Source organism: Streptomyces sp. ISL-100 (assembly GCF_018614615.1).
In the GTDB taxonomy this organism is placed as follows: Bacteria; Actinomycetota; Actinomycetes; order Streptomycetales; family Streptomycetaceae; genus Streptomyces.
Genome location: NZ_JAGGOK010000002.1, coordinates 4751 through 232721, shown reverse-complemented (window position 1 = coordinate 232721; position 227971 = coordinate 4751). Strand labels below are relative to the sequence as shown.

The following is a 227971-nucleotide window of genomic DNA, read 5'->3' as shown; positions in this document are numbered from 1 at the left end:
GTTGGGGGCGTGATCAGTCCCCTGCTTCTTAACATCGCGCTAAATGGAATGGAAGAGGCGGCTGGGTGCCGTTACTCCCCAGAAGGGCATGCCCAAAGGGAGGCGCCCATCTTGATCAGATATGCCGACGACTTCGTTGTGTTATGCAGAACGGCCGAGGAAGCGTACGAGGTCAAATCCAAACTGGCTAAATGGCTCGAACCGAGGGGGCTTGCCTTTAACGAGGAAAAGTCCTCAGTCAGGAGCCTCTATGAAGGCTATGACTTCCTGGGATTTACCATCAGGCGGTACGTAGCCAGTAAAAGGGGGAATGAAAGAACCCTGGTTACGCCCAGTAAGGATTCCGTCGCGAGAGCGAAGAGAAGAGTCAAGCTGTCCGTAATGAAATATCGCGGAATGCCAGCTGCGTCACTGATCGGAGCACTCAACCCATACACTAGGGGATGGTCCAACTACTACCGCGGAGCATCATCGAGTCGAACGTATGCCAATCTGGACTGGTATCTAAAGCGATGCCTGTTCAAGTGGGGTATGCGGATGCATCCACGGAAGACAAAGGGTTGGATATGGAGGAGATACTTTGGTGAAAATCGATTCCGCGATCCCAAAACTGGGAATCTGCTGGTCCCCTTCTACACGGAGATCACGCGTCATGTAGCCATCAAGGGAAAGGCGTCACCCGACGACCCAAGCCTGAAGACCTACTGGCGCCAGCGGAACGCGAAGAAGAAGCCGCCTCGAATGACGGCACGAAAGTCATACTTGGCGGCTCGGCAGAAGGGCCTATGTGCACTTTGCCGACAGGTGCTCATTGTCGGAGCAGAATATGAACCAGACAACGTGAGGGATTGGGTGCAATGGTTCGAAGCCATGAGGCACTCACTACACGCAGATCACTTGGTCTATCGTCGTGACGGTGGAAGCGATGACGTCAAGAACCTCCGCCTGGTCCACGCCGATTGCCATCGCCTGCATCATGCGGGGGATGGACGGCGTTCCCGACCAGCAACTACGGCTGCCGACCCCTCGTGGTCTGCTTGAGCCGTATGCGGTGAGAGTCGCTCGTACGGTTCTTAGGGGGCCCCGTGTCTAAAGGCGCGGGGCTACCCGCCACTACGGAGAGGGCGGGGACATGGCGGGCGAGACGCTGGTGACGGTGGTGGGCAACCTGACCGCCGACCCGGAACTTCGGCACACTGCCTCCGGCCTGCCCGTCACCGGGTTCACTATCGCTTCCACGCCCCGGACCTTCGACCGCGAGCGCAACGAATTCGTCGACGGGGAACCGCTGTTCCTGCGCTGCTCGATCTGGCGCCAGGCCGCGGAGAATGCCTCAGCCAGCCTGACCAAGGGTGCCCGGGTCATCGTCACCGGCCGCCTCAAGCAGCGCACCTTCGACGACAAGGAAGGCGTCCGCCGTACCGTCGTCGAGATCGACGCCGAGGAGATCGCCGCCTCCCTGACGTACGCGAAAGCGTCCGTCACCAAGACCTACCGACCCGGCGGCGCTACCCCCGCACCCCGCTCCGCCACCGCGGACACCGGTCAAGCCCAGGCGGCGGCCCCCGCCGAGACCCACCCGTTCTGACCATGCCGAAACGACTGCGTCGGCGGCTGTGGAACAGCTGGCTCGTGTGGTGGCTGCGCGAGAAGTTGCCCTGGTGCGAGGATCCGCTCGCGGTCACCCACAAGCCGGCGGTCCCCCTGGATGAAGTCTTCTGGCGGATGGGCGCCGGTCCGAGCACCTGGCGCAACCTCGACTGCCGACACCGCGGCACCCTCGCCGTGTACCGGGCGCTGCCCCTGCCCGTCGCCGTCCGGGCACCGCTGCATGCCATCCAGCTTGCTCACTGCGTCTTTTGTGAAGGATGGGTCTACCGCCGGACCTGGCTGCCCTGGCCCGGCGACGACAGCGGCGACTACCCCGACGTGCGCCCCGACCTTGCCCACCATCTGCACCGTCGCATTGTGAGCCGCCGCGCCGAGCAACTCCTCAACGACGACGACGTGCTCTCGTGGGAGCGAGCGCTGACCCGGCTCGCCACCGAGGCGCCGCGCGTAACCCGCGACTGGCAGCCCGCCCCGGAATCCATGGCCCGCTTTGTCAACCGTGCGAGCCACGAATGGGACTCAGAAAACCTCTGGGGCTGACGGCCCCGACCGACACGGACAGTGCCAGTGGTTACTCATTGTTACTTGTCGGGTGGCCGTAGCTATACGAGAACTGGGCCTGGTCGCCACTCCCGAGCAGGCGCGGGAGCTGGCGGCGGCGCTTGTTCGGGCGGCCGACGAGGCAGAGGCGCAGGTCAAGGACACGTACCCGACCGTCAAGGCCGGTGAGTTGCGCCGCGGTGACGTGCGTACCGGGGAGCGCGTGATCACCGTCGACCGCGTCCGGATCGACGGTGACACCGTCCACGTCACATGGGCGTCGGATGCCGGGCGCCACTGGACTCAGAGCTACGCGGCGGACGCGGACATCGACCTCCGGCGACGCGCGTAATCCGCGACGAATAATTTCCTTCTGGTGCACGGGAGTTGACCTGGGGTGGGCGCCTGTCTATGTTTTCGTTCGGGATTGTGGTCAATGTCCGATATTTCGAACGAGCATCAGGAGCCCAGTCCATATGCGCCCAGTCCGTATGCGTAGTCAGAACAGATCCAGGCGCGGCCTCGCCGTCGCGGCCGCCCTCGTCGGCCTGACGGCCGCACTCGTCGTCGCACCCACCGAAGCCCCGGCCGCGGCGGAGGCGGGGGCGGAGGCGACCGACTACTCGATCAGCGTCGACCCGGCGAGTGCCGGGCCCGAGATCGACGACTCGATGTACGGCGTGTTCTACTCACGCCGCCGACGGCGGGCTGTACGCCGAGCTCGTGCAGAATCGTTCCTTCGAGTACGACCCCGCCGACAACCGCGCGTACACCCCGCTGACCGCATGGAAGGAAACCGCGAGCGGTGCGGCGACCGGCACGGCGCGCGTCGTGGACGACGGCGGGCGGCTGAACGAGCGCAACCGTCGCTATCTGCGGCTGGACCTCGACGGCACAGGCGACAGCGACAGCGCCCGCTTCGGCGTCGCGAACTCCGGCTACAACGCGGGGATCGCGGTTCAGGCGGGAAAGAAGTACGACTTCTCGGTGTGGGCGCGCACCGACCAGCCCGGAGGAACGCCCCTCAGCATCGAACTGCGCGACGGAACAACCCCGTTGGCAAGCCCCCTGCGCGTGACCGCACGCGGCGACCGCTGGACGAAGTACACGGGAACGCTCACCGCCCGCACCACCAGTGGCGCCGGCCGGCTCGCCGTCACCGCCGGCGGCAGCGGCACCGTGCGGCTCGACATGGTCTCGCTCTTCCCCCGCGACACCTACAAGGGCCGCCCGAACGGCCTGCGCAAGGACCTCGCCGAGAAGATCGCCGCCCTGGACCCGGGCTTCCTGCGCTTCCCCGGCGGCTGCCTGGTCAACACCGGCAGTCATGAGGCGTACGAGGCCCCCGACTTCGAGCGCAAGCGCTCCTACCAGTGGAAGGACACCGTCGGCCCCATCGAGCAGCGGCCGGTGAACGCCAACTTCTGGGGCTACAACCAGACGTACGGCCTCGGCTACTACGAGTACTTCCAGTACGCCGAGGACATCGGCGCGATGGCCCTTCCCGTGGTCCCCGCCCTCGTCACCGGCTGCGGCCAGAACAAGGCGACCGACGACCCCGAGCTGCTTCAGCGCCACATCCAGGACACGCTCGACCTCATCGAGTTCGCGAACGGACCCGTGACGTCTCCCTGGGGCAAGAAGAGGGCCCGGATGGGCCACCCCAAGCCCTTCGGGCTCACCCACCTTGAGGTCGGCAACGAGGAGAACCTTCCCGACCAGTTCTTCGCGCGCTTCACCGAGTTCCGCAAGGCCATCGAGGCCAAGTACCCGGACATCACGGTCATCAGCAACTCCGGCCCCGACGACAGCGGCACCACCTTCGACCGCGCCTGGCAGCTGAACCGCGAAGCCAAGGTGGCCATGGTCGACGAGCACTACTACAACAGCCCGCAGTGGTTCCTGGAGAACAACGAGCGCTATGACTCGTACGACCGCCAGGGCCCCAAGGTGTTCCTCGGCGAGTACGCGTCACTCGACAACCGCTTCTCCAACGCCCTCGCCGAAGCGGCCTACATGACCGGCCTCGAACGCAACGCGGACATCGTCAAGCTCGCCTCGTACGCCCCGCTCCTCGCCGACACCAATGACGCGCAGTGGCGGCCGAACATGATCTGGTTCGACAACACCACCTCATGGGGCAGCGCCAGCTACGAGACGCAGAAGCTCTTCATGAACAACGTCGGTGACCAGGTCGTACGCAGCCGGGCATCCGGCACCCCCGCCGTCAGCGGCCCGATCACCGGCGCCGTGGGCCTCTCCACCTGGGCGACCGCGGCGGCGTACGACGACGTGAGCGTCACGTCGGCGGACGGCGCCGGCCTCTTCGCCGACGACTTCTCCGGCGGCGACAGCCGCTGGACGAAGGCGGCCGGCACCGGCTCCTGGTCCGTCAAGGACGGCGCGTACGTCCAGTCCGACGCCGCGGCCGAGAACACCCTGGTCACCGCCGGCGACGCGGCGTGGCACGACTACGACCTGAAGCTGAAGGCCACGAAGGAATCCGGAAAGGAAGGCTTCCTGATCGCCTTCGGGGTCAAGGACACCGGCAATTACTACTGGTGGAACCTCGGCGGCTGGGGCAACACCCGTTCCGTCGTCGAGAAGGCCGTGGGCGGCGCCAAGCAGACCCTCATAGAGCGCGGTACGACGATCGAGAGCGGCCGTACGTACGACGTCAAGGTCCAGGTACGCGGCCGGCAGGTGACCCTCTTCCTGGACGGTCAGGAGTGGGGCAGCTTCACCGACGACAAGGCCGCCGAGCCCTTCCGCCAGGTCGTCACCCGCGACAAGGCCACCGGCGAACTCATCGTCAAGGTCGTCAACGCCCAGGACGCACCCGCCCGGACGAAGATCGACCTCGGCGGGGAGACCACCATCGCGTCGTCCAAGGCCCGCCTGACCACGCTCCAGGGCGCTCCCGACGCCGTCAACACCCCCACCGACCAGCCGATCAAGCCACGCCGCTCCACCCTCGACGGGGTGGCCGGCAGCTTCACGTACACCTTCCCCGCCCACTCCGTCACCTTCATGCGCATCAAGACGGACTGAGCCCCTTCCACACACTGAAGCCCCCTGCCGGACCTGATCCGGCAGGGGGCTTCAGCAGTGCGGTCGTCAGCGGGCAGAGAAGGCGTGCACCGTGGTCGAGCGGTACGTCGTTCCCGGGCGCAGCACCGTCGAGGGGAACGACGGCTGGTTGGGCGAGTCCGGGAAGTGCTGCGACTCCAGGCACAGGCCGTCGCCCTGGCGGTACAGCCGGCCCGACGTTCCCGCGAGCGTGCCGTCGAGGAAGTTGCCGCTGTAGAACTGCATCCCCGGCTCGGTCGTGTACATCTTCATCACCCGGCCGGAGGCGGGATCGGTGAGCGTGAGAGCGTACCCGGGAACGGTCGTTATGCCCTTGTCCAGCACCCAGTTGTGGTCGAGCCCCTTCCCGTACAGCACCTGCTGATGCGGCACCCGGGCCTGCTCGCCGATCGCCTTCGCCCGCCGGAAGTCGAAGGGCGTTCCCGTGACGCGCGCGAGCTCGCCGGTCGGTATGAGCGTGGAGTCGACGGGGGTGTAGCGGGCGGCGGCCATCTCCAGCGTGTGGCCGTTGATGGAGCCGCTGCCCTCGCCCGCCAGGTTGAAGTACGTGTGGCTGGTGAGGTTGGCGACGGTCGCCCGGTCGGTGGTGGCCTCGTAGTCGATCCGCCAGTCACCGCGCGCGGTGAGCGTGTACGTGACCGTCATTTCGAGCGTTCCCGGGTAGCCCATTTCGCCGTCAGGGCTGGTCCGCCTGAGGACGAGGCCCCGGTCGGATCCCCGGCTGAAGGGCTCCACGGCCCACACCTGCTTGTCGAAGCCCTTGTCGCCACCGTGCAGGCTGTTCGGACCGTCGTTGACGGGGAGCTGGTACGTACGCCCGTCGAGCGTGAACCGGCCCTTGGCGATGCGGTTGCCGTAGCGCCCGATCAGCGCGCCGAAGTACGGGGACTTGGCGACGTAGTCGTCGAGATTGTCGAAGCCCAGCGAGATGTTCGCCGCCGCGCTGTGCCGGTCCGGTATCTCCAGGGACTGGACGATCCCGCCGTACGAGAGGACCTTCAGCCGGGTCCCGCCGTTGGCGACGGTCCACCGGTACACCTTCGTGCCGTCGGCCAGCCGGCCGAAGAGCTCGCGCGAAGGGGAGTGCCCGGTGGAGGAGGCGGAGGGTGAGGCGGCGTACGCCGTTCCCGTCGTTGCGGCCAGTCCAGCGGCGGCTGCCGCTCCGGCTGCCGCGCCCGCCAGTACCGTGCGTCTGCTCGTGCTCATATCTGTGGCTCCTTCGGGGAGTTCATGAACCGACCTTGCGCTTGTTCCATACGTCGAACCCGACCGCCGCCAGCAGCACCAGACCCTTGATGACCTGCTGGTAGTCCGTGCCGATGCCGACCAGCGACATACCGTTGTTGAGTACGCCCAGCACCAGACCGCCGATGATCGCGCCGAACACCGTGCCGACGCCGCCGCTCATCGACGCGCCGCCGATGAACGCCGCCGCGATCGCCTCCAGTTCGAAGTTCACACCGGCCTGCGGTACGCCCGCGTTCAGCCGGGCCGCGTACACGACCCCGGCCAGGGCGGCGAGCACGCCCATGTTCACGAAGACCAGGAAGGTGACGCGCTTGTCCTTGACGCCCGACAGCTTCGCCGCCGCCTGGTTGCCGCCCAGCGCGTACACATGCCTGCCGACGACCGCGTTGCGCATCACGAAGCCGAAGCCGATGAGCAGTACCGCCAGCAGCAGAAGCACCACGGGTACGCCCCGGTAACTGGCCAGCGTCATCGTGAAGGCGAGGACGGCCGCCGCCATCGCCACGCACTTGGTCAGGAACAGCGAGCGCGGCAGCACATCGAGTTCGTAACTCAGCTGCCTGCGCCGGTCGCGCACCTCCTGCGCCAGCGCGAAGACGAGCAGTCCCAGTCCCAGCAGCAGGGTGAGGTTGTGGTAGTTGGTGTCCGGGCCGAGGGACGGGAGGTAACCCGTGGAGATCTTCTGGAAGCCCTCGGGGAACGGGCCGATGGAGCGCGAGCCGAGGAAGATCTGCGTACCGCCGCGGAAGAGCAGCATGCCCGCCAGCGTGACGATGAACGACGGTATGCCGACGTACGCGATCCAGAAGCCCTGCCACGCCCCGGCCAGGGCCCCAATGGCGAGCGCGATCACCGTCGCGAGCGGCCAGGGAATGTCGTGCTCGACCATCATCACCGCGCACGCGGCGGACACGAACGCCGCCAGCGAGCCGACCGACAGGTCGATGTGGCCCGAGATGATGACGATCATCATGCCGATGCCGAGGACCAGGATGTAGCTGTTCTGGAGGACCAGATTGGTGACGTTGTTCGGCTGGAGGAGTACGCCGTCCGTCCAGATCGCGAAGAGCACGACGATCAGCGCGAGCGCGATGAGCATGCCGTACTGGCGCATGTTGCGGCGCATGGTGTCCAGCAGCAGGGTGGTGACGGCGGTCCTCGCCGGGGCGTCGGCTGCGGGGGCGCTGCCTGGGGTATCGGTGGTGACGGGGCTCATATGTACCTCGTTGCCTGGCGTGAGTTGGTATGTTGGTGCCCTGCTCTCGGGCAGCGGTCAGGGCTTGGCCGTCATGAGGCCGCGAAGCGGTCGAGTGAGAATCCCCCTCATTCACGTGGGGGGAGGAGTCACGGTCATGTGGCGCATCAGGGATTCCTGGGTAGCCTCATGACGCGGGATTTCGCCGGTCAGCCGGCCGGCCGACATCGTGTAGATGCGGTCGCACATCCCGAGGAGTTCGGGCAGCTCGGAGGAGATGAAGATGATCGCTCTCCCCTGGGCTGCCAACTCGTCGATGACTGTGTAGATCTCGTACTTCGCCCCGACGTCGATACCGCGCGTCGGCTCGTCGAGGATCAGCACATCAGGGCCCGCGAAGATCCACTTGCTGAGGACGACCTTCTGCTGGTTGCCGCCGGACAGCCGGCCGACCTGCTCGAAGACCGTCGGTGCCTTGATGTTCATGCTGCGGCGGTACGACTCCGCGACCCTGGTCTCCTCGTGCCCGTCGACGATGCCGCGCCTGGCCACCTTCGGCAGGGCGCTGAGGGTGATGTTGCGGCCGATGGTGTCGATGAGGTTGAGGCCGTAGTGCTTGCGGTCCTCGGTGACGTACGCGATGCCGTGACCGATCGCCTCGGGGACGGTCCTGGTGCGGATCTCCTCGCCGTCCTTGAGGACGGTGCCGCTGATGTTCCGGCCGTACGACCGCCCGAAGACGCTCATCGCGAGCTCTGTACGCCCGGCTCCCATCAGCCCGGCGATGCCCACGATTTCGCCCCGCCGGACGTGCACCGAGACCCCGTCCACGACCTTGCGCTGCTGGTCGATGGGGTGGTGCACGGTCCAGTCGCGGACTTCGAGGGCGGGGTGGGCGCCGGGATCACCTTCGTACGCCGTCCGCTCGGGGAAGCGGTGGTCGAGGTCGCGGCCGACCATGCCGCGGATGATCCGCTCCTCGGTGGTCTCCGCCGCCTTGACGTCCAGCGTCTCGATGGTCCGGCCGTCGCGGATGATGGTGACAGAGTCGGCGACCTCTGCGATCTCGTTGAGCTTGTGCGAGATGATGATCGAGGTGATGCCCTGTTCCTTCAACTCCAGGATCAGCTGGAGAAGCTGAGCCGAGTCCTCGTCGTTGAGCGCCGCGGTCGGCTCGTCGAGGATCAGCAGCTTCACCTCCTTGGAGAGCGCCTTCGCGATCTCCACGAGCTGCTGCTTGCCGACCCCGATGTCCGCGACCCGCGTCTGCGGATGCTCGCGCAGCCCCACCCGCTTGAGCAGCGCCGCCGCGTGTTTGAGCGTCTCGTTCCAGCTGATGATCCCGCGGCTGGCGTGCTCGTTGCCGAGGAAGATGTTCTCGGCGAGGGAGAGGTAGGGCACCAGGGCGAGCTCCTGGTGGATGATCACGATGCCGTGCGCCTCGCTGGCCCGGATGTCCTTGAAGGCGCAGTGTTCGCCGTCGAAGAGGATGTCCCCTTCGTAACTCCCGTGCGGATGTACGCCGCTGAGGACCTTCATCAGCGTCGATTTGCCGGCGCCGTTCTCCCCGCAGACGGCGTGAACCTCGCCGCGCGCCACGGTGAGCGTCACGTCGGAGAGCGCTTTGACGCCGGGGAAGGTCTTGACGATCGAGCGCATCTCCAGGACGGGCGCTGTTGGCCCCGCCGTCACAGGTCGCTCGCCTTGATGTATCCGGAATCGACCAGAACGGACCGGTAGTTGGTCTTGTCGACACTGACCGGGTCGAGGAGGAAGGACGGCACGACCTTCTTCTCGTTGTTGTACGTCTTGGTGTCGTTGACCTCGGGCTTCTTGTCGTTCAGCACCGCGTCGGCCATTTGCACCGCCTGCTTGGCGAGCGCCCGGGTGTCCTTGTAGACGGTCTGCGTCTGCTGCCCGGCGATGATCGACTTGATCGAGGCGACCTCGGCGTCCTGACCGGTGACGACCGGGTACGGCTTGGCCGCCGTACCGTAACCGTCCGACTTGAGAGCGGAGAGGATGCCGATGGAGATCCCGTCGTACGGCGAGAGGATGGCGTCCACCTCGTCGGAGCCGTACGCCTTGGTCAGCAGGTCGTCCATGCGCTTCTGCGCGGTCCCGCCGTCCCAGCGCAGGGTGGTGACCTGGTCCAGCTTGGTCTGGCCGCTCCTGACGACGATCTGCTTGCTGTCGATGTACGGCTTCAGGGTCTTCCAGGCGCCCTGGAAGAAGTAGCCGGTGTTGTTGTCGTCGGGCGAGCCGGCGAACAGCTCGACATTGAACGGTCCCTTCTTGCCGCCGTCCTTGAGCCCGAGCTTGTCGATGATGTACGTCGCCTGGAGGACGCCGACCTTCTCGTTGTCGAAGGAGGCGTAGTAGTCGACGTTGGGGGTGCCGAGGATGAGGCGGTCGTAACTGATCACCTTGACGCCCTGGTCGGCGGCCTGGCCGAGCACGTCGCCCAGCGCGCGGCCGTCGATGGCGGCGACCACCAGCACGTCGACACCCTTGGTGATCATGTTCTCGATCTGCGAGACCTGCTGGTCGACGTCGTCCTCGCCATACTGCAGATCCGTCTTGTAGCCGAGCTTCTTGAACTGCTCGACCATGTTGTTGCCGTCGGCGATCCACCGCTCCGAGGACTTCGTGGGCATCGCGATGCCGATGGTGCCGTCCCCCGCGGACTTCTTCTCCTTACTGCCACCCTCGGCGTTCTGGCCGCAGGCGGCGAGGGAGAGGGCGAGCGCGGTGGTGGTGAGGGCGGTTGCGGCCCGGAATATGCGTCGCGTCATGCGGATCAGTCCTTCGCGGGGGTGGTGGTGGTGACGGTGGTGGTGACGGGGAAGCGGTGGAGGGGGCCGGGCAGCCTGGAACCGAGCGGGGACATCCCGCCGTCCGCGCCGTGCCGGGCGAGCAGATCGAGTACGAGCCGTCCGCGGCGTACGCGCTCACGGGCGCCGGCCAGGGCGGTGTCGCGCAGTTGGGCGCCCTACGGATAGATGCCGGGGGACTTGGACAGCCCGAACTTGAGGTAGAGGGGCGCGCCGCGCCGGATCAGCTCGGCGGCTTCGTACATGCGGATGTAGCCGCCGAGGTCGTCGGGCGCCTCCACGTAGAGGTCCATGGGGGCGCGGCTGACCCGGCGTATCTCGGTGAAGTGGGCGAGCGTGAGGTCGGAGGGGATGTTGACGGAGTCGGCGCCGAGCCGCTCGTACACGGCGTACGAGGCCGGATTGACCGGGCCGATCAGCGCGGAGACTTTGAAGGTGGTGTCGGCGGGCAGCACCCCGTCGGCGCGCAGTTGGTGCAGCGTCCACAGCACGCCCTCGTCGGCGACGAGGAGGCACTTCACGCCCAGTGCGGATGCCCGAAGGGCGTCTTCGACGCATCCGGCGAGTGCGTCGTGCCCACGGGCACGCAGCCCCGCTCCGCCGGAGTCGGTGCGGGTGGCGGCGCCGATGTCCCAGGTGCCGCGCGGGCCGGTGAACAGGCAGAGCTCAATGTCGCGTTCGGCGCAGGACTCCACCATCTCCGTGATGTCGCTGTCGGTCAGCATCCAGATGCCGCTGCCCTGGCTGATGCGGTGGATGGGGACGTCGAGGCGGGAGCTTTCCTTGAGTACGACGGCGAGCGCCTCGGGGCCTTCGACGGAGGGGATCTCGGTGCGCCAGGTGCCGCCGTCGGGGAAGGCGTGCGGGGAGGTGTCGGCGGGGTTGTCGTCCGGCGCGGAGTGGCCGATGCGGGCCAGTGCGCTCGCGCCGGGGCGGCGGGGGGCTGACGGGGACGGGGCTGTCACGAGACTCCTTGGTTCCTGGTTCCTGGGTTGTTTGGTTCGGTATTTCGGACGAGGTTCGATTTGTTGGGTGAGGGGCGGTGTTTTTTTGGGGGAAATGACAGGCCCCCGGCCGCCCGCTACGGCCGCAGCAGCACCTTCCCGACCCGGGGGTCGCCGCCTCCCACCAGCGCGACCGCGTCACCAAACCGCTCCAGCGGGAACTCGTGCGTGATCAGCGGCCGCGGATTGATCAGCCCCGCTCCGAACGCCCGTACAGCGAACGACCACGCCGACGACGGCGCCCCGAAGACGGACCGCACCGTGAGCTGGCTCAGCGACAGATGCACCGGATCGATACCCGTCGCCCCCGCCGTGAACATCCCGGTGAGGATCACCCGGCCGCCCCGCCGCGCCAGCAGACAGGACGACGCCGCGGTGGAAGGCGCTCCGGCGGTCTCGACGACCAAGTCGTACCGTCCCGCCAGATCCGCGCCCTCCTCCGGCATACGCGCCTTGGTCGCCCCGAACTCCAGCGCCTGAGCTGCCCGTTCCTTACGAGGGTCGAAGACCGCCAGTTCGCCGGGGCTCCCGGCCGCCAGCAGCTGAACCGCCAGCAGTCCGAGCGTGCCGGCCCCCACCACAGCCACCCGCTCGCCCGCCTCCGCCTGCCCCGCCCGCACGGCGGCAGCCACTACCGCGGCCGGCTCCAGCAGCGCGGCGGCCCGCAGGTCGGCGTCGTCGGCGAGCGGATGCAGCAGCCGGGCGGGGACGGCCACGTGGTCGGCGAAGGCGCCCGGCTGCGTGAAGCCCGTCTCGTCGTACCCCGAGGTGCACAGCGACGTATCGCCGCAGCGGCACCGCTCGCACGTGCCGCACGCCCGGAATCCCTCAGCGACGGTCTTACGCCCGACGAGCCCGGCGTCGACCCCCTCGCCCACCGCCTCGACCGTCCCCGACCATTCGTGCCCGGGAACCACCGGATAGCGCACATACGCCGCGTCGCGATGGCCGTCGTACACCTCCCGGTCGCTCATGCAGATCCCGGCGGCGGCCACCCGTACCAGCACTTCGCCGGGACCGGGCTCGGGCGGTGGACCGGCCAACAGCCGGTGCTCGCCGGGCCGCTCGATCACAACAGAACGGCTGCTCACTTCGGCTTCCTCTGCTCCCAGCCCTCGGACCACAGGTCGAACCTGGCCTGCTGCTGCGGGAATTCGGCGGCTGCCGCGATATCGAGCTCGACGCCGAGACCGGGGGCATGGGAGACCTCGAAGTAACCATCGACCACCTCCGGCGCTCCGCGCACCACCTTCTTGATCTCAGAGTCGGCGAAGTCGTTGAAGTGCTCAAGGATCTTGAAGTTGTGGGTGCAGGCCGCCAGTTGGAGGCTCGCGGCGGTCAGTACCGAGCCGCCCACGTTGTGCGGCGCGATCTGCACGTAGTGCGTCTCGGCGGTCGCGGCGAGCTTCCTGGTCTCCAGGATTCCGCCGACATGGCCGAGGTCCGGCTGGATGATGTCGGCGACCTGCGACTCGAACAGCTCGCGGAACTCGATCCGGTCGTGAATGCGTTCCCCGGTGGCGATCGGCATGTCCAACTTGGCGGCGACCTTCTCCAGCGCCTTGAGGTTCTCCGGCGGCACCGGCTCCTCCAGCCAGGCGGGTTGGAAGGGCGCCAGCTCGCGGGCGAGCCGCACCGCCGTGGCGGAGGAGAAGCGGCCGTGCATCTCCAGCATCAGCTCGGTCTCCGGGCCGATCGCGTCCCGTACGGCCTCGATCAGCGACACCGCGTAGAGCGTCCCGGCGTGGTCGAGCTCGTAGTGGCCGGTCCCGAAGGGGTCGATCTTCAGCGCGCGGTAACCGCGCTCGACGACCGTCTGTGCGGCCTTGTGGTACGCCTCGGGAGTGCGCTCCGTGGTGTACCAGCCGTTGGCGTACGCCTTGACCCTGTCGGTGACCTTTCCGCCGAGCAACTGCCAGACCGGCACCCCGAGCGCTTTGCCCTTGATGTCCCAGCAGGCCATCTCCACGACCGCGATGCCCGACATGACGATCTCGCCGGCCCGGCCGTAGTCGCCGTACTTCATCCGGGGGTCCTCGACGGCGAAGGGGTCGGATCCCGCGATGTGGTTGGCCTCGGCCTCGCGGAGGTAGCCGAGGAGCGCGTCGGTGTGGCCGAGCATCCGGGTCTCGCCGACACCGGTGAGGCCTTCGTCCGTATGGACGACGACATAGGTGAGATTGCGCCAGGGTGTCCCGACGACATGCGTGCTGATTCCCGTAATACGCAAGGCAGTTGTCCCTTGGGGTGTGTTCGAGATTTCGTCACACGTTCGAAATGCTGGCGTGACCGTAATCAGCACCTCCGGGGGGTGTCAATGGCTTACGCACCATGAAGCGCTGCCCATTGCCCGGCGAACGGACCTGTGGTTAGCCTGTGTTCGTCATACCGGCCAATGGTCGGAGTTTCGAACGGAAGGGGTGGGTGGCCGATCATGGGACGACTGGTCCCGGCGGTGACGAGGTCGCTGGACATACTCGAGCTGTTCCTGGAGGGGGACGGCACGCTGTCCGCGCCCGATGTCACGCGCAAGCTCCAGCTGCCGCGCACCACGGTGCACGAGCTGCTCACCACGCTCGCCGCGCGCTCCTATGTGGTGCCCGTTCCCGAACAGCCCGGCCGCTACCGGCTCGGTGTGCGCACATACCAGCTCGGCAGCCGGTACGCGGAACAGCTCGATCTCGCGGCGGAGGGGCAGCAGGTGGCCCGTGAGGTGGCCGAGACCTGCGACGAGACGGTCCATGTCGCCATCCTTGAGGACACCGACGTCATTTACATTGCCAAGGTGGACTCGACGCACGCGGTCCGGATGGTCTCCGCCGCCGGTCGCAGGCTGCCCGCGCACTGCACCTCCGTCGGCAAGATGCTGCTCGCCTCGTTGTCGGAGGCGGAGCTCGACGCGCGGGTCGAAGGGCGGGATTTCGCTGCCATGACGCCCAACAGCATCACTGATCCGGGCGATTTGCGCACCGCCCTCGCCGAGATCCGGGAGCGCGGCCTCGCTTTCGAGCACCGGGAGTCGAACCCGGACGTGAGCTGCGTGGCCGCGCCGGTGCGCGACAGTGCGGGGCGGGTGGTCGCCGCGCTCTCCATCTCCGTACCCATGATCCGGTGGAGCGAGGAGCGGGAGGCGGAACTGGCGGAGCTGGCGGCGAAGGGTGCGGGCGACCTGTCGGTACGCCTCGGCCACCGGGTCCGCTCGTGAAGCCGCACGTCGTACAGGTCGCGGTGCGGGAGCGGGCGTCGCTCGGCGAGGGGCCGACCTGGGACGCGGCGACGGGCCGGCTGATCTGGGTGGACATCCTGTCCGCGCGTATCCACACGTACGACCCGGTGAGTGGCCGCCGTACGGTCATGGTCACCGAACAGCATGTCGGCGCGGCCAAGCCGCGGGCCGGCGGCGGCCTGGTCGTCAACCTCCGCGACGGAATCGGCCTGTACGGGCCCGACCTCGCCTTCTCCTGGCTGGTGCGCGACCCGGTGCCCGGCCGCCGCGGCAATGACGCAGCCGTCGCCCCCGACGGGGCCCTGTGGGCGGGCACCATGCGGTACGACGAGGAGCCGGGCGGCGGAAGTCTCACCCGGATCGCGCCGGACGGCACGGCCACGCGGGCAGTGACCGCCGCCGTCAGCAACGGCACGGGCTGGAGCCCGGACGGGCGCCTCATGTATTACGCCGATTCGCCCACCCGTCGCATCGATGTCTTCGACGTGGCCGGTGAAGGCGTCATGAACCGGCGGCCGTGGGTGCGGATCAAGGAGGGCGCTGGTTATCCGGACGGGCTCACCGTCGACGCCGACGGCTGCGTCTGGGTGGCCCTCTGGGACGGCGGGGCGATCCGCCGGTACACGCCGGGCGGGCGGCTCGACCGGGTCGTCGAACTGCCCGTAAGCCGGCCGACGGCCTGTGCTTTCGGCGGCGCCGGTCTGCGTGATCTGTACGTCACCACGGCCCGGACCGGGCTCACTCGCCCGCACCCGCTCTCCGGCTCCCTGCTGGTCTTCCCGGCCGCGGGCCTGGGGCTGCCCTTGACACCCTTCGCGGGGTGACCCGGCTCGTTGTACGAAAGGCTTCGTAATTTGACGGTCGTCGTAGTACGGTGTGTATCGTACTAAGCGCAGTCGATCGATCCAGCTGCACCAGCTGAAACGGAGTCCTTCTCGTGAGTGCCCTCTTCGAGCCCTACACCCTGCGATCGCTGACCATCCCCAACCGCGTCTGGATGGCGCCCATGTGCCAGTACAGCGCGGAGGTGTTCGGACCGAACGCCGGAGTCGCGCACGACTGGCACTTCGCCCACTACGCCGCCCGCGCCGTCGGCGGTACCGGCCTGATCCTGGTGGAGGCCACGGCGGTCAGTCCCGAGGGACGGATCAGCCCCGCCGACCTCGGCATCTGGAACGACCGGCAGGTCGAGGCGTTCCGCCGCATCACCACGTTCCTGGAGGGCCAGGGCACCGTCCCGGGCATTCAGCTGGCCCACGCCGGACGCAAGGGATCCACCGACCGCCCCTGGCGCGGCGGCGCGCCCCTCGTCGCGGACCCCGAGGCCTGGCAGCCCCTGGCTCCCAGCCCGCTGGTGTACGACGAGGGCCATCCCGTGCCCACCGAGCTGACCACCGTGCAGATCGCGGAGATCGTCGGGCAGTTCGCGGACGCCGCACGGCGGGCCCTCGCGGCCGGCTTCAAGGTCGCCGAGATACATGGCGCGCACGGCTATCTGATCGGCGAGTTCCTCTCCCCGCAGAGCAACCGCCGCACCGACGAGTACGGCGGGTCCTTCGAGAACCGCTCGCGCTTCGCTCTGGAGGTGGTGGACGCGGTGCGCGCGGTGTGGCCCGAGGAGCTGCCGCTGTTCTTCCGGATCTCGGCGACCGACTGGCTGACCGAGAACAGCGAGGACGAACGGGACGGCTGGACGGCCGACGACACCGTCCGCTTCGCCCGTGAGCTCAAGGCACACGGGGTGGACCTGCTCGACGTCTCGACGGGCGGGCTCGCGCCGCGCGCGCGGATCCCCGTCGGCCCCGGCTACCAGGTGCCGTTCGCCGAGCGGGTCCGTACCGAGACGGGTCTGCCTGTCGCCGCGGTCGGCCTGATCACCGACCCGGTGCAGGCCGAGAAGATCCTCGCCGACGGCCAGGCGGACGCCGTACTGCTCGGCCGGGAGCTCCTGCGCAACCCTTCGTTCGCCCGGCACGCCGCACGCGAACTGGGCGGCGAGGTGCACAGCCCGGAGCAGTACCACCGCGCGGTCTGAGCAACCCCGTGTGCACGGGAACGGCGGCCGGCCGTTCCCGTGCACACGCGCGATACCGTGAGCGCGTACGCGTCATTGATTCGCCGCGTGGGACAAGGAGTTGGCGTGCTGCGTCTCGAATCGGTGAGCAAGCGCTACGGCCGGGGAAGGTGGATCCTCAAGGACGTCCACGCCGAAATTTCCCCCGGCGAGGTCGTCGCGTTCGCCGGCGGCAACGGTTCGGGGAAGTCGACTCTCTTGAGGATGCTGGTCGGAATCACCGGACCGACCGGCGGCCGGATCACCGGAAGGCCGCGGGAAGTCGGTTATGTGCCGGACCGGTTCTCGCCGAACGGACGCCTGTCGGCCGTCGCGTATCTGACGCACATGGGGCGGATCCGGGGAATGCCGACGCGCACCGCATCGGCCAGGGCGCACCAACTGCTGGACCGGCTCTCGCTGGCCGGCGGCAAGGAAGCCCGGCTGCACACCCTTTCCAAGGGCAATGCCCAGAAAGTGGAGCTCGCCCAGGCGCTGCTGGTGGAACCACGACTGCTGGTACTCGACGAACCGTGGTCGGGACTGGACGCCTCGGCGCACGGCGTACTGGCCGAGATCATCGCGGAGGTGGCGCGGAGCGGCGGCTCGGTGGTGTTCACCGACCACCGGGAGTCGGTCACCACTGCCCACGCCGCGCGCACGTACGCCGTACGGACCGGCCGGGTCGCGCTCGCCACCGCCGACACGGTGGTCGCACATCGCGACGAGACCGAAATCGTCCTGGTACGCCCGGACGGCGGCCAAGTGCCCCACGAGCCGGACTGGGGCGCGCTGGGCGCCCTGCCGGTCACCCGCCGCGGCGCGGAGATCGTCGTCCGGGTGAGCCGGGAGCGCGGCGATGCTTTGTTGCTGAGCGTTCTGCGCAGCGGTTGGTCGGTCGCGGGGGTGACGCGCGGCGTGCGGGACCGTCGCGCCGGGGAGGCCGTCCAGGAAAGGGGCACCCGGTGATCGCGCTGATCCGCTATTCGTTCGCCATCGTCCTGCACACTCAGCGATACCTTGCCCCACTGCTGCTCTTCACGGGCCTCATGGGCGTCCTGACCGTCAACGGCAGCGGGCCGCTTCCGCCGGCCTACGCGTCCAGCGCCGGCGCGCTGTTCCTCTGCTCGACGTGGCTGACGATGGCGCTCCTCAGCCTCGACACCGCGCCGCAGCGGGCGATCGTCCTCGTCAGCGCCGGCCGGTCCTTCAAGGTGCTGCTCGGATCGGTCTCCACAGTGCTGATCAGCTGCCTGATTCTGACGGTCCTCGGGCTCCTCTTCCCGCTGTGGGTCGGGTCGTACGACGTCCGGGCGGCCGATCTGCTGCTCGGTGTGGTGGCCCAGCTCGCCTGCGCCTGCGCGGGGACCGCGATCGGTGTGTTCTGCTCGCGGCTGGTCTTCGCGCGCCAGGGCTACGCGCTCGTCGCCGCGCTCGCGCTGGTGACGGTCGGGCTGTTCGTCCAGGGAATGCCACCCGTCAACAGGCTCCTCCAATTGATGGCCACCTCCTCCGACTCCGTGAAACTGCTGGTTCCCGCAGGCGGCATGCTCGCCGTGTCCGCCGCGGTCCTGCTGATCTCCGCGTGCGCCACGCAATACCTCGCGACGCGCAAAGACTGACCCACGTGAACCGCTCGTACGAAGAACGCCGAACTACGAAGGGCGTCGTACAATTGATACTCCCGGACGAACTGGAGACACCGTGAACACCGCAACGAGTACGCGTGAACTCGCGCACCCCACGCGCGACGAGATCCGCCTCGAAGGGGTGCTCCACGCCCTGTCCGACCCGATGCGCCTGCTCATCGTCCGCGAAATGGCGGTGGCCGAGTCCGAGCTGTCCTGCTCGTACTTCACGCTCCCCGTCACCAAGTCCACGACCACCCACCACTTCCGCGTACTGCGGGAGAGCGGGGTCATCCGGCAGGCCTACCGGGGTACGGCCAAACTCAACGGGCTGCGCCGCGAGGACCTGGAAGCGCTCTTCCCCGGCCTCATCGACCGCGTCCTGGAGGCAGCGGCCCTCGAGGCGGACCGGCTCGGCACCGACGGCTGACGAGCCGGGGGAGGGAGACCGGCCGGAGCAGGCACACTCCGGCCCGCCGGAGTGTGCGGTTTCCCGCTTCGTTCTGGCCGTTCAGTTCTGGCCGTGCGCGGCGGCCAGCAGCCCCTCCCAGTCGTGGAGCTTCACCGACCGGCGGCCCAGCGAGACGCCCAGCGCCGCCTCCGCCGCCTCGATCGCCCGCCAGTCGTTCCACACGACCGGGCGGATCCCCGACTCCCGCAGCGCGTCGAGCGGGTCGTCCACGAGCTGGCGGCCGGCGAGCGCCGACGCGTCCGCGAGGAGGGAAGCCACCGTCTCCTTGGCGCACGGCCGGTTGGTGCCGATAACGCCGGTCGGACCCCGCTTGATCCAGCCTGCGACGTACTCGCCCGGCGACGGCACACCGTCCCGCAGAACGCGCCCCGCGGCGTGCGGCACCGTCCCGCTCCCCGGGTCGAACGGCAGCCCGGGGAGCGGCGCACCCCGGTAACCGACCGACCGCAGCACCAGCTGTGCCTCGATGTCCTCGTACGTCCCCGTGCCGCGTACGCCGCCGCTCCCGTCGGGCACCGTGCGCTCGAAGCGCACCCCCGCTGCCCGCCCGTTCTCCTCCAGCACCTCCACCGGCCGCAGGAAGAACCGCAGATGGATGCGGCGGGCCCGCTGCCCGTCGCCGCCCGCGGCCCAGCCCCGCAGTACCTCGACATTGCGCCGGTTCACGGCGGGCAGGGCCACAGCGATGGCCGACTCGGGATCGGCGTACGCCGGATCCAGGGCGAGCTCCTCGGGCCGTACGACCACTCCCGCGTCCGGCAGGGTGCCGAGCTCCCGCAGTTCCTTGGTGGTGAACTTCGCTTGCGAAGGACCGCGCCTGCCCACCATGTGCACATCGCGCACCTGGCTGCGCGCCAGCACGTCGAGCGCCGGCTGCGGCACATCCGTGGGCCGCAGCTCGTGCGCGCCGCGCGCCAGGATGCGGGCGACGTCCACCGCCACATTGCCCACGCCAATGACGACGGCCGAACGCGCGGCCAGCGCGAACCCGTTTGCGGACGCGTCCGGATGCGCGCTGTACCAGGAGACGAAATCGGTGGCCGAATAGCTCCCCGGCAGATCCTCGCCGGGAATGCCGAGCCTGCGGTCCGTCGCGGCCCCGACGCAGTACACCACCGCGTGGTAGAGCTCCAGCAGCCGCGCACAGGTGAGTCCCGCCGTTCCCACCTCGGCATGGCCGACGAACGTGATCCGCTCGTGTTCGAGCACGGTGCGCAGGCTGCCCTGGAGGGACTTGATCTTCTCGTGGTCCGGTGCGACGCCGTAGCGCACCAGTCCGTACGGACAGGGCAGCCGGTCCAGTACGTGTACGTGTACGTCGGGCACCGCGTCCTGCTGCACCAAAGCCTGCGCGGCGTAGACCCCGCTGGGACCTGAACCGATCACTGCGACTCGAAGCACGGCAGGGCTCCTTCCCGCGAAGGTCTCCAGCATGGCATCGATCGGCGGGCCGGGGGAGATGCTCTGGGGGGTGCCTTGCGGCGTACCAGCGGGCGCGCCGTGGCGGACCCCGCGCGGGGTGGGGTTACGTTTTCACCGTGCTGGAAGTACCTTTTTTGACGTTAACAACCATTATGAACCGAATAGGGCGGAGTCGGTACGGCCCTCCTGGTCCAACGTCCGGCTCACCGTCGCCGACGGCGCCAGGATCGACGTACTGGCCGCGATGTCGGCGGAGAGAATCACCGTCGAGCAGGTACGCGCCGATCTGCCGCTGGGCGGTTTCACGGCGGCCGCGGAGTGGGTCGAAGGGCCGCTCGGCGGCGCCTGCCGGGTGGTCGCCGAGACGCCCCGTACGCCCGCCGAAGAGGCGTCCGAGCCGAAGCCGTCGCCCGTGAAGCCGCCGCCGGTCAGACGCGCCCGCCCGTCCTGGCCCGGCGGCAAGGCGGGACGGCGGATCGCGGCTCAGGCGTACCGGGCGGCCCAGCAGGCGGGGCAGGACCCGGTACTCGCGGTGATGTGCGCGACGGGGCGCAGCCGCCGCAAATCGCTCAGGCTGATCGCGAGCGCGCGCGACGAGGGCCATCTGCCGCCCCGCCGCAACCGCCGCTAGGCGTGCCCCGGCATCAATCGCGGCCGCTCCCGCAGGCACAGCCCCCGCATCGGACTACATGTCGCGCATCCTGCCGATCTCGGCGGTCTGCTGCGCGAGCACGTCGGTCGCCATCTCCTCGACCTGGACGTTGTTCCCCTGCGCCAGGACCTCGGTCGCCATGTCGATCGCGCCCTGGTGATGAGTGATCATCAGCTTCAGGAAGAGCCGGTCGAAGTCCGTGCCCTCGGCCTCGCGCAACTGCGCGAGCTGCTTGTCCGTGGCCATCCCCGGCATCGCGCCGTGGTCGTGGCCGCCCTTGTGCTTCTTGCCGCCGTTGTTGTCGAGCCACCCCTGCATGGCGGCGATCTCCGGCCCCTGGGCCCCCGCGATCCGCTCGGCGAGCCCCTTGACCTTCGCCGACTCGGCCCGCTTCGGCGCGAGTTCGGTCATCACCAGCGCCTGGCCGTGATGCTCGATCATCATCCGCGCGTACGTGAAGTCCGCGCCGTTGGGCGAGCCGTCGGGCAGCGCTTTCGCCGCCTCCTGGGCCGACATGGTCTTCGCGGGCTCACCCGGCTTGCCCGGTGCGACCACCGAAGGCCCGGCGGCCGCCTTGCCCTTCGGCGCGGCCTCCCCGCCCGCGTCGCAGGCGCCGAGGCCCAGTACGGCAGCCGCGGCCACCGCGACCGCCGCTGTCGCGTGTGCGGGTCTGTGCGTTCGCGGTCTCCGGGCGCGCGTGGACTGGCGGCGGATCAACACGGCGACCTCCTGTGGGACATTACGTCTTCGTTGCCATCTGTTGAGATGTGCATGCAAACGACGATACTGCCGGGGTGTATTAACCGTTCAACTACGAACGGATACAAGGGAGGACGCAGTGACCTCGTTGCACATCACCCGCGTGCGGCGCAGACGCCTGGGCGTGGCTACAGCCGCGGCAGGGCTCATCGCCACGCTGCTGACGGCCGGTCCCGCGGCCGCGACCCCCGACCCCGGGGACGCGCCCGCGAAGAAGAAGAGCCTGACCACCTCGCAGCAGGCCGAAGCCAGGGCCGCCATCGAGAGTGGCGAGATACCCGGTGTGGACGAGATCGTCCACAGCGAGAACATCGAGCACCTCGTGAACGTCCCCAAGGACGCCATCAAGGGCACCAACTCGGACCTGGCGTTCCAGGGCAAGTACGCCTTCTCCGGAAACTACGACGGCTTCCGGATCCTCGACATCAGCGACCCGAAGGCCCCGAAGACGGTCTCCCAGGTGCTGTGTCCCGGTTCGCAGAACGACATTTCCGTCTCCGGGGACCTGCTCTTCCTCTCCACGGACTCCTCGCGCAACGACAACTCGTGCGCGAGCACGTCGCAGCCGGCGACGGAGAAGTCCTCCTGGGAGGGCATGAAGATCTTCGACATCAGCGACAAGAGCAACCCGCAGTACGTCGCCGCTGTCGAGACCGCGTGCGGCTCGCACACGCACACCCTGGTTCCCGACGGGCGCAACGTCTACGTCTACGTCTCCTCCTACTCGCCGAGCGACACTTTCCCGGACTGCAAGCCGCCGCACGACGGTATATCCATCATCAAGGTGCCGCGCGGCGCCCCCGAGAAGTCCGCGATCGTGAACTTCCCGGTGCTCTTCCCGGACGGCGGAAACCCGGGCGCGCCCACCAACCCGGGCGTCTCCAAGACCACCGGCTGCCACGACATCACTGTGCTGTCCTCGAAGGACCTGGCCGCCGGTGCCTGCATGGGTGACGGCATCATCTTCGACATCGAGGACCCGGAGAAGCCCAGGGTCATCGACCGCGTCCAGGACAACGTCAACTTCGCGTTCTGGCACTCCGCGACCTTCAACCAGAAGGCCAACAAGGTCGTCTTCACCGACGAGCTCGGTGGCGGCAACGCCGCCACCTGCAACGAGGCCACCGGCCCCAAGCGCGGCGCCGACGGCATCTACGACATCACCGGCAAGGGCGACGAGCGCAAGCTGGTCTTCCGGAGCTACTTCAAGATCGACCGCCACCAGGCCGCCAACGAGAACTGTGTCGCCCACAACGGCTCGCTGATCCCGGTCAAGGGCAAGGACATCATGGTCCAGGCCTGGTACCAGGGCGGCCTCTCCGTCTGGGACTTCACCGACTCGTCCAAGCCCGAAGAGATCGCCTTCTTCGAGCGCGGCCCCGTCAGCGCGACCGCCACGGTCACCGCCGGTTCCTGGTCGGCGTACTACTACAACGGCTACATCTACTCGAACGACATGGCGAAGGGCTTCGACGTCCTGAAGCTCAACGACAAGCGCACCGACGGCGCCAAGAGGGTCCGGCTGCACGAGCTCAATGTGCAGACCCAGCCCGACTACCGCCGCTGATCCACGGTCCGCACGCGTGTGCCGCCGGGCGGTTCTCCGCCCGGCGGTACGCCGAGTTCCCAGTCCAGCCCGTACCGCTGGAACAACTCCGCTCGCAGGCTGGGAAGCGGCATCGGCGCCCCCGGCAGCAGCACGGCGAACACCGCGCCCATCAGCAGTGCGCGCAGCAGTGGATAGTCGGCGTCCACATCCGTTGATCCGTAGCGCACGACAGCGCCCCGCAGCAGCTCCGCCAGCCGCCGCTGTTCAGGACACTGCACAAAGCCTTCGGCCTGGAGAATGCCCGCCATGTGGGTGCGCATGAGCACCGGGTGGTCACAGGCGAGACCCAGTACGGCGTCGATCGCGCGGGCCAGCAGTTCGCAGCCGTCGTCGGTGCGCGGCTCGCGCTCCAGAGCCGATTCGAGCGTCCGGTGCATCAACCGGTGAACGGCCGACTGCAGCAACTGCCGTTTGCCGGGGAAGTAGTACGAGACCAGTCCGCGTGCCGATCCGGCCCGGTCCGCGATGTCGCCGAGCGTCGTCGCCTCGTAGCCGCGCTCCCCGACGAGCTCCACGGTGGCCTGCAACAGCCGTTCCCGGGAACGGCGACGCAATTCTTCATTGACCGATGCGCTGCGCGGGGACATTCTGTAACTCCTGCGTTGACTGGCCCGTAGCCAATATACTCAGGGTCTCACATCAGGCGCCTTGCCGGGCCTGCTCTGTGGGCTTGTTGTCTGTGTCCGGCGGCGCGGGGGACCGCCGGATACAGACGCTCGCCATGCCCGGTTCCTCGTCACCCCACCAGTTTCAGCACCGGGCGCAGCCCGGCGGGCCGCTCGTCGGCCGGCCGATGGTCCACGAAGTGCACGGCGCACCCCAGTTCCGCCGCGCCGCCGTCGGCCCGCCGGTCGTCACCGACCATCAGGACATCGCGCGGATTGTGGCCGAGCGCCTCGCAGGCGGTCCTGAAGAGCCTCGGATCCGGCTTCTGGATGCCGTGCTCGTACGACAGGACGTACGCGTCCACCCACACGTCGAGCCCGTGCGCACGGAAGACCGGCCTGAGATCCCATCCGATGTTGCTGACGACAGCAATGCCGATGCCCCGCTGCCGCAGTTCACCGAGCACCTCGGCGGCGTCGGGGTAGGGACGCCAGGCGGCCGGCGTCATGTGGCGGTCGTACAGGGCGTCGTACAGGCGTGCGTCGGGGAGGGCGACCTGGCGGGCCAGACCCGTGTACGCGGCGCGGTGCCGCTCCGCGCTCTCGTCGCGAGTGGCCCACAGCTCGCCCAGATGCGGCGGCACCCGCTGCGGAGCGGCGCCGCCGGGCAGCGCCCCTGCCGCCTCCAATTGCCGTACGTACCGTGCGAAGTCGTCCGGCGGTACGGACAGTCCCTCGTCGTCGAGAACGGCGCGAAGCCACACCTCGGTCGGTTCGATCCTGAACAGCGTGCCGGAGAAGTCGAAGAGCGCACCCTTGAACGTCATACGGAGGGTCCTTCCCGGGAAGCGACCAAGCGACCGTACGCCACCACCGAAAGGGCGACGACGGCCCCTCCGAGCAACCAGCCGCCCAGCACGTCGGACACCCAGTGCACGCCCAGATACAGCCGGGTGACACCGACACCGACCCAGGAGACCGTCCCCACCACGAGCACGGCGGTGCGCAGCCGGGGATCCGCGCCGCGCAGCACGAGCAGCCACACCAGCAGCCCGCAGGTGACCGCCGCCGTCATCGCATGGCCCGACGGCCAGGCCGAGAAGTGCGCGGAGTCGACCGGATCCGGCCATTCGGGCCGCTCACGGCCGACCGCTCCCTTGAGGCCCTGCTGTACGAGAGCGCCGAGCGCACTGGTGGCGGCGATCCAGAGGGCCAGAAGCCGTTCCCGCTGCCGCAGCAGCCAAAGGAAGACAACGGCCACCAGTGCACGCATCGTCCACGGGTCCCACACCCAGTCGGACAGGATCCGGTTGGTCTGTGTGACAGCGGGGTGGCCGACCGCCGAGTCGTGCAGCGCGTCCGCGACTGAGCGGTCGAACGAGACCAGGGGGCGCCACTCGAACGCGACCAGCAGCAGCAGCGCAACCGAGAGAGCGGAGAGGACAACGGCCGCGCGTACGGGGGCTGGAGGTTCCGGACGGGACGGCGGGGGCGACTGGGGCGGCTGAGTCGGCCTGGAGGAGCGCATGGAAAGATCCTCGCTCACCGCCGGCGCCCGGGGCCATCCCGGGGGCCGAGGCCATCCCGGACGCCGGGGTCATTCCGCGGCCGTCTTCGCGCACACCGCTATCCCAGCGCGCTGAGCCCCGGCACGAACGCCACCAGCAGCGGCACGGCGGGAACGAGCGAGGCCGCGGCCGTCAGCCGCAGCCGGCGCCCCGCGGTGAGCCGCGGGGCGGCTGCCAGCAACCGGTCGACCCGCTGCGGCAGTTGGGCGTGCGGTGTCGGGCACGGGCCGAACACTCCGCGGTCCTCATTGAGTTCGACCAGAGCGAGGGCGATCGTGAGCCGGCCGAAGCGCCGCGACGCCACATCGTCGGCGGCCAGCTCCACCAGCCGGTGCATCTCGTCGCGGAACGCCGCGAACACCGGAATCTGCGGGAACCCGATCGCGAGCGCGGACGCGCAGTGCAGCAGCCAGTCGTGCCTGGCCCGGACATGGCCTTGTTCATGGGCGAGTACGGCGTCGAGCTGGTGCCCCTTCAGGCGCCGCAACGCGGCCGTGGTGATGACCAGCTGCGGCGTGGCGCCCGGCAGCCACCACGCGTCGAGGCGCTCACCTTCGAGTACGACGAGCCGGTCACTGCCGGGCTCTTCGCCGGGCAGCAGCGGGGCGCGCACGAGCAGTTCCGCGCGCCGCTGCCCGCGCCGTACGTGCGCCCTGCGGATCTCCCGCGTCAGCATCGCCGCTGTCCAGGCGCCTCCGCACGCCAGCAGCACCGCGATGACCGCGGACCAAGGCCCGTACGCGACAAGGGCGTACGCCTCCATCACGCCGTGCGGAGCGGGCGCGAAGACCTGGCCCCGTACGGCCTGCCAGGCGGCGGCCGCGCTGAACGTCATCGACAGGCCGAAGCACAGCAGCACGGCAGCCACAACGCACTGCCACACCCACAGGGCCACCACGGGTTCGCGCTCCCGCCAGTCGGCGCGCGACATGAGCCGCGGGGCCGCGACGGCGGCGACGACACCGAGCAGCAGAAGCGCGAAGGAGACCGTCATGCGGACCAGCCTATGAGCGCGACCCTACTCGCGGGTATGACCGCGGCCCGCATGTGACGCAGGACACCGCTTCGAATCGTTTCCCCGGCGCGTCTCACAAAGTGAGCAGCATCGCGATCATGCCGATACCCATGGAAACCTGGCAGGCGAGCGCCAGCTCGGGCCGCGCACCCCAGGCCATCCGCCCCCCGGGCCCCGCCTCCACGGCCCCCGCGGCCACCGGCATCAGCCTCACCCCCGAGCGCAGCACGTACGCGGCGTAGTACAGCAGCAGCGCACCGGTCAGCAGAGGAACGCCGCCCGCCGCGTACCCGGCCGCGTGTCCCGCATGCGCGGAACTCGCGCCGCCCGGCGCCATCACCAGCGCCATGTAGACCATGGCCAGCGACCCCACCAGGTGATGTGCGTGGTGCCCGTGCACCGCGCCGCTCCCCCGGGCCTGCCACAGCGCCCGCAGCGCCGCCGCGCCGAATACGGCGGCGTACAGCATCCATCCCCACCCCGGCGGCGCGAGGACCGCGGCAGGCACCGCCATCGCCGCCATCCCGAACCCCATCAGAGCCTCGCCGGCCGCCCCCTCGCGGTGTTCCCCCCTGCCGCTGCGCAGACGCAGCAGGCAGTACGCGCCGGTCGCGGCGCACAGCGCCACGAGCAGCCAGCCGGACATCACCTGTCCGTGCACGGCATACCTCCCCGATCGACGATCGACGGTGTCCCTCCCGTCCCGTCGATGCCCGCCCGCGCCGCGTCGTACGCGAGCGCACGGGGGTGCACAGGGGGCACGCCGGGGTCAGGGGCGGTAGCGCAGCGGATGGTCCGCCGGAACCTCCACGACCGCGATGCGCACTCCGTCGGGATCGGCGATCCACATTTCGATCAGTCCCCACGGCTCCTTGACCGGCGGTCGCAGCACTTCCACGCCGTGCGCCGTCAGTTCGTCGTACGCCGCGGCCGCGTCCGCGACCTGGAGCCACAGCTGGAGGGCGGGGGAGGGAGGGGCGTCGGAGCGGCCGGAGACCTCCAGGAAGCCGCCGCCGAGGAAGTACACCGTTCCGCGCTCGGGGCCCGTGCCGAACTCGCGGTAGACGGCGAGCCCCAGGGCCTCGCCGTAGAACGCGCGGGAACGCTCCGGATCCGTGGGCCGCAGAAGCGTCCTGCTGCTCAGTACATGCACCATGCACCCGGACCTTAGCGCGCGTTACGCTCGGGGCGCCCGACCCGCCGCACAGATCTGGAGAGCGCCCCCATGGAGACCACCCCGCGCCCGGCCGCCGCCGAGCTCACCTTCCGTGACGCGACCGAGGCCGACGTGGCGGCGCTTGTCGCGCTCATCGAGTCGGCGTACCGGGGGGACTCCAGCCGGTCCGGCTGGACCACCGAGGCGGACATCCTCGAAGGGCAGCGGACCGATCCCGAGGGCGTCCTCGATGTGATCAAGTCGCCGGACAGCCGGCTGCTCGCGGTGGAGCGGGACGGTGTGCTGGTTGCCTGCTGCCAGCTCGAACACCGGGGGGAGGCCGCGTACTTCGGCATGTTCGCCGTACGTCCCGATGCACAGGGCGGGGGCCTCGGGAAGGTGATCATCGCTGAGGCGGAGCGGATGGTGCGGGAGGTCTGGGGGGTGGGGGAGATGCACATGACGGTGATCTCCGTGCGGGAGGATCTCATCGCGTGGTACGAGCGGCGTGGCTACCGGCGTACGGGGCGGATGACGCCTTTTCCGTACGGCGACGAGCGCTTCGGCGTTCCGCAGCGGGACGACTTGGAGTTCGAGCTGCTGGTGAAGGCGCTGGGCTAGGGCGCGATCGCCCGCGGCGGGCCATTTCCCGCCCCGCCTCTGCCAGGCCGTGACATTTGCGGCTCCGCCGCGCGGGGATCCATCCGGCCCGTCCGGCGTTTGAGGACACGCCCGTAGGGCGTCTGTGTGGTCTGGGGGCTGGGGCTTGCCCCAGTTCGGGAAGGGGCGGGGTTGGGAACAAGCCCGCCGCAGGCGCCCGCCCCGCGCCCCGCCGCGCCGCCTACGCCGTGAAGCGCCCCGTCCGGCGGATCTCCGGGTAGTCCGTAGTCGCACCGTCCAGCTCCAGCGCCCGCACCAGCCGCAGATGATCCTGCGTGTTCACCACCCACCCAATGACCCGCAGCCCCGCCGCGTGCGCCCGTTCCACCGTCTCCAGGGTCAGCCGGCGGATGTTCAGCGCCAGGGTCGGCGCGCCCACCGCCCTGGCGCGGTCCACCACGTCGTTGCCGTAACGGCTGGCGATCAGCACCGTCCGTACGCCGGGGACCAGCGACGAGATCTCGGCGACCGCCTCGTCGTGGAACGACGACACCTCCACGCGGCCCGTCAGATCACGCCGGTGCATCACCGCGGCCAGCGCCCGCGCCGCCGCCGCGTCCTTGATCTCCGCCTGGAGCGGCGACTTCACCGCGTCCAGGACCTCCTCGAAGAGCGGGACGCGCTCGCCCTGCCCCGCGTCGAGCCCCCGCAGTTCCGCGAGGGTCAGGTCGGCGATCGCGCCCCGGCCGTCGGTCGTACGGTCCACCTCGGCGTCGTGCATGACGACGAGCGCGCCGTCCTTGCTCAGATGCAGGTCGAGCTCGATGGCGTCCATGCCGGCCTGCTCGGCACGGACGAAGGAACGGAGGGTGCTCTCCGGCTCGACACCCATGACCCCGCGGTGACCAATGGTGAGGAAACTCAAGGCAATCTCGCTTCCGTCGACGGCGGCTCCCGGGCAGCCTAACGGCCCGCTTCGCTGAGGGAACCCGTCTCGCGCGGGGAAGCGGAGTGCTCCGCTCGGGCTCCGGCGATCCCGAGGATCAGACCCGTGATCAGGGCGGCGACAAGGACTGCACGGGTACTCACGCGGTATGGCTCCCGGCGGATCGCAGAGAAGGGGATCGAGGCGGCTCCCTTCCGTCCTACCGCCGCGGGGCGGCTGTCCGCGACCTGCGTCACTCGTGCGTGGGCGCGCCCCGTCAGTGTTGACGCGGCGCCGTGCTCAGCCCGTCCAGATCCGCCAGCATGGCCTCGGCAAGCTCCAGCTCCGCCAGATGCTGCCGCTCGCTCCAGCGCAGCGCCACGTGCGGGTGCGCCCACTGCGCGACTCCTTCGGTGCGGGCCAGGGCGTCCCGTACCTCCTTCAGCTCGCCGCTCGTACGGGCGATATGGTCCGCCACGCGCGCGCGGAGGCGATCCGGGTCCGCCAAGTGACCCAGCCAGACGCGGAGCACCAGAGGGTGCTTGAGAACGGGCGGGCCCGCGTCCCCGGAGCCGTCCGCCCACGCGGCGAGCGCCGCTCGGCCCGTTCCCGTGATCGCGTATCGGCGCTTCGCGCGCGGCTCCTCGGGACCCGAGCGCCGGGAGGCCGCGTAACCGAGGGCTTCGAGCCGGCGCAGCTCCGCGTAGATCTGGCTGATCGCGGGCGCCCAGTAGAAGAAGCGCAGTGAGGCGTCGGCCCATTTCTTCAGCTCGTAACCGGTTCGCTCGCCCGGGAAGGAGAGCAGGCCGAGCACCGCCCATGCGGTCGGCGGCAGTTCGGACTCTTGCTTCTTTTCAGTCTGACGACTAGTCATATGACTAATTGAAATAAGCGCAGCCCCAAGGACGCAACCCCCTGGAGGCACCGTGAAGTTCTCCGTGATCTTCGAGGCCCAGCTGGCCGACCCCACCGTCGAACGCGAGCATCAGGTCATCCGCGACAGCGTCGAACAGGCGGTACTCGCCGAGCAGATGGGCTTCGACCGGATCTGGGCCGTCGAGCACCATTCCCTGAAGTGGTACGCGCACATGTCCGCCCCGGAGATCTTCCTGACGTGGGTCGCCGCGAAGACCACGACCATCCGCATCGGTCACGGTGTCGTCTGCATGCCCTTCAACTTCAACCACCCGGTGCGCGTCGCCGAGCGCGCCGCGATGCTCGATCTGCTCTCCGGCGGGCGGCTCGACCTGGGGGCCGGGCGCGGCGGCACGGAGCAGGAGACGTCGCTGTGCGGCGTCGACAGGGACCGTACGACGCGGGAGGTGGAGGAAGCGCTGCGGATCATCGGAAAGGCGTGGCAGGAGGACGAGCTCGAATATCACGGTGAGCTGATCGACATCCCGCCGCACCCGATCCTCCCCCGGCCCCAGCAGACGCCGCACCCCCCGCTCTTCCTCGCGTGCAGCCGCACCGAGACCCTTACCCAGGCCGCTGAACTCGGCATCGGGGCGCTGGTGATGGGATTCGCCGGGCCGGAGTCGATCGCACAGATGCGCACGGCTTACGACGCCGCGCTCGCCGCCCGTACACCGGACCGCTTCGTCTCAACCGCCGTAAACGACCACTTCTCCGTGCTCTGCCCGACGATCGTGCTCGACGACCGCGAGCAGGCCCGGCGCATCGGGACCCGCGGCCAGCGCTTCTTCGCGCAGTCCATCGGCCACTGGTACGGCGGCGCCGGCATCCCCGACGAGGCGGTCGTCGAGGGCGCCGACGAGGCGGCCGAGATGCGCAGGGCGGCCGAGCAGGTCGTCGCGCGGCTCCACGAGCACAGCATCCCGGTACGCCCGGCCGCCACGGCCACCTTCAACGCCGACCACGCCTACGGCACGGCCGACGACGCCATCGCCTACGCCGAACGCCTCCGTGACGCCGGTGCCGACGAGATCATGTGCCTGATCCAGATGGGCACGGTGCCGCAGGAAGCGTGCCTGGAAACGATCCGGCAGTGGGGCGAGAAGGTCATTCCGCACTTCAATCCGTACGTGAACGAGAGGAAGAGGGAGAGCTTCCGATGACCGGTGAGCCCGACCGTCTCACCCCCGGGGCCCGCACCCTGGTCGACCTCATGGCGTCCGCCTTTCCGGATCTGGGCGGGGCCGTGACCGACGCCGTCGAGGCCCGGCGCATCATCGACGCGCTGCCGAGGCCCCCCGTGGAGCCGCCGGCGGTGGGCTCGGTGGAGGACCGTACTGTCCCCGGTCCCTCAGGCTCTCCGGGCATACCGGTGCGGGTCTACCGGCCGGACGCGGCGCCCGGCCCCCGCCCTACCGTCGTCTACTTCCACGGCGGCGGCTGGGTCATCGGCGGTCTGGACAGCCACGACGACTCTGTACGCGAGCTCTGCCGCACGTCGGGCGCCGTGCTGGTATCCGTCGACTACCGGCTCGCGCCGGAGGCCCCCTTCCCCGCCGCCGTCGAGGATGCGTACGCCGCCCTCCTGTGGGCCGCGGACCATGCCGGGGAGCTGGGCGGCGACCCGGATGCCCTGGTCGTGGCGGGCGACAGCGCGGGCGGCACCCTCTCGGCCGTCATCGCGATCGTCGCCAAGGAGCGGGGCGGCCCCGCCCTGGCCCTCCAGGCGCTCGTCTACCCGGCGACCGATTCCGCGCAGGACACCCGCTCCTACCGCGCCAACGCCACCGGCTACTTCATGGAGGCCGGCGCGCTGCGCTGGTTCTGGGAGCAGTATCTGGGCCCGGACGGCGACGGCGGCCACCGCCACGCCTCCCCGCTGCGGACCGGCGACGTGTCCGGGCTGCCGCCCGCGCACATCGTCACGGCGGGCTGCGACCCGCTGTGCGACGAGGGGCGGGCGTACGCGCAGCGGCTGCGCACCGCCGGAGTGCCGGTCACCGAAGCGCACTATCCCGGGATGTTCCATGGCTTCTTCGCCTTCCCGGGGCTCCTCGCCGACGCCCGGGACGCGCTCACTGGCGTGGCAGAAGCCATCGCCCGTACGGCAAAAGACAGGAAGAATGGCGGCGATCACGGGGGCTCGGCAGGATAATTTATTGAGGGTGAGCTTGAATGGGAGACCAGAACACCTATACGGTGCCTTGACGCGAGGTTCTCCCGTGGAGGAAGTGACATGACGGAAATTCTTGTGCAGGACACAGTCGCCGATGGCATACCTGGTGCCCGGCGCGTGGTCGAGCACCCGGCCTGGCCCGAGCTCAAGAATGCCGTGGAGGCGGTCCGGCCCTGGCAGTCGGCGGACGGATCCATTGCTTTCGACGCCGAGGGCGCCCCGACCCGCGCCACCGCGGAGGCGACTGTCGACCGAATGATCAACGCGGTCGAGGTGCTCGCACCCCTGCTGCCGCACGACGCGGCGTACTACCGTGCGCTCGTCGCCGACCTGCGCAAGTGGGTCGCCAGTGGCTTCGTCGTCCCGGACTTCCTGGACTCGCTGCTCGCCTTCCAGCCCGCTCAGCAGCGCGCCGACGGCCTCCAGCACCTGGTCGTCTTCCCGATGTACACCCAGAACGGCAACCCGGACCGCAATTTCGAAGCGGTCGTGCTGCGCATGGTGTGGCCCGAGTGGCTGTCGGAGCTGGAGCGCACCCGCTACGACAACCCGCTCTTCCTCGGCATCACCTTCGAGGACTTCACCGCCGGGTACGACACCCACTCCGCGGTGCTCTTCCCCGAGACGATCGCCGTACGGGAAGCCCCCGAGCGCTTCAGCTGGGGCGGCATCTTCTGTGACCGCGAGGCTGCCCGCTTCCGCCGCGTCACCGAGGCATCCGTCGACATCCTCGGTCTCGAGCTGCCGGACGACATCCGCGCGATGGTCTCCGACCAGAAGCGCTGCCAGGACGCGTTCGTCCTGTGGGACATGGTCCACGACCGCACCCACAGCCACGGCGACCTGCCGTTCGACCCCTTCATGATCAAGCAGCGCCAGCCGTTCTGGATGTACGGCCTGGAGGAGCTGCGCTGTGACCTCACTGCCTTCAAGGAGGCCGTGAAGCTGGAGTCCGAGGGCAACACGCACGGCCGTGACGTCCAGTACGCCGTGCTGTTCGACCGGATGTTCCGCTTCCCGGTCAGCGGTGACCGCAACCGCAACTACGACGGTCTCGGCGGCCAGCTGCTCTTCGCGTACCTGCACAAGCACGACGTGGTGCGCTGGACCGACAACACGCTGAAGATCGACTGGGAGCGGGCCCCGCAGGTCACCAACCAGCTCTGCGCCGAGATCGAGGACCTCTACCGGGCCGGCATCGACCGTCCCAAGCTGGTCCACTGGTTCGCCGCGTACGACCTGGTGTCGACGTATCTCGCTCCGCACCCCGGATCGCGCTGGGCCAAGGGCCCCGACGCCCTCGACCTGTCGCTGCCGCCGCGCAAGCTCGTGGACGATGTGCTTCCGGACGAGTTTCCGTTGAGCATGTTCTATGAGGCCCTTGCCAAGAAGCTGAAGAACGTGATCGCCTCCACCAAGGGGATCACCGCGGCGAGCGCCGAGCGGGTGTCCGCGTGAGCCCTCGCGCCCAGGAGGAGACGACCATGACAAGCAGCAACGGCAACGGCGGACCGCTGGAAGGCGCCGTGGTCGCGGTGGCCGGAGCGGGCGGACCCGCGGGTCGGGTTACTCTGCTCAGGCTGGCCGAGGCAGGCGCGATCGTGGTCGGCTCGGACGCGAACGCCGAGCGCCTCGCCGAGGCCGTCGACGCCGCCAGGTACGCCCATGGGGGCGCCACCGTCGTCGGCGACACCGTGGACCTCCTCGACCTCCGCGCGACCCGCGAGTGGGCCGACAAGACCGAGAAGGAATTCGGCCGGATCGACGGCATGGTTCACCTGGTCGGCGGCTGGCGCGGCAGTGCGACGTTCGCCGAGACGGACCTGGCGGACTGGGATCTGCTGGAGAAGCTGCTGATCCGAACGGTCCAGCACACCTCCCTCGCCTTCCAGGCCCCGCTCCTGCGCAGCGACCGCGGCCGCTACCTGCTGATCAGCGCGGCCGGTGCCTCTCAGCCCACCGCCGGCAACGCCGCGTACGCCGCCTCCAAGGCTGCCGCCGAGGCGTGGACCCTGGCTCTCGCGGACGCGTTCCGCAAGGCGGGGGGCGAGGAGGGCCCGCGTACGGCGGCTGCCATCCTGATCGTCAAGGCACTGGTGCACGACGCGATGCGCGCCGAGCGCCCGAACGCGAAGTTCGCGGGCTTCACGGACGTCAAGGAACTGGCCGAGGCCATCGCCGGAGTCTGGGACAAGCCCGCCAGGGAAGTGAATGGACAGCGTCTGTGGCTGACTCCCAAGCCGTGAATGCCGTGAACCCGGATCCGGCGAACGCGGCGAAGACCGACGCACGCCGGCACCACGACCCGCGGGTCCGCGGCTTCGCGAGCGACAACTACGCGGGCGCCCACCCCGAGGTGCTCGCCGCCCTCGCCCTCGCCAACGGCGGCCACCAGGTCGCCTACGGCGAGGACGACTACACCGACCACCTGCAGCGGATCATGCACAGCCACTTCGGCCCGTTCGCCGAGGCGTTCCCCGTCTTCAACGGGACGGGCGCCAACGTGGTCGCCCTGCAGGCGCTCACCGACCGCTGGGGCGCGGTCATCGCCGCCGAGTCCGCGCACATCAACGTCGACGAGTGCGGCGCCCCGGAGCGCGTCGGCGGCCTGAAGCTGCTGACCGTACCGACGCCGGACGGCAAGCTCACCCCCGAGCTCATCGACCGGCAGGCGTACGGCTGGGAAGACGAGCACCGCGCCATGCCGCAGGTCGTCTCGATCACCCAGAACACCGAGCTGGGCACGGTCTACACGCCGGACGAGGTCCGGGCGATCTGCGACCACGCGCACCAGCACGGGATGAAGGTGCACCTCGACGGGGCCCGGATATCCAACGCCGCGGCCTCGCTCGACGTACCGCTGCGGACCTTCACGAACACCGTGGGCGTCGACATCCTGACCTTCGGCGGGACGAAGAACGGCATGCTCTTCGGTGAGGCCGTGGTCGTACTCAACCCGGACGCCGTGCGCGCCATGAAGCATCTGCGCAAGATGTCGATGCAGCTCGCCTCGAAGATGCGTTTCGTCTCGGTGCAGCTGGAGGCGATGCTCGCGCGTGACCTGTGGCTGCGCAACGCCCGCCACGCCAACGCGATGGCCAAGCGGCTCGCCGACGGCGTCCGCCAGGTGGACGGCGTCGAGATCCTCTACGAGGTGCAGGCCAACGCCGTCTTCGCGCGCCTGCCGCACGACGTGAGCGAGCGTCTGCAGAAGCGCTATCGCTTCTACTTCTGGAACGAAGCGGTCGGTGACGTGCGCTGGATGTGCTCCTTCGACACCACCGAGGGCGACGTGGACGGCTTCGTGCAGGCACTCAAGGAAGAGATGGCCAGGTAGCTCGAAGAAGCCCCGCGCGGCGCATAAGTATGCGACTGACTGGAAAGCCATTGACTTCCGGTCGGTCGCATATTTACGCTCTGATGCCATGGAACTGATTCAGGAAAGCCCTGATCTGTCAGCCTATTTGGCTGCCGACGACGTCATCGACCATGAGCATCCGCTGGTCCGGGAGACGGCCGGTCAGCTGCGTGCCGAAGGGGCTGATGCATACACATACGCCAAAGCGGCCTACGAATTCGTACGCGACACCATCCCGCACTCCAGCGACGTGGACGACATACGCGTCACCTGGCGTGCCTCCGACGTGATCGCGCAACGCACCGGAATCTGCTACGCCAAGGCCCACGCCCTCGCCGCGCTGCTTCGGGCGGAGGGCATCCCGACGGCGCTGTGCTACCAGCGCCTCACGGACGACGACGGCTCGAACCCCGTGATCCACGGACTCGTCGCGGTCAAGCTGCCCGGGAGCGACGGCTGGGCGCGCCAGGATCCGCGCGGCAACAAGCCGGGCGTTGACGCGCGGTTCTCCCTGGAGCGGGAGCGGCTGGCCTTCGCCATACGCCCGGAGTCCGGTGAGGTGGACTATCCGGTGCTGTACGCCTCACCGCATCCGGCGGTCCTGCGCGTTCTGCGAGCCGCTCCGGACCGCCCGTACCTCTGGCGGACACTCCCGGCCGCACTCTGAAAGCGCTGCCCGGCGAACGGTCGGCCGACGGTCGGCGGACGCCTAGCTAGCCGGCCTCGCGCACCTGCGCCGCGGTCGGCGCCGTACCGCCGAGGTGCGCCGGGATCCACCAGGTGTCCTCGGCGTTCTTCGGGCGTACGGGATACGCACGCTGGGCGGCTTCGAGGAGCTCCTGTACGCGGCCGCGCACCCGGCGCGTGATCGCACCCGCGTACTCGTCCGTGGGCGCGTCCATGGGCTCGCCGACTCGTATCGTCACGGGGATGTGATTGCGGCCGAAGTTGCGTGGCCTGCCCTTGGTCCAGACGCGCTGGGTGCCCCACAGCGCCATCGGGATCAGCGGAACGCCGGCTTCCTGAGCCATCCGCGCCGCACCCGACTTGAAGCTCTTGAGCGTGAACGACTCGGAGATCGTCGCCTCGGGGAAGACCCCGATGATCTCTCCGGAGCGCAGCGAGTCGAGGGCGTGCGCGTACGCCGTCTCACCGCGCTCGCGGTCCACGGGGATGTGCTTCATGCCGCGCATCAGCGGTCCGGAGATCTTGTGTCGGAAGACCGAGTCCTTCGCCATGAAGCGCACGAGGCGCTTCTGCGGCAGTGCGCCGAGTCCGGAGAAGATGAAGTCCAGGTAGCTGATGTGGTTGCTCACCAGCACGGCGCCACCGGTGCGGGGGACGTTCTCAGAACCCTGCGTGTCGATCTTCAGGTCCAGCGCCTTGAACAGGGTGAGTGCGGCACCGATGACCGGTCGATAGACGAGTTCTGCCATGTCAGGGGGGACCCTTCTGTGCCCGGGGAGGGCTCTCCCGGCGGAGGTTACGCAGCCGTAGGTTTAGCGGCATTGGGCAGATCGTGCCCCATGAGCGGCCGAGTAGCCAGCCCTGAGGACCTTCATACGCGAGATTCTCGTCACGTACGGAAACATGAGGAATCGTCTCTCTGTGGTGAACGCTGAAACTGAAGCCGGGAAGAGGCAGGGATCAAGGGGAGGCCGAAGGTGGCAGGGCATGACGGCGGTACGCGGCTGAGTGCGGCCGAACTGGGCGCTGAGCCGGGGCGGCGGGCGACGCTCGTGCAGTTCTCCAGCGCCTTCTGCCAGCCCTGCCGCGCGACCCGCAGGACCCTCACCGAGGTGGCGGACATGGTCGAAGGCGTCACCCATGTGGAGATCGACGCCGAGGCGCGACTCGATCTCGTACGCGAACTCGGCATCCTCGCCACGCCCACCGTGCTCGTGCTCGACGCGGGCGGCCGGATCGTGCGCCGGGCCTGCGGACAGCCGCGCCGGGCCGATGTCATCGCCGCCCTCGGCCACGCCGTATGACAGCGCGTACGGGCGCCGTGACGCACGTCCCATCTCCCGGACTCGGCTTGACTGCACCCGCCACGAATCGCCAGTCTGACCGCGTGCCGTCAGAACTCCTTCTCTACGGGCGGGCCCATGTCGACCTGGCCCGCAACGCGAGCGCGCGCTGTCCCGGTGCCTGAGCACCCACGGGCACGTACGCATCCGCCGCAGAAGGACACCAAGGACACCTCCATGACGGTTTCACCCGACCTCGCCGCTCCGCTCCGGATTCCGGGGCAGCCCCTCGAAGGCTCGCCCGAGCTGTTGCGTTCGGTCTTCCGGCAGCACGCCGCCGGCGTCGCCGTGATCACCGCCCAGGGCTCCCGCCCCGTCGGTTTCACCGCCACCTCGCTCAACTCGGTCGCCGCCGACCCGCCGATGATCTCCTTCGGTGTGGGCACCGGCTCGTCCAGCTGGCCGGTGCTGGCCGAGGCCGAGCACATCGGCGTCCACATACTCGCCGAGGACCAGCGGGAGCTGGCGGCCACGTTCGCCCGCAGTGGCGCCGACCGTTTCGCGGCGCCCACCCGGTGGCGTGCGGGACCCGAGGGAGTGCCCGTGCTCGACGGCGTACTGGCGTGGCTGGTGTGCCGTGTGGTGGCGCGCGTGCCGGCGGGGGATCATCGAATCGTGCTCGGCCAGGCAGTCGCGGGAGACCCCGCGGGCAACGGCCGGCCACTGCTCTACCACCAGGGACGCTTCAACGCGCTGAGGGACTGAGAGTTCCCCGTGCCGGCCGAATACGCCGATTACACAGGGTTGGCAAGGTCACAGTTCAAAGCGCTTGCTTACTGGGAACACACTGGGTGTACTGACGAGTAATATTCCGGTCGGAGTGAGGGTCCGCCCCGACCGGGATCCGCCCTTTCAGGCGCCTATGCTGCCTGCAACGAGGCAGTCAAGAAATAGACGATGCAGTAGGAGAGCCGGCGTGAGCTTGAGGATCGTTGTCTGTGTGAAGTACGTGCCCGACGCCACCGGCGACCGGCACTTCGCCGATGACCTGACCGTCGACCGCGACGACGTCGACGGCCTGCTGTCGGAGCTCGACGAGTACGCCGTCGAGCAGGCGCTGCAGATCGCCGACGAGGCCGACGACGCGGAGATCACCGTGCTGACCGTCGGCCCCGAGGACGCCAAGGACGCCCTGCGCAAGGCGCTGTCGATGGGCGCCGACAAGGCCGTCCACGTCGAGGACGACGACCTGCACGGCAGTGACGTCATGGCCACCTCGCTGGTGCTCGCCAAGGCCGTCGAGAAGACCGGTTACGACCTGGTCATCTGCGGCATGGCGTCGACCGACGGCACCATGGGTGTCCTCCCGGCCATCCTGGCCGAGCGCCTGGGTGTCCCGCAGGTCACGCTGCTCTCCGAGGTCTCCGTCGAGGACGGTGTCGTGAAGGGTCGTCGTGACGGCGACAGCGCGAGCGAGCAGCTCGAGGCTTCGCTGCCGGCGGTCGTGTCCGTGACGGACCAGTCGGGCGAGGCCCGCTACCCGTCCTTCAAGGGCATCATGGCCGCCAAGAAGAAGCCGGTGGAGTCCCTGGAACTGGACGACCTGGAGATCGACGCCGACGAGGTCGGCCTCGAGGGCTCCTGGACCAAGGTCGACTCCGCCACGGAGCGCCCGGCGCGCACCGCGGGCACGATCGTCAAGGACGAGGGCGAGGGCGGCAAGCAGCTCGCGGAGTTCCTCGCGGGCCAGAAGTTCATCTAGGACTCGTACGCCCCCTCACACGCCCCCAGATTCTTCGCACTCGCAGGAGATTGAAGTCCCATGGCTGAAGTTCTCGTCTATGTCGACCACGTGGACGGTGCCGTCCGCAAGCCCACCCTTGAGCTGCTGACGCTCGCCCGCCGCATCGGCGAGCCCGTCGCCGTCGCGCTGGGCAACGGCGCCGAGGCCACCGCCACGGTGCTCGCCGAGCACGGCGCCGTCAAGGTCCTCACCGCCGACGCCCCCGAGTTCGCCGAGTACCTCGTCGTACCGAAGGTGGACGCGCTCCAGGCCGCGTACGACGCGGTGTCCGCCGGGGGCTCCCTGGCCGCCGTGCTCGTGCCGTCCTCCGCCGAGGCCAAGGAGATCGCGGCCCGCCTCGCGGTCCGTATCGGCTCCGGCATCATCACGGACGCCGTCGACCTGGAGGCCGGCGACGAGGGCCCGGTGGCCACGCAGGCCGTGTTCGCCGCCTCGTACACCACCAAGTCCCGTGTCTCCAAGGGCACCCCGGTCATCACCGTCAAGCCGAACTCGGCGCCGGTCGAGGCCGCCCCGGCCGCCGGCACCGTCGAGGCGCTCGCCGTCTCCTTCGGTGAGACCGCGACCGGCACCAAGGTCGTCTCGCGCACCCCGCGCGAGTCCACCGGCCGCCCCGAGCTGACCGAGGCCGCGATCGTGGTCTCCGGCGGCCGCGGCGTCAACGGCGCCGAGAACTTCCACGTCATCGAGGAGCTCGCCGACTCGCTCGGCGCCGCTGTCGGCGCTTCGCGCGCCGCCGTGGACGCCGGCTGGTACCCGCACTCCAACCAGGTCGGTCAGACCGGCAAGTCGGTCTCCCCGCAGCTGTACATCGCGTCCGGCATCTCCGGCGCGATCCAGCACCGGGCCGGCATGCAGACCTCGAAGACGATCGTCGCCATCAACAAGGACGCCGAGGCGCCGATCTTCGACCTCGTCGACTACGGCGTCGTCGGCGACCTGTTCGCGGTCGTCCCGCAGCTGACCGAAGAGGTCAAGGCCCGCAAGGGCTGACCTGCGCGGCAGCGACGAGCCGTAATACGCCCGGGGCCGTGTGGTGATGTTCACCGCGCGGCCCCGGCCGCTTTCCGGAGACCATTGACGCAGGTCACGACCGGCCGTTAACTTCGCTATGCGGATTATTGATTCCGTGAAGCGGAAAACTGGAGGGTTGGTAATGGGTCAGCAGGAGAAGGTGGCGACGAGCCTCGCGGGCGCGGTCAGCGAAGGCATCAGCGCCTCCCTCGTACCGGTCGACGAGGAGCTCGCCCGCCGTTACCCGGGAGACCCAGGCACCCGCCAGCCCGTACACACCGTTTACGTACCCGGGGACGTCTTCGCCGCCGGCACCGTGCGCTCGTGGGGTGACCAGGCCCTCGCCGCGCTCGACGAGCACGCCCCGGACGCCGCGTCCTTCGCCGCTGTCCTCGGGCTCTCCGACAACCTCGCAGGGCCGGTGTACGACCGCGTACGGGCCAAGCTGGAGCGCGAGCCCATCGAGGACCTGCGCGTCGACTTCGAGGACGGCTACGGCGGCCGCAGTGACGCCGACGAGGACGCGCACGCCGCCCGCGCCGCCCGGCTGATCAGCGAGGCGTACGCCAACGGCACGGCAGCCCCGTACATGGGCATCCGCATGAAGTGCATGGAGGCGGCGGTACGCGACCGCGGCATTCGCACCCTCGACATCTTCCTCACCGGCCTGATGGAGGCCGGCGGCCTGCCCGACGGGCTCGTCCTCACGCTGCCCAAGGTCACGTACCCCGAGCAGGTCACCGCGATGGTGCGCCTCCTTGAGGAGTTCGAGAAGGCGCGCGGTCTGGACGCGGGACGGATCGGCTTCGAGATCCAGATCGAGACCAGCCAGTCCATCCTCGCCGCCGACGGCACCGCCGCCGTGGCCCGGATGATCGACGCCGCCGAGGGCCGCGCCACCGGACTGCACTACGGCACGTTCGACTACAGCGCCTGCCTCGGCGTCAGCGCCGCCTACCAGGCCAGCGACCACCCGGCCGCCGACCACGCCAAGGCGATCATGCAGGTCGCGGCGGCGGGCACCGGCGTGCGCGTCTCGGACGGCTCCACCAATGTCTTGCCCGTCGGCACCACCGAGCACGTCCACGAGGCCTGGCGGCTCCACTACGGCCTCACGCGCCGCGCCCTGGCCCGCGCCTACTACCAGGGCTGGGACATGCACCCGGCCCACATCCCCACCCGTTACGCCGCCGTGTTCGCCTTCTACCGTGAGGGGTACGAGCAGGCCGCCGCGCGTCTCGCCGCGTACGTCAACCACGCGGGCGGCGACGTGATGGACGAGCCCGCGACCGCCAAGGCGCTCAGCGGCTACCTGCTGCGCGGCATCGACTGCGGCGCCCTCGACACCGCCGAGGTCGCCCGCCTCACCGGCCTGACCCGGGCGGACCTCGACGGCTTCGCGTCGCCGCGCCGAGGAGACCTCACGGCAACGGCCCAGTAGGGTCCGGCGCTGTCACCGCTGCCCCGTACTCTGTACCCGATCTCAGTCGGAACACAGGAACGGGGCAGCGGTGGCTACGGGGGAGAACGAGCGGTTGGCCGGCCGCTACCGGGTGGTCGAACAACTCGGCAGAGGCGGCATGGGCGTCGTCTGGCGCGCCGTCGACGAGGTGCTCGGCCGCGAGGTCGCGGTCAAGGAACTGCGTACGTACAACGACTCGTCGGGGCCCGAACTGGACGGCCTGCGGATCCGGATGCAGCGCGAGGCGCGGGCCGCCGCGCGCGTACGGCACCCAGGAGTCATCGCCGTCCACGACGTCACCGAGCACAACGGCCGCCCGGTCATCGTCATGGAACTCGTCGACGGGCCCTCGCTGGACGACGTACTGCGCGAACGGGGACTTCTGGACCCGCGCGAAGCCGCGTCCATCGGCGCCAGGGTGCTGGAGGCGCTGGGCGCCGCGCACGCTGTCGGCGTGCTGCACCGCGACGTCAAGCCGGGCAATGTGCTGCTCGACCGCGACAGCGGGCGGGTGGTTCTGACCGACTTCGGGATCGCCGCGATGGACGACCCGGGCGACGGCTCCACGACGCACCTCACGCGCAGCGGCGAACTGGTCGGCTCCCTCGACTACTTGGCGCCCGAGCGCGCCCAGGGCCAGGAACCGGGGCCCGCGTCGGACGTCTGGGCGCTCGGCGCGACGCTGTACGCCGCGGTGGAGGGCGGATCTCCGTTCCGCCGTACGTCAACGTGGTCCACGCTGACCGCGATCGTCCAGGACCCGCTGCCGGAGCCGCGCCGGGCGGGGCCGCTCGGGCCCGTGCTCCAGCAGCTGATGAGCAAGGACCCGGCGCAGCGTCCCGATGCCCAGGAGGCGGCTCGGCTGCTGGCCGCGGTCGCTGCGGGGGAGGACACGGCGGCACTCGGCGGCGTGCCGCAGGGCGGCGTCTCGCAGGGTGGCCCTTATGGCGGCGCCCACCGCGAGCCCACTGTGCGCGATGTGCTGCCGCACCAGCCGGAGGGATTCGGCCCCGCCGTGAGCCGGCAGCCCGCGCAGTCGGCGCCCGCCGGTCCGGTTGCCGCGTCCGCGCCCGCGCACTCGCCCGCGCCCGCTCCGGAGCGCAGGCCCGGGCGCGGCAGGACGGCCCTTGTGGCGGCGGGCGTCGCGGCGGTCCTGCTGGCCGGTGGCGGCGTGACGTACGTACTTAACGACCGTACGGAGCAGACATCCGGCGGCCTGGCGAAGGGGGCGGAGGAAGAAGCCGCGTCTCCCAGCGGCCTCGACCGGATGCCTGCGGGCAGCGAGCCCGCCGCGACGAAGAAACCGGCCGCCTCCAAGTCCACTGATCAGGGCCCGGAGAAGACTTCGCGACCGGACGCCAAGCCGCCCGCCGGCGACGGTGACGGCGGCAAGGACTCCGCAGGCTCGGACGGCGGCTCGGACGACGGAGCTTCCGGTACGTCGGGCTCCACCGGCGGCGCGGACACGTCCGGCGGGGCCGGCGATTCCGGCGGCGCGGCGACCGGCGGGTCCGCCGGCGGCGGCTCGACGACCACGACCAGCGGCGGCGGGAGCGGTCCCGGTGAACCCGCTCCGGAGCCCGCCTGCCACAGCATCGGCGCCGGCAAGTACAACTGCACGGTCTGGGAGACGGCCGCGTCCTACACGGCGTCCGGCGCCGAGGTCGGCGTCCTCAACGCGGGCACCAACTACTTCTACTGCCAGCAGAATCTCGGCCGCCGGGAGACCTACGGCCAGTGGACCAACGTCTGGTGGGCCAAGACGGACGACGACCGCGGTAACACCAACGTCTTCGTCAGCGACGTCTACATCAAGGGCGGCAACAACGACGAGCCGGTACCCGGCCTGCCCGTCTGCTGACGCAAACGGGGCTCGGCACGGTGGCCCCGTTCGCTGCGGCGTTCGCCCTGCACCACGCCTTGGGCGGCTGTCGGCCGCCCGCCGCAGCGGCGGACACCGGCGCCGCACAGGCAGGCCTCAGGGGTTCAAGGCGCCGACGGCTCTCGGCGCGGTGGCGCCTTTCGCGGCGGCGTTCGCACTTCTGCGCGCCCTGGGGCGGCCGCAGGTCGCCTGCCCGCAGCGGCGGATGCCGGCGCTCGCGGCAGTCAGCGGCGCCGCACGGCCCTCAGGGGGTCCACGGCGGGATCTCGCCCGACCCGCGCGCGATGAGGCGTGTTGGCAGTTCCACCCGCGCGGGAGCGTCGTTCACGCCGTCGAGGCGCCGGAAGAGGCGGTCGGCCGCGGTACGGCCGAGCATGGTGGCGTCCTGCGCGACGACGGTGAGGCCCGGCTGGAGCAGGTCGGCGAGTTCGATGTCGTCGAACCCGACCAGGGCGACGGGACGCTCCCGCTCGGCGAGGACCCGTACCGCGGTCACCGTCACCCGGTTGTTGCCCGCGAAGATGGCGGTTACGGGCTCGGGGGCGTTCAGCATCGCGGTGACGGCGTCCCGTACGCGCTCGGGAGCCGTGCTGCCGAGCGACACCCATGCGTCGTCAGCCGGCAGCCCGGCGTCCTCCATCGCGGCGTAATAGCCGCGGAGCCGCTCGTTGGCGGTGTGGATGCGCGGCTGGTCGCCGATGAAGCCGATACGGCGATGGCCGTGCCCGATCAGGTGGGCCACGCCCTCGCGCGCGCCGCCGAAGCTGTCGGAGAGCACCACATCCGCGTCGATCTTCCCGGCGGGACGGTCCACGAAGACGGTGGCGACGCCCGCCGCGATCTCCGGCTCCAGGTAGCGGTGGTCGTCCCCGGCCGGGATCACGATCAGACCGTCGACGCGCCGGGCGCAGAGCGCGAGCACCAATTCCTGTTCGCGGGCGGGGTCTTCGGCGCTCGATCCGTTGATGAGGAGGGCTCCGTGGGCGCGGGCCACCTCCTCGACGGCGCGGTTCAGCGGCCCGTAGAACGGGTCCGCGAGGTCTTCGAGTACGAGACCGATGCTGGCGGTGCGGCCCTTGCGCAGGACGCGCGCGCTGTCGTTGCGGCGGAAGCCCAGCGCCTCGATCGCTTCCTGGACGCGCTGCTCGGTGTCGGGCGTGACGCCCGGTTCGCCGTTCACGACACGCGAAACCGTCTTGAGTCCGACTCCGGCGCGGGCGGCGACGTCCTTCATGGTCGGCCGGTTGCCGTAACGGAGCTCGGGGCGGCTTTCGGTCTCGGCCACAGTGCGATGTCCTGTCGTTGTCGGGTGAGGTCGGTGTTCGAACGGTGTGGCGTCGAGCATAGGCCCTGGACAACGTTGTCAACTGAATGGAGACTGGCTCTGACCCCCTGCCGCCCACCTCTGCCCGCCTGGAGATCCAACCCCCATGCACACCGACACCGACCTCGTCGCCGCTCTCGACATCGGCGGCACCAAGATCGCCGGCGCGCTGGTGGACGGCGACGGCCGGATTCTCCTGCGCGCGCAGCGCCCGACGCCCTCGCGTGAGGACGCGGAGAGTGTGATGGGCGCCGTCGGTGTGGTGTTCGCGCGGCTGACCGCGTCGCCGTTGTGGGAGCGGGCCACGGCCGTCGGCATCGGCAGCGCGGGACCGGTGGACGCCTCCGCCGGCACGGTCAGCCCGGTCAACGTCCCGGGCTGGCGCGACTTCCCGCTGGTCGAGCGGGTACGCCGGGCAGCGGGCGGCAGGCCGGTCACCCTCGTCGGCGACGGCGTGGCCATGACGGCCGCCGAGCACTGGCAGGGCGCGGCCCGCGGGTACGACAACGCGCTGTGCCTGGTCGTCTCCACGGGCGTCGGCGGCGGCCTGGTCCTGGGCGGGCGGCTGCACCCCGGCCCGACCGGTAACGCGGGCCACATCGGTCACATCAGCGTCGACCTGGACGGCGACCCGTGCCCGTGCGGTTCCCGCGGCTGCGTCGAGCGGATCGCCAGCGGCCCCAACATCGCACGCAGGGCGCTCGATCGGGGCTGGCGGCCGGGACCGGACGGTGACGCCACCGCCGCCGCCGTGGCGGCCGCCGCCCGCGCCGGAGACCCGGTCGCCGTCGCGTCGTACCGGCGCGCCGCCCAGGCCCTCGCCGCGGGCATCGCCGCCACCGCGACGCTCGTCGAGATCGAGATCGCGGTCATCGGCGGGGGAGTGGCGGGCGCGGGCGACGTGCTCTTCGCGCCCCTGCGCCGCGCACTCGGCGAGTACGCCACGCTCTCCTTCGTACGGCGCCTCAAGGTCGCCCCGGCCCTGACCGGAACCGACGCGGGCCTGGTGGGTGCGGCAGCCGCGGCCTCGCCCGGGCTCGGCGGGAAGCCGGGCGAGGCGGCGACGTACGTCGGATAACACTTTGCCCGGTCCCTCCCACCGTGCGAGCGTGGGCGCGTGAATGGCGATCAGGAGCGGGACCAGGAGCGCGACACGGCCCTGGCGGAGGCGGTACGGCTGCGCGAGGACGGCCGGGCCGCCGAGGCCCGGGGCCTGCTGGTGACGCTGGCCGACCGGTACCCGCAGGACGCCGAGATCGCCTACCAGACCGCGTGGGCGCACGACGTGCTCGGCCTGGAGAGCGAGGCCGTGCCCTTCTACGAACGGGCCCTGAGCGTCCCCGGACTGCCCACCGAGGACCGCCACGGTGTCTTCCTCGGCCTGGGCAGCACCTATCGCGTGCTGGGCCGCTACGAACCGGCTCTGCGGACCCTGCGCCGCGGCCTCGTGGAGTTCCCGCACGACCTCGCCCTGAAGTCCTTCCTGGCCATGGCCCTGTACAACACCGGCGAAGGCCGCGAAGCCGTACGTACGCTGCTGAAGGCCCTGGCGGCCACCAGCAGCGACCCAAGGGTGCGCAGCTACCGACGCGCGATCGAGCAGTACGCCGACGACCTCGACGCCACGCAGCAGCCGTAGCCGGCCGCCCCCGGTCAGCCCCGCCCCTGCGAGCCGGCTTCCGCCGCCCGCTGCACCACGACGACCAGGAACGCGTCCGCCTCCAGGTCCATCACGACCTCCGCCGGGCAGCCCTCCGCGCGCCGTGCCAGGGCGAATTCCTCAGCCGGCCAGCTGCCCCGTGGGCCTCCGGCCGGGAACTGTTCCAACACCATGCGACTCATGCCGCACCCCGCTCCCATGCCTGCTGAACTCTTGCTCCGGTTGCCCCAACGAGACTCCGCGCACGTGTGTCACGGTTCCCGCATCCCACCAGGGCATCCACTCATACGGTTCGACGCCACCTGTGCCCCGCACCGTTGCCCCTGGCATGCAACAGCAAGGGCACGGTTGTGTGCCCAAACGGTCGCGGGCACCATGCGGTGACCCCCGGTTTCCGTGGCAGTGTGTTGCGGGCAAGCCACTGGGGGCTACGGAAGAGGGGGAACCGTGATCGTCTGGATCAACGGTGCGTTCAGTGCGGGCAAGACCAGCGCCGCGCGCGAACTGATCGATCTGATCCCGAACAGCACCTTCTACGACCCCGAACTGATCGGCGGGGAACTGCGGAACCTGCTGCCGCAGAAGCGGCTCGCGGAGGTCACCGACTATCAGGACCTCCCCATCTGGCGCCGCCTGGTCGTGGACACCGCGGCCGCGCTGCTCGCGGAAGTGGGCGGCATGCTGGTGGTGCCCATGACGCTCCTGCGCCAGGAGTACCGCGACGAGATATTCGGCGGGCTCGCCGCGCGCCGTATCCCGGTGTGCCATGTGCTGCTGTCGGCCGACGAAACGATCCTGCGCGGGCGGATCGCCGCCCGCGAGGAGCTGGTGGACGACCCCGAAGGCAGCGAGCGCGTACGGCAATGGGCGTACGAGCACATCGAGCCCTATCGCGCCGCGCTGTCGTGGCTCCCCCACGACGCCCACGTCATCGACACCAGTGCGCTCACCCCGGCCCAGACCGCCGTGGAGATCGCCGACGCGGTACGGACCGGGGCTGACGGCAGCTGCGAGATCGTGCAGACGCCCGAGCCGACGGCCGAGACCGTCGCCGCGGGCGTACTGCTCTTCGACGAGGAGGGCAGGGTGCTGCTCGTCGATCCCACCTACAAGCCGGGCTGGGAATTCCCCGGCGGTGTCGTGGAACCGGGGGAGGCGCCCGCGCGCGCCGGGATACGTGAGGTCAAGGAGGAGATAGGGATGGAACTCATCGACGTACCAAGGCTGTTGGTCGTCGACTGGGAGCCGCCGCGGCCACCCGCCTTCGGCGGTCTGCGCCTGATCTTCGACGGGGGCACGCTCGACAGCGCGGCGGCCGGACAGCTGGTGCTGCCCGGCTCCGAACTGCGCGGCTGGCGATTCGTCACCGAGGAGGAGGCCGCCGGGCTGCTGCCCCCCAACCGTTACGAGCGGCTGCGCTGGGCGCTGCGGGCCCGCGAGAGGTCAACCGTGCTCAATCTGGAGGCCGGAGTCCCGGTCGGCTGATGCCCGCAGGATGTACGCCGCGTCGTCCGTCAGAGGTTCGCCGTGGCCAAAGCAGGCGGTGGAGGGGGCGAGCGCCGCCAGGCGGCGGAACGACTCCAGGGCGCGCTCACGGTCGGTGTTGAACACGCCCAGCATCACCTGTCCGACGCCGGCGACGCAGTCGCCCGTGAACAGCACACCGTGGTGCGGGAGATGGACGGCGATGCTGCCGTCCGTATGGCCGGGGGAGTGGACGACCCGCGCGCCGTCGCCGAAGCCCAGCAGGTCGCCGTCCTCGGCCTCCCGGTCCACCCGGGTGGGCGGGGCCGGCGGCACGGTCAGCCCGTGGGCGTACAACGGACGCTCCCAGTCCAGCAGCACCGGCTCGGGCACCGGCTGCTCGCCGCGGATCACTGGAGCGTCGAGCCGGTGCGCCACGATTTCGGCGCCGTACCGGTCGGCGAGTTCCTGGGCGGCGCCGACGTGGTCGCGGTGGCAGTGGGTGAGGACGATCCGGCGGATGTTCTCGGGGAGCAGACCCAGGCTCCGTATCGCCTCTTCGATGTCCGGGGCCGCGTCCTTGTTGCCCGCATCGATCAGAGTCAGCTCATCGCCGTCGCGCCAGAGGTACGCCTGGCCGATGGGGAAGCGGAACATGTGCAGGCGGTCGGGGATTACGTCAACGAGATCCATGCGGCGAACGTACGGCGGACCGGCTGCCCGCCGCACGGATCTACGCTGTCGGCGATCTCAGCTATGCGCTTAACCCTGCTTGGAACGGGCGTAGTTGACGAGGAACAACGCCTCTGCGACGGACAGCCGCTCCAGCTCCTCGGGCGAGACGCTCTCGTTCACCGCGTGGATCTGCGCCTCGGGCTCGCTCAGCCCGATCAGCAGGATCTCGGCCTTCGGGTAGAGCGCGGCGAGCGTGTTGCACAGGGGGATCGAGCCGCCCATGCCGGACGTCTGCATCTCCTCGCCCGGGTACGCCACGCGCATGGCCTCCGCCATCGAGGTGTACGCCGGACTGCTCACGTCCGCCTTGAACGGCTGGCCCTGGCCCACCTGTTCCACCGAAACCCGCGCGCCCCACGGCGTGTGCGCTTCGAGGTGCGCGGTCAGCAGCTTCGTCGCCTCGGTGGCGTCCTGGCCCGGCGGCACCCGCAGGCTGATCTGCGCCCGCGCGCTCGCCTGGAGGGACGGCGTGGCGCCGACCACCGGCGGGCAGTCGATGCCGATGACGGTGACGGCGGGGCGGGCCCAGATGCGGTCGGCGACCGTGCCGTGGCCGATCAGCCCGACACCGTCGAGGACGCGCGCGTCCTTGCGGAACTCGGCCTCCGGATACTCCAGGCCTTCCCACGAGGCGTCTGTCGTCAGCCCGTCCACGGTCGTCGAACCGTCTTCGGCGCGCAGCGAGGCCAGCAGCTGGATGAGCGCGGCCAGCGCGTCCGGGGCGGCGCCGCCGAACTGGCCGGAGTGCAGGTTGCCTTCGAGGGTGTCGACGCGTACGCGCAGCATGGTCATGCCGCGCAGCGTCGCGGTGACCGTCGGCAGGCCGACGCGGAAGTTGCCGGTGTCGCCGATGACGATCGTGTCGGCGGCGAGGAGGTCGGGGTGCGCCTCGGCGTATGCTTCCAGGCCGCCCGTGCCCTGCTCCTCCGAGCCCTCCGCGATCACCTTCACCGAGACCGGGACGCCGCCGTTCGCCTTCAGGGCGCGCAGCGCGAGCAGGTGCATGATGAAGCCGCCCTTGCAGTCGGCGGCGCCGCGCCCGTACCAGCGTCCGTTGCGTTCGGTCAGCTCGAACGGCGGGGACACCCAGGCCGACTCGTCCAGCGGCGGCTGCACGTCGTAGTGCGCGTACAGCAGAACGGTCGGAGCGCCTGCCGGGCCCGGCAGGAAGCCGTACACCGACTGCGTGCCGTCGGGGGTGTCGAGCAGCGCGACGTCCTGGAAGCCCTCCGTGCGCAGCGTGTCGGCGCACCAGACCGCTGCCGCCTCGCACTCGCTCTTCGGGAACTGAGCGGGATCCGCCACCGACTCGAAAGCCACCAGCTCGGCGAGCTCCGTCTTGGCGCGGGGCATCAGCGAGGCGATGGTCTCGGCGATCGGATTCGCGGTCATGGGCACGCTCCTCGTGAGTGCGACGTTGTTGTGCGTGTATGTGTTCGTACGGGGTGGCCGACAAGCACCGCCCGATCCTCCCACAGCGAGATCGGCGGCTCCTGCGCCGTAGGATGCGTCAGCAGTACGGATCACCGGGCCGATCAGGAGCAGAAGCACATCGTGAGCAGCGAGAACGCAGACGCCGGACGTGAGCACGAAGAGCCGGTGTGGGACGTGGTCGTGGTCGGTGCGGGTCCGGCCGGGTCGTCGGCGGCATACGCGGCCGCGGTCGCGGGACGGCGCGTACTCCTCCTGGAGAAGGCGGAGCTGCCCCGTTACAAGACCTGTGGCGGCGGCATCATCGGGCCTTCGCGCGACGCGCTGCCGCCCGGCTTCGAGCTGCCGTTCAGGGACCGTGTGCACGCCGTGACGTTCTCGCTGGGCGGGAAGCTGACGCGGACACGCCGTTCGAAGCAGATGCTCTTCGGGCTCATCAACCGGCCCGAGTTCGACGCCGCGCTGGTCCAGGAGGCCGAGAAGGCGGGCGCCGTGGTCCGTACCGGAGCGACGGTGGCGCGGGTCGAGCAGCACGGCGCGGCCGTGCCGGACCGGCGCACGGTGGCTGTTGTCCTGGCGGGTGGCGAGACGGTGCTGGCGCGCGCGGTGGTCGGCGCGGACGGCAGCGCGAGCCGGATCGGGGCGCATGTCGGGGTGAAGCTCGACCAGGTGGATCTCGGGCTCGAGGCCGAGATTCCGGTGCCGGCCACGGTCGCCGAGGACTGGGCGGGTCGGGTGCTCATCGACTGGGGGCCGATCCCGGGCAGTTACGGCTGGGTGTTCCCCAAGGGCGAGACGCTGACGGTCGGCGTGATCTCGGCGCGCGGCGACGGAGCGGCCACCAAGCGGTACCTGGAGGACTTCATCGCGCGGCTGGGGCTGGCCGGCTTCGAGCCGGCGGTCTCCTCGGGGCACCTGACGCGGTGCCGCAGCGACGACTCGCCGCTGTCGCGCGGCCGGGTGCTGGTGTGCGGGGACGCGGCGGGACTGCTGGAGCCGTGGACCCGCGAGGGGATCTCCTTCGCGCTGCGGTCCGGGCGGCTCGCGGGGGAGTGGTCGGTGCGGATCGCGGAGGCGCAGGACGCCGTCGACGCCCGCCGCCAGGCGCTGAACTACGCCTTCGCGATCAAGGCGGGGCTCGGCGTGGAGATGGGTGTCGGACGGCGGATGCTCGCGCTGTTCGAGAGGCGGCCGGGGCTGCTGCACGCGGCCATAACCGGATTCCGGCCGGCCTGGACGATGTTCGCCGGGATCACGCGCGGCTCGACGACGCTGGCGGAGATGGTGCGTACGCGCCCGCTCGTCCAGCGGGCGCTGACTGCGCTGGACCGGCCGTAGACCGGAGGCTCCCGCCCGGCGCTCTTGTTCCGGCGCTCCGCTCTCATGACTTGACGGTGATACGGAAGACGGGGTGGTCGGGGGCGGCCGCCAGGAGTTCCTCGTCGGAGGACTTGGCGGTCACGCCCTTGAAGTACTGGTTGACCTCCCAGCCCCAGCGCTCCAGGTAGGTGCGGAGCACCAGCAGCTTCTCGGCGTCGGGGATCTCGACGGCGGTGAAACCGCGGACCTTGCGGCCGACTTTGAGCTCGCCCTGGCCGGCGGCGCGCATGTTGCGGACCCATTGGGAGTGGCCGCGCGCGGAGACGAGGTACTGGGCGCCGTCGTGGGTGTGCGGGTTCACGGGGATGCGCTGTAGCTGGCCGCTCTTGCGGCCGCGTACGGACAGTTCGGCCGAGCCGAGCAGGCTGAAACCGTGGCGGGCGAGCCACCCCACGACGTTGTTCAGCCGGATGGCCATGGGACTGCCCTTGAGGTAGTACGGCTCTGCGACTGCGACATGACGGCCTCCACCAGTTGAGAGAGCACTGCTCTCGCTTAAGAGCAGTGTGCGCGGTGTCGGTGATCCAAAGCAAGAGCAGTGCTCTCGTTATTGGTCGGTGCTCTCCGCCGTGGCAAAATGCTCTTCCATGAGCACCATGCGCGGAGCCAGAGAACGAGCACGGATCGAAGTGACAGCGGCCATCAAGGAAGAGGCCCGCAGACAGCTTGCCGCCGAAGGCGCCGCGAAGCTCTCCCTGCGCGCCGTCGCCCGCGAGCTCGGCATGGTCTCCTCCGCGCTCTACCGCTACTTCCCCAGCCGCGACGAGCTCCTGACCGCCCTGATCGTCGACGCGTACGACGCCGTGGGCGCCGCCGCCGAGACCGCCCTCGCCCGGCAGCCCGACCACGCCCCCCACCCCGCCCGCTGGACCGCCGTCTGCCGGGCCGTACGCAGTTGGGCGCTCGCGCACCCCCACGAGTACGCCCTGATCTACGGCTCGCCGGTCCCCGGCTACACCGCACCCATGACAACCGTCGGCCCCGCCTCCCGCGTCGGCCAGAGCCTCATCTCCGTCGTACGCGCCGCCCACCAGGACAACGGCCTCGCCGTTCCGCCCCTCGCCGCCGCCCTGCGCCCCGAAGCCCGGCGGATCACCGCGGACGTGGCCCCTGATCTCCCCCCGCCGGTTGTCGCCGCCCTGGTCGCCGCCTGGTCGCAGCTCTTCGGCCTGATCTCCTTCGAGATCTTCGGCCAGTTCAACCGGATCATCGAGGACCGCGACACGTTCTTCGAGTACGCCGCCGAGAACCTGGCCCATGCCGTGGGCCTGATCGGCGCTCAGGCCCCGGGAGGGGTCCCCTTCGCCGCGCCCGGCAGCGGCGACGGATCCTGACTGCGCCGGCCGCCTGCCCGCTCCCGCCTGCGCGAGGCTCCCGCGTCGGCCGCTCCCGACAACCCAGGTACTGCGCAGGGAGTACGCGCGATCACGCCGCCCGGCTGACGCCCCGCCCGCCGTGCCCCGTCTAGCGTGGCCGCTATGAAACCGCGGCATGAACGGTGGTGCGGCGGTCCCCCCTGGCAACGGGGCGGGCCGCCGCCGTGGCAGTCCTGGATGACCCGGCAGACGGGCGAGCGGCTGCCGTGGGTCTCGACGCTGGTCGTGACCGCGTTCGTGCAGATGGGGTCCGGGTTCGCGGCCGGGGAACAGCCCGACCGGGAACAACTCGACGTCTTCGCCCGGCTCCTGCTGTTCGCGGGAGCGGCGCTTCTCCTGCTGCGTCACCGGTACCCCGTGTTCGTGGCGTTCGGTACGTCGGCGGCGGCGATGGTCTACCTGGGTGCGGGATATCCGTACGGACCGGTCTTCATCCCCGCCGCCATGGGCTGCTTCGCCGCCATCGTCGCCGGTCACCGGCGGGCCGCCTGGGCGGCCCTCGGGATGCTCTGGGCAGCCCATGTCCTGATCTCGCACTGGCTTTACAGATGGCTGCCGCCCGGCGGGGACGCTCCCGCCCCCTGGGGGCAGGAGCTGGTGGTCGCTGCCTGGGTGGCGGCCATCGTCGCCGCCTCCGAGCTCGTACGCGTACGCAGGGAGCAGTGGGCGCGCGAGCGAGGCGAACGCCAGGCCGCCGAGAAGCGGCGGGCCGACGAAGAACGGCTGCGCATCGCCCGCGAGCTCCACGACGTACTCGCTCACAGCATCTCGGTCATCAACGTCCAGGCGGGCGTGGGCCTCGCTCTCCTCGACACCGATCCCGAACAGGCCCGCAGCGCCCTGGCCACCATCAAGGCCGCCAGCAAAGAGGCCCTCGGTGAGGTGCGGCAGGTCCTCGACACGCTCCGCGCCCCGGGGGACGCACCGCGCTCCCCGGCGCCCGGACTCGACCGGCTCACCGAGCTGGTGGAGCAGGCTTCGGGAGCCGGCCTCACCGTGGAGGTCGTGACGGAGGGGGTACGGTCCGGCCTGCCGCCCGGCGCCGACCTCGCCGCGTTCCGCATCATCCAGGAGGCCCTGACCAACGTGGTCAGACACTCCGGCTCGCGCACGGCCCGGGTCCGGCTCGGGTATGCGCCTGACCGGCTCGACCTGCGGATCGACGACGACGGCCCGGCCACCGGCGGCGACGCGGGCGGCAGCGGCAACGGCCTGGTGGGAATGCGCGAGCGCGCCGCCGCCCTCGGTGGCACGATCGAGGCCGGCCCGCGCCCGGACGGCGGCTTCCGCGTGGAGGCCACACTTCCGTACCGCGCCGCACGGAACTCGCCCGACTCGCAGAAGGAGAAGTCGTGATCCGCGTACTGCTCGCCGACGACCAGTCGCTCGTACGGGCCGGCTTTCGCGCCCTGCTGGACGCGCAGCCCGACATCGAGGTCGCGGGGGAGGCGTCCGACGGCGAGGAAGCGGTGCGCCGGGTGCGTGAAGTGCGCCCCGACGTCGTACTGATGGACATCCGTATGCCCCTGCTCGACGGTCTCGCCGCCACCCGTCGGATCACCGGCGACGCGGCATTGAACGGCGTAAAGGTGATCATGCTGACCACCTTCGAGCTCGACGAGTACGTCTTCGAGGCGATCCGCAACGGAGCCTCGGGATTCCTCGTCAAGGACACCGAGCCCGAAGAGCTGCTGCGGGCGGTACGGGCCGTGGTGGACGGGGACGCGCTGCTGTCGCCCGGCGTGACACGCAGGCTGATCGCGGAGTTCGCGGCCCGCTCCAAGGAGCCGGCCAGGGACGAGGCGCTGGGGGAGCTCACCGACCGGGAGCGGGAGGTGATGGCCCTGGTCGGCATCGGCCTGTCCAACGAGGAGATCGCCCGCCGACTGGTCGTCAGCCCGCTCACCGCGAAGACGCACGTCAGCCGCACCATGGTGAAGCTGGGCGCCCGCGACCGGGCCCAACTGGTCGTACTCGCCTACGAGTCGGGTCTGGTACGCCCCGGCTGGCTGGGCTGAATCCCACCCTCCAGCCCCTCCAGTGGGGCCTGGGGCAGCGCCCCACGCGGCGGAGCCGCGAAGTGTCACAGCGGGAAGGGGCGGGGTGGGGAAAAGGCCCCGCGCGGCGGTTGGCGCCCCTCCCCGCCCGCCGGTCAGTCCCGTGCGCCGACCCGCTCCGGCGCGGCTTCAGCCGCCCCGGGCACGGACTTCGCCAGTACGACGGTCTGCTGGGGGCCGCGAGGCTTGCGCAGTCCGGTCAGCGTGATGAGCAGCCCCACGGTCGCGACCGCCGTCACCACGACCAGGCCGGGCCGGAAGCTGTCCAGCACCGCCTGCGGTGAGCCGCCTTCGCCGCCGCCCGCCGTGATCACGGCTGTCACCACGGCCAGGAAGATCGCCCCGCCCACCTGGACCGAGGTGTTGAGGAGGCCGGACACCATCCCCTGCTCGTTGTCGGCCACTCCGGTCGTGGCCTGGATGTTGAGCGAGGGGAAGACCAGCGCGCAGGCCGCACCGATCAGCAGCATCGACGGCAGGATCACGGCGGCATACTGCGGAACGAGGCTGATGCGCAGGAAGAGGGCGTAACCGATCACGAGGAAGGTGAGGCCCGCCGCGATGACCCGTGGCGTACCGAACCGGTCCACCACATTGCCGATCTTGGTGGAGGAGAGGGCGACCAGCACACCGGCGGGCAGGAAGGCGAGCGCGGTCTGCAAGGCCGACCACCCGAGCAGCGACTGCATGTACTGGACCACGAGGAACTGGAATCCGACGTAACTTCCGAAGAAGGTGGCGGCGCCCAGCTGCGCCCTGATCTGGTTGCCGGAGCGCAGTACGCCGAGCCTGATCAGCGGGCTGGCGGTGCGCCGCTCGATCATGACGAAGGCGGTGAGCAGTACGGCCGCCGCGAGGAACGAGAGCAGGGTGCGGGCGGAGGTCCAGCCGACTTCGGGTGCTTCCACCACGGTGAAGACGAGCAGCAGCATGGAGGCCGTGCCGGTGATGGCGCCCGGCAGGTCGTAGCCGCCGCTGGAGTTGTCGCGGTCGCTGTGCGGAATCATCCTGATGCCCGCGATGAGGGCCATCAGCGCGATGGGGGCGGGCAGCAGCATCGTCCAGCGCCAGCTCAGCTCGGTGAGCAGACCGGACAGGACCAGGCCCATGGAGAAGCCGGTGGCGGCGCAGGTGGTGTAGATGGAGAGCGCACGGTTGCGCTGGGGGCCCTCCTTGAACGTCGTGGTGATGATGGAGAGCCCGGCAGGGGCGGTGAACGCGGCGCTCAGGCCCTTGATGAAGCGGCTGGCGATCAGCAGGGGCCCCGAGTCGACGAGCCCGCCGAGCAGTGAGGCGAGGGCGAAGACGCCCAGCGCGATGAGGAAGACGCGGCGCCGGCCGAGCAGGTCGGCCGCGCGGCCGCCGAGCAGCAGCAGGCCGCCGTAACCGAGGATGTAGCCGCTGACGATCCATTGCAGCGTCGAAGTGGTCAGGTCGAGATCGGCGGCGATGGACGGCAGGGCGACGCCGACCATCGACACGTCGAGGGCATCGAGGAACATCGCGGCGCAGAGCACGAGCAGGGTGCCCCACAGGCGCGGGCTCCAACGCTCCTGGGAATGAGGGACGTTGAGCGGAGAGGTCATGCGCAGCACAGTACATGCACATGCATTGAATGCAAGTGCATTTAATTCCGATGCAACAATGAGGTGAACTCTGCTAACGTGCGCCCATGGCGGCGAAGAAGTCCGAGCGAGTGCTTGTGGAGGAGTGGCGCGAGATCCTCGCGCTGCATGCCAGCACACTCTGCGAGCTGGACCGCGCACTGCATCAGCACGGTCTGGGCGCCAGCGACTTCGAGGTGCTGGATGTGCTGGCCGAAGGGGCGGCCGAGGACGGCGGCTCGGCGTACCGCGTCCAGGAACTGGCGGACCGCGTCCACTTGAGCCAGAGCGCCCTGTCCCGGCTGGTCGGCCGGCTGGAGAGGGACGGCCTGGTCCACCGCGGGATGTGCAGCGAGGACCGCAGGGGAGTGCGGGTGGCGCTCACCGACGCCGGCCGGGCGCGCCATGCCGAGGTCCGGCCCCTCCAGCGTGCGGTGCTCGCGCGCATGCTGGCGGACCGGACCGGTTAGTGGCGGGCAGGGTCAGATGCCTGACTTCTCCTGCCACAGGCGCACGAGCGCGTCGTCACCGGACATGGTGAGCGAGGAGAGCGGCAGCCGGTTCCAGAGGGCAAGGTAGAGCTGCTCGGCGGGGCCGCTCACCTCGCAGTCGGCAGGCCCCTCGTCGTTCCGCTCCGTGCGCGGCGGGTCGTCGGAGAGGCGCATCGTCCATACGTCGCCCGAGTCCGTCGCTCGTACGCGCAGAACGCGCGGCCCCTCGGTGCGCACCCGGCTGCGGTCACGGGCATGGAAGCCGCGCAGCAGCTCGTCGACGCCGTCCGCCGCGAACTCGGAACCGACCGGCGAAACTCCGGCGCCCAGCGCCGAGTCCGCGTCCACGCGGTGGACCGCCGTCTCGTGCGCCTGACGCCGCGCCCAGAAGGCGAGCGGCGAGGGCGCGGGCAGGAAGGCGAGGCACTCCAGGTCCTTGGGGGCGGTGTTCAGTGCCGCCACCAGCTGGCTGTGGCCCTCCCGGAACCAGTGGAGCAGCGCGTCGCTGTCCAGGTCGGGCTCGCTCCCGAGGGGCCGGCGCTCCTTATGGCCCGCTATGACATACGTCGTTGCCCACCGGTGGACCACGCCCATGTGCCGCAGCAGATCCCGCACCTGCCAGCCGGGGCAGGTGGGCACGGGGGCATCGGTGCCCGCCTGTTCGGCGGCTGCGGCCAGCAATTGGCCTTGCTGGTCGAGTGTTTCGATGTATTCGGCAGTCTCCATGCGGAGGATTGTGTCAGCCGGGCCTGTGCAAGCGCCCCTGTATTTGGGCCTGAACGGCAGGTCATTGAGGAAGCGTTTCCTCCATAATCGCCGATCCGAAGTCATGAGAGCGTCGGTACGGCGCCGCCTTCCGCCCATTCGATCTCGACCCCCGGCAGGCCCTTGAGCCATCCGGCGGCCAGGTCGGCGAGTTGGGCGGCGTCCGGTGGGGTGTGGCCCAGGCCGATCGCGTAGCGGGCCGAGCCCGGTGTGGTCTCGAATGGACGGGGCCAGGCGTGAGCGTCCGGCGAGCCGGCCTGTCCGAGAGTGGTGAGCAGTGCCCCGAGGCGGGTCAGGAAGCGTCCCAGGGCGACCTCGAAGTCCTCGGAGTCCCCGGAGTCCCCGGAGGCTTCGCCCCCATTCGCTGTTTGTACGGTCACAACCGCCCAGGCAGCGTGACGCCGGTGGAGAGGCGGTGGCGAGAGGAGTTCGGGCCGGGCGTCGCTGCCGGTCCGGGCCGCTGACTCCAGGGTGTCCCAAGCCTGGTAGAGCTCCTGGGCCAGCAGGTCTCGTCCCTCGGTGCCGACCTGTTCGGTGCACGGCCGGACGGGCGCGGTTGGTGTCGTGATCGACACGGGTTGCCCAGGTGGCGCGGGTGGGGTGGTGCCGGGAGTGAGACTCACCGGTTCGCGCCAGTCCCAGGCGGCCCACGTGGAGAAGAAACGCCGGAGCAGGTCGGCGGCGGGAAGCTCCCCCGCTTCCCGGGCCGTCCGCGCCGCCAGTACGGTCCAGGCCAGGCCCGGCAGCCCGCCGAAGGGGGCCGAGTCCAGGCCGCGTGCCCGGGCCCAGGCCTTCACCTCCCTGGCCAGCCGGGCGAATGCGCCGAGGTTGTCGTGGGTCGCGGCGAGTACCGCTTCGGCGTCGCTGACGGCGCTCAGGGCGATCGCGGCCGCGTCACCGAGCTCGGTGCGGCGGGCCACTGCCTCGGCGGGGGCGAGGCTTCCGGTGGCGACGACCACCAGGCCGGCGTCCAGGCCTCGGCTCAGGCCGGCGTCCAGGCCTGGGCTCAGGCCGGCGTCCGGGCCGACATTCGGACCGGCGTCCAGGCCGTCGACGCGCAGCCGCAGGCCTTGCACTCCCGCACCCGGCACCTGCCGTACCCGGGTGCCGCCGGGCAGCGCCGCGGCCACCCGCGCCTGGATGTCCCGCATGTCGGCGGTGCCGGGCAACGCCGCCACCAGGTTCAGGTCCGCGCCGGCCAGGGCACAGCCCATGCGCCGGGATCCGGTGACGTACACGATTCCTTCGGCCAGTGCCTCACAGACGCGCTGCGCGACCTGCTCCGCTGTCCGCGGGCCGGCGGCCTCTGCCGCCAGTTCCACCGTGTGGGATTCGGACAGCCACCGGACCTCGGCCGTTCCCAGGGCGATCGTGGCCCGTGGCCGCATTGGCTCACTGCCCCGGCGCGAGAGCAGGACGAGCTCGCCGACGTGCGCGGACATGCTGCCCAGCCGGGCAGCACACTCGGTCGTGAGCCGGCGTGGCTCCCGGGTGCGTCCGAGGGACAGATGCGGAGTGAAGCGGCGGGCTCGGCCCCGGCAACGGGGGAACCGCTCCTCCAGCGCGCGCTGCAACTCCGCCCAGGGCGCCGGGCCGGCCGCCGCCGGGTCGAGCCAGACGGTGGAGTAATCCCGGTGTGTGAAGGCGCGCACTCCTGCGAGGCGGGCGGTGAAAGGGGAGGTCTCGGCCGCTGCGGCGGAGAGCAGCGGTGCGGCCTGCTCGAAGTCGGACTCCGGCACGAAACCGAAGAGCAGGTTCACATGGGGTGGCCAGCGGCGGATCTGCGGGTCGTGTTCCTGGCGGATGTCCTGGATGGGCGGCCAGAGCTCCGGCGAGGGCATCCATGCCACCGCTGTGCGGGGCGTCGGCGCAACGTCGAAGACACCCGGGAGATCGGGGTCGGCGCGTACGGTCAAGTCCACCTCCACGCCGTAGTGGTCCGACACGAACTGACCCTCCTCGCTCGGCGACACGCCCCGCAGGACCGCCCGGGCGGGCCGCAGGGTTCCCCCCTCCCGCAGGAGTACCCGGTCCAGCCGGGCCGCCCGGCCGGAGACTGAGGAGACCGCGGCCAGGGGGTTGACGCGCGGGTCGAAGGTGGGCGCCGCGTCACCGGGGCCGTGCACCTCGGTCCAGGCGTCGCTCAGGCCCAGTACACCGGCCGGTCCGTCACCCTGCTCGTTGAGGTCGCCCAGCAGGATCACATCGCCGCCGATCGCGGTCAGTCCCTCGGCGAGCCGGGCCAGTTCGGCCTCCCGCCGGGCCGGGCCGTTGGCGGAGTGGTCGCTGGACAGGTGGGTGGTCATCAGCACCAGCGGCCCGGCGGCCGTCTCGACGGTGACGGCCGCGACGGCCTTGTGCGGGCCGAGCTCGTGCCACGCCGCCTCGTGTACGGGCAGTCGGCTGAGCACCAGCAGTCCGCTTCCGTCCACGTCCTCGCCGACGGGGCCGGTGGACACGGTGTAGCCGTCGCGGACCCAGCGGGACCGCAGCAGCATGGCGAGCAGTTCGGTCTCGACCTCTTGCAGCGCGATGACATCGGCGTCGGCGTGTTCCAGGGCGGCCAGCAGCAGCGGCCTGCGCCGGGCGGTGTCGATGCGGTGGCTGTCGTACCGGTCCCAGAGGGTGTTCCAGGTGAGTACGCGCAGCCGCTCGGCCCGCGCTGCTGCCTGTGCGCGGTCGTCGGCGCGGTCGCGGTCCGGGGGCCGCCATGCGGCTGCCGCCGGGTCCCACGCGTACGGCGTTCTGGCCGTGAAGAACGGCCCCAGCAGGCGACGCGGATACCGGGCCCGGCCGGCCTGTGAAGCGTTCATCCGGTCCACGCCGGTTGTCCGGTCCCAGACCACCTCGCCGTCCGCTTCTACGAACACCACCCGGTGCCACGGGATGTCACCGCCAGGTACGAAGGAGGGCAGAGCCATCCGCTCCGGTGCGGCCCCGCGCCGGCTGATCCCCAGTACGAACCGGGCCGGGTCGAACCGCGGGTCCCACAGGACCTGGTGGTAGATCTCCTCGCTCGTACGCATCACACCTCCGGACGTGGGTCCAAGGCCATGATCCCGCCATTGGCCGGGGCGATGCGCGCGGGCGGACGACCCGGGCTCAGGCGCCCTGCGGGTGGGCGTGGCGGGGCGAGGCGTCGCGGAGCAGCCGGACGAACCAGCCGAGCGCGAACGACTGGATGAGTACGGAGAGCGGCAGGGCGACGTACAGGAACCAGGCCGACTCGGCCATGGCCACGCCGAACAGGTCGCCGCCTATGAAGAAGGCGAAGATCGTCGGTGCACTGAGGAGGAACAGCCACACCCCGGCGAACGAGGCGTCCTCGTGGGTCACGAAGAGGGTGTCGGCCGTGACGAACACCGCGGTCGCCGCGACCAGGCCGAGGTAGACCAGGGAGGCGGGGTTACGGAACGTCAGGCGAGCGATGGCGCGCAGCCGTCGAGCAGTCATGTGATCTCTCCGTCCGGTGTGGTCCCTCCAGGGTGCCGCCGCGTGGCCGGCCGCGCCTGAGTACGCCTACTCAGGTGGGCCCTCCCGACGACGCGTTCCGCGCCGAGTACCCCAGAAGCGCGGCGACAGCGGCCAGCATCGCCACCGTCGTCAGCGCGACGGGCAGGGAGAACCAGTCGGCGAGGAACCCGATGACGGGCGGGCCGACGAGCATGCCGCCGTAACCGAGCGTGGATGCCGCCGCGACACCGCTGGGCCCGGCGAGTGCCCCTGCTCGGGCGACCGCTACGGGGAAGACGTTCGCGAGGCCGAGCCCGGTCACGGCGAAGCCGGCAAGCACGAGCCAGGTCGCCGGTGCGAGCGCGCCGAGCAGCATGCCCACGGCCGCGACGGACCCGCCCGCGACGAGAGTGCGGGTCTGGCCGAGCCGTTCGAGCAGTGTGGTGCCGCTGAGCCTGCCCACCGCCATGGCCAGCGCGAAGAGGGAGTACCCGGCCGCCGCGATGCCGGGGTGGGCATGGAGGTCCTCTTGGAGATGGAGGGTGCCCCATTCGGCGAGCGCCCCTTCGCCGTACGCCGTGCACAGCGCGATCACGCCGAAGAGGGCGACGGCCTTGCGGGCCGTTCCCGAGAGCGGCCGCGGACCGTTCCCCGGTGCCTGCTGCGACCGTTCCCGGGAACGCTCTTTGGACCGTTCCTGGGAACGCTCCTGGGGACGTTCTCGGGAATACTTCGTGGCGGGCGCAGGGTGGCGCAGCAGCGCGGGACCGGCCACGGCGGTGACGACGAGCCCGATGGCGGTCAGGGCCAGCAGGTGAGTGGTGGCGGGAAGTTGCGCCGCCACCAGACCGCCGAGGCCGGCCCCCGCCATGCCGCCGAGGCTGAAAGCGGCGTGGAAGCTGGGCATCACCGGGCGCCGCATGGCCCCGACCAGGTCGACCGCGGCACTGTTCATCGCGACGTTGATCCCGCCGTACGAAGCGCCGAACACCAGCAGTACGAGGCCGAGCGCGAGCGTCGAGTGCGTCTGTGCGGGCAGTGCGATGCTCAGCGACAGCAGCACCCCGCAGGCCACCGTCACCGGGTGGCTGCCGAAGCGCCGGCACAGCCGCCCGGTGAGCATCATCGTGATCACCGCGCCCCCGGACACCCCCAGCAGGGCGAGGCCGAGGTCGCTCGCGGAGGCTCCGGTCTGTTCCTTGATCGCGGGGATACGGACCACCCAGCCGGCGAAGAGGAAGCCGTCGAGGGCGAAGAACACGGTCAGGGCGGTACGGAGGCGGGACAGGGAGGTTTCGGCGCTGTTTGCGCCCGGGCCCCCCGGAACGGCCGTCCGTAGTTTGTTTAGGTGCGGCACAAACTCAGCATAGGGGCCGCCCCCGGATCCGTACAAGACGACAGGTGAGCGCCACGGACAACGGGAGCCGGACCCGGACGATCTTCCCGTTCATGGGAGACTCGCCCCCATGAACGGGAAGGCGACCACCATCAAAACGAGGCTGGAGAGGGGCCGGGGTGCGCTCGGCCCCGCCCTGGAACTGGTGCACACAGGACGGGCCCCCACCCGCGCCGTCCTCACCGCCGAGCTCGGCGTCACCAGGGCCACCGCCGGAGCGGTCGCCGCCGAACTGGAGGCCTTGGGGCTGATCCAGGTCGACTCCCGGCCCGGCGCGGCGGCCGGATCACAGGGCCGCCCCTCGCACCGGCTGGCCGTCAACGACTCCGGCCCCGTCGTCCTCGCCGCGCAGATCCACGCCGACGGCTATCGTGCCGCGCTCGTCGGCCTCGGCGGCCGGATCGTCGCGACCGCGCCCGGCCGCAAGACGGTGGCCCCCGACCCGGCGCAGGTCATCGGGTCAGTGGTCGAGGCCGGAGCCGTACTGCTGCGCGAGAGCGGCCGCCGCTGCGTGGGCGCCGGCCTCGCCGTGCCGTCCGCCGTGGCGGAGCCGGAGGGCACCGCCCTCAACCCGCTGCACCTCGCCTGGCCCGCCGGCTCCCCGGTCCGCGACATCTTCGCCGAGCAGGTACGCGCGGCAGGCCTCGCGGGCCCCGCCTTCGCGGGCAACGATGTCAACCTCGCCGCCCTCGCCGAGCACCGCCACGGCGCCGGCCGCGGCGCCCAGCACCTGCTCTGCGTCGCCACGGGCCACCGCGGCGTCGGCGGAGCGCTGGTCATCGACGGCCGCCTGCACACCGGCAGTTCGGGCCTCGCCCTCGAAGTGGGCCACCTCACGGTCAACCCCGACGGCCGCCCCTGCTACTGCGGCGGCCGCGGCTGCCTCGACGTCGAGACCGACCCGCTGGCCTTCCTCAACGCGGCCGGCCGCACCCCCGGCCCCGAGGTCTCGCTGCTCCAGCAGTCCCGTGAGCTGCTGCGCGGACAGTACGACGACCCGGCGATCCGCGGCGCGGGCGAGGAGCTGATCGACCGCCTGGGCCTCGGCCTCGCCGGACTCGTGAACATCCTCAACCCGGACCGCATCATCCTCGGCGGCCTCCACCGCGAACTGCTCGACGCCGACCCGGAGCGGCTGCGCGCCGTAGTGGCCGACCGCAGCCTGTGGGGGCGAAGCGGCGGCGTACCGATTCTGCCGTGCACGCTGGACCACAACAGCCTGGTCGGAGCGGCAGAGTTGGCATGGCAGCCGGTGCTCGACGACCCGCTCGCCGCGCTCGCGGGCTCCAAGGGAAGCTCATGACCGAGACCTACCCGCCCATCGAGCCCCACGACCAGGGCATGCTCGACGTCGGCCACGGCAACCTCGTCCACTGGGAGGTCTGCGGCAACCCGGCCGGCAAACCCGCACTCGTCGTCCACGGCGGCCCCGGCTCCGGCTGCGGCCCTGGCGCACGCCGCTACTTCGACCCCCAGCGCTACCGCACCGTCCTTTTCGACCAGCGCGGATGCGGCCGCAGCACCCCGCACGCGAGCGACCCCGCCACCGACCTCACCCACAACACCACCCACCAACTGATCTACGACATGGAACGGTTGAGGGAGCATCTGGGGATCGACCGCTGGCTGCTCTTCGGCGGGTCCTGGGGGTCCACGCTGATCCTCGCGTACGCCGAGAGCCACCCGGACCGCGTCTGCGAAATCGTCATCTCCGGTGTCACCACGACCCGCCGCTGCGAAATCGACTGGCTGTACCGGGGCGTCGCACGGTTCTTCCCAGAGGCATGGCAGAAGTTCCGGGCGGGCGTTCCCGGGAACGACCGCGACGGCGACCTCATCGCGGCGTACGCCCGGCTCGTCTCGGACGCCGATCCGGCCGTACGCGAGAAGGCAACCGCCGACTGGTGCGCCTGGGAGGACGCCGTACTCTCCCTCGAACCCAGCGGCAGTGCCAACCCCTACGGCGACCGCCCCTCCGCCGCCCGCGTCGCACTCGTGCGCCTCGCCTCCCACTACTTCGCCCACGGCGCCTGGCTCGACGAGGGGCAACTGCTGCGCGACGCGGGACGCCTGGCCGGCATCCCGGGCGTACTGCTCCACGGCCGCCACGACCTGAGCAGCCCGCACGGCACCGCCTGGGAACTGGCCCAGGTCTGGCCCGACGCGGAGCTCACCGTCGTCGACGACGCGGGACACAAGGGCAGCGAGACGATGAGGGCACTCGTACTCGGCGCACTCGACCGGTTCGCGCAGCGGCCGGTCAGCCGCTGAGCCAGTCCACCCCGAACGCGCACGCCCCGTTACCGATGAAAACCCGCTTCACAAGCGCTTCGCCCAGGGTGAGTCCGAGGCGCGGGCGCAGCCGTCGCAGCAGGTACGGCATGCTGGGCGGCTCGGCCGGAAGCAGCCCACCAAGGCCCTTCCTGCTCCCCGCGTGGTACGCACACTGCCGCTGACTGTACGACGACCAGGCCCCCCTCCCGGAGCGACGCTCGTAGCACCACACAACGAGCCAACCGCACCGAGGAGCTGACCGAGATGAACACCCTGGCGCACGAAGGACCCGGTCCGTGGGTTTTCTTCTTCCCGCTGATCTGGGCGGCCGTCGTCGTCGGCGTCGTCACCGTGCTGCGCCGCACCGCCGTATGGCGCGGCGGACGGGCGGGACGACGCGGTCCCTGGCAGGAGCGCCTGACGCACAGCGAAAGCTCGCCGATCGCGATGCTCGGCCGCCGCTTTGCCTCCGGTGAGATCGACGAGGAGGAGTACTGGCGCCGGCTGTCCGTACTGGACGAGCAGTTCGGCCGTACGACGTCCAAGGGCGGTGCCGCATGACCGGCGCCGCCACCACCGCGGCAGTCGGCACCGAGACCGCCGCCCGCCGGCGATCGGATTCCCCTTCCCCGAAGGCGACCTGGTGATCAGTGACGTCTCGATGCTCCTGCCGCTCGCCGTCGGCGTCCTCGTCTGCCTCGGCTCCGCGCTTGTGCCGGCGCTCCGCGCGGGACGCACCGCGCCGCTGGCCGCACTCCGCGAGACGGCCGTCGACGACTCCGGCGCCTCCAGGACGCGCGCCTTCACCGGTACGGCCCTGGGCCTGGCCGGAATCGGCATCAGCCTCACCGGCGTACTCGCGACCGCGTCTGTGTGGCTGGCCGGGGCCGGGGCCGGGGCCGGTGCGGTGCTCGCGCTCGTCGCCTTCGTGGTGCTCGGACCCGTCGCCTCCTCGTACGCCGTACGGGTCCTGGGCGGCCCCCTCGACCGGATGCGCGGCGTCACCGGCGGCCTGGCCAAGCGGAACGCACTGCGCAGCCCGAAGCGCACAGCGGCGACGGCCACGGCGCTCATGATCGGCGTAGCCGTCGTGTCGCTGTTCACTGTCTTCGGCGCCTCGCTGAAGGCAACCATGGACCAGACCGTGCGCCGCTCCTTCGCGGGCGACGTCGCCGTCAGCGCCCCGGCGTTCGGCGCGGGTGGCAGCTGACCGTCACCGACCCGGCCGCGCTCGCCAAAGGCTTCGAACTCAGTTCCATCGAAGAGGTGCTCGAAGACCTCGGTGCGAACGGAATCGCCGTATCGGACACCGAGGCGGACCAGCGCGGCTGGAAGCTCGGCAGCACCACCGAACTCGCCTTCACAGACGGCCAGAAGCAGACCTTCACGGTCCGGGCCGTCTACGAGCAGTCAGAACTCGCCGGCGACTACGTCATAACCCGCGACGCCTGGGCCCCGCACCGCGGACAGGACGCCGACACCCTGGTCGCCGTCAGCTTCAAGGACGGTGTGACGGACGCCGAAGGCACGGCAGCGGTGGAGAAAGCCGCGGCGGCGTACGGCGATCCCGAGGTGCAGACCCGTTCGGAGTACGCCCAGTCCGCGGCCGGCGCCATCGACATGATGCTGACGCTGATCTACGCGCTGCTTGCCCTCGTGGTCCTGATCGCACTGCTCGGCATCGCCAACACCCTGACGCTCGCCCTCCACGAACGGACCAGGGAGCTCGGCCTGCTGCGCGCCGTCGGCCAGACCAGGGCGCAGCCGCGCGCCATGGTCCGCTGGGAGTCGGTGCTGGTCGCCGCCTTCGCAGCGGCGGGTGGCCTAGCCCTCGGTGCCTTCCTCGGCCGGGTGCTCGTGAAGGCGTCCGAAGGCGCGGGCGACACCGCCTTCGCGTTCGCGCTGCCGCCGGGCCGGCCGGCCGTGGTCGTACTGGTCGGATTCGCCGCCGGTGCCCTGGCGGGCCGGCGCCCGGCCCGCCAGGGCGGCGCGCCTGGACGTACTGCGCACCATCGCCACCGACTAGCACCGCGGCGACAGCGCCCCGCAGGCGGAAGTCGCCGTCCGGTCAGCCCACTACGGCGGACCGGACGGCGGCGGGCGCGTGCGTGGCCGGGACGGCTTCGTGACCGGCCCCTTCGTGCGTGAACGGTCCGTCAGTCGTGGCTCCGTACACGGGGTACGGCGGCAAAGCCGCAGCGGGAGCCGGCGTGGGCAGCGTGAACCACACGACCTTCCCGGCGTCGCCCTGCGGGCGTACACCCCAGCTCTCGCTGACCGCCTCGATGAGAGCGAGACCGCGCCCGCTCGTCTCGGACGCGCCGGCCTCACGGACCGTGGGCAGACGCGGATCGTGGTCGTGGACGGACACCGTCAGGCGGTCGAGCAGCAGCTCGATCTCCACGGTGCACATCTTGTCCGGCTCTGCGTGCCGGTGGACGTTGGTCAGCAGTTCGGTGACGCCGAGCGCCGCCGGGTCTATCAAGGGATCCATATGCCAGTAGCGCAATTGCGCCGAGATGATTCTGCGGACCTGACCGATCCGCGACGGCAGGGCCTGGAGCTCCACCGTGCAGTGCCTGCTTGGCTCGCTGATCACGGCTGCGACTCCCCGAATAGGTCCGGAAGAAGACGAAGAACGGATCCAGCAGTGGCTGTCTGCTGTTTGGTCCGGCGGGGCTGGTTCGCAGCGTCACCGCCGTTGCACCCTGAGTGATGTGAGACCAGGGTCACCCAGGCCGTACGGCTCCGCAACTCGCATCGCATCAGTCCCGAGAGTCCTGTACGTCCCGAAGGCCGTACGCGTCCTGTGCGGCGCGGACCGCCTCCAGGAACCGCCCGGCCAGTTCCTCACCGTCCTTGGCTTGCCCACGCTGCCCCATGGTGAGCCGGTACCGGGTGCCGTTGACGGTCGCCACCGTGCTGTCGTCCCCGGCGAACCAGGGCTTCCCGGCGGTCACCGAACCCAGCGGCGCACTGTCGATCTCCCGCCCGTTGCTCGTCAGCAGGACCAGCCTGCCGTCCTGGACCAGCACCTGGCCGGCCTTGGTCAGTGAGCGGGGCCAACGCCCTATCCGTACGCCCGTGGCGCTGAACTCGGGCTCCGCCATTCCACTTCGCCCCCTTCGCGCTCGCGTCCACTTCGCGCGGGTGTCCACGTGGGCAGTCTGCACAAGGCCGGGCCCGCGCACCAGAGCCCCTCGACGATCGGGTGACGGAGCGCCGACCGTGCCCGCATCCGTACCAACTGGGCCCACAAGCGATCCCTATGGACGCCCAAAGTCAACGTTTGTGCAGGTGAGAGGCTTAAAGTGGCAGCTGGGGACCGGAGTTTCCGGGCAGCACCAGCTGCCCCGGGGGCGCTACGACGAGGAGTGGCCCGCATGAGCACCACCGACCAGCCGCGTACCGGCGGCAACGCCATGGCGACGATCGACGTGGACCGCAGCGATCCGGAATACCGGGAGTGGCTGAAGGAGGCCGTCCGTAAGGTCCAGGCCGACGCCAACCGTTCCGCGGACACGCACCTGCTGCGCTTCCCGCTCCCCGAGGAGTGGGAGATCGACCTGTACCTCAAGGACGAGTCCACCCATCCGACCGGCAGCCTCAAGCACCGGCTCGCGCGCTCGCTCTTCCTCTACGGCCTGTGTAATGGCTGGATCAGACGAGGCAAGCCCGTCATTGAGGCCTCCAGCGGCTCGACCGCCGTCTCGGAGGCGTACTTCGCGAAGCTGGTCGGCGTGCCCTTCATCGCGGTGATGCCGCGCACCACCAGCCCCGAGAAGATCCGGCTGATCCAATTCCACGGCGGGCAGTGCCACTTCGTCGACGACTCCCGGAAGATGTACGAGGAGTCGGCCGCCCTCGCGGCCAGGACCGGCGGTCACTACATGGACCAGTTCACCTATGCGGAACGCGCCACCGACTGGCGCGGCAACAACAACATCGCCGAATCCGTCTACCAGCAGCTGCGGCTGGAGCGGTACCCGGAACCGGCCTGGATCGTCGCCACCGCCGGGACGGGCGGCACCTCCGCGACCATCGCGCGCTACGTCCATTACATGCAGCACGACACGCGCATCTGCGTACCCGACCCGGAGAACTCCTGTTTCTTCGACGGCTGGACCCGGGGCGACGCCGACGCCACGAGCGACTGTGGTTCGCGCATCGAGGGCATCGGCAGGCCTCGCATGGAGCCGAGCTTCGTGCCCGGCGCCGTCGACCGGATGATGAAAGTGCCGGACGCGGCGAGCGTGGCGGCCGTACGGGCGCTGGACTGGGCCATCGGCCGCAAGGCGGGCGGCTCCACCGGAACCGGCCTGTGGAGCGCTCTGAAGATCATCGCGGGGATGATCGCCGAGGGGCAGAAGGGCAGCGTCGTCACGCTGATCTGCGACCCGGGCGACCGGTATCTCGACAAGTACTACTCGGACGCCTGGCTCGCCGAACAGGGGCTGGACATCGCTCCGTACAGCGCCGCGATCGACCAGTTCCTGGCGACCGGCGAATGGCCCTGCTGAGTGCTGAGTGCCGAGCGCTGACTGCTGACGCTTATGCGGTCGTGGACGCCAGCCGCCGGTCGAGGCTGCGTACGGCGTCGCGGAAGGCCCGCGCGAGGCCGGGCCGGCCCAGGCGCAGCGCCAGCCTGAGCGGCGCCGGTCCAGCCGCCGCGAACGTCCACTGCACCCGCGTGCCCGAGCCGGCCGGAGCGAGCCGCCACTCCTCCAACAGGGCCCGCATGCCCGGCGCGTTGGTCACGTCGACCCGGTACGCGTAGCGCTCGCCGGGCTCCGCCGCCAGGATCGTCTCCTGGAAGCGGGTGCCGCCCTTGAGGCGCACCTCGCGCCCGGCGCCGCCCGCCGTGGGCCGGCACATTGTCACCGCACCGAACCAGGCGGGCCAGCCGGTGACGTCCTCGGCGAGTGCCCGGTAGACGGCCTCGGGCGGCGCGGATACCTCGGCCGCGAAGACCAGGCGCGTCGGGGCGGTCTCGACGAAGTCGAGTTCCACGGGGCGGAGTCGGCGTGCCATGGGACCTGTACCCCCAGCGGGTTCGGTGATGGATCAGGCCCGCACACGGTAACTGGCGTACCGTCAGATGTCTGCGGAGCCGGCGTCCTGGTCCTGGTCCCCGGCCTGGTCCTGGGACTCGCCCGCGACCACCAGTCCCGGCAGATGCTCGGCCATCTCCTCATGGGCCTCGGCGGACAGCCCGCGGTCCGTCACCAGGGTGTCGACCTCTTCGAGCGTCGCGAAGGAACTCAGGCCCACCGTGCCCCACTTCGTGTGATCCGCGACCACGACCACCCGCCGCGCGGACCGCACCAGCCGCCGGTTCGTCTCCGCCTCGGCCAGATTCGGGGTGGAGAGCCCCGCCTCGACCGAAATCCCGTGGACACCGAGGAACAGCACATCGAAGTGGAGTGAGCGGATCGCCTGGTCGGCGACCGGACCCACCAGTGAGTCGGACGGTGTCCGTACGCCTCCGGTGAGCACCACTGTGGCCGTTCCCGGGCGCGGTCCCTTTCCACCGCCCGCGCGCTGCGCACTGTGGAACACATCGGCCACCCGCACCGAGTTGGTCACCACCGTCAGGTCCGGCACCTCCAGCAGATGCTGGGCCAGCGCGTACGTCGTCGTACCGCCGGACAGCGCGATCGCGCTGCCGGGCACCGCCATCGCCGCGGCCGCCCGCGCGATGTCCTCCTTGGCGCTCAGCTCCAGGGCAGACTTCGCCTCGAAGCCCGGCTCGTGCGTACTCGCCTCGACCACCGGTACAGCGCCGCCGTGCACTTTCTCCACGACACCCTGCCGCGCCAGCGCGTCCAGGTCCCTGCGGACCGTCATGTCGGAGACGTTGAGCTTCCTGGTCAGCTCTTGGACCCGGACACCGCCGCGCCGCCTGACCTCGTCGAGGATCAAGGCACGACGCTGCTCCGCGAGCAGGTTCTGACTCTCGGTCACGGGCGGTCCGGTCCCTTCGTTCCGTGGTAAAGGCTGTGGCACATGGGGGTTGCTCATCCTTGCACGGGTGCGCGGCAGCCGTCCCCCGGGGAGATTCCGTGAGATTCCGTGAGGAGGTTCGGCAAGAGCCGTGCCACGGCTGCCCAGGATCCGGGATCCTTGAGCGGCCGCGCCGTGCGCGGAAGACCATCCTCCTGATCCTCCCACCATGAGAGCGAGCCACAGACGTGCCCCGTGTCACACCGCCCGGCGACGACAACGGCGGCGGCGCCGCGCTCGAACTCCTGGTCCACGGGGTGGGCGGTACCACCCCCCAGGACATGCTCGGCGATCCGCGTACGGTCCGGATCACCGGTGACGAGACCGCCGCCGTGTACCGACGTACCGAAGACGCCGAAGCAGAGCTCCACCCGGACGGGCCGGGCGACGACTCCCGCGACCGGCCTGTCCCCGAGGCGTACGTGTGGTGCAACCTGACGTCCGGCAACGGCGCGCGCGCTCTGTGGCTGCTCCTGCTGCCCTTCATGGTCGCCAACCTCGCCCACTGGATGCAGCCCACCACTCGCGGCCTCACCCGCACCGTGCGCGTGTACGGCGTGCTGGTGCGGCTCCTCGCCCTCAGCCTCACCGTGCTGCTGATCGCCGCCGCCTGTGAGGTCGCGCTCGATCTCGCCGCCTGGCAGTGCGCGGGCTCGTCCCGCTGCTCCGGCGACAAGTCGTGGCTCGGGTTCCTGTCCTCCGACCGAGGCGGCTGGTGGTCCCAGCCGGGCCGGCGCCTCGCAGTGGCCGCCTTCGTGCCCGCCGCGCTGACCGGCCTGCTCTGGTATCTGTCCAACCGCACCTGGAGCGCGTACGAGTCCCAGCGCCCCCTGCCCGCCGGCGCCGAGCCGGACCCCGACGAGCCGACCGCCCGCCCCGCCCTGGGGATGCCCGGCTTCTGGTACGGCCGCCGCCTTGTCGCCCGGCTGCGCGCCGCCCACACCGCCGCCGGCTTCCTCACCGTCGCCGCGGCGCTCGCCGGAGCGGGCGCCCGCTACGACCGCCGCGCCTCCGGCCCGTTCCTCGAAGCGACCGGCTGGCTGCTCGAACTGGCTCTGCTCGCCGGGGCCGCCGTGGTGGTCTGGGTGGTCTGCCGAAGGGGCCGCAGCGAAAGCCGACTCGACGTGAAGCTCGACCGGGTGGTCGTCACCCTGCTGCCCGGCTCCGCGCTCGCCCTGCTGGCCATGACGGTGCTGTACGCCGCCTGGTCCCGCCCCGAGTGGATCTCGGAAGGCCGGCTCCCCGGCGACCGTACCTTCGGGATAATCGCCCTCACCCAGGGCGGCCTGGTCGTCGCGCTCGCCGCCGTGGCACTCGCCATGTACCGGCGGGCTCCCGACGCCCGTACAGCGATGCGCGGGCTCGGTGGTCCCGCAACCGCCATGCTCGCCTGCGCGCTCGGCGGCGTCATGACCGGCGGAGTCGCGCAGCGCGTCGCCGACTGGCTCGACGGGGCGGGCACCCCGGGGGAGCCGGGCGGCAGCATCGACGGACCCCCGGTGCTGCTGACCTGGCAGGCGTCCGTCATCCCGCCCCTGCTGGTCGTCCTGCTGGCGGTGGGCGCGTTCTTCGCCGTACGCACCTGGCGGGGCAGGGCGGCGATGGCCGACGACATCGAGGCGGAGTACCCGGACGCCGAGCCCGACACCGTACGTACCCGCCGCATCGCCCGTATCCGCGCCATGGCCGCGCTGACCGACCGGGCACCGGCGATCATCGGCGTCACCTCGGGCGCCACCCTGCTGCTGGGCGCCGGCGCGCTCCTCGGTGCCTGGGCGACGGGGAAGGTGCCGGGCAGGGCCGCGGCCGGCACCCCCGACTTCGTCGCGTCGGCGGCGCAGGCCGCGCAGGCTCTCGGCTCGTGGCTGATCGGCTTCGGTTTCATACTCTTCGTCACCTGGGGCCGCCGCGCCTACCGCGACCCGGCCGCACGCCGCACCATCGGCATCCTCTGGGACGTCGGCACCTTCTGGCCGCGCGCCGCGCATCCCTTCGCGCCGCCCTGCTACGCCGAGCGCGCCGTTCCCGACCTGACGTGGCGGATGGCCAGCTGGACCGACCGTACGGGCGGACGGCTCGTCATCTCCGGCCACTCGCAGGGCAGTGTGCTGTCGGCGGCCGCCGTCTGGCAGCTGCCGCCGCGCACCAGGCGCCGGGTCGCTCTGCTCACGTACGGGTCGCCCCTTGAGCGGCTGTACGGGCGCTGGTTCCCGGCGTTCTTCGGTACGGCCTGTCTCGAAGCCCTGAGCCACGAGGTGCACTGCTGGCGGAACCTGTGGCGCCGTACCGACCCCATCGGCGGGCCGGTGCGTGTGAAGGGCGGCCAGGGGCCCGATGTGGACCACGCGGCGCTCAAGGACCCGCTCGCTTACGGACGTACCAGGGAACAGCCGTTGCCCGCTCCCGTGCTCGGTCATTCCGAGTACCAGGCCGATCCCGCGTTCGACCACGAACGGACCGCACTGCTCGACCGGCTGCCGCCGTGCGCGGTGCCCCGGCAGCGGCCCGACGCCCCGCTCGATCAGGGAAGTTCGGGCAGGTCCTCGGGGTAGAGGAGAGTCAGGTCGTCCGTGTTCATCTCGGTGAGCTGGGCGACCCGGCCGGCGTGGCGCTCCACCATCGACTCGAAGGTCTGTCGCGCGGTACGGCCGTTCCCGAACGCGGGTCCCTTGGGCAGCACCGTGAAGTACTTCACAAGCGCTTCGGACGTTCCCGTACCCAGCCGGTACTCGTGCTCCTCGGCCTGCTGCTCGACGATCCGCAGCAGCTCCTCCGGCTCGTAGTCGGAGAAAGTGATCGTGCGCGAGAAGCGCGAGGCCACGCCCGGGTTGACGTTCAGGAAGCGCTCCATCTCCGCCGTGTACCCGGCGACGATGACGACCACCGCCTCCCGGTGGTCCTCCATCAGCTTCACCAGGGTGTCGATGGCCTCCCGGCCGAAGTCGCGCCCCGAGTCCTCGGGGGACAGTGCGTACGCCTCGTCGATGAACAGCACGCCGCCGCGCGCACGGTCGAACGCCTCCTGGGTACGGATGGCCGTCGAGCCGATGTGCTCGCCGACCAGATCCACCCGGGACACCTCGACGAGATGACCGCGCTCCAGCACCGCGAGCGACGCCAGGATCTCGCCGTACAGCCGGGCGACGGTGGTCTTCCCGGTGCCGGGGGAGCCGGTGAAGACCAGATGGCGGCGGGCCGAGGCGGCCTTGAGACCCGCCTCCTGGCGGCGGCGCCCGATCTCGATCATGTCGGTGAGAGCGCGCACCTCACGCTTGACGCTCTCCAGGCCCACCAGAGCGTCCAGTTCATCGAGCACCCCCTTCGGCGTACGGACAGGCTCCGCGTCCGGCAGAGAGGCCGTCACGGGCTCTGTGGCGCGCTGTCCGGGGACCGCGCCGAGCAGCCCGGTGGTCTGCGTCGCGGTCACAACGGCGGGGGCTTCCGTGACCGACGCGCGTACGCCGCTCTCGTCGCTCGTGCAGTCCTCGACGAGCGGGCCGTCCTCGGCGAACTCGTAACCCCCGCGCGCGCAGCGCTCCGTACGGCAACGGGTCAGCGTCGTACGGCAGCCGTCGATCACATGGAAGCCGTAACCGCTGCTCCCCGTCACCCGGCAGCCGTGGAACGTGCCGCGGCCCTCCGCCGAAACGTAGAAGCCGGCCTCGGCGGGCGACGTGACCGTGCAGCGCTCTATGCGCGGGTCCGCGCCCTTGGTGACGATGACACCGGTCTGCGCCCCGTCGATGGTGCAGCCGGAGAGCGTTCCGCCGCTGCCGTGGTCGCGGAACCACGCACCCGTCGACGCCTCGCGGATCCGGCAGTCGTCGAGCTGCGCGGTCGCGCCGTCGCTCACCGACACCGCCGTGTTGCGCACCTGGGACAGGTCACTGTCTATGACATCGACGCGCGAGCCCCGGTCGAGCACGAAGAGCGCGTCGGGTACGTCGCGCACCCGGCAGCCCTCCAGAACGGCCGTCGCGCCGTCGCTGATCCAGACGGCCGGATAGTCGCCCGTACTGTCGTGGATCTCGCACTGGTTGGCGTCCACGCGCGTACCGGGGTCCCACACAGACAGCCCGTTGCGGCCGAACCGGCGCACCGAGGAACGCGTGAGCGTGAGGACCGCTCGCGAGCGCAGGTCGATCGCGTTCTCCGGGATGTCGTGAATGTCGCAGTCGGAGAGCGTCAGTACGGCGTCGGTGTCGAGGGTGACACCGTCAGCCGAAGTGCGGTGCACCGTGCAGTCGGTGAGATGGGCCGAGGCGCGGGCGGCGGCCTGCACGCCGGAGCCCTTGACCTCGTACACCTCGCATCCGATGGCCTCCAGGCCGCTGCCCTCGCCGTTCACGGACAGGCCCGCGCCTGACGTGTGGTGGATACGGCAGCGCTCCAGACGCGGGTGCCCGCCGCCCCGCACCGACACACCGGACTGGCCGGCCGCGACCACCTCACACTCCTCGAACAACCCGCCCGCACCCTCCAGCACGCCGATGCCGACGCCCGCCGGGTTGTCGACGGTGCAGCGGCGCACGGTGGGCCGGGCAGCGCCGCGCACCTCGATGCCGACGGCGGAACGCGTCACGATGCGCAGATCGACGAGCTCGGGGGTCCCGTCCTCGACGAGCAGGGCGGGGGAGGCCGTGTCCTGTCCCTCGATGTAGAGGTCCTGGACCACGGCGGAGGCGCGCACGGTGAGCGCCACACCGTCCACGGGGGCGATCCGGACAGACCCGACCGTACCCTCGGGGCCGCGCAGGGTCACGGCACGTTCGACGACGAGATTCTCCCGGTACGTACCGGGGGCGACGGTGAGCACGTCACCGTCTCCGGCGGCCTCCAGGGCTGCGGCGAGGGACGCGTATTCACCTGTGCGGCGCCGCCACCGCGATGTGCCGGTGTGCGTCACCTGGACCGTGCCCTGTGCCATGGCGTTGCTGTGCCCCCACCTTGTACTGACGTGCTGACGATCTGGCCGCTCCACCGTAGCGCGCGCGGGGGAGGCGAGTTGACCGGTCAGCCGCGCCGGACAGACTGTCTCAGCTGCCCGCGCCCGTACGCCCCCAGTCGGGACCGGCCTTGGCCCATGCCTGGTCGAGACGGGCGTACCGACGCAGCATGAGCCGCCATACGACCAGGCGCCTGCCGCCCTCGAAGAGCGCGGCCGTCGCCGCGGCCGCGCCGATGCCCGCGATGGCCGCGTGGGTGGACGCCGTGGTGTCGTCCAAGGGGCGGCCGACGACCTGACCCTGTTCGTTCGTCCAGACCTGGAAGCGGTCGCCCGGCCGCCCGGTCCGCCGAGTGGTCGTCACCGTCCCGGTGTGCCGAGTGCCGTCGTACGCCGTCCACTTGGCCACGACCTGGGTGCGCGTCGCGTGCTCCGACCCGACCTCGGGGTCGGGAATCATGGCCCGCGCGGGCGCGGCCCGGACGACGACCGCTGTCGTCGGCCGGCGCTGCTCGTGCTGGACGCGCACCGACTCCTGCAGCGCCGCCCGGGTGAGCGTGCCGCAGAGCCACCCCACGGCCGGGGCGGCGAGGGTGATCAGCAGTATGACGACGAAGGTCACCCATGCCTCGACGAGATCGGTCGTACGGCACAAGGGGCTGTGCCGCCGACGCCACACTGCGACTGCCGTCCGCACCCTCCCGCACCCCCTTCCGCGTCCGTCTCCTGAACGCGTCCGACGCCTCGGCGAGTTCCCACGGTCGCGCGGTCCTATTCGAGGACTTTCACCGGATCACCGACACGGATGGTTCCGGTGCTTTCCGGTACGAGGTTCTGTCCGAAGATCAGCTGGTCGCCGGAGCGCCGGTGCCTGGCGAGCGTACGCAACGGTTCCTTGCCGCGCTCGGCCGTCCGCTGGTCCGTGGTGGTGACGACGCAGCGGCCACAGGGCTTGGCGACCCGGAAGGTGACGTCGCCTATCGTGATCCGCTTCCAGTCGTCCTCCGCCCAGGGAGCGGTGCCGTCCAGGACGGCGTTCGGCCGGAAGCGGTTCATCGGCAGCGGCCCCTCGTCGGCGTGGTCGCCCTGCGCGATGAGCGAGTTGAGGGCGTCGAGCGAGGAGAGCGTGGTGACCAGCAGGGGATAGCCGTCGGCGAAGCTCACGGTCTCGCCGGGCTCGGCGTAATGGGGATCGATGGGACGGCGGCGGGCCGGGTCGTCGAGATGGACCAGGCGCACCGCGGTGCCCAGATATTCGCTGAACCAGGCGTGCGCCCCCGCGTCCGCCTCGACCGCCTCCACCTTGTCTTTCCAGAGCTGAACATCCGTCGTTTCCGCGGGCTCGGGCACGGCGACGTTCAGCGACTCGCGTCCGGGCGCGGACAGCCGTATCCCGCCGCCCGGCAGAGGTTCGGCACGCGTCAGCGCGAGGCTCGGCTGCGGGCGCTGGGTGACCACCTTGCCGGCCGGGTCGACCAGCATCCATCTGCGGTCCCCGGCCGGCCCCCACGGCTCGACCTTCACTTCACCCGGCGCGCACCCTGCCGCCGACTTGACCGGATAGACGTGGACCGCATGGAGAAGTGAATTCGGCATGCGGCCAATCCTGCCAGCCGGGTCGGACAGTCGTGCTGCCGGTCAGTACCCCCGGCCCTGGTACTGGTGGTTGTACGGATCGTCGTACGGCGTGGCGGCGGGCACCGGACGGGGAGCCGCGGGGCGCATGGCCTCGTACCCGGTGGCGGCGGCCTGGCGGGGCTGCTGCGGTTGGTAGTGCTGCGGACCCGGGTAACCGCGCGGGCCCGCGGCCTGCTGCGGGATGTACGGCGCCGGAGCGTGCTGGAGCGGCGCCGGCTGGGGCGCGGCCTGCTGCGGGTAGCCGTACGAAGGGGCGGGGGCGTAGTAGGAAGGCGCCGGAGGAAGCGCGGGAAGCGCCGCCGGGAGAGCCGGCAGATAGCTGTTTCCGGTGTCGTACGCGGCGGGCACCCGGATAGGAGCGATCTGGGGCGTGCCCCGTTCTGCGACCAGGGAGTCGTAGATCGGAGTGTCCGGGAAGGACGGGGCGGAGTAGTAACCGCCGCCGTAGGTGGCGCGGGGGGAGGTCATGGCACCTAAGTTAAGCGGAAGATGTTCTGGTTGGGGAGCCCGATAAGAGGGTTGTTTTACGAGTTGCGAGTGACGGCGGATCCCTAATCCGAGCGAACTTGGGAAAAACGGTCGCCGCGCGGCGTTGGGATCCTGTAAAAGGCGCGCTGGCCATGGGTTACCCGGGGTCGCCGAGTGATCTTGAGCCCGTCGGATCCGTCGTGGCGGGCCTGTGGAAGGCGGGGGAATAGGTTGGCCGTACAGAAATCTCCAGAGACCCGCACTCGCGATGGGGGCGATCATGTCCATGCTTAAAGGAACCAATGTGCCGGTGCCGGCGCAGGCCGTCCGCGTCGAATTGGGATGGCGTTCAGGTCCCGGTGTACCGGACGTCGACGCTTCTGCCCTTCTGCTGGTGTCGGGAAAGGTCCGTTCGGACGCGGACTTCGTCTTTTACAACCAGCCCGCGCACGCGTCGGGCGCGGTACGGCACGACGGGAAGACCCCCTCCGGAGACAGTGTGACGGACACGCTTTCGGTCGACCTCGCACAGGTGGAGGCCGCCGTGGAGACCGTGGTCCTGGCGGCCTCGGCGGACGGCGGCAACTTCGGGCAGGTGCCGGGTCTTTACGTACGGGTGCTGGACGCCGCGAACGGCACCGAACTCGCGCGCTTCGACAGCCAGGACGCGAGCGTCGAAACAGCCTTCGTCCTCGGTGAGCTCTACCGGCGACAGGGCGCGTGGAAGTTCCGCGCCGTGGGGCAGGGCTACGACAGTGGACTGGAGGGGCTCGCCAGGGACTTCGGCATCAGCGTCGACGAGCCCCAGCAGCAGACGTCAGCTCCGGCTGCCGCGCCGACCGCGCCACCGGTGGCGGCCCCGGCTCCCGCCACGCCCGCCGCTCCGGTACGCCTCACGAAGATCACACTCACCAAGGAAGCCCCGGCCGTCTCGCTCACCAAGCAAGGCGGCACCTCGGGCATGATGCGCGTGAACCTCAACTGGGAGGTCCGCAAGCAGTTCAAGGGCTGGGGCGCCAAGCTCGGCAGGGCCGTCGCCATGCACGGCGACCTGGACCTCGACCTGTGCGCCCTCTTTGAACTCAACGACGGCCGCAAGGGCGTCGTCCAGGCTCTCGGCAACGCCTTCGGTTCGCTGCAGCAGCCGCCGTACATCCATCTCGACGGTGACGACCGCACCGGATCCGTGAGCACCGGCGAGAACCTGACCATCAACCTCGACCACAAGGACAAGCTCCGCCGCGTCGTCATCTTCGTGGCTGTCTATGAAGGGGCCCGTTCCTTCGCAGACCTGCACGCCACGGTCACGCTCACGCCGCAGAACGGCGCCCCCATCGACTTCTCGCTCGACGAGTGCACCGTGCCCTCCACCGTCGCCGCGCTCGCCCTCATCACCAACGAGGGCGGCGATCTGACCGTGCGGCGCGAAGCGCGCTATCTCGTACCGGAGCGCGGTGTCAGCCCGCAGCGCACCATCGACCACGCCTATGGGTGGGGCATGAACTGGTCGCCCGGCAGGAAGTGACCGTCCGGCGGCCGGCTCAGCGTTCCGGCGCGGCTTCGGGACGGGCGTACGTACGCCCCTTCCAGGCCGCGCCGCGCCCCCGGTAGTGCTGCACAGCGGAATCGACGGTCATCAACAGATAGAGGACAGCCGTGAACGGCAGCAGCAACGAGAACCACAGCGGCTGACGGTAGTAACGCAGTACGGGAAGGTACGTAGCGGTCATTACGGCCCATGCCAGGCCGCCCGCCCACGCCGCCACACCGTCAACCGACAGCACACCGGCGCAGAGAGTGAGCGGGGGCGCGAGATACACCAGCGCGAGCCCCGCGACCGTTCCCGCGAGCAGCGACGGACTGTGCATCAGTTGGGCGTACGCGCTGCGCGAGACCATCCGCCACAGATCGCCGAGCCGCGGATACGGGCGCACGCTGTCCACCCGCTCGGCGAGCCCCAGCCAGATCCTGCCCCCACTGCGTTGCACCGCTCCGGCCAGTGACACGTCGTCGATCACCGCCTGCCGGATCGAGTCGGGCACGCGTGCGCGTGCCGCTGCCTGAGTCCGAAGCAGCACACAGCCCCCCGCGGCCGCCGCGGTCCGTGCCCCCGCCTTGTTGACCCACCGGAACGGATAGAGCTGCGCGAAGAAGTACACGAACGCGGGAACGACGAGTCGCTCCCATGCGGTGACGACGCGCAATCGCGCCATCTGGGAGACGAGGTCGAGGCCATTGGAGCCGGCCGCGGCCACCAGTTCGCGCAGACTCCCTGGAGCGTGCTCGATGTCGGCGTCCGTGAGGAGCAGAAACTCGGGTTCGCGTCGCTCGTGCTCATGCCCCCGCTCGCGGGCCAGCGCGATGCCGTGCCGCAGGGCCCAGAGTTTCCCGGTCCAGCCCGGCTCCGGTTCGCCGGGGGACACCACGGTCAGCGGGAGCCCGCCGTGCAGGCCGGCCAGCTCCCGCGCCAGTGCGCCCGTACCGTCCTCGCTGCCGTCGTCGACCAGAATGATCTCCGCGCGGCCCGGATAGTCCTGTGCGAGGAGCGACGGCAGGCTCATGGGCAGCACCTCCGCCTCATCACGCGCCGGGACCACCACGGCGACATCCGGCCATACGTCCGGCTCCTCGCGGCGCGGCAACCGCTGATCCGTACGCCAGAAGAACCCCTGGCCCAGCAGCAGCCACACCCACGCGGCCAGCGATCCGACGGCAATCCACGCAACGGCGCTCATCCGTCGCAGTCTGCCCCACCCCGGGGGCCGCGCGAGGGCGGTCGACTATGGTGACCGGGTGAAGATCGCGCTCATGGACTCCGGAATCGGCCTGCTGCCGACGGCCGCCGCCGTACGCCGGCTGCGGCCCGACGCCGATCTGGTCCTCTCCTCGGACCCCGACAGCATGCCCTGGGGGCCGCGTACGCCTGCAGATGTCACCGAGCGCGCGCTCGCCGTGGCACGGGCCGCCGCCGCGCACCGGCCCGACGCGCTGATCGTGGCCTGCAACACCGCTTCCGTGCACGCCCTGCCCGCGCTCCGCGCGGCGCTGGAGCCGGGTATCCCCGTCATCGGTACCGTGCCCGCGATCAAACCGGCCGCCGCGGGCGGCGGGTCCGTGGCCATCTGGGCCACGCCCGCCACCACGGGCAGCCCGTACCAGCGAGACCTCATCCGCGACTTCGCCGACGGCGCCGCCGTCACCGAAGTGCCCTGCCCCGGTCTCGCTGACGCCGTGCAGTGGGCCGACGAGGAGGGCATCGACCGGGCCATCGCTGCGGCCGCCGCCCTTACCCCGCGCGATGTAAGGGCCGTCGTCCTGGGCTGCACCCATTACGAACTGGTCGCCGAGCGCATCCGCGCCGCCGTTCAGCCGCACGGACTGCCGCCCGTGGTGCTCCACGGGTCCGCCGACGCCGTGGCCGCGCAGGCGCTGCGCCGCATCGGCGCTGCGCCCGCCCCCGCGGCCACACCCGTCGCAGGCCTCACCGTGCTGCTCGGCGGCCGGGACTCCGCGCTGCCCGGCGCCGCGCTCGCGTACGCCGAGGGCCGCCTGCTCGATACGGTCGACGCCGCGCGCTGACACCGTGGGTCCGACGGAGGCCCCGACTCGGCGCTGCCGCGAACGCGGAACGTGAGTACGCTGCTACGCATGAGGGACCACCCCCACGGGGGGCGTACCACGGAGCCCCTTCCCGTGATCTGGACCGGACGCGCGACCAACCGCGCACAGTGGCTGCTCGCGGCCGTCGGCGGCGGCTGCCTCGCGCTCGGTATCAAACTGGCCGTCGACTCGACCTGGACTTCCGGCCTCGCCCCGCTGGTGATGTCGGTCGTGGGCTGCCTGGCTGCCGGCCTGCTCATCCTCTTCGGGACGCTGGCCTTCGTGCACGTGGCGGTCAAGGTCGACAGCGACGCCTTCGAAGTGCGCTGCGGCCACATGGGCCTGCCGCGCCGCCGCATTCTGCTCGCGCATGTGGTGCGCGCGGAGTTCGCACCGAGAGTCACACCACGGCAGTGGGGCGGCTGGGGCTACCGCTGGCGTCCCGGGAAGGGGATGGCCGTGATCGTCCGCAGAGGCGAGGGAGTCGTCCTGCGCCTCGGTGACGGCCGGAGCTTCACGGTGACCGTCGACGACGCGGAAACGGCGGTACGGATCATCCGCTCCCGCCTGCACGCGGCGGCGACAGGCGAGACCACCGGAAGCTGATCCACGCGGCTGACCCAGCCCACGTGTTCCTCAATCGCCGGGCGGGCTCAATTTTTCGCACGGGAACTTCGCCCCGCTGGGCGAAACCCAGCCCGTCCGGCGTTTGGCGTTTGAGGACCGGGGTCCCGGGCGGGAAAGGGCGTTGGCCCCCGAGCTAGTGGCTGCGCGCCCGTGCCGCTGACCCGGACGCGACCGCACCGCCACCCCCGTCGTCCGGCAGCCGTCGCGCGGTGGCCAGCCCCGCCAGTACCCCCGAGCCCGCCGTCACCGCCGTAAAGCTGAGCGCGGTGCCGATGGCCGCCAGCGCGGCGATGGCGGTGAGGGCAGCCGCGGCGGTCAGGACGACGGGGGTGGCGACGGGCGAGCGCCACAGTCCGAACAGCATCCAGCCGTAGGCGGCGCCCAGCAGAACAACCCCCGTAACGCCCTGCTCGGCCGCCTGCTGCAACGGCGCCGAGTGGGGTTTGCCGTCGGAGTCGAGCGTCTCCTGGGCGGTGGGACTGAGCCTGCCGAACCGGTCGGGGCCGGCGCCCCGCCTCGGGTACTCCTTGGCGAGCTCGACCGCGTCCCGCCACAGCAACACGCGGTTCACCGTCAGCTGCCCCTCCAGCGACACCGTAAGACCGTCCGGCAGTGCGTCCTCGGCCACCGCCCACGAACCACCCACCACGAGCCCCGTCGCCAGGGCAAGGCCTGCCAGCCCCACCGCCCTGCGGCGCACCCGCGCCGCCGCCAGCGAACACAGCAGCACACCGAGCGCCGCGGCGAAGCCGGCGACGGAACCGAGCACCAGCGCCGTCACGGCGACACCGAGGGCCAGCAGCCCGAGCGCGAGCCGCAGCAGATACGGACGCGCCGCCCACGCCGCACAGCAGGCCGCGCCAGAGGCCAGCGCCAGCAGCCCGGCGGTCGCGCCCGTACTCCCGGCACTCTGGCCGACGGCGGCCGCGCCCGGTAAGTCCCCCGGTACGCCCCCGTCCGGCCGCAGGGCGACGGCGAGGGTGAGCGCGGCCAGGGCGGCGGCCGAGGCGGCGGCGACGGGCAGCAGCGAGCCGCAGATACGGCCGCACGCATAGCCCCCGGCGACGGCGAGCACGGCCAGCAGGACGCCTTCGGGCCTGGCCTCCCGTCCGGCAGCGGCGACCAGCGTCCAGACGGCGCAGCCGCCGAGAATCACGACGCCCGCGGCATCTGTGAGGGCGTCCCGTTCGCGCGCCCCGGACCGTATCGTCGGTATGGCCATCCCGTCGACCCCCCGACCTGAGACGGGCCCCGCCCACCCGGCCGGAAGGCCAGGTGCCAGGGACTGGCGCACACGGTAATGGCAGGGGCAATGATTTGTGTACAGATTGCGCAGGAACGTTGCTTCGGCCCCCGGGCCGCGCTCCGGGGGACCGCGCCCGCCGAGACCCCCGCCGGCCGAGACCGCGCTGTCCGGGCTTCGCCCGGCCACCGTAGACTCCGCCGGGTGAGCGCCACCCAAACTGCCATAGAGCAGTCCGCAGAACAGCCGGCTCCGCACCCCGATGGCACCTCTCGCGGGAGAAGAATGCTGACCCGGCTCGTGGCCCCCGTGGCCGCCGCTCTCTCCGGTCTGCTCCTGTACGCCAGCTTCCCGCCCCGACCGCTGTGGTGGCTGGTACTGCCAGGCTTCGCCCTGCTCGCATGGTGCCTGTACGGGCGCCGGGCGCGTGCCGCGTTCGGACTCGGCTTCCTCGCCGGGCTCGGCTTCCTGCTGCCCCTGCTCAGCTGGACGGGCGAAGAGGTGGGCCCGCTGCCGTGGGTGGCACTCGCCACCGCCGAGGCGCTGTTCGTCGCGGTGACCTGTGTCGGTGTCGCTATGGTGACCCGGCTGCCGCTCTGGCCGGTGTGGGGCGCCGCCGTGTGGATCCTCGGCGAGGCGGTCCGCGCGCGCGTGCCGTTCGGCGGCTTCCCGTGGGGCAAGATCGCTTTCGGTCAGGCGGACAGCGTCTTCCTGCCGCTGGCCGCTGTCGGCGGCACGCCCGTCCTCGGGTTCGCGGTCGTGCTGTGCGGTTTCGGACTCTACGAAGCGGTACGGCAGTTCCTCACCTACCGCTCGGCCGGCGAAGTGCCGCGCAGGGGCGCGGCCATCGCCGCCCTGACCGTCGTCGTGCCGGTCACGGCGGCTCTGGCGGCCCTCCCGCTCGTCGACAACTTCGCGCAGGACGGCACCGCGACAGCGGCCGCGATCCAGGGCAACGTGCCGCAGCTCGGCCTCGACTTCAACGCCCAGCGCCGGGCGGTACTGGACAACCACGCACGGCGTACGGAACAGCTCGCCGAGGACGTCAAAGCCGGCAAGGTGTCCAAGCCGGACTTCGTCCTGTGGCCGGAGAACTCCTCCGACCTCGACCCCTACCGTAACGACGACGCCCGCAAGGTGATCGACCGTGCCGTTCGCGCGATCGGCGCCCCGACGGTCATCGGATCGGTTCTCACGCCCGACACGGGAAAGCTGCGCAACACCCTGATCGAGTGGGACCCGGAACGGGGCCCCGTCGCGACCTACGACAAGCGGCATGTCCAGCCGTTCGGCGAGTACATCCCGATGCGTTCCTTCGTACGGCTCTTCAGTTCGGATGTCGACCGCGTACGCAGGGACTTCGGGCCGGGCGACAAGGTGGGCGTCTTCGACCTCGCCGGCACCAAGGTGGGGCTCGCCACGTGCTACGAGGCGGCCTTCGACTGGGCGGTGCGGGACACGGTCACCGGCGGGGCGCAGCTCATCTCCGTACCCAGCAACAACGCCACCTTCGGGCGCAGCGAGATGACGTACCAGCAGCTCGCGATGTCCAGGGTGCGGGCCGTCGAACACAGCCGGGCCGTCGTCGTTCCCGTGACCAGCGGGGTCAGTGCCGTCATCCAGCCGGACGGCAAGGTCGTACAGCGGACACAGTTGTTCACGCCGGACGCGCTGGTCGCCGAGGTGCCGCTGCGCTCCTCGCTGACCCCCGCGACGCGCCTGGGCACGGTCCCCGAGGGCGTATTGGTGGCGCTCTCCGTGGTGGGTCTCGGGTGGGCAGTGTTCCGCGGCGTACGGGCCCGCCGGAGTACGTCCGCGTGAGCTTCGACCCGGAGACGGCCCGTTAGGGTCGGACCATGGCAACTCCCGAATTCATCCGCGAGCTCAGGGCGACCGCGGGTCACCAACTGCTCTTCCTGCCGGGCGTCAGCGCCATCGTCTTCGACGAGGCGGGCAGAGTGCTGCTCGGACGCCGTGCCGACACCGGGAAGTGGTCGATCATCGGCGGTATCCCGGAGCCGGGGGAGCAGCCGGCCACGACGGCTGTGCGCGAGGTGTACGAGGAGACCGCCGTGGAGTGCGTGGCGGAACGCGTCGTTCTCGTACAGGCACTCAAGCCGGTCGAGTACCCGAACGGCGACCGGTGCCAGTACATGGACATCACCTTCCGGTGCCGGGCCGTCGGCGGTGAGGCGCGCGTCAACGACGATGAGTCGCTGGATGTGGCGTGGTTCTCCGTGGACGCCCTCCCGGACCTCCACGAGTTCGCGCTCCTGAGGATCAAACAGGCTCTCACCGACGAACCCACATGGTTCGAGCCCACCACAATGCTCTGAAGTATGGGCGGTGACCACATCGGTGCCGAGGTGGGCGCTGCCTAGGGTCGTGGGTATGACCGCGCCCACCACACACCCCGCGCACGTTTCCGGACCCGGCCTCAGCGGCCGTACCGCGCTCGTCACCGGCGCGGCGGGCGGCATCGGCCGCGCCTGCGTGCTGCGGCTCGCGGCCGCTGGAGCCAAGGTCAGAGCCGTCGACCGGGACGCGGAAGGGCTCGACGCCCTCACCGGGCAGGCGCAGGGCCTGGCGGGCTCGGTGGAGCCGCAGACCCTCGACCTCACCGACCTCGACGCGGCAGAGCAGGTGGCGGCGGGCACGGACATCCTGGTGAACAACGCCGGGCTGCAACTGGTCCGCCCCATCGAGGAATTCCCGCCGGACGTCTTCCACACTGTCCTGACCGTGATGCTCGAAGCCCCGTTCCGGCTGATCCGGGGAGCGCTCCCGCACATGTACGGGCAGGGCTGGGGACGTATCGTCAACATTTCGTCCGTGCACGGGTTGCGCGCCTCCGCCTACAAGTCGGCGTACGTCGCCGCCAAGCACGGGCTCGAAGGGCTCTCCAAAACCGCCGCCCTTGAAGGCGCCGAGCACGGCGTCACGTCGAACTGCGTCAATCCCGGGTACGTCCGCACCCCGCTCGTGGAGCGGCAGATCGCCGACCAGGCGGCCGCCCACGGGCTGCCGGAGGAACGCGTACTCACCGACGTACTGCTCAAGGACTCCGCGCTCAAGCGCCTCCTCGAACCGGACGAGGTCGCCGAGGCCGTGGCGTACCTGTGCAGCCCCCAGGCATCGTTCATCACGGGAACTTCGCTGCCCCTCGACGGCGGCTGGACCGCTCACTAGCTGGTTGAGTGTGTCCATGTCCCACGATCAGCCACAGAGCGGCAGCGAAGTGCCGTACCTGGAACTTCTCGCGCGCGGGGCCGCCGCCGATGCCTACGAGCGGCCAGTGCTGGTCGCCCGCGCGGACGGCGCGACACCCGAGACACTCGCCGCACTCGAAACCGCGAAGACGCACGCCCTTCGGGTACGCGCCGAGCTGGAGGGGCGGCGACGGCGTGAGGCCGAGCTGTCCGCCCTCTACGAGACCGCCCACGACCTTGCCGGGCTGCGCGACCTCGACGCCGTACTGGCGGCGATCGTCCAGCGGGCGCGGTCGCTCCTGGGCACGGAGGTCGCGTACCTGAGCCTCAACGACACGGTCGCGGGCGACACGTACATGCGGGTCACCGAAGGGTCGGTGTCGGCGCGCTTCCAACAGCTGCGGCTCGGCATGGGGGAGGGGCTCGGCGGACTCGTCGCGCAGACCGCCCGCCCCTACGCGACCGAGAGCTACTTCGACGACCCACGCTTCCAGCACACCTGGACCATCGATTCGGGCGTACGCGACGAAGGGCTCGTCGCGATCCTCGGGGTACCGCTCACCCTCGGCAGCCAGGTGATCGGGGTGCTCTTCGCGGCCGACCGCCGTGCCCGCGTCTTCGAGCGCGAACAGATCGCGCTGCTCGGTTCGTTCGCCGCGCATGCCGCCGTCGCGATCGACACCGCCAACCTGCTGGCGGAGACCCGGTCGGCGCTCGCCGAGCTGGAGAAGGCCAACGAGGTCATCCGGGACCGCAGCGGTGTCATCGAGCGTGCCTCGGACGTGCACGACCGGCTCACCGAACTCGTGCTGCGCGGGGGCGGCGTCCACGACGTGGCGAGCGCGGTGTCCGAAGTGCTGGACGGCGCCGTCGAGTTCAGGGAAGCCGCCGACGGAGAACCCGCAGGGGCGGACGGACACGCGGTACGGCACGGCGACGACTGGGTGGTCAGCGTCTCGGCCGGCGGTGAACTCCTCGGCGCGCTCGTCCTGCGCGGCCACCCCGCGCTGGACCCCGTCGACCAGCGCACGCTCGAACGCGCCGCCATGGTGACGTCGTTGCTGCTGCTGGCCAGGCGCTCGGCCGGCGAGGCGGAGCAGCGCGTACGGGGTGAACTCCTCGACGACCTCCTCGATGCCCCCGACCGCGACCCCCGCCTGCTGCGCGAACGCGCCGCCCGGCTGCGCGCCGATCTCGACGCCCCTCACGTGGTGCTGGCCGCCCGCATCGAGGCGCCGAGGGAGGCCAGCGTCGAGCGTGAGAGCGCGGACCGCAGGCGGCTCTGGTCTGCGGCCTCGCACCTGGCGGCCACCGGGCACGGCCTGGCGGCCGCCCGTGACGGCGGCACCGTACTGCTGCTGCCCCTGGACAGTGGCGACAGCGCCGCTGCCCTCGCCCGGCAGACGGCGAAGCACCTGGGCGGCGCCCTGCGCGAGCCTGTGACGGTCGGAGCGTCGGGGCCGGTGGAAGCGCCCGCGGCGCACCCGGGCGCGGTCGCGGGCGCGTACGAGGAAGCACGCCGGTGCGTCGACGCGCTGCGGCTGCTCGGCCGTTGCGGGGAAGGCGCGGCGGCGGAGGACTTCGGCTTCCTGGGCCTGCTCCTCGCGGACAGCCGGGACGGACGTTCGGGGGGCGCCATCGAAGGGTTCGTACGCCGCACCATCGGTGAGGTCGTCGCATACGACCGGCGCCGGGGAACGGACTTGGTGCGCACCCTGGACGCCTACTTCGCGTGCGGGATGAGCCCTGCCCGTACGAAGGACGCACTGCACGTTCACGTGAACACGGTGGCGCAGCGCCTGGAGCGGATCGGCAGACTGCTGGGCGCCGACTGGCAGTCGCCGGAGCGCGCACTGGAAGTGCAGCTGGCGCTGCGGCTCCATGGACTGTCGTCGGCGGTGACGCGCTGAGACCGCGCACGGGAACGTCCGAAGAGCGTTCCCGTGCGCGGTTGGATGCGTGCCGTACGTCCGCTCAGACGGTGCGAGCACCGGCGGCCCGCATCGCGGAGCCTTCGTCCCGGCCCGGGTCCGCGTCGATGTCCCCCAGGTCCCGGTGCCGGGTCTCCTTCGCGCAAGCGACCGCCACGACCGTGATCAGTACGGCGGCGATGACGTACAGGGAGATCAGGGTGGAACTGCCGTGTTCGTTGAAGAGAGCGGTGGCGATCAGCGGCGCCGGAGCGCCGGCCGCGACCGACGAGAACTGCGCGCCAATGGAAGCGCCGGAGTAGCGCATGCGGGTCGCGAACATCTCCGAGAAGAAGGCCGCCTGCGGCGCGTACATCGCCCCGTGGAAGACCAGTCCGACAGTCACGGCGAGGAGCAGGTTCCCGAAGGACTTCGTGTCGATGAGCATGAAGAACGGGAACATCCACAGCCCCACCCCGACCGCGCCGAGCAGATACACGGGTCGGCGCCCGATCCGGTCCGACAGGGCGCCCCACGCTGGGATCACGGCGAAGTGGACGGCCGAGGCGACGAGTACCGCGTTGAGCGCCGTCTGCTTGCTCAGCTCCGCCGCCGTCGTCGCGTACACAAGGATGAAAGCGGTGATCACGTAGTAGCTGATGTTCTCCGCCATACGGGCGCCCATCGCGATCAGCACATCGCGCCAGTGGTAACGGAGAACGGCGACGAGCGGCATCTTCTCCGCGACGGCCGAATCGCTCTTACGGGCCTCAGCCCGCGCCAACGCGGCCTTGAAGACCGGAGATTCATCGACAGAGAGACGAATCCACAGACCGACGATCACGAGCACACCCGACAGCAGGAACGGTATGCGCCAGCCCCATGCGAGGAAGGCGGAGTCCGAAAGCAGGGCGGTCAGCGCGGACAGCACCCCGGTGGCGAGCAACTGCCCGGCCGGCGCCCCGGTCTGCGGCCAGGAGGCCCAGAACCCGCGCCGCCTCGCGTCCCCGTGCTCCGACACCAGCAGCACCGCACCGCCCCACTCGCCACCGAGCGCGAAGCCCTGGACGAGGCGCAGCACAGTGAGCAGGGCGGGTGCGGCGAAGCCGATCGAGGCATGTGTCGGCAGCAGCCCGATGGCGAAGGTGGCGCCGCCCATCATCAGCAGGCTCAGCACCAGCAGCTTCTTACGGCCGAGCCGGTCGCCGTAATGCCCGAAGACGAGCGCCCCGAGCGGCCTGGCGGCGAAGCCGACCGCGTAGGTGAGGAAGGCCAGCAGGGTCCCGACGAGGGGATCGGAGTCGGGGAAGAAGAGCTTGTTGAACACCAGAGCGGCGGCGGCTCCGTACAGGAAGAAGTCATACCACTCGATGGTGGTGCCGATGAGGCTGGCGGCGACGATGCGCTTGAGTGAGGAGGGAGCTGGTGGAGCGGATGCGGGGGCGGCCATGAACACCACTTCCGGACAGTTGGCGGGGACGTTTCCGTGTCGCCACACCGTAGAAACACGCAGGTCAACGTCCCATGTGGCGGGACACCATAGTTCCGGGGGCGGCTGTGCGCGCGACCACCATGACGGGCGCTTGGACGCTGCTCGGACGATCAGCCGCCTGCCGTCTGTGAGGCGGCCATGTCCCGTCGTTCGTGCACGGTCGGCCGGCCCGCCAGGCGTCCGGGCGCCCGCTGATAAACTCGGGACCACGCTTCGAAACCGCCGGGGCCCGTACCGAGGGGTACGGGCCCCGGCGCGTTCCGGGCGCCAGATCGAGGAAGGTTCCCCATGAACGCGAAGCCGCCGGCTCCTGGACTGTCCCGTTCCGGCAAGCCCCGGCGTGTGACAGCGCCGCAGGGCGAACTCTCGACGCCGGAGACGGTGGCCCCTGGCCTGCCGCCGGCCGAGTCCTTCGACGTACTCGGGCTGCCGCCGGAGCTGACGAAGGCGATGATCAGCCTCGGTGTGAAGGAGCCTTTCCCGATCCAGGCGGCGACCCTGCCCAACGCGCTGGCCGGCCGCGATGTCCTCGGCCGAGCGCGGACCGGCTCCGGCAAGACGCTTGCTTTCGGGCTTGCGCTGCTCGTCCGGACGGCCGGCCTGCGAGCGGAGTCGAAGCGGCCGCTCGCACTGGTCCTCGTGCCGACCCGGGAACTCGCGCAGCAGGTGAGCGACGCGTTGGCGCCGTACGCGCAGGCGCTGAATGTGCGACTGGCGACGGTGGTCGGCGGGCTGTCGATCAACCGGCAGACGGCGCTGCTGCGGACCGGCGCCGAGGTGGTCGTCGCGACGCCGGGGCGGCTGGCCGACCTGGTGTCGCGCCGGGACTGTCACCTGAACCAGGTGCGGATCACGGTGCTGGACGAGGCGGACCAGATGTGCGATCTGGGGTTCCTGCCGCAGGTTTCGGAAATCCTGGACCAGGTCCGCCCCGACGGGCAGCGGCTGCTGTTCTCGGCAACGCTCGACCGCAACGTCGACCAGCTGGTGCGGAACTACCTGCACGACCCGGTGCTCGCCTCGCTGGACCGGGTGGCGGGCTCGGTCACCACGATGGAACACCACGTCCTGAACGTCCACGCCGCCGACAAGTACGCGATCGCGACCGAAATCGCCGCGCGGGACGGCCGGGTCCTGATGTTTCTGGACACCAAGGCCGGCGTGGACCAGTTCACCCGCCACCTGAGGGCCAGCAGCGTACGGGCCGCCGCCCTGCACAGCGGGAAGTCGCAGCCGCAGCGCTCGCACACGCTCGCCCAGTTCAAGGATGGCGAGATCACCGTGCTGGTGGCCACCAATGTCGCGGCGCGGGGTATTCACATCGACGCACTCGACCTTGTCGTCAACGTCGACCCGCCGGCCGATGCCAAGGACTATCTGCACCGTGGCGGGCGCACGGCGCGCGCCGGGGAGTCCGGGAACGTAGTCACTCTGGTCACCCCCAACCAGCGGCGCGATGTGAACCGGATGATGACTGACGCCCGCATCCGGCCGACTGTCACGCAGGTGCGCTCCGGCGAGGAGAAGCTGACCGCCATCACCGGGGCGAAGCGCCCGCCGACCGGGGCGAATCCCAGCAGCGGCAACGCCCCCTTCCGCGGCCTCGGCACACGTCCGGGCCGCCCCGCGAAGGAGTCCCGCAAAGCCGCCGAGGCCCGCAAGACAGCACAAGCCCGCGCGGCGGCCCGGGTGCGCAAGAGCTGCTGACGCCGGACGAACGTGTCCCGCCCTGGGGACTGGCGTCGCGCCTTGTACAGGAACGGTGCTGGTTCGGTGCTGACTTGATCCAGTCAGACCGCGGCAGTCCGCAGGTGGTAGCTCTCACCGAATGAGTTGTCGTACCACTCAATAGTGGCCCCGATGAGGCTCGCGGCGACAATGCGCCTGAGTGAACTGGGCGTTGGGGGAGCGGCTGCTGGGGCGGCCATGAGTATCACTTCCGGACAGTTGGCGGGCACGTTTCGGTGTCGCCACTCCGTAGAAACACCCAGGTCAGCATCCATGTGGTGGGACGCCATAGTTTCGGGGTCGGCTGTGTGCGCGACCACCATGACAGGCACTTGGACGCTGCTCCGGGCACCGCATGGAAGACCGGCGGGCGGCTGTGCGAGTTGCGCGCTTCGGCGCGTTTATTGGTGGCCCGTGCTCCTGCACGAAGCCCGGCACCGCTCTGATCAGCTGGAATGAGGGTGATTGCCGTCGCGGTGATCGAGTAGCCGTTCCCACACGGGAGAGAAGAATGGAATGTATCGGCTATAAGTTTCGGAAATGGTGGATAGAGGCGAATCTCATGGCTGAACACCCGCACGCAGCACTCGTCCGCAGGGGCTACGAGGCTTTCAACGGCGGTGACATGGACACCCTGCGCGCGCTGATAGCGACGGACGCCACGCAGCACGTCCCCGGGGACCACCCCCTGTCTGGCGACTTCAAGGGGCAGGACGCGATCATCGACCTGTACCGGCGCTTCGCCGAAGAGACGAACGGGACGATGCGCGCCGAGCTGCGCAACGTCTTTGTGGACGGCCGAGGCCACGCGGTGGCCGTGCACCACTTCACGGCCGAACGTCAGGGCAAGCGCATCGACGAGGACGGAACCATCGTCTTCCGGATCGTCGGAGAGAAGGCCACCGATCTCGACGAGTGTGTCGAGGACATCGACAGGGCCAACGACTTCTGGTCGTGACGGAAGGCAGGACGGCCGGTCCCGCCATGCCGAAGACCTCACCGTCCACTCCGAGGAGCCGACGGAATTCACTCGCACGTTGCGAGGCTGGCTGGGCGAGTTTTTCTTCAGCGCCGGTGAGGCTGACCTGCAAGCCTTCGATCTCGCCCAGCTCGACGAAACGGGGGGCGTGGGCGCTCCCTCAGGGGGCGTTCCACCATCGCAAGGCTTCTGCCGCTACGTCGGCGGGCACGTCATGGCCGTCGGCGAACTCCCTGTAAGTGACCGGGTACTCATCGTCGCGGAGTGTACGGACGACCTGACGGCCGCACCGGTCGATCGGCAGCACCCGGTCCGCCGTGCCGTGGGAGACGAAGATGCGGGGTCGGCCATGACGGAGCAGTGGCGCCATGAACCCGGGGGAGAAGGCGAGCACCGCGCCGAAGAGATCGCCATTGGTCAGTCCCAGGGAAAGGGCGTAGGAGGCGCCGTCGGAGAAGCCGGCGATCGCCACGCCCGCCGCCTCGACCGGATGCCTTTGGAACACATCGGCCAGAGCGGTGTCGAGCCGGACCACGTCCGGGCCGTATCCGCCGACGATCAGGTCCCAGGTGGATCCTGAGGCCTGAGGCGCGAGGAGCAGGAGGCCGTCGGCTGCCGCCTGCGGACTCAGCCATGTCAGAGCCTGCTCGGCTGATCCTCCGGCCCCGTGAAGCACCACAGCCAGCCGATACGGCGGCGGTACCCAGGGCACGCGCAGCAAGAACTGCTTGTCCGTCCGATACGTGCCCGGCTGCGGCGACTTCACTTCAACAACACGCGGACGCGCGGTGAGCCTGCCGTGGCGTGCGTTTTCTTCAATCGACGGATGAGGAGCACCACTTTCGGGTACCGGCATCTTGACCGCCGCCTCCCTTCGGGCCCGGTGGCCCAGCGGCCGCTGTACCGAGGTGGAGCTCAATGCGCGGCAGCCGCGTCCCGGCGGCGCGGCGGTCAGCAGCCTCGCCGCTGAGGCTCCCTTCGCGGACTCACCCTCCCGGTACCCGTCACCGCCGTGGGTACGCAGCCGCCACAGGGCCGTGTACTCGGCGATGGCGATGACTCGTCGCCGTAAGCGAGCGCCTGCGACCTCATCCGCAGCGGTCGCTGGGCCACTCACGGCATCACCGAAGCCCGCACGCCCGGCGGCCAGGAGTGCGGGCTCGCCCGCTTCACCGACTTCCTTGTGTTGCGGCGCCCCTGATGGGGCGTCAGCAGTGTCATCAGGCCATGGGTGAGTGGTGCGGTCAACCATGGATCAGACCAAGGTTGAATGTTGGACTAGGTCAAGTGTGGGCCTCGGACAAGGGGAGATGTCAATCTCCATTTTCCTCTCGCCGTAGCCGACTTGCTCCTGCATAGTGTCCTGCCATGGCGTGTGAACAGTGCGGCAGTGGCCGAAAAGGTCCCCTGCCGGGAATGGGCTGCCCCGACTGCGGAGCCATGTCCCTCCCCTCTTCCGGTCCCGACGGCTCGTGGGTCGCACGGGAGACACTTCTGGGTCGCATATCCACCCTCTCCCGGCCGCGAAGAGCCCTGCTCGTCACGGCAGTTGCGGTAACCCTTTGCTGTTTCGTCGGCGTGGGCGCGCTGCTCTCCGAAGTCCCCGGTGGCGCCAGGGGTAACGAAGCCGCGTTCGAGGACGACCTCAGCGGCCGCAGCGTACCGACCCGTATCAGTCCGTCCTCGCTGCCGGGCCTGATCGCATCCCCTTCTCCCAGCCCCACCCCGAGCCGGCGTGCCACTCCCACGTCGACGACGGTCAAGCCCCCGCCCGCCAAGGTGTCCGTGCACGTCGAGACCCCCGCGCCGTCGAAGAAACCCGCCCCGCGGCCCTCCGGTCCGGGCTATACCGGCTGGGCGGGCCCCGGCTGCACCACCAACGTCTACCAGGAGTACGGCCGCTACCACAGTGGCGGCGGGTACGGCGGCGGCTATGGCCACCACCAGCCCGGCTACGGCGGCGGCTGGTACGACCTGCCGTCCGGCGGCTACCGGGGCAGTACCTGCGACGGCAGGTTCACTGCCATACCCATGTCGGGACATCCGTACGAGGACGGCCAGGGCACGGCGATCTGGTCATGGCAGATAGGCAAGGGGTACGACGAGTGTCACCTCGCCGTGTACGTGCCGAACAGCGGCCGCGACGGTGATGCCGCCGGCAACCCCACGGTCTACCAAGTGCTCGCCTCCGCCTCGAGTGGCCACTACCCGCAGGCCACGTTCGGCGTCCGCCAGATCGACCACCGAGGCAGCCTCGTCGCCGTGGGCAGCTACCCGGTAGAGGGCGAGTCCTTCACTGTGCGGTTGCTCGACCGGGGCCAGGCAAGCTGGGGCGCACATCACGCCGCGGCCCAGATGAGACTCAGGTGTACGACCTGAAACCTCACCTGGTCCGAACGCGGACCAGGGCCAACAGGCGGCCAGTATGCAGGCTCATCATTTTGATTAAAGATCCTCAGTGATCGTAGTAGCGTGATTGCTGTGGAACTTCTCCGACTCTCAAGGGCTGTGAAGCGTCTGGGTGTTCATCCTGTGACGCTTCGTCTTTGGGCTGACTCGGGGAAGATTCCGGTGACTTGGGTCGGTCGTGAGCGTCGCTTCTCCTCGGTCGATGTCGAGGCGATGAAGGTCACCAGCAGCGCGGGTCGTGTGCGTCTGGAGGCCCTGTACGTGCGCGTGTCCGGAGCTTCCGGCCAGGAATCCTCCCTGGAAACGCAGGAGAAGGAGCTTCGGGCCACCTCCAGCGGCGAGATCGTGCGGGTCTTCCAGGACCGCTCGTCCGGCCTGCGCGAGGACCGCCCGGGCCTCAACAGACTCCTGCAACTGGTCGCTGACGGCAGCGTCACGGTCGTACGCGTCACTCATGAGGACCGTTTGGCCAGGTTCACCGTCGGCTGGGCTCAAGCGACTGCTCGCCGCCCACGGCGTCACCCTTGAGGCCGTGCATCCGAAGAAGCTCGGTGGCCCGGACGAACTGCTCGAAGACTTCATCTCCCTGGTAACGACGTTCGCCGGTCGCTTGTACGGGATGCGCTCGGCCGAGGCCCGGCGCCGGCTGCTTACCGAGACCGGACAATGCGCCGCCGGTGGTGAGCGTTGAGCCGGAAACTTCAGCTCGCCGAGGGCGAGACCTCGCGTACCGCATGCGCACGCGTCCCGCTGCGCGGCGGCGTGGACGAGAAGACCGGCGAAGTCCTCTCCCCGGCCGCCTTGGCCCAGCGCGTGAGCTGGTGCACCGAGTTGGTCTCGGGCATGGTCTCCGCGCTGACCGCCGAGCACTGGAACACCGTCGACGTGGACCAGCCGGCCTCCGGCGAGGACGCTGGGGGCCAGAAGCTGCCGTCGAACGCGTGGATGGCGCTGCGCCGGCTGGGGTGGACGACTACTGCGCCCGAGGGCGTCAAGGTCAACGACCGTATCGTGCGGATGGCCCAGGAACAGGCCGGGCGGGGGCTGCGGTCGGCGAAGTGGCGTGCTGACCTGACCGCCGGAGTGCTGGCCACCTGGCCCGCCGATCCGACCAAGCGCACGCCCAAGGAATGGGAGCAGGTCCGCCAGGCTGTGCCCGGCGGACAGCATCTGCCGTCCAGCGTGGTCACGTCCCGCACACGGCAAGCTGCCGCCTTCGCCCGACGGCACGGGCGGCTTCCGACCGAGGTGTTCGAGCTGGAGTCCGCTCCCCGCGTGGCGCGGATGCTGCTGTTGTCGGCGTGCGACGGGCAGCAGGCCACCATCGAACGCGCCGACGATCCCATGCGAGCGCTGTTGCGCCTCCAGCTCCCCACCCGCCCTGATCCCCGGTCCTACCGGGAATGGACGTGGGTTGCCTGCTCCGTCTTGCTGCCGCCGACGATCCCGCCGAGCGCGGCGCTGCACCTGCCCACCCTCCGCCCAGTCGGCGGCCGGGTGCGTGTTGATCTCGCCTACACCCACGCCGTCCCGAAGACCCGCCGCAGCGGGCACACCATCGCGCTCGGCGTGGACTGGGGCCTGAACACCCTGCTGTCCGCAGGCGCGGCACGGTTGCACGACGACGGGCGGATCACCGCCCTGGGGGCCGGGGCCCAGTTCCGGGCCGCTGGGGTTGTGGCCAAGCAGCACCGGCTGCGCCGGCACGGCGAGTTCCTGCAGGCCAGGGCTGACCGCTACCAGCGGCTCATCGACGGCCGCGTCCCCCATCCGGCCCTGGCCGACAAGCACACGGTGCTGCTCAAAGAGATCCGGCACGTTTCCGCCCCCCGTTCGAACCTCAACAACGCCCTCGCCTGGGCGGCCGCCCGCTGGGCGGTCGATCAGGCCATCGCCGCCGGGGCTACCGTTATCTACCTCGAAGACCTGCGGTCGATGGAAGCCAAAGGCATGGGCCGCACGATGAACACGCGGATGTCCCAGCAGGTGCGCGGGCAGATCGCCGACCGCATGCGGCACCTCGCAGCCGAGGCCGGTATCGCGGTCGTGACAGTCCCCGCCCGGAACACCTCCAGGCACTGCCCTCAGTGCCTCACCCCGCTTCGCCACCGCAAAGCACCCGACCGCCCCACCACACCGGGCTGGAAATGGGCCATCTGCCCCGACCGCAACGGCTGCGGCTGGCAGGGCGACCGCGACCATGGGGCAGGCGCCGTATCGCCGCACGCGGTCTGGCCCACCAGAACAAGACCGTCACCGACCGCGCCACCGGCACCACGGTGATCCGCACGGTTGTGGACAACCTCGAAGTCAAAGCCGTGGTCACCCCGACCACCACGACCAGCCGGAGCGACCGGTCCAAGACCGGACCCACCCGGCGACAGACAGCACGCCCCGCGCCCAGGCGACGCAGGGCACCCTCCCCCACCAGACCTCACGGCCTGGCAGGCAAGCGTCCGGAGGGACACGCTCACACGGACCGGACCCGGCTGCCCCGCGCAGCCCACCGGCACCAGGACGTGACAACGACCAGCACACCCACCACCAGCCGACACCGGCCAAGAGGAGCAGCACTCGGCGCGGGATTCCATCTCCACGCCCATGCCTCCCCACCACGATGGGAAACGATCCCAGACACTACACCTGACACCGGATCGCTTAGCTGACTAGAGACGCTGTCCCACAGGCCTCCGACGGTGGCGGTCATCCAGTCGAAGCCGCCCCAGGTGCGATAGCTCTCCAGGGGGTATCCGGCAAACGAGTTCGCGCCGGGGCTGCCGTCGTAGAGGCCGCGGGCGCGGCCCATGCCGACCGGCTTCTCGATGCCGGCGGCTTGGTGCCCGGGCGCACCCTCCATGCCGACGGCGATCCGGCGACCCGTCGCGGATGTCGCGTCGCGCCAGCCGCGGATCTCGTGGGGCGAGTCGATGCCCTTGCGTGCGGGATGGTTGGCGAGCATCAGGATGTCCTTGACGCGGCGCCGCTGGACCTGCTCGGCAAGGAAATTGAGGCCCGCGACGGCAAGGGCCTCGTTGGCGGGCGTCGAGTCTCCGGCCTTCTTCGTGCTGCCGTCGTACGAGGTCTCGAACTCCTTGGGGACGGCGACCTCGTTCTTGCCGGGGTGTACGAAGACAGTGCCGTGCTCGGCGGCGGGGATGTTCCACTCCAGGCCCTGAAAGACGAGGGTGTCCTCGTAGGCGGCCCGAGCCTCTCTGATGTCCGGGTTTGACCTTCTCGACGCCGATCTTGGCGTGGGTCTCGCTTCCGTGGTCGGTGATCACCATCCAGTCGAGGCCGTGCCGCGCGCGATGGCGGACCTGGTCGCCGACGCGGTACTTGCCGTCGCTGCTGTTCTGGGTGTGGATGTGGTGGTCGCCTGCCAGCCAGAGGAACCCGCTCCCGCGGCGACGTGCGGCATGCGCAGGCGCCGTGGTCCCTTGCGCGAGTACGCCCGCCGCCGCCAAGCCCGCGCCGAGCAGCCCCGCGCGCCGCAGCATGGAGCGGCGTGAGTGCTGCTCGGGAGTCAGTGCCTCGTCGGGTACGGAGACGTCGAAGGCGGCCGGGAGCGCGCTGCCCTCGGGGTGGTGACGGTGGTGCCCATGCCCATGCCCATGCCCGTGCCCGTGCCCCATGTCGGCCTCCTGTGTCCGGCGCCGCCGATGCGGTCGCGCCCGAAAGCGAGACTCGACCAGATACGTGAACATTCAACGTCCGCAGAATGATGACCGGGCGACCTCCCCGAGGGCCTTGTGGGGAGGTGAGTTGGCGCGAACCCTGAGTACCGTTGATCTTCCTCCCGCCTCGCGTCTGGAGACACCCCCCATCATGAGAAGACTCATCGGCACCCTTGTGGCAGGCACCGGCCTGGCCCTCTCCGGGCTCGCCACCATCGGCACGGCGCACGCGGCCGCCGCCGACGACCCCTCGGGCGCCTTCAGCGTCCTCACGTACAACGTCGCGGGCCTTCCGCAGGGGCTGAGCTCCGGCAACCCGGCGACCAACACCCCGCTGATCTCCCCGCGTCTCGCGGCGTACGACATCGTGAACGTCCAGGAGGACTTCAACTACCACGCGGCGCTGTACGCGGGCGACGACCACCCGCACCGCACCGCGACGAGCGGCGGCGCCGGCATCGGCGACGGTCTCAATACCCTGTCCGACTACGCCTTCGAGGACTTCGAGCGGGTCGACTGGAACAACTGCACAGGCACCGACTGCCTGACGCCGAAGGGCTTCACGCAGGCCCGGGTCCGGCTGGCCGAGGGCGTGTTCGTAGACCTCTACAACGTCCACACGAACGCGGACGTGACGGGGGCGGCACTGGCCGCGCGCCGCGCCAACATCGAACAGCTCTCGGACTTCATCCAGGCGAACTCAGCGGGCAACGCGGTAGTCGTCATGGGCGACACCAACACCCGCTACACGCGCTCGGGCGACAACATCCGCACGCTGGCGACCGAGAACGGCCTGACCGACGCGTGGGTTCAGCTGGTCCGCGGCGGTAGCGCCCCGGCTCAGGGCAGTGACGCGATTGTCTGCCCCAAGACGGCTCCGACGAACGACTGCGAGGTGGTGGACAAGATCCTCTATCGCGGCAGCAACCTGGTGAACCTCTCCGCCACCCGTTACAGCAACGAGTGGGCGTCTTTCCTCGACCCCAGGGGCGACAACCTCTCCGACCACTTCCCGCACGCGGTCGACTTCTCCTGGACGCTGCCCTCGACGCTCCGGGCCGGCGACTTCTTCGGCGGCCCGCACGGCACGGCGTTCAACGATGCGGACAACCTCCCGTCGCCGGTCGCGCCCCGCACGCTGACCCTGCGCGGCGGCTCCCGCCTCGACGCGGTCGCGCTCACACATGACGGCGGTACGTCGCTGAGTCACGGCGGTACGGGTGGCACCGCCACGTCCCTGACCCTCGCACCGGGCGAACACCTCACCTCAGTGACGCTCACGCGCGGGCCGAAGGACGGCCGGACCCGCCTCTTCTCGGCGGCCTTCACGACCGACAAGTCCCGTATCCTGAGGGCCGGTTCGGCCACGACGGACAGCGTGACCTACGCAGCACCTTCCGGCTGGCAGATCGTCGGCTTCAGTGGCCGCGCGGGCGACGAGGTCGACAAACTGGGGGTGCTGTACGCGCCGATCGGCTGATGCCGGTGCGACGAGGACGGGTTCGAGAACGTCACCGTGTCAGCGCTGGCACCTGCCGACGAGGGTCGCCGTGCCGGCCGCAGGTGAGTACATCGAGCGGATCGCGAACGCGGTGGCCGGTCGGGCCGGCAAGGACGCGCCGACCGGGTTCGCGCGCGCGTACCGGGAGTCCTACCGGCCCGGTACCGGAACGGCTGCGGCGGGGGGTCGCGTTCGAGCCGCCGACCACGGAAGTGCTGTCCGACGGCGCGCGGCGCCGCACGGTGTTCGCAGAGGTGTACGACGTCTTTCGTACCCGAGGCCTCGGTCGTGCGGCGGGCTCGGCTCAATGCCGGGCTGTCCGCTGACGACTCGCCGGTACCGGCGGAAGGCCCGACGCCCGGCGCCAATTCAGTGCGTTCGTCCCGACTTTGGCGCCCTCAAGCCGCTGTCCGCCCAACTGAGTGTCGGCGTCGGACGCGACTCGCGCGGGCAGCTGCTGTACGTACGGGTGCGGCGCTCGCCGGGCAACTCGGCAACGCACCGGTGGAATTCCCGGGAGGACGCATCGGCTGCCACGAATATCCGGATGAGTTGGGGGTTGAGGAACATCGGAACGAAAACCGGCGCTAAGCCTCTTCGGCGCCCGGATGCGCTTTGACCTGGCCTTCTGCGGGGGCTGAACCTTCGGCAGTCGTGTTGATCGACTGTCTGGGGGTCCGGGGTGCCGGTCGAGTTTTTGACGGATGAGCAGGCCGCTGCGTACGCGGCGTTTCGCGGGGCGCCGTCCCGTTCAGAGTTGGAGCGTTTCTTCTTCCTGGACGACGCGGACCGGGAGCTGATCGAGGGTAAGCGGCGGGCCCACAACCGTCTGGGCTTCGCGTTGCAGCTGACGACCGCGCGTTACCTCGGGGTGTTCGTGGATGACCCGATGGACGTGCCAGTCGAGGTTGTGGACTACCTGGCCGAGCAGCTCGGCATCGAGGACGCTTCGGTGCTGAAGGCGTACGGCGAGCGGGAGAACACGCGGCTGGAGCAGTTCCACCGGATGCTGCGCCGGCGCGAGGTGTTCGCGAAGAAATCCTCCAAGTGGGGCGACCCGCGGGCGAAGCTGCTGGCCAGTCAGGCGTGGGAGCAGGCCAAGCCCACCGTCCTCGCCTCGCTCGGGCTCCCGGCCGGGGCGGGCGAGCACCTGGCAGCGCGGGCCGCGCTGCTGGACGGGACGTACCGCGAGGTCGCCTCGCGCCTGCCGGACAACGCGCAGATCGTCTTCGACGACGACGGCCGGCTGCACTTCGCCGCCCTGGAGCCGGAGCCTGAACCGTCCTCCCTGCTCGATCTGCGGGCGGCGGTGAACGCGATGCTGCCCCGCGTGGACCTGCCGGAGGTGCTGCTAAAGGTGTTCTCCTGGACCGGCGCCGACCAGGCGTTCACCTCGGTCACCGGCGGCGAGGCCCGGCTGAAGGACCTGCACGTGACGATCGCCGCGCTCCTGGTGGCCGACGGCTGCAACGTCGGCTACACCCCGGTGATCGGCGGGGTCGACGCGCTGAAGTACGGGCGGCTGTCCCACGTCGACCAGACGTATCTGCGCCTGGCGACGTACCGGGCGGCGAACGCCACGCTGATCCAGAGCCAGGCGTCCATCCCGCTCGCGCAGGCGTGGGGCGGCGGCCTGGTCGCCTCCGTCGACGGGATGCGGTTCGTGGTGCCGGTGCCCAGCGTGTACGCCAGGCCGGACCCCAAGTACTTCGGGCGCCGTGGCGGCGCCACCTGGCTGAACATGATCAACGATCAGGCGGCCGGGCTGGGCGGGAAGGTGATGGCCGGCACGCCGCGCGACTCGCTGTATGTGCTGGACGTTCTCTACGACCGCGACGGCGGCAAGCGCCCGGAGATGATCGTCACCGATACCGCCTCGTACTCCGACATCGTGTTCGGCCTGCTCACGCTCGCCGGGTTCGCGTACGCGCCGCAGCTGGCGGACCTGCCGGACCAGAAGATGTGGCGCATCGACCGCACCGCGGACTACGGCGCCTTCACCGACGCCGCCCGAGGCCGGGTGGACCTCGCTCGGATCGAGCGGCACTGGGAGGACATCCTGCGGATCATCGGCTCCATCCACACCGGAGCGGTCCGCGCCTACGACGTGATCCGGATGCTCTCCCGCGACGGGCGGCCGACCCCCCTTGGGGATGCGATCGCGCACTATGGGCGGATCGCGAAGACCCCACACGGGGGGGCGCCACTTTCCCCTGGCCCGCGAAGCTGATGTGAGCTGTTCCTACCCCCGTGGGTTATGACACCCGTTATAGAGCGGTGTAGGCTCGACTTATAACAGTCGTTATAGGGAGAGTCGTGACCGTCATCACCGTGAACAGTTCGAAGGGCCGCCTGAGCCTGGAGCAGCGCCGCAAGCTGGCCGAGACGCTGACGGACGCCGTGCTCGTGCCCGAGGTCGGCCAGTTCGCCCCGGCTGCGCGGGTCGGATTCCAGGTGCACTTCACCGAGCGTGAGCCCGACGCGATGGCCATCGGCGGCCGCTTGCTGGCGGATGCGGGACCGGGTGCCGACGCAATGGTGATCGACGTGACGGTCATGGACGGCGACTGGCGCCAGGAAGTCCGCACCGAGGTCATCAAGCGCGTCCTGGCCGCGATGGCCGACGCCTGCGGTGTGGCAGAGCCGTCGCCGACCTGGTGGGTGACCCTCCGCGTGATCGACGAAGGCAGCTGGGGCTCGCGCGGCGGCGTCCTGTCCGTCCTCTCCCTCCTCGAAAGCGGCGTGTTCACCGAGGAGAAGGCCGAGGCCGTCCGCGCCGCGCTCCGGTGATCGCGGCCGACGGCCCCCTCAGCCCTTGATCGTGGCGGCGATGAGGCTCTGGAGCTGTGCTGCGGTGCGGTCCAGAGGTTCGGTGCTGCGCTTGGCGCGGCAGAGAGCCACGGTGCCCTCGACGGCCGCGACGATGAGCGTGGCGACCTGTGCTGCCTGCTCGGCGTCGGCGCCGTGTTCCCGCAGGGAGCCGGCGAGCAGGCTCTCCCACTGGTCGAAGACCTCGGCCGCGGCCGCCAGGGCGGGCGGCACCTCGTCGGCCGGGGGCTCCTCGATGGCCACGGCCAGGACGGGGCATCCGGCATGGAAGTCGGTGTCGACGACGATCTTGCGCCACAGGGTCAGGAAGGCGCGCAGTCCGGCAGCCGGGCCCGCCGCGAGTTCCTTTCGCAGACTGCGGGCGACCCACTCACCCGTGTAGCGGACCGCTTCCGTGGCCAGCTGCTGCTTGCCCTCGGGGAAGTAGTGGTACGTCGAGCCGAGCGGCGCCTTGGCGTGCTTGGCCATCTCCCGGATGCTCGTGGCGCTCAGACCGCGTCGGCTGATCATGTCGGCGGCACCCGCCACGATCCGCTCGCGGGACGGCGTACTGCTACTGCTCTTGGTCACCTGTGCACTCCCCTCTGGCTATAACGATCGTCATAGTCTAGCGTGACCTCACGTTATGACGATTGTCATAACGTGAGGCTGTCGAAGAACTGAGGAGCTGCCATGCCGATGATCCGGTTGACCGTACCGACCGGCGCCCTGACCGATCAGGGGCGCGCGACGATTCAGCGGGACCTCGCCGCCGTGCTGCTGCGGTGGGAGGGCGCGCCCGACACCGCCTTCTTCCGGGCCCAGGCGTGGAGCTACCTGATCGAGCTGCCCGAAGCGACGCAGGCCACAGCCGAGGACGACGCGCCCCGCTTCCTCGTGGAGGTGACGGTTCCCCAGGGTGCGCTGTCCGAGCGGCGCAAGGCCGGCCTGGTCGAGGACGCCACCACCACCGTGCTCGCGACCGCCGGGCTGTCCCCGGCCGAGGCGCTGCGTGTATGGGTGCTGGTACACGAGCAGCCCGACGGCACCTGGGGCGCGGGCGGCACCGTCGTCCGGTACGCCGACCTGGTCGCCCTGGCGAAGGGGCAGCAAGCCGATGCGTGAGCTGACCTACATCGCGCGGCGGACGGTCGAGTGGCGCGAGGCCCCCGACCCGAAGGTGCAGTCCGCCGGGGAGGCGATCGTCGCACCGGTGGCCGCCACTGCCTGCGACGTGGACTCCTCCATCCTCGCCGGGCACGGCTTCATCGACCCGCCGTTCGCCCTCGGCCACGAATGCGTGGCCCGGGTCACCGACGTCGGCGAGCACGTGACCGGCGTGGCCCCCGGTGACCTGGTCGTAGTGCCCTGGTCCATAAACTGCGGCACCTGCGCGCACTGCCGGGGAGGCCTGACCGCCCACTGCACCTCGGTCCCGCACATGGCCATGTACGGCGCGCCGATCGGCGGCAGCTGGGGCGGGCTCTTCTCCGACCTGGTCCGCTCCTCGTTGTTGACTCCCAAGATCTCCTCTGCCCTACCGGAGGTCTCGTAGAGCATCCGCCACAGCGTCTTCTCCCGCAGGTGGGCCTCACGGCGGGCAATGAGCCGGTCGATTGCCATCTTCGACCGCGCCGGTGTCTCGGAGTCTGGCACCGCCAGCCGCTTCGCCCAGGCCGGGACCGCCGGACCCTCATACCCCCGCTCGCGGCACCAGCCGAGCCAGGACATCACAGCCGCGCGGCGGGAGTTCCAGGTGTTGACCGCCGCTGTGCCCCACAGCAGTTCCAGGGCCTCGCCGATCTCGTCGTCCGCCACCGTGGCGAGGGGCCGGTGCTCGCCGAGCCGTTCGACGGTCGTCCCGACGCCAATCCCGGAGTTCCGGATCGTGTTCGGATTGCCGAGCGAGTCGAGAAAGACGTCGGCCGCCGCCCGGACGGTGAGGTCCTTGCCGATCGGCAGCTGTACGACGGTGGGCGCCACTTCCCCTTTGCCACAGATAACAGGGCCGCTTCACGCAGCGGCCGGAGAACGTCGCCGCAGGAAAAGGCCGGCTCGACGCCGCTGGCGCCGAGCCGGCCATTCCGGTGGTGCTGTCAGTCCGTGCCGAACTCCATCGCGGCGCGGTCCAGCATCTCGTCGTCGCTGGAGACCTCGCCGCGGGAGGCGATCGCCTCGGCGCCGCCCTCCGGCATGGTGCCGATCAGCCCGGTCGAGGCCGCCTGGGCGGCTCCGATGGTGGGATTGGTGGTGCCGATGAGGCCGAGCCCGGCGTACTGTTCCAGCTTTGCGCGCGAGTCGGCGATGTCGAGATTGCGCATGGTGAGCTGGCCGATCCGGTCCACCGGCCCGAACGCGGAGTCCTCAGTGCGCTCCATGGACAGCTTGTCCGGGTGATAGCTGAACGCCGGGCCGGTGGTGTCGAGGATCGAGTAGTCCTCACCGCGCCGCAGCCGCAGCGTCACCTCGCCGGTGACCGCCGAGCCGACCCAGCGCTGCAGCGACTCCCGGATCATCAGCGCCTGCGGGTCGAGCCAGCGGCCCTCGTACATCAGCCGGCCCAGGCGCCGTCCCTCGTTGTGGTACTGGGCGAGGGTGTCCTCGTTGTGGATCGCGTTGACGAGGCGCTCGTAAGCCGTGTGCAGCAGGGCCATGCCGGGCGCCTCGTAGATGCCGCGGCTCTTGGCCTCGATGATCCGGTTCTCGATCTGGTCCGACATGCCCAAGCCGTGGCAGCCGCCGACGGCGTTGGCTTCCATTACCAGCTCGACGGGGGAGGCGAACTTCTTACCGTTGATCGTCACCGGGCGGCCCTGGTCGAAGCCGATCGTCACGTCCTCGGTGGCGATCCCGACCGAGGGGTCCCAGAACCGCACGCCCATGATCGGCTCCACGGTCTCCACACCCGTGTCGAGGTGCTCCAGCGTCTTGGCCTCGTGGGTGGCGCCCCAGATGTTGGCGTCGGTGGAGTACGCCTTCTCCGTGCTGTCGCGGTACGGCAGGTCGTGGGCGAGAAGCCACTCCGACATTTCCTTGCGGCCGCCGAGCTCGGTCACGAAGTCCGCGTCCAGCCAGGGCTTGTAGATCCGCAGGTGCGGGTTGGCGAGCAGGCCGTACCGGTAGAACCGCTCGATGTCGTTGCCCTTGAAGGTCGAGCCGTCGCCCCAGATCTGTACGTTGTCCTCGAGCATCGCCCGGACCAGGAGGGTGCCCGTGACGGCGCGGCCGAGCGGCGTGGTGTTGAAGTAGGCACGCCCGCCCGAGCGGATGTGGAACGCCCCGCAGGTGAGTGCGGCCAGCCCCTCCTCGACCAGCGCCGCGCGACAGTCGACCAGGCGCGCGATCTCTGCGCCGTAGGTCTTCGCACGGCCGGGCACCGAGGCGATGTCGGGCTCGTCGTACTGGCCGATGTCGGCGGTGTAGGTGCACGGGATGGCGCCCTTGTCGCGCATCCACGCGACCGCGACAGAGGTGTCGAGGCCGCCGGAGAAGGCGATGCCGACGCGCTCGCCGGCGGGAAGGGAGGTGAGGACCTTAGACATAGGAAGAGTATGCACCAGCGTGCATGGTCATGCAAAGGTGGAGGTTCGGTTCGCTGGACTTCTTCTGTCCCGACTCTTGCGGCGCTCGCCGCCGGCCAATAGAAAGGAAAGGTTCCTAACAGTCGGCGGACGGGTCCCGACCGTTGTCGGCCCTTGCCGGGGCCTCGGTGCGGTGGACGCTCCGCCAGGCGCGAAAGGAAGCACATGCCCCTTCCCTCTCCGAGATGGCATCCCCTACTCTCCCGGCGGCGCCGCCGCCGACCCCGGCGCAAGGGGCTCATGATCGTCCTGGCGATGGCGCTCGCCGCCGTTCCCGCCGTGGTGGTGCTGAGTGTCAGTCAGGCTGCCGGGACAGTCGGCCTCGACGATCCGGCGAAGAAGGAGATCGCCATGCAGCTCGTCTCCACCGCCGAGAACTCGACGCTGGACTGGCGCGGCCAGTATGGCTACATCGAGGACATCGATGACGGCCGCGGCTACACGGCCGGGCCACCGTCGCGCCCGTGCTGATCGTCTCCGTCGTTGTACTCCTGGGCCTCGTCAGCGGAGCAGCGATGACCTGGCTGCCTCTCCTCGCCGCCGGGCCCGCGCTGGCCGCCACCACCAGTCGGCCGGCGGGAGTGCTCTGTGTCGGCTTCCTCGCCGCCGTTCTGGGCGCCGTGCTCGGGGTGCGTGACGGTGTACCGGGTCACGAGCTGGCAATCGTGCTCTCCGCGCTGGTCGCCGTAACTCTGGCGAGCGGCTTGGCCAGCGGGCTGCGCGTGCGTCGCGAACGGGTACTCGCGGCCGTGCGGTCGGTTGCCGAGGCCGCCCAGCACGCCCTGCTCAAGCCCGTGCCCGCCACGGTCGGCCCGTTTGAGGTGGCCGTCCGCTACAGCGCCGCCGACGCGGAGGCCCGCATCGGCGGGGACCTCTACGCGCTGGTGCCGACGCCGTACGGGGTCAGGCTGATCGTCGGCGACGTACGAGGAAAGGGACTGCCCGCGGTGGGGACCGCCGCTCTGGTGCTCGGCGTCTTTCGCGAGGCCGCCTACGACGAGCCCGACCTCCTCGACGTCGTCGGCAGGATCGAGCGAAGCCTGGCGCGCAACCTGGGTCCGGACGATTTCGTCACCGCCGTGGTAGCCGGATACCCCGGGGCCGGGCGCCTGGAGGTGGTGAACTGCGGGCATGCCCCGCCGCTGATGGTGAGCGGCTTTCAGGTGGCGGCGGTCGATCCGACCCATCCGGCGCCACCACTCGGGCTGCGGGCCCTCACCGGCGAGACCCCGAGCCTTCAGACACTGCCCTTCACCGACGGTGACCAGTTGCTCCTCTACACCGACGGTGTCACCGAGGCTCGCAACCATGATCGTGAGTTCTACCCGCTCGTCGAGCGGGTGGCGCGGCACATGTCGGACGAGCCGTCCCGCACCCTCGACGCGCTCCACGACGAGCTGCTGGCGCACGTCGGCGGTCGGCTCCACGATGACGCGGCGCTGCTCCTGCTCCGGAAACCGGCCGCTGTCGGCCCGGCGCCCGCCGCAGAGAGCCGGGCTTCGGTCGGCGAGCCGACGCGACCGTCACTCCTCCGGTGATCATGGTGAGTGCCGTCCGCGTGCTGCCGCCGCCCTGTGAGGCCGTCCCGCTGCGCGAAGCCCTGTGGTGGCACCCGGTGCACACCCACGACGCCGGGCACATCTGGCTCCGTGAGACCGCCGTCCGCGTGGGCGCAGGACTCAGCGACGTACCGGCGGGAAAGCCCTGGCCGACGGACGGCTGAGTCCCGAGTCCGGCGGCTCAGGTGTTCTACGCGCCCGGCGCTCGGTACTGGACATCTTGGGCCTTGCGCAGGGCGTCCATCGTTTCGTCAACGGTCAGCAGCACTGTCGTCTCGAACGAGCTGAGTGCGCCGCCTCCCGTAATGGCCAGCGCGACCGCCGCCATGGAGACGTTGTCGGGCGCTTCCCACAAGGTGTAGCCGTCGTGCGCGCCGAACGCGTACCAGAACCCGTGGAGCTTCCCACCGACCGACTCGACATACTGTTGAGCGGCCCTTCCCCGGTCTTCCGGATTGGCGATCAGCCTGGCCCAGGTCTCCGGTGTGTAGCTGAACCTCGTGAGATAGAGCGCCATCATTTCTCCCATACACGTCTGCGTGTCACCGCCGATGTGGCGGAATCATCACGGTTTGGCTGAGACCTCGCCCTGGGATAACCGACTGCTTAGCATGGTGGCCTCCCGAGGGTGCCGTACATGGCAACTCGCCGTGGTGTTCTCGCACGTCCCATCCGTATGGAGGGTCCATGCACACCAATGCCGTCCCCGGCAGCGTTCGCCCGGAGCGAGCGCGCGGCCACGACGTCGCCGTCGTTGGTCCGCCGGCCGCAAGCGCCGTGGAGTCCTCTCCTGTCCAGCTCTTTCACCGTGCCTGCCGGCGGCTGCTGGGGCGCGGCACGGGCTTCACCGACGCCGTGGTGGAGAAGATCCGCGCCGAGGTGCCGTACTACGCCGACCCGGTGCTCGCGCCCGCCGACCTGCCGCGGTCCGTGGCCACCGGTGTCCGCCACGGGCTGGAGGCCGGCCTCGATCCGGGGAGCATCGCGGACATCGAGCGGTACACCAGGGAGCTGGGCATCCGACGCGCGGAAGAGGGCCGTCCCCTCGACGAGGTGATGCATGCCTACCGTGTCGCCGGCTCGGAGGTCTGGGGCGGGATCATCCGCGTGGTGGAGCGGGACGGGCTCGGTGACACGCGCCAGCTGGTGCACGTGGCCGAGCTGGTGTGGAAGCACAACGACCGCGACGCCGTCCTGGTCGCCGACGCCTACCGGCAGGTCGCCAAAGGCGTCGCCAGCCGGCACGGTGAACGCGTCCGCCTGATCCTCGCCGCCTTGCTGGAGAGCCGCAACGAACCCGAGTTCACCCGGGACGCGGCGGCGATCCTCGATCTGCCGCTGGACGGACGGTTCGCGGTCGCGGTGATAGGTGCCACGCCGCCGTACGGTCGCGTACCGGAGACCGTTCCCGAGGTGCGCGGCATCCGGATCCTGCGCCAGACCCGCGGACAGCGTGCCGTGCTCCTCGCCCACCTGGGCGACCGGCCCCTGGACGCGCTCGTCGCGGGCCTGGCCCCCGCTACCGGCCTTCGCATCGGTGTCAGCCCGGTCGTCCAGGGGCTGCACGGCCTGCCCCGGGCGCGTGACATGGCCGGACTCGCTCTGCGTACGTGCCGGGCCGAAGGCGAGATCGCCCGGCTCGACTCCCGGCTGCCCGACGGTCTCCTGCTCTCACGCCCCGACCTGTCCGCCGAACTGACTCTCCAGGTGCTCCAGCCCCTGTACGCCCTGGAACCCGCCGACCGGGAAACGCTGTTCGAGACCCTCGGTGTCTGGATCGAGAAGGGCGGCTCCGCCGTCCAGACCGCCCGGCACATGCTCTGCCACCGCAACACCGTGCTGAACCGGCTGCGCCGCTTCGAGCAGATAACGGGCCTTGAGCTGTCCCGGCCCCGCGATCTCGTACAACTCACCCTCGCACTCGACGCACTGCGCCTGCTCGGGCCGGCCTCCGCACTCGGCGCCCCTGACACATCGCGTACTCCGCCGGCCCTTTGACCACGCGTGTGCTCATGGGCGGACTCGGCTGAGTGGGCATCAGCACAGTGACGCCGTAGTCGCATTGGGAGTGGACAACAGCGGGCGCACAGCGCATCGACGGGCCTGGTCCTACGTGCTCTGGTGAGCGCGCATCGCGGGTGATCCGCCCGCGTTCCCGCCCGCCGCCAGGAGACTGTCATGGCCCACCAGCACGCCCACCGGCTTCGTCATCGACCACAGCCGTATCGCTCAGGCAAGTTCTTCGCGGTGGTCAATGGACTGACCTTCGGCGTACATCTGCTGCTCGCCCTCGCCGCCGCCGAGTTCATGGCGACCCGTACCTGGGGAGAGACGAACATCGGCATGCTGGCACTCCTAGTCCAGGCTTCCCTCCTGCTGTGGACGGCGGCGCGCTACGACCGCGATGCCGATGTGGAGTACTGATGACGACTGCCGAGGTTTTGTTCGCCGCGTCATCCGGTGACCCCGTCCTGGACTCGGACACGCGCGGCTTGGTTCTCGTGGGCTTTCTTACGTTCATCGTGCCCATCCTGTTCATCTGCGTGCTCAGCGGCCCCGCACGGGACCGGGTCAACGACTTCTACACAGCGGGCCGCACGCTCGCGCCCGTACGAGGCGCGCTCGCACTGTCCGGCGTCTACCTCTCCGCGGCCACGGTGCTCGGGACGACGGGAAGCGTCGCGATCTTCGGTTACGACGGTCTCTTCATCGCCATGTGCACGGTGCTGTCGCTCGGTGTGCTGCTCCTGCTGGCCGGCCCCCTGCACGAGCGCGGCGTCTACACCTTCGGCGACATATTCGCCCTGCGGGCGCCAGGGCCCGCGGTCAGGATCGCGGTCGCCGTCGTGACCTTGAGCGCCTGCGTCCCGTATCTGGTGGTGCAGCTCTCCGGCGCGGGAGTGACCACCGCGATGCTGCTGGGGCTGTCCGGTCCGGGGCCCGAACAGGCGGCCATCGTCATGATCGGCCTCCTGGTCGTCTGCGCCACGGCGTTCGGCGGCATGCGCGGAATGATCACCCTTCAGGTGGTCAAGACGGTGGTGCTGCTCGGCATGGCCCTGGCGGTGGCAGCGGTGGTGCTCCACCGTTTCGACTGGAGCACCGGTTCCCTGATTCACGCGGCCGGACAGGGCAGCGGCCGTCCCGCCACCTATTTGACGCCAGGGCAGCGCTTCGCCGGCAGCGGCGGGGCCGAAGGCACACTCGACTACATCGGCCTGATGATCAGCATCGTGCTGGGTGTGGCGTTCCTTCCCCACGTCGCCATGCAGCTCAACACCGCACCCGACGCGGCTGCCGCACGCCGAACCGTGCGCCACACCATCGGCATCGTCGGTGCCTTCTGCCTCACCACAGCCGTGCTGGGCTTCGGGGCCGCCGCGCTGGTCGGAGCCCCGAAGATCCTGACCGCCGATCCGGGAGCCACCAGCACGCTGCTGATGCTCACCGGCGAACTGGCGAACGGCTCCTCCACGGGCGACGCATGGCTCGCCGTCCTGGTCTCCTGCGCGGTGTTCCTCACCACGCTGGCGGTCGTCGCGAGCGTCACCCTGGCCGCCGCGGGGGCGGTCGCCCACGACCTGGTTACGCACGTCCTGCGCCGGGGGCGTACGACCGAGGGCCGCGAGGTGGCCGCCGCCCGGCGTCCGCCGGGGTCGGAATGCTGAGCATCGGGCTCGCGGTCTGGGTGCAGGGATGGAACGTCGGGTTCCTGTCGGCACTCGCCCTGGCGGTGGCAGCCTCCTGCCTGCTGCCGGCCCTGGTGTACTCGCTCTTCTGGAGCGGCTACACCCGTACCGGACTCCTCAGCACGCTGTACGGAGGCCTGTGCTGCGCCATCGGCCTGCAGATCTCCGGCCCGGCGTTCTCGGGCACGCCCATGGCGCTTCTCCCGGACTGGCACATCGACTGGTTCCCGCTCCAGACCGTCGTCCTCGTGTCGATGCCGGTCGCCTTCCTGCTCGGGGGGCTGGGCAGCATCGTGGGAAAGCGGCGTTCGCCGGCGTTCGCCCACCGTGCCACAGCATGAAGCATTCAGCCGGCGTCACGCGCGCGGGCGCGCACGCCCCTACGGGGCGGCGGTTGTGGTGGCAGCCCCGCACCGGACCAGCACCGGACCAGGCTCGTGCTCCTGGGGACAGCGGCGGGCCGGCCTGGCTCGACGGTGACCGGTGCGGCCCCTCCAGCGCCCTGATCCACAGGGACCGGCTCTACCTCGTGGATCTGGGGGCGGGGGCTCAGCAACGCCTGGTGGGGAGCGGTCTCGGCGTACGCAGCGGCTACAGCGGCCGGCTCATCGTCGGCGAGGACCTGCTCCAGCTCCCGGTGGGCCGGCCTCAGTGACCAGCATTCTCAGCTTTACGTTGACGTACGCCGATCGTGGCGAGTACCGCACCGGCCACGCACCGCACGCCGGTGACGAGTGCGGCGGTGTGCACACAAGTCGGCGGTGGACGCGTTCGGGTCCCGGCCGATCTCCCGGGTTGGCGTTGGCGACGACGGAGCCGTCCAGGCCGACCATGTGCGGGCACGGGTGAACGATTCACGACGGTGGAGGGCATGGAGGGGCCTTGTTTCCTCGTAAAGATGCGGTCGTACGGCTGCGGCCGCGGCTGCGCGAGCGCGCCGTCAGTCGGCGGCGGGGTGAATCTGCCGCGCCAGACCCCGCAGAGCGCCGAGCGCCGATCCGATGGCGTCGAGATCCCCGTCGGTGAGGGTCCGCAGCGCGTCGACGACGTACCCCTCCAGGAGATTCCCGACCGCGGCGAGCCGGTGCCGGGCCTCGGCCGTCAGGTGCAGGTGCGCGACCCGCTTGTCCGCCGGATCCTGCCTGCGCTCAACCAGCCCCTGGCCTGCCAGCTGGGTGACCAGGGCGCTCACATTGTTCGGCTTCATCAGCAGTACGTCGGCTGCCTCGCGCACGGTGGCCCCGTCCCGTTTCCCGACGAGCCGTAGGAGCGCCAGCTGGCCCTCGGAGGGCTTGGGATACGGAAAGTCCTGGGCGACACGGCGGTCAAGCGCCCGGTGCAGCGCGGGCAGGACGGCCGACACCGCTGACGCGATGTGTCGGAGGTCCTCTTCGGACGCGCTGGAGCGGGGCATGCGGACAGCATAGGTATGACTGGATACCTATGCCGACATACATAAGTAAAACTTGAAGCCGCCTGCCATACCTAGGATGATCAGCGGCTCCAGTGTCCGTGGTGGGCAAGGGAGTTCTGATTCGTCCGGCCCCATCGCGTCGCTGCTTCCCCGTCCTGCTCTACCTCACCCTCCCTGAGGATCTATGACGCAACACATACCGGAGGCGGTGACCTGGTGCCTTGCGGCCGGTGCCCTCCCGGGCTCGGTTCTGTTGGTGCGCCAACACCGGCTCACCGCCGCGCTACGCCGGCGCCTGACGGCGTTGGAAGGCAGCCTCCGCGCTCGGGACGAGGAGGCCGCCCACTTGGTCGAGGGTCGCCTCTCCCCGTTGGCGGATGCCCGGCCACAGCCCGTTCCCCGGCCCGGACTGCTCGATCCGCGGCTGGCCGCAACGGCTTACGGGCAGAGTTTGCAGCAGGTCGAGGACCTGTTCACCACAGCCGTCGACACCGCACGGTCCCGAGCCGACCAGTCGGCGAGAGCGACGCTCAAGGCGGCGATGCGTGCACTCCAAGCCCTCGCGAACGAACAACAGTTGTCCATCTCGGACATGCAGGACCGGCACGACAGTCCCGATGTTCTCCAGGGCCTGTTGGAGATCGACCACGCGAACGCGCAGTTCGGCCGGAGGGCGCAGGCGATCGCCGTTCTCTGCGGTTCCTGGCCTGGACGGCAGCGGGTTCCCTCACCGCTGATCGACGTCGTACGCGGCGCCACGTCGCGGATCCGCGACTACCGGCGCGTCAACGTCCACTCGCGGGTCGACATGGACGTGGTGAGCCGGGCGGTGGAGCCCGTGGTCCTCGCGGTCGCCGAACTGCTGGACAACGCGGCGCGCCACTCGCAGCCCAACACCACGGTCGAGGTCAGCGTGCAGCCCGCGCACAACGGCATCTGCGTCGTCATCGACGACGCCGGGGTCGGCATGGACGCGCGCGAGACCGAGGAGGCGGGCCGGCGCCTGTCGGGCAAGGAAGACATCGACATCAACCGGCTCGGCGACCCGCCCCAGTTCGGCTTCGCCGCCATCGGCGTACTCGCCGCCCGGTACGGGTTCACGGTCTCCGTCGACACCCGGTCGCCCTACGGGGGAGTGCGCGCCGTGCTGTTTCTCCCCCACACGCTCCTCAATCGCGTACGCGCTCCCAAGACGGCGATCGCGCAGGAGGCCGAGCCGGTGCCCGCACCGGTGCCCGCGCCGGTTTCCGCTCCCGCCCCGGCCCCCGAGGTCGACATCACGACCGACGCGCCGGAAGCCCGGCCAAGTCCTGAGCGGGCGCCGGCCCCCGCGGCCGCTCAGACGTCCACCGCGGGCGGTCTCCCCAAGCGCCGCCGCCGCGCCGCCCAGGACGACGCGGCCGGCCACCACGCACCCGCGGCCGCACCACCACCCGGCGACGGTCACGCCCCGGTCCGCCCGGCCGCCGAGACCGCCTCCCGCATGGGTGCGTTCGCCCGCGGCACCCGCTTCGGGCGCGCTGCCTCTCAAGACGACGAAGGGAATCCGCAGGAATGAACGACCACATGGCCAACGAACTGGGCTGGATGCTCGACGAGGTCCTCAAGGTCCCGGAAGCCCGCCACGCGATACTGCTCTCCGCGGACGGCATGCTCCGGGCGCATTCCCAGGGCATCGCGCGCGACGAAGCGGAACGGCAGGCCGCTGCGCTGTCCGGCCTCCAGTCGATCAGCCGCAGCACAGCCGAGTTCTGTGCCAAGGAGTCCTCTCCCTGGCAGCAGACACTGGTCGAGTTCGCCGACGGGTACGTCTTCCTGGTCGCCGCCGGCGCGGGCGCCTATCTGGCGGTCTCCGCCACCCAGAACGTCGACATGGAGGCGGTCACGTACGGCATGCACAAGCTGGTCGACCGGCTGGGCAAGGAGCTCACCAGTCCGCCCCGGCCAGGCACCAGCCGCCCGGCATGAGTCCGCCCGACAGGCGTGAACGGGGGCTCGTACGCCCCTATGTCGTGACGGACGGCCGCTCCCATCCGACGCGAAACACGCTCGACCTGGTGACGCTCGTGACGGCCGCGGCCAACCGGCCCCTCACCGGGCTGAGCCCGGAGAAGCGCCGTGTCATGGAGCTGTGCCGAGGCGGAGCGCTGTCGGTCGCCGAAGTGGCGGGACACCTGGCGCTGGCGATCAGCGTCACCAAGGTCCTGCTCAGCGACCTGATCGACAGCGGCCACATCACCACCAGGCCCCCCATCCCCAGGGCCCAGCTCCCTGCCGATCAGCTTCTGCAGGAGGTGCTTGATGGACTCCGCTCCAGGCTCTGACCAGCGCTACGTCCCCGACACGGTCAGGACCGCTGTCAAGATCCTGATCGTCGGTCACTTCGCGGTCGGCAAGACCACGTTCGTCGGCACGCTGTCCGAGATCCGGCCGCTGCGTACCGAAGAGACCATGACGCAGGCCAGTGAACCGACCGACGACCTGGCCGGGAGCCCGGACAAGAGCACCACGACCGTCGCCATGGACTTCGGCCGTCTCACGCTCAGCGAGCAACTGGTGCTGTATCTTTTCGGCGCTCCCGGGCAGAAACGCTTCACCACGCTCTGGAAAGACATGCTGAACGGGGCTCTGGGCGCGCTCGTGCTCGCGGACACCCGGCGACTCGACCAGTCCTTCGACATCATGGGCCTGCTGGAGGAGCACGGCATGCCGTACGCGGTCGCCGTCAACCAGTTCGACGACGCGCCTGTCTTCCCGGTCGCGGAAATCCGCGAAGCCCTCGACCTCCTCCCCGAAACCCCCCTCGTCACCTGCGACGCGCGGAACACCGCGTCCTCCACCGAGGCGCTGATCTCCCTCGTCGAGTACCTCCAGACCCGCACCTCCCAGGAGCACTGATGGCCACTCCCCAGCCCGCGCCGGGCACGTCACCACCACCACCCGGCTGCCCGGCGCACGCAGGTCGCATGTCGCTGTACGGACCGGAGTTCGCCGCCGACCCGGCCGCGACGTACGAACGGCTGCGCACGTACGGCACTGTCGCACCGGTGGAGATCGCCCCCGGCGTCCACGCCTCGCTCGTCACCGGCTATGAGAGCGCCCTGGAGGTGCTGCGCAGCCCGGAGCGGTTCTCCAAGGACCCGCGCCGCTGGCGGGCACTCGCCGACGGGACGGTGCCCGCGGACAGCCCTGTCGTACCGATGATGATGTACCGGCCCAACGCCCTGTTCACCGACGGCGACGAGCACGCCCGGCTGCGCGGCGCGATCACCGACAGCCTCAGCCGCGTGGACCCGAACGCGCTGCGCGGGTACGTCGAGCAGAGCGCCGACACCCTCATCGACCGGTTCGGCCCCAAGGGGCAGGCCGATCTTCTCAGTGAGTACGGAGCGGTCCTGCCGCTGCTCGTCTTCAACCAGCTCTTCGGCTGCCCGCCGGAAACCGGGGACAAGCTCGTCCAGGGCATGTCCGGGATCTTCGACGCCAACGCCGACTCGGAGAAGGCCAACGCGGTTCTCACCGAGGGTGTCGCCGAGCTGGTCGCTCTCAAGCGGGAGCGGCCCGGAGCGGATGTGACGTCCTGGCTGATGGCCCATCCCGCGCAGCTCACCGACGAGGAGATGATGCATCAGCTCGTCGTCCTCATGGGCGCGGGCACCGAACCCCAGCAGAACCTCATCTGCAACGGACTGCGGCTGCTGCTCTCCGACGACCGGTTCGGCGGCGACCTCGCCGGCGGCAGCATGCCCGTCGAGGACGCGCTCGACGAGGTCCTGTGGACGGACCCGCCGATGGCGAACTACGCCGTCCACTACCCGCTCCACGACCTGGAGCTCGACGGAACCCCGCTGCGCGAGGGCGAGCCCGTCCTGATCAGCCTGGCCGCCGCGAACACCGACCCCGCCCTGGCCGGCGACCGGCGCGGCGGCAACCGCGCCCACCTGGCGTGGAGCGCCGGGGCGCACACCTGCCCGGCGAAGAGCCCTGCCCGGCTGATCGCCGCAGTCGCCGTCGAAAAACTCCTCGACCGGCTCCCGGATGCCGAACTGGCGGTCGGGGTAGGCCGGTTGGAGTGGCGGCAAGGCCCCTTCCACCGGGCGCTGGCCGCCTTGCCAGTGCGCTTTCCCCCGATCACCGTGCCGGTCGTCACCACGGACAAGACCTCTGGAGCCCGTACATGGAACACGAATCCCGCCCCATCGTCATCGACCCCTCCGGTGCCGACATCCACGGAGAGGGAGCCCGAATCCGGGAACGAGGACCGGCGGCGCTGGTGGAGCTCCCTGGCCAGGTGGTGGCGTGGGCAGTAAGTGACCAGGCACTGCTCAAGGAACTGCTCACCGACCCCCGCGTGTCGAAGGACCCCCGCCGGCACTGGCCCGCGTGGATCGACGGGGAGATAACCCCGGACTGGCCGCTGTTCACCTGGGTCGCCGTGACGAACATGTTCACCGCCTACGGAAGCGACCACAGGCGGCTGCGGAAGCTGGTCTCCACGGCCTTCTCCGCGCGCGCCACGGAGGCCCTGCGCCCGCGTATCGAGCGTATGACCGCCGATTTGCTCGACGGTCTCGCCGCAACCCCTCAGGGGCAGGCGGTGGATCTGCGGGAGGAGTACTGCTATCCGATCCCCATCCAGGTGATCTGCGAGCTGTTCGGCGTCAGCGACGAAGGCACCCGCAAAGAACTGCGCCGCCTGGTGGACGGCATCTTCAACACCGCCGCCACCGCGGAGGAGGCCGCGGCCACCTTCCAGGGCATCCACACCGTGCTGTCCGACCTCGTCGCTCTCAAGCGGCAAGCACCGGGCGACGACATGACCAGCGTCCTGATCGCCGCCCGGGAGGAGGACGGCTCGCGGCTGTCGGAGGCCGAACTGGTCGACACCCTCCTCCTGGTGATCAGCGCCGGGCACGAGACCACCGTCAACCTGCTGGACAACGCCGTGCACACCCTGCTGGCCCACCCGGACCAGCTCGAACTGGTCCGCACGGGCGCGGCCTCCTGGAACGACGTGATCGAGGAGACCCTGCGTGTCGAGTCGCCGGTGGCCAGCCTGCCGCTGCGCTACGCGGTCGAGGACATCGAGACCGGGGGAGTGACGATCAAGAAGGGCGAGGCGATCCTTGCCGCGTACGCCGCCGCAGGGCGCAGCCCCGCGCTCCACGGCGAGGACGCGGACCGCTTCGACGTGACCCGTGTGAACAAGGAACATCTCGCGTTCGGACACGGCGTTCACTTCTGCCTCGGAGCGCCGCTGGCCCGGCTGGAGGCCCAGATCGCCCTGCCTGCCCTCTTCGAGCGCTTCCCCGACCTGGCCATGGCCGTCCCGGCGGACGATCTGCGTCCGGTGGAGTCATTCATCTCCAACGGCCACCGCAGCCTGCCGGTCCACCTGACTGGCTGAGCAATGAGGGCGGCCGAGCAGTGAGGGGGAGGGCGGAGGGCCGGGCACAGCGGCCCTCCGCCCTCATGCCGCGGCCACCGGCCGCGTGGAGGCAGGTGATTCCGCCGATGCCCGCGTGGCCGACGTACCGCGACAGTGGCACCGCCAGTGAACACGGCGGTGCCCGCCCCGGTACGACCGGCCCCAGCCCTCGGTAACGAGTGCCCTGCCCGGCCCGGCGTGGCGGCTCCGCCACGACCGAGAGGACGACTCAGTCGTGCAGCAGTACAACAGCGAGCACAGCTCCTCCGAGCACAGTCCCTCCGCCCGCCACCGCCACGCAAAGGGCCGCCTGCGGCCGCTCATGGCCGGCCTGGCGGCGCTCCTTGTCGTCGGTGGCCTCAGCTCCGCGACGACCCCCGCCGCCCAGGCGGCTGACAATCCGTACGAACGCGGGCCCGCCCCCACCACGGCCAGTATCGAAGCGCCCACCGGCTCTTACGCGGTTTCGCGGACCACCGTCTCTTCCCTCGCCGTCACCGGCTTCGGCGGCGGGACCATCTACTACCCGACCTCCACCAGCGACGGCACCTTCGGCGCCGTGGCGGTCTCTCCCGGCTACACCGGCACCCAGTCCTCCATCTCATGGCTCGGTCCGCGCCTCGCCTCCCAGGGCTTCGTTGTCTTCACCATCGACACCCTTTCCAGGTACGACCAGCCGGACAGCAGAGGCCGCCAACTTCTCGCAGCCCTCGACCACTTGACCGAACGCAGCTCCGTACGCGGCCGGGTCGACAGCAGCCGGCTGGGCGTGATGGGCCACTCGATGGGCGGCGGCGGCTCGCTGGAAGCGGCCAAGAGCCGGCCCTCTCTCCAGGCCGCCATACCGCTCACCGGCTGGAACGCCGACAAGACCTGGCCGGAGATCCAGACACCGACGCTGATCGTGGGGGCCGACGGTGACACGGTCGCGTCGGTCGGCTCGCACTCCGAGCCCTTCTACGAGAGCCTGCCGTCCTCGCTCGACAAGGCGTACCTGGAACTCAACAACGCGACGCACTTCACGCCGAACTCGTCCAACACCACCATCGCGAAGTACAGCATTTCCTGGCTCAAGCGGTTCATCGACAACGACACCCGCTACGAGCAGTTCCTCTGCCCGCTGCCGCGCCCGAGCCTGACCATCGAGGAGTACCGGGGCAACTGCCCGCACACCTCCTGACGTTGACGGACGTCGGCGTCGGCCGCGCGCCCCGCGGCCGGCGCCGGCACGCGCTTTCCCCGTGCCGTGTGCGCGGGCACAGACGTGGCCCGCCAACGCTGGGCGCGCGCCCAGAGCGCACCCTGCGTACGCGGCAGTAACGTGACAGGCGTGACCGGAATACGACCATGAGAAGTCCGCTCCGGCTATACGGCCGGCGTGGTGAACTGGAAGCTGTGGCAGCCCTGTCGGACCGGCTGCGTACCGGGTGCGGCGGAGCGCTGCTGATCGCCGCGGAGCCCGGATTCGGCCGCGCTGCCCTCCTGCGCCGGGCCGCCCGGGACTTCGAGGCCGGTCCCGTCCTGCACACCAGGGCCGTACCGGCCGAGAGCCGGCTCCCGTACAGCGGACTGCACGCGCTGCTGTGTGCCGCCGGCGATGTGCTGAGCGCCGCGCCCGCCGGCCTCCTCAGCTCCGGCCTCGCGCCCGGTGACCTGCTGGAGCTGCTGCGCGGCCTCGCCGCCGGGCGGCCCCTGCTGGTCTGCGTCGACGACGCCCACCTGTGGGACGACCGGTCGCGCGCCGCCCTCGGCTTCGCCGCCCGGCGCGCGCAAGCCCTGCGCGGCGTCGGCCTGCTGCTGTCCGTGACCGGACACCGGGCCCAGGACCCCGACTTCGCCGGGCTGCCCGTCCTCCACCTCGGCCCGCTCCCCGAACACGCCGCGCGGGACCTGCTGCACGAGCTGTCCGGGAAGAAGACGGAACGTACGGATCCCGCGGTACGGGAGGCACTGCTGCACGAGGCCGAGGGCAACCCGGCCCTGCTGGAGGCACTCGTCCGACGGCTGTCACCCACCCAGCTCTCCGGGCACGCGCCGCTGCCCCGGCCGCTCGCCGACGGTGACACCCTGCTGCGTACGGTGGGTGACAGGCTGGCAGCCCTGCCGCCGGACACCGCGTTTCTCCTGCTGCTGGCGGCCGCCGCACAGGAGCAGACCCCCGAAGCCGCCGGAGCGGACGCCGCCCTGGTCCGGCGCGCCGCCCGGGCCGCCGGTATCGGCCCGGCGGCGCTGGACGCGGACGAGGTGGCGGGAGTGGCGCGCAGCGACGGGGAGGTGATCCGCTTCCACAGCTCGCTGTTACGCCGCGCCGTTCACGCCGGTGCCACTCCGGCGCGGCGGCGCGCTGCCCACCGGCTGCTCGCCACCGTCCTCGCCGGTGACCGGGACCGCCTCCCACGCCTGCTGCACCGCGCCCTGGCCGCCGACGGTCCGTCCCCGCGCCTCGCCGCCGACCTGGCCGCGGCCGCGGCCGCTCCGGACCCGTGGTTACCCAGCCTGCAGCGCTCCCTGGCCTTCGCCTGCGCGGCCGAGCTCACCACGACCGACGACAACGCCCGCATGTCGCGCATGACCGCCGCCGCGGAGCAGGCCCGGCTGGCGGGCCGCCCGCACCGGGCGCGGGAGCTGCTGGCCGCCGCTCGTGCGGGGGCGGTCCACGACGCCGTACGTGGCAGGGCCGAACTCGTCACCGGCGCCCTGGCGCTGGGCGACGGCCCCGCCGGTGACGCGTACGGGGCGCTGCTGGTGGCCGCCGGCCTCCTCGGCCCGTACGACCCGGAGCGCGCCGTCGCCGCCCGGCTCGGCGCGCTGGAAGCCGCGTGGGCCGCGGGCGACGTCCCGGCCTGCGTGGCCGCGCTCGACGGCGGCGACACGGGCCGGGACATCGCCGTACACGACTACCGGGCCGGAATGCTGGCTGCCCTCGACGCACGGCCCGAGGAAGCCCGGGGCCCGCTGCGGCGGGTGGTTGAGCGCGCCGCGACCGACGACGATCCGGTGCGGCTGCTGCGTGCCGGGACCGCCGCGCTCGTCCTCGGCGACATCGCAGCCGCCTGCGCCCTCAACGGGCGGGGCCTGGCCATCGGCCGGGGGCGGGAACTCGTCGCCCTCGTGCCCCGCCTCCTGGAACACCTGGCCTACGCCGAGTTACGGGCCGGCCGGCATGCCAGGGCCGGAGCGCACGCCCGGGAGGGGCTGCGGGCCGCACACCGGGCCGGCCGGCGCAATTGCGTCGCTCATCAGCACGCGATCCTCGCCATGGTCGCATCGGTCGAAAGCGACGCCGCGGCAGTTGCCCGACATGTCACCGAGGCCATGGCGATCGCCGGCCCGCACGGGCTCGTCCAGGCCGCGACCCTGGCCGAGTGGGCCTCGGCCCGGGCCGATCTGGGGCGCGGCCGGGCGGTGGAGGCCGCTGCCCGGCTCGGCCCGCTGGTGCGGGCGGGCTCGCGCCGCGGGCATTTCGCCGTCCGTATGCTGGCCGTCCCCTGCTTCGTCGAGGCCGCCGCGCTCGCCGGGCAACCCGACGATGCGCACTCCCCGGTGGAGGAGTTCGCCGTCTGGGCGGCGAGGGGCGGCGATCCGCAGGCCCCCGCGCTCCTCGCCCGCTGCCGTGCGCTGCTCGCGGGCCCCGAGCAGGCCGAGGCTTTGTACGCCCACGCGCTGGCCAGACACGAGCTGGCCGACGGCGACTTCGAGTGGGCCCGCACCCAGCTGCTGTACGGGAAATGGCTGCGGCGTCGGCGCCGGCCGCGCGAGGCGAGGGGCCGCCTGAGGGACGCGCTGGTCGCCTTCGAGCGCTCCGAAGCCCGTACGTGGGTCGATCAGACGCGAGCGGAGCTGCGGGCCACCGGCGACGTGGCCGGCGGTGAACCGGCGGGGGCACTGTCCTGCCTGACGCCTCAGCAGCTCCGGATCGCGCACTGCGTCGCCGAGGGGGCGACCAACCGTGAAGTGGCGCTGCGCCTGTCCGTCAGCCCCCGGACCGTGGACCATCACCTGCGCAATGTCTTCTCCGTGCTGGGGGTGCGCTCACGTGTGGAGCTGTCCCGGTTGGTGGACCGTGCCGAAATCAAGGGCGCGCACCCCTAGGGTCGGACCCGCACGGTGTGTCATTCTTCGGCGCCGGATACCACGCATTGATCCCGGAGGCAATCACTCCATTTCTCGGCGTGGCTGGTTATGATCTGCATCCCCGACGTCTCAACGGAACCGGTCCGGCCATCCCCAAGTCCCCCAGTCTTGTGTCGGCGCCGGTTTCTGGTCTGTCCCCGCTCTCCCCGTCCCCGAGGACTGATGTCTCCCATAGAACCCAAAGGCCAACGCAAGCCGTCGAGAGCTCGTCGTCGGCGCACCGTTCGCCTGCGCACCCTGCTCATCCTGCTCGCGGTGGTCCCCACCGTCGCGATGAGCGCTCAAGTCGTCGTGACCGCCGACAGCTTGCTCGACCGGTCCGAGCACCTGCGCGCCGACGTGGCGGCCGGTGAGCGGATCGGCGTACCCGCGTACAGGCTCATGGTCGAGCTGCAGGCCGAGCGGATGATGACGGCCGGGAAGTGGGCGGGCTCCCATGTGTCCGGAAAAGAGCTGCGAAACCGGCGCACGGCGACGGACCGAGCCGCCGCGGAGTTCCGCGAGGCGGCGACCACCGGTCCGGACGGGGGCGGGAAGTCGGACCACCACCTCACCGACGTGAGGGACAGCCTCGACGACCTGGACGCCCACCGCGAGCGCGCGGATGCACGGAGCGGCAGCGCCGACCGTACGATCCGCTACTACACCGGCGTGATCAGCGAGCTGATCCACGTCTACCAGGAAGAGTTCAGCCACACGGAAGACGCCGAGCTCACTCAGGAGAGCCGGCTGGTCGCCACCATGTTCTCGGCGTCGGAGTTGCTGGCGCGCGAGCAGACGATCCTCGCGTCGGCCGGGCCGTCCAGGGAGCTGACGGCCTCCAGATTCGCCGAATACGTCAACGCCGTCGGAGCCCACAGATACCTGTACGAAACGGCGATCGTGCCGTATCTGCCCGCCGGGGACAGAGAGTTCTACGATCAGATCACCGGCTCGGGCGGGTGGCAGGCCAAGACCCGCATCGAGAACATCGTGATGTCCGACCACGAGGACATCGCCACGGGCGTGAGGCTGCCGCTGGCGTCCGCCGGCTGGCGGAACGCGCACGACAAGCTGGCCGAGGAGCTGGGCGCGCTCAACGCCGGCCGCTCGCAAGGCGTGCTCGCGACCGCCGACACCCAGGCGGCGGCGCTCGAGGCGGAGGTCGCCTGGCTGATCGCGGGAAGCGGCGGGGCGCTGCTGATCGTGGCCGGCGTCGTCGTGTTCACGACGCGTTCGGTACTGCGCAGGCTGCGCGGTCTGCACGAGAGCACGGTGGCCATCGCCGAGAAGACCCTGCCGGACGTCGTGGCCCGGCTCCAGGGGGGACAGCCTGTCGACCCCGACGCGCTGCCCGGCCCCACCGGGGCCCAGGACGAGGTCGGACGTATCAGCGACGCGTTCGCCCGGGTCGTCGCCGTGTCCGTCGACGGGCACCGGCAGCTCTCGGACGAGCGGCACGGGTTCGGGATGTTCGCGGCGGGCATCGCCTCGCGCACGGGAAACCTGGTCAGCCGCCAGTTGAGCCTCACCGAAGACCTCCAGGACACCTTCGGCCACAACGAAGCGCTCCTTGCCCAGTTGATGCGATCCGACCAGCTGACGGTGGGTATGCGACGGCAGATCGAGAACCTGCTCATCCTGGCGGGCGGCGAGATTCCGGACCCGCACACGGAACCCATGCGCGTCGCCGACCTGCTGCGCGAGGCCGCCGCCGAGGTCGAGGACTTCCGGCGGATCGAGCGGCAGGCCCTGGACGAGATCAGCGTGGAACCGCGCGTGATCAGCCAGATCAGCCACCTCCTGGCGGAGCTGCTGGACAACGCCACCCGGTTCTCCCCGCCGAAGTCGAAGGTCGTCATCCGGGCCGAGCTGGTGGCTGACGGCCTTCTCGTCGAGATCGAGGACCGCGGCCCGCGGGTGACCCCCGCCAGCTACGAGGAGATGAACCGCCGGCTGCACTCGGCTCCGCCGTACGCCGTCCTGGCACAGAACGCGCACCGGCTGGGTCTCTTCGTGGTCGGCCACCTCGCCGACCACCTGCCGGCCACGGTCACGCTGCGCCGCTCGGTCTACGGCGGGACCTCGGCCGTGGTGATCATCCCCGCGGAGCTGCTCGTACCGACGGAGCGGGAACCGGCGCGCGAGCCGGCGCGGTCCGACCGGGCTCAGCCGGACCCCGTGCGGCCCGATCACATCAAGTCTGTCCCCGTACGCCCCGATCCCGCGCCGCGCCGCCTCGAGGTACGCAAGCCCGAGCCGGCGTCCCAGGCCAAGCCCGGACTGCCGAGCCGCCGGACGCCCGACAGGCCGGACGGCTCCCGTCCGGCCCTGCCCGAGCGCGTCCCGCACACCCATATCGCCGAGCAGCTGCGCGAGCCACGCGCACCACAGGCAGCGGTCCTTCAGGACGAGGCGACACCCGAAGAGGTGGCCGACGCCTGGGCGGACTACGAGCAAGGGACCCAGAAAGTGGAAGCAGAGCTCCGACAGGACCAGCCATGACGACGACAGCGAACGACATGATCTACAGCATCCTGGACAACAACCTGACCAGGATCGCCGGCATCCAGGGGGCCGTGCTCCTGTCCAACGACGGGATCAAGCTCAGCGCCTACCTGCTGGAACGCGACCAGGCGGAGCGCATAGCGGCGGCCTCCTCCGGAATCGCCGCCACGATGAAGGCGATATCCAGGGAAATCGACGGCGGCGGGGTGATCCGCCAGCTCGTCGAGATGGACGACCGCTATCTCTGCATCGTGGGGTGCGGCGAGGGCAGCACACTCATCGTCGTAACCTCCCGCAAGGCACGGCTGGGTGAGCTGGGCGGCGAGGCGGTACGGACCGCGCAGGCGCTCGGCGAGTGGCTGGGCACCCCTGAGCGCACCCAGGTACTCCCGTCGTAATGCCGGACGATCCACAGCCGCGAGGCCGCCGGACGCGGCTGTACGCGCTGACCGATGGCCGTACAGCCGCTCCGCACACCGTCCTGACCATGGACACGACGATCACGGCGGCGGTGGCCGCGGACGCTCATGGCGGCCTGCCCAGTGAGTGGCAGGCCATCCTCGCGATGTGTCCGGCTCCGGACGGGCGGGCGGTCGCCGAGATCGCCGCCCGGATGCACATGCGCCTCACTCCGATGGCGGTCCTGCTCGGCGAACTCGTGGACCGCGGGCTGATCCACCACCGGCCGCCCCTGGAAGGCGCCGAGACCAGCAATGTCCACCTGCTCATGAGAATCAGGGACAGCCTTGCCCACCTATGACACACCTGCCCAGGAAGCGGCGCCCGTCAAGATCCTCATCGCCGGGGGCTTCGGCGTAGGCAAGACGACCCTGGTCGAGACGGTCTCCGAGATCGAGCCGCTGCGTACGGAGGAGAGGCTGACGGCCGCCGGTGTCGGCGTCGACGACCTCGACGGCATCGAGTCCAAGACGGTGACCACCGTGGCGATGGACTTCGGGCGCATCACCCTCACCGACGCCGGAGTCGTCCTCTACCTGTTCGGCACACCGGGCCAGGAGCGCTTCTGGTTCATGTGGGACGACCTGCTGAACGGGGCTTTCGGCGCGATCGTGCTCGTCGACACCCGGCGCCTGGACCGCAGTTTCCCCGCCGTCGACTTCTTCGAGAGCCGCGGCCTTCCGTTCGTGGTCGGAGCGAACTGCTTCCACGGCGAGCAGCCGTACACCGCAGAGGAAATCGGCGCCGCGCTGCATCTGCGCGACCCGAACACACCCATCCTCATGCTCGACGCCCGCTCCCGTACTGACGTCCGCGACGCGCTGCTCTCGCTCCTCGACCTGCTCATCGCCAAGGCACGGACCACGGCGGCTGTCTGACCCGCCCACATCGGCTCTCTCGGCGTGCGCCCGGCCGGGGGCGGACGGAGGATGAAGCCGATGAGCGGAGTAGCTGTGAACAAGGAACACGCGACGCCGGGCCCGGACGATGCCCTGGTGGTACTGAAGAACGTCAACAAACACTTCGGTGCCCTGCATGTGCTGCAGGACATCGACCTCACCATCTCCCGTGGCGAGGTCGTGGTGGTCATCGGCCCGTCCGGGGGCGGAAAGTCCACCCTGTGCCGTGCCATCAACCGGCTGGAAACCATCGACTCCGGCGAGATCGCCATCGACGGCAAGCCGCTGCCCGCCGAGGGCCGTGAGCTGGCCGGACTACGGGCCGATGTGGGCATGGTCTTCCAGTCCTTCAACCTCTTCGCGCACAAGACCGTGCTGCAGAACGTGACGCTGGGCCAGATCAAGGTCCGTAAGAAAGACAAGAAGGCCGCCGATGAGCGGGGGCGCTCGCTCCTCGACCGGGTGGGTGTCGCCAATCAGGCGGACAAGTACCCCGCCCAGCTCTCCGGCGGCCAGCAGCAGCGCGTGGCGATCGCCAGAGCGCTGGCCATGGACCCGAAGATCATGCTCTTCGACGAGCCGACCTCGGCTCTCGACCCCGAGATGATCAACGAGGTGCTGGAGGTCATGCAGCAGCTCGCCCGCGACGGCATGACCATGGTCGTCGTCACGCACGAGATGGGGTTCGCCCGTTCGGCCGCCAACCGTGTGGTCTTCATGGCGGACGGCCGGATCGTGGAGGAGACGACGCCCGACCAGTTCTTCAGCAACCCGAGCAGCGAGCGCGCCAAGGACTTCCTCTCGAAGATCCTTCACCACTGAGCCGGACACCGGAGTACCGCACCGGCTCCTCACACACGCATCAAGCGTCAATCCCCAGGGATGATCACCATGAAGCTTCGCAAGGTCACCGTCGCGGCCGCCGCTGCGCTCGCACTGTCCGTGAGCGCCGTGGCATGCGGCTCCGACGACGGTGAGGAGAGCGCTTCGGGCAGCGCCGTCGGCCAGAACGAGATCACCGTCGGTATCAAGTTCGACCAGCCCGGCCTCGGCCTGAAGACCCCGGACGGCAAGTACACGGGTCTGGACGTCGACGTCGCGACCTATGTGGCCAAGGAGCTCGGCCACGACCCGGGCGACATCCAGTGGAAGGAGGCCAAGAGCGCCGACCGCGAGACGCTGCTCGAGCGCGGCGATGTCGACTTCATCGCGGCCACCTACTCGATCAATGACGAACGTGCGGAGAAGGTCGACTTCGCCGGCCCCTACCTCCTGGCGCACCAGGACATCCTGGTCCGGGCGGACGACGACTCCATCAAGAAGCCCGAAGACCTGAACGACAAGAAGCTCTGCTCCGTCACCGGCTCCACCTCGGCGCAGAACATCAAGGAAAAGATCGCTCCCCAGGCTCAGCTGCAGGAGTACGGCGGCTACTCCGAATGTCTGACCGGCCTGGAGAACGAGGTCATCGACGCCCTGACCACCGACGACGCGATCCTCGCCGGCTACGCCGCGCAGGAGCAGTTCAAGGGCAAGTTCAAGCTGGGCGGCTTCAAGCTGAGCAACGAGAACTACGGCATCGGCGTCCAGAAGGGCAGTGATCTCAAGGACAAGATCAACACGGCCCTGGAGAAGATGGTCGCGGACGGCTCCTGGGACAAGGCCGTGAAGGCGAACCTCGGCCCGGCCAACTACAAGAACGAGCCCGCCCCGAAGATCGGCAACATCGTCGAGTGAAGCGGGACTCGGACCGGCGCGCCGCCCACCATGGTGGCGCGCCTCGTCCTCCACACACGCGGAAGTGCGGGAGATCGTGTTCGATTTTCTTGAAGGTTACGACCTGCTGGAAGCCTTCTGGGTGACAGTGCAGCTCACTGCCTACTCCGCCATCGGCGCCCTGATCTGGGGAACTCTCCTGGCCGCCATGCGGGTGAGCCCCGTGCCCCTGATGCGAGGCTTCGGCACCTGCTACGTCAACGTGGTGCGGAACATCCCCCTGACGGTGATCATCGTCTTCACCTCACTCGGCCTCTTCCAGACGCTCGGTGTCACCCTCGGCGCGGAAGACTTCAAGACCATCAACTTCAGGCTCGCCGTGCTTGGCCTGATCGCCTACACCTCCGCGTTCGTCTGTGAGGCGCTGCGGTCCGGCATCAACACGGTGCACGTTGGCCAGGTGGAGGCAGCGCGCGCGGTCGGCCTGAGCTTCCCCCAGGTGCTGAGGCTCATCGTGCTTCCGCAGGCGTTCCGATCGGTCGTGGGGCCGCTGGCGAACGTACTGATCGCACTGACCAAGAACACCACGGTGGCGGCTGCGATCGGTGTTGCCGAGGCCGCGCTGCTGATGCGGGAAATGATCGAGAACGAGGCTCAGCTCATTCTCATCTCCGCGATCTTCGCGTTCGGATTCATCTGCCTCACCCTCCCCACCGGGCTGTTCCTCGGCTGGGTCAGCAAGAAGGTGGCGGTGAAGCGATGACTTCTGTCCTGTACGACGCCCCGGGACCGCGCGCGAAACGGCGCAACCTCCTGCTCACGCTGGTGTTCTTTGTCGCCCTCGCGGCATTGATCTGGTGGGTGCTCCGGACTCTTGCCGACAAGGATCAGCTCGAGTGGGTGAAGTGGGAGCCGTTCTTCACCGACACTCGAGCCTGGTCGACGTACCTCTGGCCGGGGCTGAAGAACACGCTCATCGCCGCCGCCCTCGCCATGGTCATCGCGCTGCCCCTCGGAGCGGTCTTCGGCATCGCGAGGCTCTCCGACCACTGGTGGGTGCGTGGCGTGGGTGGCGCCGTCGTGGAGTTCTTCCGCGCCATCCCGGTGCTGATCCTGATGCTCTTCGCCAACTCGGCGTACTCCGAGTTCACCGACGTCAGTCCCGACAACCGGCCGCTGTACGCAGTAGTCACCGGCCTGGTGCTCTACAACGCCTCCGTGCTCGCGGAGATCGTACGAGCCGGAATCCTGTCCCTGCCCAGGGGACAGACCGACGCGGCCAAGGCGATCGGCATGCGCAAAGGCCAGACCATGCGGTTTGTGCTGCTGCCCCAGTCGGTCACCGCGATGCTGCCGGCGATCGTCAGCCAACTGGTGGTCATCGTGAAGGACACCGCACTCGGTGGCGCGCTGCTCGGCTTCTCCGAACTGCTGGCCTCGGTCCGCCCGCTGAGCGCCAACTACGGCGCCAACACCATCGCCAGCTTCACCGTCGTCGCCGTGATCTTCGTCCTGCTGAACTTCGCGCTGACCACCTTCGCGAGCTGGCTGGAGGGCAGGCTGCGGCGCGGCAAGAAGTCCACCGGCGCGGTGGTGGGCGTCGACGCCGTCGAGAACCTCGCGAGACCCGGCGGACACATGGGCCCGGGCGGACCGGACAGATCGTAAAGCTGAGCTAACGGCTTGTCATGACCGGCAACAATGGCTGCCATGGTCGAGATACCTGCCGTACTCCGGCAACGCCTGATGACGCCCGCAGACGGTGAGCCGCCCGAGATTCTGGTGGTCGAGCACGAGGCGGAGTGCCCGCCCGGACTGTGGGGCGGGTGGCTGACCGAAGCCGGTCTGCGGCTGCGCGTCGTACGCCCTTATCTGGGTGAGCCCCTGCCCGAGGACGTCGACCACTTCGCCGGACTCCTCGTCCTGGGCGGATCCCCGGGCCCATGGGACGACGACCGCTTTTCGTGGCTGCCCGCCACCAGGGCCCTCCTGCGTACGGCCTTCGAGCACGGCACTCCCACCTTCGGCATCTGCCTCGGGGCCGAGCTGATGACGGCGGAGTTCGACGGCCGTACAGAACGCCGTGATGTGCCTCAAATCGGTGTGTACGACCTGAAGGTGCTCCCGGCAGCGGCCGAAGACGCCGTCTTCGCCGGACTGGCCGACTGCCCGCCGGCGATGCTCTGGCACCTGGAGGAAATGGCCGCCCTGCCGCCCGGCGCGGTCCTTCTCATAGGCGGCACCGACTCCCCGCACCAGGCCTTCCGCCTCGGCGATCAGGCGTGGGGAACCCAGTTCCACCCTGAGGCGACGCCGGAGATCGTCACGGGCTGGGCCCACGAAAGCGCCATGCTGCGCAAGGCCGGGGCCGACGCGGACGAGGTCGTCGCGCAGGTTGTGGCGGCAGCGGCCGAGACGACCCGGACCTGGCGCCCGGTCGCCCACCGCTGGGCCGCCCTGGTCCACCAGCGCCACAGGGATCGCCTCCCGCCCACCTGAGACGGCTGACCAGGCCGGCGAAGCAGTCACACCACGGCAGGCGATATTGTGCGGCCCGAGAGGTGGCTGACCACGGCGGCGCCGAGGAAGGGGGTGGAGTTTCGTCATGGCGATATCCATGAGCAGTGTGGATCTTTTCGACGAGGCGTACGCCCTTGACCCGTTTCCGGTGTGGGACGCGCTGCGCGAGAACGCGCCCGTGCACTACGAACCGGACACGGGCCTGTGGCTGGTGAGCCGGTACGACGACGTGCGAGCGGTATTGCTCGATACGGACACCTTCCTGCCGGACAACGCGATGGACGCGATCGGCCGCTTCTCGGTGCCGACCCTGCGCGTCCTCGCCAAAGCCAAGTTCGCCCTGCCGCCCACGCTCGCCAGCAACGGCGGCGAAAGCCACGCCGGCTACCGGCGCATCATGACCCGGCTGCTCAACGCCCAGGCCGTCACCGCCGCTGTGCCCATGGTCGAGCAGGTGACCAGGGAGTGCCTGGACCAGGTCGAGGAACGGCTCGACGCCGACGGCGTCTGCGACCTGGCCACTACGCTCGCCCGGGATGTCCCGTTGCGGGTGCTGCTGCGGCTGCTCGGCCTCGAAGAGGCCATGGACGTCGGCATCGACACGCTGGCCCGGTGGAGCGACGCCTCCCTGGAGCTCTTCTGGGGCCGTCCGGACGCCGGCCGGCAGCGCGAGCTGGCAGGGGAAGCCGCCGACTTCTACTCCTGGCTCAGGAGCCTGGTGACCGAGCCCCGCCCCGGTGAAGACACGCTGCTCGGCGCACTGGCGGCGCACCGGCTGCCGGGTGGCGAGCCACTGAGCGTGGCCGAGACCGCCGCGGTGCTCTACTTCATGATCATCGCCGGCCAGGCGACCACCCGGCAGATGCTGAGCATCATGTACCGCCGCGCACTGGCCCAACCCGGGCTGTGGCAGCGCTTCGCCGACGAGCCGGGCAGCGCGCAGCCGTGGACCGAGGAGGTGCTGCGGCGGGAGCCCCCGATCACCACCTGGCGCCGGGTCACCGGCCGACCGGTCACCCTCTGCGGAGTGGACATCCCGGCGGGGGCGCCGCTACTGCTGATGCTGGCCTCGACGGGGTCGGACCCCGAGGTGTTCGAAGACCCGGAACAGCTCTGTCCGTACCGGCCGAACCAGCGCAGGCATCTGGCCTTCGGCGTGGGGCGCCACAGGTGCTCCGGCGCCGAACTGGCCAGGATGGAGGCCGGCGTGATGATGCGGATGACCGCGTCGCGACTGCCCGGCCTGCGGCTCGCGGACATCTCCTCGCCCCCGGAGATGCTGGGGCTGCTGTCCTTCCGGGCGCCGCTGCACGTCCTCGTGGAACGAGGCTGACCGTACGCCGCACGCCGTGCCTCACCCTGACGAAGGGTGAGGCACGGCGGCTTCGGTGATCAGCCGGCGGACGGCAGGTCCTGCCGCACGGTGATCGCGTTCAGGCGGATCGCGTACCGCGCGGTGTTCCCGACGGTCAGGGAACGGACCTGCTCCGGGCCCAGCGCGACCGTCACATTGGCGCAGAAGGCGATGGCGTAGACAGAAGCCCCGGTCTCCTCGTCCTGGAGGGCGAACAGCAGGTTGTAGTAGTAGCTCGTACGGTCCGGCTCCTCCCGGTAGAAGGAGAGGTGCGTACCCTCCTGCTCGCCCAGGCCCACGAAGGCTTCGGTCAGCGCCCGCTCGACCTTGTCCCAGAAATCGGAATTGGCGGTCGGGAGCGGCAGGGCCTGGCGTACAGCCTCCTTGAGGGAGAGGACCATGACGCTGACGGGAGCGGTCTCCTGCAGACCCCAGCCACGGATGATCTTTACCGTCGAACAGTCCGGGATGCCGCTCGCCGCCCGGCTGATCTCACCGAAGTCGAAGTCCACGGTCGCCGGGGCGATCGCGTGCTGGAATCCGGCCTCAATGTCCCGCGCCCTGCCCATGAAGGACGACCCCACCTCGAAGACTGTCTTGAACGTTGTCTTCTCGGTGGCGATCTGGTCAGCCATCGCTGCTCCTAGCGTGTCGGAAGTGATCGCGCCCGGTCGGAGAGTATGCCGTCCGTATGCTCGCCTCCCGCACGGGGCACGGTTCGTCCCCCGGCTGTCAGAGCGGGTCGACGGGCAACCAGGACAGATCGTCCAGGGACGGCTCGGCCGACGGCTGCTGACCGTCGTTCAGTGACTGCTCGACCCACATGACCTTGCCGGTCGCCGTGTACCTGGTTCCCCACCGCCCGGCGAACTGGGAGACGAGGAACAGACCGCGCCCGCCTTCGTCGGTGGTGGCGGCGCGCCGCAGGTGCGGGGCGGTGCTGCTGCCGTCGGACACCTCGCAGATCAGACCGCGCTCGTACATCAGCCGCACGTGGATCGGCTCGGAGCCGTAGCGGATCGCGTTGGTGATGAGCTCGCTCAGCATGAGTTCGGTGGTGAACCCGATCTCCCCGAGCCCCCACGTCTCCAGCTGACGTCCGCACGCGGCGCGGACGGGAGCGACGGCCGCGGGGTCGGCGGGGACGTCCCAGTCGGCGACCCGGTCACGGTCCAGCAGATGCGTACGGGCCACCAGCAGCGCGATGTCGTCACTGCGGTGCGGCGGCAGCATCGCACTGAACACGGCCTGGCAGGTCTCCTCGGGCGTCGGGTTCGTGTCGCCGGCGAGGGTGTCGCGCAGGAGGCGCAGGCCGGTGTCGATGTCGCGGTCACGGTGCTCGATGAGGCCGTCGGTGTAGAGGACGAGCCGGCTGCCCTCGGGCAGGCGCAGTTCGGCGGTCTCGAAAGGCAGGCCGTGGAGGCCGAGCGGCGGAAAGACGGGCATGTCGAGAATTTCCACCGTGCCATCGGGGCGGACCAGCGCGGGGGCGAAGTGCCCGGCCGTAGCCATGCTGCACACGCCCGAGGCCGGATCGTAAATGGCGTACAGGCAGGTGGCGCCCGTGATGCCGTCGCCGCCGTTGTCCCCCTCCTCGTCGTCGATACGGGAGACCAGCTCGTCGAGGTGGCCCAGGAGCTCGTCCGGCGACAGGTCGAGGGCGGAGAAGTTGTGGACGGCGGTGCGCAGCCGGCCCATGGTGGCGGCGGCGTGCAGGCCGTGGCCGACGACATCACCAACGACCAGGGCGACCCGCGCCCCCGGCAGCGGGATGACGTCGAACCAGTCGCCACCCACCCCGGCCTGCGCGGGCAGATAGCGGTAGGCGACATCCACGGCGGCCTGCTCGGGCAGGACGCGGGGCAGCAGGCTGCGCTGGAGCGTTACGGCCATCGTGTGTTCACGGGTGAAGCGACGAGCGTTGTCGATGGCGACCGCGGCGCGGGCCGCCAGTTCCTCGGCGAAGGCCAGATCTTCCTCCCCGAAACGCTCAGTGGGCTCCGCGCGCCAGAAATTCGCCATGCCCAGAACGACACCACGGGCTTGCAACGGCACCGAGACCAGGGAGCGGATGCCGTAGGCGAGGGCCCGGTCGGCCCCCACCGGATCCTGGGACCGCCAGCCGTGGGCCACCGTCAGATCGGCCTCGAGCACCGCATGGCCGCTTGCCAGGGCCGCTGCCATCGGCGTCGTGGGGACGACGAACCTGATCAGGTCGCCCACCGGCTGGAAAGGCCGGCCTTCCTCGCGGCGGCCGCTCACAGCGGCGCGGCGCATTTCGGTGTACGCGCCCGTCGGCTCCTCGCCGTGCAGTACGGGGTCCAGCAGCTCCACCGTGGCGAAGTCCGCGAACCGGGGGACCGCCACCTCGGACAGTTCCTCGGCGGTACGCGTCACGTCCAGCGTGGTGCCGATCCGCACCCCGGCCTCGTACAGCAGCTTCAGGCGCTCCCTGGCCACTTCCGCCGCGCCGGACAGCGCGCGCAGCTCGGTGGTGTCGCGGAGCGTCGCGGCAGTGCCGGAGGGACCGCCGTACGGGGCGGTGGGCCGTGTGTTGACAGCCAGCAGGCGGTCCCCGGCCAGGTGCACCTCGTCGGTCACAGCGCGGCCCGAGGCCAGCAGCTCGGCAATGGGGGCATCAAGGCCCACCTCGGTGACGTGCCGGCCCTCCGCGCCCGCGGGCAGCTCCAGCAGCCTGCGTGCCTCGTCGTTGACCAGCGTCAGCCGGCCGTCGTCCCCGACGATGAGCACCCCTTCCCGGACCGCGTGCAAAACCGCGTCGTGGTGTTCGTACATCCGGGTCATCTCGGTGGGGCCGAGGCCGTGCGTCTGCCGGCGCAGCCTCCTGCTCACGAGCACGGAGCTGCCTGTGGCGAGAACGAGTGCGGCGGTGGCGGAGGCGAGGAGCATCGGCAGATGGCGGTCCACCGCGTCCCCGACGTTCTCGACAGTGACACCGGCGGCCACCAGGCCCACCACGGAACCGGCGGCGTCCACCACGGGCACGACGGCCCGGGCAGCGTCGTTCGGGGCGCCCGTGAAGATCTCCGTGAAGGTTTCTCCGGCCGAGGCGCGTTCGACACCCTCGGCGCGCTCGCCGACCAGCGTCGGATCGGTGTCGACGTACCGGGTGCCGTCCGGGGCCATCACCGCTATGAAGTCCAGGCCCGATCCCCGCCGGGCCTGCTCCGCATGAGCTTGCAGAGCGGCCGCCGGGTCGGGAGACCGCAGGGCCTCGACGGTGCCCGGGGCGTCCGCGAAGGCCGCCGCGGCGGCGAGCGAGCGGTTACGGGCGTTCCACTCGCTGTCTTGGCGCGTCTGGAACGCGAGCGCGAGCACCGCGGCGGTGATCAGCAGCACCGCGACCACGATCTGGAGGAAGAGGACCTGACCGGCGGCGCTGCGCACCTCCAGCCGGGAAAGCACTCCTCGCCGTGACGAGCGCGGTGACCCGACACGCCTGGGTCGTCCGAGACATCCGCTCATGCCCCATTTTTAGCATTACGTGACATTTTAGGGGCAGCCGCCGACGCCGACGACGCCGCCTAGAACGGGATCGAGCCGACCCCGGAAATCTTCAGCCGCCCGCTGCCGATGGCGGTGCGCTTCGCCAGGACACTCGCCTCCCGGCCGTCCGGCAGCCGCAGCGTGGCGCGGTCGCCGTCCATCGCCGCGAAGAACTCTTCCGTCACCGTGTCGGTCTGCGCGCTGCCGCCCCACTCGGCCAGCTCGGCCCGGCCTCCGCTGAGGGTGGCCACGACGTCGATCTCGACATCACCGGTGATGAGGACCGCGGGGCCCTGGTAGTTACTCATGGCCCCCAGTGTGCGCCCACCGGCCGCCGCGTCCTACCACATGGACGAGACGCTGGGTGTGCGACCGGCCGTGCTGCTCCAGCAGGGCGCCTGAGGGCACCCTGCTGGAGCAGCACGGCCGTGACTTTCTCAATTACTCGCTACGGGAAGGGCGTTCACCCACCCCGGAGGTCGCTCTAGTACGGGCCGTTGACGTTGTCGATCGAGCCGTACCGGTCCGCGGCGTAATTGCACGCGGCGGTGATGTTGGCGACCGGGTCGTAGCTGTCCATCGACGTACCGGGCACGTGGTAGGCCTGGAACGTCGGAGCGATGACCTGAAGGAGTCCCTTGGACGGCGTGCCGGCCACAGCGTTGGAGTCCCAGTTGTTGATGGCCATCGGGTTGCCCGAGGACTCGCGCATGATGTTGCGGTGGATGCCCTCGTACGTGCCGGGGATGCCGTGCTTGGCCATGACGGCCAGCGACTCCTTGATCCAGCCGTCCAGGTTGTTGGCGTACGTCGTGGTCTTCGCGACGGCGGTGCGGGTCTCGGAGCGGTCGGCCCGCTCGGCGGGGGCGGCCTTCGCAGGAGTCTTCGCCTTGGTCTTGGCCTTCTCGCCGATCGTCAGCTTGAGGCCGGGGTGAATCAGCGCCGGGTCATCGCCGATGACCTGCCGGTTGTCCTCGTACAGCTTCTTCCAGCCGCCGCTCACGGAGCGCGCGTCCGCGATCTTGAACAGCGAGTCACCCGCGACCACGGAATAGGTCGTGGGTCCGGACTTCTTCGCGGCGGCGGCGACGGCCGGTGCGGCCTTTTCGGCAGCGGCGGGCTGCGCGGCGGTGGCGGAGGTCGCCCCGATCAGCGGCAGGGCGAGTGCGGCGCCACCCGTGCTCGCGGCGATGAAACCGCGAGTGAGTGTTCTGGCCTTGGGACGACGGTGCTTACCCTTCGGGGGCATAACGAATTCCTCTCCGTCGCCTGCGAGGTGAGCTGTCGGGTTCGGGCTGGAGATGCCCGGTCGCACGGTCAATGCGACTTCACCCCAAGCCGTTCCGGATTCCGGATCGGCGGCTTACCTGGTTCCCCCGCTCCTGCCGTACGTGAGTGTGAGTGGGTGCGGTTTCCGGACGGCGGCAGGATTCGGCGGTCCACCCGGATTGACGGTGACGGTAAGCGAGACAGGCAGGGAAGAACAAGCCCCGGATTCCACGTCGCAATGAAGATGGCGTATCAGGACGTGGAAACTTCTGTCACTGTCCGTGGGCGGCAGGCGCAACTTTCCCTCTGTTGACGGGAACTGAGGTGTTGGCACTACCGCATTTCTCTGCCGACGTGACTCCTGTCACGGACGATGTCGAGCAGCCGACCATTCAGGCAAACCGCCCACATTGGTCATTCGTGGGGCGGAACGTGCGCTATTGGAGCGGCATTGGTCGAGAGTGCGTGGGCACGGCGCCGGAACTTCTTTACCTCTGCGGCCAGTTGAGCGCCCATTTCCGCAAGTCCACCGCACGGTGAGGGGAGTTGCTCCACGCCGACCGGCCGTGCTGGGCATTGGGCAAAACGGAACAAAGTGATACAAGCGGCCTTGTGTGGGTATTCATCCCTCATGAACCGAACCAGGCCTCTGGCCGTCGTCACCGGTGCCTCCAGCGGAATCGGTTTCGAGCTGGCCAAGCAATTCGCTGAAAATGGATTCGACCTTCTGCTGGCCGCCGAGAATTCCGGCCTCGGCATTGCGGCGGACGAAGTGCGGGCCCATGGAGCCGACGTACACATCGTGAAAGCCGATCTGGCCACACCGGACGGCGTGGAACGACTGCTCGGCGCCATCACGGCGACCGGGCGGCCGGTTGCCGCCGCCGCACTCAATGCCGGCGTCGGACAGGGCGGGGCCTTCCTCGACACGGACCTCGCCGACCAGCTGCGCGTCATCGACCTCAACATCACGTCCACCGTGCGGCTGGCGAGGGGCCTGCTGCCGGACATGGTCGCTCGCGACGAGGGCCGAATCCTGTTCACGTCGTCCATCGCCGCAACGATGCCGGGCTCGTTCCAGGCGGTGTACAACGCCTCTAAGTCCTTCATCCAGTCGTTCGCCCAGGCATTGCAGAACGAACTGAAAGACACCGCGGTGACGATCACGTCGGTCATGCCCGGCCCGACGGAGACCCACTTCTTCCACCGCGCCGGCATGGAGGACACCCAGGTCGGGCGGCAGAAGAAGGACGACCCTGAAGAGGTGGCGAGGCAGGGATTCGCGGCTCTGATGGCCGGCCGGAAGAAGATCGTGGCGGGCTCCGTGAAGACAAAAGCGCAAGAGCTCGTCAACAAGGTCGTCCCCGACAGCGTCAAGGCAGCCGCCCACCGGAAAATGGCAGAACCTGGATCCGGCGAACCGAAGTGAGCGCCGCCGTGCTCTTTTACGGCAGAGGTGTGCCCCCAGTGGCGTTGACAATCTCAGCCGTGATGTAGCTCGCCTGCCCAGAAGCGAGGAATGCATAGGCCGGGGCCATTTCGGCAGGCTGTGCGGGGCGGCCCAAAGGCGCCTGCTTTCCGAACTTCGTGGTGTCCGGCATGGTCGCCGGAATCAGCGGCGTCCATACCGGGCCGGGCGCGACAGCGTTGACGCGGATTCCCCTGGACGCCACCATTTGCGCCAGCCCCTGAGTGAAGGCGACGATGGCCGACTTCGTCATGGCGTAGTCGAGCAGATGAGGGCTGGGCTTGTACGCCTGGACGGAGGACGAGTTGATGATGGAGCCGCCCTCGGGGATGTGGGGGAGGGCCATCTTCGACAGCCAGAACATGCCGTAGAGGTTGGTCTTCATGACCCGGTCGAATTGATCGGTCGTGATGGCACCGATGCCGTCCGGCTGGGACATTTGATAGGCGGCGTTGTTCACCAGAATGTTGATGTGGCCGAATTCGGTGACCGCGCGATCAATGAGCGCACGGCACTGGTCCTCGTCGCGGATGTCGCAGCTCACCGCGACAGCCCTGCGGCCCGCCTCCTCGACGAGGCGGGAGGTCTCGGCGGCCTCTTTCTCCTCCTCCGGAAGATGAGTGAGCAGAACATCGGCACCCTCACGCGCGAAGGCCAGGCACACCGCCCGGCCGATCCCGGAGTCCCCGCCGGTCACCACTGCCGCGAGGCCCTTCAAAAGCCCGCTTCCCCGATAGGACTCCTCGCCGTGATCGGGCGGAGGATCCATCGGGCCCGTCCAGCCGGGATGCTCCTGTTCCTGATCCGGGAGCTCCGGCTGGGGATGCTTCGTGACGGGGTTTTCCACCTCGCGGCTCTCTTCGCTCATTGCGGCCTCCTTGTTGATCGGATTTGGTCACATCTGGGTTCCCCAAAGCTCAGTGCTCGAATCCGGCAGGCTCTTCGTGCAGGCAAGGATGGTTGTCATGTCCATTACTACTCCGACCGGCCTGACCGGCGAGCGCGCGCCGCTCCCTGACCGCTGACGCCTGTCCCCGCCCGGCCGCCGTACCGGCCGGGCGGGGACAGGCCCATTTCCGGGCTTCTAGGCCACCGCGCACGCGGTTCCGTTGAGGCTGAACTGCGTCGGCTTGGTGAAGGTTCCCGTGTACGTGCCCTGGAAGCCGAAGGGCTGGCTGCCGTTGGCCGCGATCTGGGCGTTGGAGGAAGTGTTCGTCGCCGTCACCGTCCCGGAGGACGGGGCGATGACGGCGTTCCATGCGTGGGTGACGTTCTGGCCGGCAGGGAGGCCGAAGGCCACCTTCCAGCCGTTGACCGGTGTCGCGCTCGTGTTGGCGACGGTCACATTGGCGGTGAAGCCACCCGGCCAGGAGTTGGTGGCGTACGTGACCCGGCAGGCGGCCGGGGTTCCGGGGTCGCCCGGACCGCCGCCACCGCCGCCGTTCACCGTGGAGGAGAAGGACTCGACCTTCAGGCCGGCCCCGCTCTCCCAGGGCTCGAACCCGGCCTGCACGCTGGTGACGTACCACGACTCCTGTGCCAGCCCACGGGCCACGGCCTGGTCGACGAAGTCCATGACGTCGAAGTTCCAGCTCGCGATCGCCGAAGGCGCGACAAAGGAAATCACGTCATTGAGGCCGTTGTTGCCGCTCCAGACCTCCCAGGTACGGCCGGCGACCGTCGCCGTGCCGGTCCTGGAACCGATCGGGTTGATGGGGCCGACCCGGTTGAACCAGATCATGATCTCGGTCTCGCTCACGCCGTCTGTCTTGGGCGCCGGGTCGAGCCAGATGTCGTACGACGCGTTGTAGACCGCGTTGGCGACGTACCCGTAGGAGATGCTGCTCGGCGCGCTGCTGATCGAGTCGACCCGCATCGGCAGGTTGGTGCCGGGGGAGCAGTTCGTGTAGTGGCAGCCGTTGTAGACGGAGGGGTACGACTTGGGCGCCCCGTTGGTCGGTACGCCGCCGTCGGCGCGCGTGAGTTCGAAGCCGGTCGTGGTCGCGTTGACGCACTGTGCGGCGCCGGTGCCCCAGCGGTTGTTCTGGACGACGTAGCGGCCCTGGATGGTGGTGGAACCGAACTGATCGCATATCAGGGTGTCGGCCTGTGCGGGCCCTGCCGTCGTCACGAGAGCGGCCAGTGACGCCAAGGCCACCAGCATCGTCAGGAGGGCCGTGCGGACGGACCGGACACAGCGCGGTAGCGGTCTCATGTGGCTCCTTCGGTGAGAAGCGTCGCGGGTGGGATGGGAGCGCTCCCACCAAGAGCTCTGTGGGAGCGCTCCCACTAGTGCTTCGGGCAGGACTGTAGGGACCTCCCGAGGTGCTGGCAAGTGCCGTGACGCGCAAGGGAATTGGGCATAGGGCGCGGCGGTCGCCGCACTGCTCAGCCGCGGTAAATGCGAAGCACGTCAGGCCGAGGCGCGCACCACCAGCTTCGTACGCAGGATGTCCTCCAGGAGTACGCGTGCCATGGCGCGGCCCATCTCCTCCACCGGCTGGCGGACGGTGGTGAGTTGCGGATCGGTGTGCTGCGCGAGAGGGGAGTCGTCGAACCCCACGACGGCCACGTCCTCCGACACCCGCCGACCTGCCGCGCGCAGGGTGTGCACTGCGCCCGCGGCCATGATGTCCGACGCGGCGAACACCGCGTCCAGCTCCGGATGGCGCTCCAGGAGCTCGGCCATCGCCCGGCGACCGCTCTCCTCGATGAAGTCGCCCAGCGATGGCCCGCCGCCCCGCGTCCACCAGGTGGCGGACCGCCGACCGGGCCCCGCCGACGTTGTCGGAGTCGACGTACGACACCGACTCGTCGCTGGGGCGCCGGCCACCGAGGGCGGTCGGCAGTTCCAGCTCGGCGAGCATGTCGGGGAGCGGGTCGTCGCCGTGCAGGGACACCAGCAGCACCCCGTCAAGCCGTTGATCACATTGATCGGTGCGTCACCGCGTCCGCGCGGCCCGCTCAAGGGGATGATTCGAGCGGGAAAATGCTGTCGAGCGGGCGAATGGTGATCTCTGGCATGCGCGTCCTGTGTACTTCGGTTCTCTCCCCATCCCACACGCGCGAGGCGCTCCGCTTCGCGCGCCTGCTGTCCGGCGCGGGTCATGAAGTGCACATCGCCACCGAGGAGTACCTGCTCGGCTTCTACCTGGACCAGGGCGTTCCCGCGACGGCATGTCTGCCGAGCCTGTTCGGTGACGCGATGACGGCCGGTCAGGAAATCCGTGATGCTGTCAAGCACCTGCAGACCGGTACCGCGTCCCGCGGATCGGCGGCGCTCGCACTGGCGGGGCCGCACATGGCGGATCAGTTCAACGCGCTGGACGCGGTGGCCCACGACTTCAAGCCGGATCTGCTGCTGCGTGACGCGATGGACGTCAGTGCCTGCCTCGTGGCCGAGAAACTGGGAATCCCCCAGGTGGCGATGCCCTCCGGCGCGAAGGGCTTCACCGACCCCACGGCTCTGCTGCCGCATCTCAATCGCCGGCGCTCCACCGTCGGCCTGCCCGAGCAGGACGATCCGATGTCCCTGACACCCCACGGGCACCTGGACGATCTTCCGCCCTCCTGGACCTTCGCTCCACACCTCCCGCCCGCGCACGCGTACCGCCGGCCGGCGGTCGCCGACCCCCGCGCGAAACTCCCCAGCTGGGTGGTCGGCCTCCCCACCGACCGGCCACTGGTGTACGCCGGTATCGGCTGCGCTCTGCCGCTCTTCCCGCCCTCGCCGGACGGGCATCCGCCGCTGCCGGGGCAGCCGGATCCGGCGACGGTCCTGCGGTCCATGATCGAGGGACTGTCACGGGTCGACTGCACCGCGGTGGTGTCGACCAGCGGAGTGACCGTCGCCGGTCTCGATCCCGCCCCCCATGTGCATGTCGTCGACTCCGTACCGCAGCCGCTGCTGCTGGCAGCGGCCGACCTCTTCCTCACCCACGGCGGCTACACCAGCGTGTGGGACTCGATCACCACCGCAACTCCCATGGCGGTACTGCCCCAGACGGCGGACCAGCCGATGAACGCGCGGCGCGTCACCGAGCTGGGCCTCGGCAGCGTGGTCACCGACCCCACACCGTCCGGCATCGCGTCGACGTGCCGCCGGCTGCTCGACGACGGCTCCGTACTGCGGCGAGTGAAGCAGGCCCGGCTGGCCTGCCTGGCCCTGCCGACCGTCGAAACAGCGGTGGATGACTTGGAAAGCCTGGTCAATCACCACACGGCCCCACAATGAAAGGTCCGTGTGGTACCCACTGGTGACCGACGTCGACGTCGGAACCGGAACCGGCACCGGAACCGGAACCGGCACCGGAACCGGAACCGGCACCGGAACCGGCACCGGCACCAACGATCTGGAGGAGTGGGCAGATGGCGCACGAGCGAGCGGGACAGCAGGCCGCACCGGAAGATCTGACCGATGTGGCCCGGCTGGTGACCGCGTACTACGCCCTGCACCCCGATGTGCGGGAGCCGGGTCAGCGCGTCGCGTTCGGAACGTCCGGGCACCGGGGATCGTCCCTGGCCACCGCCTTCAACGAGGACCACATCGCCGCGACCAGCCAGGCGATCTGCGAGTACCGGAGCCAACAGGGCATCGACGGGCCGCTCTTCCTCGGCGCCGACACCCACGCGCTGTCCGAGCCGGCCCGGGTGACGGCGGTCGAGGTCTTCGCCGCCAACGACGTGACGGTGCTCATCGACACGACCGACGGCTACACCCCCACCCCGGCGGTGTCGCACGCCATCCTGGTCCACAACCGTGGCCGGACCTCGGGTCTCGCCGACGGTGTGGTCGTCACCCCGTCGCACAACCCGCCCGCCGACGGCGGCTTCAAGTACAACCCCCCCAGCGGCGGCCCCGCCGGTTCGCAGGCGACCGGCTGGATCCAGGACCGCGCCAACGAGATCATCGCGAACGGTATGAAGGACGTACGGCGCCTGACCTACACCCGGGCCCTCGCCGCACCCACCACCGGACGGTACGACTTCCTGAACAGCTACGTCGCCGACCTGCCGTCCGTCCTCGACCTGGACGCGGTCCGCGCCGCAGGCGTGCGCATCGGCGCCGATCCGCTGGGCGGGGCGTCCGTCGCGTACTGGGGCCGCATCGCCGAGCAGCACCGTCTCGACCTGACCGTCGTCAATCCGCGGACCGACCCCACCTGGCGCTTCATGACGCTGGACTGGGACGGCAAGATCCGGATGGACTGCTCGTCGCCGTACGCGATGGCCTCGCTGATCGAGGGGCGGAGCCGCTTCCAGATCGCGACGGGCAACGACGCCGACGCCGACCGGCACGGCATCGTCACCCCCGACGCCGGCCTGATGAACCCCAACCACTACCTCGCCACCGCCATCGGCTACCTCTACGCCCACCGCGACCAGTGGCCCGCCGACGCCGGAGTCGGCAAGACACTCGTATCGTCCGGGATGATCGACCGCGTCGCGGCCGGCCTCGGGCGCCAACTGGTCGAAGTGCCCGTGGGCTTCAAGTGGTTCGTGGACGGGCTGTCCGACGGATCACTCGGCTTCGGCGGCGAGGAATCGGCCGGGGCCTCCTTCCTGCGCCGCGACGGTTCGGTGTGGACCACCGACAAGGACGGCATCATCCTGGCGCTGCTCGCCTCCGAGATCCTCGCGGTCACCGGAAAGTCGCCCTCCGAGCACTACGCGGTGCTCACCGCCCGCTTCGGCGAGCCCGCCTACGCGCGCATCGACGCCCCGGCGAACCGGGAGGAGAAGGCGGTACTGGCACGCCTCTCGCCCGAGCAGGTCACAGCGGACACGCTGGCCGGGGAGCCGATCACCGCCGTACTGACCGAGGCCCCCGGCAACGGCGCTCCCATCGGCGGCATCAAGGTGACCACCGAGAGCGCCTGGTTCGCCGCCCGCCCGTCAGGCACGGAGGACGTCTACAAGGTGTACGCCGAGTCCTTCCTCGGCCCGGACCACCTCGCCCGCGTCCAGGAGGAGGCCAAGGCTGTCGTATCGGCGGCTCTGGCGGGCTGACCGACCCCTGTCGGGGGAGGTACGGTCTAGAGATATCTTGATGTCAAGCAATGTTGCAGACGTGGAGCGGAGCACCCGGTGACTGACTCGACCATCATCTACACACACACCGACGAGGCCCCGGCCCTGGCGACGTATTCGTTCTTGCCTGTGGTCGAGGCCTACGCCTCGACGGCCGGGGTCACGGTGGAGAGCCGCGACATCTCGCTGGCGGGGCGCATCATCGCCCTCTTCCCCGAGTACCTCCAGGAGGGCCAGCGCATCGAGGACGCGCTCGCCGAGCTCGGTGAGCTGGCCAAGACGCCCGGCGCGAACATCATCAAGCTTCCGAACATCTCGGCCTCGATCCCGCAGCTGAAGGCCGCGATCGCCGAGCTCCAGCAGCAGGGCTACGCGCTGCCGGACTACCCGGACGACCCGAAGACCGACGAGGACAAGGACGTCCGCGCGCGCTACGACAAGGTCAAGGGCAGCGCCGTCAACCCCGTGCTGCGCGAAGGCAATTCCGACCGCCGCGCCCCCGCGTCGGTCAAGAACTACGCCCGCAAGCACCCGCACCGCATGGGCGCGTGGACGGCCGACTCGAAGACCAACGTCGCGCACATGGACAACGACGACTTCCGCTCCACCGAGAAGTCCGCGGTCATCTCCGAGGCGGGCTCGCTGCGTATCGAGCTCGTGGGAGACGACGGCACCACCACCGTCCTGCGTGAGTCGGTGCCCGTCCTGGCCGGCGAGGTCGTCGACGCGGCGGTCATGCGCGTCGCGGCGCTGCGCGAGTTCTTCACGGCGCAGGTCGCCCGCGCCAAGGCCGAGGGTGTTCTCTTCTCCGTACACCTGAAGGCCACGATGATGAAGGTCTCCGACCCGGTCATCTTCGGCCACGTGGTGCGCGCCTTCTTCCCGAAGACCTTCGCGAAGTACGGCGAGGTACTCATCGCCGCCGGTCTGTCCCCCAACGACGGCCTCGGCGGCATCCTCAAGGGCCTGGACTCCGTGCCGCACATCGGCGCCGAGATCAAGGCGTCCTTCGAGGCCGAGCTTGCCGAGGGCCCGGCCCTCGCGATGGTCGACTCCGACAAGGGCATCACCAACCTGCACGTACCGAGCGACGTCATCGTCGACGCCTCCATGCCGGCCATGATCCGCACCTCCGGCCACATGTGGGGCCCGGACGGCCAGGAGGCCGACACCCTCGCGGTCCTCCCGGACAGCAGCTACGCCGGTATCTACCAGGTGGTCATCGACGACTGCCGCGCGAACGGCGCGTACGACCCGTCGACCATGGGTTCGGTGCCGAACGTCGGTCTGATGGCGCAGAAGGCCGAGGAGTACGGCAGCCACGACAAGACCTTCGAGATCCCGGCCACGGGCACGGTACGGGTCGTCGACGCGGCCGGCAACGCCGTGCTGGAGCAGGTCGTCGGCGCGGGCGACATCTTCCGCATGTGCCAGACCAAGGATCTGCCGGTCCAGGACTGGGTCAAGCTGGCCGTCACCCGCGCCCGCGCGACCGGCGTCCCGGCCGTCTTCTGGCTCGACGAGAGCCGCGCGCATGACGCGCAGCTGATCGCCAAGGTCAAGACGTACCTCGCGGAGCACGACACCGAGGGCCTGCAGATCGAGATCATGCCGCCGGTCGAGGCGACCGCGTTCTCCCTGGAGCGCATCCGCCGCGGCGAGGACACCATCTCGGTCACCGGCAACGTCCTGCGTGACTACCTCACCGACCTGTTCCCGATCCTTGAGCTCGGTACGAGCGCGAAGATGCTCTCGGTCGTCCCGCTCATGAACGGCGGCGGCCTGTTCGAGACCGGGGCCGGTGGCTCCGCGCCCAAGCACGTACAGCAGCTCGTCAAGGAGAACTACCTGCGCTGGGACAGCCTGGGTGAGTTCCTCGCGCTCGCGGTGAGCTTCGAGCACCTCGCGCAGACGACGGACAACGCGCGCGCCCAGGTGCTCGCCGATACCCTCGACCGTGCGACGGCGACCTTCCTGGAGGAGGACAAGTCGCCGAGCCGTCGCCTCGGTGGCATCGACAACCGGGGCAGCCACTTTTACCTGGCGCTGTACTGGGCCCAGGAGCTGGCGAAGCAGACCGAGGACGCCAAGCTCGCGGAGGCGTTCGCCGCTCTCGCCAAGACGCTGGCCGAGCAGGAGCAGACCATCGTCGGCGAGCTCATCGCGGTGCAGGGCTCGCCGGCCGACATCGGGGGTTACTACCGTCCCGACGCGGCCAAGGCGAAGGCCGTGATGCGCCCGTCGAACACCTTCAACCAGGCCATCGCGACGCTCGCCTGACGGCAGCACCTGTCCGGTTTTGCCGTACGTTCCGCCCCGGCCCCGCATCCACGCGGGCCGGGGCGGTCCCGTCTGCGGGGGAGTCAGGCGCCGGCACCGGCCGGCTTCAACCGCGGGATACGGGAGGCGAGTTCCCGCTGGTAGAAGTCGATGAAGCCGTCGGGATCGGGGCCGGCGTTCTGCATGACCAGCCGGTCGAAGCCCGCGTCGACGAACTGCTGCGCGACCTGGACGTACCGGGCGGGATCTGTGCCGCAGGCGAACTTTTCGAGGATGTCTTCCTCGCGCACGGTCGTGGTCGCCGCGTCGAAGTTGACCGGGTTCGGCAGCTCGCTCATGACTTTCCATCCGGTCACCGCCCAGCGAGACGTCTCCAGCGCGGCCTTCGCGGCGGTGTGCTCGTCGGGCGCCCAGGCCATCGGCACCTCCACGTAGAGCGGGCCGCTGCCGCCCGCGTCGCGGTACTGCTGGACGATCTCCGGCTTGTCCTCGGTGGCGAACAGAGCGTCCCCGAGCTCCGCGGCGATCCGCGTGGAGGCCGGGCCGCTCGCGGCCACCGCGATCAGCGGCAGTTCCTCCGGAAGATCGAACACCCGGGCGTCCTTGAGCCGCAGGTGCTTGCCGTCGTACGACTGGTAACCGCCGCGCCACAGCAGTCGGATGATCTCCAGGGCCTCCCTGAGCATCTCGTGCCGGGTGCTTACGGTGTCCGGGAAGCCCAGGCCGACGACGTGCTCGTTGAGCCGCTCCCCGGAGCCGATACCGAGGACGAAGCGGCCGTCCGACACCAGGGCCAGGGTCGCCGCGGCCTGGGCGACGATCGCCGGGTGGTAGCGCACCGTCGGGCACGTCACGCCGGTGGCCAGGCCGATCCGTGAGGTCTTCGCCGCGATGCTGCCCAGGACGGTCCAGGCGAACGGCGAATGGCCCTGGTTGTTGAGCCAGGGGTGGTAATGGTCGCTGATCTCGACGAAATCGAAGCCCGCCTGCTCCGCCAGAACCGCCTGCCGCACCAGTTCCGCCGGGCCGAACGCCTCGGCGGCAAGCTTGTAGCCGATCTGCATGTGCTCCTCTTTCCTGGTGTTCCCTGGTGTTCCCTTCCGCACCCAACCGTTCGTGCGCGCAGAGGTACCCCTTCTTTCAGGGGCGTGCTTCGCCTTTCACCCGGTCGGCCCCGGTGTGCGGCCCGGTGACCGGCGGCAGGGTGGAGCCGGGCAATCGGATGACGCCGGTCCGGTGACGTCGTGGCGTGTTGGCCGCTGTCCGGGGGCGGGCGTAGGAAGTGTGAGGGAGCCGGTCCGGGGTGGCGAAGCCCCGGGCGGCTCCCTTCGCCACGAGGATGGGAAGACGACACGTGACAACTGCCAGAGAGATCATGACCCCCGGCACCGAGTGCATCGGAGCGGACGAGACGGTGCTGGTCGCGGCCCGGAAGATGACGGAGCTGGGCGTCGGCGCGCTGCCGATCTGCGGGACCGACAACAAGCTCAAGGGCATGCTGACCGACCGGGACATCGTCGTGAAGGTTCTGGGCGCCGGCAAGGACCCCGCAAAGACGAATGCGGGCGAACTCGCGCAGGGCGAGGCGGTGACGATCGGCGCCGACGACGACGCCGGCGAGATCCTGCGCACGATGACCTCGCACAAGGTCCGCCGACTGCCCGTCATCGACGGTCACGACCTCGTCGGCATCGTGGCCCTGGCCGATGTCGCCCGGGCCCTGCCCGACCCGCAGGTGGGTGACCTTCTCGAAGCTCTTTCCACGGACTGACCGCAGCGGTCGCCAGAACAGTCCACTCATTCCGGATTGGACTTGGCGGGGCTTCTATTGGCATCGCTATGGTGCGGGCATGCGAATCTACGTTGTCGACGCCTTCACCGATCGTCCGTTCGCCGGGAACCCGGCGGGTGTGTGTCTCCTGCCCGCCGGGGAGTGGCCGGACGACGGCTGGATGCAGAAGGTCGCAGCCGAACTGAACCACTCGGAGACCGCCTTCGCACTCCCGCTGTCCGATACGGCCGAGGCCGACTGGGCGATCCGCTGGTTCGCCCCGCTCGTCGAGACCAATCTGTGCGGCCATGCCACATTGGCCACCACGCACGTGCTGCGCGCCGAGCGCGGACTCGTCGGTACGGTGCGCTTCAGCAGCCGGGAGAGCGGCGTCCTCCTCGCGCACACCGACGAGGAAGGCAGCATCACACTGGACTTCCCGGCCGCACCGGGCTCCGAAGTGCCCGTACCGGACGGACTGGCCGATGCCCTCGGGGCCAAGCCGGAGGCCACTTTCCGTACGGGCGCGCTGGGTGACCTGCTGACCGTCCTGCCCGACGAGGACGCCGTCCGCGCCGTGACCCCGGACCTGGACGCGGTAGCCGCCCTGACGCGCCGCGAGGGGCTGCGCGGAGTCGTCATCACCGCCCCGGCCGAGGCAGGCCGGGCGTACGACTTCGTCTCGCGCTTCTTCTCGCCGGCCGAGGGCATCCTGGAGGATCCCGTCACGGGCAGCGCCCACACCGCGCTCGCCCCGTATTGGTCCGGGCGTCTCGGCCGTGACGGGCTCACCGGCCTGCAGGCCTCTGTGCGCGGTGGCCTGGTCCGTACCGCCGTGCGCGGTAACCGCGTTCACCTCACCGGGAACGCCGTTACGGTGCTGGACGCCACCCTGCACGCCTAGAAGACTCCTGAAGATCTTGCTCGGACCGCCCGACTCACCCCGGATTGCCGGTAAATGTCAATCGGGCTGAACCGGTGCAAGCCGGGCGCGATTTCAAGATCTTCATCGGCCTTCTAGACGAGGGGGGCTGAACGCCACGGAGCCAGGACCCAGCTGGGTCCTGGCTCCGTGGCGTTCCCTGCGCAGGCGCTCCGGCGAGAGCGCCGAGTGCGGTGCGGACCTCGGGACTACTTCTTGCCCCGGCCCGACATCGCGTCGCGCATCCGGTCCACGAGTCCGGCTCCGGGGGCGAGCAGCTTGTTGGCCGGCGGCTTGTCGGGCGCGGAGGGGTGCGGCCGCGTCGGCGCCGTCTTCTTCGCCTGCCGGACCTTGTCACCGAGGTCGTTCAGCATCTCGGCGGAACAGGCTTCGCGCAGCCGGGGGAAGAGGTTGTTCTCCTCGTCCATGATGTGCGCCCTGATCTCCGTCATCAGTTTGCCCACCAGCATGTCGAACTGGGGGTCGTCCGCCTCGCAGCTCTCCATGTCCTTCATGGTGCGCTCCGCTTCGGCGTGGTCCTCCAGCTCCCGGTCCGCGAGTGCGTCACCGTCCGGGACGTGCTTGCGGACCGCCGGGTAGAGGTACGCCTCTTCCGCGACCGAGTGCCGGACCAATTCCATGGTGACCTGGTCCGCGTACACCTTCCGCTGCCGGTCTCCGGCCGGAAGTTCCTCGATATTGGTGAACAGCTCCTCCACTTCCTGATGGTCAGTGGTCAATTCCGTGATGACGTCCGCGCCGTTTCTCATGGTTTTGCTCCTCTGTATCGTTGATGTGGTCCAGGTCACTGCCGGCTCGTGACGCGCGCCATTTCCACGGCCGGTCCCGGGAGGTAGCGTTCCGGACTTCTCTCCCGATGAATTCGGACGGCCGGACATGCCCGCAGATCTCTCCCCGCTGATAGCGGCGACCGCTCAGTGGCTGACCCGCGCCTATCCGTCCGGCGGCGGCGTGATGGACTCCGCCCTCTGCGAGGCGCAGGCGCGGCAGGCGGTGACGGTCGCGGCCTGGCTGCGCTATCCGACGGCGATGGACGCCGGGCTGGTTTCCGTGGCGGGGCCCGGGGGCTCTGCCCGGCTCGACTGGGTCACCGGCGCCGACGGGGCCGCCGACGACCCGGACACGTACGCGTGGCGCACATGGGTCGACGAGGTCGTGGCGAGCTGGGCGGCATGCCTGCTCAGCGCCCCGGACCTGGCCGGAGCCGCGGTGACCGCGCTCGCCGGATCCCGGTACGCGCAGGGTTCACCGGCGGAATTCCCGCGCCTGGTCACGCCCGACGCTCGGGACCGGCAGGCCGCCGCACTCCTGCGCCACCCCGATCTCCTCGCGCCCGTGGCCGAACTCCACCACGACCGGCTTCTCGACCGCCTGAAGCCCGGGCCGGCGCTGACCGCCTGAAGCCCGGGCCGGCGCTGACCGGCTGAGCGAAACCGGTCCGGCTGGGGCAGGATTACTTGCCGACTTCCTTGTTGATGGCCGCCGGAGTGTCGTACTCCTTTTCCGGCAGAGCCTTGAGCGCCTCCTTGATCTCACGGCCGGCACCGTTCTTCTCCGCCTTCTCCATGATCTGCTTCTTGGAGGCGGGGTAACTCACGCCGCTGAGGGACTTCTGCATTTCGATCGGGTTCACATTCATGGGCCGATACATGCCCCGGCCCCTGTGTGCGAATACCTTGCGCGGATGCTGTCACCGCGATGGAGCAAAGCGCCGTTCTTCCGCTAAGCCTCACGCCGCAGAGTGCCCCAGACGCCTTCCTGCCGGGCGACTTCGCCGGCGGCTTCTTCGATCACCCGTACGTCGATCCAGCCGACCGGCTCGATGTCCCCGACCAGTGGCTCATTGTCGGGCCCGCGGCCCGTCTCCCGTCCGCGCAGCGCCCAGGGGTGCACGTCCGGGCCCTTCTCGCGCGGCAAGTGCGAGTAGTCGTGCAACCGGCGGGCCACCCACACCCGCACCGGCCGGTCCTCCCACCACGGCTCGACATCCAGGGCGTTCGCGGACAGGCCCGGCATGGCGACCCCCGTCAGGTCGTCCCTGCTCGACACCGATTTCAGGTCGGCCGCGGGGCCGCGTGACCAGCGTACGTACAGGTGATCGTGTCGCTCGACGAGACGGGTCAGGTTGTCGAGCGTGCGCAGGACAGGCAGGTCGTCCGGGGTACTCATGCCAGTACTCACTCCTCGACGCGTGCGCTTTGTCATCCATTGAGAACCGTAGGCATTCATGTGCTCAAAGGGGAATCCGGTAACCGGGTGTGCCCGCGTTGCGCGTCCGCTGCCGCTCCCCATGTGCCCCTCATGTGCCCCTCACTCCCCGTCAGTCACTCGGATGCTCTACATCACCGCGCCCGACGGCCCGCGGGGGCTGACCCTGATCGGAGGCTCAATGCTCGGGTCAGAGGAGATCGAAATGAACGCAGCTTTCTCACACGACTGGGAACACGCCGTCGTCACCGGCGGTGCGGGCTTCGTCGGCTCGCACCTGTGCACCGCGCTTCTGGACGCCGGCGCCGCCGTCACCTGCGTGGACGACTTCAGCACCGGCCGGCCCGAGAACATATCCGCGCTGCTCGACCGCCCCGGATTCACGCTCGTGCAGGCCAACGTCTCCGAGCCGTTCGACGTCGACCGGCCGCCCGACCTCGTGCTGCACTTCGCGTCCCCGGCGTCCCCCGCCGACTACCTGCGGCTGCCCCTGCACACGATGGAGGTCGGCAGTCTCGGTACGCGCAACGCCCTGGCCCTCGCCCACGGCGCCGGAGCCCGCTTCCTGCTCGCCTCCACCTCGGAGGTGTACGGCGACCCGCAGCAGCACCCGCAGAACGAGCGGTACTGGGGCAACGTGAACCCGGTCGGGCCGCGCAGCGTGTACGACGAGGCCAAGCGCTTCGGCGAGGCGCTGACCACCGCCGAGGCCGACGCCCAGGGCACCGACACCGGCATCGTGCGGCTGTTCAACACGTACGGCCCGCGGATGCGCGGCTACGACGGCCGCGCCGTACCGACGTTCATCCGTCAGGCACTCGCCGGCGAGCCGCTCACCGTCACCGGTGACGGACTCCAGACCCGGTCGCTGTGTTACGTCGACGACACCGTGCGCGGCATCCTCGCGGCGGCGGCGCACGGCATGCGCGGCCCCGTCAACATCGGCAATCCCACCGAGATCACCATGCTCGAACTGGCGGGGCTCGTCATCGAGCTGACCGAATCGAGCTCCGAGATCCGCTTCATCGAACGGCCGACGGACGACCCCGCTGTGCGCTGCCCGGACATCACGCTGGCCCGCGACAAGCTCGAATGGGAGCCGCGTGTGCCCGCCGAAGACGGCCTGCGTCGCACCATCGCCTGGTATCGCGCCCACGTGGACAGCTGATCCGGCCGAACGCCCTCCTGGCCGCGCCCCCGGCGCGGCCCGGCTTCGCCCCGATTCGCCGAAAGGCCTGGGACCCCCATGCGCATCCTCGGAATCAACGCCCTCTTCCACGACCCCGCCGCCGCGCTCGTCATCGACGGCCGGACCGTCGCCGCGGCGGAGGAGGAGCGGTTCTCCCGGCGCAAGCACGGCAAGCGGCCGGTGCCGTTCTCCGCCTGGGAGCTGCCTGAGAAGGCCGCCGCCTGGTGCCTGAAGCGCGCGAACCTGCGCCCGCAGGACCTCGACGCGGTGGCGTACTCCTTCGACCCCGAACTGGCCAGGGCCGCCGAGGCGATGGGCCTGGACGACCCCTGGGACCACCTGCGCCTGACGTACGCCCGGCAGGCCCCCGCGTTCCTCAAAGCCGCCCTGCCGGGACTGGACCCCGGCATCGTCCGGTTCGTACCGCACCACATGGCGCATGCCGCGTCGAGCGCGTTCGCGGCCTCCGACGCCGAGACGTGTTCGGTGCTGGTGCTCGACGGGCGCGGAGAACGCGCCTCGCACCTCGCGGCGCGCCGGATCCGTAACCGGCTGGAGGCGTTCCACGCGCAGGACCTGCCGCACTCGCTGGGGCTGGTCTACGAGGAGCTGACCGAGCACCTCGGATTCCTGCGCTCCTGCGACGAGTTCAAGGTCATGGCACTGGCCTCGCACGGCACACCGCGCATGCTGCCCGAGCTGCGCCGCCACGTGTATCCGACGGGGGACGGCGGGTTCCACGCCACGGCCGTGCCCTGGCACGAACTCTGCGCGCCGCGCGGGCCGGACGAGCCGTGGACGCAGGACCACGCGGATGTCGCGGCCAGTGCGCAGGCCGTCCTGGAGGAGACGCTGCTGGACCTCGTGCGCTGGCTGCACGGCAAGACGCACGACAGCGTTCTCACCCTCGCCGGGGGCGTCGCGCTCAACTGCGTCGCCAACTCCCGGATCGCCCGCGAAGGCCCCTTCTCCCGCGTGTGGGTACAGCCCGCCGCGGGTGACGCGGGGACCGCGCTGGGCAGCGCCCTGCTGCTCGCCGCCGACGGAGGGGACGAGCCGGAGCCCATGGCCGGCGCGGACCTCGGCCGCGACTGGTCGGACGCGGAACTCGGCGCCTGGCTGAAGACGGCGGCCGTGCCGTTCGACCGGCCGGCGGACATCGCCGCGACCGTGGCCCGGGCGTTGGCGGACAACGCCATCGTCGCGTGGTTCCAGGGCCGTTCGGAGTACGGGCCCAGGGCGCTCGGCCACCGCTCGCTGCTGGCCCATCCCGGTCACGCGGGCAATCTGGAACGGCTCAACGACGTCAAGGGCCGCGAGCAGTTCCGGCCGGTCGCGCCGATGGTGCTGGCCGACCGGGCCCCGGAGATCTTCGACGGGCCGATGCCCAGTCCGTACATGCTGTTCGTCCACGACGTGGCCGAGGCGTGGCGCGGCCGCATCCCGGCCGTCGTACATGTCGACGGGACCGCCCGCATCCAGACCGTCGACCCGGTGCAGGAGCCGCTGGTCGCCCGGATGCTCAGCGAATTCGAGCGGCTCACGGGTCTGCCGGTGGTCGTCAACACCAGCCTCAACACGGCGGGCCGGCCCATGGTGGACGACCCGCGCGACGCGCTGGAGTGCTTCGGTTCGTCGCCCGTCGACCTGCTGGCCATCGGCCCGTACGCGATCCGGCGCGGTGAGTTCTTCCACTCGTCGGACACGTACGACGACGGGGCGACGCGATGACACCGTACGGAGAGGAGACAGCGGCCCCCGCACCCGCTTACGCCGTGGTGATTCCGACGCTCGGACGCCGCAGCCTGAGCGCGTGCCTGCGGGCGCTGGCCGACGCCGCCGGTCCCAAGCCGGCGCAGGTGGTCCTCGTCGACGACCGCCGTGAGCCCGGCGGCGTGCCCCTGCCGGTCGGCATTCCGGAGGCTCTGCGCCCCGTCACCACCGTGGTGACAGGCCGCGCGAGGGGACCGGCAGCGGCACGCAACAGGGGGTGGCGGGAAGCCGGCCCGGTGCCGTGGGTGGTCTTCCTGGACGACGACGTCGTGCCGGGCCCGACGTGGGGCGACGACCTGGCCAGGGACCTGGCGGCGACGACGTACCGGACCGCCGCGGTCACCGCGCGCATCACGGTGCCGCTGCCGGTGCACCGGCGGCCCACGGACTGGGAACGCAACACCGCCGGGCTGGCCACGGCGCGGTGGATCACCGCCGACATGGCCTACCGCCGGGAGGCCCTCGAAGCCGTCGGCGGCTTCGACGAACGCTTCCGGCGGGCCTTCCGTGAGGACGCGGATCTCGCGCTGCGGGTGCTGGCGGCGGGCTGGACGGTGAGCGCCGGAAGGCGCAGCACGGTCCATCCGGTCCGTCGCGCCGACCGCATGGTTTCCGTACGCCTCCAGAGGGGCAACGCCGACGACGTACTGATGAACCGGCGGCACGGCCGGGACTGGTGGAGCCGGGCGGACGCGCCGAGAGGACGACTGCCGCGTCACCTGGTGGTGACGGCCGCCGCGCTGACGGCCCTTTCCTGCGCCGTCGCGGGCCGACGAGCCGCGGCCGCGGCCTGCGCCGCCGTATGGGTGGCCGGTACGGCCGAATTCGCCTGGGCGAGGATCGCGCCGGGTCCGCGAACCCGGGACGAGGTCGCGACCATGGCGCTGACCAGCGTCCTGATCCCACCGGCCGCCACCTGGCACTGGCTGCGCGGCCACGCCAAGTACCGCCGGGCGCTGCCGCTCGGCCCGCACGAGGCCGCGGCCCCGCCGCGCGCACCGCGCGAGCCGGTCCAGGTACGGGTGCGGCCATGACCTGCCGTCCCGCACCCCGGCCCACGAACGGCCCCTGGGTGTTCGAAGGCCCGCAGGACGGCCTCCAGACCGGCCCCGTGGCCGCCCGCCGAGACGGACGCCTGCAGGCCCGCGTCGACGGCTCCACGGACGCCGCCCCGGATGTGCCGTGGGCGCCGGACGGGCCGCCGGACCCGCTATCGAACGGCCGCTTTGGCGCTCGCGCGGGCGGAGGTCCGCAGGCCCGCGCGGACGGTTTCGCGTCCGCCGGCTCGGACGTGCCGTTGGAGTCGGGCGGGCCCTCGGGCCCTGGCTCGGGTGGACGCTTTGCTGATTGCGCGGGCGGGAGTCCGGAGGGTCGCGCGGGCGGCTTCGCGTCCGCCGGTTCGGACGTGTCGTTGGCGACGGCCGGTGCTCGGCCGGACGGTCCTGCGGGCGGGCGCCTGGATGTGCCGTTGGCGCAGGGCGGGTTCGCGGATGCCGGCGGTCTTGGAGGGGCCCGGGGCGCTCGCGTTGACAGGGCCCCGGGCGCGGTGTCGGCCACGAGGGTTCCGGAGGCGGTGCTCTTCGACCGGGACGGGACGCTCGTTGTTGACGTGCCCTACAACGGCGATCCGGCGCGGGTCGAGCTCATGCCGTCGGCGCGGGTAGCCGTTGCCGCCGTACGCTCCCTCGGGATCCCGGTGGGCGTGGTGAGCAATCAGTCGGGTGTGGCCCGTGGGATTTTGACGCGTCGGCAGGTCGAAGCCGTGCAGCGGCGGGTGGAGGCCCTGCTCGGGCCGTTCGCGGTCTGGGCGGTCTGCCCGCACGGGCCCGATGACGGGTGCGGCTGCCGCAAGCCCGCGCCGGGTCTCGTGCTGGCCGCCTGCGAACGGCTCGGGGTGCAGGCCGCGCGCTGCGTCGTCATCGGGGACATTGGCTCCGATGTGGCGGCAGCGCACGCCGCCGGCGCGCGCGGTGTGCTCGTACCGAACGCGATGACGCGCCCCGAGGAGACCGCGGCGGCCGACGAGACGGCCGCCGACCTGCTCGGGGCGGTGTGGCTCGTGCTGTCATCACCGGGGGGCCCGCGATGACCGCTCCGCGGACGCTCGTCGTCCGCCTCGACAGTGCCGGCGACGTACTGCTCGCCGGTCCCGCAGTACGGGCCGTCGCGGCCGGATCCTCGCACACCGCCCTCCTGTGCGGGCCGCTCGGCGTTCAGGCGGCCGGGCTGCTGCCCGGTGTCGACGAGGTGCTGGTGTACGACGCCCCCTGGGTGGGGATCGAACCGGCGCCGGTGACGAACGAAGCCACCCGGAACCTGCTGGAGGCGCTCTCCGCCCGCCACTTCGACCGCGCCCTGGTGCTCGTCTCGTACCACCAGAGCCCCCTCCCGGCCGCCCTGCTGCTGAAACTCGCCGGCGTGGGATGGACGGCCGCCGACAGCGAGGACTACCCCGGAGCCCTGCTCGACCTGCGGCACCACCGGCTGCCCCACCGTCATGAGGCCGAGGCGGCCCTGGATCTGGCGCGGGACGCCGGCTTCGCCCTGCCACCCGGCGATGACGGGACCCTGCGCATCAGCCCCCCGCCCGACACCGCCCACCTGACCGGCCCCGGCCCGTACGTCGTCCTGCACCCCGGCGCCGCCGTCCCGGCCCGCGCCTGGAGCGCCGCACGCGCCGCGCGGGCCGCCGCCGCGCTCTCCGCCGAGGGGCACCGCGTCGTGCTGACCGGGGGCGGGGCCGAAAAGGACCTGACCGCCGAAGTGGCCGGAAACCACGCCCTCGACCTCGGCGGGGCCACAGATCTTCACCAACTGGCGGGTGTCCTCGCCGGAGCGCGCGTCGCGGTGGTCGGCAACACCGGCCCCGCGCACCTCGCCGCCGCGGTGGGGACACCGGTCGCGTCGCTGTTCGCGCCGGTCGTACCGGCCGAGCGCTGGGGCCCGTACGGCGTACCGCATGTGCTGCTCGGTGACCAGGCCGCGCCGTGCGCCGGGACCAGGGCGCGGCGCTGTCCGGCTCCGGGGCACCCCTGCCTCGACGGGATCGGCGATGCGGAGGTGCTCGCCGCCGTGGCCGCGCTCGGAGGCCCTACGGGGACCGAAGCCGGCTGCCCGGCCGTACCGGGCGGCGTATCCGAAATGGCCGAAAAGGAACGAGGAGGAGCGACCGCATGAACATCCTGCTGTGGCACGTACACGGTTCCTGGACCACGGCGTTCGTCCAGGGGCCCCACACCTACCTCGTTCCCGTCACCCCCGCCCGCGATCCCGACGGGCTCGGCCGGGCGCGTACCTTCACCTGGCCCGACTCCGTACGGGAGATGACGCCCGAGCAGCTGCGCGAGGCGCCCGTCGATCTCGTCGTGCTGCAGCGGCCGCATGAGCTCGAACTCGCCGAACGGTGGCTGGGAGGACGCCGGCCCGGCCGCGACGTACCCGCCGTCTATCTGGAGCACAACGCACCGGACGGCGACGTTCCGAACACCCAGCACCCGTTCGCGGACCGCGACGACCTGACGCTCGTCCACGTCACCCACTTCAACCGGCTGTTCTGGGACAACGGTTCCACCCGCACCGAGATCATCGAGCACGGCATCGTCGACCCCGGGCACCAGTACACCGGCTGGCTCCCGCGCGCCGCCGTCGTCGTCAACGACCCGGTCCGCCGCGGCCGTTACACCGGTACGGACCTGCTGCCCGCCCTGTCCGAGTCGACGCCGCTGGACGTCTTCGGCATGCGTACGGAGGGCCTGGCCGCGCACCTCGGCATACCCGACGACCGGCTGCACGCCACCGACCTTCCCCAGCGCGAACTGCACTCGGCCCTGGCCGAGCGCCGGCTGTACCTGCACCCCGTGCGCTGGACATCACTCGGTCTGTCCCTGCTGGAGGCCATGCACCTGGGCATGCCCGTCGTGGCACTCGCCACCACCGAGGCGGTCGAGGCGATCCCGCCCGGCACCGGAACGCTGTCCACCCGGCCCGACGTACTCGCGCGGGCCGCCCGGCACTACCTGGAGGAACCGGAAGCCGCGGCCGAGGACGGCGCGCGCGGCCGCCAGGCAGCACTCGAACGGTACGGGCTCAAACGCTTCCTGAACGACTGGGAGCGCGTGATGACGGAGGTGCGCTCATGACATCCCTCGGCCCCACCAACATCGGCACCGGCTTCGGCCCCGGCACCAGCCCCGGCAACCCCGCCGCCCTGTCGATCGCGCTCGTCTCCGAGCACGCGAGCCCGCTCGCCGTCCTCGGCGGAGTGGACGCGGGTGGCCAGAACGTCCATGTCGCGCGCCTTGCGGGCGCACTCGCCGACCGAGGTCACAGCGTCACCGTCTACACCCGGCGGGACTCGCGCGACCTGCCGGACCGGGTGCCACTGCGAGCGGGCGTCGAGGTGCACCATGTGCCCGCGGGTCCGCCGGAGCAGATCCCCAAGGACGAACTCCTCCCGCACATGCTGGCGTTCGGCCGTTTCCTGGCCAGGGAATGGCAGATACGGCCGCCCGGTGTCGTCCACTCGCACTTCTGGATGTCGGGGCTCGCCGCGCTCCACGCGACGCGCGAACTGCGGCTCCCGCTCCTGCACACCTTTCACGCGCTCGGAACGGTGAAGCGCCGGCACCAGCGGCGCGCCGACACCAGCCCGCCCGCCCGGATCGGCTGCGAGCGCGAAGTGGGCCTGGGCTGCGACCGGGTGATCGCCACCTGCCGTGACGAGGTCGTCGAACTGGGAAAAATGGGCATTGCCGCCGACAAGGTCAGCGTCGTGCCGTGCGGTGTCGACACCGGTGAGTTCACGCCGTACGGGCCGGTCGCCGACCGGGACGGCACCTACCGGCACCGGCTGATCCAGCTGGGCCGCCTGGTCCCCCGCAAGGGCGCCGCCATCTCCATCGCCGCGCTGGCCGGGCTCCCCGACGCGGAACTCCTGGTGGTCGGCGGCCCGGCGCCGGACCGGCTCGACGACGACCCCGAGGTACGCCGGCTGCGCGACATCGCCGGCGAGGCCAGGGTCGCCGACCGGGTCCGCTTCCTGGGCGGCGTACCCAGCGAGGACGTGGCGCCGCTCCTGAGGACCGCCGATGTGGTGCTGTGCCCCGGCGACTACGAGCCGTTCGGCATCGTGCCGCTGGAGGCGATGGCCTGCGGCAAGCCGGTCGTCGCCAGCGCGGTGGGCGGGCAGCTCGACACCGTCGCCGACCCGGCCACGGGACGGCTGGTGCCGCCCGGCGACCCCGAAGCCCTCGCTCACGCCGTCGGCGAACTGCTGGCCGATCCCGCTGCCCGCCAGGCGTGCGGGGAAGCCGGTCGCCGCCGGGTCCTCAGCCGTTACGGCTGGGCCAGAGTCGCGGCGGCCACCGAGTCCGTGTACTGCGAGGTACTTGCCCCACAGCCCGCCGTGACGGGAGCGATCTGACGCCCGCACCCCACAAAAGCGTTCGCGACCGCCCGCCGCGCAGCACCGATGTCCGAAGGAGGTGCGGGTCCGGCCGTCGTCCCCCGGACGCGGTACGCCCGACCAGCATGAACGAATCCCTTGTACTCGACGCCGCGCACCGGCACTGCCAGTCACTGCAGGACGCGCTCACCGGCTTCCGTCGCGAGAGCATCCACCGGCTCGCCGCATGGGGCGCCGAGCTCGCCGCCGTACTCCCCGTCGGCGGCCGGCTGCTGGCCGCGGGCAACGGCGGCAGCGCCGCCCAGGCCCAGCACCTGACCGCCGAGCTCGTGGGACGCTACCGGCAGGAGCGCCCCGCCTACTCGGCCATCGCCCTGCACGCCGAGACCTCCAGCGTGACGGCCATAGGCAACGACTACGGGTTCGACCAGGTGTACGCCCGGCAGGTGTCCGCCCACGGCCGCCCCGGCGACATCCTGGTCCTCCTGTCGACCTCGGGCCGCAGCGCCAACCTCATCACGGCCGCTGTCACGGGCCGGGCCGCAGGACTGCGCGTATGGGCGATGACAGGCCCGGGCCCCAACCCCCTGGCCGAGGCGTCCGACGAGGCACTGTGCGTCGACGCCGGAACCACGGCGACCGTGCAGGAGGCCCACCTGGTCGCCGTACACCTGCTGTGCGAATGCTTCGACGCGGCAGGCGGGGCGCCCGCTCCGGACCGGGCCGCGGCCCAGCCTGTCGCAGTCAACCGGAGGCTGTCATGACCGCGCGAAAGCCCCTGGTGGTCGTCGGCGACGTCCTGCTCGACGAGGACATCGAAGGCGTCTCCACCCGGCTGTCCCCGGACGCCCCCGCCCCCGTCGTGGACGTCACCGGCGACCAGAGCCACCCCGGCGGGGCCGGACTGGCCGCCGCGCTGGCCGCCCGGGGCGGCCGCGAAGTGATCCTGGTGACCGCACTGGGCGACGACCCGGCCAGCGAAGCCGTACGCCGTGCCCTGCGCGGCCGGGTCCAGCTCGTGGAGATCCCGCTGGACGGCACCCTGCCGGTCAAGACGCGGGTACTGGCGGGAGGCCGCCCACTCGTGCGGATCGACCGCGGCGGCGGGACGCCCGGCGAACCGGACGACGCGGTGCGTGAGGCGCTGGCCCAGGCCCACGCCGTACTCGTCGCCGACTACGGGCGCCACACCGCGAGCGCCGTACGGCCGCATCTGGAGGCCGTGGCCCGCCGCACGCCGCTGGTCTGGGATCCGCACCTCAAGGGCGACGACCCCGTGCCGGGGGCGCGGATCGTCACCCCGAACGGTGCGGAAGCCTGCGCGCTCAGCCCCGCCGAGGGCCAGTCACTGCGGGCCTACGCCCTGCGCGGAGGCGACCTGGCGGAGCGCTGGCGCGCGGCGGCCGTCGCCGTGACCCTGGGGGAGCGCGGCGTCCTGCTGACCCGCCCCGGTGCCGGTACGCCGATGCTCGTCCCGGCGCCGTACCGCGCCCAGGGCGACCCGTGCGGCGCGGGCGACTGCTTCGCCGCCGCGACGGCCGCGGCGCTGGCCGACGGGCTGCTCCCGGAGGAGGCCGTGCAGCGGGCCGTCGCCGAAGCCGCCGCGTTCGTGGCGGCCGGTGGCGCGGGCAACCCGGCGCTGTGGCGGACGGAGTCCGCGTCCGGTCCTGAGGAGGCCCCCGAGACGGACCCGTTCGCGCTCGCGGAGCGGGTCAGGGCGCGCGGCGGCACGGTGGTCGCCACCGGCGGCTGCTTCGACCTGCTGCACGCCGGCCATGTGGGGCTGCTGGAGAGTGCCCGGCGTATCGGCGACTGCCTCATCGTGTGCGTCAACTCCGACGCGTCGCTCACGCGCCGCAAGGGTCCCGGACGCCCGCTCAACCCGGTGGCGGACCGGCTGCGGGTCCTCGCCGCGCTCGGCAGCGTCGACGCCGTCGCGGTCTTCGAGGAGGACACACCGGCCGCGCTGCTCAGCCGGCTGCGGCCCGATGTCTGGGTGAAGGGCGGCGACTACTCCGTCGAGGACCTTCCCGAGGCGGAGGTGCTGCGCGCGTGGGGCGGACAGGCGGTCGTACTGCCTTACCTCGTCGGCCGTTCCACCACCCTGCTGGCCCACCGGGCGGCGCAGGCCGCCGTACGGGTGCGGCCGTCTTCGCCCTGACGCGGGAGAGGTATCCGTACAGCAGCCCATGACGCGCATGAGCGAATGAGGAGAGGCGTCGATCGAGATGAGTGCCGCGAAACGACCACAGCCGGTCACACGGGGCCCGGAGGCCGAGGCCATGGGGGAGGCCCGGCCGCGCGTGCTCGTACTGCGGGCGCTCGGGCTCGGCGATCTGCTGACCGCGGTGCCCGCTCTGCGGGCCCTGCGGCGCGGCCTGCCCGGGTACGAGGTGGTGCTGGCGGCGCCCGGGCGGCTGGCCGAGGCCGCCGCCGCGACCGGTCTGGTGGACCGGCTGCTGCCCGCGTACGCCGCCGGGCGCGCGGTGCCCGCCGAGCTGGCCTGGGCAGGCCCCGAGCCCGACATCGCCGTGGACCTGCACGGCAACGGCCCGCCGAGCCACCTGCTGCTCCAGCGGCTGCGACCGGGGCGGCTCTTCGCCTACGCGCACCCGCAAACTCCCGGCATCCCAGGCCCGGCATGGCGGCCCGACGAACACGAACGGGAGCGCTGGTGCCGGCTGCTCGACTGGTACGGCATCGCGGCGGACCCCGAGGACCTGCTGATCCCGCGACCCACGGTGCCATCACCGGCTCCGGGCGGGGTGGTGGTGCACCCCGGCGCCGACGCGGCGGCCCGCCGGTGGCCCAAGGAGAGGTTCGCGGCCGTGGCGCGCGCGCTGCGCGGCTCGGGCCACGAGGTCGTGGTGACCGCCGGTGCGGGGGAGGAGCCGCTGGCGCAGTATGTGGCGGCAGAGGCGGGGCTGGCGCCGGACGCGGTACTGGGCGGCGCGGACGATGTGCCGTTCGGCCGGCTCGCAGCGCTCGTCGCGCACGCCCGTTGCGTCGTCGTGGGCGACACCGGGCTCGCGCACCTCGCGACGGCGCTCGCGGCCCCGTCGGTCGTCCTGTTCGGCCCGGTCGCCCCCCGACTGTGGGGACCGCCCGCCCACGCGCGGCACCGCGTGTTGTGGCATCCCGGCGCCGACGACTCACCCCGGCCCGGCGACGCCCACGGCCACCTGCCGGACGAACGGCTGCTCCGGATCACCGTCGAGGAGGTCGTCGAGGCGGTACGCGCACTGCCGCGGCCGGAGCCGGACCTCGGTACGCCGGATGCGGGCCGGCCGCTGGTCCCGGAGGCCTCGCGGTGAGCGCGCAGCCCGCGGACGACCCGCGTACCGGCATCGTGGCGGACGGGCCGCCGGCGGACCAGCCGCGTACCGGCATCGTGGTGATCACCCGCAACCGCCGTACGAGCCTCCTGCGCACCCTGGACCGGCTTGCCAGGCTCCCCGAGCGGCCACCGGTCGCGGTGGTCGACAACGGCTCCACGGACGGCACCGCCGAAGCGGTGCGCGGGAAGCACCCCGGCGTACAACTGCTCACACCCGGCCGCAATCTGGCCGCGGCCGGGCGTACGTACGGCGCCGCCGCACTCAGCACGCCGTACATCGCGTTCAGCGACGACGACTCCTGGTGGGAGCCCGGCGCCCTCGACCGGGCCGCCGACGTGCTCGACACGCACCCCCGGCTGGGGCTGGTGGCCGCCACCACACTCGTGGGCCCGGACGGGACCCCCGATCCGCTCAACGAGGCGCTGCGCAGCTCGCCGCTGGGGCAGGAACCGGACCTGCCCGGCCGTTCCGTGCTCGGCTTCCTCGCGTGCGCGGCCGTGGTGCGGCGGGCGGCGTTCCTGGAGGTGGGCGGATTCCATCCGCTGCTGGGCGTCGGCGGTGAGGAGCAACTGCTCGCCATCGACCTCGACGCGCACGGCTGGGGGGTGGCCCACTGTCCCGGCGTCGTCGCCCGTCACGAGCCGGACGGGGAACCCCGCCCCGGCCGGGTGGCAAGGATGCGGCGCAACGAACTGCTCACCGCGTGGCTGCGGCGGCCCCTGCGACAGGCCGTGGCCCAGTCCGCGAGGCTGGCCCTGGACAGCCGTGACGATCCGCAGGCGCGCCTCGCCCTGGCCGACGCCGCCCGTCGGCTTCCCGCGGCGCTGGCCCGCCGGCGCCGGGTGCCGCCGCGGGTGGAGCGTCGTATCCGGCTGCTGGAGCTGTCGCCGTGAGCCGGTGACGGCCGACCGCCGCCGCCCCATGACTCGGGCGGCGGCGGTCGGCGGTCAGCGGGCGCGTATCAGGCGGCCGTGCTCAGGGACGGCTTCAGCTGCCCGGTCACGACACTCCGCTCCGTACGCACGATTACGGTCGTCGCTGTCCGGCGGCGGCGGAGCACGTAGCCGGCCCCGATCGCGCCGGCGATGATCAGTCCACCGGACACGAGGGCGCCCCGCGCGCCGGCCAGCTCCATGAGGAGACCGAGCGCCGGCGGTCCCGCGAGACCCCACGTCGTCTTGATGGTGCCCCAGACGCCGAGGACGCGGCCCCGCATATGGGCGGGCGGGTCGGTCTGGAGCACGGTCGTCCCGGCGGTGTCGGAAATCGACTCCACCACGGCCATGGGCAGGACGAGCACCAGCAGCACGGCGAGCGACGGCGAGAATCCCGCCACCACCTGGAGCAGGGCCCCGGCGGCCGCGAGCGTGCCCACGAGCCGCACCGACGGCTTGCGCAGCCGGGCGCCGAGGACCGCACCGACGATGCCCCCGACGGCGAGGACGGTGGAGACGGTGCCGAACGCTCCGGCGCCGCCGGCGAGCGGACCGGTGACGAGTACGGCCAGGGTGAGCCCGTAATTCCGTCCGAAGACCGCGCTGAGACCGGTGATCCCCGCGAGCGCGACCAGCCGGGGGCGGCGCATGAAGTACAGGACGCCCTGGCGCACGGTCATGTCGTCGTCCGTGCCCCCCGTGTCTCGCGTGTCCTTCTTCCCGAGCGGGGTACGCGGCGTCTTCGGGGAGGCCTTGGCGCCCCGGACAAACGTGTGCACCGGACGGAGGAAGGGGATGACGGAGGCCACGAAGAGGAAGGAGAGACCGTTGGCCGCGTACGCGGCGGCAGTGCCGAGGAAGCCCACCGTGATACCGGCCAGAGCGGCACCGGCGAGGCGGCCCGCGTTGTGGACCAGCGAGCCCACGCCGATGGCGGAGGGGACGTCTTCCGTACGAACGAGGTCGTTGCCCAGCAGCGCACAGGCCGGTCCGTCCACGGTGGCGATGAGACCCGTGACGGCGGCCAGCGCCATCAGGACCGCGAGGTTCAGCTGATCCGTCGCGACCAGGACGGCCGTCACGAACGCGACGGCGCCGAGAAGCCCTTGGCTGACGGCGGCGGTCAGCTTGCGGGGCCACCGGTCGACAGCGGCACCGCCCGCGACGCTCATGAGCAGACCGGGAGCCGCCTGGACGGACATGGACAGTCCTGTCGCGGCGGCGGACCCGGTGATCTGGAGCACGAGCAGGTTCTGGACCGTCAGCTGCATCCAGGTACCGGCGTTGGAGACGAAGTTCGCGACCGACCACCAGCGCATGCTGCGGTACTTCAGCGAACGCCACGGCGAGTGGTCGTCCGCCCCGCTCTTCGCGAGACGGCCGAAGCGCAGCCGGCGGGCGGGCGCGGCGGCGTCAGGGGCAAGGGCAGGGGCGGGCGCGGGGCCCGCGGGCAAAGAAGACACAGTGAGTCACTCGGAGACGAGCCGGGGGGCTCAAGCGGCGGAACGGCGGAAGCTCGAACACCGGCTGCTCTGCGCGGCCGCTCCACCGGATCTGGCTGGGCTGTGCCGCTCGTCGGGGACTCATGACGCCTGTTTGCGAGGCGCGGAGTCCTTCCGGGGAACGGCCTGGACCATCGTGGCAGACCGGTTCGGCCGGTGCTGGGAGGAGCGTCACGCGGGGGTGCCGCCGTGGACGGCGATTCCTTGGGGCGTAAGGGATCCGGCACTTCTGGTGTGCTTGCTCACAGGCCCCTGGAGCAGCCGCCCGTACGTTCGGCGGCGTGACCGCGACCACAGCCCGCGGGCGACGGCGCGACGGCGTAATCCGGCGTGCCGGACACGGTCGCCGGGCTCACAGTGAGACACGGAGCACAAAAGAGGCAACGAGAGGCAACCGGAAGGCAGCGGTATGGAAAGCGGAGTGCAGGTCGACCTTCACGGCAAGCAGGCATTGGTGACGGGCGGCGCGCGGGGGCTGGGGGCCTCGATCGTGCGGAGGATGGCCGGCGCCGGGGCGTCCGTACTGGTGGCGGACCTGCGCAAGGACTTGGCGCGGGACCTCTGCAACGAACTGGCAGCCGAAATGGGGCGTGGCGACGCGCGGTTCGTGGAGCTGGACGTCCGCGACGCAGCGGCGGTCGCGGAGGTCTTCAAGGACCTGGAGGCCGAAGGGCAGACGGTGGACATCCTGGTCAACAACGCGGCCGTGGACGTCTCCAAGCCCATCGAGCACCTGTCGGCCGACGAGGTGACGCGGGTCATCACGACGAACCTGCTGGGGCCCATGTATCTGTGCCTGGAGACCTACCGCCGCATGGTTGCCCGCGGCGGCGGCCACATCGTCAACATCCTCTCCACGGCGGCGAACCGCACCTGGACCGAGGCCGGCCCCTACGCGGCGGGCAAGACGGGCCTGCGCGCGTTCACCCACACCCTGTTCAAAGAGGCGCAGCGGGACTGCCCGGGGATCGGCGTCACCGGGATCATCGCGGGCGGCATGGAGACGCCGTTCATCCTCGAACGCTTCCCCGACGCCGATGTCTCCATGCTGCAGAGCCCGGACATCGTGGCCGACACGGTGCTGTACGCCCTGTCCGTCCCGGCCGGCAGCGCGGTGTCCGAGCTGGTCGTCGTACCGCGCAAGGAGCCTTCCTGGCCCTGATCCGTCCCGACCCGCCCCGCTCACGAGAGCACACGAGAGCACACGAGAGCACACGAGAGCACACGAGAAGGATCGTCTCCATGTCCAGCCCTGAGAACGGACAATCGCCAGTCGCCGTCATCACCGGCGCGGACTCGGGGATCGGGCGCGCCACGGCCGTCCGCCTCGCCGCGCAGGGCATGGACGTCGGCATCACTTTTCACACCGACCGGGAAGGCGCCGAAGCGACGGCGGCAGAGGTGCGCGAACACGGCCGCCGCGCGGCCCTCGCGGCCATGGATCTCACGGTGCTGCCCGACGCGGCCCAGGTGATCGACCGGCTGGCCGGGGAGCTCGGCCGTATCGACGTCCTCATCAACAACGCCGGAACCGGCACGGCCACGCCGTTCCTCGAACTTGATCTCGCGAAGATCCGCCAGGTCGTCGATGTCGACATGATCGGCCCGTTTCTGTGCAGCCAGCGGGCGGCGCGCCGCATGATCGAGCAGGGTGACGGTGGCCGGATCGTCAACGTCACCTCGGTCCACGAGACCCAGCCCCGCGTCGGCGCCGCGCCCTACTGCGCGGCGAAGGGGGGTCTTGGACTGATGACGCAGGTGATGGCACTCGAACTGGCCGAATACGGCATCACGGTCAACGCTGTCGCTCCCGGTGAGATCGCCACACCGATGACCGGCCAGGAGGATACGGACGTACGCACCGAGGTACGCCGCGGCATCCCCCTGGGGCGTCCCGGCGACGCGCGGGAAGTCGCCTCCGTCATCGCCTTCCTCGCGGGCCCCGACGCCTCATACGTCACGGGAGCGTCGTGGGCGGTGGACGGCGGCATGCTGCGCATGGGGCCCATGGCGGGCTCCCACCTCGACGACGACTCCTGGCGCCGTCCCTGAGATCTCGGCTGCCCGAGCACGCCGCTACATGATCACTGCGAACGCCAGGAAGAAGGCCGCGCACAGCACCACGACTATGCCGATGGCGATCAGCGGCCCCTTCGACCAGCCACGCGGCGGCTCTACGCGGGGACCGGCGCCGGAACTGGTACTCGCCTCGCCGGGCGGCGTCTCTCCGGGAGGCACTGCGCCGCCCGGTTCGAGGCCGGGAGTCCGGTCCAGCTCGGGATCTGGGTTGTGTGGTGTGTTCCTATCGAGCAAGTGCCCGAAATTGCCCGGATCAATTACGTCTGTTCCGTTACGTCCGGGCCTCGCGGGTCTTCGATCGGTTCGCCTTGCGAACGGCCTCCAGCAAGTCGGCCCTGCTCATCTTCGAACGCCCGTCGACGCCGAGCCGCTTGGCCAGGTCGTACAGATGCTGCTTCGACGCCTGCTCGTCGACGCCCTCGCCGCCGCGCCCGCCCACCTCTCGTGGCTGCGCCGCCTTGGGATCGGACGGGCCCTTGCGCCCCTTCTCCTTGCGCTCCCAGTGATCGCCGACCTTCTCGTACTTGTGCTTGAGCGCGCTGAAGGCCACGCGGTGGGCGCGTTCGCCTTCGCCGTACTCCTCGACGGCGGAGTCGTGCGCCTTGATCCAAGTGCGTTGTGCCTCCTTGGCGGACCGCTCCAGAGTCGACGGAAGCTCCTGCTCTCCCGGCACGGGATTCACCCCTTCTCCGAAATCGAACGAGAGAAATACGGGTGCCCTGCTGATGTCCGCAGAAACGACGACACGTGGGTGGTGCGTAATGGACGTCAGCCCTCCGGTTACGTCGGCCGGACGGGGGCACCCGCGAACGGAAAGGGACGTGTGAACACCGGCCGGACGCGGTTGCCGGAGAAGCAACTGGAGTGAGTGATGAACGATCACGGGCAGGACAAGAACATTCTCAGTGCCCTTGGGTGCGGCACGGGGAGCGGGTGACTCCGCCATGGCGCAGCAAGTTCGCGAGATCATGACGAGCGCCCCCGTCACCGTCGGCGTGCTCACGGCAGTGAGCGAGGTCGCGCACCGGATGCGTGAGGAGAACATCGGCGCGGTACTGGTCGCCGAGGGCGACGAACTGCGCGGGCTGGTCACCGACCGGGATCTGGTGGTCCGCGTGCTCGCCGAAGGAAAGGACCCCGGCGAAACGACGGTGCGGGACGTCTGCAGCCCCGACCTCGTCACCGTCACACCCGACGACGAGGTGGACCGCGCCATTCGGCTGATGCGAGAGCATTCGCTGCGCCGACTGCCGGTGGTCGAAGGCAACACCGCCGTGGGCATCGTCTCCCTGGGCGACCTGGCCATCGAGCGCGACCCCGATTCGGCCCTCGGCGACGTGAGCGCCGCCTCACCCAATACGTGAGGCCGAACGGGTGGAACTTCGACGGGCCGGAGTGTCGCTGCCGGGACCGTCTGCCCAGCGGACGCAGGGTGGGCCTGTTAACTCAGTAAGCGCCCCCGAAGCGGAGTTGCTGAGCCGAGCCCCCGGACGCCACCGGGGGCTCTGGCTTGTCCGGACTCGGCCCGACTCACGTCACGTGACGGGCTCCGGATGCGGCACCGGCCCGGGCAGCGGGCCCGGCTGAGGCTTCGGCTCCGGCGGTGGGACCGGCGCGGGCGGGTCCGGTTCGGGCTGGGGCGGTGCCGGTGGCACCGGGTCGGGCCCGCCGGGTGCGGGCACGGGACCGGGCGAGGGCCCTGGCGCCGGCCCGGGACCCGGCGCGGGGGTCGGGTTGGGCGGAACGGGATCGTTTGGAGGTGTGCCCATGAGAGAACCCCAGAATCTGAAGGAATCCGTGCTCCCGGCGAGTGCCCCCGGCTGTATGCGACAAACGGATCCGGTCCGTCGACCGGCCCGGCGTCAGCGTCGGCGCCCCCGGGCCGACCACCCGGCGCCCACACCCGCCACATGCAGGGCGAGAAGGGCGAGCCCGGCGAGCATGAGGCTCGTCGGTCCGAAGACCGTTTCCGTCGACGTCTCGGTCGCGTGAATGATGAAGGCGATGACGAACACCACCGCCGCCGCGAATGCCAGCATCTGACTCTCCTGCCGCTTGACGGCGAGCCACGCCCAGTTCCGGTGGCTGCGCGCCGCTGACAGCCTTTTTCCCCGCGGTCTGCCGGTCATTCCCCGCCGGCCGAGGCCGACAGATGCGACAGCAGCTTGTCCGGCGTCAGGGGCAGCTCCCGCAGCCGCACTCCCGCGGCATGGTGCACGGCATTGCCGATGGCCGCCGCCGTGCCGACAATGCCGATCTCACCAATGCCCTTGCTGCCCATCGGGTTCAGGTGCGGATCGTCCTCGTCGACCCAGTGCGCCTCGATCGCCGGCACGTCCGCGCACGCGGGCACGTGGTACGAGGCCAGATCGTGTTCCGCGAAGTCCCCGAAGGCAAGGTCCATGGTGCTTTCCTCCGTCAGCGCCATGCCGATCCCCATGGCCATCCCGCCGATGAACTGCGAGCGTGCGGTACGTGGATTGAGGATGCGGCCGGCGGCGTAGACGCCGAGGAGGCGGCGTACACGGACCTCTCCCGTCACCGTGTCGACCTGCACTTCCGCGAAGTGGGCGCCGAACGCATGCCGCGCGTACGGAGATTCCTCCGCCTCCACCACCTCCTGCCCGGTGCTCTCCGCCGCGGTGACCCCCTCGGCCGGCAGGCCGCCGGGACGATCCCGCAGACGCTCGGCCAGGAGCACGCACGCTTTGTGTACGGACCAGCCCCACGACGCCGTCCCCGACGAACCGCCCGCGAGCGGAGCCACCGGCAGATCGCTGCTGCCGATCTCGACACGCACCGATTCCAGGGGCGCGCCCAGCACATCGGCGGCGATCTGCGCGAGCACGGTGCGGGCCCCGGTGCCGATGTCCGTGGCGTTGACCCGGATCAGGTACGTGCCGTCGGGGGCGGCGTGCGCGGTGGCGGTGGACGGGCTGACGAGCACGGGATAAGTGGCCGCTGCCACCCCGGTGCCGAGCAGCAGGTCACCCTCGCGGCGGATGCCGGGCCGTGGGTCGCGCCGCTCCCAGCCGAAGCGCCGCGCTCCCTCGCGCAGGCACTCGGTCAGGTGCCGGCTGCTGAAAGGGTTGCCGCTGTCGGGTTCGGTGTCCGGTTCGTTGCGCAGCCGCAGCTCCACGGGGTCCACCCCGGCGGCGATGGCGAGTTCGTCCATGGCCGACTCCAGGGCGTACATCCCGGACGCCTCGCCCGGAGCACGCATCCACGAGGGAGACGGCACGTCCAGCGCGGCCACCTGGTGGCTCGTGCGGCTGTGGGGCGAGGTGTACATGACGCGGGCCGGAACAGCCGCCTGCTCCACGAACTCCTTGACCGTCGACGTCTGCGTGACGACTTCGTGGGCGAGCGCGGTGATGACCCCGTCGGCGCCGGCGCCCAGCCGCACGCGCTGCACGGTGGGCGCGCGGTGGCCGACGACCGCCGCGAGCTGGCGGCGGGGGAGCGCCAGTTTGACCGGGCGCCCGGTGTGCCGCGCGGCCATGGCGGCCAGCACCACCTGCGGGCGGGGGGTGCCCTTGGAACCGAACCCGCCGCCGACATGCTCGGAGACGACGGTGACCTGCCGCTGCTCCAGCCCGAAGACCTGGACCAGGGCGTCCCGTACCCTGCCGGAGCCCTGACTGGAATCGTGCACGGTCAGATGCCCGTCGTCCCACCGGGCGGTGGAGGCATGCGGCTCCATGGGGTGGTTGTGCAGCGCGCTCATGGTGTACGTCGCGTCGATCCGGACGGCAGCCGCCGGATACGCCGCGTCGAAGTCGCCGCGTTCCCGGACGGAGGGGTTCTCGCCGTTCGCCGCCTCCGGCGTATAGAGACCCGGATGGCTGGTGGTCAGCCGTACGTCGTGCTCGTCGCTCTCGTACTCGACGCGCAGCGCCTCGGCGGCGGCACTGGCGTTCTCCAGGGTGTCGGCGACCACCAGCGCGACGTACCAGCCGCGGTGGGGGACACGGGCGTTCTGCAACACCGCGAGGATCGGGTCGTCCGGCTCCTTGAGGCGGGGCGCGTTCTCGTGGCTGAGTACGGCGAGCACGCCGGGCAGGGCCAGCACCTCGTCGGCGTGGACGGCGGTGACCCGGCCGCGCGCGACGGCGGCGGGCACGGGCCAGGCGTACGCGCAGCCCGGCGGGGTGTGCTCGGCCGCGTAGCGTGCGGCACCGGTGACCTTGTCACGGGCCTCTCTGCGGACGGCCGGTGTGCCCAGCGGGGTCTGTGCATGCGTCATGACGGGTTGTCACGTCCTCAGGTACGGGAAGCGAGCTCGGCCAGCACGCTGATGGCGAGGTTCCGGGCGAGCGGCACTTTGAAGCCGTTGTCGCGCAGCGGCTCGGCCGCGGCGAGTTCGGCGTCGGCCGCCCGGGCGTACGTCTCCTCGGTGGCGGGCGCCCCGCGCAGCACCTCTTCGGCGGCGCGGGCACGCCAGGGCCGGTGCGCGAGCCCGCCGAAGGCGAGGGCGGCGTCCCGGACGACGCCTCCCTCGACCCGCAGAACGGCGGCGACGGAGGCGAGAGCGAAGGCGTACGACGCGCGGTCGCGAGCCTTGCGGTAGGCGCACTGCGTCCCGGGCACGACGGGAGGCAGGGTCACGCCGGTGATCAGTTCGCCCGTACGGATGACGGTGTCCTGATCGGGTCGGTCGCCGGGTAGCCGGTAGAAGTCCGTGACGGCGACGGTGCGTGCGCCCTGCGGGCCGCGCAGGTGGACGGCGGCGTCGAGGGCGGCCAGTGCGACGGCCATGTCGGAGGGGTTGGTGGCCACGCAGTGCGCGGAGTGGCCGAGCACCGCGAGATCGCGGTGGACGCCTTCGCGGGCGGGGCATCCGGTGCCGGGGGCCCGCTTGTTGCAGGGTTTGGAGGTGTCCTGGAAGTACGGGCAGCGGGTGCGCTGGAGCAGGTTTCCGCCGGTCGTCGCCGTGTTGCGCAGCTGTGCGGAGGCGCCGGAGAGCAGGGCCTGCGACAGGGCGGCGTAGCGCGTACGCACCGTCGGATGGGCGGCCAGATCGCTGTTGCGTACGGTCGCGCCGATGCGCAGCCCGCCGTCGGGCGTCTCGTCGATGCCGTCCAGCGGCAGGCGGCTGACGTCGATGAGGAGGTCCGGCGTCGCGACCCCGAGTTTCATCAGGTCGACGAGGTTGGTGCCGCCGCCGAGGTACTGCGCGCCGGGATGGCCGGCGAAGGCGCCGACAGCCTCCTCGGCGCTTTCGGCCCGGAAGTACGCGAAAGGCTTCATGACGCCGCCTCCCCGATCGCGTCCACGATGTTCGGATAGGCGCCGCAGCGGCAGATGTTGCCGCTCATGCGTTCCCGGATCTCGTCCGGGGTGAGAGCGGCGGGAGTGCCTGGAGAGTGCCGGTAGGAGGTGACGTACGAGGGGTGTCCTTCGGCGGCTTCGGCCAGCATCCCGACGGCCGAACAGATCTGGCCCGGCGTGCAGTAGCCGCACTGCAGGGCGTCCCGCGCGACGAACGCCTCCTGGACCGGATGAAGCCGCTCTCCGTCGGCGAGGCCTTCGACAGTGGTGATGTGCGCGCCGTTGTGGGCGGCGGCGAGCAGCAGGCAGCTGTTGGCGCGCCGGCCGTCGACGATCACGGTGCACGCACCGCACTGGCCGTGGTCGCACCCTTTTTTCGCGCCGGTGAGGTCGAGGTGCTCGCGAAGGGCGTCCAGGACGGTCGTCCGGTGGTCGAGCGACAGCGTGTGGGGGGTGCCGTTGATGTGAAGGGTGAGGACAGAGCTGTGTGCGTTCTCCTGCTGGCTGGTTGGCTCCACTACCCCTTCCTATCAAAATGTTGCGGTTTGCGCGGCTCGGTTCAGTCGGTCCTGGAGGGGTACTGGGGTGAGACGCGAAGCCCGAGCAAGAAGGAGGCCGGCATGGCCATCGCGAAGTACTGCCTCGTGGCCGTGGACTGTCCGGATCCGCAGGCACTCGCCGGTTTCTACGCCGCGGTGCTGGGCGGCGACGTGAAGAAGGACAGCGAGGACTGGTACGACCTGTACGTACCGGGCGGGGCGCGTATCGCCTTCCAGCGCGCGCCGGGGTTCCGGCCGCCGGAATGGCCGCGTGCCGACGAGAACTCGCAGCAGATGCATCTGGACTTCGACGTACCGGACATTGAGACGGCGCAGGCGCAGGTGCTCGCTCTTGGCGCCACCCCGCTCGACGTGGACGACGAGGGCGGGCAGCGCGGCTTTCGCGTGTACGCCGATCCGGCCGGCCACCCCTTCTGCCTCTGCCGCGCATAGGGAGGACCCATGAACGACCCGCGGACGCAAGACCCGGAAGAGTCCGGCAAGCCCGTGCCGAGGGACCTGCCCGACCAGCAGGCGCTGGACGGCGAGGACCCGGCGGACGAGGCCGGCACCGGCACCCGGGACGGACGCGAGCACGCGACCGACGCCGAGCAGGGGTCGGTACCGGACGAGCCGCCCGGCTGAAGGGGAGGGACGTAACGGGGCATTCCCCGGATTGCAGGCAGGCGGTGGCCGACGCAAGGTGGATGAGCCAAGTCCAGTCACGTCTGATCTCTGTGGAAGGAACACCCTCGTGAGCAAGGCAAAGGCGAAGGCGAAGCAGGTCAAGGGCAAGATGAAGGAAGCCGCGGGCAAGGCCGCCGACGACGGCCAGATGCAGGCGGAAGGCCGCGGTGAGCAGCTGAGGGGCAAGGCCCAGGAAACGGTCGAGAGGACCGGCGAGCGGGCCAAGAAATCGCCCAACAAGTGACCCAGCTGCTGAACAGGTACTGAAAACGGGCTGCGCCGCTCCGGCTGCGCGGCCCGTTCGGTTTGCCGGGCATGTGCCGGGCAAGGGAGGAACGGCGACATGGACCGCGCGGCCGTCTTCGATGTCGACGGAACGCTCGTCGACACCAACCATCTGCATGTGACGTCCTGGTGGGAGGCGTTCCGCCAGGCCGGGCACGACGTCGTGATGCACGACATCCACCGGGCCGTCGGCCTGTCGGGGCACGACCTCATCGCCCATCTGCTCGGAGACGGACGCGATACGAGCCAGGACGACACGATCAACGCCGCGCACAAGACCCTGTACGCCACCTACTCGGACCGGCTGCCCGCCCTGCCGCAGGCCGGCCGGCTGCTGCGGACCCTCGCCGGGCAGGGCTGGAGCGTCATCCTCGCCACTTCGGCGAGCGGTGCGGAACTCGACGCCCTGCGCCGTGCGATCGACGCCGATGACGCCATCACCGCCACCGCGAGCGCCGAGGACGTCGGCGAGGGCAAGCCGGCTCCGGAGCCGGTTCAGCGGGCACTGGAGCTGGCCGGTGTGCCTGCGGACCGCGCGCTGTTCGTCGGCGACACGGTGTGGGACATGGAGGCCGCCACCCGGGCGGGCGTACTGAGCGTGGCACTGCGATGCGGCGGCATTCCGCAGCGCGACCTCGAGGACGCGGGCGCGGCAGCGGTCTACCAGGACCCCGCGGACCTGCTCGATCAGCTCGACGACAGCCCGGTCGGTCTGCTGAAGACACGGTTGGACGGCGCCCATCCGGGAACGCGTGCGCCGTCGTAGACACCGGCCGGCGGAGGCGTCAGTGGCAGACAGCGAGGATGAGCGCCGGTCGCGTACCCGTGGTGCCGCACTCGGCCGTATGGGGCGGTGGCTGTCCTGGGAGGCGTCGGCGATCGGGCGCTCCGCCCGCCGCGCGCTCGCGAGTCCCGGCCCCGAGCGCGACGTAGTCACCCAGTCCCTGAAGGCGGCAGGCGCCGCGGCCGCGGCCTGGGCGCTGACCGGCTGGTGGTGGCAGGCGCCGATGGCACTGATGGCCCCCTGGACGGCGGTCGTACTCGTACAGAGCACTGTCTACCGGTCGCTGCGGTCCGGGGTGCAGCAGCTCATCGTCATCGCCCTGGGCACCGTACTGGCGGCGGGAGCGGCCAATGTAACCGGCAGCACCATGACCGCCATGCTGCTGGTGCTGCCCGTTACCGTCCTGCTCGGCAACTACGCGCGCTTCGGTGAGCACGGCCTGTACGCGCCGACCACCGCGCTCTTCGTGCTGGCGTACGGGTCGCACTCGGGCTTCGACGTCCTGCACCGGCTCTTCGAGTCGGCCATCGGCGCGGTCATCGGGATCGCGGTGAACGCGCTGATCCTTCCGCCGGTCCACCTGCGCAGCGTCCGGGAGTCCCTGCGCCGGCTGCCCTCGGAAAGCGCGGAACTCCTGCACACCATTGCCGACGGCCTGCGGGAGGGGTACGGGCAACAGCAGGCGGAAGCCTGGCACGACCGGGCGCGGCGGGTCACGGCCGTACTCGGGGACCTGCGCGACGCACGGCTGTGGACCCGCGAGAGCTACCGCCTGAACCCGGGCAGCCGGTTGCGCCGTACCGGCCCGGCACTGCCCACCACCGAGTGGGATCACGCCTGGGAACGGATCGCCGACCCGCTCGTGGCCCTCACACGCACCCTCGCCAGTACGGTCAGCGAGACGCCCAAGCTGAGGCCGCTGCCCGAACCGGTCCTGGCGCACCTGTCGGATCTCCTGCGGGCGGCGGGCGATGTGTGTGCGGCCGACCGGGCTGTCCTCGAAGAACGGGGCGGGAGTGGGAGTGCGCGGGAGGAACGGGCGCTCGCGCTGGAGGCCGCCTGGGCCGCGCACGGGCGGCTGAAGCGGCAACTGCTGGAGCAGGACAGCGAGACGGCCACGTCGCTGGGGGGCCTGGTCGCGGAGTCCCAGCAACTCCTTTACGAGCTCGCGCCGGTGGAGGGCGACGTCCGCGCGTCCCGCGACGGGGGCAGTGGGCAAAACCGGGGGTAAAACCAGACTTTTGGGGCACCCGGTGGCCAAAGGCTCAAAGAAACCAAGACACCAAGACATCAAGACCTCAACCAAGACCAGGGGGTGCGTCATGGTCCTGAGTGACGTCCTCCAGTCGCGGGGCCAGACGCGTCGCCTGACCCTGTGCGGCACCGAGGACGTTGTGGGTCGCTGCCGCGACTTCAGCCGGGAGGCGCTGGCCGACTGGCAGTGGATTCCCGCCGGCAGCGAAGAGGAGCGGGCGGTCGTCGACGATGTGCTTCTGCTGGTGTCCGAACTGGTCACCAACGCCTGTCTGCACGCCGGAGGGCCGCGGGAGTTCGTACTGAACTGCACAGCCGACCGGCTGCGCATCGAGGTCACCGACGGCAGCCCCGAGCATCCGAAGCCCCGGCCGTCGGGCGTGGCCGTGCCCGGCGGGCATGGCCTGATCGTGCTGCGGTGCCTCGCCCGGAGCTGGGGCTCGCTGCCTCGGGGCGGCGGCAAGACGGTGTGGGTGGAGGTGGCGGCCCCACGTGGCTCGGGGCGGCGGGGGGCGTAGCGGGCCGGCCGTCGTCCTCCGCGAGAAGCGCGTCGCGCAGTGTTGTCAGGATGCGGGTGAGCAGCCGGGACACCTGCATCTGGGAGATGCCCATCCGCTCGCCGATCTCCCGCTGTGTCAGCTCCTCCACGAACCGCATGGTGAGGATCCTCCGGTCCCGTTCGGGAAGGGCGGTCATCAGGGGCTTCAATGCCACAACACACTCGACGGTGTCGTACGCGCGGACCTCCTGACCGAGGCAGCACTGCGCGAAGCCGACAGGAGCGTCCTCGAACACCGCGTCGAGGGAGCGGGCGTTGTAGCCGTTCGCCGCCCGCCGGCCTTCACGGACCTCGCCCTCGTCCACGCCCAGGTGGGCGGCCAGCTCGGCGGCTGTGGGCTCCCGGCCCAGCCCCTGCTCCAGGATGTCGGACGCGCGCGCGATATCGATCCGGAGTTCCTGGAGCCGGCGCGGTACCCGGACGTCCCAGCTGTTGTCGCGGAAGAAGCGCTTGATCTCGCCCTCGATCGTCGGCAGCGCGAAGGAGGGGAACTCCACCTCGCGCCCGACGTCGAAACGGTTGATGGCCTTGATCAGCCCGATGGTGCCCACCTGGACGATGTCTTCCATGGGCTGGTTCCGGTTGCGGAACCGCGACGCGGCGTACTTCACCAGGCTGAGGTTGATCTCGACCAGGGTGTTGCGGACGTACGCGTACTCGGGTGTCCCCTCCTTCAGTGCCGCCAGGCGCTCGAACAAGGAGTCGGAGAGGGTGCGCGCGTCCTGCGTGCCGAGAGTGTGCGCATCCGGAATGTCCGGGAGATCGGCCAGCCCCGGGGGGCGGGAGCCGGATGCTGTGGAATCGGAGTCGGAGTCGGGTTCACGGGTACGCAGGCGGCTGGACATGAGGCTCCTTCGACGCGCTGGGGGAACCGTCGTACGAGCGTCCTGCCGACATCTTACCCAAATGGGCGTTTTGGTGCTCTTTGTCGTTCAGCTGTCGCCTGGCTGTCGTCTAGCTCGCCTTGCGGCCCGCGAGCGGCGCCGTCTCCTCGCCGCTCCCCTTGCGTACGCCGTCCAGGAACTCCCGGATCGCGTCGGTGGACGTACGCAGCGGCTGCCAGTCGAGCTCCCGGCGCGCCCGGGACGAGTCGAGGACGGGCAGGCGCAGCACCGCGTCGAACAGGTGCGGCGACGCCGGCGCGAGGTGAGCACTCCAGGCCGCCGCCAGCGCGGCGCGGACCACTCCCGTGGGCACCCGCACCACCTTCGCCTCCAGCAGTTCACCCAGTACCCGCGCGTCGACGACCGGGTCGGCGGCCAGATTGAACGCTCCCCCGACTTCGCGCAGTACGGCCTGCCGGTAGGCCTCGGCGGCGTCGTCGGTGTGCAGCGCCTGGAGGACGAGTCCCTTCAGGTCGGGGACCCAGGGCAGCAGGTCGGGCCGTACCAAGGGGCCCGGGAGGAAACGTCCGGCGAAGATACGCCGCTGCTCGCTCGCCGACGTCTCCTTGAACAGGAACGCGGGACGCATGCGTACGACGCGGACGTTCGGGTGCTCGTACTCGAAGGTGTCCAGCACCCGTTCGAGGTAGGCCTTCTCGCGGCAGTACGCGGCGTCCGGCCAGCCGTGGGTGGGCCAGGACTCGTCGACGCCCGGGGCCTCCTTCGGCCCGGGCGCGTACGCGCCGACCGACGAGGCGTGCACCAGAGCGGGCACTCCGGCGACCGCGACCGCCTTGAAGACCCTGATGGACCCGAGGACGTTCGTCTGCCAGGTGACCACCGGGTCGTGGGTCGGCTGGAAGCGCCAGGCGAGATGGACCACGGCATCGGCGCCGGCGAAGTGACCGGCGAGCCCGTCGCCGTTCTCTTCCTCGCCCAGGTCCACGGCGGCCCATTCGGCCCGCGGAACGGTCAGCTCGGGCACCCTGCGCGCGAGGCCCAGGATGGAGCCGACCTGTGGATCGTCCGCGAGTGCGCGCACCACGCTGGTGCCGACATTTCCGGTGGCTCCTGTGACGACCACCCGCAGCCCTGTTGTCTCGTTCATGAGGCACTCCGTGACGTTGCTCGTCGTTGCCGTGCTCCGGACCAGGTGGACCTAGCGGACCCCCTTCGGGTCCCCAGAACAGATCGGGTGAAACGAGGCGGCCGCGATGCCGGTCCGGGGCGGCCGGTCACACGCCCTCCCGCCGTCCGCCCGTTCTCCGTACGACCTTGAGCAGGTATTCCTTGCGGTTGAGCGGGTCGTAGTCCGTCCGGGGACGGACCGGGACCGGGCCCCGGACCGGCTCGTAGTGGTCGAAGGCGCATTCCAGGACGCCCTCGCCGCGTGTCAGCGACGGCAGCCGCTGATCGAGCTCGTGCATGCGAGCCGCCGGAATGTCCCCCTCCAGCAGGCATGACGAGCCCCGCATCTCCTGTGTGCGCGGAGCGGCCCGCAGCCGCGCCAGCACCGGCAGGATCGCTCCGAGCCCGTCTGCCGGTACGTCGAGGCGAAAGCGGTGCATCGGCTCGTGCACCAGGGTTCCGGCCTGCCGCAGCGCGCTCATCAGGACCAGCGGTGTCAGGTTGCGGAAGTCGGCGGTGGTACTCGACATGCTCTTGTCGAAAACGGCGTGGGAGTGGCTCTGCCGCGGCCAGTAACCGCAATGCGTCATGGTGACCACGCAGTCGGTGACCTGCCAGCCGTGGAGGCCCTGCCCGAGTGTCTGACTCACGGTGTCCTCGACCGCCTTGAAGAACGAGAACGGCATGGACCCCAGCTCGACCTCCAGCCGGAATTCCACGCCTGCGCCGGCCGGCGCCGGGTCGACACGCAGCCCGACCGTCGCCAGGAACGGATTGGGATCCTTGTCGATGATCTCGAAGGCCGCACCGCTGCCGACCGGCCGTTCCACGCAGATGGTCGTCGTCTCGCGGAACGTGACGTCCAGGCCGAAGTCGTCCGCCAGCGTCGCCTGGATGACCTCCTTCTGCACCTCGCCGTAGAGCGAGACGAAAACGTCCTGCCGGATGTCGTCCTGCCGCAGGTTGATCAGCGGATCCTGCTCGGCGAACTGCGCGAGCGCGAGGTGCAACGCGCCCTTGTCCGCCGGACGGCAGGGAACCACGACTGTTTCCAGCGTCGGCGGAGCGAAGTGGTGACGCGTCGACTTGTCCGGCGATACGCCGATCCAGTCGCCGATCCGGACTTCGCCGAGCCCCCGGAGCTTTCCGATCTGCCCGGCCGAGACCGACGCCGCGCGGACGGCGGAGCCGCGGTCGAACACGCTGATCGCGGTCACCTTGCCCTCTTGACCCTGGCCGAACCGCAGCCGTTCCCGCGTCCGCACCGTTCCCGAGAACATGCGGACGAACGCGGTCTTCTCTCCGGCGGGCCCGCGCTCGACCTTGAACACGGTGCCCGAGACCGGTCCTTCGGCATCGCCTTCGGCAGCGGGCAGCAGTTCCCTGACGCCGGCGATCAGTGACTCCACGCCCGCCCCCGTGATCGCCGAGCCGAAGAACACCGGATGTACCAGCCCCTGCTTGGTCTGCGCCGCCAGTTCGCCCCGCAGCCCGCGGTACGAAACCGCCGCCTCGTCGTCGACGTACGCGGCCAGGAACGCGTCGTTGTGCTCGGCCAGCAGATCGACCAGCCGGGTGGTGAAGCCGGTGTCAGTGGCGGTGAACGGCGTCTGGAAGGCGCCACGCGTGCCTTGCCCGCCGACCGACCCCAGGGCGACGGCCGACGGGGTCAGCTTCCCGGAAATGCTCCGCAGTACGCCTTCGTGATCGGCGCCACGGCGGTCGATCTTGTTCACGAAGACGATCGTGGGGATCCGCAGCCGCTGGAGCGTACGCATCAGCAACCGGGTTTGCGCCTGCACGCCCTCCACGGCGGAGACGACCAGCACAGCGCTGTCGAGCACGCTCAGGACCCGTTCCACCTCGGCGATGAAATCCGGGTGGCCCGGCGTATCAATGAGATTGACCGTGACGTCATCAATGACGAACGACACGACGGCGGATTTGATGGTGATGCCGCGTTGCCGTTCCAAAGCCAGGGAATCGGTCTGGGTACTTCCGGCGTCGACGCTGCCGATTTCGTCGACCACCCCGGCGGCGTGGAGCAGCCGCTCCGTCAGGCTCGTCTTACCGGCGTCTACATGCGCCAGAATTCCCAGGTTCAACGTGTGCACGAAGTGTCATGTCCTCTGAATGGGTGGTGATTCCTTTCCGGGTGGACATGAACGTTCCGCGCATTTCGGCTCCTTGGGCAATCGACTGGTGTGCGGCAGTACAACAGGCCGCGTTCTCGGGCCGCAACGGATTTTTACGTCGTACGGGCGCACGGCGGGGCATCTGAGGCATTACCGGATGAGCAGGGTGAGGGCGGCGCACGCCCCGCTCGCCGCACCGGCGCACACGACGGACACGGTCACGCAACGCGTCTTGAGCTGACGGTAGCGCTCTGTGTACTCGGCGCGCAGCGTGGTGCCGCGGGCCGAGACGCGAACCAGCATGGCGCGGGAGGCGGCCAGCCGCTCGGCCGTGTAGACCCGTTCGACGTCCTCGCGCTGCGCGGTGGTCAGCCACGGCAACTGCTCGGTGAAGCGGTCGGCATGGCGGCGCGCTTCCGCCACCTCTGCGCTCCACAGGAGGTAGCCCTCCAGTTGAGCCAGACCGCGGTCGCTCTCCATTTCGGGCTCCACGCTTCTCGCTCCTCCCTTCGTACCCGGACGGCGTCCTAACCCTGTTTGTCTCCCGGCGCCACTGTCACGGAAGCGTCGGGGCGGTTGTGAGCCTGGTCGATGGCGGCGATCAGAGGGTGGTGCAGGTCGAACGCCGGGGACTCGGAACGGATCCGGGGGAGCGTGACGAAGTTGTGGCGAGGCGGGGGGCAGGAGGTCGCCCACTCCAGCGAACGGCCGTAGCCCCAGGGGTCGTCGACCTTGATCGGCTCGCCGTACTTCGCGGTCTTCCAGACGTTGTAGAAGAACGGCAGCAGCGACATACCCAGCAGGAACGAGCTGAGCGACGAGATGGTGTTGAGAGCGGTGAAGCCGTCGGCGGCGAGGTAGTCCGCGTAACGGCGCGGCATGCCCTCGGCACCGAGCCAGTGCTGCACCAGGAACGTGCCGTGGAAGCCCACGAACAGTGTCCAGAAGGTGATCTTGCCCAGCCGCTCGTCCAGCATCTTGCCGGTGAACTTCGGCCACCAGAAGTGGAATCCGGCGAACATCGCGAAGACCACGGTGCCGAACACGACGTAATGGAAGTGCGCGACGACGAAGTACGAGTCGGTCACGTGGAAGTCCAGCGGCGGCGACGCCAGGATGATGCCGGTCAGACCGCCGAAGAGGAACGTGACGAGGAAGCCGGTCGCCCAGAGCATGGGCGTCTCGAAGCTGAGCAAGCCCTTCCACATGGTGCCGATCCAGTTGAAGAACTTCACCCCGGTCGGCACCGCGATCAGGAACGTCATGAACGAGAAGAACGGCAACAGCACCGCGCCCGTCGGGAACATGTGGTGCGCCCACACGGTCGCCGAGAGGCCGGCGATCGCGATGGTCGCGCCCACCAGGCCGATGTAACCGAAGATCGGCTTGCGGCTGAAGACCGGGATGATCTCGGTGACGATGCCGAAGAACGGCAGCGCGATGATGTACACCTCCGGGTGGCCGAAGAACCAGAAGAGGTGCTGCCACAGAAGCGATCCGCCAATGGCCGGGTCGAAGATGTGCGCTCCGAACTTGCGGTCCGCCTCCAGCGCGAGGAGAGCCGCGGCCAGCACCGGGAACGCGAGCAGGACCAGTACACCGGTCAGCAGGATGTTCCAGGTGAAGATCGGCATCCGGAACATCGTCATGCCGGGCGCGCGCATGCAGATGATCGTGGTGATGAAGTTGACCGAACCAAGGATCGTGCCGAAGCCGGAGAAGGCCAGACCCATGATCCACAGGTCGGCGCCGACGCCCGGCGAATGAACCGAGTCGTTCAGGGGGGAGTAGGCGAACCACCCGAAGTCCGGCGTGCCGTCCGGGGTGAGCAGGCCGCCCACCGCGATGGTCGAGCCGAAGAGGTACAGCCAGTACGCGAACATGTTCAGCCGCGGGAACGCCACGTCGGGCGCGCCGATCTGCAGCGGCATGATCCAGTTCGCGAAACCGGCGAACAGCGGCGTCGCGAACATCAGCAGCATGATCGTGCCGTGCATCGTGAACGCCTGGTTGAACTGCTCGTTCGACATGATCTGCGTGCCGGGACGGGCGAGTTCGGCGCGCATGAGCAGCGCCATGACCCCGCCGATGACGAAGAAGATGAACGACGTGGTCAGGTACAGCGAACCGATCGTCTTGTGGTCGGTGGTGGTCAGCCACTTGATGACGACGCTGCCCCGCCGGTGGGGGTGGACCGGAAGCTCGTCCTCGTAGCTCTCTTCTGGCTCCGGGCCGGCCGGTCCTGCGGTGTCCATCGTCGTCATTGCGACGTTCCTCCGGTCGACAATCGCGTGCGGCGGCCCGTCGGGCTCCTGCCCGGGAGCCAATCAGGCGCGCGGCGCGGATGTGCGACCGGCGGCTGGCACGTCGTCAATTTCACCCGTAGGGCCCCGGGCGCCGAAACCGTCAGGCGGGACCGGGCAGGGCGGAGCCGGTTCCCCCGGAGACCGGAGAGTCGGGACCCGGCGGCTCGGGCGCCGGGGACTCCGGCGCGGGCGACTCGGGGGCGGGGGACTCGGGGGCCGGCTCGGAGGTGGGCGGTTCGGGCGAAGGCGGCTCCTCCGTCGGCGGCTCCGACGCGGGGGACTCGGTCGACGGTGACTCGGTCGACGGTGACGACTCGTCCGGGGAAGGTGACGGGGAATCCGTCTCCTTGGCGGGCGGCGCGGTCTTCTTGTCCTTGCTGCCCGTGTCGCCCGTGTCGCGGGCGAACCAGTCCTCACTCTCCGGGTCGAACAGGACGAACTCGTCCACCGCCTTCGGCGCGGGCTGCACCGTCACGACGTTCGTGGGCCGGTACGCGGGCCACGGGTTGCCCATCCGCTTGGCCGTGCCCTCGATGCGGACCGGCGGCAGCAGCGGATTGCCGCACGCGCAGCGCACCCGCGGCACGCCGCGGTCGTCCACGAGAACGGCCGTGCCGGCCTGCAGTACGGCCTGATAGGGCGTGGCGGCGCCGTTCCGGTAGCCGTGGTTGGTGACCCGGGTGTCCATCCGCAACTGCACGGGAGTCAGCGACCGCAGATACGCGGGTACGCCGGTGGGCGCGATGTCCAGGACGGACGCGAACGCCTTGTTCTTGTCCTGCTGGGAGGTGAGTGCGGAGATCTGCTTCTCCACGTTGCAGCTGGCGACGTTCCGGGTCCCCCCGTACACACCGGGATCCGATCCCTCCACCGCCCGGGTGACGTTGGTCTGTGTCGGCGATACGGTCGGCCGCACGCTCGGCGGCGTGGTCGGCGGCTGTGACGCCGAGGTCTTGCGCGCTGTCGACTCGGTGTACGGATCGGGCCCGGACGAGCCCGCGGCCTCCAGGAAGACCTCGCCGCCCGCGACCGATCCGCTGTCGGGGCGCGTCAGGACGACGGTGACCACCACCGCGGCGACCAGGAGGGCGGCGATGGTCGCGACCCGCGGTACCGACCGCCACCAGGCGCGGCCCGGTCCCTCGGGTCCGCCCGTACCGCCCGTGCCGCCGGGGCCACCCGGGCCGCCGCCGCTCGGGGGGCCGGAAGGTGTTTCGGGCGGGGGCGGCGGACCCGGCTGGCTCGGTTGACCGGGCTGACCAGGTCGAGAAGGGCCCGAGAGCGGGCCGGAGGGGGGTCCTTTGGGGCGGCCGGACGGCGGCGGTTGGGCACTCACGGGCATTCTTCCCAACGTAGGGATTGGTCCCAGTTCGTAATCTTCTTACCACTCTGAGTGTCTATTGTGTGTCTTGTACTCGTACGGCCCGCAAGCCGGCGCAGTCGGCCCTCCCCGGCGGCGGACTGCCCGTCCCGTGCTTAGCGTGGCAGCGTGAGCCAGCAGGAGATCAGCGACCAAAAAGGCGCGACGCGCGCCGCACACCTCTGGCGTGACGCCCTTGTGGCGGCGCTCGCCGGCCTGGCGGCCATGGCCGTCACGGCGGCCCTCGGCCTGTGGGCCGCGGGCGCGACCGACCTGCCGGGTGGCGGGTTCTGGCGCGTCGTCGCGGCCGTCGTCGTGATGGCGGTCGGCGGTTCCGTCGACATCTCCGGAGGCGCCGGGGCGATCGCGGAGGCGCGAGCCGACCTGTCGGCGCTGCCGCTCTCGGTGACCCTCGCCGGGGCCCTGGTGACCGCCACCTGCTTCCTGCGGCCGCTGCGGCACCGGGCGGTCGCCAGTACCCGCGAACTCGCCGGACGAGCCGCCCGGTTGGCGGCCCTGTGGGCAGTCGCGCTCATCCTTGTCTCGCTGCTCGCGCGGCACACGTTCCGGATCCCGCTGGGGGATCCGACGGACGGTCTCCTCGACGACTTGCTGGACGACGCCGCACCGGAGGTCGGGTTCCGGACCGATATCCCCCTCACCCTCGTGTTCGGACTGCTGTGGCTGGCGGGCCTTCTCATCCTCGCCCTCCTCGTGTCGCGCCGGGCCCCGCTCCCCGCCCGCCTGGTGCGCTTCCAGGAGCCCGTACGCCCGGCCGCCTTCGCCGTGGTGGCGCTGCTGCTCTCGTACGTCGCGCTGGCGCTGGTCATCGCGCTCGTCGTCGTGGTGACGCACGGCCACCGCGCGGAGACGTTCGCCGTGATCCTCCTCGGACTGCCGAACCTCGCCTGGCTCGCCCTCACCGTGGGCATGGGCGCGTCCTGGGAGGGAAAGGTGGAGGGGCCCTTCGGGCTGCCGATGCCGCGCGTGCTGGACGAGGTGCTCCGTACGCGAGACATCTCCACCCTCAATCTCGGTACGCTCACCGAGCACGACGGACGGGCCTGGTGGCTGCTGGTCGCCGCCGTGGTCCTGGTGCCGGCCGCCGCGTTCCTCATGGTGGTCCGCTCACCCGCACGCGTGCGGCCCTGGCAGCACGCCGTACACATGGCCGTCGGCCTCACCCTCACGGTGCTGATGATCTGTCTGGTCGCCAGGCTCTCCGCGCACTACGGCCTGTCACTGCTGGGCATCGGAGATTTCCTGGACCTCGGCAGCGCCCTCGGGGGAGAGGTCTTGCTGCGGCCGCGACTGTGGACGGCGCTCGGCCTCGCGGTGCTGTGGGGGCTGCTGGCGGGCCTCCTGGGCAGCGGTCTCGCCGCCAGGGTGCACCGGCGGGGCGAGGTCGAGCCCAAGGCCTCCTGAGCCCTGCGCCGTCGTTTACCGGACGTACCCGCGGAAGACCGGTAGCGCCCAACGGGGCGGCGAGGGCGGCATTCGGGGCGTGGCGGACCGGCCGCCGAGGTGCGGGTCCGCGTGCGGTGGCGGACGGTCCTGCGGCCCGATGGCCGCCGCCGCGGCGCGCAGCGCGGCCACGAACTGCAGGCAGGAGCCGTACCGGTCGTCCGGGCTCTTGGCGAGCGCCTTCGCCAGTACGCCGTCGACCGCGGCCGGGAGGTCGGGGCGCTGCCCGGTCAGGGGCGGCGGCGGGTCGAACTGGTGGGCCCACAGCAGAGCCATGTCGTCGTCACGCTGGAAGGGCGGAGTCCCGGCCATGGTCTCGTGTACGACGCAGGCGAGGCTGTACACGTCACATCTGCCGTCCACCGGGCGTCCCGAAATCTGCTCCGGCGCCACGTAGTCGAGCGTGCCGACGAACTGGCCGACGGTGGTGAAGCCGGTCAGCGACAGCGACTTCTTCGTCAGGCCGAAGTCCGTCAGGTACACGTGCTCCGGGTGATCGCTGTCCGTGCCCTCCGCGACCAGGATGTTGCCGGGTTTCACGTCCCGGTGCACGAGGTCGTGGTCGTGGGCGGCGTCCAGCGCGGATGCCACCTGCGCGGCGATCCTGGTCGCGGTCGCCAGGGGCAGCGGCCCCTGCCGGTCGAGGAGGTGGCGCAGGTCCTGACCGGCGACGAAGCGCATGGCGATGTAGAGCACGCCGTCGGTCTCGCCGGCCTCGAACACCGGCACGATGTGCGGGTGGTCGATCGCGGCGGCCACCCTCGACTCGTGGGTGAACCGCCGGCGGAAGGTGTCGTTGCGCGCGAGTTCGGGCGCGAGCAGTTTGAGGGCGACCGTACGGTCCAGGCGCAGGTCTTTGGCGCGGTAGACCACGGCCATGCCGCCGCGGCCGATCTCGCTCTCCACGAGGTAATCGGCGATCTGGCTGCCGAGCAGCTCGGACGGCCTTCCGGCCATGCCGGATTCGCGCGGGGCGCGGGCCATTACCCGTCACCGGGCCGGGTGGGCGGATGCGGCGCTGCGCGCTCGCCGGGCTCAACAACCCGCGTCGGCTCGCCGCCACGGGCATCGTCGCCGCGGCCCTCGTCCGAACGCGCCGACCCGCCGTCCACGACCCGCGTGGGTTCGGGCGCCGCTGTGGGGCCGTTGTCCGACGGTTCGCCCGGGTCGTCGGCGACGACGCGCGTGGAGTCCGGTGGTGCTGCGCGGCCGTTGTGCGGCAATTCGCTCGGTTCGGCGGTGACGACGCGCGTCGGCTCGCCGCCACTTGCGTCGTCACCGCCGGCGTCGGCCGCATGCGCAGGCCGGCCACTGACCACCCGAGCGGGGTCGGGCGGCGCCGGTTCGCCGCTGCCCGGCGGTCCGTTGGGGGCGTCGGCTACGACCCGCGTGGGCTCCGGTGGTGTCGAGCTGCCGTTGTCCGGCGGTCGGTTCGGGTCGTCGGCGACGACGCGCGTGGGTTCCCGTGGTGTTGAGCTGCCGTTGTCCGGCGGTCGGTTCGGGTCGTCGGCGGCGACGCGCGTGGGTTCCCGTGGTGTTGAGCTGCCGTTGTCCGGCGGTCGGTTCGGGTCGTCAGCGACGACGCGTGTGGGGTCAGATGCTGCTGCGCGGCCGTTGTGGGGCGGTCCGTTCGGGGCGCGGCCGACGGCCTGTGTGGGGGCCGGTGGTGGTGCGTGGTCGTTGGTCGGTGGGGTGACGACCTGCGTGGGGTCCGGTGGGGTTGCTCGGGAGGCGTCCGGGGCGGCGGAGGCGACCACTTGGGTCGGTTCCGGTCCCGCCGCCGGGGGCTCCGGAGGGTCGGCGGGGGGACGGGCGGCCACCTGGGTCGGTTCGCGGGGCGGGGGGCCGCTATTGCCCGGGGACGACGAGGTCGCGTACGTGATGAGGTGCGTGCCGTCGCAGTACACCCACCGCTCGTGCTCCGCGTCGTACAGCCACACCGACTCGCCCTCGACCACCACCCCCACCCGCAGCCCCGGCGTGCGGCGCCGGAACCCCTCGCCGTCCGTGCGGCCCGCCGTCAGGTCCTCCACCGCTCGCCGGTACTGGCTCAGGGACTCCTCCACGCGGGCCAGCAGTGGCCGTGGGTCCGCCGTACGGGCGCCGGGTTGGCCGGCAACCGGAGGATCCTGCGGTACGGACACGAGCAGGCGGCCGTCGACCCACGCGGACCAGCCGTTGGCGCAGAGGATCTGCCCCCAGTCGCCGCGCCGGCCGATCAGCTGGACCGGAAGCAGCGGATCGAGCGGTTCGGTGGGACGGGACACGTCCGGCGCCTCCCAGGCGGGCAGTCCGCCCTGGGGGACGACATGCGTGGGACGGAAGTCGGGAGTCGTCATGGCGCCCCGTTCCTACTTCCGCATGATGGCGGGCTCGTGCCGCCGCAGCAGCTTCGCGACGGCGTACGCGAAGACGGCCGAGAGCACCACCAGCATCGCCAGGTTGAGCAGCCACACCCCCACGGAGTGCGCGAACAGCGGGTCCGCCGTCAGGTCGCCCGGAACGATCCGGCCCAGCCCGATGGTCCCGGCCATCGCTCCCAGCGCCCACCGGGACGGGACCAGCCACGCCAGCTGCTCGACCCCGGCGACGCCGTCCAGTTTCAGCAGCGCGCCGCAGAACACCACCTGGACGATGGCCAGGAGGACGAGCAGCGGCATAGTGACCTCCTCCTTGCGCACCAGCGCGGAAACGAGGAGACCGAGCATCATCGCCGTGAAGGACAGCATCGCCACTGCCACCGTGATTTCCGCCAGTGGCGGCATGAGCACCCCTTCGCCGCCCGGGGCGTTCAGGTCCACGCCGACCAGCGCCACCAGGGTCAGGACGACGGCCTGGAGGACCGTGATGGTGCCCAGCACCACCACCTTGGACATCAGGTACGCCGATCTGGAGAGCCCGACCGCGCGCTCCCGCTGGTAGATCACCCGTTCCTTGACCAGCTCACGCACCGCGTTGGCGGCGCCGGTCAGCACGCCGCCCACACAGAGGATGAGCAGGGCGTTCATCGCGGTTTCCTGCGTCAGTCGCGAGCCGGCCAGGGCGCGTGCCATCGCGCCCATGACGAATGGCAGGGCGATCATGATCGCCAGGAAGGTCCGGTCGGCGCTCAGCGCGGCCGCGTACCGCCGCACCAGCGTCCTCAGCTGCGCACCCCAGCTCCGGGGCCGCGCCGGTGGCGCGACAGCTTCCGGCGCCGAGGCCTGCGGCAGGAGCGGCTGCGCGGTGGCGTTCGCGACGTACTGCCGGTGGAAGGGGGAGCCTAGGTACTGCCCCGCCCAGTCGCGCTCGCGGTCGTTCTCGAAGGCCTCGAACGCCTCCGGCCACTGCTCGAACCCGAAGAAGGCGAGTGCGTCCTCCGGCGGCCCGTAGTAGGCGATCTTCCCGCCCGGCGCCAGCATCAGCAGCCGGTCGCACACATCCAGGCTCAGCACGCTGTGCGTGACGACGATGACCGTACGGCCGTCGTCGGCGAGGCCGCGCAGCATGTGCATGACCGAGCGGTCCATGCCGGGGTCGAGCCCGGAGGTCGGCTCGTCGAGGAAGAGGAGCGACGGCTTCGTCATCAGTTCCAGCGCCACGCTGACCCGCTTGCGCTGGCCGCCGGACAGGCTGTGGATCGGCTGGGAGGCGCGCTGCTCAAGGCCCAGCTCGCGGATGACCTCGGCCACCCGCTCCCGCCGTTCGCTCTTCGCGGTGTCCTCGGGGAAGCGCAGCTCGGCGGCGTAGCCGAGAGCCCGGCGCACGGTCAGCTGCGAGTGCAGGATGTCGTCCTGCGGTACGAGACCGATGCGCTGACGCAGCTCGGCGTAGTCCCGGTACAGGTCGCGGCCGTCGTACAGGACCGTGCCATGGTCGGCGGGCCGCAGCCCGGTCAGCGCGTTGAGGAGGGTGGACTTGCCCGCTCCGCTCGGCCCCACGACCGCGAGCAGGCACTTCTCGCCGACGGGGAAGGACACGTGGTCGAGGAGCGTCTTGCGGCCCTTGTCGACGGACACCGCCAGGTCCTGTACGTCGAGCGAGACCTCGCCGGTGTCGACGAACTCCTGCAGTGTGTCGCCGACCAGGCAGAACGCGGAGTGCCCGATGCCGACGATGTCACCGGGGGAGACCCGGGCGACGGTGACGGGCTGGCCGTTGAGGAAGGTCCCGTTGTGGCTGCCTAGGTCGGCGATCTCGTACGTACCGTCGGGATGCGCCCGCAGCTCGGCGTGTCGGCGGGAGACGATCAGGTCGTCGACGACGAGGTCGTTGTCGGTGGCGCGGCCGATGCGTACGGTCCGGGCCGGCAGCGGCCGTACGGTGGTCGGCTGCCGGAAGGTGCCGGTCGCCGACGGCATCGAGACGGCCGACGGGCGCTCGGGCGCGGAGGGCGCGGGCCCGTATCCCAGGAGAACCGCGCGGGGCCCGTCGGCGGGGCTTCCGAAGCGGATGACCGTGCCGGGGCCGACATCCCACTCGTGGATCCGTCTGCCCTCGGCGTACGTGCCGTTGGTGCTGTGCTCGTCCTCCAGCGTCCAGTGGTCCGCCTCGGGACGCAGCACCGCGTGATGCCACGACACGCGCGCGTCGTCGATGACGATGTCACTCGTGGGGTCGCGCCCGACGTGGTAGTCCCGGCTCGGGCTGATCAGCGTGGAGCCCGCCTCAGTTTCGAGGACGAGCTCGGGCGGAGTCGGCGCGACAGGCGGCTTTCCCATGTTCGAATTCTATCTTTTGGTCCTGATTTCTGCCCGGCCGGACGGGTTGGGCCCCGGCCGTGTACCGGCCGGGGCCCAGGTGGTGGGTTCGGGCTGTCGGGCATCAGCCCACCGGGCCGACGTCCGGGGACCGGCGGCCGCGGCCGCGGCCACGGGCGACGCCGGTGCGGTCGGAGGCGCCGGTGTTCATGGCCGCCATGGCCAGGCCGAGCAGCAGGGCCACGCATCCGACGATCACATTGCTGACGATGCTGCGAGTGGTGTCGACATTGCCTGACACGACCCATGGAGCGACGATCGTCCATGCGCCGATGGCGGTGGCGGCCCATGCCATGGCGTGAGTCCGCTCGTACGCCGAGCCGAACCCGCCCATACACAGGGCGTAGGCAACACCGGTGATCAGGTTGCAGACGGCCAGGGTGGTGAGGCCGTTGAACCCGACAATCCACGGAGACGCCGCGAGGAACACACCCGTCAGGACGGCAAGTGTCTCGATCGCCTGAGCGCGGGGAGTGGTGGTCGCCCGCTCGAACCGGGAACGCATCTCGGCGACGTCGGGGTGCTGCTCAATGCTGGGATGAGTGGTCATGACCGGCTGCCTCCCATAGAAGCCTTTATCCAGCCTTTACCCCCATATATAATGCTTAATCGCCCATTCTGGTCAACGGGTCGGGGGGCTGGGATTGGGGCCCTGGCTACTCTGGGGTCCGTGTTCACCTCCCAGGGACCCACCTTCCGCGAACTGACCGTGCAGGCTCTCTCCTCCATCGAACGGGGCTACGACCTGCTGGCCCCGAAGTTCGACCACACCCCCTTCCGCACCCCCGACCGGTTCCTGGACGCGGTCGCCGGCGCCCTGGACCCGCTCGGCCCCTTCGACGCGGGGCTCGACGTCTGCTGCGGCACGGGGGCGGGGACGCGCATGCTGCGCCCGCTGTGCCGGGAGCGCGTCACCGGGGTCGACTTCAGCGCCGGGATGCTGGCCGCCGCCCGGGAAGCGTCCGACGACGGGGAAACACCTGCTGTGGAGTGGGCGCGGGCCGACGCCCGCGCCCTGCCGTTCCGTCGGGAATTCGATCTGGCGGTGAGCTTCGGGGCGTTCGGGCACTTCCTGCCCGCCGAGCGGCCCGTGCTGTTCGCGGGAGTCCACCGGGCGCTGCGGCCCGGCGGGCTCTTCGCCTTCCCCATCGGCGCGCCGCAGCCCATCGGTTCGCGGCTGTACTGGACGCTGCTCGGCTTCGACGCCGTCATGCGCGTACGCAACGCGCTGTGGCGGCCGCGATTCGTCATGTACTACCGGACGTTCCCGCTGAGTGGCGTGCGGGACGACCTGGTCAGGGCCGGATTCACGGTGCGGCTGCAGCCCCTGGAGGAGTTCGGCCGCCGCAGCGACGGGAGCCCCAACTGCCGCCTGGTGGTGGCCCGGAAGGCGTGACCGGGCCAGGGGTGGCAGCTCAGTAGCCCTTGGACGGCCGGCTCGGGTCGGCCTGCTGGACCCGCTCCGCGAAGTTCGACCCGGACCGGTTGACGCCGTATCTCGCGCGTACGTAGTTGATCGTGGCGCACATGCAGGCCACCACGTCGTAGGGCGTGGTGGCGGTGCCCTCCTGGTGGTGCTCGGCGAAGGTCGGCGGGATGCACTGCGTGGCGCCGCGCGAGCAGTTCTGCGGTTGCCCGTCGGCCACGACCGGGCCGTGCGCGTTGGAATCGGTGGTGTTCACCCGCCAGCGCGGGTGGTTGGACGCGGACTCGCGCAGCGCGATGGTGGCCAGCGCGGGCACGCCGTACTCCGGGTCCATGCCGGTCAGTTCACAGGCCCGCTGCGCGTACGTACGCATGGCGGACTCGCCGGATTCGTCGTCAGGATCCTGATAGGTGACTTCAGTCAGCTCCATGCTGGTTTCCTACCCATGTCGCTGATGACCTAGGCAGACCCCATATGGCGAAGTGGCATTGTGTAATGGCCGTGTTACACCAGCGAATCTCCACATCGAATACGCACGCGGCACACCATCTCCCAATTGGCCTGGCAGTGCTGACCTGCGGATACGCCCCTCTGAACGGGAATGTCCCATTCGGTGTCACCGGAGCCGCCGGGCCTTCGCTATTCACGTCGGGCGATCCCGTGAAGATGCTGTCACCAAGTCATGAACGGACGTGCACGCCACGGTAATTCCGTGCGGGGATGGGCACGGTCGGGCAATGACTTGATTGGCTGTCCAACGCGCATACGTGCTTTGATCCTTCGCACTGAGGGCCTATCCGTCAGGTTCGGTCCCGGTTATTTCGAAATATCCACGCGAAGGGAAACTCGCATCATGAACTTCTCCCAGGTAGCGACCCAGGAAATCTCCGACAACGACCTGGACAACGTGTCCGGCGGCCTCCTCGGCGGCGTGGTCGGCAACGCCACCGGCGTCCTGAACTCCGTCGTCCCCGTCTCGGGCATCGCGGGCTCCGCCATCGGCACCGTCGAGGGCGTCACCGGCCTCAACACGGGCGCTGTCACGGGCCTCGCCACCGCCACGGTCGCCGGCGTCTGATCCCCTCCTGTGCCGGTGAGCGGCACGGGACATCAGAGGTGACTTACGGCCCGTCGGCCGCCCCTCCTTGTCGACAGGCCCGGTCGTACGCCCCCGGATCCACCCAGGGTCCGGGGCGTACGGCCGTCCGGAAATACCTGACAGCCCATTGCAGTTGAGGGAAGAGTGTCGTGCAGTTTCGCCAACAGGCGCTTTCCAAGCTGCAATCGCCCGAAGAAATTGATCTGCCGGTGCGATTCGCCCGGCCACAGGGCCTGCTTGTTCTGATCGTCACGGTCATCGTCATGACCGCCTCGGCCGTCTGGGCCGTGACCGGCACCGTGTCGTCCACACTCGGCGCCCCCGGAATCCTCACCCACGCCCAGGGCAGTTACGTCCTGCAGAGTCCCGTCGCCGGCCAGGTCACCGCCGTACTCGCCCAGGAAGGCGAGCGCGTCTCCGCCAATGCCGCCCTCCTGAAGGTCCGTACCGCGCAGGGGGACACCGTCGTACGCACCATCGCCGCAGGCCGGCTGACGACGCTCGTCGCCGCTATCGGCTCCGTGGTGACCACCGGGGCGGATGTGGCGGCCGTGGAACGGGTGCGGAACGCGGACGACCCCCTCATGGCGACGCTGTACGTACCGGCCGAGCGCGGGTCCACCGTGCCCGTCGGGGCAGCGGTGGATCTGACCGTCCAGTCGGTCGCGACCCAGCAGTACGGCGTACTGCGCGGCCGGGTCAAATCCGTCGGCAGGACCGCCCAGACCCAACAGCGCATCACCGGCTATCTCGGCAGCAGCCAGCTCGGCGAGGAGTTCTCGAAGCAGGGCCAGCCCGTGTCCGTACTCGTCCAGCTTGACCGCTCGGGCGCCTCCAAGTCCGGCTACTCCTGGTCGAGGCCGGACGGACCGCCGTACGCCGTCGAGTCCATGACCCTCGCCTCCGGCGCCATCCACCTCGCCGAGCAGCATCCGATCGATTGGCTGCTTCCGTGACCCCACCGAACAACTCCGCGGCGCCGCCGCAGCAGCAGTTGCCGCCGGCGGGCCGCCGTCGGCAGGCTCCGGCGGGCGGGCGCCGCCGTGCGAAGCCCGTACAGGTCAAGAAGCGCAAGGCCGTCCGTACGCCCACGGTCCTCCAGATGGAGGCGGTGGAGTGCGGCGCCGCCGCGCTGGCCATGGTCCTCGCCCACTACGGCCGTCATGTGCCCCTCGAAGAGCTGCGCATCGCGTGCGGAGTGTCGCGCGACGGCTCGCGGGCCAGCAACCTGCTCAAGGCAGCGCGTAGTTACGGTCTACAGGCCAAGGGCATGCAGATGGAGGCGACGGCGCTCGCCGAGGTCCAGGCGCCCGCCATTCTCTTCTGGGAGTTCAACCACTACGTCGTCTATGACGGCATGGGGCGTCGGTTCGGGCGTCGGGGCTTCCACATCAACGACCCCGACAAGGGCCGCCGCTTCGTCGCGACGGAGGACTTCGACACCAGCTTCACCGGGGTCGTCCTCGTCTTCGAACCCTCCCAATCCTTCCGCCGTGGTGGCCGCAAGCCCGGCGTCATGGGCGCCGTCCCCGCGCGCATGCGCGGGACCACCGGCACCCTGCTCGCCGCGCTGCTCGCCAGCCTGCTGCTGGTCGCCGTCGGCGCGGCGGTGCCCGCGCTGAGCCGTACGTACATCGACATGTTCCTGATCGGCGAGCAGACGTCGATGCTGGGCCCGCTCTTCGCGTCGATGGCCGCGATGGTGGCGCTCACCGCCGTACTCACCGGTCTGCAACAGGCGAACCTGCTGCGCGGACGCATCATCTCCTCCACGCTCAGCAGCGCCCGGTTCCTGCGCCACCTGCTGCGCCTGCCCGTCACCTTCTTCGCGCAGCGCAGCCCGGCCGACCTCGTCCAGCGCCTCCAGTCCAACGACGCGGTGGCCGAGACGCTGGCACGGGACCTGGCGGCTGCCGGGGTGGACGGGGTGGTCGTGATCCTCTACGCCCTCCTGATGTGGTCGTACGACCCCCAGCTGACGTTCGTCGGAGTGATCGTCGCCCTGCTCAATGTGGTCGCGATGCGCATCGTCATCCGGCTGCGGGCCACGCACACCCAGAAGCTGCGCGCGGACAGCGCCCGGCTGACCAACACGTCGTACACCGGTCTTCAGCTGATCGAGACGATGAAGGCCACCGGCGGCGAGAACGGGTTCTTCCGCCGCTGGGCGGGCCAGCACGCGACCACGCTGGACGTGCAGCAGCGGCTCGGCGTACCGAGCGCGTTCCTGGCCGTCGTCGCGCCGACCCTCGCGACGCTCAACAGCGCGCTGATCCTGTGGATCGGCGGACTGCGGGCCGTTGAGGGGCATATCTCGATCGGTCTGCTCGTCGCCTTCCAGGCGCTGGTGGCGCGCTTCACCGCGCCCATCAGCCGCCTCAACGGCGTCGCGGGCCGTATCCAGGACTTCGCCGCCGATGTGGCCAGGCTGAAGGACGTCGAGAGCTTCCCGGTCGATGTCCTGTACTCGCGGCGCGAGCCGGACGAGAGCACGCGCAGGCTCAAGGGCCATGTGACGCTCGAAGAGATCACCTTCGGCTACAGCCCACTCGACAAGCCGCTGCTCACCGGCTTCTCGCTGGCCGTGGGACCCGGTCAGCAGGTCGCCCTCGTCGGCGGATCGGGCAGCGGCAAGTCGACCGTGTCGCGGCTGATCTCCGGTCTTTACACCCCCTGGGAGGGGACGATCCGTATCGACGGACAGCGCCTGGAGGACATCTCCCGCAGCGCGCTGGCCGCCTCGGTCTCCTTCGTCGACCAGGACGTCTTCCTCTTCGAGGGCACGGTCCGCGACAACGTGGCGCTGTGGGACCCCTCGATACCCGACGAGGCGGTCGTCGCCGCCCTCCAGGACGCCGCCCTGTACGACGTGATCGCGCGGCGCCCCGACGGCATCCACAGCCGCGTCGAGCAGGACGGCCGCAACTTCTCCGGCGGCCAGCGGCAGCGGCTGGAGATCGCCCGCGCGCTGGTCAGGCGGCCGAGCATCCTCGTACTGGATGAAGTGACGAGCGCCCTCGACGCCGAGACCGAGCGGATCATCATCGACAATCTGCGGCGGCGCGGCTGCGCGTGCGTCGTCATCGCCCACCGGCTGAGCACGGTGCGCGACAGCGACGAGATCGTCGTACTCGACCACGGGTCGGTCGTCGAACGTGGCCGCCACGAAGAGCTGGTCGCCGCCGGCGGAGCGTACGCCGAGCTGGTCAAGGAGCACTGACATGTCGTCCGTACACCCGACCGCCGTCGGCCCGACGGAGGGGAGCCCCGCCGAACTCGATGCGGTGACCTACGCGCTGGGCGGCCTCGGCGCGCCTGTCGACTGCGCCGGTCTGCGCAGCCTGGCGCTGGAGGGGCCGCAGGTGCTGTGGCTCGTGGTGGGCGGGGCGCTGGACCTGTTCGCGGTCGACGCCGTGCAGCAGGGGCACTGGCACTTCCTCGGCCGCCTCGAAGCGGGAGCGCTGCTGCTCGGTCCGGTCGAAGGCCCCCAGCACACGCTGATCGGCCGGCCGTCGCAGGACTGCCTGCTGCGGCGGATCCCGCTGCGCGAGCTCTACCGGCCGCCCGAGTACGCCAATGGCTACGCCGATCCGTACACCGACACCTATGCCGGGTACGAGAGCCCGCTCGACCACGCCTTCGCCCTCGGCATCGGACGCAGCCTGGGCGTGCTCTTCCAGGCCCCGCTTGACGGCCGTCCCGACATCGAAGGACCCGTGACCGACGACGACATCCTGTGGATGCCGGTGTCCCCCGGCAGCGTGCAGTACGGCGCCTCCTACAGCGCGGACGCCGTCGGAGACCTGCTGATCGAAACGGCGATGTGGCAGCAGTTGGTGAACCAGCAGTACCGCCTGCTGTCCGCCGTCGACCACTGGATCGAAGACCTCGAACGCGCCCACGAGGACCGTACGGCCGCCGGCATCAAGGCGGGCGCGGCCGTCCGCGCGCGGGCCGACGAGGCCCTGGTGGCCTCCATCGGCCGCCCGGACCGGTCCGGGCGCGCCGCGACGGGCACGGACCGCGCCACTGACGACGCCACCTTCGCCGTCTGCCGCCGGGTCGCGGAGGCGGCCGGGATCACCCTCACCGAGCCCCCGAAGGGCGGCGCGGTCAACGACCGCGTCACCCCCGTCGACCGCATCGCCCTGGTCTCCCGTGTCCGTACCCGCCCGGTGCGGCTCGACGGGCGCTGGTGGCGGGCCAACTCCGGCCCGCTGGTGGGCCACCGCGCCAAGTCGGGCGCGCCGGTCGCGCTGCTGTGGCGGCGCGGCCGGTACGAGGCGGTGAACCCGGCCTCGGGCATGCGGATACGCATCGGCAAGGACAACGCGGACGACTTCGAGCCGCGCGCGGTCATGTTCTACCGCCCCCTTCCCGAGCGGCCCCTGACCCTGTGGGGCCTGCTGCGCTTCAGCCTGCGCGACACCCGCGTCGATCTGCGGAACCTACTCCTCAGCGGTCTGGTGACCGTCGGCCTCGGCGGTCTCGTACCGATCGCGACCGGCCAGGTGCTCGGCGTGTACGTACCGAACGCCGAGACCGGCCTCATCGTCCAGGTCTCCCTGGCCGTCATGATCACCAGCATCGTCACCGCGTCCTTCATGCTGCTGCAGAACCTCACCATCCTCCGTATGGAAGGCCGCATCGAGGCCGGCCTCCAGCCCGCCGTCTGGGACCGGCTGCTGCGGCTGCCGACTAAGTTCTTCACCGAGCGGTCCACCGGTGAGCTCGCCAGCGCGGCCATGGGCATCAGCGCCATCCGCAGGGTGCTGTCCGGGCTCGGTCCGGTGGCCGTACAGGCGAGCACGGTCGGCGCGATGAACGTCGTTCTGCTGTTCTGGTTCAGCGTGCCGCTGGCCCTGGCGGCGATCGCCATGCTCGTAGTCATCGGCGGCGTGTTCCTGGGGATGGGCCTGTGGCAGGTGCGCTGGCAGCGCAAGCTCGTCGAGCTCGGCAACAAGCTCAACAACCAGGCGTTCCAGACCCTGCGGGGACTGCCCAAACTGCGGGTCGCGGCCGCGGAGAGTTTCGCGTACGCCGCCTGGGCCCGCGAGTTCGCCCGCTCGCGGGAACTTCAGCAGCGCGCGGGCCGCATCAAGAACCTGACCACGGTCCTTGACGCCATCTATCTGCCGCTGTGCTCGCTCATCATGTTCATGTTGCTGGCGGGACCGGCTCGCGGCAGCATGTCGGCCGGAGCGTTCCTGACCTTCAGCACGGCCGTCACCATGCTGCTGACGTCGGTCACCCAGCTCAGCGGCGCGCTCATCTCGGTCGCTGCCGTGCTGCCCATGTTCGAACAGATCAAGCCGGTTCTGGACGAGGCCCCGGAGGTACGCGGCGCCAGCGCGCAGCCCGGCACGCTGTCCGGCTCCATCGAGGCCAGGAAGCTGTCGTTCCGCTACACCGACGACGGCCCGCTGGTGCTCGACGACGTGTCGCTCGAAGTGCGCCCGGGCGAGTTCGTGGCGATCGTCGGACCCAGCGGCTGCGGCAAGTCGACCCTGCTGCGGCTGCTCATCGGCTTCGACAAGCCGCTCTCGGGCAGCGTGCTGTACGACGGCCAGGACTTGGCGGCGCTGGACCAGTCGGCCGTACGCCGTCAGTGCGGTGTCGTCCTCCAGAACGCGCAGCCGCTGACGGGATCGATCCTGGACTGCATCAGCGGCGCCGAGGTCTTCTCCCAGGAGGAGGTGTGGGAGGCCGCCGAGATGGCAGGCCTGGCCGAGGACATCCGGCGCATGCCGATGGGGCTGCATACGATGATCGCCGGCGGCGGCGCGATCTCGGGCGGGCAGCGCCAGCGCCTGATGATCGCTCAGGCGCTCGTACGCCGCCCCCGCATCCTCTTCTTCGACGAGGCCACCAGCGCGCTCGACAACGAGACCCAGCGCATCGTCATGGCCAGCACGCGCAGGCTGAGCGCCGGCCGCCTGGTCATCGCCCACCGGCTGTCCACGGTCATGGACGCCGACCGGGTGATCGTCATGGCGGACGGCAGGATTGTCGAACAGGGACCGCCCGCGCAGCTGCTCGCCGACACGGGCGGCCGGCTGCATGAACTCGTGCGGCGCCAGCTGGCGTGAGGCTCGCGTGAGGCCGACCGCTCAGCGCAGCGCCTTGAGCATCTCCTCGGCCAGCGGGCCGGCCGAGGCCGGATTCTGGCCGGTGTACAGATTGCGGTCGACGACGGTGTGCGGCGCCCACGGCTCGCCCTCGCGGAAGTCGGCCCCGAGCTCCACGAGGCGGTCCTGGAGCAGCCAGTTCGCCTTTTCCGCGAGGCCCGCCTGGGTCTCCTCGGCGTTGGTGAAGCCGGTCAGCCGGTAGCCCGCGAACGGCGAGCCGCCGACGGCGTTCCCCGTGGCCAGCAGGGCGGCGGGCGCGTGGCATACGACACCCAGCGGCTTGCCCGAGGCGAGAGCGCCGGTCAGCACCCTGGCGGAGTCGGCGCTGACCGCCAGGTCCTCCATCGGGCCGTGGCCGCCCGGGTAGAACACGGCGTCGTAGTCAGCCGGATCCACCTCCTCCAGCTTCAGCGGCTGCTGAAGCTGCGTGAACGACGCCACGGCCCTCACGACCCGGTCCGCGCCCTCCGGGCCACCGTTGACCTCCGGGGCGAGACTGGCCCGGTCCACGGTCGGCACGACGCCGCCGGGGGTGGCGACCACAACCTCGTGGCCGGCGCCGGTGAACGCCTCATAGGGGGCGACGACCTCCTCGGCCCAGAAGCCGGTGGGGTGGCGGGTGCCGTCGGCCAGGGTCCAGTGGTCGGCGCCGGTCACTACGAACAGGATGTTCGACATGGAGCTCTCCCAAAGTTAGTCGTCGATCTTGAGTTCACCCATCGCGCTCCACCCGTCGGCGCCTTCGATGGTCGTGCTCACGATTTCGGGCGTACGCCGTACGAGCGGGCGCATCGTGTCCAACGCGGCCTTGAAATGGCTGGAATTGACGTGCGCCGCGGCCGCGTCGTCCTGGAACGCCTCGACGAGCACGTACGTGTTCGGGTCCTCGATGCTGCGCGACCATTCGAACCACAGGTTGCCCGGCTCGCCCCTGGTCGCCTTGGTGAAGGCATCGACGTGCTGCGGCCACTCTTCGGCGTACTCGGGCTTTACGGGAAACTTGACAACAATGAAGATCATCCGGTCATTCTATGCGGCACCCGCCCAAGCCGCTGCGCGGGCTTTTCCCCACCCCGCCCCTGCCCGGCACCCTCCAGCCCCTCCGGCGTTTGAGGAGCGGGGTCTGGGGCGGAGCCCCCCACGCGGCGGAGCCGCAAAATGTCACAGCGGGAAGGGGCGGGGTGGGGAAACGGCCCGCCGCAGGCGCATCCGTGCCCAGACTCAGTGGCCCGTCACCGGGCACTTGGCCGGGGGCGGGGTCGGGACCGTGGTGTCGCGCGGCACCGCCGTGCGCGGATGCGGCGCCATGGACAGCTTGTCCGGCTTCACCGTCACGATCGCCTGCGGACGCGGCGGAGCCGAAGCCGGCGTCAGACGCCAGCGCTGGGTGATCGTGGCGAGGATGATGAGGAGTTCGGTCCAGGCGAACTCCTCGCCGATGCACTTGCGCCGCCCGTCGCCGAAGGCGAGGAAGGAACTCCGGCCGATCCCCTTGGCCCGTTCGGGGTCCCACCGGTCCGGATCAAAGGCGGCGGGCTCGGAGTAGACCTCCGGATCGCGCTGGTGAATGTAGGGGCTGTAGATGACGTCCGCGCCCTCGGGAACAGGATGCCCGTCGAGCGTGACAGGGCGCGTGGTGGTGCGCGTGACGAGCCAGGCGGGCCCGTACTTCCGCATCGACTCCTTCAGCACGCTGCGCATATAGGTGAGCGAGCCCAAGTCGTCGTAACGCAGCGGCCGGCCGCCGCACACGGCGTCGAGCTCCTCGTGCAGCCGCCGTTCGACCTCCGGGTTCACACTTATCTCGTACAGCGACCAGGCGAGTGTGGTCCCTGTCGTCTCGATCGCGCCGGTGAGCAGGGTGATCGCTTCGTCCTGGAGCTGCTGGCGCGACAGCGGCTGCCCGGTGACAGGGTCGGTCGCCGTCAGCAGCGTGGAGAAGAGCCCTTCGCCCGCGCTGTCGGGCGCCTCGGCCAGTTTGCTCTGGTGGTGATCGATGGCGTGGTCGATGAGCTCCCGCAGCCGCGCGACGCGCCGCGCGTGCTGCCGGTTCGCGGGCAGGGGCAGCTTCGTCACCCACGAGGGGAGGATGGTCTGCCTGATCGTGCCCTTCATGATCGCGGGCATGAGACCGGCGAACTCTTCTTCCACATGAGCGGGCAGAGCCGGCCCGAAGAGGGCGATGAGGAACGTCGAGAGCGTGAGCGCGTTCATGTCCTCGTACGTGTCACGGACGGCGTCGCCCTCTGCCCAGGCCGCGGTGGCGGCGCGCACGTGGTCGATCATGACGTCGCCCCGGGTGGCGATGTGCGCCTTGTTGAACATCGGCTGCATCAGGCGCCGGTGCTTCATGTGTACGTCGCCGTCCGCCACGGTGGCGAGACCGTCACCGAAGAACACCCGCAGCGCGTCGATGATCTTTCCTCCCTTGGCGAAGGCCTCAGCCTCGCTCACCAGCACCGTGCGCGTGATCGCGGGATCGGTGACGACGTACGCCGGGGTGGGGCCGATCAGAATCCGTACGACACTGCCGTGTTCGCGCAGGGAATCCATGAAGTCCAGGGGCCGCCTGGCCAGCTGGTGGCCGTGCCCGATCAGGGGGAGGCGGCCGGGCGCGGTGGGCGGAGTGGCACCAGTACCTGACAGGGAATTCATCTCTACTTCTCCTCGCAGCGGGCCCTCCTTGTGTAGGGCATGACATTCATGCCCCATGATCCGTGGTGTACCCATCCGTTGCGGAAGGCGGTTGATCACTTCCCATTCCGACCCGCTAAGCTCCCTTGAAGTGCTGCCAGTTGACGTGACCCTGACCCTGTCGTGTCCTGACGAGGCCGCTCATTTCTCCCCTGTTCGATCGCGTTGGTTTAGAGGATGCAGATGGAACTTGCCACTACGCCGCAGGCGGCCCGGGCCCCGGCCGCCTGGCACACCTGGTGGCTTCTGCCACTCGGAATAGGCGTCGCCTCCGTCGTCGCCGTGACCACAGGACCCGACGGCACCCGAATACCCGTCGGCATATCCGCTCTTGCCGCGACAGCGGCGACCGCCTTATGCGTCCGGTTGCTGATCCGGTCCCAGCTGCGACTGCGCCACTCCGTCGCCGACTTCCGGGCGAGGCAGGCGCAGTACTCCCAGGAGTGGCAGCAGCACATGATCACCCTGGAGGGGCAGCGAGCCGCCGAGCGTTCCCTCCACGAGTCGCGTCTCGCCGAAGAGGCCCGGGCGTGGCAGGGGCGGCTCGAATACCAGCAGGCGCTCGTCGCCCGGCTCGGGAACGAATTCCTCCCCGACGCGCTGAAGCGGCTGCGCGACGGCGAATCGATCGACGACGTACTCGCACCCCTCGCCCAGGACCCGGACGTATCACCGGAGTTCCGGCGTGAACTGCGCAAGGTCCTGCGGACCGCGCTGATCGCAGTCGAGGAGGAATTCAACCGCAGCACCTCCGCGGAACAGGCCGTCATCAGCATCGGCAGCCGGATCCACGTCCTCACCAGCAAGCTCCGTGGCCGGTTGCACGAAATGCAGGGCGAACACGGCCGGCTCCCGGCCGTCGCCCGGGGCCTGATGGAGCTGGACCAGGAGATCGGCCCCGCGGACTGTCTGGCCGCGAGCATCGGCGTACTGGGCGGCTCCGACCGTCCCGGGCGGCAGTGGCAGGAGCCGCAGCGCCTGCTCAGCGTGGTGCGCGGCGGCGTCGGACGTATCAAGGACTTCGACCGCGTACAACTGCGCCACCTGCCCGAACTCGGCGTGGACGGCGGTCTGGTCGACCACCTGACGCTCGTCTTCGCCCACCTCCTGGACAACGCCACACGGTACTCACCACCCACCGAGCCCGTGGTCGTGTCCGGCAAGGAGGTGCCCAACGGTGTCGGCATCGAGATCCAGGACGCCGGCAAGGGACTGACCGAGGAGAAGAAGCGCCAGGCCCTGGAAGCGCTGGAAGGCGTGGCGGCGGGACCTGGTATCGGCGGCTTGTCGGAGGACGCGAACCTGGGCCTGCGCGTCGTGGGGAAGCTCACCCGCAAGTACGGGATCAGAGTGACCTTCGCCGACTCGCCCTGGCTCGGCACCTCCGTGGTCGTGGTCGTCCCCCACAAGTACTTCAGCCCGCTCCCCGCCGGCCCGGTCGCCGACAGCCCGACCGGATCGGTCGCGATACCGGCACCGATGGGCGAGCCCGCCCCGAACGGGGCAGGACCTTCCGCCGTTCCCGCCACCGCGGTCGCCACCGAAGCCGGAACCGCCGACGGCACCCGGCCCGGCATCGAAACCACCCCCGGCGGCCTGCCCAGGCGCCGGAGCCGGCGCGGTGACGCGGCGAACGCCGCAGCACCCGCGGCCGGCCCGGCCGCGCCCGTCGCCGCCGCGCCCACCGCGTCGACCTCCGCCGCCGACGCCGCCGCCGACGCCGCCGCCGTGCCGCCGGATTCGTCCTTCTCCGGCCTGGCCGCGTTCGCCACCACCGCCGGACGTGACACCGACGAGAAGTCCCGTACCGAAGAGAGCGACTAGCCCCATGACGCAGCAGTACACCGATGTGAGCTGGGCGCTCCGCGACCTGACGGAGAGTATCCAGGAGATCCGCTTCGCCCTCGTGGCCTCCAGCGACGGCAAGGCCATCACCTCGTACGGCGCCGAAGACCCCGACGACGTGGACAGGTTCGCCGCCGTCGTCGCGGGCCTCCAGGCGCTCGCGCAGCCGGTCGCCGCGCAATTCCCCAAGTACAGCGGGCAGTTGCGCCTGGCGATGATCGAGGTGGACGGCGGGCACCTCTTCGTGGTGCGGGCGGGGGTGGAGACGTACCTCGGAGTCCTCGCCAAGGAAGGGCTTGACCAGGGCCTGCTCGGCCACCAGATGAGGGACCTGGCCCGCAGGATGGGCGAGCTCCTGGGAACCACACCGCGGCTGGAGGAGCACTCTGAATGAGTGATCCGCACCGGCCCACGGAACCGTCCGGTCTCGAGCGCTACTACGTCCTCACCGGCGGCCGCAGCGGACCGGGCGGTGCCGCGCTCGGCCTCGACGTGGCGACCCTCATTGTCTCCCGCTCCGCGCCCGTCGCGGGCATGCAGCACGAGCACGAGCAGATAGTCCGGTGGTGCCGCGATCCGCTGTCGGTCGCCGAGCTCGGCGCCCACCTCGGACTGCCCTTCAACATTCTCGCGGTGCTGGTGGCCGACCTGCTGGAAGCGGGCCGGGTGGAAGCCCGTGACCCCATCCCGGCATCCGCCGGCCACGGGCCGGACTTCGCCCTCCTGGAGGAGGTACTCAGTGGACTACAAAGGCTTTGACCGCCCGGACTGGCCCCAGTCGTCCGGATCACTGCCGGCCGAAAGCCGTTCGGTCAAGGTGATGATCGCCGGTGGCTTCGGCACCGGCAAAACCACCATGGTGCGCTCGGTGAGCGACATCAAGCCGCTCACCACCGAGGAGACCCTCACCCAGGCCACCGTCGGCGTCGACGACCTCGTCGGCGTGGCGGACAAGGAGAAGACCACGGTCAGCCTCGACTTCGGCCGGATCGGCCTGAGCGAGCAGCTCGTGCTGTACCTCTTCGGTACGCCCGGCCAGGAGCGCTTCTGGTTCCTGTGGAACGGCCTGTTCAAGGGGGCTCTGGGCGCCATCGTCCTGGTGGACACCCGCCGCCTGGAGTCCAGCTTCCTGGCCATCGAGGAGATGGAGCGGCTCGACGTACCCTTCGTCATCGCGCTCAACGTCTTCCCGGACTCCAAGGACCACCCCATCGAGGAGATCAGGGACGCCCTGGACATCACCGACCGCATACCGGTCGTCGCGTGCGACGCGCGAGACCGGGCATCGAGCCGTGACGTGCTCATCACTCTGATACGTCATCTCAAGGAACGCTCTGCCGCCGCTCTGGAGCCCCGATGAACTCCCCGTCCTCATACGGTTCGTACGCCGACACACCGGGGGAGACGGCGCCGGCCTCCGGCTGCCCCGTACGCTCCGCCGCACCCGGCGGGATCACGCGGCTGTACGGGCCCGACGCGTCGACCGACCCGCACGGCATCTACGCCGGGCTGCGCAAGCAGTACGGCGCCGTGGCACCCGTACTGCTCGAAGGCGACGTGCCCGCCTGGCTGGTGCTCGGCTACCGGGAGAACCGGCGCGTACTGGACAACCCGCGCCAGTTCAGCCGCGACTCCCGGATCTGGCGCGACTGGGAGGAGGGCCGGATCGAGCCGACCTCGCCCCTCATCCCGATGCTGGCCTGGCGCCCCGACTGCGTCTCCCAGGACGGCGAGCCGCACCGGCGGCTGCGCGGGGCGGTCACGGACAATCTGCAGGCGTTGGCAGGGCGTGGCATCCGCCGTCACGTCACGCATTTCGCGAACAAGCAGATCGACGCGTTCGCTGACGCGGGGCGGGCCGACCTGGTGGCTGATTACGCCGAGTACCTGCCGATGCTCGTACTGACGCGGCTCTTCGGTCTCGCGGAGGGGGAGGGGCGCCGGCTGGCCACATCCTGCGCGCAGCTCATCAAGGGCGGTGAGGACGCCGTCCACCACAACGACGTCATCATGGAGGTCCTGGCGGAACTCGCCGAGCGCAAGCGCGACGAGCCGGGATCCGACTTCACCACCGGGCTGCTGGAACACCAGGCAGGCCTGGACGACGAAGAGATCCTCAGCCACCTGCGCCTGGTCCTGATCACCGCGCACACCACGACCAGCAACCTGCTGGCGCGCGTCCTGCAACTGGTCCTCACCCACCGCTCCCACCTGTCCGGTTTGATCAGCGGGCAGCTGAACATCTCGGCGGTGGTGGAGGAAGTCATGTGGAACACGCCGCCGCTGGCCGTGTGCCCGGGGCGGTTCGCGACGGCCGATCTGGAGCTGGGCGGCCAGCGCATCAAGGCCGGCGACCTGCTGGTACTCGGCCTGACGGCCGGGAATCTGGACCCGGAGATCCGGCCCGACGCGGGCGTCTCCATCCAGGGGAACCAGGCGCACCTCGCGTTCAGCAGCGGTCCGCACGAGTGCCCCGGCCAGAACGTCGGCCAGGCCATCATCGAGACAGCCGTCGACGTCCTGCTGCACCGGCTGCCGGGGCTGCGGCTGGCCACCCCGGCCGAGGAGCTGACCTCCACCGCGTCGACGTGGGAGGAGCGACTGGACCGTATCCCGGTCGAGTTCGTACCGCAGGGCGCGGGGATCTGACCGCTCTTGCCGGCCGACCGCCCTTGTGGCGGCCGGCCGGCAGCGGTGTGTCGGTGCGTCAGACCGTGAGCAGGTCGTCGAGTGAGCCGCGTCCCTCCAATTCGGCGGCGGCCGCGGGCCCTTGCTTCGCGGCGGCGTAGCGGCCGGTCGTCAGCGCCCACTCGTAGTTGCCGTTGATCCAGTGCCGGATGGCCTCTATGCCCATCCACACGCGGTCGCGCTCGTCGTCGTCAAGGCCGAGCTCGTCACACATCGCGGGCACCCGCGCCTCCAGCTCCACGTACTCGTCGAGGCTCTCGCCGGTTATTCGGAACGCCTCGTCCGCGGCCTTCTCCCACGAGTACCCGCGCTCACGGTGCAGTACGGCGATCAGGTTGTGGCCGTCGCCCCGGCGCTTCTCCCGCTCGAAGGAGTGGATGTCGTTCATGAAGCCGATGGTGTCCGCGGCGGCGTCCCGCAGCCCCTCCATGACCGGGTGCGCCTGTACCTGTGCGGGAACCTCGAAGCGGCGGCTGCGCTCGCCCGCGTCGATGCTGTGGTGGATGCCGACTGTCCGCCTTCGGAAGGCCTTGTAGGGTCCGACGCCGAGCAGGGTGGTGCTGCGGGCGGCCAGGTCGACCTCCTCCGCGTGCGCGGCCAGGAATCGCCCCCAGGACGCGGCGAAACGCGTGCACCACGTCAGCGACATGCCGTCGGACAGCTGCTCCCAGACCTCGACCCAGGCGAGTGTGATGGGGCAGACGACGCGGGGGCGGGTGCCGGCGGGGCGCAGCGGAGTCACGATGAGTTCCCTGGCGACCTCCGCGATCCGGTCGGCCCGGTCGGGGCTCGCCGCGTCGAACTGGTCGTCGAAGAGGAAGGCGAGCGAGAACCAGTTCATCAGGACGACCATGTCGTCGGGCGAGGCGTGCGGGTAGGTGCGTATCGCGGCCTGCGGCAGGTCCCAGGACTGATATTCCTCGAAACCGGCCACGCTCCTTACGAGGCCCATGTCCCAGACCCAGCGCAGATGTTGCTCCTTCGCGTACTCCAGGTGTGTGCTTACCGGGGTGGTGAAGGGGAGATCGAAACGGACGTCCTGCGGCACTCGGGTGCTCCTTGTGGGGAAGGGCACGCAGGACCCCCCTGCCTGCGAGCGGATGAGTTGTCATGTTCATTGGTCGAATTGCGCTAGCAGCCTGCCCCGCGCGTAAACGATCTATGCCGACAAGATCGATTCTGTGGTCCGGCAGGATGGGCCGACGACCACGGGGGAGACTCCCCGGCCGCCTGGGGGTGCGCCTGGAGCGCGAGTCCGTGGACCCGACCTGCGGGCGCCGGGTCCACGTTTCACGCGTTCACCAGGGGCCGAGTGGGCTCAGCGGTCCTGAGACAGCGCGTACAGCTCGGCGAAGAGGCCGCCTTCGGCGCGCACCAGCTCCTCGAAGCTGCCCTCCTCCCGGATACGCCCCTTGTCGAGTACGAGGATGCGGTCCGCCATGCGGACGTTCTCCAGCCGGTGGGTGACGACGAGGGTGATACGGCCGGGCGCCATCTCCCGCAGTGCGTTGAAGATCCGGTGCTCACCGCGGGCGTCCATCTCGCTCGTCGGCTCGTCCAGGATCAGGAAACCCGGCCGCCGGTAGAGCGCACGTCCGCACGCGAGCCGCTGCCACTGCCCGCCGGACAGCTCATGGCCGCCCCACAGCGACCTGGCCAGCAACGTGTCCATCCCGTCGGGGAATTCGGCCACCGCCTCCCGCATGCCGACCTGCTCGGCGGCCTCCCAGACCAGCTCGTCGCCGTGCCGGCGGGGCTGGCCCAGCGTGATGTTCTCCCGTACCGCCAGCGGCCAGTGTCCGTTCGTCTGGGGTACCAGCCCGATGTGGCCCCACACCGACTCGGCGTCCGCCGCGGCCAGATCGGTGGCGTCCCACAGGACACGGCCGTCAGTGGGCAGGGTGAGTCCGGTCAGCAGGCGTACGAGCGTGGACTTGCCGGCGCCGTTCTCCCCGACCAGAGCGACCACCTCGCCCCGGCGGAGAGTGAGCGACACCGGGTGCAGCGCCGGGGTGGTCTTCTTCGGATACGTGAACGACGCCTCGTCGAGCCGGATCTCCACCGGAGCCTGCACGGAGACGCTGCCGCGCATGGTCGTCATCTCCCGGGCCTGAGCCAGGAATTGGTGGTAGTCGTCCAGATAGAGACCGTGGTGGAACATCGCCGCCCCGTACCTGACGATCTGGTTGAGCGCCCGGCCGGCGGTCTGCGAGGCCACGATCGCCGTGCCGGCGATGGCGAGCCCCATCTGCCCCGACAGCACCAGCGCGGCGAGCGAGGCCCACATGCCCACGATGAATACGCCGCTCAGCGCGGCGGCGGCCAGGTTGACGCGCAGGTACTGCGGCGCCGCCGCGAGCGCCCTGCCCTCGATGCGGTCGCACATCGTGCGATACCAGAAGTGAAGGTAGGGGCGCATGGTGTTGGCGCGCAGCTCGTCCGCGAGCGTCGGCGTGGTGAGGTACCAGCGCATCATCCCCCGGACATTGCGAGCCGAGACCGACGCGTCGAACACGCGGTAGTCGATACGGGCCGCGATCACGCCGCCCAGACCGCGCGGGACGACCGACAGCATCAGCACCACGAGCAGAAGGGGATGCAGCACGGTAAGGACGGAGGCGGCGGACACGAGCTGCACGAAGCCGTTCGTCAGCGTCTTGGCGTCCTCGGCGATGTCGACGGCCCGCAGCGCACCGATCTCGGCGGCCTGGCTCCGGTCGGTGAAACCCTCCTGGTCGTACGTCGACAGCTCGACCTTCATATGGAGGTCCACCATGGTCAGATCCGCCGCGGACGCCACCTGGGGGTTGAGGCGGCGCGTCGCCCAGTCGGCCAGGATCCAGGACAGCGCCCCGACCGCCAGTGCGGCGGCCGCGAGGATCAGTGCGGGGCGGGCCTCGTTGAGCCCGGCCCGGGCGTCGTCGGAGCCGAAGAGCGGCCCCATCGCCCTGGCCACCGCTGTGAGCATCACGGCCGTACCGATCCCCGACATGAGCTGGCACACCAGAACGGTCACCACCATGCGCCGGTCCACCGACCAGGCGAGCCGGAAGGTCTGGGCGAGTGCGCCGGGGATACGCCGCGCCATTTCCCACAGCGTGGCGCCCTGCATGGCGTTTCCGTGTACGCGGCCGTTGTAGTTGAGCTCGGGCGGCGCGGACGGCTGGGGCTTGTCCTGCCGCTGCGGGGGGATGCTGCTCAACGCGGCCTCCTCGGGTGGGCGATGTTGGCGTACAACGAGCCGCCGACGACGAACTGGCGCAGGACGGCGGTTGAGTACGCGTGGCAGTCGGGCGGCGGATTGCCGGGCTCCGCCCACACGAGGGCCGTGTGTTTGTGAGGTTCCCGGTTGTACGGTTCGCCGAGCCAGCGCTGGGCGGTGAAGGCGAAGCAGATACGTCGCTCGTCTTCGGGGCCCAGGTAGTGGGCCGCGCCGCAGAATTCCGTGTCCGCCGGGTCGATTTCGACGCCGACCTCCTCGTGCGCCTCACGCCGTGCCCCGTCGTCGGCGAACTCGCCGCGCTCCAGGTGGCCCCCGACGATGCTGAGCAGCCCGCCGGCGTACTCGGTCTCGGCGCGGCGCACGAGCAGAACGCGGCCGTCCGCACGCTGGAGCAGGATGAGGACATCGACGACGCTCGTGTAGCGCGTCGCGGTCATGCGAGGGCGTCCGTCGCGTCAACCAAGCGCACGCGGCGGGTGAGCGCGGCGGGGCCGCACTCGAACGCAGGATGTCCGCCAACTACACGAACGGGAGCGGGTACGGGATACATGATTCCTCCTGGATCGCAGTGCACGCGGACTGGCGGTCGGACAACGCGCCTGATCAAAGGCGCGAAACGGGAGACGCCGGGCGAACTCTCGGCCAGAGATTCGATTCCGGCGTGCCAGCCGGTGCGCACCGGGACGCCCGGCTGTTATCCGGCGTTCGATCACCCGGAAGAGGGCCGCCACCCGATCAGGCGATTGCTTTGCAATCGGGAGCACGCGGCTTCTGTACGTCGTCCTGGCGGGCCCGGGGTTCCAGGGGCTCCGCGCCCCGCCCGGGACGCCGACGGGCTCCCGGACTTCGCAGATGCTTCCCCACGGCACCGCGCGCACCGCACCGACCCCTCTGACGTGTCCACCGCACCCGCGACTTGGCGTGTGGACCCATGACTCCCGAAGACGCGAACTCGGCCGGGAGTTGATGAACGACTGCTTGCACTGTGCCGCCGAGCTCTGGGCGCCCGGTCTGAGCGCTCGCGTCGACGAGGTGGTGGCATGGACCTGGGACGCGGATCTTTCGGCGTTCCTGGATGAGCTCGCCGCAGACTCCAGAGGCTGGGGCTGACCCCGCCCGGTGGCGTCGACGCGCTCCGGGATGCGGCGGCGACGTAAAAGACAAAAAGGGACATAAGGTCGCGCCGAGGGAATGGATGTGCGCATCGTTGTCTTGTTTGAGACACTGACGTCTCAGGCGAGACCGTGAGGTGTCACCTGGCACCCTCCGGCACGACCCTGAACAGGAACCCAATGCACCCCGCCCCCGCCCGGCCAGACACCCGGGCCCAGCTCGATCCCCGGCGCTGGGCCGTCCTCGCGATCCTCTCCGGCAGCCTGCTGCTGATCGCGATGGACACCACGATCCTCAACGTCGCCTTCCCCTCCCTCGTCGCCGATCTGCAGCCCAGCTCCGTGCAGCAGCTGTGGATCATCGACGTGTACGCGCTCGCGCTGTCCGGTGTGCTGGTCACCGCCGGTGCGCTCGGCGACCGCTGGGGACGCAAGCGCATCCTGCTCATCGGCTTCAGCGTCTTCGCGCTCGCCTCGCTGATCGCCGTCTTCGCCACCGCGCCGTGGCAGGTCATCGCCTCCCGCGCGCTGCTCGGCGTCGGCGGCGCGGCCATCATGCCGACGACCCTGTCGATCCTGCGGCATGTCTTCGTCGACGCCCGCGAGCGCGCCTTCGCGTACGCCGTCTGGGCCGCGGTCTTCGGCGGCGGCATGGCGCTCGGCCCGGTGGTGGGCGGTCTGCTCGTCGAGAAGAACGGCTGGCAGTCCGCGTTCCTGCTCAATGTGCCGGTCGCGCTGGCCGTCATCGCGTTCGGCCTGTGGCTGCTGCCCGAATCACGCCAGCCGCGCGAGGGACGCTGGGACTGGTGGGGCGTCGGGCAGTCGATCGTCGGCATGCTCGCCCTCGCGGGCGGCATCAAGCAGCTCGGCAAGGGCGGCCCCGCCGACCCGGTCGCCTGGGCGCTGCTGGTCGTGGCCGCGGTCGCGCTGACCGTGTTCGTACGCCGCCAGCTGAGGCTGAGCCAGCCGCTGTTGCAGGTACGGCTGTTCGCGAGCCGGTCGTTCAGCATCGCCGCCGCCGCGATCTTCCTCGGGATGATCGCGCTCGGTTCGGCGCTGTTCCTGATCACCCAGTGGTTCCAGTACGGCGAGGGCTACACGCCGCTGGAGGCCGGCATCCGGTTGCTTCCCGCGCCCCTCGGACTGGTCGTCACCTCGCTGGTGACGCCTGCCCTGATGCACCGGCTCCCGATCCGCCACGTCCTGGGCAGCGGGCTGCTGCTGATGACCGCGGGCCTCGCGCTGCCCTGGATCCTCCAGCAGACCGGCACCCTCGGCTACTCGTCGATAGCCTTCGCGCTGGCCGTACTCGGCTGCGGTGTGGGCATCGCGACCACGGTCGCCTCGGTGACCCTGATGGCCTCGGCCCCGGCGCACGACGTCAGTGGCGCCGCCGCCATCGAGGAGACGTGTTACGAGCTCGGCGCGGCGATGGGCGTGGCCATCCTGGGCAGCATCGCGTCCGCCCTCTACCGGGCGCACCTGCCCGAACTCGGCCTGGACGGCGCGGCGACGGCGTCCGTACGCGATTCCGTGGGCGAGGCCGCGCACCTGGCCGGACAGACCGGCGGTCCGGCAGGCGCCGCACTGCTCGAAAAGGTCTCCGCGGCCTTCACCGCCGGCATGACCCCGACCTTCCTCCTCGCCGCGGTGCTGCCGCTCGTGGCGGCGGCGCTGACGTGGGCGAAGATCCCCAAGGACCTCCGCCCGACGGAGAACGCGCACTGACGGACCTGCGGCCCCCTACCCGTAGTACTTGAGAGCTACGGGGAAGGTGGGCTCTGCGGCGGGACGCCGACCACAGGGCATGGTCCGTAGCTTCCGTACTGGAAGCACGAAAGTCATCCGGTACGGAAGGATCACGCTCCATGGCGTCCCGCCCACGCAGCAGCCCGCGCCGCGCCCTGTGCGAGGGGCGGCCCGCCCGAGAGCCGGCGGTGCTGCGTGCTTAGGGTGGATCTGGTGAAGAAGATGGACGGGCGCCGGCTCGTGGCCGCGCTGCGAGGGGTGCCGCGCGCCCTGCGCGAAGACCTGTGGACGGCCCCCGCCGATCCGCTGCCGCCCATGGGGTCGCCGGGCTGGCCGGTCTGGCGGCCGGTGTTCGGGGTGCTGCTCGTGCTGGTGGCGGCGGCCATCGCCGTGGTTCATGTGAGCGATCTGGTTTCGCCGGGCGCCGGCATTCCCGGGTACGTGGTGCTGCTCGCCGTGCTTCAGTCGGCGGTGCTCGTAGCGGGTATGTCCCGGCCCTTGTCGGCCTGGTGGGCCTCGACGGTCCTCATGGTCGTCACGGTGCGGATCTCCGAGCCCGTGATGAGCCAGGACACGCTGTTCCCGTGGTCCATCTCCGGGATCGCCCTGCAGAGCGGGGCGTTGTTCCTGCTCGCGCTGCGGGTCCGCCCCCGACGCGCGGCCGAAGCGCTGGCGATCAGTGTTCTGGCGGGAGTGGCCTGCACCGCCTTCACCACCCAGCCTCACAACCTCGACGTCGACCGCGCGGCCCCGGTGCTCATCGCCGCGGTGGTGGTCGGGGCGATGCTGCGCGGCCTTCGGGTAGCCCGCACCGAGCTGGGCGTCCAGGAGGAACTCACCGCCGAGGAACGGGCCCGGCGAACGCTCCTGGAGGAGCGCAACCGGATCGCCCGCGAGCTGCATGACGTCGTGGCCCACCACATGTCGGTCATCTCCATCCAGGCGCAGGTCGCCCCGCACCTGGTCGACAACCCCTCTGAGGAGCTGAACGAGAACCTCGCCGGCATACGGGAGAACGCCGTCCGGGCGCTCACCGAACTGAGGCGCGTGCTCGGCGTACTGCGCTCCGAGGATTCCCCGTCGCAAGAGGTACGGCATGCCCCGCAGCCGACGCTCGACCAGCTGGACGAGATGGTCGGCAATGTGCGGGGCGCCGGGCTCACGGTCACCACCCGGACCACCGGAGATCCGCACCCGCTGCCGCCCGGCGTCGAGTTGTCGGCGTTTCGAATCGTGCAGGAGGCGCTGAGCAACGTGATGCGGCACGCGCCGGGAGCGCGGGCGCGGGTGGAGATCGGGTACCACGCGGCCGCTCTCACCGTCCGGGTCACCAACACCGCGCCGGCCAGGCCGGCCGAGCCCTCTCGGGGCGCCGGCCACGGTCTGCTCGGCATGCGGGAACGCACCGCCATGCTGGGCGGTGAGTTCGCCAAGGGCCCCATCCCCGGCGGCGGTTACGAAGTATTCGCGACGCTTCCCCTGGAGGCCACGCCCTCGGTGCGCGCGGCCGGCTGCTGAGCTACTGAGCTACCGAGCTGTCCCGGGCGGGATCAGCCGGGCGGCCGCCGATCTCGCCGCCGTCAGGGCCCGGGGGCGGCCGCTGCCGCGCTGGCCCAGTACGACGCGCGTACTCAGGCCGTCGAGCAGCGCCAGCAGTTCGGAGGCGTGCGCCGGTATGTCCATCGGCGCGAAGCGTGAGCGTGCCACGCCCTTGGCGAGCAGCGCCTCCAGGTCCTCCTGCCAGGCCTGGTCCATCTCCTCCTGGGCCTGGCGCAGGGCTTCGTTCGCGGGCGTACGGGCCCAGAGCTCGATCCACAGCATCCAGCGCGGGTCGCGCGGTCCCCGCGGCAGATACAGCTCCAGGAACTGGTCGAGCTTGCGCTCCGCCGTCGTCCGCCGGGACAGCAGAACGCGGCGTTCCGCCGCCAGGTCGGTCTCACTCCAGCGCAGCGCCTCCAGCAGCAGCCGGTCCTTGCTGCCGAAGTAGTACAGGATGTGGCCGCCACTGGTGTCCAGCCGCTCGGCCAGCGCCGACATGGTGAGCGCGGCCAGGCCGTTCTCGGCGATCAGCGCCATGGCCTCTTCGAGCATCCGCTCCTGGGCGATGTGCCCGTCCCGCCGTCGCGCCGCTCCTGCCACCGGTTTCGCCTCCACCGCTTCCACCGTTCGTACCCGATGTGACGACCTTAGCCGCGGATTCACGCCGGGGTCTTGACGGGTGGGGGACCGGCACCGCATCTTGAATGCCGTTCTAACTCTTAGAACGGCATTCAAGGTCTGGCTGGGGAGTGGCATGGCAACGCACACGGCGGAGCGGCAACCAAAGAGCGACGAGGTCTTCCACGTCGAGACCCATGGCATCGATCCCATCCCCGACGACGAGCGGCACGGCAGCGCCAAGGACCTCTTCTGGCTCTGGTTCGGCTCGAACCTCACCTTCACCTACGTCATCAACGGCGCGCTCGCGGTCGCCTTCGGCCTGTCGTTCTGGCAGGCGACCGCCGTCGTGGTCGTCGGCGGCCTGGCCTTCTTCGTCATCAGCGCCGCAGGCCTCAGCGGCATCCGTACCGGAACCGCCACCCTCGTGATCTCCCGCGCCGCCTTCGGTACACGCGGCAACTGGCCCGCCGGAGTGCTCAACTGGATCGTCAGCATCGGCTACACCATCGTCAACACGGTGGTCGGCACCCTCGCGCTGGAAGTCTTCTTCGCCGAAATCGGCTGGCAGGGCGGCAACACCGCCCGCGCCCTCGCCCTCCTGATCACCCTCACCCTGACCTTCGCGGTCGCCATGTGGGGTCACGCCACCGTGCAGTTCGCCGAACGCTGGATGGCGTACGCCCTGGCCGCAGGCTTCGCCGCACTGCTCGTCTTCGTCCTGCCCGGCGCGGACACCACCGTCCCCGCCGTCGGACCGGGCGCGGCCGGCTGGAGCCTCGCCTTCGTCGTCATGCTGTCCAGCCCCTTCTCGTACGTGCCGATGCCCGCCGACTACACCCGCTACCTCCCCAGGACCACGACGCTGCGCTCGATCACCTGGAGCGGAGCCCTCGGCGGATTCCTCTCCTCGGTCGCGCTCGGTGTCGCCGGAGTCGCGGCCGCCACCCAGACCGACATGACCGACGCCGTGGCGGGCACCGAGAAGCTCCTGCCCGGCTGGTTCCAGCCGGTCTTCCTGGCCCTGGTCCTCCTCGGCTCCGTCACCAACTCGATCATCACGCTCTACTCCTCCAGCCTGAACCTCCAGGTGCTCGGCATCCCCTGGAGCCGGTCGAGGGCCATCCTCATCAGCGCCGCCGTCACCGCCGTCGGCTCCCTCTGGGCCCTCTTCTTCGCCGACTTCACCGAGTCGCTGCTGTCCTTCCTCTCCCTGCTGATCATCGTCTTCGCCCCGTGGAGCGGTGTCTTCCTCACCGACATGGTGCTGCGCCGCTGCCGTTACGACGCCGAGGCCCTGCACGCCGGACCGGGCGGCGCGTACTGGTACCGGGCGGGCTACCACCCGGCGGGCATGGCCGCCCTCGTCACCGGCATCGTCTTCGCCGGCCTCACCTGCGACTCGGAGCTGTGGACCGGCCCCCTGGTCGCGCCGCTCGGCGGCGCCGACCTCACCCTCCTCGGCTCCGTCGTCTCCGCACTCACCTACTGGGCGCTGACCGCCCGTACGCCCGCCCGCACCGCCTGACCGCGCCCGACGCCGCCTGACGAGTCACGGTGCCGGGAGGGGACGTGTCGGGGCGCTCCCCGCAGGGCGTTGAACGCAACCGGCCCGAAGAGATCCCAGCGCCTCGGTGTTCGACGTCCGAGGAGACGCCCCGGCGCGGCACCGACCCCGCAGCGCCGGGCCACCGGCACCCCCGAGAAGCTCAGCCTGGGGTGCCGGCACGGCCCCGCGCTCGGGTTCGGGCTTCCGCCAAGTGCGCCAGGTGCTTCGCGTAGCCCAGCGTGTAGTGCTCCGCCCGCCCCGGGTCCGGCTCGGCCACCGTCGTCGGGCGGGTCCATGACGCCACGTCCAGCTCCACCCCGTACCGCTCCGCCGCCGCCAGCACCGCGCCCCGCGCGCCCACCTCGCCCTCGACCACGCGCAACGGCCGGCCCAGTACGTCGGCGAACAGCCGCAGCCAGGCCGGGGAGCGCGTCCCGCCCCCGCAGACCGCCAGATCACCCGTGAGGCCCGCCGCCTCCAGGCAGTGCCGGGCGGCGAAGGCGATGCCCTCGCACGTCGCCCGTACCAGGTCGCCCTTCGTCGTCTCCAGTGATACGCCGGTCATCTCCGCCCGCAGCCGCGGCTCGACGAACGGGGCGCGCTCGCCCGACGGCGCGAAGTAGGGCAGCACCTGCACCCCGTTCGCCCCCGGCGGCGTCGCGTCCAGGAGCGCGTCCACCTCCTCGTGCCGTACGCCCGCCGTCTTCAGCACCCAGTCCAGCGCCGCAGTGCCGACCATCGCCGGCATGGCGCGCAGCCACTGCCCCTGGCGGTCGGTGGAGATGTAGAGCCCGGCCGGCTCGCCCGCCTCCAGGTCGAGGACATCCGTCGCGACCAGCGACGCCAGGCACGTGCCGATGATGAGCAGCCCGTCCCCCGGCCGCGTCACCCCCGCGCCGAGCGCGCACGCGGGCAGGTCGTACGGCCCGTTGGCGATCCGCGTACCGCCCGGCAGGCCCGCGCCGCGCGTCTCGCCGACCGCGACCGGGTCACTGACCGGGGCGAGCAGGCGGCGCCGGTGGCCGAGGCCCAGCAGGGCCAGGGACTCGTCGTCGTACGTCCGTGTCCGCGGATCCAGGAAGGGCATGGACGCGTCCGAGACGTCCGTCGCCCGGACCCCCGTCAGGCGCTGGAAGACCATGTCCTTGCAGTACAGGGCGGTGGCAGCCGCATCCAGCGCCTTCGGCTCGTGCCGGTCCAGCCATGCCAGAACCGGCCCCGGACACCCCGGGAACATCGCGCTGCCGGTGCGCCGGAACACGGAGGTGAAGACGTCCGAAGCCATCCACGCGTCGAGGAGTTCGTGCGCCCGGCCGTCCATCCAGGAGATCGCGGGCCGCACCGGGCGCCCCTCCGCGTCCACCAGCCACACCCCGTCGCCCTGCCCCGTCAGCCCGGCCAGGGAAACAGGGCTGTCCAGCCCCGATGTCAGCGTCGTCAGGACGTCCACGACCGCCCCGTACACCTCGTCCATGTCCTGCTCGACGCAGCCGTCGCGGATGTCGAGCCCGACCGGGCGGGACTCGACCGCGACCTCCCGCCCGGACGCGTCGAAGGCCGCCGCCTTCACCATGGACGTGCCCACATCGATACCGACGTACAACATTCCTCAGGACTCCTCAGGTCAGGCTGTGCGCCAGTGGTGTTCCAGCGGCGTACCTCGCCACCTCGGCCGCCGCGATCCGCGCCGCCTTCTCGGCCACCTGGCGGCTCGCCCCGCCCAGATGCGGCGTCATCACGACCCCGGGTACGCCCCGCAACCGCGCACCGGCAGGCAGCGGCTCCTGCTCGTACGTGTCGAGGGCGGCGGCCGCCAGCTGCCCGCTCTCCAGCGCGTCGCACAGCGCGTCCGTCTCGACGAGCGGCCCCCGCGCCACATTGACCAGCACGGAAGCGCGCGGCAGCAGGCTCAGTTCCCGCGCGCCGATCAGACCCCGCGTCTCGTCCGTGAGGCGCGCGTGCAGGGTGACGACCCGCGACCTGGACAGCAGCGCGTCCAGCGAGGCGACCCGTACGCCGTGCACATCACCGCGCACGTACGGGTCGTACACCTCCACCTCCGCACCGAACGCGCACAGCACCCGCGCCACCCGGCTGCCGACAGCTCCGTAGCCGATCAGCCCGACGCGCATGTCCTCCAGCTCCGGACCGCACCGGTCGTAGGTGAAGTACGAGCCGTCCCATACGCCCCGCCGCGCCAGCGAGTCGTGGGCGTCCGGGATGCGGCGCATCGCGGCCAGCATCATCCCAATCGTGAACTCGGCGGTGGCCGCCGCATTGCGGCCCGGCGCGAAGCACACCTGCACGCCGCGCGCCCGCGCCGCCTCCACGTTGACGTTGACCGGGCCGCCGCGGCAGACGACGACGAGCCGCAGCGCGGGGGAGGCCTCCAGCACGCGCTCAGTGAACGGCGCCATCTGCGTCACGCACACCTCGACGTCCCGCAGCGCCTCGATCAGCTCGTCCTCGCAGTCGCTGGCCTCGTCGACCTCGGCGACTTTCGTGAACGGTTCGAGCGGCCAGGGGAGGGTCAGTTCGGTCAGTTCGAAGGGTGATGCGGTGACGGCGGCCTCTACGGCATCCCCGATCAGTGAGTTGAGAACGAAGTGGTCACCGGCTGCCAGGATTTTCATCGCAGAGCCTCCCCTGTCTCGGCATCGAATACATGAGTGAGCTGCGGGTCCGCGGTCACCCGCACGGTTTCGTCCCGGCTGAGGCGCACCTCGGGACCGGTTTGTACGACGAGGGGCTTGGCCACTCCGTCGAGTGCGAGCGTGGCGATGCCGGCCTCCAGGAGCGGCTCGTGTGCGCTCACACGCGCCCGTAACCCGTGGTCGCCCTCGCCCGACGCCAGCCCCAGATCCTCCGGCCTGATCCCCAGCACCACCTCCCGCCCCACCCCCACCCCCAGCCGCACCGGAACAGCCAGCCGCACGCTGTCCGAGAGCCGCACCCGGCCGTCGGCTTCGGCCACTCCCGGCAGGAGGTTGATCGCGGGCTCCCCGACGAAGTCGGCCACGAAGAGATTCGCCGGGCTGTCGTAGATCTCGTACGGCGTGCCGAGCTGCTGGATGACGCCGTCCTTCATCACGGCGATACGGTCGGCGAGCGACAGCGCCTCCTCCTGGTCGTGCGTGACCAGGATGGTGGTGTGCCCCAAGTCCTGCTGGATACGTTTCAGTTCGCGCCGGGTCGTGTCGCGTTGCGCCGCGTCCAGGTGTGAGAGCGGCTCGTCGAGCAGCAGTACGTCCGGCTCGCGGATCAGCGCCCGCGCCAGCGCCACCCGCTGCTTCTGGCCGCTGGAGAGCCCGCCCGGCCGCGCGTCGAGCAGCTCCCTCAGGCCGATCCGCTCGGCCATGTCCCGTACGCGCGACGCCACTTCCCTGCGCGGCCTGCCCCGCGCCGCCAGCCCGAACCCGAGGTTGTCGGCGACGGTGAGCGGCGGATAGAGCGCGTAGTTCTCGAAGGCGACGCCGATATTGCGCTGCTGGGCTGGAACCTTCACCACCGAGTCGCCGCCGACGAGAATGTCGCCGCCGGTCACCGCCTCCAGGCCGGCGATCATCCGCAGGGTGGTGGATTTGCCGCAGCCGGAGGGGCCGAGCAGGCCCAGCAGCTCACCGGAGCGCAGCTCCAGGTCGATGCCGCGTACGGCCTCCACCGGGGGGCGGCCCCGCGACGCGTAGGTCTTGCGCAGCTCGCGCAGCGCCAGCTCAGTCATCGCCATCGACTCCCCTCGCCGTCGGACACACCTCGTACGGGACCTTGTGCTCGTCGAGGTCGCGCAGCAGCTCCGCCGACGCCCCGTCGTCGACCAGCACCAGGTCGAAACGGGAGAGCGGGGCGAGCCGGTGGAGGGCGACGCGACCGAGCTTGGAGTGGTCGAGCAGCAGCACGTTCTTCGCGGCGGAGTCGAGCATGGCCCGCTTGACGGAGACGATGTGCTGCTCCTGGTGGTAGGCGAAACCGCCGGAGACGGCGGACGTCGACGTGAAGCAGATGTCGACCTGGAGGAGCTGGACGGCTTCCATGCAGGAGACGCCCAGGAAGGACGAGTGGAGGGGATCGTAGTCGCCGCCGAGCGCCATCAGGTGGATGCCGCGCTCGCTCGACAGCAGAGTCAGCGCTTCGAGGAAGTTGGTGACCACGGTCAGCGGAGTGATGGAGCTCGAACCGAGCCGGCGCGCTATCTCCAGGGTGGAGGTCGAGTCGTCGAGCATCACCGCCATGCCGGGCTCGATAAGCTTCAGCGCGTGCTCGGCGACGGCGGCCTTCTCCGCGCGCATCGTCTTCAGCCGGTACGCGACGTTCGACTCGAAGACGCCGGAGGGCTGGGCGGTGACCCCGCCCCTGAACTTCCGCACCAGCCCCTGGCGTTCCAGTTCGTCGAGGTCCCGGTGGATGGTCATCAGGCTGACGTCGAAGCGCTCGGCCAGCTCGGCGGCGGTGGCCGAGCCCGCCGCGAGTACCCGCTCGGCGATGGCCGCCTGGCGGGGTGCGGGGCCGCGCTCCCGCTGGTCGCCGCCGCTCATGCGCCGATCCTCCGTCCCGGCAGGTCCGGCCCGTCGGCCTCGAACAGCAGCAGGCTCTCCGGCCGTACGCTCAGCCTCACCGGCGCGTCGGGCCGCAGCCCGGCGGCGTCCGCGCGCGGCACGACCAGCGAGAGGTGCTGCCCGCCGAGCCGTACGGTGACCTCGGTGGCGCGCCCCAGGACTTCGGTGATGTAGACGGTGCCCGTGAGCTCGATGCTGCCGGGTCCGAGGGCGGAGGAGCCCAGCGACAGGTCGCGCGGCCTGACCCCGATCTGCACGGCGGTGCCGGGTACGGCGGACCGTACCGCGTCTGAAGTCACCGAAGTCAGCGGAATCTCGAAGAAGCGGTCGGCGGACAGGAAGGTGCCGTGGCCGGTGACGGTCCCCGGCAGCAGATTGATGCGGGGCCTGCCGAAGGAGCGGGCGACGAAGGTGTCGGACGGCTGGTGCCAGATCTCCTCGCGGGTGCCTGTCTGGACGATCCTGCCCTCTCGGATCACGCCGATACGGTCGCCGAGCGCCAGCGCCTCCACCGAGTCGTGCGTGACGTACAGGGTCGTGGTGCGCTGGACCGCGCCGATCGCCTTCAGCTCGGCGCGCATCGCCTGGCGGAGCTTGGCGTCGAGGTGGGACAGCGGCTCGTCGAGCAGGAACGCGCGGGCGGGGCGCACCAGGACGCGGCCGAGCGCGACGCGCTGGCGCTGCCCGTTGGACAGCCGGCCCACTGGGCGGTCCAGGAGCGCCCCGATGCCGAGGAGGTCGGCGATGGCGCCGATGCGCTCGCGCGCCTGGGTGGCGGGCAGCTTGTAGCGGGGGGAGCGGAGTGGGGACGCGAGATTGTCGTACGCGCTGCGGTGCGGGTAGAGGGCGTACGACTCGAAGCACATCGCGACGCCCCGGTCGTACGGCTCGACGCCCGTCATGTCGGCGCCGTCGAGCGAGACCGTCCCCGACTGGGGCTCCTCCAGCCCGGCGACCGTCTTCAGCGTCGTGGTCTTCCCGGCGCCGGACGGGCCGAGCAGGCAGAAGAACTCCCCCTCCCCGACGTCGAGATCGAGTCCGTCGAGGGCCTTGTTCTTGCCGTACGACTTATGAATCCCGCGCAGCGAGATGGCAGCGGTCGGAGCAGACGGCATCAGGACTTCACCGCCCCGAAGGAGAGTCCGCGCACCAGATACCTCTGGATGGTGAGCGCCAGCAGCAGCGGCGGGATCACCGAGACCAGCGCCGCCGCAGCCGTCAGGTTGTACTTGGGGCGGTCGCCGCCGAGGAAGGACAGCGCGCCGACCGTCACCGTCTGGGCTTCGGACGACGTCAGGATCAGCGGGAAGACGAAGTTGTTCCAGGCGAAGATGAAGGCGAGCAGCGAGACGGCGGCGATGCCCGGCTTGACCAGCGGCAGCGCGACCTTGAAGAAGGCCTGTTTCCTCGTGTAGCCGTCGAGCAGCGCGGCCTGTTCCAGCTCCGGCGAGAGGTCGGAGAAGTACGAGCGCATGATCCAGACGATCAGCGGCAGCGTGACGAGCTGGAGCACCCAGATCATGCCGACGTACGTGTCGAAGAGCCCGAGCTGCTGGTAGAGCACGAACAGCGGGATGATCACCGTGAGTTCGGGCGCGAACCGGAAGGAGAGCAGCGTGAACATCAGGTTCTCCGAGCCCCGGAACCGCCACCGGGCCGCCGCGTAGGCGGCAGGCAGCCCGATCACCAGCGACAGCCCCACAGCCCCCAGCGACACCACGAGACTGTTGACGAAGAACCGCAGGAACGGCACGCCCTCGTCGTTCCCGGCCCCGAGCACCGTCTTGTACGAGTCGAAGGTGGGCGTGAACGAGAAGTACGTACTGAACAGCTCGTTCGCCGGCTTCAGCGACAGAATGATCATCCAGGCGATGGGAAAGAGCGCGAAGACGAAGTACAGAATCAGCGCTCCGTCGGCGGCGACAGCAAGCAGCTTGCGCTTCACTTGGGCACCTCCGCCGCCCGGTTCTGGATCTTGCCGAGATAGCGCACCAGCACCATCGTCACCAGGTACACCACCGCCCACAGCACGATCATGTAGCTGATCCCGAACGAGTACCGCTGGAAGCGGATCGCCTCCAGGTACGCCCGGATCTGGAGCACCACGGTCGAGTCACCTGGCCCGCCCTCCGTCAGGGCGTAGATGATGTCGAAGACCTTCAGCGAGTCCATGAACCGGAAGATCACCGCCACCAGGACGTACGGCCACAGCATCGGCAGCGTCAGCTTCCGGAACGTGAACCACCAGCCGGCCCCGTCCACCGCCGCCGCCTCGAACGGCGACGCGGGCAGCGACCGCAGCCCCGCCAGCGCCAGGATCGCCACGAACGGCGTGTAGACCCACACGTCCACGGCAATCGACGAAAGCAGCGCGCCGGTAGGGGTGTCCGTCCACTGAACACCCCCCATCCCGAAAGGTTTCAGCAGATAGTTGATGACCCCGACGCTCGGCTGCAGCATCAGCTTCCACATGATCGCGGCGATCACGGGCGCGATCATCAGCGGCAGGATGAGGATCTTCTCCAGTACGCGCCCGACGGCCGTAGCGCGGTGCAGCAGCAGCGCCACTCCCACCCCCAGGACCGTCTCGACGGCCGCCGCCCCCACCGCGTACAGCACCGTCACCCACGCCGAATCCCAGAACGACGACTCGCTGAAAATCCGCCGGTAGTTCTCCAGCCCGACCATGTCCGGCTGCGGCTTGCTCGCCGCGAAGTCGAAGAGCGTGTAGTACAGCCCGAGCCCGAAGGGGTAGAGGATCCCGCCGGTGAGCAGCAGAGCGGGCACGATCAGCAGATACGGCCGCAGCCCACGCCGCCAGCGCGGTACCACGCGCGCCGACGGCCCACCTCCCTCGCGTGAGGCCGCCCCGTGGTCGGTCTCGGTGAGGGACGACGACATCGAGCCGTCACCCGACCTTCGAAGCCAGGTCGCTCGCCAGCCCGTTCAGCACCGACTTGGCGTTCTTGCCGCCGTAGATCTCCTGGAGTGAGGCCGCCCAGCTCGTCGTCGCGTCGAAGAACTGCTCCTGCGGCGTGAACTGGATCTTCGTCTGGTCGACGACCGTCTCGAAGGTCTCGATGAAGCCTTCAAGCCCCTTCATCTTGTCCTTGTACGCCGCGTCCTGACTGACGGACTTGCGCACCGGGTCGATGTGGTTGCCCTCGATCGCCGCCTTGCGCAGATGCTCCTTGCCGGTCGCCCACTGCAGGAACAGCCACGCCGCGTGCTTGTTCTTGCTCTTGGCGTTCATGCCGAGCGACCAGATCCACATGTTCGTGGCGAGCGAGCCGTCCGGCCCCTTCGGCCCCGGATGGAAGGCGATCTTCCCGGAGGCGGGCGACGCGCCCTTCACCGCCTGGAAGTACGCCGCCGTATCGGCGTCGAAGAGCATCCCGGCCTTCTTCGCGCCGAGGTCGCTGGAGCACTGGTACCAGGTGTACGAGGTCCAGGACGGCGGCCCGCCCTTCCTCACCATCTCGGCCCAGTCCTGGGTGAAGGCGACGGCTTCGGGCGTATTCATGGCGGGCTTGACCTGCCCGCCGTCAACCGTGAAGTCCTTGAGCCCGTACCGCGAGTACATGGTCATGAAGCCGGGATGGATCGTCGCCCAGCTCCGCGACCCGCGCACCGCGACGCCGTACATCCCGTCGAAGCCCGCACCCGGCGCCTTGCGCTTGATGGCGCCGGATATCTCGCGCAGCTCGTCGAAGGTCTCGGCGGGCTTGAGCCCGAGCTTCTTGAAGACCTCGGTGTTGTACGCCACGACGTTCGTTTCCCACCCCCAAGGCAGCGCGTACTGCCCGCCCTGCCCGAGCGGCGCACCGGCTTTGAGCGACCACTGGTCGGCCTGAAGCAGATTGGGGAAGAAGTCCCCTTGGTCCCACTCCCCACCGGTCGCCGAGGAGTTGCTCATCCATGGCCCCAGGTCCTCCAGCCATCCGGGCGGCCCGTACTGCCAGACCATGTAGGCACCGAGCATGAAGATGTCGTAAGACGCACGCCCGCTGGACAGATCGACAGTGAGCTTGTCGAAGTAGTTGTCCTCGGGAAAGACGTCGTACTCGACTTTGATGCCGGTCTTCTCGGTGAAGGACTTGAGATCGGCGATCAGCGCATCCGTGTACGGGTGCTTGTTGAGCAGCGCCTTGACGGTTTTCCCCTTCGCCTTCTTCCAGTCGAAGGAGCCGGTGACGTCGTCGGCGGCAGAACCGCCGCCCTTCGTGTTCTCGTCGCCGCCGAAGCCGGCGCCGCAGGCGCTCAGCAGCGGGGTGGCGGAAGCAGCCGCCGTGAGGGCGAGGAACCGCCGCCGGTCATGTACGCGCATGTCCATCCCGACCTCCGCTAACACGTGCAGTCGACTGGTTAACAGAGCTTGGAACAGCGGAAGTTGGGCGTCAATCCCTCGCGCAACGGAAAATCTCGGTGCACAGTGAGAACTTCACAGACGGCGCCGATATGCGCGGGAGGATCGTGTGCGGTCCGACGAGTCCCACGACGACACAGCTTGGCTCGGCATCGACCTCGGTACGCAGAGCGTCCGGGCGGTGGTAGCGACCACCCGCGGACACCTGCTGGGCAGCGGCTCGGCCCCACTGACCGGCCGGCGCACCGGCGTGCGCCACGAACAGGACCCCGCCGACTGGTGGTCCGCCGTCTGCGCCGCGACCCGGGCCGCGCTCACGGGCGTACAGGCGCGCAGACTCCGCGCGCTGGCGGTGTGCTCGACCTCGGGCACGGTCCTGCTCACCCACGCGTACGGCAGCCCGCTCACCCCCGGCCTGATGTACGACGACGGACGCGCCGCACCCGAGGCGGACGAGGCGGGAGTGCCGCCGAGCTGGGGCCTGCCGAAGGCGCTCTGGCTGGCCCGGCGGCGTAACGGAACGACCGTCCGGCTGTCCCACCAGGCCGACACGGTGACCGCCCGGCTGACCGGCGGGCCGGTCGCCACCGACTCCAGCCATGCCCTGAAGACCGGCTACGACCTGGAACGCGACACCTGGCCGGAGGAGGCTCTGGCCCAACTCGGCCTGTCCGTCGACCTCTTCCCAGAAGTCGTACGCCCCGGAACCTGCCTGGGCAAGGTCACCGAAGCGGCATCGACCGAGACCGGCATCCCCGCCGGGACCCTGGTCATCGCCGGCATGACGGACGGCTGCGCCGCGCAGATCGCCTCGGGCGCCTTACGCCCCGGCTCCTGGAACTCCGTACTCGGCACCACGCTGGTCCTCAAGGGCGTCTCGACCGTCCCCGTCCGCGACAGCACAGGCATCGTCTACAACCACCGCTCCCCGGACGGCAACTGGCTCCCCGGCGGCGCGTCCAGCGTCGGCGCGGGCGCACTGACCACGGCCTTCCCGGGCGCGGACCCGGCCCGCCTGGACCGCCTGGCCGCCCACCACGAGCCGTCGGTCGCTCTCGCCTACCCCCTGACCTCACGCGGCGAGCGCTTCCCGTTCCGGGCCCCCGACGCCACTGCCTTCGTCCTCAACGGCGGTACGTCGGAGGGTGACCGGTGGGCGGCGATGCTCCAGGGGATCGGCTACGCGGAACGCCTGTGCCTGGACTACCTGAACTACCTGGGCGCGCCGGTCGAGGGCCCTCTGACCTTCACGGGCGGCGCGGCCCGCAGCCCGTACTGGAACCAACTCCGCGCCGACATCCTGGGCCGCCCGGCCCGAATCCCCGAACAGACGGAACCAGCACTGGGCATGGCGATCCTGGCGGCGCACGGAGCGGGGGAGGGGGCAGGCCCGGGCCTGGCTGACACGGCGGAAGCCATGGTCCGCATCCGCGAGACTCTGCACCCCCGCCCGGACCGCACGGCGGCCTTCGCGGCCCCGTACGCCCGGCTGATCACCGAACTGACCGACCGATCCTGGCTGCCACCCCCCGTGGCAGCACACGCCCTAACCCACCTGCCCCCCTGACCCTGCGGGCCTTTTCCCCCACCCCGCCCTTCCCGCAGTGACACTTT

Annotated in this window: 208 protein-coding genes, 10 pseudogenes and 1 riboswitch; of the genes and pseudogenes, 127 read left to right on the top strand and 91 right to left on the bottom strand. The window is 70.4% G+C overall.

Features of this window, described 5'->3' with window-relative positions:
- The first annotated feature begins 9 nt into the window (after positions 1-9).
- The 5 genes and pseudogenes from J7E89_RS01175 to J7E89_RS01155 all read left to right on the top strand — a co-directional run bounded on the left by J7E89_RS01175 (position 10) and on the right by J7E89_RS01155 (position 5202).
- The gene (locus J7E89_RS01175; RefSeq protein WP_308315289.1) at positions 10-1041 is read left to right on the top strand and encodes a group II intron maturase-specific domain-containing protein; all 1032 of its coding nucleotides are present in this window, start codon (positions 10-12) and stop codon (positions 1039-1041) included.
- Between the two features lie 91 nt (positions 1042-1132).
- Positions 1133-1588 (top strand): single-stranded DNA-binding protein, encoded by a 456-nt coding sequence (locus J7E89_RS01170; RefSeq protein ID WP_214967095.1) that lies wholly within the window; start codon positions 1133-1135, stop codon positions 1586-1588.
- 2 nt (positions 1589-1590) lie between these two features.
- Positions 1591-2151 (top strand): hypothetical protein, encoded by a 561-nt coding sequence (locus J7E89_RS01165; RefSeq protein WP_214967093.1) that lies wholly within the window; start codon positions 1591-1593, stop codon positions 2149-2151.
- A gap of 52 nt (positions 2152-2203) precedes the next feature.
- On the top strand, positions 2204-2503 hold the full coding sequence (locus J7E89_RS01160; RefSeq protein ID WP_214967091.1) for a hypothetical protein: 300 nt from the start codon (positions 2204-2206) through the stop codon (positions 2501-2503).
- A gap of 139 nt (positions 2504-2642) precedes the next feature.
- Positions 2643-5202: pseudogene (locus J7E89_RS01155) on the top strand (alpha-L-arabinofuranosidase C-terminal domain-containing protein).
- Between the two features lie 66 nt (positions 5203-5268).
- Here J7E89_RS01155 and J7E89_RS01150 read toward each other — a convergent pair.
- The 7 genes and pseudogenes from J7E89_RS01150 to J7E89_RS01120 all read right to left on the bottom strand — a co-directional run bounded on the left by J7E89_RS01150 (position 5269) and on the right by J7E89_RS01120 (position 13752).
- Positions 5269-6447, bottom strand: a complete 1179-nt coding sequence (locus J7E89_RS01150) for an aldose epimerase family protein (protein ID WP_214967089.1) — start codon at positions 6445-6447, stop codon at positions 5269-5271.
- 22 nt (positions 6448-6469) lie between these two features.
- Positions 6470-7705 (bottom strand): multiple monosaccharide ABC transporter permease, encoded by a 1236-nt coding sequence (mmsB, locus tag J7E89_RS01145; RefSeq protein ID WP_214967087.1) that lies wholly within the window; start codon positions 7703-7705, stop codon positions 6470-6472.
- 111 nt (positions 7706-7816) lie between these two features.
- A complete protein-coding gene (mmsA, locus tag J7E89_RS01140; RefSeq protein ID WP_214967144.1) occupies positions 7817-9343 on the bottom strand; it encodes a multiple monosaccharide ABC transporter ATP-binding protein in 1527 nt (508 codons plus the stop codon).
- 29 nt (positions 9344-9372) lie between these two features.
- The gene (chvE, locus tag J7E89_RS01135) at positions 9373-10479 is read right to left on the bottom strand and encodes a multiple monosaccharide ABC transporter substrate-binding protein (protein WP_214967085.1); all 1107 of its coding nucleotides are present in this window, start codon (positions 10477-10479) and stop codon (positions 9373-9375) included.
- Between the two features lie 5 nt (positions 10480-10484).
- A pseudogene (locus tag J7E89_RS01130) lies at positions 10485-11483 on the bottom strand (hypothetical protein).
- Positions 11484-11599: 116 nt separating this feature from the next.
- A complete protein-coding gene (locus J7E89_RS01125; RefSeq protein WP_214967083.1) occupies positions 11600-12613 on the bottom strand; it encodes an alcohol dehydrogenase catalytic domain-containing protein in 1014 nt (337 codons plus the stop codon).
- The gene (locus J7E89_RS01120) at positions 12610-13752 is read right to left on the bottom strand and encodes a mandelate racemase/muconate lactonizing enzyme family protein (RefSeq protein ID WP_214967081.1); all 1143 of its coding nucleotides are present in this window, start codon (positions 13750-13752) and stop codon (positions 12610-12612) included. The genes J7E89_RS01125 and J7E89_RS01120 overlap by 4 nt, the downstream gene beginning before the upstream one ends.
- A 204-nt stretch (positions 13753-13956) precedes the next feature.
- Between J7E89_RS01120 and J7E89_RS01115 the strand changes: the two genes are divergently transcribed.
- The 6 genes from J7E89_RS01115 (at position 13957) to J7E89_RS01090 (ending at position 18859) form a co-directional block, all read left to right on the top strand.
- Positions 13957-14727 carry an IclR family transcriptional regulator gene (locus J7E89_RS01115; RefSeq protein WP_214967079.1) on the top strand — a complete coding sequence of 257 codons (771 nt, stop codon included), beginning with the start codon at positions 13957-13959 and terminating at the stop codon, positions 14725-14727.
- Positions 14724-15572, top strand: coding sequence for an SMP-30/gluconolactonase/LRE family protein (locus tag J7E89_RS01110; RefSeq protein ID WP_214967077.1), 849 nt, complete (start codon positions 14724-14726; stop codon positions 15570-15572). Before J7E89_RS01115 ends, J7E89_RS01110 begins: the two co-directional genes overlap by 4 nt.
- A gap of 113 nt (positions 15573-15685) precedes the next feature.
- Positions 15686-16783 carry an NADH:flavin oxidoreductase/NADH oxidase gene (locus J7E89_RS01105; RefSeq protein ID WP_214967075.1) on the top strand — a complete coding sequence of 366 codons (1098 nt, stop codon included), beginning with the start codon at positions 15686-15688 and terminating at the stop codon, positions 16781-16783.
- A 108-nt stretch (positions 16784-16891) separates the two neighbouring features.
- Positions 16892-17770, top strand: coding sequence for an ATP-binding cassette domain-containing protein (locus J7E89_RS01100; RefSeq protein WP_214967142.1), 879 nt, complete (start codon positions 16892-16894; stop codon positions 17768-17770).
- Positions 17767-18423 (top strand): hypothetical protein, encoded by a 657-nt coding sequence (locus tag J7E89_RS01095; protein ID WP_214967073.1) that lies wholly within the window; start codon positions 17767-17769, stop codon positions 18421-18423. The genes J7E89_RS01100 and J7E89_RS01095 overlap by 4 nt, the downstream gene beginning before the upstream one ends.
- A gap of 82 nt (positions 18424-18505) precedes the next feature.
- Positions 18506-18859, top strand: coding sequence for a helix-turn-helix transcriptional regulator (locus J7E89_RS01090; protein WP_214967071.1), 354 nt, complete (start codon positions 18506-18508; stop codon positions 18857-18859).
- Positions 18860-18940: 81 nt separating this feature from the next.
- On the opposite strand, the gene J7E89_RS01085 is transcribed toward J7E89_RS01090, so the two are convergent.
- Positions 18941-20302 carry an FAD-dependent oxidoreductase gene (locus J7E89_RS01085; protein WP_214967069.1) on the bottom strand — a complete coding sequence of 454 codons (1362 nt, stop codon included), beginning with the start codon at positions 20300-20302 and terminating at the stop codon, positions 18941-18943.
- Positions 20303-20333: 31 nt separating this feature from the next.
- Between J7E89_RS01085 and J7E89_RS01080 the strand changes: the two genes are divergently transcribed.
- Complete coding sequence (locus J7E89_RS01080) at positions 20334-20954, top strand: DUF6214 family protein (protein ID WP_308315286.1); 621 nt, start codon at positions 20334-20336, stop codon at positions 20952-20954.
- A gap of 54 nt (positions 20955-21008) precedes the next feature.
- On the opposite strand, the gene J7E89_RS01075 is transcribed toward J7E89_RS01080, so the two are convergent.
- Positions 21009-21695 carry a DUF305 domain-containing protein gene (locus J7E89_RS01075; RefSeq protein ID WP_308315285.1) on the bottom strand — a complete coding sequence of 229 codons (687 nt, stop codon included), beginning with the start codon at positions 21693-21695 and terminating at the stop codon, positions 21009-21011.
- 118 nt (positions 21696-21813) lie between these two features.
- Here J7E89_RS01075 and J7E89_RS01070 point away from each other — a divergent pair, with 118 nt between their 5' ends.
- Complete coding sequence (locus J7E89_RS01070; RefSeq protein WP_214967067.1) at positions 21814-23301, top strand: LVIVD repeat-containing protein; 1488 nt, start codon at positions 21814-21816, stop codon at positions 23299-23301.
- Here J7E89_RS01070 and J7E89_RS01065 read toward each other — a convergent pair.
- The 6 genes from J7E89_RS01065 to J7E89_RS01040 form a co-directional block, all read right to left on the bottom strand.
- On the bottom strand, positions 23289-23930 hold the full coding sequence (locus J7E89_RS01065; protein WP_214967065.1) for a TetR/AcrR family transcriptional regulator: 642 nt from the start codon (positions 23928-23930) through the stop codon (positions 23289-23291). The genes J7E89_RS01070 and J7E89_RS01065 overlap by 13 nt on opposite strands.
- 149 nt (positions 23931-24079) lie before the next feature.
- Positions 24080-24775 (bottom strand): HAD family hydrolase, encoded by a 696-nt coding sequence (locus tag J7E89_RS01060; protein WP_214967063.1) that lies wholly within the window; start codon positions 24773-24775, stop codon positions 24080-24082.
- Positions 24772-25476: a phosphatase PAP2 family protein gene (locus tag J7E89_RS01055; protein ID WP_214967061.1), complete on the bottom strand. Its 705-nt coding sequence runs from the start codon at positions 25474-25476 to the stop codon at positions 24772-24774. The genes J7E89_RS01060 and J7E89_RS01055 overlap by 4 nt, the downstream gene beginning before the upstream one ends.
- A 98-nt stretch (positions 25477-25574) precedes the next feature.
- Entirely contained in the window at positions 25575-26510 is a 936-nt protein-coding gene (locus J7E89_RS01050) for a M56 family metallopeptidase (RefSeq protein ID WP_214967059.1), read from the bottom strand.
- Positions 26511-26604: 94 nt separating this feature from the next.
- Positions 26605-27192 (bottom strand): DUF5134 domain-containing protein, encoded by a 588-nt coding sequence (locus tag J7E89_RS01045; RefSeq protein ID WP_308315284.1) that lies wholly within the window; start codon positions 27190-27192, stop codon positions 26605-26607.
- A 108-nt stretch (positions 27193-27300) separates the two neighbouring features.
- On the bottom strand, positions 27301-27687 hold the full coding sequence (locus J7E89_RS01040; protein ID WP_214967057.1) for a VOC family protein: 387 nt from the start codon (positions 27685-27687) through the stop codon (positions 27301-27303).
- Between the two features lie 69 nt (positions 27688-27756).
- Here J7E89_RS01040 and J7E89_RS01035 point away from each other — a divergent pair, with 69 nt between their 5' ends.
- Complete coding sequence (locus J7E89_RS01035; RefSeq protein ID WP_214967055.1) at positions 27757-28308, top strand: GNAT family N-acetyltransferase; 552 nt, start codon at positions 27757-27759, stop codon at positions 28306-28308.
- 220 nt (positions 28309-28528) lie between these two features.
- Here J7E89_RS01035 and J7E89_RS01030 read toward each other — a convergent pair whose 3' ends face one another.
- From J7E89_RS01030 to J7E89_RS01025, 3 genes are all read right to left on the bottom strand, one after another.
- The gene (locus J7E89_RS01030) at positions 28529-29212 is read right to left on the bottom strand and encodes a glycerophosphodiester phosphodiesterase family protein (protein ID WP_214967053.1); all 684 of its coding nucleotides are present in this window, start codon (positions 29210-29212) and stop codon (positions 28529-28531) included.
- 38 nt (positions 29213-29250) lie between these two features.
- Complete coding sequence (locus J7E89_RS41705; RefSeq protein ID WP_285439185.1) at positions 29251-29376, bottom strand: hypothetical protein; 126 nt, start codon at positions 29374-29376, stop codon at positions 29251-29253.
- A 113-nt stretch (positions 29377-29489) separates the two neighbouring features.
- Positions 29490-30086: a PadR family transcriptional regulator gene (locus J7E89_RS01025; RefSeq protein WP_214967051.1), complete on the bottom strand. Its 597-nt coding sequence runs from the start codon at positions 30084-30086 to the stop codon at positions 29490-29492.
- 52 nt (positions 30087-30138) lie between these two features.
- Between J7E89_RS01025 and J7E89_RS01020 the strand changes: the two genes are divergently transcribed.
- The 6 genes from J7E89_RS01020 to J7E89_RS00995 all read left to right on the top strand — a co-directional run bounded on the left by J7E89_RS01020 (position 30139) and on the right by J7E89_RS00995 (position 36328).
- A complete protein-coding gene (locus J7E89_RS01020; protein WP_214967049.1) occupies positions 30139-31290 on the top strand; it encodes an LLM class flavin-dependent oxidoreductase in 1152 nt (383 codons plus the stop codon).
- A complete protein-coding gene (locus J7E89_RS01015; RefSeq protein WP_214967047.1) occupies positions 31287-32282 on the top strand; it encodes an alpha/beta hydrolase in 996 nt (331 codons plus the stop codon). Before J7E89_RS01020 ends, J7E89_RS01015 begins: the two co-directional genes overlap by 4 nt.
- Before the next feature lie 81 nt (positions 32283-32363).
- Positions 32364-33761: a DUF6421 family protein gene (locus tag J7E89_RS01010; RefSeq protein ID WP_214967045.1), complete on the top strand. Its 1398-nt coding sequence runs from the start codon at positions 32364-32366 to the stop codon at positions 33759-33761.
- A 26-nt stretch (positions 33762-33787) separates the two neighbouring features.
- Positions 33788-34549, top strand: a complete 762-nt coding sequence (locus tag J7E89_RS01005) for an SDR family NAD(P)-dependent oxidoreductase (protein ID WP_214967043.1) — start codon at positions 33788-33790, stop codon at positions 34547-34549.
- 5 nt (positions 34550-34554) lie between these two features.
- The gene (locus tag J7E89_RS01000; RefSeq protein WP_214967134.1) at positions 34555-35640 is read left to right on the top strand and encodes a low specificity L-threonine aldolase; all 1086 of its coding nucleotides are present in this window, start codon (positions 34555-34557) and stop codon (positions 35638-35640) included.
- 88 nt (positions 35641-35728) lie between these two features.
- A complete protein-coding gene (locus J7E89_RS00995) occupies positions 35729-36328 on the top strand; it encodes a transglutaminase domain-containing protein (protein ID WP_214967041.1) in 600 nt (199 codons plus the stop codon).
- A 46-nt stretch (positions 36329-36374) separates the two neighbouring features.
- Here J7E89_RS00995 and J7E89_RS00990 read toward each other — a convergent pair whose 3' ends face one another.
- Positions 36375-37097, bottom strand: a complete 723-nt coding sequence (locus tag J7E89_RS00990) for a 1-acyl-sn-glycerol-3-phosphate acyltransferase (RefSeq protein WP_214967039.1) — start codon at positions 37095-37097, stop codon at positions 36375-36377.
- Positions 37098-37307: 210 nt separating this feature from the next.
- On the opposite strand from J7E89_RS00990, the gene J7E89_RS00985 reads away from it, so the two are divergent.
- The 6 genes from J7E89_RS00985 to J7E89_RS00960 all read left to right on the top strand — a co-directional run bounded on the left by J7E89_RS00985 (position 37308) and on the right by J7E89_RS00960 (position 43772).
- Complete coding sequence (locus tag J7E89_RS00985; protein ID WP_308315288.1) at positions 37308-37652, top strand: thioredoxin family protein; 345 nt, start codon at positions 37308-37310, stop codon at positions 37650-37652.
- A 216-nt stretch (positions 37653-37868) separates the two neighbouring features.
- Positions 37869-38396 (top strand): flavin reductase family protein, encoded by a 528-nt coding sequence (locus J7E89_RS00980; protein ID WP_214967035.1) that lies wholly within the window; start codon positions 37869-37871, stop codon positions 38394-38396.
- Between the two features lie 211 nt (positions 38397-38607).
- Positions 38608-39393: an electron transfer flavoprotein subunit beta/FixA family protein gene (locus tag J7E89_RS00975; protein WP_214967033.1), complete on the top strand. Its 786-nt coding sequence runs from the start codon at positions 38608-38610 to the stop codon at positions 39391-39393.
- A 60-nt stretch (positions 39394-39453) separates the two neighbouring features.
- Positions 39454-40428: an electron transfer flavoprotein subunit alpha/FixB family protein gene (locus J7E89_RS00970; RefSeq protein ID WP_214967031.1), complete on the top strand. Its 975-nt coding sequence runs from the start codon at positions 39454-39456 to the stop codon at positions 40426-40428.
- Between the two features lie 163 nt (positions 40429-40591).
- A complete protein-coding gene (locus tag J7E89_RS00965) occupies positions 40592-41890 on the top strand; it encodes an aldolase/citrate lyase family protein (RefSeq protein WP_214967030.1) in 1299 nt (432 codons plus the stop codon).
- A 70-nt stretch (positions 41891-41960) separates the two neighbouring features.
- The gene (locus J7E89_RS00960) at positions 41961-43772 is read left to right on the top strand and encodes a serine/threonine-protein kinase (RefSeq protein ID WP_214967028.1); all 1812 of its coding nucleotides are present in this window, start codon (positions 41961-41963) and stop codon (positions 43770-43772) included.
- A 265-nt stretch (positions 43773-44037) separates the two neighbouring features.
- Here the strand turns inward: J7E89_RS00960 and J7E89_RS00955 are convergent, their stop codons facing one another.
- Positions 44038-45027, bottom strand: a complete 990-nt coding sequence (locus J7E89_RS00955; protein WP_374196770.1) for a LacI family DNA-binding transcriptional regulator — start codon at positions 45025-45027, stop codon at positions 44038-44040.
- Between the two features lie 196 nt (positions 45028-45223).
- Here J7E89_RS00955 and J7E89_RS00950 point away from each other — a divergent pair, with 196 nt between their 5' ends.
- Together J7E89_RS00950 and J7E89_RS00945 are read left to right on the top strand one after the other, a co-directional pair.
- Positions 45224-46195, top strand: coding sequence for an ROK family protein (locus J7E89_RS00950; RefSeq protein ID WP_214967024.1), 972 nt, complete (start codon positions 45224-45226; stop codon positions 46193-46195).
- A 39-nt stretch (positions 46196-46234) separates the two neighbouring features.
- Positions 46235-46756 (top strand): tetratricopeptide repeat protein, encoded by a 522-nt coding sequence (locus tag J7E89_RS00945; RefSeq protein ID WP_214967022.1) that lies wholly within the window; start codon positions 46235-46237, stop codon positions 46754-46756.
- Positions 46757-46770: 14 nt separating this feature from the next.
- On the opposite strand, the gene J7E89_RS00940 is transcribed toward J7E89_RS00945, so the two are convergent.
- Complete coding sequence (locus J7E89_RS00940; RefSeq protein ID WP_214967020.1) at positions 46771-46959, bottom strand: hypothetical protein; 189 nt, start codon at positions 46957-46959, stop codon at positions 46771-46773.
- A gap of 265 nt (positions 46960-47224) precedes the next feature.
- On the opposite strand from J7E89_RS00940, the gene J7E89_RS00935 reads away from it, so the two are divergent.
- Complete coding sequence (locus J7E89_RS00935; RefSeq protein ID WP_214967018.1) at positions 47225-48262, top strand: NUDIX hydrolase; 1038 nt, start codon at positions 47225-47227, stop codon at positions 48260-48262.
- Here J7E89_RS00935 and J7E89_RS00930 read toward each other — a convergent pair.
- Positions 48221-48934, bottom strand: coding sequence for an MBL fold metallo-hydrolase (locus J7E89_RS00930; protein ID WP_214967017.1), 714 nt, complete (start codon positions 48932-48934; stop codon positions 48221-48223). The two genes, J7E89_RS00935 and J7E89_RS00930, sit on opposite strands and share 42 nt — an antisense overlap.
- A gap of 69 nt (positions 48935-49003) precedes the next feature.
- On the bottom strand, positions 49004-50368 hold the full coding sequence (locus tag J7E89_RS00925; protein ID WP_214967014.1) for a dipeptidase: 1365 nt from the start codon (positions 50366-50368) through the stop codon (positions 49004-49006).
- A gap of 162 nt (positions 50369-50530) precedes the next feature.
- Here J7E89_RS00925 and J7E89_RS00920 point away from each other — a divergent pair, with 162 nt between their 5' ends.
- Positions 50531-51745, top strand: coding sequence for a geranylgeranyl reductase family protein (locus tag J7E89_RS00920; RefSeq protein WP_214967012.1), 1215 nt, complete (start codon positions 50531-50533; stop codon positions 51743-51745).
- Positions 51746-51788: 43 nt separating this feature from the next.
- Here J7E89_RS00920 and J7E89_RS00915 read toward each other — a convergent pair whose 3' ends face one another.
- Positions 51789-52205 carry a nitroreductase family deazaflavin-dependent oxidoreductase gene (locus J7E89_RS00915; RefSeq protein ID WP_214967010.1) on the bottom strand — a complete coding sequence of 139 codons (417 nt, stop codon included), beginning with the start codon at positions 52203-52205 and terminating at the stop codon, positions 51789-51791.
- A 169-nt stretch (positions 52206-52374) separates the two neighbouring features.
- Between J7E89_RS00915 and J7E89_RS00910 the strand changes: the two genes are divergently transcribed.
- From J7E89_RS00910 to J7E89_RS00900, 3 genes are all read left to right on the top strand, one after another.
- On the top strand, positions 52375-53121 hold the full coding sequence (locus J7E89_RS00910; protein WP_214967008.1) for a TetR/AcrR family transcriptional regulator: 747 nt from the start codon (positions 52375-52377) through the stop codon (positions 53119-53121).
- A 219-nt stretch (positions 53122-53340) separates the two neighbouring features.
- Positions 53341-54519 (top strand): sensor histidine kinase, encoded by a 1179-nt coding sequence (locus tag J7E89_RS00905; protein WP_251059893.1) that lies wholly within the window; start codon positions 53341-53343, stop codon positions 54517-54519.
- Positions 54516-55181 carry a response regulator transcription factor gene (locus J7E89_RS00900; protein ID WP_214967004.1) on the top strand — a complete coding sequence of 222 codons (666 nt, stop codon included), beginning with the start codon at positions 54516-54518 and terminating at the stop codon, positions 55179-55181. The genes J7E89_RS00905 and J7E89_RS00900 overlap by 4 nt, the downstream gene beginning before the upstream one ends.
- A gap of 134 nt (positions 55182-55315) precedes the next feature.
- Here the strand turns inward: J7E89_RS00900 and J7E89_RS00895 are convergent, their stop codons facing one another.
- A complete protein-coding gene (locus J7E89_RS00895) occupies positions 55316-56806 on the bottom strand; it encodes an MFS transporter (protein WP_214967003.1) in 1491 nt (496 codons plus the stop codon).
- Between the two features lie 86 nt (positions 56807-56892).
- Between J7E89_RS00895 and J7E89_RS00890 the strand changes: the two genes are divergently transcribed.
- On the top strand, positions 56893-57294 hold the full coding sequence (locus tag J7E89_RS00890) for a MarR family winged helix-turn-helix transcriptional regulator (protein WP_214967001.1): 402 nt from the start codon (positions 56893-56895) through the stop codon (positions 57292-57294).
- A gap of 12 nt (positions 57295-57306) precedes the next feature.
- Here J7E89_RS00890 and J7E89_RS00885 read toward each other — a convergent pair whose 3' ends face one another.
- From J7E89_RS00885 to J7E89_RS00870, 4 genes are all read right to left on the bottom strand, one after another.
- The gene (locus J7E89_RS00885) at positions 57307-58041 is read right to left on the bottom strand and encodes a maleylpyruvate isomerase family mycothiol-dependent enzyme (protein WP_214966999.1); all 735 of its coding nucleotides are present in this window, start codon (positions 58039-58041) and stop codon (positions 57307-57309) included.
- A gap of 101 nt (positions 58042-58142) precedes the next feature.
- Positions 58143-61106: a poly(A) polymerase gene (locus J7E89_RS00880; protein WP_214966997.1), complete on the bottom strand. Its 2964-nt coding sequence runs from the start codon at positions 61104-61106 to the stop codon at positions 58143-58145.
- 76 nt (positions 61107-61182) lie between these two features.
- On the bottom strand, positions 61183-61533 hold the full coding sequence (locus J7E89_RS00875) for an SCO4225 family membrane protein (protein WP_214966995.1): 351 nt from the start codon (positions 61531-61533) through the stop codon (positions 61183-61185).
- Positions 61534-61603: 70 nt separating this feature from the next.
- Complete coding sequence (locus J7E89_RS00870) at positions 61604-62890, bottom strand: MFS transporter (RefSeq protein ID WP_214966993.1); 1287 nt, start codon at positions 62888-62890, stop codon at positions 61604-61606.
- A gap of 109 nt (positions 62891-62999) precedes the next feature.
- Between J7E89_RS00870 and J7E89_RS00865 the strand changes: the two genes are divergently transcribed.
- From J7E89_RS00865 to J7E89_RS00850, 4 genes and pseudogenes are all read left to right on the top strand, one after another.
- A complete protein-coding gene (locus J7E89_RS00865; protein ID WP_214966990.1) occupies positions 63000-64232 on the top strand; it encodes an ROK family protein in 1233 nt (410 codons plus the stop codon).
- A complete protein-coding gene (pip, locus tag J7E89_RS00860) occupies positions 64229-65200 on the top strand; it encodes a prolyl aminopeptidase (protein ID WP_214966988.1) in 972 nt (323 codons plus the stop codon). The genes J7E89_RS00865 and pip overlap by 4 nt, the downstream gene beginning before the upstream one ends.
- Before the next feature lie 267 nt (positions 65201-65467).
- Positions 65468-65764, top strand: a complete 297-nt coding sequence (locus tag J7E89_RS00855; protein WP_214966986.1) for an SHOCT domain-containing protein — start codon at positions 65468-65470, stop codon at positions 65762-65764.
- 46 nt (positions 65765-65810) lie between these two features.
- A pseudogene (locus J7E89_RS00850) lies at positions 65811-67229 on the top strand (FtsX-like permease family protein); the annotation flags it as partial.
- A 42-nt stretch (positions 67230-67271) separates the two neighbouring features.
- On the opposite strand, the gene J7E89_RS00845 reads toward J7E89_RS00850, so the two are convergent.
- Both J7E89_RS00845 and J7E89_RS00840 read right to left on the bottom strand, forming a co-directional pair.
- On the bottom strand, positions 67272-67802 hold the full coding sequence (locus J7E89_RS00845) for an ATP-binding protein (RefSeq protein ID WP_214966984.1): 531 nt from the start codon (positions 67800-67802) through the stop codon (positions 67272-67274).
- A 166-nt stretch (positions 67803-67968) separates the two neighbouring features.
- Positions 67969-68313, bottom strand: coding sequence for a hypothetical protein (locus tag J7E89_RS00840; RefSeq protein WP_214966982.1), 345 nt, complete (start codon positions 68311-68313; stop codon positions 67969-67971).
- A 273-nt stretch (positions 68314-68586) separates the two neighbouring features.
- On the opposite strand from J7E89_RS00840, the gene J7E89_RS00835 reads away from it, so the two are divergent.
- A complete protein-coding gene (locus tag J7E89_RS00835; RefSeq protein WP_214966980.1) occupies positions 68587-69723 on the top strand; it encodes a PLP-dependent cysteine synthase family protein in 1137 nt (378 codons plus the stop codon).
- Between the two features lie 31 nt (positions 69724-69754).
- Here the strand turns inward: J7E89_RS00835 and J7E89_RS00830 are convergent, their stop codons facing one another.
- Both J7E89_RS00830 and J7E89_RS00825 read right to left on the bottom strand, forming a co-directional pair.
- On the bottom strand, positions 69755-70234 hold the full coding sequence (locus tag J7E89_RS00830) for an SRPBCC family protein (RefSeq protein WP_214966978.1): 480 nt from the start codon (positions 70232-70234) through the stop codon (positions 69755-69757).
- A 63-nt stretch (positions 70235-70297) separates the two neighbouring features.
- Positions 70298-71167, bottom strand: a complete 870-nt coding sequence (locus J7E89_RS00825) for a DeoR/GlpR family DNA-binding transcription regulator (RefSeq protein WP_214966976.1) — start codon at positions 71165-71167, stop codon at positions 70298-70300.
- Between the two features lie 227 nt (positions 71168-71394).
- Here J7E89_RS00825 and J7E89_RS00820 point away from each other — a divergent pair, with 227 nt between their 5' ends.
- Entirely contained in the window at positions 71395-73758 is a 2364-nt protein-coding gene (locus J7E89_RS00820) for a hypothetical protein (RefSeq protein ID WP_214966974.1), read from the top strand.
- Here the strand turns inward: J7E89_RS00820 and J7E89_RS00815 are convergent.
- The 4 genes from J7E89_RS00815 to J7E89_RS00800 form a co-directional block, all read right to left on the bottom strand.
- The gene (locus tag J7E89_RS00815) at positions 73728-76133 is read right to left on the bottom strand and encodes a right-handed parallel beta-helix repeat-containing protein (protein ID WP_214966971.1); all 2406 of its coding nucleotides are present in this window, start codon (positions 76131-76133) and stop codon (positions 73728-73730) included. The genes J7E89_RS00820 and J7E89_RS00815 overlap by 31 nt on opposite strands.
- A 109-nt stretch (positions 76134-76242) precedes the next feature.
- Positions 76243-76848, bottom strand: coding sequence for a hypothetical protein (locus tag J7E89_RS00810; protein WP_214966969.1), 606 nt, complete (start codon positions 76846-76848; stop codon positions 76243-76245).
- Positions 76849-76922: 74 nt separating this feature from the next.
- Positions 76923-77747, bottom strand: coding sequence for an MOSC domain-containing protein (locus tag J7E89_RS00805; protein WP_214966968.1), 825 nt, complete (start codon positions 77745-77747; stop codon positions 76923-76925).
- A gap of 42 nt (positions 77748-77789) precedes the next feature.
- Positions 77790-78257 (bottom strand): DUF6643 family protein, encoded by a 468-nt coding sequence (locus J7E89_RS00800; RefSeq protein WP_214966966.1) that lies wholly within the window; start codon positions 78255-78257, stop codon positions 77790-77792.
- A gap of 280 nt (positions 78258-78537) precedes the next feature.
- On the opposite strand from J7E89_RS00800, the gene J7E89_RS00795 reads away from it, so the two are divergent.
- Positions 78538-79782, top strand: a complete 1245-nt coding sequence (locus J7E89_RS00795) for a TerD family protein (RefSeq protein WP_251059890.1) — start codon at positions 78538-78540, stop codon at positions 79780-79782.
- A gap of 16 nt (positions 79783-79798) precedes the next feature.
- Here the strand turns inward: J7E89_RS00795 and J7E89_RS00790 are convergent, their stop codons facing one another.
- Positions 79799-80992: a glycosyltransferase gene (locus J7E89_RS00790; protein ID WP_214966962.1), complete on the bottom strand. Its 1194-nt coding sequence runs from the start codon at positions 80990-80992 to the stop codon at positions 79799-79801.
- 58 nt (positions 80993-81050) lie between these two features.
- Here J7E89_RS00790 and J7E89_RS00785 point away from each other — a divergent pair, with 58 nt between their 5' ends.
- Complete coding sequence (locus J7E89_RS00785; protein ID WP_214966960.1) at positions 81051-81836, top strand: glutamate racemase; 786 nt, start codon at positions 81051-81053, stop codon at positions 81834-81836.
- Between the two features lie 69 nt (positions 81837-81905).
- Complete coding sequence (locus J7E89_RS00780) at positions 81906-82463, top strand: hypothetical protein (RefSeq protein WP_214966958.1); 558 nt, start codon at positions 81906-81908, stop codon at positions 82461-82463.
- Between the two features lie 154 nt (positions 82464-82617).
- Here the strand turns inward: J7E89_RS00780 and J7E89_RS00775 are convergent, their stop codons facing one another.
- Positions 82618-83706, bottom strand: a complete 1089-nt coding sequence (locus tag J7E89_RS00775) for an O-antigen ligase (RefSeq protein WP_214966956.1) — start codon at positions 83704-83706, stop codon at positions 82618-82620.
- 225 nt (positions 83707-83931) lie between these two features.
- Here J7E89_RS00775 and lnt point away from each other — a divergent pair, with 225 nt between their 5' ends.
- From lnt to J7E89_RS00755, 4 genes are read left to right on the top strand one after another with little or no spacing between them, the layout of a single operon-like run.
- Positions 83932-85548 (top strand): apolipoprotein N-acyltransferase, encoded by a 1617-nt coding sequence (gene lnt / locus J7E89_RS00770; protein WP_374196769.1) that lies wholly within the window; start codon positions 83932-83934, stop codon positions 85546-85548.
- 35 nt (positions 85549-85583) lie between these two features.
- Positions 85584-86063 carry an NUDIX domain-containing protein gene (locus J7E89_RS00765; protein ID WP_214966954.1) on the top strand — a complete coding sequence of 160 codons (480 nt, stop codon included), beginning with the start codon at positions 85584-85586 and terminating at the stop codon, positions 86061-86063.
- 55 nt (positions 86064-86118) lie between these two features.
- Positions 86119-86916 carry a 3-hydroxybutyrate dehydrogenase gene (locus J7E89_RS00760; RefSeq protein ID WP_214966952.1) on the top strand — a complete coding sequence of 266 codons (798 nt, stop codon included), beginning with the start codon at positions 86119-86121 and terminating at the stop codon, positions 86914-86916.
- Between the two features lie 16 nt (positions 86917-86932).
- Positions 86933-88846: a helix-turn-helix domain-containing protein gene (locus J7E89_RS00755; protein ID WP_214966950.1), complete on the top strand. Its 1914-nt coding sequence runs from the start codon at positions 86933-86935 to the stop codon at positions 88844-88846.
- A 64-nt stretch (positions 88847-88910) separates the two neighbouring features.
- Here the strand turns inward: J7E89_RS00755 and J7E89_RS00750 are convergent, their stop codons facing one another.
- A complete protein-coding gene (locus tag J7E89_RS00750) occupies positions 88911-90296 on the bottom strand; it encodes an MFS transporter (protein WP_214966948.1) in 1386 nt (461 codons plus the stop codon).
- A 330-nt stretch (positions 90297-90626) separates the two neighbouring features.
- Between J7E89_RS00750 and J7E89_RS00745 the strand changes: the two genes are divergently transcribed.
- Together J7E89_RS00745 and J7E89_RS00740 are read left to right on the top strand one after the other, a co-directional pair.
- Positions 90627-92045 carry a DEAD/DEAH box helicase gene (locus J7E89_RS00745; RefSeq protein WP_214966946.1) on the top strand — a complete coding sequence of 473 codons (1419 nt, stop codon included), beginning with the start codon at positions 90627-90629 and terminating at the stop codon, positions 92043-92045.
- A 583-nt stretch (positions 92046-92628) separates the two neighbouring features.
- Positions 92629-93024 (top strand): nuclear transport factor 2 family protein, encoded by a 396-nt coding sequence (locus tag J7E89_RS00740; protein WP_214966943.1) that lies wholly within the window; start codon positions 92629-92631, stop codon positions 93022-93024.
- Positions 93025-93205: 181 nt separating this feature from the next.
- Here J7E89_RS00740 and J7E89_RS00735 read toward each other — a convergent pair whose 3' ends face one another.
- Positions 93206-93724: an alpha/beta hydrolase gene (locus J7E89_RS00735; protein WP_214966941.1), complete on the bottom strand. Its 519-nt coding sequence runs from the start codon at positions 93722-93724 to the stop codon at positions 93206-93208.
- A 761-nt stretch (positions 93725-94485) separates the two neighbouring features.
- Here J7E89_RS00735 and J7E89_RS00730 point away from each other — a divergent pair.
- The 4 genes from J7E89_RS00730 (at position 94486) to J7E89_RS00715 (ending at position 97737) form a co-directional block, all read left to right on the top strand.
- Entirely contained in the window at positions 94486-95424 is a 939-nt protein-coding gene (locus J7E89_RS00730; protein ID WP_251059888.1) for an adhesin, read from the top strand.
- Between the two features lie 93 nt (positions 95425-95517).
- Positions 95518-95982: a recombinase family protein gene (locus J7E89_RS00725; RefSeq protein ID WP_308315283.1), complete on the top strand. Its 465-nt coding sequence runs from the start codon at positions 95518-95520 to the stop codon at positions 95980-95982.
- Between the two features lie 4 nt (positions 95983-95986).
- Positions 95987-96145: a hypothetical protein gene (locus J7E89_RS00720; protein WP_214966934.1), complete on the top strand. Its 159-nt coding sequence runs from the start codon at positions 95987-95989 to the stop codon at positions 96143-96145.
- Entirely contained in the window at positions 96142-97737 is a 1596-nt protein-coding gene (locus J7E89_RS00715; protein WP_251059887.1) for a zinc ribbon domain-containing protein, read from the top strand. The genes J7E89_RS00720 and J7E89_RS00715 overlap by 4 nt, the downstream gene beginning before the upstream one ends.
- Before the next feature lie 379 nt (positions 97738-98116).
- Here J7E89_RS00715 and J7E89_RS00710 read toward each other — a convergent pair.
- A pseudogene (locus tag J7E89_RS00710) lies at positions 98117-99086 on the bottom strand (histidinol-phosphatase); the annotation flags it as partial.
- A 193-nt stretch (positions 99087-99279) separates the two neighbouring features.
- Between J7E89_RS00710 and J7E89_RS00705 the strand changes: the two are divergent.
- The 3 genes and pseudogenes from J7E89_RS00705 to J7E89_RS00695 all read left to right on the top strand — a co-directional run bounded on the left by J7E89_RS00705 (position 99280) and on the right by J7E89_RS00695 (position 103419).
- A complete protein-coding gene (locus J7E89_RS00705) occupies positions 99280-100608 on the top strand; it encodes a jacalin-like lectin (protein WP_214966932.1) in 1329 nt (442 codons plus the stop codon).
- Positions 100609-101311: 703 nt separating this feature from the next.
- Positions 101312-102823, top strand: a pseudogene (locus tag J7E89_RS00700) (Tn3 family transposase); the annotation flags it as partial.
- 122 nt (positions 102824-102945) lie between these two features.
- Positions 102946-103419 carry a tautomerase enzyme gene (locus J7E89_RS00695; protein WP_214966930.1) on the top strand — a complete coding sequence of 158 codons (474 nt, stop codon included), beginning with the start codon at positions 102946-102948 and terminating at the stop codon, positions 103417-103419.
- An 18-nt stretch (positions 103420-103437) separates the two neighbouring features.
- On the opposite strand, the gene J7E89_RS00690 is transcribed toward J7E89_RS00695, so the two are convergent.
- Entirely contained in the window at positions 103438-104028 is a 591-nt protein-coding gene (locus J7E89_RS00690) for a TetR/AcrR family transcriptional regulator (protein ID WP_214966927.1), read from the bottom strand.
- Positions 104029-104130: 102 nt separating this feature from the next.
- Here J7E89_RS00690 and J7E89_RS00685 point away from each other — a divergent pair, with 102 nt between their 5' ends.
- Complete coding sequence (locus J7E89_RS00685) at positions 104131-104562, top strand: tautomerase family protein (protein ID WP_214966925.1); 432 nt, start codon at positions 104131-104133, stop codon at positions 104560-104562.
- Positions 104555-104992: an alcohol dehydrogenase catalytic domain-containing protein gene (locus J7E89_RS00680; protein WP_251059916.1), complete on the top strand. Its 438-nt coding sequence runs from the start codon at positions 104555-104557 to the stop codon at positions 104990-104992. Before J7E89_RS00685 ends, J7E89_RS00680 begins: the two co-directional genes overlap by 8 nt.
- Here J7E89_RS00680 and J7E89_RS00675 read toward each other — a convergent pair.
- Positions 104941-105420: pseudogene (locus J7E89_RS00675) on the bottom strand (site-specific integrase); the annotation flags it as partial. The gene J7E89_RS00680 and the pseudogene J7E89_RS00675 sit on opposite strands and share 52 nt — an antisense overlap.
- 113 nt (positions 105421-105533) lie before the next feature.
- Positions 105534-106979 carry an argininosuccinate synthase gene (argG, locus tag J7E89_RS00670; protein WP_214966923.1) on the bottom strand — a complete coding sequence of 482 codons (1446 nt, stop codon included), beginning with the start codon at positions 106977-106979 and terminating at the stop codon, positions 105534-105536.
- A 204-nt stretch (positions 106980-107183) separates the two neighbouring features.
- Here argG and J7E89_RS00665 point away from each other — a divergent pair.
- From J7E89_RS00665 to J7E89_RS00655, 3 genes and pseudogenes are all read left to right on the top strand, one after another.
- A pseudogene (locus J7E89_RS00665) lies at positions 107184-107468 on the top strand (chitosanase); the annotation flags it as partial.
- 65 nt (positions 107469-107533) lie between these two features.
- Positions 107534-108556, top strand: coding sequence for a PP2C family protein-serine/threonine phosphatase (locus J7E89_RS00660; RefSeq protein ID WP_251059915.1), 1023 nt, complete (start codon positions 107534-107536; stop codon positions 108554-108556).
- Positions 108557-108561: 5 nt separating this feature from the next.
- A pseudogene (locus J7E89_RS00655) lies at positions 108562-108741 on the top strand (hypothetical protein); the annotation flags it as partial.
- Positions 108742-108767: 26 nt separating this feature from the next.
- Here the strand turns inward: J7E89_RS00655 and J7E89_RS00650 are convergent.
- Positions 108768-109094, bottom strand: coding sequence for a GYD domain-containing protein (locus J7E89_RS00650; RefSeq protein WP_214967130.1), 327 nt, complete (start codon positions 109092-109094; stop codon positions 108768-108770).
- 170 nt (positions 109095-109264) lie between these two features.
- On the opposite strand from J7E89_RS00650, the gene J7E89_RS00645 reads away from it, so the two are divergent.
- From J7E89_RS00645 to J7E89_RS00630, 5 genes are all read left to right on the top strand, one after another.
- Positions 109265-110575: a CdaR family transcriptional regulator gene (locus J7E89_RS00645; protein WP_214966919.1), complete on the top strand. Its 1311-nt coding sequence runs from the start codon at positions 109265-109267 to the stop codon at positions 110573-110575.
- A gap of 180 nt (positions 110576-110755) precedes the next feature.
- Positions 110756-111001 (top strand): hypothetical protein, encoded by a 246-nt coding sequence (locus J7E89_RS00640; protein WP_214966917.1) that lies wholly within the window; start codon positions 110756-110758, stop codon positions 110999-111001.
- Complete coding sequence (locus J7E89_RS00635; protein WP_251059884.1) at positions 111001-112245, top strand: cation acetate symporter; 1245 nt, start codon at positions 111001-111003, stop codon at positions 112243-112245. The genes J7E89_RS00640 and J7E89_RS00635 overlap by 1 nt, the downstream gene beginning before the upstream one ends.
- The gene (locus J7E89_RS40455; RefSeq protein ID WP_251059883.1) at positions 112239-112607 is read left to right on the top strand and encodes a hypothetical protein; all 369 of its coding nucleotides are present in this window, start codon (positions 112239-112241) and stop codon (positions 112605-112607) included. The genes J7E89_RS00635 and J7E89_RS40455 overlap by 7 nt, the downstream gene beginning before the upstream one ends.
- Positions 112604-112921 (top strand): hypothetical protein, encoded by a 318-nt coding sequence (locus J7E89_RS00630; protein ID WP_214966915.1) that lies wholly within the window; start codon positions 112604-112606, stop codon positions 112919-112921. Before J7E89_RS40455 ends, J7E89_RS00630 begins: the two co-directional genes overlap by 4 nt.
- A gap of 285 nt (positions 112922-113206) precedes the next feature.
- Here the strand turns inward: J7E89_RS00630 and J7E89_RS00625 are convergent, their stop codons facing one another.
- On the bottom strand, positions 113207-113680 hold the full coding sequence (locus tag J7E89_RS00625; protein WP_214966913.1) for a MarR family winged helix-turn-helix transcriptional regulator: 474 nt from the start codon (positions 113678-113680) through the stop codon (positions 113207-113209).
- A gap of 184 nt (positions 113681-113864) precedes the next feature.
- On the opposite strand from J7E89_RS00625, the gene J7E89_RS00620 reads away from it, so the two are divergent.
- The 18 genes from J7E89_RS00620 to J7E89_RS00535 all read left to right on the top strand — a co-directional run bounded on the left by J7E89_RS00620 (position 113865) and on the right by J7E89_RS00535 (position 132656).
- On the top strand, positions 113865-115238 hold the full coding sequence (locus J7E89_RS00620; RefSeq protein ID WP_214966909.1) for an ATP-binding protein: 1374 nt from the start codon (positions 113865-113867) through the stop codon (positions 115236-115238).
- Positions 115235-115648, top strand: coding sequence for a roadblock/LC7 domain-containing protein (locus tag J7E89_RS00615; protein ID WP_214966907.1), 414 nt, complete (start codon positions 115235-115237; stop codon positions 115646-115648). Before J7E89_RS00620 ends, J7E89_RS00615 begins: the two co-directional genes overlap by 4 nt.
- Positions 115645-116004: a DUF742 domain-containing protein gene (locus J7E89_RS00610; RefSeq protein WP_214966905.1), complete on the top strand. Its 360-nt coding sequence runs from the start codon at positions 115645-115647 to the stop codon at positions 116002-116004. The genes J7E89_RS00615 and J7E89_RS00610 overlap by 4 nt, the downstream gene beginning before the upstream one ends.
- The gene (locus tag J7E89_RS00605; protein WP_214966903.1) at positions 115982-116578 is read left to right on the top strand and encodes an ATP/GTP-binding protein; all 597 of its coding nucleotides are present in this window, start codon (positions 115982-115984) and stop codon (positions 116576-116578) included. The genes J7E89_RS00610 and J7E89_RS00605 overlap by 23 nt, the downstream gene beginning before the upstream one ends.
- Positions 116578-117990 carry a cytochrome P450 gene (locus tag J7E89_RS00600; RefSeq protein WP_251059882.1) on the top strand — a complete coding sequence of 471 codons (1413 nt, stop codon included), beginning with the start codon at positions 116578-116580 and terminating at the stop codon, positions 117988-117990. The genes J7E89_RS00605 and J7E89_RS00600 overlap by 1 nt, the downstream gene beginning before the upstream one ends.
- A complete protein-coding gene (locus J7E89_RS00595; RefSeq protein WP_308315281.1) occupies positions 117954-119087 on the top strand; it encodes a cytochrome P450 in 1134 nt (377 codons plus the stop codon). The genes J7E89_RS00600 and J7E89_RS00595 overlap by 37 nt, the downstream gene beginning before the upstream one ends.
- Before the next feature lie 343 nt (positions 119088-119430).
- The gene (locus J7E89_RS00590) at positions 119431-120288 is read left to right on the top strand and encodes a dienelactone hydrolase family protein (protein WP_214967128.1); all 858 of its coding nucleotides are present in this window, start codon (positions 119431-119433) and stop codon (positions 120286-120288) included.
- A gap of 167 nt (positions 120289-120455) precedes the next feature.
- Positions 120456-123200, top strand: a complete 2745-nt coding sequence (locus tag J7E89_RS00585; protein WP_214966898.1) for a LuxR family transcriptional regulator — start codon at positions 120456-120458, stop codon at positions 123198-123200.
- A gap of 204 nt (positions 123201-123404) precedes the next feature.
- The gene (locus J7E89_RS00580) at positions 123405-125726 is read left to right on the top strand and encodes a nitrate- and nitrite sensing domain-containing protein (protein WP_214966896.1); all 2322 of its coding nucleotides are present in this window, start codon (positions 123405-123407) and stop codon (positions 125724-125726) included.
- Complete coding sequence (locus J7E89_RS00575; RefSeq protein ID WP_214966893.1) at positions 125723-126127, top strand: roadblock/LC7 domain-containing protein; 405 nt, start codon at positions 125723-125725, stop codon at positions 126125-126127. Before J7E89_RS00580 ends, J7E89_RS00575 begins: the two co-directional genes overlap by 4 nt.
- Positions 126127-126489, top strand: coding sequence for a DUF742 domain-containing protein (locus J7E89_RS00570; protein WP_214966891.1), 363 nt, complete (start codon positions 126127-126129; stop codon positions 126487-126489). Before J7E89_RS00575 ends, J7E89_RS00570 begins: the two co-directional genes overlap by 1 nt.
- Positions 126476-127066 carry an ATP/GTP-binding protein gene (locus tag J7E89_RS00565; RefSeq protein WP_251059881.1) on the top strand — a complete coding sequence of 197 codons (591 nt, stop codon included), beginning with the start codon at positions 126476-126478 and terminating at the stop codon, positions 127064-127066. The genes J7E89_RS00570 and J7E89_RS00565 overlap by 14 nt, the downstream gene beginning before the upstream one ends.
- A gap of 60 nt (positions 127067-127126) precedes the next feature.
- Positions 127127-127909 carry an amino acid ABC transporter ATP-binding protein gene (locus tag J7E89_RS00560; protein ID WP_285439184.1) on the top strand — a complete coding sequence of 261 codons (783 nt, stop codon included), beginning with the start codon at positions 127127-127129 and terminating at the stop codon, positions 127907-127909.
- A gap of 69 nt (positions 127910-127978) precedes the next feature.
- The gene (locus tag J7E89_RS00555; RefSeq protein WP_214966889.1) at positions 127979-128824 is read left to right on the top strand and encodes a glutamate ABC transporter substrate-binding protein; all 846 of its coding nucleotides are present in this window, start codon (positions 127979-127981) and stop codon (positions 128822-128824) included.
- 76 nt (positions 128825-128900) lie between these two features.
- On the top strand, positions 128901-129566 hold the full coding sequence (locus tag J7E89_RS00550; protein WP_214966887.1) for an amino acid ABC transporter permease: 666 nt from the start codon (positions 128901-128903) through the stop codon (positions 129564-129566).
- The gene (locus J7E89_RS00545) at positions 129563-130471 is read left to right on the top strand and encodes an amino acid ABC transporter permease (protein WP_214966885.1); all 909 of its coding nucleotides are present in this window, start codon (positions 129563-129565) and stop codon (positions 130469-130471) included. The genes J7E89_RS00550 and J7E89_RS00545 overlap by 4 nt, the downstream gene beginning before the upstream one ends.
- Positions 130472-130513: 42 nt before the next feature.
- Positions 130514-131302, top strand: a complete 789-nt coding sequence (locus tag J7E89_RS00540; protein ID WP_214966883.1) for a type 1 glutamine amidotransferase — start codon at positions 130514-130516, stop codon at positions 131300-131302.
- 106 nt (positions 131303-131408) lie between these two features.
- Positions 131409-132656, top strand: coding sequence for a cytochrome P450 (locus tag J7E89_RS00535; RefSeq protein ID WP_214966881.1), 1248 nt, complete (start codon positions 131409-131411; stop codon positions 132654-132656).
- Between the two features lie 59 nt (positions 132657-132715).
- Here the strand turns inward: J7E89_RS00535 and J7E89_RS00530 are convergent, their stop codons facing one another.
- The 4 genes from J7E89_RS00530 to J7E89_RS00515 all read right to left on the bottom strand — a co-directional run bounded on the left by J7E89_RS00530 (position 132716) and on the right by J7E89_RS00515 (position 137433).
- Positions 132716-133312, bottom strand: a complete 597-nt coding sequence (locus J7E89_RS00530; RefSeq protein WP_214966878.1) for a Type-2Aa cytolytic delta-endotoxin — start codon at positions 133310-133312, stop codon at positions 132716-132718.
- A gap of 97 nt (positions 133313-133409) precedes the next feature.
- On the bottom strand, positions 133410-136163 hold the full coding sequence (locus tag J7E89_RS00525) for a SpoIIE family protein phosphatase (RefSeq protein WP_214966876.1): 2754 nt from the start codon (positions 136161-136163) through the stop codon (positions 133410-133412).
- Between the two features lie 59 nt (positions 136164-136222).
- Positions 136223-136492: a DUF4873 domain-containing protein gene (locus J7E89_RS00520; RefSeq protein ID WP_214966873.1), complete on the bottom strand. Its 270-nt coding sequence runs from the start codon at positions 136490-136492 to the stop codon at positions 136223-136225.
- Positions 136493-136668: 176 nt separating this feature from the next.
- Positions 136669-137433: a transglycosylase SLT domain-containing protein gene (locus tag J7E89_RS00515; protein ID WP_214966871.1), complete on the bottom strand. Its 765-nt coding sequence runs from the start codon at positions 137431-137433 to the stop codon at positions 136669-136671.
- 4 nt (positions 137434-137437) lie between these two features.
- Positions 137438-137602: riboswitch (cyclic di-AMP (ydaO/yuaA leader) on the bottom strand.
- 482 nt (positions 137603-138084) lie between these two features.
- On the opposite strand from J7E89_RS00515, the gene J7E89_RS00510 reads away from it, so the two are divergent.
- Positions 138085-138882: an SDR family oxidoreductase gene (locus J7E89_RS00510; RefSeq protein ID WP_214966868.1), complete on the top strand. Its 798-nt coding sequence runs from the start codon at positions 138085-138087 to the stop codon at positions 138880-138882.
- A 16-nt stretch (positions 138883-138898) separates the two neighbouring features.
- Here J7E89_RS00510 and J7E89_RS00505 read toward each other — a convergent pair whose 3' ends face one another.
- The 3 genes and pseudogenes from J7E89_RS00505 to J7E89_RS00495 all read right to left on the bottom strand — a co-directional run.
- Positions 138899-139789, bottom strand: a complete 891-nt coding sequence (locus J7E89_RS00505; protein WP_214966866.1) for an SDR family oxidoreductase — start codon at positions 139787-139789, stop codon at positions 138899-138901.
- A gap of 216 nt (positions 139790-140005) precedes the next feature.
- Entirely contained in the window at positions 140006-141136 is a 1131-nt protein-coding gene (locus tag J7E89_RS00500; RefSeq protein ID WP_214966864.1) for a cellulose binding domain-containing protein, read from the bottom strand.
- A gap of 198 nt (positions 141137-141334) precedes the next feature.
- Positions 141335-141842 (bottom strand): annotated as a pseudogene (locus J7E89_RS00495) (substrate-binding domain-containing protein); the annotation flags it as partial.
- Positions 141843-141943: 101 nt separating this feature from the next.
- On the opposite strand from J7E89_RS00495, the gene J7E89_RS00490 reads away from it, so the two are divergent.
- From J7E89_RS00490 to J7E89_RS00480, 3 genes are all read left to right on the top strand, one after another.
- The gene (locus tag J7E89_RS00490; protein WP_214966862.1) at positions 141944-143155 is read left to right on the top strand and encodes a glycosyltransferase; all 1212 of its coding nucleotides are present in this window, start codon (positions 141944-141946) and stop codon (positions 143153-143155) included.
- 134 nt (positions 143156-143289) lie between these two features.
- Positions 143290-144930, top strand: coding sequence for a phosphoglucomutase (alpha-D-glucose-1,6-bisphosphate-dependent) (gene pgm / locus J7E89_RS00485; protein ID WP_214966859.1), 1641 nt, complete (start codon positions 143290-143292; stop codon positions 144928-144930).
- Between the two features lie 78 nt (positions 144931-145008).
- Complete coding sequence (locus J7E89_RS00480) at positions 145009-147231, top strand: NADP-dependent isocitrate dehydrogenase (protein WP_214966857.1); 2223 nt, start codon at positions 145009-145011, stop codon at positions 147229-147231.
- An 83-nt stretch (positions 147232-147314) separates the two neighbouring features.
- Here J7E89_RS00480 and J7E89_RS00475 read toward each other — a convergent pair whose 3' ends face one another.
- Positions 147315-148295, bottom strand: coding sequence for a TIGR03557 family F420-dependent LLM class oxidoreductase (locus J7E89_RS00475; RefSeq protein ID WP_214966855.1), 981 nt, complete (start codon positions 148293-148295; stop codon positions 147315-147317).
- A gap of 290 nt (positions 148296-148585) precedes the next feature.
- On the opposite strand from J7E89_RS00475, the gene J7E89_RS00470 reads away from it, so the two are divergent.
- Together J7E89_RS00470 and J7E89_RS00465 are read left to right on the top strand one after the other, a co-directional pair.
- On the top strand, positions 148586-149002 hold the full coding sequence (locus J7E89_RS00470; protein WP_214966853.1) for a CBS domain-containing protein: 417 nt from the start codon (positions 148586-148588) through the stop codon (positions 149000-149002).
- 79 nt (positions 149003-149081) lie between these two features.
- On the top strand, positions 149082-149906 hold the full coding sequence (locus J7E89_RS00465; protein WP_214966851.1) for a PhzF family phenazine biosynthesis protein: 825 nt from the start codon (positions 149082-149084) through the stop codon (positions 149904-149906).
- Between the two features lie 227 nt (positions 149907-150133).
- On the opposite strand, the gene J7E89_RS00460 is transcribed toward J7E89_RS00465, so the two are convergent.
- Positions 150134-150694 (bottom strand): hemerythrin domain-containing protein, encoded by a 561-nt coding sequence (locus J7E89_RS00460; protein WP_214966849.1) that lies wholly within the window; start codon positions 150692-150694, stop codon positions 150134-150136.
- Positions 150695-150821: 127 nt separating this feature from the next.
- Between J7E89_RS00460 and J7E89_RS00455 the strand changes: the two genes are divergently transcribed.
- A complete protein-coding gene (locus J7E89_RS00455) occupies positions 150822-151346 on the top strand; it encodes a hypothetical protein (RefSeq protein ID WP_214966846.1) in 525 nt (174 codons plus the stop codon).
- 52 nt (positions 151347-151398) lie between these two features.
- On the opposite strand, the gene J7E89_RS00450 is transcribed toward J7E89_RS00455, so the two are convergent.
- The gene (locus J7E89_RS00450; RefSeq protein WP_214966844.1) at positions 151399-151584 is read right to left on the bottom strand and encodes a DUF2795 domain-containing protein; all 186 of its coding nucleotides are present in this window, start codon (positions 151582-151584) and stop codon (positions 151399-151401) included.
- An 83-nt stretch (positions 151585-151667) separates the two neighbouring features.
- A complete protein-coding gene (locus tag J7E89_RS00445) occupies positions 151668-152114 on the bottom strand; it encodes a DUF6098 family protein (RefSeq protein ID WP_214966842.1) in 447 nt (148 codons plus the stop codon).
- A 244-nt stretch (positions 152115-152358) separates the two neighbouring features.
- Here J7E89_RS00445 and J7E89_RS00440 point away from each other — a divergent pair, with 244 nt between their 5' ends.
- The 11 genes from J7E89_RS00440 (at position 152359) to J7E89_RS00390 (ending at position 164750) form a co-directional block, all read left to right on the top strand.
- Complete coding sequence (locus tag J7E89_RS00440) at positions 152359-153321, top strand: NAD-dependent epimerase/dehydratase family protein (protein WP_214966840.1); 963 nt, start codon at positions 152359-152361, stop codon at positions 153319-153321.
- Positions 153322-153399: 78 nt separating this feature from the next.
- Positions 153400-155073, top strand: a complete 1674-nt coding sequence (locus tag J7E89_RS00435; protein ID WP_214966838.1) for a carbamoyltransferase C-terminal domain-containing protein — start codon at positions 153400-153402, stop codon at positions 155071-155073.
- Entirely contained in the window at positions 155070-156149 is a 1080-nt protein-coding gene (locus tag J7E89_RS00430; protein ID WP_214966836.1) for a glycosyltransferase family 2 protein, read from the top strand. Before J7E89_RS00435 ends, J7E89_RS00430 begins: the two co-directional genes overlap by 4 nt.
- A gap of 512 nt (positions 156150-156661) precedes the next feature.
- Positions 156662-157204 (top strand): HAD-IIIA family hydrolase, encoded by a 543-nt coding sequence (locus J7E89_RS00425; RefSeq protein WP_308315280.1) that lies wholly within the window; start codon positions 156662-156664, stop codon positions 157202-157204.
- Positions 157201-158292, top strand: a complete 1092-nt coding sequence (locus J7E89_RS00420) for a glycosyltransferase family 9 protein (protein ID WP_214966834.1) — start codon at positions 157201-157203, stop codon at positions 158290-158292. Before J7E89_RS00425 ends, J7E89_RS00420 begins: the two co-directional genes overlap by 4 nt.
- The gene (locus J7E89_RS00415; RefSeq protein WP_214966832.1) at positions 158289-159254 is read left to right on the top strand and encodes a glycosyltransferase; all 966 of its coding nucleotides are present in this window, start codon (positions 158289-158291) and stop codon (positions 159252-159254) included. The genes J7E89_RS00420 and J7E89_RS00415 overlap by 4 nt, the downstream gene beginning before the upstream one ends.
- Complete coding sequence (locus J7E89_RS00410) at positions 159251-160537, top strand: glycosyltransferase (protein WP_214966830.1); 1287 nt, start codon at positions 159251-159253, stop codon at positions 160535-160537. Before J7E89_RS00415 ends, J7E89_RS00410 begins: the two co-directional genes overlap by 4 nt.
- A 107-nt stretch (positions 160538-160644) precedes the next feature.
- Positions 160645-161283, top strand: a complete 639-nt coding sequence (locus tag J7E89_RS00405; RefSeq protein ID WP_214966828.1) for an SIS domain-containing protein — start codon at positions 160645-160647, stop codon at positions 161281-161283.
- Positions 161280-162680: a D-glycero-beta-D-manno-heptose 1-phosphate adenylyltransferase gene (gene rfaE2, locus J7E89_RS00400; protein ID WP_214966826.1), complete on the top strand. Its 1401-nt coding sequence runs from the start codon at positions 161280-161282 to the stop codon at positions 162678-162680. Before J7E89_RS00405 ends, rfaE2 begins: the two co-directional genes overlap by 4 nt.
- A gap of 121 nt (positions 162681-162801) precedes the next feature.
- Positions 162802-163833, top strand: coding sequence for a glycosyltransferase family 9 protein (locus tag J7E89_RS00395; protein WP_214967121.1), 1032 nt, complete (start codon positions 162802-162804; stop codon positions 163831-163833).
- Between the two features lie 35 nt (positions 163834-163868).
- Positions 163869-164750 carry a glycosyltransferase gene (locus J7E89_RS00390; protein WP_308315287.1) on the top strand — a complete coding sequence of 294 codons (882 nt, stop codon included), beginning with the start codon at positions 163869-163871 and terminating at the stop codon, positions 164748-164750.
- 68 nt (positions 164751-164818) lie between these two features.
- On the opposite strand, the gene J7E89_RS00385 is transcribed toward J7E89_RS00390, so the two are convergent.
- On the bottom strand, positions 164819-166111 hold the full coding sequence (locus J7E89_RS00385; RefSeq protein WP_251059909.1) for an MFS transporter: 1293 nt from the start codon (positions 166109-166111) through the stop codon (positions 164819-164821).
- A 592-nt stretch (positions 166112-166703) separates the two neighbouring features.
- Here J7E89_RS00385 and J7E89_RS00380 point away from each other — a divergent pair.
- Positions 166704-167456: an SDR family oxidoreductase gene (locus J7E89_RS00380; RefSeq protein WP_214966822.1), complete on the top strand. Its 753-nt coding sequence runs from the start codon at positions 166704-166706 to the stop codon at positions 167454-167456.
- Between the two features lie 80 nt (positions 167457-167536).
- Positions 167537-168346, top strand: a complete 810-nt coding sequence (locus tag J7E89_RS00375) for an SDR family oxidoreductase (protein WP_214966820.1) — start codon at positions 167537-167539, stop codon at positions 168344-168346.
- Positions 168347-168370: 24 nt separating this feature from the next.
- Here the strand turns inward: J7E89_RS00375 and J7E89_RS00370 are convergent, their stop codons facing one another.
- A complete protein-coding gene (locus tag J7E89_RS00370) occupies positions 168371-168607 on the bottom strand; it encodes a DUF6480 family protein (protein WP_214966818.1) in 237 nt (78 codons plus the stop codon).
- Positions 168608-168644: 37 nt separating this feature from the next.
- Positions 168645-169046 carry a ChaB family protein gene (locus tag J7E89_RS00365; RefSeq protein WP_214966816.1) on the bottom strand — a complete coding sequence of 134 codons (402 nt, stop codon included), beginning with the start codon at positions 169044-169046 and terminating at the stop codon, positions 168645-168647.
- Between the two features lie 271 nt (positions 169047-169317).
- On the opposite strand from J7E89_RS00365, the gene J7E89_RS00360 reads away from it, so the two are divergent.
- Positions 169318-169737 (top strand): CBS domain-containing protein, encoded by a 420-nt coding sequence (locus J7E89_RS00360; protein WP_214966814.1) that lies wholly within the window; start codon positions 169318-169320, stop codon positions 169735-169737.
- Between the two features lie 498 nt (positions 169738-170235).
- Here the strand turns inward: J7E89_RS00360 and J7E89_RS00355 are convergent, their stop codons facing one another.
- The 4 genes from J7E89_RS00355 to J7E89_RS00340 all read right to left on the bottom strand — a co-directional run bounded on the left by J7E89_RS00355 (position 170236) and on the right by J7E89_RS00340 (position 174162).
- Complete coding sequence (locus J7E89_RS00355) at positions 170236-170412, bottom strand: hypothetical protein (RefSeq protein WP_214966811.1); 177 nt, start codon at positions 170410-170412, stop codon at positions 170236-170238.
- Between the two features lie 86 nt (positions 170413-170498).
- Positions 170499-172619, bottom strand: a complete 2121-nt coding sequence (locus J7E89_RS00350; RefSeq protein ID WP_214966809.1) for a xanthine dehydrogenase family protein molybdopterin-binding subunit — start codon at positions 172617-172619, stop codon at positions 170499-170501.
- A gap of 17 nt (positions 172620-172636) precedes the next feature.
- Positions 172637-173623, bottom strand: a complete 987-nt coding sequence (locus J7E89_RS00345) for a xanthine dehydrogenase family protein subunit M (RefSeq protein ID WP_214966807.1) — start codon at positions 173621-173623, stop codon at positions 172637-172639.
- A complete protein-coding gene (locus J7E89_RS00340) occupies positions 173620-174162 on the bottom strand; it encodes a 2Fe-2S iron-sulfur cluster-binding protein (RefSeq protein WP_214966805.1) in 543 nt (180 codons plus the stop codon). The genes J7E89_RS00345 and J7E89_RS00340 overlap by 4 nt, the downstream gene beginning before the upstream one ends.
- 102 nt (positions 174163-174264) lie before the next feature.
- Between J7E89_RS00340 and J7E89_RS00335 the strand changes: the two genes are divergently transcribed.
- From J7E89_RS00335 to J7E89_RS42260, 6 genes are all read left to right on the top strand, one after another.
- The gene (locus tag J7E89_RS00335) at positions 174265-174636 is read left to right on the top strand and encodes a VOC family protein (protein ID WP_214966803.1); all 372 of its coding nucleotides are present in this window, start codon (positions 174265-174267) and stop codon (positions 174634-174636) included.
- A 9-nt stretch (positions 174637-174645) separates the two neighbouring features.
- Positions 174646-174828: a hypothetical protein gene (locus J7E89_RS00330; RefSeq protein ID WP_214966801.1), complete on the top strand. Its 183-nt coding sequence runs from the start codon at positions 174646-174648 to the stop codon at positions 174826-174828.
- A gap of 109 nt (positions 174829-174937) precedes the next feature.
- On the top strand, positions 174938-175114 hold the full coding sequence (locus J7E89_RS00325) for a CsbD family protein (RefSeq protein ID WP_214966799.1): 177 nt from the start codon (positions 174938-174940) through the stop codon (positions 175112-175114).
- 99 nt (positions 175115-175213) lie between these two features.
- Complete coding sequence (locus J7E89_RS00320; protein ID WP_214966796.1) at positions 175214-175921, top strand: HAD family hydrolase; 708 nt, start codon at positions 175214-175216, stop codon at positions 175919-175921.
- 22 nt (positions 175922-175943) lie between these two features.
- On the top strand, positions 175944-177170 hold the full coding sequence (locus tag J7E89_RS00315; RefSeq protein ID WP_308315279.1) for an aromatic acid exporter family protein: 1227 nt from the start codon (positions 175944-175946) through the stop codon (positions 177168-177170).
- Positions 177171-177261: 91 nt separating this feature from the next.
- Positions 177262-177711, top strand: a complete 450-nt coding sequence (locus tag J7E89_RS42260) for an ATP-binding protein (protein WP_251059880.1) — start codon at positions 177262-177264, stop codon at positions 177709-177711.
- Positions 177712-177724: 13 nt separating this feature from the next.
- Here the strand turns inward: J7E89_RS42260 and J7E89_RS00310 are convergent.
- The 6 genes and pseudogenes from J7E89_RS00310 to J7E89_RS00285 all read right to left on the bottom strand — a co-directional run.
- Positions 177725-178597: pseudogene (locus J7E89_RS00310) on the bottom strand (SigB/SigF/SigG family RNA polymerase sigma factor); the annotation flags it as partial.
- Positions 178598-178706: 109 nt separating this feature from the next.
- A complete protein-coding gene (locus J7E89_RS00305) occupies positions 178707-179744 on the bottom strand; it encodes an NAD-dependent epimerase/dehydratase family protein (protein ID WP_214966794.1) in 1038 nt (345 codons plus the stop codon).
- A 127-nt stretch (positions 179745-179871) separates the two neighbouring features.
- A complete protein-coding gene (locus J7E89_RS00300) occupies positions 179872-181878 on the bottom strand; it encodes a translation factor GTPase family protein (protein ID WP_214966792.1) in 2007 nt (668 codons plus the stop codon).
- A gap of 171 nt (positions 181879-182049) precedes the next feature.
- A complete protein-coding gene (locus tag J7E89_RS00295) occupies positions 182050-182391 on the bottom strand; it encodes a hypothetical protein (protein WP_214966790.1) in 342 nt (113 codons plus the stop codon).
- A 35-nt stretch (positions 182392-182426) separates the two neighbouring features.
- Positions 182427-184154, bottom strand: a complete 1728-nt coding sequence (gene ctaD / locus J7E89_RS00290) for a cytochrome c oxidase subunit I (RefSeq protein WP_214967113.1) — start codon at positions 184152-184154, stop codon at positions 182427-182429.
- A gap of 151 nt (positions 184155-184305) precedes the next feature.
- The gene (locus tag J7E89_RS00285) at positions 184306-185541 is read right to left on the bottom strand and encodes a DUF6777 domain-containing protein (RefSeq protein WP_214966788.1); all 1236 of its coding nucleotides are present in this window, start codon (positions 185539-185541) and stop codon (positions 184306-184308) included.
- Between the two features lie 153 nt (positions 185542-185694).
- On the opposite strand from J7E89_RS00285, the gene J7E89_RS00280 reads away from it, so the two are divergent.
- Positions 185695-186990 carry a streptophobe family protein gene (locus J7E89_RS00280; RefSeq protein ID WP_214966785.1) on the top strand — a complete coding sequence of 432 codons (1296 nt, stop codon included), beginning with the start codon at positions 185695-185697 and terminating at the stop codon, positions 186988-186990.
- A 15-nt stretch (positions 186991-187005) separates the two neighbouring features.
- Here J7E89_RS00280 and J7E89_RS00275 read toward each other — a convergent pair whose 3' ends face one another.
- From J7E89_RS00275 to J7E89_RS00260, 4 genes are all read right to left on the bottom strand, one after another.
- Positions 187006-188013 carry a serine/threonine-protein kinase gene (locus J7E89_RS00275; protein ID WP_214966783.1) on the bottom strand — a complete coding sequence of 336 codons (1008 nt, stop codon included), beginning with the start codon at positions 188011-188013 and terminating at the stop codon, positions 187006-187008.
- Positions 188013-189368: a hypothetical protein gene (locus J7E89_RS41995; protein WP_308315278.1), complete on the bottom strand. Its 1356-nt coding sequence runs from the start codon at positions 189366-189368 to the stop codon at positions 188013-188015. The genes J7E89_RS00275 and J7E89_RS41995 overlap by 1 nt, the downstream gene beginning before the upstream one ends.
- A gap of 12 nt (positions 189369-189380) precedes the next feature.
- A complete protein-coding gene (locus J7E89_RS00265; protein ID WP_214966781.1) occupies positions 189381-191729 on the bottom strand; it encodes an FHA domain-containing protein in 2349 nt (782 codons plus the stop codon).
- 103 nt (positions 191730-191832) lie between these two features.
- Entirely contained in the window at positions 191833-192318 is a 486-nt protein-coding gene (locus J7E89_RS00260) for an SPW repeat protein (RefSeq protein WP_214966779.1), read from the bottom strand.
- 120 nt (positions 192319-192438) lie between these two features.
- On the opposite strand from J7E89_RS00260, the gene J7E89_RS00255 reads away from it, so the two are divergent.
- Positions 192439-193164 (top strand): class I SAM-dependent methyltransferase, encoded by a 726-nt coding sequence (locus J7E89_RS00255; protein WP_214966777.1) that lies wholly within the window; start codon positions 192439-192441, stop codon positions 193162-193164.
- 19 nt (positions 193165-193183) lie between these two features.
- Here J7E89_RS00255 and J7E89_RS00250 read toward each other — a convergent pair whose 3' ends face one another.
- Positions 193184-193624: a hypothetical protein gene (locus J7E89_RS00250; protein ID WP_214966774.1), complete on the bottom strand. Its 441-nt coding sequence runs from the start codon at positions 193622-193624 to the stop codon at positions 193184-193186.
- Positions 193625-194047: 423 nt separating this feature from the next.
- On the opposite strand from J7E89_RS00250, the gene J7E89_RS00245 reads away from it, so the two are divergent.
- From J7E89_RS00245 to J7E89_RS00230, 4 genes are all read left to right on the top strand, one after another.
- Positions 194048-194272, top strand: coding sequence for a type A2 lantipeptide (locus J7E89_RS00245; protein WP_214966772.1), 225 nt, complete (start codon positions 194048-194050; stop codon positions 194270-194272).
- A 170-nt stretch (positions 194273-194442) separates the two neighbouring features.
- Positions 194443-195249, top strand: coding sequence for an HlyD family efflux transporter periplasmic adaptor subunit (locus J7E89_RS00240; protein ID WP_214966770.1), 807 nt, complete (start codon positions 194443-194445; stop codon positions 195247-195249).
- Complete coding sequence (locus J7E89_RS00235; protein WP_214966768.1) at positions 195246-197513, top strand: NHLP family bacteriocin export ABC transporter peptidase/permease/ATPase subunit; 2268 nt, start codon at positions 195246-195248, stop codon at positions 197511-197513. The genes J7E89_RS00240 and J7E89_RS00235 overlap by 4 nt, the downstream gene beginning before the upstream one ends.
- Position 197514: 1 nt before the next feature.
- Positions 197515-200382 (top strand): NHLP bacteriocin export ABC transporter permease/ATPase subunit, encoded by a 2868-nt coding sequence (locus J7E89_RS00230; RefSeq protein ID WP_214966765.1) that lies wholly within the window; start codon positions 197515-197517, stop codon positions 200380-200382.
- A 21-nt stretch (positions 200383-200403) separates the two neighbouring features.
- On the opposite strand, the gene J7E89_RS00225 is transcribed toward J7E89_RS00230, so the two are convergent.
- The 3 genes from J7E89_RS00225 to J7E89_RS00215 all read right to left on the bottom strand — a co-directional run bounded on the left by J7E89_RS00225 (position 200404) and on the right by J7E89_RS00215 (position 203076).
- Positions 200404-201099, bottom strand: coding sequence for a type 1 glutamine amidotransferase domain-containing protein (locus tag J7E89_RS00225; protein ID WP_214966763.1), 696 nt, complete (start codon positions 201097-201099; stop codon positions 200404-200406).
- A 15-nt stretch (positions 201100-201114) separates the two neighbouring features.
- The gene (locus J7E89_RS00220; protein WP_214966760.1) at positions 201115-201441 is read right to left on the bottom strand and encodes a putative quinol monooxygenase; all 327 of its coding nucleotides are present in this window, start codon (positions 201439-201441) and stop codon (positions 201115-201117) included.
- 201 nt (positions 201442-201642) lie between these two features.
- Complete coding sequence (locus J7E89_RS00215) at positions 201643-203076, bottom strand: cytochrome P450 (RefSeq protein WP_214966758.1); 1434 nt, start codon at positions 203074-203076, stop codon at positions 201643-201645.
- Positions 203077-203298: 222 nt separating this feature from the next.
- Between J7E89_RS00215 and J7E89_RS00210 the strand changes: the two genes are divergently transcribed.
- Genes J7E89_RS00210 through J7E89_RS00190 form a run of 5 tightly spaced genes read left to right on the top strand, consistent with a single transcriptional unit; the run spans position 203299 to position 207609 of the window.
- A complete protein-coding gene (locus J7E89_RS00210; protein WP_214966756.1) occupies positions 203299-204939 on the top strand; it encodes a sensor histidine kinase KdpD in 1641 nt (546 codons plus the stop codon).
- A gap of 4 nt (positions 204940-204943) precedes the next feature.
- Positions 204944-205354, top strand: coding sequence for a roadblock/LC7 domain-containing protein (locus tag J7E89_RS00205; RefSeq protein WP_214966754.1), 411 nt, complete (start codon positions 204944-204946; stop codon positions 205352-205354).
- A complete protein-coding gene (locus J7E89_RS00200) occupies positions 205351-205719 on the top strand; it encodes a DUF742 domain-containing protein (RefSeq protein WP_214966752.1) in 369 nt (122 codons plus the stop codon). The genes J7E89_RS00205 and J7E89_RS00200 overlap by 4 nt, the downstream gene beginning before the upstream one ends.
- A complete protein-coding gene (locus J7E89_RS00195; RefSeq protein ID WP_214966750.1) occupies positions 205700-206320 on the top strand; it encodes an ATP/GTP-binding protein in 621 nt (206 codons plus the stop codon). The genes J7E89_RS00200 and J7E89_RS00195 overlap by 20 nt, the downstream gene beginning before the upstream one ends.
- Positions 206317-207609 (top strand): cytochrome P450, encoded by a 1293-nt coding sequence (locus tag J7E89_RS00190; protein ID WP_214966749.1) that lies wholly within the window; start codon positions 206317-206319, stop codon positions 207607-207609. Before J7E89_RS00195 ends, J7E89_RS00190 begins: the two co-directional genes overlap by 4 nt.
- 58 nt (positions 207610-207667) lie before the next feature.
- Here the strand turns inward: J7E89_RS00190 and J7E89_RS00185 are convergent, their stop codons facing one another.
- The 3 genes from J7E89_RS00185 to J7E89_RS00175 all read right to left on the bottom strand — a co-directional run bounded on the left by J7E89_RS00185 (position 207668) and on the right by J7E89_RS00175 (position 211308).
- A complete protein-coding gene (locus J7E89_RS00185) occupies positions 207668-208696 on the bottom strand; it encodes a 7-epi-alpha-eudesmol synthase (RefSeq protein WP_214966747.1) in 1029 nt (342 codons plus the stop codon).
- 270 nt (positions 208697-208966) lie between these two features.
- On the bottom strand, positions 208967-210760 hold the full coding sequence (locus J7E89_RS00180) for an ABC transporter ATP-binding protein (protein ID WP_214967111.1): 1794 nt from the start codon (positions 210758-210760) through the stop codon (positions 208967-208969).
- Positions 210761-210846: 86 nt separating this feature from the next.
- Entirely contained in the window at positions 210847-211308 is a 462-nt protein-coding gene (locus J7E89_RS00175) for an NUDIX domain-containing protein (protein WP_214966744.1), read from the bottom strand.
- Positions 211309-211837: 529 nt separating this feature from the next.
- Here J7E89_RS00175 and J7E89_RS00170 point away from each other — a divergent pair.
- The 3 genes from J7E89_RS00170 to J7E89_RS00160 all read left to right on the top strand — a co-directional run bounded on the left by J7E89_RS00170 (position 211838) and on the right by J7E89_RS00160 (position 215250).
- Positions 211838-211981 carry a DUF6228 family protein gene (locus J7E89_RS00170; protein WP_214967146.1) on the top strand — a complete coding sequence of 48 codons (144 nt, stop codon included), beginning with the start codon at positions 211838-211840 and terminating at the stop codon, positions 211979-211981.
- 182 nt (positions 211982-212163) lie between these two features.
- Complete coding sequence (locus J7E89_RS00165) at positions 212164-213711, top strand: MFS transporter (protein WP_214966741.1); 1548 nt, start codon at positions 212164-212166, stop codon at positions 213709-213711.
- Between the two features lie 243 nt (positions 213712-213954).
- Entirely contained in the window at positions 213955-215250 is a 1296-nt protein-coding gene (locus J7E89_RS00160; protein ID WP_214967109.1) for a sensor histidine kinase, read from the top strand.
- A gap of 9 nt (positions 215251-215259) precedes the next feature.
- Here J7E89_RS00160 and J7E89_RS00155 read toward each other — a convergent pair whose 3' ends face one another.
- The gene (locus J7E89_RS00155) at positions 215260-215871 is read right to left on the bottom strand and encodes a TetR/AcrR family transcriptional regulator (protein WP_214967106.1); all 612 of its coding nucleotides are present in this window, start codon (positions 215869-215871) and stop codon (positions 215260-215262) included.
- 154 nt (positions 215872-216025) lie between these two features.
- Between J7E89_RS00155 and J7E89_RS00150 the strand changes: the two genes are divergently transcribed.
- A complete protein-coding gene (locus J7E89_RS00150) occupies positions 216026-217417 on the top strand; it encodes a cytosine permease (RefSeq protein ID WP_214966739.1) in 1392 nt (463 codons plus the stop codon).
- A 181-nt stretch (positions 217418-217598) separates the two neighbouring features.
- Here the strand turns inward: J7E89_RS00150 and J7E89_RS00145 are convergent, their stop codons facing one another.
- From J7E89_RS00145 to J7E89_RS00110, 8 genes are read right to left on the bottom strand one after another with little or no spacing between them, the layout of a single operon-like run.
- Positions 217599-219041 carry an FGGY-family carbohydrate kinase gene (locus J7E89_RS00145; protein WP_214967104.1) on the bottom strand — a complete coding sequence of 481 codons (1443 nt, stop codon included), beginning with the start codon at positions 219039-219041 and terminating at the stop codon, positions 217599-217601.
- Between the two features lie 16 nt (positions 219042-219057).
- Positions 219058-220071, bottom strand: coding sequence for a 2-hydroxyacid dehydrogenase (locus tag J7E89_RS00140; RefSeq protein WP_214966737.1), 1014 nt, complete (start codon positions 220069-220071; stop codon positions 219058-219060).
- On the bottom strand, positions 220068-221165 hold the full coding sequence (locus J7E89_RS00135; RefSeq protein ID WP_251059879.1) for an ABC transporter ATP-binding protein: 1098 nt from the start codon (positions 221163-221165) through the stop codon (positions 220068-220070). The genes J7E89_RS00140 and J7E89_RS00135 overlap by 4 nt, the downstream gene beginning before the upstream one ends.
- Positions 221152-221970, bottom strand: coding sequence for a DeoR/GlpR family DNA-binding transcription regulator (locus J7E89_RS00130; protein WP_214966735.1), 819 nt, complete (start codon positions 221968-221970; stop codon positions 221152-221154). The genes J7E89_RS00135 and J7E89_RS00130 overlap by 14 nt, the downstream gene beginning before the upstream one ends.
- Positions 221967-223106: an ABC transporter ATP-binding protein gene (locus J7E89_RS00125; RefSeq protein WP_214966733.1), complete on the bottom strand. Its 1140-nt coding sequence runs from the start codon at positions 223104-223106 to the stop codon at positions 221967-221969. Before J7E89_RS00125 ends, J7E89_RS00130 begins: the two co-directional genes overlap by 4 nt.
- Positions 223106-223936: a carbohydrate ABC transporter permease gene (locus tag J7E89_RS00120; protein ID WP_214966731.1), complete on the bottom strand. Its 831-nt coding sequence runs from the start codon at positions 223934-223936 to the stop codon at positions 223106-223108. The genes J7E89_RS00125 and J7E89_RS00120 overlap by 1 nt, the downstream gene beginning before the upstream one ends.
- Positions 223933-224892, bottom strand: a complete 960-nt coding sequence (locus J7E89_RS00115) for a carbohydrate ABC transporter permease (protein WP_251059878.1) — start codon at positions 224890-224892, stop codon at positions 223933-223935. The genes J7E89_RS00120 and J7E89_RS00115 overlap by 4 nt, the downstream gene beginning before the upstream one ends.
- Positions 224893-224899: 7 nt before the next feature.
- Positions 224900-226318: a sugar ABC transporter substrate-binding protein gene (locus tag J7E89_RS00110; RefSeq protein ID WP_251059877.1), complete on the bottom strand. Its 1419-nt coding sequence runs from the start codon at positions 226316-226318 to the stop codon at positions 224900-224902.
- 148 nt (positions 226319-226466) lie between these two features.
- Between J7E89_RS00110 and J7E89_RS00105 the strand changes: the two genes are divergently transcribed.
- Positions 226467-227924: an FGGY-family carbohydrate kinase gene (locus tag J7E89_RS00105; protein ID WP_214966726.1), complete on the top strand. Its 1458-nt coding sequence runs from the start codon at positions 226467-226469 to the stop codon at positions 227922-227924.
- Positions 227925-227971 lie beyond the last annotated feature (47 nt).

Excerpts from the sequence above, each read along its gene's own strand:
- J7E89_RS01170 (WP_214967095.1), top strand. The coding sequence starts at position 1,133 with ATGGCGGGCGAGACGCTGGTGACGGTGGTGGGCAACCTGACCGCCGAC.
- J7E89_RS01165 (WP_214967093.1), top strand. The coding sequence starts at position 1,591 with ATGCCGAAACGACTGCGTCGGCGGCTGTGGAACAGCTGGCTCGTGTGG.
- J7E89_RS01150 (WP_214967089.1), bottom strand. The coding sequence starts at position 6,447 with ATGAGCACGAGCAGACGCACGGTACTGGCGGGCGCGGCAGCCGGAGCG.
- mmsB (WP_214967087.1), bottom strand. The coding sequence starts at position 7,705 with ATGAGCCCCGTCACCACCGATACCCCAGGCAGCGCCCCCGCAGCCGAC.
- mmsA (WP_214967144.1), bottom strand. The coding sequence starts at position 9,343 with ATGCGCTCGATCGTCAAGACCTTCCCCGGCGTCAAAGCGCTCTCCGAC.
- chvE (WP_214967085.1), bottom strand. The coding sequence starts at position 10,479 with ATGACGCGACGCATATTCCGGGCCGCAACCGCCCTCACCACCACCGCG.
- J7E89_RS01115 (WP_214967079.1), top strand. The coding sequence starts at position 13,957 with ATGGGACGACTGGTCCCGGCGGTGACGAGGTCGCTGGACATACTCGAG.
- J7E89_RS01080 (WP_308315286.1), top strand. The coding sequence starts at position 20,334 with ATGGCATCGATCGGCGGGCCGGGGGAGATGCTCTGGGGGGTGCCTTGC.
- J7E89_RS01065 (WP_214967065.1), bottom strand. The coding sequence starts at position 23,930 with ATGTCCCCGCGCAGCGCATCGGTCAATGAAGAATTGCGTCGCCGTTCC.
- J7E89_RS01060 (WP_214967063.1), bottom strand. The coding sequence starts at position 24,775 with ATGACGTTCAAGGGTGCGCTCTTCGACTTCTCCGGCACGCTGTTCAGG.
- J7E89_RS01055 (WP_214967061.1), bottom strand. The coding sequence starts at position 25,476 with ATGCGCTCCTCCAGGCCGACTCAGCCGCCCCAGTCGCCCCCGCCGTCC.
- J7E89_RS01050 (WP_214967059.1), bottom strand. The coding sequence starts at position 26,510 with ATGACGGTCTCCTTCGCGCTTCTGCTGCTCGGTGTCGTCGCCGCCGTC.
- J7E89_RS01040 (WP_214967057.1), bottom strand. The coding sequence starts at position 27,687 with ATGGTGCATGTACTGAGCAGCAGGACGCTTCTGCGGCCCACGGATCCG.
- J7E89_RS01035 (WP_214967055.1), top strand. The coding sequence starts at position 27,757 with ATGGAGACCACCCCGCGCCCGGCCGCCGCCGAGCTCACCTTCCGTGAC.
- J7E89_RS01025 (WP_214967051.1), bottom strand. The coding sequence starts at position 30,086 with ATGACTAGTCGTCAGACTGAAAAGAAGCAAGAGTCCGAACTGCCGCCG.
- J7E89_RS01015 (WP_214967047.1), top strand. The coding sequence starts at position 31,287 with ATGACCGGTGAGCCCGACCGTCTCACCCCCGGGGCCCGCACCCTGGTC.
- J7E89_RS01010 (WP_214967045.1), top strand. The coding sequence starts at position 32,364 with ATGACGGAAATTCTTGTGCAGGACACAGTCGCCGATGGCATACCTGGT.
- J7E89_RS01005 (WP_214967043.1), top strand. The coding sequence starts at position 33,788 with ATGACAAGCAGCAACGGCAACGGCGGACCGCTGGAAGGCGCCGTGGTC.
- J7E89_RS00995 (WP_214967041.1), top strand. The coding sequence starts at position 35,729 with ATGGAACTGATTCAGGAAAGCCCTGATCTGTCAGCCTATTTGGCTGCC.
- J7E89_RS00990 (WP_214967039.1), bottom strand. The coding sequence starts at position 37,097 with ATGGCAGAACTCGTCTATCGACCGGTCATCGGTGCCGCACTCACCCTG.
- J7E89_RS00980 (WP_214967035.1), top strand. The coding sequence starts at position 37,869 with ATGACGGTTTCACCCGACCTCGCCGCTCCGCTCCGGATTCCGGGGCAG.
- J7E89_RS00970 (WP_214967031.1), top strand. The coding sequence starts at position 39,454 with ATGGCTGAAGTTCTCGTCTATGTCGACCACGTGGACGGTGCCGTCCGC.
- J7E89_RS00965 (WP_214967030.1), top strand. The coding sequence starts at position 40,592 with ATGGGTCAGCAGGAGAAGGTGGCGACGAGCCTCGCGGGCGCGGTCAGC.
- J7E89_RS00955 (WP_374196770.1), bottom strand. The coding sequence starts at position 45,027 with ATGAAGGACGTCGCCGCCCGCGCCGGAGTCGGACTCAAGACGGTTTCG.
- J7E89_RS00950 (WP_214967024.1), top strand. The coding sequence starts at position 45,224 with ATGCACACCGACACCGACCTCGTCGCCGCTCTCGACATCGGCGGCACC.
- J7E89_RS00940 (WP_214967020.1), bottom strand. The coding sequence starts at position 46,959 with ATGAGTCGCATGGTGTTGGAACAGTTCCCGGCCGGAGGCCCACGGGGC.
- J7E89_RS00930 (WP_214967017.1), bottom strand. The coding sequence starts at position 48,934 with ATGGATCTCGTTGACGTAATCCCCGACCGCCTGCACATGTTCCGCTTC.
- J7E89_RS00925 (WP_214967014.1), bottom strand. The coding sequence starts at position 50,368 with ATGACCGCGAATCCGATCGCCGAGACCATCGCCTCGCTGATGCCCCGC.
- J7E89_RS00915 (WP_214967010.1), bottom strand. The coding sequence starts at position 52,205 with ATGGCCATCCGGCTGAACAACGTCGTGGGGTGGCTCGCCCGCCACGGT.
- J7E89_RS00910 (WP_214967008.1), top strand. The coding sequence starts at position 52,375 with ATGAGCACCATGCGCGGAGCCAGAGAACGAGCACGGATCGAAGTGACA.
- J7E89_RS00905 (WP_251059893.1), top strand. The coding sequence starts at position 53,341 with ATGACCCGGCAGACGGGCGAGCGGCTGCCGTGGGTCTCGACGCTGGTC.
- J7E89_RS00895 (WP_214967003.1), bottom strand. The coding sequence starts at position 56,806 with ATGACCTCTCCGCTCAACGTCCCTCATTCCCAGGAGCGTTGGAGCCCG.
- J7E89_RS00890 (WP_214967001.1), top strand. The coding sequence starts at position 56,893 with ATGGCGGCGAAGAAGTCCGAGCGAGTGCTTGTGGAGGAGTGGCGCGAG.
- J7E89_RS00885 (WP_214966999.1), bottom strand. The coding sequence starts at position 58,041 with ATGGAGACTGCCGAATACATCGAAACACTCGACCAGCAAGGCCAATTG.
- J7E89_RS00880 (WP_214966997.1), bottom strand. The coding sequence starts at position 61,106 with ATGCGTACGAGCGAGGAGATCTACCACCAGGTCCTGTGGGACCCGCGG.
- J7E89_RS00875 (WP_214966995.1), bottom strand. The coding sequence starts at position 61,533 with ATGACTGCTCGACGGCTGCGCGCCATCGCTCGCCTGACGTTCCGTAAC.
- J7E89_RS00865 (WP_214966990.1), top strand. The coding sequence starts at position 63,000 with ATGAACGGGAAGGCGACCACCATCAAAACGAGGCTGGAGAGGGGCCGG.
- pip (WP_214966988.1), top strand. The coding sequence starts at position 64,229 with ATGACCGAGACCTACCCGCCCATCGAGCCCCACGACCAGGGCATGCTC.
- J7E89_RS00855 (WP_214966986.1), top strand. The coding sequence starts at position 65,468 with ATGAACACCCTGGCGCACGAAGGACCCGGTCCGTGGGTTTTCTTCTTC.
- J7E89_RS00840 (WP_214966982.1), bottom strand. The coding sequence starts at position 68,313 with ATGGCGGAGCCCGAGTTCAGCGCCACGGGCGTACGGATAGGGCGTTGG.
- J7E89_RS00835 (WP_214966980.1), top strand. The coding sequence starts at position 68,587 with ATGAGCACCACCGACCAGCCGCGTACCGGCGGCAACGCCATGGCGACG.
- J7E89_RS00830 (WP_214966978.1), bottom strand. The coding sequence starts at position 70,234 with ATGGCACGCCGACTCCGCCCCGTGGAACTCGACTTCGTCGAGACCGCC.
- J7E89_RS00815 (WP_214966971.1), bottom strand. The coding sequence starts at position 76,133 with ATGGCACAGGGCACGGTCCAGGTGACGCACACCGGCACATCGCGGTGG.
- J7E89_RS00805 (WP_214966968.1), bottom strand. The coding sequence starts at position 77,747 with ATGCCGAATTCACTTCTCCATGCGGTCCACGTCTATCCGGTCAAGTCG.
- J7E89_RS00800 (WP_214966966.1), bottom strand. The coding sequence starts at position 78,257 with ATGACCTCCCCCCGCGCCACCTACGGCGGCGGTTACTACTCCGCCCCG.
- J7E89_RS00795 (WP_251059890.1), top strand. The coding sequence starts at position 78,538 with ATGTCCATGCTTAAAGGAACCAATGTGCCGGTGCCGGCGCAGGCCGTC.
- J7E89_RS00790 (WP_214966962.1), bottom strand. The coding sequence starts at position 80,992 with ATGAGCGCCGTTGCGTGGATTGCCGTCGGATCGCTGGCCGCGTGGGTG.
- J7E89_RS00780 (WP_214966958.1), top strand. The coding sequence starts at position 81,906 with ATGAGGGACCACCCCCACGGGGGGCGTACCACGGAGCCCCTTCCCGTG.
- J7E89_RS00775 (WP_214966956.1), bottom strand. The coding sequence starts at position 83,706 with ATGGCCATACCGACGATACGGTCCGGGGCGCGCGAACGGGACGCCCTC.
- J7E89_RS00765 (WP_214966954.1), top strand. The coding sequence starts at position 85,584 with ATGGCAACTCCCGAATTCATCCGCGAGCTCAGGGCGACCGCGGGTCAC.
- J7E89_RS00760 (WP_214966952.1), top strand. The coding sequence starts at position 86,119 with ATGACCGCGCCCACCACACACCCCGCGCACGTTTCCGGACCCGGCCTC.
- J7E89_RS00755 (WP_214966950.1), top strand. The coding sequence starts at position 86,933 with ATGTCCCACGATCAGCCACAGAGCGGCAGCGAAGTGCCGTACCTGGAA.
- J7E89_RS00750 (WP_214966948.1), bottom strand. The coding sequence starts at position 90,296 with ATGGCCGCCCCCGCATCCGCTCCACCAGCTCCCTCCTCACTCAAGCGC.
- J7E89_RS00745 (WP_214966946.1), top strand. The coding sequence starts at position 90,627 with ATGAACGCGAAGCCGCCGGCTCCTGGACTGTCCCGTTCCGGCAAGCCC.
- J7E89_RS00740 (WP_214966943.1), top strand. The coding sequence starts at position 92,629 with ATGGCTGAACACCCGCACGCAGCACTCGTCCGCAGGGGCTACGAGGCT.
- J7E89_RS00730 (WP_251059888.1), top strand. The coding sequence starts at position 94,486 with ATGTCCCTCCCCTCTTCCGGTCCCGACGGCTCGTGGGTCGCACGGGAG.
- J7E89_RS00705 (WP_214966932.1), top strand. The coding sequence starts at position 99,280 with ATGAGAAGACTCATCGGCACCCTTGTGGCAGGCACCGGCCTGGCCCTC.
- J7E89_RS00685 (WP_214966925.1), top strand. The coding sequence starts at position 104,131 with ATGCCGATGATCCGGTTGACCGTACCGACCGGCGCCCTGACCGATCAG.
- J7E89_RS00680 (WP_251059916.1), top strand. The coding sequence starts at position 104,555 with ATGCGTGAGCTGACCTACATCGCGCGGCGGACGGTCGAGTGGCGCGAG.
- argG (WP_214966923.1), bottom strand. The coding sequence starts at position 106,979 with ATGTCTAAGGTCCTCACCTCCCTTCCCGCCGGCGAGCGCGTCGGCATC.
- J7E89_RS00660 (WP_251059915.1), top strand. The coding sequence starts at position 107,534 with ATGACCTGGCTGCCTCTCCTCGCCGCCGGGCCCGCGCTGGCCGCCACC.
- J7E89_RS00650 (WP_214967130.1), bottom strand. The coding sequence starts at position 109,094 with ATGGCGCTCTATCTCACGAGGTTCAGCTACACACCGGAGACCTGGGCC.
- J7E89_RS00645 (WP_214966919.1), top strand. The coding sequence starts at position 109,265 with ATGCACACCAATGCCGTCCCCGGCAGCGTTCGCCCGGAGCGAGCGCGC.
- J7E89_RS00640 (WP_214966917.1), top strand. The coding sequence starts at position 110,756 with ATGGCCCACCAGCACGCCCACCGGCTTCGTCATCGACCACAGCCGTAT.
- J7E89_RS00635 (WP_251059884.1), top strand. The coding sequence starts at position 111,001 with ATGACGACTGCCGAGGTTTTGTTCGCCGCGTCATCCGGTGACCCCGTC.
- J7E89_RS40455 (WP_251059883.1), top strand. The coding sequence starts at position 112,239 with ATGCTGAGCATCGGGCTCGCGGTCTGGGTGCAGGGATGGAACGTCGGG.
- J7E89_RS00630 (WP_214966915.1), top strand. The coding sequence starts at position 112,604 with ATGAAGCATTCAGCCGGCGTCACGCGCGCGGGCGCGCACGCCCCTACG.
- J7E89_RS00625 (WP_214966913.1), bottom strand. The coding sequence starts at position 113,680 with ATGCCCCGCTCCAGCGCGTCCGAAGAGGACCTCCGACACATCGCGTCA.
- J7E89_RS00620 (WP_214966909.1), top strand. The coding sequence starts at position 113,865 with ATGACGCAACACATACCGGAGGCGGTGACCTGGTGCCTTGCGGCCGGT.
- J7E89_RS00615 (WP_214966907.1), top strand. The coding sequence starts at position 115,235 with ATGAACGACCACATGGCCAACGAACTGGGCTGGATGCTCGACGAGGTC.
- J7E89_RS00610 (WP_214966905.1), top strand. The coding sequence starts at position 115,645 with ATGAGTCCGCCCGACAGGCGTGAACGGGGGCTCGTACGCCCCTATGTC.
- J7E89_RS00605 (WP_214966903.1), top strand. The coding sequence starts at position 115,982 with ATGGACTCCGCTCCAGGCTCTGACCAGCGCTACGTCCCCGACACGGTC.
- J7E89_RS00600 (WP_251059882.1), top strand. The coding sequence starts at position 116,578 with ATGGCCACTCCCCAGCCCGCGCCGGGCACGTCACCACCACCACCCGGC.
- J7E89_RS00590 (WP_214967128.1), top strand. The coding sequence starts at position 119,431 with ATGGCCGGCCTGGCGGCGCTCCTTGTCGTCGGTGGCCTCAGCTCCGCG.
- J7E89_RS00585 (WP_214966898.1), top strand. The coding sequence starts at position 120,456 with ATGAGAAGTCCGCTCCGGCTATACGGCCGGCGTGGTGAACTGGAAGCT.
- J7E89_RS00580 (WP_214966896.1), top strand. The coding sequence starts at position 123,405 with ATGTCTCCCATAGAACCCAAAGGCCAACGCAAGCCGTCGAGAGCTCGT.
- J7E89_RS00575 (WP_214966893.1), top strand. The coding sequence starts at position 125,723 with ATGACGACGACAGCGAACGACATGATCTACAGCATCCTGGACAACAAC.
- J7E89_RS00570 (WP_214966891.1), top strand. The coding sequence starts at position 126,127 with ATGCCGGACGATCCACAGCCGCGAGGCCGCCGGACGCGGCTGTACGCG.
- J7E89_RS00560 (WP_285439184.1), top strand. The coding sequence starts at position 127,127 with ATGAGCGGAGTAGCTGTGAACAAGGAACACGCGACGCCGGGCCCGGAC.
- J7E89_RS00555 (WP_214966889.1), top strand. The coding sequence starts at position 127,979 with ATGAAGCTTCGCAAGGTCACCGTCGCGGCCGCCGCTGCGCTCGCACTG.
- J7E89_RS00545 (WP_214966885.1), top strand. The coding sequence starts at position 129,563 with ATGACTTCTGTCCTGTACGACGCCCCGGGACCGCGCGCGAAACGGCGC.
- J7E89_RS00540 (WP_214966883.1), top strand. The coding sequence starts at position 130,514 with ATGGTCGAGATACCTGCCGTACTCCGGCAACGCCTGATGACGCCCGCA.
- J7E89_RS00535 (WP_214966881.1), top strand. The coding sequence starts at position 131,409 with ATGGCGATATCCATGAGCAGTGTGGATCTTTTCGACGAGGCGTACGCC.
- J7E89_RS00530 (WP_214966878.1), bottom strand. The coding sequence starts at position 133,312 with ATGGCTGACCAGATCGCCACCGAGAAGACAACGTTCAAGACAGTCTTC.
- J7E89_RS00525 (WP_214966876.1), bottom strand. The coding sequence starts at position 136,163 with ATGAGCGGATGTCTCGGACGACCCAGGCGTGTCGGGTCACCGCGCTCG.
- J7E89_RS00520 (WP_214966873.1), bottom strand. The coding sequence starts at position 136,492 with ATGAGTAACTACCAGGGCCCCGCGGTCCTCATCACCGGTGATGTCGAG.
- J7E89_RS00515 (WP_214966871.1), bottom strand. The coding sequence starts at position 137,433 with ATGCCCCCGAAGGGTAAGCACCGTCGTCCCAAGGCCAGAACACTCACT.
- J7E89_RS00510 (WP_214966868.1), top strand. The coding sequence starts at position 138,085 with ATGAACCGAACCAGGCCTCTGGCCGTCGTCACCGGTGCCTCCAGCGGA.
- J7E89_RS00505 (WP_214966866.1), bottom strand. The coding sequence starts at position 139,789 with ATGAGCGAAGAGAGCCGCGAGGTGGAAAACCCCGTCACGAAGCATCCC.
- J7E89_RS00500 (WP_214966864.1), bottom strand. The coding sequence starts at position 141,136 with ATGAGACCGCTACCGCGCTGTGTCCGGTCCGTCCGCACGGCCCTCCTG.
- J7E89_RS00490 (WP_214966862.1), top strand. The coding sequence starts at position 141,944 with ATGCGCGTCCTGTGTACTTCGGTTCTCTCCCCATCCCACACGCGCGAG.
- pgm (WP_214966859.1), top strand. The coding sequence starts at position 143,290 with ATGGCGCACGAGCGAGCGGGACAGCAGGCCGCACCGGAAGATCTGACC.
- J7E89_RS00475 (WP_214966855.1), bottom strand. The coding sequence starts at position 148,295 with ATGCAGATCGGCTACAAGCTTGCCGCCGAGGCGTTCGGCCCGGCGGAA.
- J7E89_RS00465 (WP_214966851.1), top strand. The coding sequence starts at position 149,082 with ATGCGAATCTACGTTGTCGACGCCTTCACCGATCGTCCGTTCGCCGGG.
- J7E89_RS00460 (WP_214966849.1), bottom strand. The coding sequence starts at position 150,694 with ATGAGAAACGGCGCGGACGTCATCACGGAATTGACCACTGACCATCAG.
- J7E89_RS00455 (WP_214966846.1), top strand. The coding sequence starts at position 150,822 with ATGCCCGCAGATCTCTCCCCGCTGATAGCGGCGACCGCTCAGTGGCTG.
- J7E89_RS00450 (WP_214966844.1), bottom strand. The coding sequence starts at position 151,584 with ATGAATGTGAACCCGATCGAAATGCAGAAGTCCCTCAGCGGCGTGAGT.
- J7E89_RS00445 (WP_214966842.1), bottom strand. The coding sequence starts at position 152,114 with ATGAGTACCCCGGACGACCTGCCTGTCCTGCGCACGCTCGACAACCTG.
- J7E89_RS00440 (WP_214966840.1), top strand. The coding sequence starts at position 152,359 with ATGAACGCAGCTTTCTCACACGACTGGGAACACGCCGTCGTCACCGGC.
- J7E89_RS00435 (WP_214966838.1), top strand. The coding sequence starts at position 153,400 with ATGCGCATCCTCGGAATCAACGCCCTCTTCCACGACCCCGCCGCCGCG.
- J7E89_RS00430 (WP_214966836.1), top strand. The coding sequence starts at position 155,070 with ATGACACCGTACGGAGAGGAGACAGCGGCCCCCGCACCCGCTTACGCC.
- J7E89_RS00420 (WP_214966834.1), top strand. The coding sequence starts at position 157,201 with ATGACCGCTCCGCGGACGCTCGTCGTCCGCCTCGACAGTGCCGGCGAC.
- J7E89_RS00415 (WP_214966832.1), top strand. The coding sequence starts at position 158,289 with ATGAACATCCTGCTGTGGCACGTACACGGTTCCTGGACCACGGCGTTC.
- J7E89_RS00410 (WP_214966830.1), top strand. The coding sequence starts at position 159,251 with ATGACATCCCTCGGCCCCACCAACATCGGCACCGGCTTCGGCCCCGGC.
- J7E89_RS00405 (WP_214966828.1), top strand. The coding sequence starts at position 160,645 with ATGAACGAATCCCTTGTACTCGACGCCGCGCACCGGCACTGCCAGTCA.
- rfaE2 (WP_214966826.1), top strand. The coding sequence starts at position 161,280 with ATGACCGCGCGAAAGCCCCTGGTGGTCGTCGGCGACGTCCTGCTCGAC.
- J7E89_RS00395 (WP_214967121.1), top strand. The coding sequence starts at position 162,802 with ATGGGGGAGGCCCGGCCGCGCGTGCTCGTACTGCGGGCGCTCGGGCTC.
- J7E89_RS00385 (WP_251059909.1), bottom strand. The coding sequence starts at position 166,111 with ATGCGCTGGTGGTCGGTCGCGAACTTCGTCTCCAACGCCGGTACCTGG.
- J7E89_RS00380 (WP_214966822.1), top strand. The coding sequence starts at position 166,704 with ATGGAAAGCGGAGTGCAGGTCGACCTTCACGGCAAGCAGGCATTGGTG.
- J7E89_RS00375 (WP_214966820.1), top strand. The coding sequence starts at position 167,537 with ATGTCCAGCCCTGAGAACGGACAATCGCCAGTCGCCGTCATCACCGGC.
- J7E89_RS00360 (WP_214966814.1), top strand. The coding sequence starts at position 169,318 with ATGGCGCAGCAAGTTCGCGAGATCATGACGAGCGCCCCCGTCACCGTC.
- J7E89_RS00355 (WP_214966811.1), bottom strand. The coding sequence starts at position 170,412 with ATGCTGGCATTCGCGGCGGCGGTGGTGTTCGTCATCGCCTTCATCATT.
- J7E89_RS00350 (WP_214966809.1), bottom strand. The coding sequence starts at position 172,619 with ATGACGCATGCACAGACCCCGCTGGGCACACCGGCCGTCCGCAGAGAG.
- J7E89_RS00345 (WP_214966807.1), bottom strand. The coding sequence starts at position 173,623 with ATGAAGCCTTTCGCGTACTTCCGGGCCGAAAGCGCCGAGGAGGCTGTC.
- J7E89_RS00335 (WP_214966803.1), top strand. The coding sequence starts at position 174,265 with ATGGCCATCGCGAAGTACTGCCTCGTGGCCGTGGACTGTCCGGATCCG.
- J7E89_RS00330 (WP_214966801.1), top strand. The coding sequence starts at position 174,646 with ATGAACGACCCGCGGACGCAAGACCCGGAAGAGTCCGGCAAGCCCGTG.
- J7E89_RS00320 (WP_214966796.1), top strand. The coding sequence starts at position 175,214 with ATGGACCGCGCGGCCGTCTTCGATGTCGACGGAACGCTCGTCGACACC.
- J7E89_RS42260 (WP_251059880.1), top strand. The coding sequence starts at position 177,262 with ATGGTCCTGAGTGACGTCCTCCAGTCGCGGGGCCAGACGCGTCGCCTG.
- J7E89_RS00305 (WP_214966794.1), bottom strand. The coding sequence starts at position 179,744 with ATGAACGAGACAACAGGGCTGCGGGTGGTCGTCACAGGAGCCACCGGA.
- ctaD (WP_214967113.1), bottom strand. The coding sequence starts at position 184,154 with ATGGACACCGCAGGACCGGCCGGCCCGGAGCCAGAAGAGAGCTACGAG.
- J7E89_RS00275 (WP_214966783.1), bottom strand. The coding sequence starts at position 188,013 with ATGGCCCGCGCCCCGCGCGAATCCGGCATGGCCGGAAGGCCGTCCGAG.
- J7E89_RS41995 (WP_308315278.1), bottom strand. The coding sequence starts at position 189,368 with ATGACGACTCCCGACTTCCGTCCCACGCATGTCGTCCCCCAGGGCGGA.
- J7E89_RS00265 (WP_214966781.1), bottom strand. The coding sequence starts at position 191,729 with ATGGGAAAGCCGCCTGTCGCGCCGACTCCGCCCGAGCTCGTCCTCGAA.
- J7E89_RS00260 (WP_214966779.1), bottom strand. The coding sequence starts at position 192,318 with ATGACCACTCATCCCAGCATTGAGCAGCACCCCGACGTCGCCGAGATG.
- J7E89_RS00250 (WP_214966774.1), bottom strand. The coding sequence starts at position 193,624 with ATGGAGCTGACTGAAGTCACCTATCAGGATCCTGACGACGAATCCGGC.
- J7E89_RS00245 (WP_214966772.1), top strand. The coding sequence starts at position 194,048 with ATGAACTTCTCCCAGGTAGCGACCCAGGAAATCTCCGACAACGACCTG.
- J7E89_RS00230 (WP_214966765.1), top strand. The coding sequence starts at position 197,515 with ATGTCGTCCGTACACCCGACCGCCGTCGGCCCGACGGAGGGGAGCCCC.
- J7E89_RS00225 (WP_214966763.1), bottom strand. The coding sequence starts at position 201,099 with ATGTCGAACATCCTGTTCGTAGTGACCGGCGCCGACCACTGGACCCTG.
- J7E89_RS00220 (WP_214966760.1), bottom strand. The coding sequence starts at position 201,441 with ATGATCTTCATTGTTGTCAAGTTTCCCGTAAAGCCCGAGTACGCCGAA.
- J7E89_RS00215 (WP_214966758.1), bottom strand. The coding sequence starts at position 203,076 with ATGAATTCCCTGTCAGGTACTGGTGCCACTCCGCCCACCGCGCCCGGC.
- J7E89_RS00210 (WP_214966756.1), top strand. The coding sequence starts at position 203,299 with ATGGAACTTGCCACTACGCCGCAGGCGGCCCGGGCCCCGGCCGCCTGG.
- J7E89_RS00205 (WP_214966754.1), top strand. The coding sequence starts at position 204,944 with ATGACGCAGCAGTACACCGATGTGAGCTGGGCGCTCCGCGACCTGACG.
- J7E89_RS00200 (WP_214966752.1), top strand. The coding sequence starts at position 205,351 with ATGAGTGATCCGCACCGGCCCACGGAACCGTCCGGTCTCGAGCGCTAC.
- J7E89_RS00190 (WP_214966749.1), top strand. The coding sequence starts at position 206,317 with ATGAACTCCCCGTCCTCATACGGTTCGTACGCCGACACACCGGGGGAG.
- J7E89_RS00180 (WP_214967111.1), bottom strand. The coding sequence starts at position 210,760 with ATGCAGGGCGCCACGCTGTGGGAAATGGCGCGGCGTATCCCCGGCGCA.
- J7E89_RS00175 (WP_214966744.1), bottom strand. The coding sequence starts at position 211,308 with ATGACCGCGACGCGCTACACGAGCGTCGTCGATGTCCTCATCCTGCTC.
- J7E89_RS00170 (WP_214967146.1), top strand. The coding sequence starts at position 211,838 with ATGAACGACTGCTTGCACTGTGCCGCCGAGCTCTGGGCGCCCGGTCTG.
- J7E89_RS00165 (WP_214966741.1), top strand. The coding sequence starts at position 212,164 with ATGCACCCCGCCCCCGCCCGGCCAGACACCCGGGCCCAGCTCGATCCC.
- J7E89_RS00160 (WP_214967109.1), top strand. The coding sequence starts at position 213,955 with ATGGACGGGCGCCGGCTCGTGGCCGCGCTGCGAGGGGTGCCGCGCGCC.
- J7E89_RS00150 (WP_214966739.1), top strand. The coding sequence starts at position 216,026 with ATGGCAACGCACACGGCGGAGCGGCAACCAAAGAGCGACGAGGTCTTC.
- J7E89_RS00140 (WP_214966737.1), bottom strand. The coding sequence starts at position 220,071 with ATGAAAATCCTGGCAGCCGGTGACCACTTCGTTCTCAACTCACTGATC.
- J7E89_RS00135 (WP_251059879.1), bottom strand. The coding sequence starts at position 221,165 with ATGGCGATGACTGAGCTGGCGCTGCGCGAGCTGCGCAAGACCTACGCG.
- J7E89_RS00130 (WP_214966735.1), bottom strand. The coding sequence starts at position 221,970 with ATGAGCGGCGGCGACCAGCGGGAGCGCGGCCCCGCACCCCGCCAGGCG.
- J7E89_RS00125 (WP_214966733.1), bottom strand. The coding sequence starts at position 223,106 with ATGCCGTCTGCTCCGACCGCTGCCATCTCGCTGCGCGGGATTCATAAG.
- J7E89_RS00115 (WP_251059878.1), bottom strand. The coding sequence starts at position 224,892 with ATGTCGTCGTCCCTCACCGAGACCGACCACGGGGCGGCCTCACGCGAG.
- J7E89_RS00110 (WP_251059877.1), bottom strand. The coding sequence starts at position 226,318 with ATGCGCGTACATGACCGGCGGCGGTTCCTCGCCCTCACGGCGGCTGCT.